Source organism: Solibacillus sp. FSL R7-0668, from assembly GCF_038006205.1.
Lineage (GTDB): Bacteria > Bacillota > Bacilli > Bacillales_A > Planococcaceae > Solibacillus.
Genome location: NZ_JBBOUU010000001.1, coordinates 1,690,457 through 1,921,142 on the forward strand (window position 1 = coordinate 1,690,457; position 230,686 = coordinate 1,921,142).

Genomic DNA, 230,686 nt, shown 5'->3' on the forward strand with positions numbered 1-230,686 from the left:
GTCAATCATAAACAGGAGGTACAGCAGAAGTTTCCTGAGCTAGTTATTGATACACCAACGATTGATGATATTATGCTGTATTATGTAAGGGGTGTAGCAAAATGATGAGTTTAGTATTGAAAGATTTATTAAATTTACAAAGCTATTTAAAAACAATCATCGTGTTTGTAGTATTTTATAGTATGTTAAGTTTCACAATGGATGAGGTTAGTTTTGTGGCTGGTATGCTTATTGTTTTATTTGCAATGATTCCGATAGCTTCATTTACTTATGATAAGCAAGCAAAATGGGATGTGTTTGGTCAGACATTACCTGTTACAAGGAAACAAATGGTTCAAAGTAAATACGTTATCGCACTAATATTTATAGTAATAGGCTTAGTCCTATCCTTTATCATTACAGCCATTGCTACTTTTATTAAAGAAAGCTCTGTAGAAGTTGTGGAGTTAATTGCGGCAAACAGTATGGTCGCTTCTGTTGGCATCATTTTACTGGCCATTATGCTACCCTTAATTTATAAATTCGGTGTGGAGAAAAGTCGCATAATGCTACTGGCGATCAGTTCCATTCCGATAATCGCCTTGCTACTATTGTCGAAATTAGGTTTTACCGTTCCAAGTAATATAGATTGGCAAACGGTTGCCTCTATTATTCCAGTAGTTGCACTCCTTCTTTTTGGCATATCTTTCTTTATCTCTAATAAAATTTATGCAAGAAAAGATTTTTAATCGTTTGAGGGCTATAATTTTTAAAGAGTCGAGCGTCGCATTGTAGGCGCTCTTTTTTCGTCGTTAGAAATTATGCTATACTGACTTGAATGGCAAGGAAAGCGGTGATTTTTTTTGTACAAATCGATAGGCGTATTAGCACATGTAGACGCTGGAAAAACGACATTTTGTGAGCAATTACTTTTTCATACACAGGCAATCAAAAAACGAGGGCGCGTGGATCATCAGGATGCCCATTTAGATAATCATGCGATTGAGCGTGCGCGTGGCATTACCATTTTTGCGGAGCAGGGGCGCTTTCAATACAAAGGACATACATATACTTTAATTGATACACCCGGTCACGTCGATTTTGCACCAGAAATGGAGCGAGCCATTCGTGTAATGGATGCGGCGATAATTATTGTAAGCGCGGTAGATGGCATTGAAGGACATACAGAAACCGTGTGGCAATTACTCCAGCAGCATAAGATCCCAACCTTTATATTTATTAACAAAGTCGATCGAGAAGGAGCGGATATTGACAAAGTCATGCAGGCGATTCAGCAAGAGCTTTCCCCTAATGCACTACTTTTAACAGATGGGATAGATGCTACCGTAAAGGAGTGGTTAGCCGAGCGTGACGAAACGTTAATGGAGTTATTTTTTAATGGAGAATTAACGGATGAGCAAAGTTTAGTAGGTTTACGTCAACTCGTACAAAATGGGCAAGCCATTGTTTGCATGCCTGGCTCCGCATTAAAAGATGAAGGGATACTTGATTTTTTTAATGCTGTAGATACGCTGACAACAACCGAATTTAATAACAATGCCAAGTTTGGAGCGACAGTATTTAAAATTCGCCACGATCAGAAGCAACGTATAACTTTTATGAAATCAACTGCAGGTATATTGAAAGTGCGAGATGAGTTTACGTTTGGTCACGCAACAGATAAAGTAACAGAAATTCGTCTGTATAATGGCTCCAGCTTTACATCTGTACAGCAAGTGGAAGCAGGTGATATTTTTGCAGTGAAAGGACTATCTACACCGGTCATTGGTGATGTTTTAGGAAATGAACATGAAAAAGCAGCTTTTGATATGGTGCCAACCTTGCAGGCAAAGGTAAACTATGATGGACCATTACACGTAAAGGAATTAACACGTATTTTCCGTGAGCTAGAAGCAGAGGAACCGAGTCTTCGCGTCTTGTGGAATGAGCAGTTTCAAGAAATATCGGTTCATGTGATGGGCGTTATTCAGCTTGAGGTACTAGTGGAGGTGTTGAAAGAACGTTTTTCAATTGAAGTGACATTCGGCAAGCCACAAATCTTATATAAAGAAACGATTAAAAATGCTGCGATTGGATACGGTCATTTTGAGCCATTAAAGCATTATGCGGAGGTGCATATAAAACTAGAGCCAAATCCACGTGGCAAGGGGATTACGTTTGCAAATGCTTGTCATGCGGATGATTTAACAATTGGACATCAACGCTTAATAGAGCAGCATCTATTCGAGCGTGATCATCATGGGATTTTAACGGGCTTTCCAATAACCGACATTCACGTAACGCTTCTTACAGGGAGAGCACATAATAAGCATACAGCTGGCGGAGATTTTCGTGAGGCCACATTGCGTGCACTAAGACAAGGGCTCGAGCAAGTAGACAATCTTCTATTAGAGCCATTTTACCGTTTTAAAATGAAGGCGAGCAACGAACATATTGGCCGTATGATGAGTGATGTTCAGCAAGCAAGTGGTACATTTGAAGCCCCTATACTAACGGAGCAAAGTGTGACGATTTTTGGTCGCGCACCCGTTGCAACATTCATGGATTACAGTACCCAATTTGCGGCATTTACAAACGGAAAAGGGGCCTTGACACTGCAATTTGATGGCTACGATGTTTGTCATAATACGGAAGAAATTATCGAGCAAATCGCTTACAATAAAGATGTAGATCCAGCTTATTCATCTTCCAGCATCTTTTGTGCGAAGGGGAAGGGCTATAGTGTTCCATGGGACGAGGCTAAAGCTGCCATGCATTGCGATGTAGAGTAACGGTGCTTCGTTCGTGTATTATTGACTCGTAGTAGGCAGTTTTCCACGGTGGTTGAGGTGGGAATAAATGCTAAAATCATCACGCTTGGCAAAAAAGGAGTGTCCCTCTCAGACACTCCTTAGTTCTTGTATGTTTTGAAAACCCCCTGCTATGCGGGGGGTTCCGGAAAGCTTTTAGCTATGGACAAGAAAAAAACTCCAGTCGTACAATAGAGTCAGGTCTGGACAACCGACTATGTACGAAAGGAGTATCCAAATGGATAATAAAAGTTTAGCACATACAACCTGGAATTGTAAGTATCACATCGTCTTCGCGCCAAAGTATAGAAGACAAGTCATTTATGGAAAGATCAAAGCAGATATCGGGCAAATTTTACGCCAGTTATGTGAACGAAAAGGTGTGGAAATTATTGAAGCTACAGCGTGCCCGGATCATATTCATATGTTAGTAAGTATCCCGCCCAAATTAAGTGTGTCACAATTTATGGGGTATTTAAAAGGGAAAAGTAGTTTAATGATTTTCGATCGACATGCCAATTTAAAGTATCGATATGGCAATCGTCAATTTTGGTGTAGAGGTTACTATGTAGATACAGTGGGACGAAATAAAAAAGTCATTCAGGCGTACATTCAAAACCAATTACAAGAGGACAGATTGCACGACCAAATGACGATGAAAGAATTTATTGACCCGTTTACAGGGGAAGAAATGAAGCGTAGTAAAAAATAAATCAGCCGCTTTAGCGGTAGTAGGAAACGTAGTGCAGGTGCCAGACCGTTCAGTGCGTCTTTAGACGTGGGCCAGTAACAACGCGTTTCACGCGCAGTGCAAGGGGCTGTCTAATAAGTCCCTAAAATAAACAGGTGTAGAAAAACGAGTCGTTTTTCTACACCTGTTTTTGTGTTTTTATCCAGATCTCTTGAAAGTAGCTGGCGGATGCCCGCTACTTTCAAGAGATTGTGAGCCAATGCCACTATCCCAAATTCTGTGGAAACCTTATCGATGCCCCGCAGTAAAAATCTGCGGAACGACCGATTGCCCTTGATGTGACCAAAAACACTTTCTACGTCGATTTTACGTTGCGCGTAGATTCGTGATTTCTCTTCACATTCAAGGGCTACTTTTGCCTTTGCTTTCATTTCTTCAAAAATCGGATTCCATTGTACTTGGCGATTGCCTTTGGCTTTTGTACAGAGCGCCTTCAATGGACATTCAGAACAGTCTTCACATTCATAAACTTTTAGACTTTGTTCAAAACCTGAGGCATTTTTTTTATTTAGATATTTTTTAAACGTAACTTTTTGCCCATTTGGACAAATAAAATGATCTTCTTGTTCGTTGTAAGCCCAATTTTTCGCATGCTTGATATTCTTTTTATAGCTACGTGATTTTTCTTTTAAATACATGCCATATGGGATTAAAAAATCGAATCGAGGTTCTATTTCGTCACCTATCGCATAAAGATAATTTTCTTCACTTCCATAACCAGCATCCGCTATGACTGTTTTCGGCATCGGCAAACTAGACGCTGCTAATTTCTCTAAGTGTGGAATAAAACAGCGCGTATCAGTTGGACGTTGATGCATGGAGTAAAATAAAATAAATTGATTTTCTGTAGCCATTTGAACATTGTAAGCTGCTTTTAGTTGCCCATTTTTCATGTGATCATCTTTCATCCGCATAAAAGTTGCGTCATGATCTGTTTTCGAAAAGCTATTACGGTCACCAAAGATTTCATGTTGTTTTTTGTATTTGTCCAAGCGAGGGAGGAAATCTTCGCGAATTAATTTGAGTGGTTTCTTTAGTACACTACGCTGTGAACGGATTTCTTTACGTACAGTGACATTTTCTTCAGCTTCAATTGCGTCTGTTAAGGCATTTACTTGTGCTTCTAATTCCTGCGCTATCGTTTCTAATTGTGCTGGTGTCGCGTCTTCTTTCAAATTATCGACAGTAGATTGTATGCATTCAGATTCTGTTATTTCTTGAATATGTAGAATGGTTTCTCGAATCTTTTCTTTTAGTTTCTCTTCAAAATTTTTAGTCGATTTCTTCCATACAAAAGAATACTTATTGGCATCAGCTTCAATTTTTGTGCCATCCAAAAAGTAATTTTCCATTGTAATATAGTTTTGTTCGATAAGAAGGTGAATCATTTGTTCAAATAGCGAATCCATCATATTTTTTAATTGATGTGAACGAAAACGATTAATTGTACGATGGTCTGGTTTCTGTCCTGCCGCCAACCACATTGCAGGTAAATTCTCATGAAGCAATTTTTCAATCCCACGAGAAGAGTACACCTTTTGTGAATACCCGTAGAGAATCACTTTCGTCATCATTTTTGGATGAAAAGAGCTACGACCGCCACCTTTGTAGTGAGAGAAAAAGACTTGGTCATCTATCAGTTCAATCATTTCGTCAATTACACGTGATATATGTTTTGTAGAAATCGTGTCTTGAATATCAAAAAGGGAAATCCCTTGTTTATTGTTATAAGGAATAAATGTAGGAATGGAATGACCTGTTTTAGGAACGGTAGTTTCTTCTGAAAGCTGGAGTGGAAGTGATGTTTGTTCAGTGTTATAATTTTGGTTAGTAGTTTTAGGATTACTCATAAAAATCGTCCTCTCTGTAAATGGTGTTGTGGTGACTTCATTTTACAATAACGGACGATTTTTTTGTGCTTATTTTTAAATTTAAAATAGGGCTGCCACCAAAAGTCATTTCAATGACTTTTGGGACAGCCCCTTGATTTATGGGATAGTTGTAGTTAATGTAAGCTCACGCATCCAAATTATTTAATGGTGCGCTTAAATAAAATACCTAGTGTACTTGGTCCGCAATGAGTGGAAACCGTACAGCCGGCATTGGTTACAAGAATTTCATCGAATTGGACTTCGCGATTAATCATCGCTTTTACTTGATCGACAAGTTCATCTGGGCAATCAGGGTGGGTAATGAAAATACGTGATGTATCAATATCTGTTCGATTTTCAAGGCGATCCTTGACATATTTTTCGAGGCAGCTTGCAAACTGCCCCCTGTATTTTTTGCCCACTTCCATTTTTCCTTGAACAACTTCAATAGAGGGTTTAATTTTTAAAAGGGTTGCGCCAAATGCTTCAAGGCTTGAGCAACGACCACCACGTTTTAAATAATCCATTTTATCGATTACAAAGCTCGCCTCGACCTCTGGAATAAGCGCTAAAATACGTGCTTCGATTTCCTGTGCACTACAACCCTTCTGCGCTAGTTCCGCAGCTTCAATGACTAGCAAGCCACTGCCAGTTGATAAATTTTGAGAATCGATGACGATTAGGTTATCGAAGTTTTGAGCAGTTAATCGCGCGTTTTGGTAGCATGATGAAAACGCGCTCCCCAAACTAATATGAATGACGGTATCAAAATCCTTTGTAAATGGCTCAAAAAACTGCTCGTATTCATATGTATTAATCGCAGCTGTCGAGCAAGTTTTATTTTCAACACTGACAAAATGGAAAATATCTTTGGGCGTAATATTGACGCCATCTAAAAAATCTTCTTCATTTACCAAAACATGCAAAGGTGCAAGTGAAATATCATACTTCGCCAGCAATTCTGGCGATAAATCACATGTACTATCCGCTGTTATTTTTATCATAAAAGTCACCCCTAGCGTAAATTTCTATTAAATTGTATCATGGAATATTTTAGAAAATGAAGCGAAAAGTAAGACCTCCTTAAAAAGTGGTACTAGAGAAGGGCAAAATAGATGGAAGAAAAAAATAATAGTGATATATATGCGAGGTGAACATATGTTAAGAACTCCATTAGGAAACATTGTGATAAACGTAAACGGTCAGCGCGTTCATTATGAAACTCACAAATTAATGAATAATCGGCAAACATGCCCAGATGTCAATGGACGATTTATCGTTCAAATCGATCTCGATGTACCATGTGCAGAAGTGAACTGTATTCTGGACGGTGATTTTGATTACAGTGATATCGAAAGTGGCGAGCATTTAGAGGCGCTATCGTTTTACACGAATGATACTAAATTAACGATTGGTGTAGAAGCGGATTTTACCGTGCAACAGGGGGGCTATCTAGCAAACGGCATTATGCTACAAGCTGCTGGAACAATAAGCTTTGGTGTTTGCTGGTTAACACCGTATTCAGAGGTGAATGAAGTACAAACTTGGTATGGTGCAGATTTATATCGAGTTAGATAAAGGTTAAATAAGTTTGATCGAAAATCGCTATTAAGCCTAAAGTATACTTTTTTCAATTTAGTTAACTTAAAAAGAAATTTGAAAAGCCTTATACTTAAGTATAAGGCTTTCAAGATTTTAACTGTTAAAATCTATAGGAAATTAAAGAATCGGTGTTAATTCTGAGTGCACAAACCGTTGGGCATCAATGATAACACCTGAAGCTGTTCGACCGTAAACGCTATACAATCCGCCAGTTTGGTTCGGAACAATTTCAACTTCATATTGAAACGCGCCCCCTACACCCGGAGTTACAAAAGTAGAAGCATTTGCATTTGCAGCAAATGGTGTAGTAGATACTAGTTGTCTTGTTCCGTTAAGTCTAAAAACTCGGACTACTCCAGTAAGCAAGCCCCCAGAAAGGTTGAGAACTTTAATACGAACGTTAGTCGCATTAGCTGGTTGATTTCCTTGATTTTCAATTGGACCAGTAGTTAAAGGCATGTGAAATTCACCTCCTTAAAAGTAAAAGTTCATAATCTGCAGATTATATTTTCATAGTATGCAGTACCTTGTTACATACTCTAGTCTTATTACTCATGTTTCTACAAAAAATAAAAATTTATGGTTTGTTTAGTAGACAATGTATCAATGGAAAAACTGTAAAAAAAGGTGAGCGAATATACCAAGACATATTACCGTAGTATATACACCTAATTTTGTAAGAGTAAATTAGGCAATCAAACAGTCTGAAAATTTCTATAGTCTACCTGATAAGATTTTGAAATTTTCTCCAAAGTAGCAGGGGAGGGCATTGATTTTGTCCCTCTATGTGGATCGTAGTCTTTTTTGATGTTCAGGTAGTAGTTGGGAGAAATACCAATTCGTTTTGCAGCAGTAGGGATAGATTCTTCCCACGTAATTTAATCAGTAGTTCTTGTAGTTACATTTCCTTCACCTGGAAATGTATATGTTTTTTATTAAATGTATTTAAAGCTTCGCTGAATTACTATTCCAGTTCAGAATAGATTGTTTGTTTTGAATGTATTGAATTAGTCGCTTTACCACAAAAGTTTCATCAACCTGAAAGAGCTACTGAATCAGACGAATATTTTGTAACGTGCAATCGTAAATATTTTAGAAATCCAACATAAAAGTAGGGATGGCTGCATGAAACGTGATTTGGTTGGTCTTATACGCTTGATATTCTACAACTAATTTAGGTGATTTCCTTTGTCATCCAGTACAGTATGTAATAATACGTATGTTAATTCATGACAAATCTCTTGCCATTTTTATTGTGGTGTTAATGTTTTATTCATATAAAATGAATGCTTTATTACTTGTGAAAAGGGCTGGGGCATCGTGGGTTTCTGCCGGTAAAAGGTACCGAGCACATTTCGAGGTTAAGAGTAATTGGGTCATGTCGAAAGGGTACAAGCTAGGGGGAAAGGTAATTGTTACCTTCAACAGAAAGCTAAAAGTACAATTAATCGTCACAGATGATACAAAGGAGGCAGAAATTGTGCAAAAGAGGTAAACAAAAAAGAGGCAGTCCCATCAGCAAGGGCAAAAGATACGGTTGAGTGGGCGAAAGCAAACGGTGTATCAGAGGGAACGTTTTTTAAGCGACCAGCCATACGAGAAGAAGTTTTTACGTGGCTTCATAATGTGTTTAATAAAAATAAAATTAAATTCAAAGCCCGTCATTACTGCAATTAAACAGTAATGACGGAATTTTTTTCATTTTACTCTGTGTGTGCAATAGCGCTAATTTCGATAAATTGCTCTGGGAAAGCTAAATAATTAACTCCTATGAGGCTACCAGCTGGGCGATGCTGTCCCATATATTCCTTGAAAATTTGTAAAACTGACTCGGTATGCTCTTTTGCATTTGTCAAATAGATTTCGACATAAGCAAGGTTGGATTTAGTTACATCAAATCCCTCTAGTATCCGATCTAGATTTTCAAGTGTTTGTCTAGTCTGAGCTTGAATATCGTTCTCGCCAATAAAAGTACCCTCCGAATCATGGGAAAATTGCCCCGAAATATAGATTGTGTCATTGACGCTGTAACCTTGGGTGATTCCGTGATCCCAAAGGTCATGATTGTAAGTTTTTACATTACTCATTTCTTTCTCTCTCCTTTACTTGGAATTAAGCTAAGTATAAAATGAACACAACTAAATAAATAGTACGCACTTTTTTGATAGGTACTACCAGAAAGGATAGTGTAAAAACATGGGGATGTCTGATTATATAGAAAAAGGAAATGTTCTTGAGACGCCATTTGGGTATACAATTTCAGTGATTGGGGGCAAGTGGAAAATGTTGATTCTTTATTTGTTGGCAGAAAATCAAATTGTTCGATTTAATGAACTAAAGAGGAAAATTGGCTCTATTACCTTCAAAACATTAAGTGCACAACTTAAAGAATTGGAAGCAGATGGAATGATTATAAGGAAAGAATATCCTCAAATCCCCCCTAAAGTGGAATACAGTCTTACACATAAAGCGGAAGCTCTATTACCTGTATTGGAGCAATTATGTGATTGGGGAGTAAAAAATCATAATAATTAGCTTTTTTTGTATTTAGGTGAGTTATATGGATTACAACTGTTCGAATACATGGTTGTAGTTGACGATCAATTAACTAAATGAAACGAAGCCCATTACCATTACAGTAGGGGGCTTTTTTCATTTATGTGAGTACTAATTATGATTTCTTATTGTAATCGTTATTTTTTTTCTTTGCTATTTCAGAAAAATCTACTTCTTTACCAGCTTCCATGTTATAACTCGGGGTATTTACTCTTGTATGCGAGTTCGAAGCAATATCCTCTTCTTCATTTAATGGTTTCATAAGAATTGGTATTGAAATTAGTCCAGCAAGTCCAACTAGAGTATAAATAATCCTCGACAATACTGAAGTTTGCCCGCCAAATATATAAGCCACTAAATCAAATCTGAAAAATCCAATTAGTCCCCAGTTTATGGCACCAATAATTACTAGAACTAAGGCGATTCTATATAATGTTCCCATCCATGTGACACCTCCTTCATTTATAGATGATGCGAATCTTTATTGAAATTTTTAAAAACACATAGAGAGATATTTATTACAAAAAACATTCTATCTCTACCATCATTTTCACCTGCCATGGTTATTTTTATACAAAGTATTAGACATAAAAATTGGGGCCTGAAGAACGGACATAAGATTTGTCACATTATCAGGTAAGGTTTCTTATCTGAAATACTATAAATAATTTCCACTTCTAAATGGCTAAAGTGTATTTGCCAATACTCGATAAGCTATTAAAGAATATTTCGAATGATTGTTATAACTCCAAGAAGTTCTTGGCTAAGGATAAAATTAAAATAGTCCGATGGGATAAAGCCTTCCGCAATTATTTATTCATGGAGGGTTATTTTTTAGCTAAATAATTCAGCAACGAAAAGCAACCAAAGCAACATAAAAGCAACCAAAATTCCGAATAACTATGAATTATTATGAAGTTGAAATATTATACAACGTGATAAAACACTGATATAATAGCGTTTGTGAATATAAACGAAAGAAGGCGAAAAGATGAACGCTTACGATGAATATATGCGCGAGGTGACAAAACCGATGCGTACTGAACTTGAAAATGCAGGTTTTACACAGTTAACGACAGCAGATAGCGTACATGAATTTATGGCAGAAACGAAGGGGACTTCACTTGTTGTCATTAACTCGGTTTGCGGCTGTGCAGCAGGTTTAGCACGTCCGGCAGCGCGTGAAGCAGTGGCAGAGGTGAAGCCAGATCAATTAGTGACGGTGTTTGCAGGGCAGGATCCAGAAGCAACAGCGGCAATGCGCGGTTATTTTGATGAAGTGCCACCAAGCTCGCCGTCAATGGCTATTTTAAAGGACGGTCAATTAGCTTATTTCATCCCACGTGAGCAAATCGAGGGCTTCCCAATGGAGCAAATTCGTGATCACTTAGCGGATGTATTAAAGCAAGTATGTGCCGAGTAACCATTGTCACAACGGCAGGGCGACCGGATGATGTGTCGCTCCAGCTTGCTCAGGATGCAAGCAAGGAATTAAACGCAAAGATCATCCCACGACAAAAAAGATCTGTGAAAAAGTTAGCTGAAATCTATGATGCTGATGTCGTCATAGCGGGGAAAAATCGGTATGAATATTATGCGAAAGGTGCTGCGTCGCCTTTCTTTTTTCATCCTAATTCCTCTGCTTTCCGCTTAAAACGTGTTGCTCGTGGTGAACAGGAGCCGTTATTGACTGCATGTGAATTACAGCAGGGGGACTCGTTTTTAGATTGTACACTTGGTATTGGTTCGGATAGTTTACTCGCGGCTTATGTTGTAGGAAAGCAGGGAAAAGTGACCGGCTTAGAGGCCAATCAAAATGTTGCCTTTATCGTAAAGAAAGGTATGCAAACATATGATACGACTGAGTTACCATTAACCGCATGCATGCGTAATATTGAAGTGATTCACGCAAATGCATTGGAATATTTGCAGCAACAATCTTCCAATAGCTATGATGTCGTCTATATGGACCCGATGTTTGAGCAAGTCATTGAAGAATCTTCAAATTTTGAGGCGCTACGTCATGCAGGCAGTCATATTGCATTATCAGCGGAGTGGGTAGCTGAAGCAAAGCGTGTGGCCAAAAAGCGTGTCGTTTTGAAGGCGCATTATCAATCCGAATGGTTTGACCAATTTGGCTTTGAACGCGATGTGCGGCTTACTGCCAAATTTCATTATGGTGTGATACAAAAATAAAACCGTGCTGCCAGAATTATGGCGCACGGTTTTTGGTTTAAACTTTTTGAGCTAATTCATCGATTTGCTCGGCCGCTTTTGTTAATTCACGAATGGAATTTGAAATGATATGAATGGTAGATGTTTGTGTTTCGGAGATTTCTGATGTTTTTTGTACAGCATCTGATACCTCATTTACTTTTTCCTTCATGGCATATAATAACTGGCGAATTTCATTTACCGCATCGCCACTTTGGTCAGCAAGCTTTGTGATTTCCTTTGCGACAACTGCGAAGCCTTTGCCATGTTCGCCTGAGCGCGCTGCCTCGATTCCTGCGTTGAAGCCTAAAATGCGAGTGCTTTTTGCGACGCTATTAATCATTTCTAAAATTTTTGCTGAATCATTCACCTGGTTGGTTAAATTACTTTGAGCTGTTGCAATAGTGGACATATATGTAGAAAGGTGATCTGCAGAAGCTGATAATTGTAATGTAGAAGCGCCAATATCTGCCGAAGAAAGTGTGAATTTTTCAGCGATTTCTACTAGATCTACCCGATTTTTGATGCTAGAGCTAATCGCTAAGCTACCTACGACCTTGCCAGCGACATTGGTAATCGGTACAAGCGCCAACTTCAAATCGACACCATATAATTCTTTTGGGATCGTAAGGGATTGTGCGCGGTTATTACGCATTACACTTACCATGGGATCTTGTTCTGTTAAGCGTCGATTCAGAACACTATTATGCCCTAATTCTGTTGAAGGGATTTCAAATACGACCTTTTCTAAATCCGAAATGTCAACAGAAACATCGGCTGTGAATAATTTTTTTAGCATTGGTGCAAACCGAATAATATGTTGTAATGTTTCGTCGAGTTGGCTTACAATTGTATTACTCATAAAGTACCTCCTAAATATTCAGATAACTATATATTAACATAGATTATTGTAAAAAAATAGTAATTTTAGCCACTTTACATACCCCTATAAGGTATGTTAAAATAGAAGTAAGTTAGGAGGATTGATTTACATGCAAAATAATGATGCTGTACATGAAGCACATGAAACAAGCTGCCGAAAGAGTCATCATCCTGAGCAAACAAAAAAGAATTTAACGACGAGGCTCAACCGAATAGAAGGCCAAATTCGTGGTATTAAAGGCATGATTGAAAAGGATGTATATTGTGATGATATTATTACACAATTATCTGCTACACAATCGGCTTTAAATAGTGTGGCGAAAATTTTGCTTGAAGGGCATTTAAAAGGCTGTGTTGTCGATCGATTAAGTGAAGGCGACACGGAAGTATTGGATGAACTTGTTGTCACAATTCAAAAACTAATGAAAAAATAAGGAGCGATTTATGATGGAAAACGTAACATTAAATGTACAAGGGATGTCTTGTGGTCACTGTGTGAAAGCTGTAGAAACAAGTGTAGGTGCTTTAACTGGTGTTCAGGAAGTAAAAGTTGATTTAGCAGAAGCAAAAGTAACTGTAGCTTTTGACGAAGCATCGGTTACCGTGGATCAAATTAAAGAAACAATCGACGAGCAAGGCTATGACGTCGTATAATTTTTTATAGTTAGACAAAAGGGGGATGTTCCAGAATTAATTCTAGGACGTCCCCCTTTCAAATGAATGCGTTATTTTCGCATTATAAAGCTTAAATGACGACCGGTGCCACGGTCTTGACGATAGGAAAAGCCGTCTTCATGATTAAACGTACACATCGGGTCAATGGTAATATTGGTACTTGGTACACCCGCCAATTCACATTGTTTTTTCACCGTTTGCTGATTATCAATATGGTATTTATTTGTACGCTCATTGAAATACATAAAATCATCCGCATAGCCAAGCGCTTTAAATTTTTCGTAAACATCTGTATCGACCTCGAATTTTTCCTGACTAATTGCCGGACCGATGATGATCTGCATATCTTCAGGCTGACAATTTTCGTGCGTCTTCAAATGTTGCAGCATCTTTCGAGTAATTTCCTTGATGGTTCCTTGCCAACCTGAATGAATGGCACCGATTAAATTCGTTTGATCATTATAAAACAAAACAGGTACGCAATCCGCGGTAAAGCTAGAAATAACAACATTTCGTTCGTACGTGTAAAGTCCGTCTGTATCGGGAATGGCTGTTGAAAGTTCGAGCGCCCCATTTCCAACTTGCTGCTCTGTAATCTGTACGAAATTTGCGCTATGTGTTTGATTGGCACAAACGAAATTCGTCACATCTGTATGGAGCAATTGTGCGAGTTCTTCACGGTTAGAAATAATTTGTGCTGCATTTTGACAGATGTGCAACGCCATATTATTGTTTTCGGGTAAACGGGCATCCTTTAATGTAATGCCAAGTAGTCGTTGTTCATTATTTTCATAAAATTTTACATTCATAATAATCACCACCTGTACTATAGCGTATTCGTGGATTTTTGTATAGCAATACGTTGTTTGCTATAATTATGGGAAATGGGATGGAAAAGTTGGCATTTGATTAATTTTTAAGGGGCGAATTAGTTGAAATTAATGATTGAGTGGGTATATGAAACACCGACAAAGCAGCAAATCACGTTTAAAAGTGAGGCAATTCCAGCAGCACATGCTTTTTTATTAATAGAAGATATGAAAAAAACAGGTCGTCTAAAATCTTACACAATGACGGATGAGCATGATAGCGACTGGACATGGAAGGAATTGAAGAAGTTTTTACAGGAACTTGAAATCGAGCCGCATAATGTTCAACTATATTTTGATGGTGGTTTTAATCGCGAGGAAAAATTAGCTGGGCTAGGTGTGGTCATCTATTTTGAGCAAAACAATCAATCCTATCGTTTGCGAATCAATCAACAAGCCCATTATTTAATTTCGAATAATGAGGCTGAATATGCAGCACTCTTATTGGCAATTGAGCAATTAGAGGAGCTTGGTGTTCATCACCAGACGATTGAAATTTTTGGTGATTCACAGGTAGTCATCAATGAAATGAACGGGGAATGGGCGGTATCGGATAATGCACTTGCTAGCTGGGCGGATAAAATCGATGCCAAGCTCCAAAAGTTAGGTTTAATTGCAGCCTATCATTATATAGATCGTAAACAAAATGATGAGGCAGATCATTTAGCAAATCAAGCATTATCCGGAACAGCGATTATTGCCAAGCAGCCAGTAAAACGAAAAAAATGAATTCGCCAATTTTGACAAGGAAAAACGCAAAATATTGGGCAATTAGTAAAAAAGTAAGTCATGCGAAAGAAAAGAGGAATTGTTTTGGGTATGTGGGTAGTGATTTTAATCGTAGCAACCGTTATTTTTATGTTTGTTCAAGCGGAGTTGACGTTTCGACGTGCAGATAAAATAAAAAAACTGCAGCAACAAAAGGAGGGGCATGAATGATTCGTTCAGTTGGAGCAGGCAACACCGGTCTCAATAATCAAACACGACGAAAACCGCAGCCTGAAGCGAGCAGCCCATTTCCGAAAATCGGATTAGATGGTCAAGTCGATTCGACACAGGAGCAGCCTAGTAAAATCAAACAAGACTCGCAACCAATGATGGTCGGGGTAAAGCCGAAAGCACAATTAAAATCTATTTTTGATGAAACGTCGAGTGTTGTTAAATTGAACGCAGATGGTGATCGATTAGAAGTGAGTAAGCGTGCGATTACATTAGCAAAAGATAAGCTATTAGGATAAAAAAATGCTAGCCCTTGATTATAAGGACTAGCATTTTTTATATTAACATTAGTTTTTCGCTAATTTTTTATCACCAGCAATACCTGGCTGTGTTAATTCAAATGGATTTAAAATAATATCTAATTGCTCCTTTGTGAAGTATTCGTATTGTAAGCACAGTTCACGAACGGATTTACCGCTATGCAGTGCTTCTCGTGCGATTTGGCTTGAGCGTTCATAGCCTAAGTGCGGTGCTAATGCCGTAACAACACCGATTGAACGTTCAACAAAGTCATGCATACGTTCTTCATTTGCCTCGATATGATCTAAGCAAAGTTTTGTGAAGACCGTGAAGCCGTTTGTCATAATTTCGATCGATTGTAATAGGTTGAACACGAGTACTGGTTCCATTACGTTTAATTCGAATTGACCTGCTTCAGATGCAAGCGAAATCGTTAAGTCATTTCCGATTACTTGGAACGCAATTTGGTTGATTACTTCAGGCATTACTGGATTGACCTTACCTGGCATAATAGAAGAACCTGGTTGGCGCTCTGGTAAACGAATTTCAGCAAAACCGGCTTTAGGGCCTGAAGCCATTAAGCGTAGGTCATTGGCGATTTTTGACATATTCATCATGGCGATTTTTAACATCGCTGACACTTCTGCATACGTATCTGTGTTTTGCGTACCATCTATTAAGTTGTCCACTTTAACGAATGGGAAGTTGCTGTATTTTGCAATGTTTTCAACCGCTAAGCTCATGTATTGTGGATCAGCATTTAGGCCAGTCCCAATTGCTGTAGCACCGATGTTAATTTGAAGCATTGTTTGCTGTGCTTTTTTTACACGTGCGATATCACGAGCGACTACAGCTGCATAAGCACCAAATTCTTGTCCTAAACGTACAGGAACTGCATCTTGTAGGTGAGTACGACCCATTTTAACGATGCCATCAAACTCTACTGATTTTTGGATGAAGCTATCGCGCATTACTTCCATTGCCATTACTAAGTTATCTAATGTTGTAACAGTTGCGATGTGAATGGCTGATGGGAACGCATCATTTGTTGATTGCGCCATATTCACGTGGCTGTTTGGACTAATGATTGAATATGTTCCCTTTTCTTCTCCTAAAATTTCTAAAGCGCGGTTAGCGATGACTTCATTGGCATTCATATTCATCGAAGTACCAGCGCCACCTTGAATTGGGTCAACTACAAATTGATCATGTAGGTTTCCTGCAATAATATCGTCGGCAGCCTGTGCGATGGCGTTGGCGATTTTCTCGTCTAATTTGCCAATAGCAGCGTTTGCTAAAGCAGAACTTTTCTTTACAATGGCAAATGCACGAATTAATTCAGGATGCATTGTCATTTTGGTAATCGGGAAGTTTTCTAATGCACGCGTCGTTTGAACGCCATAATAAACGTCCTTTGGAATTTCTAATGTGCCTAAAAAGTCTTTTTCAATACGTGTACTCATGTGTACGAACCCTCCAAGAGTTGGTGTAATAGTTATATAAACAATCCTATTATACGCCAAATTTCAACAAAAGCTTACTTGCTGAATTATTAGATAATTTGACGTATTCATGTGAAGTGTGAAAGTTTTAAATATTCACTTTAGTATAGTGACATATGCTCTTATTATCGTTTATTTTTATCTTTTTAGACAAAAAATTATGTCGTTTATTATTGGAAATGAATCTTTTAGCATGATGTAGCGATAAGTTAATTCATTCTAGTATGTATCAATTAATCGTTTTACGTTATTATGATTAAAAAAAGGATTTATTTGTCATAGAAAGCAGGGGTTTATTATGGAAGTATCTTTTCGAAATATCAATATATTTGCACAAGTTGAGCGTGAAACGGAACTTTATCGTCATTATCAGCTCGATGAAGTGAAAGATCGCTACGATAGTAATTTTATTGAATTTTTATCCACTCCGACGTTATCCGAACTACAGGAAGCGATGAATTATTTACAGCATAAGCATGGCCAAAGTGGTCGCCAGTTTTTAAAGGCTGTCTTTCCGCAGGATGAAGATATCCCACTTGAATTGCATCAATATTTATTGACAAATCAATTTGAAATTGGCTGTTTAGAGATGTATGCTATTGAGCCGGAATTCTTTACGCGTGAATTGAGTCGCCCTGATGTGACAATTGAATTTGTGTCATCAAAAACAATGGAAGGCTATTTAGCAATTCATTATCAAGATGCGCAGCAGTGGGGAGAAGGCTATGCTCAAGCGAAACAGGCCATGTTAAAAAGAGATTTCGAACAAAAGCGAAAAGCTCAAATTGTCGCCCTGTTGAATGGACAAGTGATTGGCTCGGTAGATGTGATCGAATCAGCAAATACAGCAGAAATCGATAATTTATTCGTATTGCCAGCCTATCAAAAACAAGGCGTAGGTACGAAATTGCAACAATTTGTTATGAAGCAATATGTGGAAAAAACCATTATTTTAGTAGCCGATGGGGATGATACACCGCGCGAAATGTATACAAAACAAGGCTATACCTATATAGGCAAGCAATTGAATGCATTAAAAACTTCATTAGACTAGTAAATGTGCTTGAGATAACTTTAATTCTCAAGCATGTTTTAGTTATCAACAAACATGGGAAGTGTATGGAACGACGTAACTTTTTAGCGCTTCATGCGACTAATACATCACTAAAAAGGAGTTGATCAATTTTGAAGGGCCTCTACGTATTAATAAGTATATTGCTGGGAGCTTTTTTAGTAGGTTGTACAGAAAAGGAAAAAGCACCGGTTAAAGATGAAGAGACATCATCACCGATTGAACAGTCTGAAGATCCTAATAAACTGAATTACGAATTGCTTATACATTTGGAATTTATCCCGCATGAAGTGGGGTCTTCCATGACATTAATTCAAGATGAAAAGCTTTATCAAATTTGGGCAGAAATCTTCCAATTAGAAGATACACCTGTCATTGATTTTGCGACGGAAGAAGTTTTATTTATTACGGAATATTCAAATGGCTGTGGGTTAGTATTTGATTCGCTGACACAGCAGGAAGATACATTGTATGCAAAACTTGATTTCCCTGAGGAGATTCGTAAACAAGAAACAAAGGCATGTGAGGATATTGCAAAGCCTCATTCATTTGTCATCAAGCTTAAAAAAACAGGTGCGACAAAGGGGACATTAGAAGACCCATATGAAATACGTTTGGAAAACATAAATATAATACTTTAAATGGCAATGTTACACAGAAGATGGAAAAGTTATTCTCTGTGTAACATTTTTTTACGTGAAATAATGCTTTTCGTTGAGCAGAAAATGTTGAAAAATCAGTATATTTGCTAATTTTGTACTAGTCATTTGAGCTGGTATTGTTGTAAAAGTGAGAAATCACTGGTAGTATTAGTTATCGTACAATAATAGTATTGGCGCGAACAATTCTGTGGATGGAAGATGCCAGAAGCGAATTGTGTAATTAAATAGTATTAAGCAACGATCGCTGTGGATCATACTACAGGCGGGAGCAGTTTCTGGAGAGAGCGCATAGAGCGTCGCCGAAGGGTTCATAATCTCAGGCAAAAGGACAGAAGGGTAATGAGAGACGTTATTATTCTTACGTATACAGGGACTAGTCATTGAACTAGTCCCTTTTCTTTTCATTTTTTCGTAGAGGAAATACAAAATAAATGAATCGAGAGCCTCCAGTAGATATCGTAGCTTTTAACAATCGCGAAAATACCTATTATTTTTCGGATGCATTTAGCAGTACGTGAAGATCTATTATTTGGAGGAAATCGTCTTGGAACAACCAGAATTAAAGCGCGACCTTAAAAATCGCCATGTGCAATTGATTGCAATAGGCGGAACAATTGGAACAGGTTTATTTTTAGGGTCAGGGAAAGCAATCTCACTCGCAGGTCCATCCATTATTTTTGCCTACTTAATTGTAGGAATTGCATTGTTTTTTGTCATGCGAGCATTAGGGGAGTTATTACTTTCAAAAGGTGGCTATTCATCATTTACGGAATTCGCCACAGAATATTTAGGGGATTGGGCAGGCTATGTAACAGGCTGGACGTATTGGTTTTGCTGGATTATGACGGCAATGGCCGATATTATTGCGGTCGGTATGTATACACAGTATTGGTTTGATGTCCCACAATGGGTGCCAGCCATTATCTGTTTAATCGTGTTATTAGCATTGAATTTATTAACGGTTAAATTATTTGGTGAATTAGAGTTTTGGTTTGCCTTAATCAAAATTATTACGATTGTCGCATTAATCGTCATCGGGATTGTGTTATTAGTCATCGGGTTTGAAACAGATACAGGTAAGGTCGCCGTATCGAATCTTTGGGTGCATGGTGGATTATTCCCGAATGGTGCATTTGGCTTTTTAATGGCATTCCAAATGGTTGTCTTTGCCTTTGTAGGGGTAGAATTAGTAGGGGTCTCTGCAGCGGAAACAGCCAATCCACAAAAAAATATTCCTTCAGCTATTAACAAAATTCCAGTACGTATTTTATTATTCTACGTCGGTGCGTTATTTATTATTTTAACGATCAACCCATGGGATACATTGAATGCAGCAAGCTCCCCATTTGTGCAAGTGTTTGCGTTAGTTGGAATACCGATTGCGGCTGGTTTAATTAATTTTGTTGTGCTAACTTCCGCAGCATCAGCAGGTAACAGTGGATTATTCTCGACAAGCCGTATGTTATTTAGTTTAGGAAAAAATAAGCAGGCACCAAAACCATTTGCGAAGCTTAATAAAAATCACGTGCCTCAAAATGGTTTAGTCGTATCTGCAGTAGTTGTATCAGTTGGTGCATTATTAAGCTATTTAATGCCAGAGAATGCATTTAACGTCGTGACAACAATAAGTGCGATTTGTTTTATTTGGGTATGGAGCATTATTTTGATTTCACATATTATCTATAAAAAACGCCACCCAGAATTACATCAAACGTCGATTTTTAAAGCACCATTAACGCCATTTGTGAACTATGTCGTTTTAGCGTTCTTTGCGTTTTTATTAGTCGTAATGGCTATTTCTGAAGAAACGCGCACAGCATTGTTATTAACACCGCTTTGGTTTGTTATGTTATTTGTAATTTACTTTATGCGTAAAAAATAAATTTAAGGATTGTCCTAGAAAATAAATAGGGCAATCCTTTTTTTAGAGCACATCTTTTAACATTTGAATGAATAAAAAGAAAAACAACACCGGCAACACCATTTGAATCCATCTTGATTTTAAATAAGGTGCGATTTTTAAGGCGAGCTGTGTTCCTACAATCGAGCCAATTGTAATGGGAACGGCGATGATTATGTCAAATACTCCGTATAACAAGTAAAAGAAAAATGCACTCATACAGCTTGAAAACATCATAAAACGTGTCAGCTGCACGGCTTTTAAATAGGGATAATTAGCTTTTAAAAAATACGAAATATTCATTGATCCAGAGCCTGGCCCTATTGCCCCGTCATACATACCAATGAAAAATGGTGGAAGGCGAGAAATTTTTTTGGTGACAGAAGAATCTGCAATTTCCATCCGCTTAAATTGTTGCTTTAGCACGATTAAAAAGGCAAATGCTAAAATAATACAAGCGATAATATTGAGTGTGTTTTCGCTAATGTTAGCTGAGATAAATGCCCCAACGACACCACCAATCGCAGCAACCATCATAAATGGAAACATTGTTTTTAACTTAATTTGTCCTTTTATTAGTAACGACAGTACACTGACAAAAGAAGAAACACCCGTTGCAAATTTATTTACCGCTATCGTAGTATGAATGGGCACGCCAACCATCAACATCGCAGGAAGCAATATAAAACCTGCTGCCCCAAGCAATACCCCAAAAATAGCCGCTATAGCCCCTATTACAAAAAGTACAAAACTATGGAATGTGAACCATTGTTCCATGATAAATTGCATGTCAATCACCTCTCTAACAAAGGTACAGTTTCTCATAAAATAAATCTAATATATAATTATTGAAGAATCATAAAAAATATTTATAGGAGATACGTGATATGAATATTCATGCCTACCGAATTTTTATGAAAGTAGCAAAACATAAAAGCGTCACACTCGCAGCGCAAGATTTAACGATGACCCAACCAGCAGTAACGATTCAGCTTCGCAATTTAGAGCGAGAATTACAAATGAAGCTTATTCAAACAAGGGGGCGTGGAATCGAATTGACGCTTGAAGGTGAATTTGTCTATAAACAGGGGTTGCGGTTATTTCAGCTTGAAGAGGAAATTGAACATAAAATTTTGCGAATGGCACATATGACAGAGACGAATCGAATCGCAACATCCTATATTCCGATGCATTATATGCTTCCTGAAATGATTGCTAAGTACAAACAGCATAAGCCACTTGCTGAATTTACAATCGAACTGAGTAACGTGAAAACGGTTGTGCAAAAAGTGATGAATTATGAAGCAGACTATGGTTTTGTTGTGCAAAGTGAAGAGGAAGAAATGGACTTACAATATGAAAAATTAAATGAAATCGATTTTGGCATAGTCGTACATCCAACACATCACTTAGCTAATAAAACGGTAACACTACAAGCATTATCCGACGAAACGTTTATTTATCGGGAAAAGGGAAGTTCAACGAGAGATTTGTTAGAAGCGGTATTTTATGCGAATGATTGTCCGCTACCAAAGAAGGGATTGCAACTACAGGGGTTATTCGAATCGATTCGGGTGGTACAGTCCGGCTATGGTATGATTTTGGCACCTAATTTGAGTGTAGAGCCTTTAATTGAACAGCAACAATTAGCAAGCATTACGATTAAAGGTATACAAATCAAACAAAGCCTCTATCTTTGCATACGCAAAAATGAATTGGAAACCTATCCATTCGTAGATTTCGTTTTAGGAAAAATGAAAAGCGGAAAATAATTGTCCAGTTTTTCGCTCGAAATAGACTGATTTTGATTGATTGTGATGGAATGCTACTGAATCGCAAAATATACGCAAAAAAATGTTTTTTCGGCTATCGAAATTACTGATATGATGGTAACAGTTTTGTTACAGAGAGTCGTAACAATTTTGCATTTTGTTTCATTCCAAAGGAGTTTTATCGATGAGTATAAAAAAAGCAAATTTCTTATTAGTGCTCGTTACGGTAGCGTGGGGGGCTTCGTATTTATTTACAAAAACAGCTGTGAAGGAGCTAGAGCCATTTACATTAATTGCCTACCGTTTTTTACTAGCATTTTTCATAACGGCAATAATCTTTTGGAAGCGTATTAAACAAGTAAATCGACAGACCATTTGGGCAAGTAGCTTGCTTGGCTTTGTCATGGCCGTCGTTTGTATTTTATTTGCCTATGCGCTGAGAATTACTGAAGCTTCAGTTGCTGGATTTTTAATAGCGACGACGGTTATTATTGTGCCATTATTAATGATCGGTATTACTCGGAAATTGCCAACTCGACAAGTCGTAACGGGTGGAATCATTACCTTAGCGGGTCTAGCGCTTTTTTCATTAAAGGGCTCGTTTTCGATTAGCTTTGGCATGGCGCTTTGCTTAATTACCGCATTTTTATATGCTGTACATATTATTTTAAATAATCATTTTGTTCAACAGCATGATAGTTTACAGCTTGGTGTGTTTCAATTATTCTTCACCGGTTTCTTTAGTTTAATTGGCGCGGTGTTTACGGAGCCGATTGTGTTTCCGCAAACTGTAAATGGATGGAGCTCGCTATTTATGCTGGCCATTTTTTGTTCGGCCTTTGCTATTATCTTGCAGTCTATTGCCCAAAAGCATACGAATGCCGTCTCAACAGGGTTCATTTTTCATTGGAGCCAATCTTCGCGGCCATGTTTGGGTTTATATTTTTAAGTGAGCGAATGGATTCACAAGAAATGCTAGGGGCTCTCTTTATTTTTGCAGGTGTGTTAGCAGCGAACTATACACCGTCAAAGGTTCGGAAGCTTCAAGGGAATATGCAAAATTAAGGCTCATCAATGAAATACGGGGTTGATGAACATACTCGCAGTTATTGCGTGGGGGAGATATTTTCCACTTATAGATTTTATTTGCGATTTTCAACGTATATTTGCTAATAGCCAAAAATATCCTTATTAATCAAAACCACTTATCATCTCTAGGATAGGGTGATGAACAATTATTTCGGGGTATGCTGAACGTCTTTGGACGAAGCACACCCCGATTTTTTTTAAGTCAATTTCCCAACTAATTGTGCGCGAGCTTCTTGATAAACTTTTGCATCACATGGCTCACATGAATATTTTCCGCGCATATTTTGCTTAAATAATCGATATTTGTTCGAGCCTTCCTCAACGAAAAAGGTCTTTTTACAGCAATAACAAATCGTTTCGTAACGAATCATCGTACTCAAGCCTCCATTGTTTTTTTATTAACGACGACAAAGCGATATAACGCACTGACTAAAGCTAAGGCGAATAAAGAGAAAATGCTCGTCGCCAGTTGGATTGAAAACCACTGTGCACTTAGACCGATAACAAGTGTTAATGTGATTTGTAATACGCTCTCGAATAGTGTGAGCACACTTGTAAATCGCCCCATAATTTCTGTTGGCACCGATTTTTGATAGATCGTTGCATAGCCAGCATTGCTAAATGACATAAAGAAACCAAGTAAGATAAAGGCGATAATCGCTAGTGCTAAATTAGGAGAGGCATAAAAGGTCGTATAACAAACGAGCGTCAATGACAGCCCAGCCCCAATATAAGTGGAGATGGATAGTCTTGTGACAAAGCTCGCCGCTGCAATTCCTCCAACAATCGCGCCAATCCCAGTAACCCCGACAATCACCCCATATGCAGCGTCAGAAACCTTATGAAAATCCTTCAAAAACGACATCTCTTGCGAATCCAGTGCATGGGTAATCATGAGGACACAGCTATACAAAACGAAAAATTGGACGACACTTCGATGCTCTGACATCACGCGCCACACAGCTTGAAAATCTTGACGTAGGACAGATGGTGAGATGATTTTTCGTCCGTCTGCGACACGCTGAGAAATATTCGGTAGCAAGTACATGAAAAAGGCACTAATGACAAGCGCACAGCTGTTAATCCATATCGTAATTGTCGTATTAGTCAGCGCAATGATGATACCGCTAAGTGCAGGACCAATCATAAAGCTACCTGAACTTACGATACTATTCACCGCATTGAAACGTAGCCGATCCTGTTTTGCAACTAGTTTTGTAATCATAAACGTACTGCTTGGTTGCGAAAAGCTTGTGGCAATATTGCTTAAAAATACTATGCCAAATATTAGCCAGATTGATGGGGCAAAAGGTAGCATAAATACAAGGAGTGCGCGAGACAAATCGCTTAATACGAGCATTAAGCGTTTATTCGAACGATCCACTATCGAGCCGACAAAAAAGCTTGCGATAATGCGTGCAATCGGTCCAATCATATACAATCCAGCAACCATAGCAGGAGATTCGGTCATATGCCAAACGGTTAAATTTAGCGCCACTAAATAAATCCAGCTCCCAAGTCTTGAAATTCCTTGACCAATCCACAATAGAAAATACTCTTTTTTATAATTCATATTTCACCTCTAACTGCTCATGCGTTTGCGCACTTTTTCACTTACCTGTAGTGCTAACCGGTAGCAATGACTCGCTTGTTTATAAGCATGTAAGTTTTCATAAAAGCCAGCCCACAGTGGTGCGTAGAAAAGGATGAGCTCAAAATACTGTTGCTGCTCAAAATGGGGGAAGGCCTGTTCCTCTAATTGCTTGAGCTCGGGTATTGATTTTTCACTTTCACATGCATAGATAAGCAGTGCGCGTTGGTATAAATGATGGGGCACAGAAAATTGGTTTTTATCGTATGTAGTAAATAATTGGTGAAGCTGCGCGAAATCTTGCAACTGATAACATGCGCGCATCCAATTGATCACGGAATGTAAATCATGTTCATAGTGCTGTGCTAACGCATAATGCTCACAGGCTTTCGTAAAGTTTTTCTGGCACTCATAGCAATAGGCGATATTGTTATGTAAGGAGCTATATTGCAAAGGCGTTTGAATCGACGTCACATGCTGCAATAAATTTAAACCAGCGTTATATTCATTTAATGCTTCATTAAAATGATGAAGATCATTGAGAATGACACCTTTCATCGAGTAAAGCTTTAGTTGAAATAATGGTTTAAATAAATGTCTCATATGCTTTGTCGCAATTTCAATATGTGTGATGGCCTTTTGAAATTGATAGCTTCGATGATAAGAAAAGGCTAGGTGATAGTGATAATTGGCTTGCTCAAACGCATTAGCACGCATCATCAATTGCGCGTTAAAACCATCGAATTCTCGGTCTGCTAGCAGCTGAAATTCAGAAAATGATAAATGAGCATACGCCGTGATTGCAAGATAGAGCGTGGTGATACGGTCCCCCTTATACGTAATAAACGGTTCCAGCTCTAGTAATAAGGCACGGGCTAACGAATCCTCCTTAATGGACAGTAAGTAGCGACTATAAATTAATTTGGCGATAAGCTGATGTTCGAACAGTTGAAATGCTTCATTAAAATGTTGGAGTAGTTCGATTTCCGCTTCAATCAGTACTTCATTCGAAAGGAGCTTTTCGTAAATCACTTCGAAGCTTTGTAAGGTGTGCGCTTCATTTTTCATGGTTTCAGCTAGGTCGAGTCCTAATCGCTCAAATAATTGCTCGTACAATGCCTGCTCGGCAATAACGACGCCGTTTTCGATTCGGCTTAAATACGACGGTGTACAAATGCCAATCGCAACATCATCTTGCTTTAGCTTTTTCTGCTGTCTACTATATTTAATGTATTTTCCCCATTGAAGCTCTTGTTTTTCCAAATTTGTTCACCTCTAGGAACTATTTTAACAAAATAACCCAAGACAGTATTGTGAATTTGCTAGAAAACGAAGAGGACTCGTCTTGATTTTTGATTGTAACTTACACAAGTCACCGATTATAGCTGCAAATTTTCTATTGCATAATAAACATTCGCTCTATATGATTAGTAAAAATAATATAGAAATTTTATGTTGGTAGAGTAGGGGTGAATGTGTATGTTTTTTTATGAAGTGGATAATGAAATCCAATTAAAATTAATTACGCAAAATGATGGTGAGGAAATTTTTGCATTTGTTGATCGTTCGCGTAGCTATTTACGTGAGTGGCTTGGCTGGATTGATAATACAAAAACAGTGGAAGATACGCGTGCATTTGCAGCCTATAATTTAGAGCGTTTTGCTAAGCGTGAGGGGTTAGACACAGCTATTTATTATAAAGGGCAATTTGTTGGGAAGGTTTCGATCAATACAATCAATTGGACATTAAAAAAATGTGAAATTGGTTATTTCTTAGATGAAAAATTCCAAGGGGAAGGCATTATGACACGTGCGGTGAAAGGGATTATTGATATCGCCTTTCATGAATATAAATTGGAAAAAGTAGAGATTCGTGCTGCAGTTGACAATAAAAAAAGTCGCCATATTGCAGAACGTTTAGGCTTTATGCTTGAAGGCACGATTCGCAATGCAGAATGGCTATACGATCACTATGTAGACCATGCTGTGTATGGATTGCTAGCCAATGAATGGATTGGTGAATACAAGTAATTGATGTGTGTTTCTGCTAAATTAAACAACTTAATAAGATATCCAAACCTCGTCCGATTATTCAATGACGAGGTTTTTTCAATGAAAAAATTTCCAAAAAAAAGTTGAAAGTAGTTTTGCTCTAGTGTAATATATGACTAGTACAGTGATACGGAGGGAATTATGAAAAAAGTATTTGGCTTAATTATGAAAGAGCATATCCAATATAAGAAAACAATTGGTGTGCTTTTTCTATCAACCATTTTTATGATTGGCGTTTTACCTTATGCCATACATTATTACCGCGATGTCATCCCTTTAAGTTCTATTCGTACTCCCTTGCTTTTTTTGGGGATTAGTTTGATTGTGCTCAACGCCATTAGCTCATTTTTTATAAGCTTAAATCGAGCCATTAAAATGAAAATGCTTTGGCTACATCACCCCAATTCAATTGTGCTGCTCGTTTTCGCAAAGTTTATTTATCAAATGGTGGCGATGCATTTGCTGTTAGCAGTTGCCCTAATTGGTTTATATTTTTTACCGGAAGTTATTATTGGCACAGCTGGACAGATTTTTATGCTATCGCTGTATGTACAGATTATATGCAATGTTATTTATATTTTATTTACTGTACTATTGCTCGTTTTATTAGCGATTACACTTCAGCTAAAGCCCTATATCGGTAAATTTAGTTATGTAGTTAGCACGCTTTTATTTGTTGGCTTTTTTCTATCAGCTGATCCATTTACGCTTCAATTTTTAGAAATCGGTAGAATCCCAACCGAAAAAATTAGTACATATTTGCCTACATTTACGAATGGTCTAACCATTACTGCGATGGATGTTTATGTCGTTTATGAACTGATTTCCTTTATCTTTTATGCGGCGTTATTTATTGTTGCATGTAAATGGATTGAAAGGGTGATAACGCGATGACCGTTGATTTTGTAAAAGATCGCCCAATTTATTTGCAGCTTGTTGATAGGATTGCTGGAGACGTTATTAAAGGGGAACGAATGCCTGGAGATAAATTACCCTCAGTTCGGGAATATGCACTTGAAACAGGGGTAAATGTCAATACAGTGCAGCGCGTTTATAAGGAGCTGGAACAAATGGGACTGACGGAAACAAAGCGTGGGCAAGGAACGTTTATTACGATGGACGGGGATATTATTCATCGTACACGGGAGCAAATGAAGGAGCAGGTAGCGCTACAGTTTATTTCTTCAATTGAATCATACGGGTTCACCATTGAGGAAGTCATTGATGTCTTAAAGAAGAAGGGTGGTAGCTAAATGCAAGTATCCGAGATAAGTTATAGCTATGGACGTACAACCATTTTAGAACGTATTAGCTTTTGTATTGAAAAGGGACAAATCGTAGGCTTAATTGGAGAAAATGGCAGTGGGAAATCCACCCTCCTACAATTATTAGCCGGAATTTTACGTCCAACAGCTGGGCGTATTGAGTTGAATGGGCAAAAAATCACACGCAAAAGTGCTGACTTCATCTCCTATCAACCGGATATTGATTTATTTTATGAAAATATGACGGGTGACGAGGTATTTCGATTTTATCAATCCCAATTTGAAAACTTTTCGATTGAAAGGGCAAGGGAAATCGCTAAATTTTTACAGGTGCCAACCAATATATTGCTAGGCAAACTGTCAAAGGGCAATCGGGGCTGCATTAAGCTGGCGACATTTTTAGCGCGCAAGGCAGAGCTCTATTTATTAGATGAGCCTTTTGCAGGACTTGATCCATTAGCGCGGGAAAATTTAATGAAGGCCATTATCCGCTATATTGATATCGAACATTGTGCGGTTATTTTATCGACACATGAGGTCAATGAGGTGGAGGCAATATTAGATCATGTAATTTTACTAAAGGATGGTCATATCCGGGCAATGGATGAGCTTGAGCAAATCCGTGATGAACGCGGTGAAAATGCAGTGCAATGGATGAAAAATTTATATCGAGAGTAGGTGCGGTCAATTGACACAACCAATTGTAGAAATTAAAAATTTAAACAAAACGATTAAAGGGAAACACATCATTAAAAACTTGAATTTAACGTTTTATCCTGGTCAAATTACTGGATTTTTAGGGCCGAATGGTGCAGGGAAAACGACAACGATTCGTATGATGACGGGGCTTATGCATCCTTCAGAGGGTGAAGTGATTATTGCAGGACAATCGTTGGCTAAAAACTATGAGGAAGCCATCAGTCATGTCGGAGTTATTGTTGAAAATCCTGAAATGTATAAGTATATGACAGGCTATAAAAACTTGCAGCATTTTGCACGTATGCATAAAGGTGTTACGAAGGAGCGCATCGATGAGGTTGTCGCACAAGTGGGACTCGAAAATCGAATTCATGAAAAAGTAAAGACCTATTCATTAGGGATGCGTCAACGCTTAGGCTTAGCACAAGCGATGCTTAACCGTCCGAAATTTTTAATTTTAGATGAGCCAACAAATGGGTTAGACCCGGCTGGTATTCGTGAATTCCGTATGTATTTACGTAAAATTGCAACAGAGGATAATGTGGCGATAGTTGTATCAAGTCACCTATTATCAGAAATTGAGCTAATGGTTGACCGAATTGCGGTTATTCAAAACGGTGAGCTCATTGATTTACGTGAACTGGAACAGCAGGAAGCAACGCAATATTATATTGAAATCGGTCAAGTTGAGAAGGTACCACAACAATTAGTGGATAAATTAACAAAGCAAAACGGCGGATATGTTGTGGATTTAACGAAGGATGAAGTACCCTCATTTGTTCGTCAATTAGTAGAAGCGGGCATTGATTTATATTCAATTCAGCCTGTACAAAAACGTTTAGAGGACCAATTTATTGAAATGACGGGTGGAGGTGCAATCGATGCAATACGTTAAAAATGAATGGATTAAAATGTGGTCGCAAAAAAATGCCTGGATTATGCTTGTCATTGTACTGGGGATGCTTGCATTAGTGACGGGTATTAATAAATACTACGAAACACCGTCTGCTACAACCGAAGAGCGACTTCAAGCAAATGAAGAGATGTTATCACATTATAAAGAAATGAGCATGATGGAAGATATGACAGTGGAGGATATTGCTTATTATAATGAAGAAATTTTGAAAGTCGAGTATCGCATTGCCAATGATCTTCCTGCTGAGCATACGAACACGATTTTAAGCCATATGAATTTCGCGGTTACCCTTTCGATTATGATGGTCAGTATTTTTACAACGGTTATTGCAGCCGGGATTGTATCCAATGAATTTGGGACAGGCACAATTAAGATGCTATTAACACGTCCGGTTGCGCGTTGGAAAATCTTATTATCGAAATTAGTGACGTCTGTTTTATACGGACTAACATCACTAGCCGTTGCACTTATTTTTTCACTCGCTCTTGGCTTTATTTTATATAATAATGATGGCGCGGTGATGCTATCGGTAGTAGATGGGCAAGTGGTCGAACAGGTATTGGAAAACACGATTGCCGAAACGATTTTATACTCACTTGCAGCGCTTGTGATGACGACCATTTTTGCCTTTATGATTGGCTCATTATTTGGGTCAAGTACATTAGCTGTAAGTTTATCGTTGTTCATTCTACTAATGGGTCAAACAGCGACAATGTTTTTAGCACAATATGATTTTGCCAAATACATTTGGTTTGCCAATGATTTAACGTATTACGCACCAGGAAATAGCCCGATGATTGAGGGTTTAACATTTGGCTTCTCGGTAGTAGTCAATATTGTATACGCCATTGTTTTCTTAGCAATTACATTTGGATACTTTATGAAACGTGATGTAACGGCGTAACATAACTGGAGTTTTCACCATGTGTGAAAACTCCTTTTTTGATGGGAGTATTTATGTTTTAGACGGTTCGATAGTTTATTTTGATTGTCAGCAAATTACGTATTAAAATATAGATAACGGAGGTGGTATGATGGCAGGACGCGTGATTTTTCATATTGATATGAATAGCTTTTATGCATCGGTGGAGCAGGCGCATGAACCAACGCTGAAAGGAAAGCCCATCGCGGTAGCAGGCAATGCGAAAGAGCGACGAGGCATTATTGTGACGAGCTCGTATGAAGCACGTGCGAAAGGGATTTATACGACGATGACGGTTGGTGAAGCAAAGCGGAAATGTCCAGATATCATCTTATTACCACCCGATTTCGCCAAATATCGAGAGGCAAGTGCAGCGATGTTTGCGATATTACGCAGCTACACCGATTTAGTAGAGCCCGTTTCGATTGATGAAGGCTACTTAGATGTAACTGAAATCGCAAAAACACAGCATCCAATGCAGCTTGCGGAGGAAATTCAACAGCGTATATTACATGAGCTTGATTTACCATGCTCCATTGGCATCGCTCCGAATAAATTTTTAGCCAAAACAGCATCAAATATGAAAAAGCCCCGAGGCATTACGGTCCTTCGAAAGCGCCAAGTACCGGAACTTTTATGGGCACTTCCTGTCATCGACATGCATGGAATTGGAGCAAGTACATCCAAAAAATTACAGGCGCTTGGGATTCATACAATTGGCGACTTGGCAAATGCTCAAGAAAGAATACTGCAAAAGGAATTTGGTAAAAATGGTGTGCGACTGCATAAACGCGCAAATGGAGAGGATGGACGTGAGGTAGATCCCAATGCCATTTTTGATACAAAAAGTGTAGGCAACTCGACAACCTTGCCACGGGACGAAACGGAATATTATATTTTGAAGGAAACATTTGAAAAGCTGAGTCGAAGTGTTGCGGAACGCTTGAAAGTAAAATATTTAGCGGGTACAACGGTTAGCATTCAAATTCGAAATTTTGAATGGCAAAATCAAACGCGCAGTAAATCACTAAAAACGGCCATACAGCAAGCCGATGCAATATTTGACATTGCATGGCAGCTTTTTTTACAGCATTGGGACGAAACACCGGTGCGACTCATCGGGATTACCGTTTCAAATGTGGTCGATCAGGCGGATTTAACCCAGCAGCTCAACTTATTTAATTTTGAACAGCATATTAAAGATGAGCCGATTGTGGCATTAGTTGATACAATGGAGAAAAAATTTGGCAAAGGTGTTATTCAGCGCGGCGTTCGTGTGAAAAGGAAAAGCTATGCCTCGAATACAAGTTTTAGTAAAGACTTTTTAGAAGATCATCAGCAAAAATGAGCACATGCCACATAGCATTTGTGCTCTTTTTGTAATAGATGACCGAACTTTATGAGAATTGCTATCATTTGTGTGGAGAATGGGTAAAATAGCGTGCTATAATAGATAAGATTTATACTTAAAAGTTCGATTGGTGAAAGCTACTATTCGTTAGGGATGGGAAATAATCCTAGCGAGTAAAGATTCACTTTTTTGTATCAGGAGGATAAAATGAAGATTCATCCGCTACGATTTTTACGTATAATAGGTGTTCTTGATGGACTTTCACTTATTACATTATTATTTATTTCAATGCCACTAAAATATTTTGCAGATTTGCCGTTATTTGTGACTGTGAATGGTAGTATTCATGGGGGCATATTCATGCTATATGTAGTCGCTATTGCTATTGTACAGTTACGTATTCAATGGAGTGTTAGCTGGTCTTTACTTTCCGTATTCGTTGCCTTTATTCCATTTGGTAACTTTGTTTTGGACATGAAGCTGAAAAAAATGGAGAAAACAATGCGTGTGAAACCATTTCCTACACATTGGTTAGTTTATGCGATCATCTTCTTTTCGTTTTTTGATTTATTTGTACAATTACCTATTATGAGTACATATGCGTTATCTGTCGGTGCGTCAACCTTTATAGCAGGTATTGTTGTGGGGATGTATTCGTTTATGAATACATTTGGTAATATTTTTTCTGGTGTATTTACCGATAAAATTGGGGCATTTCGAATTTTAGTATTTGGTCTTATTACATCATCACTCTCCCTTTTATGCTACCAACTCGTGGATAGCCCAGAAATTTTGTTAGTTGTCCGCTGTATTCATGGCTTTAGCAGTGGCTTTATTACACCTGCTGCATTTACGTTGCTGGCCAATATTCGACGTGCAGAGGAGCAGGGTAGTGGTAGTGCCATTACAGGAGCATTTGTAGGAATTGCTGCCATCATTGGACCGGCATCCAGTGGTATTTTAGCAAGTAAAATTTCCGTACCAAATGTACTCAGTTTTGTAGCAGTGTATGGCATTATTTTATTAATTGGTTTGTTATTACTTTTGCGGAAATTTTCATTACCAAAACGTGTCAAGAAACAAGTGAAAGAAAAACTACAATGGAATATAGGAATTATGAAAGCTTATGGTGGGGCATTTTTCTTAATGTTTTCACAAGGAGTTTTAGCGTATTTACTGCCCATCCATATTCAGGATTTAGGATATAGTTCACGAATGTCGGGTACATTATTAAGCGTGTTTGGTATTGTGGCGGTGCTAATTTTCATTTTGCCTACCAACCGAATTTTTGATTTTATTAATGCGCAAGTTACATTATTGGTTGGGGTAGTGCTTCTGGCTTTTGCACAAATTGGTATTGGTCTTGCGGAAGAAATCATCTGGTTGTATGGGATGTTAGCGTTATATGGTGTAGGATTTGCGTTTTTATTCCCATCAATCAATGCGGTTTTAATTGAGGCTACTACCGAAAAAACGCGTGGTAAAGCATATGGCTATTTTTACGCATTTTTCTCAATCGGTGTGGTTGCAGGGTCTGCTATTTTAGGCATGCTAGACTTAATTGGGACGCCAGGATTTATTTTTACCGGCGCCATTTTATTAAGCTTTAGTCTGTTTGTATTCATTACATTAGTGACGACCAAAGTATCGCTGTTAAAAGTGCGTACATAAACGAAAGGGGGCACCATTCGATGTGGTAGCCCTCTTTTCGTATGATGAGAAATAATGTCACACCTAAAAATCTCCATCATTTGCGGAGAAAATACAAAATGATTGCTATAAATACATTGTTCGATACGTGGAGAATTGTTCGTGTTTGTAATGCAACGAAATGAATTGTCGTGTATACTAAACAAGGTGAAAATTAGACACGTTGAACAAACTGAAAGGACTTAGAATCATGGTTACGTTACATTTTGAAGTATTAGAACGTTGCAGTAAAGAAACAGAGGATACTATTACGGCTGAACAAAAAGCATTTGCAGCAACACCCATTTCTTATTTAAAGGAAAATCAAGGAGAATTTATTTATGTAGAATGCACGCAGTTTAACGATATTCGTGTCGATGCAGTAGCATTAGAATTTGATGATGCCTTTAATCTTTACACAGCATTATTTGGCTTAAAGCTGCAAAAGAAGCATAGCGAGGCGATTCGTAACTATTTAAAAGCGAATGTGAAATCCGTATTAGGCAGTAGCAGCGCGGCATTCTCTGGTCAAGAAGGCCTATGGGAATTAAATATTGCCGTAGACTGTATGGAAGGCTTTAAGGATTCCATGTCAATCGAGGAAGTATGTGAGTTATTGTATCAATTTGTTGCGCAATTATTAACGACAGTGGATCTATAAAATGCAATATTTATATAGCTTTGCTTGTCAAAAGGGCGAATATGAGCTTTCACGTTTAGAAATGCGCACATTTTTTAACTTTGATGTGGAAGGCAATGTTTTGATTAGCGAAAAGAAAATCGAACCAAGTCGTAGCCCGTATATGCGAAAGCGCTTAGATATTTGGGTACAGGGAACGACAATTGAGCAGCTTGTTGATGCTGCACAACAAATACAGCTTGGTGAGCGTTCATTTAAAATTCATGCTTTAAATAATAGTGAAGATGCGATTTTACCAAAGCTGTCACGTACGGTTCGTAACGAGATGATGAAAAAAATCGGCTACGCTATTCATGCTGAGCCAGATTTAGAGAATCCCGATGTGGTATTGGGCCTAGTGCTCTATGAAGGCATCTATTATTTAGGTGAGCTGGTGCAGGGCGAAGCAGTTTGGCTACACCATATGCAAAAGCCTGAAATGTATTCAACAGCACTCAGTACACGAGATGCACGAGCCATTGTTAATATTGCAGCTCCGTTTCCACAAGGCTTAAAAGTAATTGACCCGTGCTGTGGGATTGGTACCGTATTAGTTGAGGCGATGAGTATGGGCATATCTATTGAGGGACGAGACATCAATAAGCGAGTTGTTTGGGGATCGCGTATTAATTTACGACACTTCGGATTTGAGCCAAAAGTGGAAATTGGCCCAATTGAAGAAGCAAGTGAGGGTTATGATGTCGCTATTATCGATATGCCGTATAATTTATTTACGCATATATCGGAGGATTTACAGCAAAGCATAATTACCAATGCCCGACGTATTGCTAAGCGTGTCGTCATTGTAACAATCGAATCGATGGACGACAAAATTGCCAACGCTAATTTAACAATTATGGATCAGGCAATCGTAAAAAAAGGCACATTTGAACGCCATGTTTTAATATGTGAGTAATTAGGGAACACTTCATTCCAATGAGCGTTTGGATGAGGTGTTTTTCATTACATTGCATGAGTTGACATGAAATGAAATCCGTGTTATATTTATCTCGAATTAAAGATATTTGAAATCGGAATTAATGGGAAGGTAGGGGCAATGATGAGTCAATACGCACCACAATTAAAGGCTTTTACCGTGTTGCATCGCGCAACTAATGCTAGTCAAGAGGTTACTAAAAAACAAATTTTAACGAGTAACTTAAATTTAACTGAATTTGCTGTAATGGAGCTGCTCTATCATAAAGGCGAGCAACCTATTCAAATAATTGGTAAAAAGGTGCTAATCGCAAGCAGTAGTATTACGTATGTCGTCGATAAGCTTGAACAAAAAGGCTTTGTCCATCGAAAATCATGTGCAAATGACCGACGTGTAACCTATGCGGCACTCACAGATTTAGGGCATCAACAAATTAAAGCGATCTTTCCAGCACATGAGCAAAAAATTGCCGAAATTTTTGAGATTCTTTCAAACGAAGAACTCGAAATATTAACAGATTTGCTAAAACGAGTAGGACATCACGCAAGTCAAATTTAATTTTTTTACGTATATATCTCGAAATCGAGAAAAATTGGAGGAAATAATAATGAACCATATTAAAGGAATTCACCACGTAACAGCAATTACAAGCAGTGCAGAAAAGAATTATGAGTTTTTCACGTATGTATTAGGGATGCGTCTTGTGAAAAAAACAGTTAACCAAGATGATATTCAAACATATCATTTATTCTTTGCGGATGATAAGGGCTCAGCAGGAACAGATATGACATTCTTTGATTTCCCTGGCATTCCAAAAGGGGTACACGGAACAGATGAAATTTATAAAACAGCATTCCGCGTTCCAACAGATGCAGCGTTAGACTATTGGGTAAAACGTTTTGACCGCCTACAAGTTAAACATGACGGTATTCAAACACAATTTGGTAAGCAAACATTATCATTTGTAGACTTTGATGAGCAACAATATATGTTGATTTCAGATGAAAATAACAAAGGAATTGAATCCGGAACGCCTTGGCAAAACGGACCGATTCCATTAGAGTTTGCCATTACAGGCTTAGGTCCTGTGCATATCCGTATTTCGCGCTTTGATTATTTCAAAGAAGTGCTAGAAAAGGTAATGCTAATGCGTGAAGTGGCACAAGAAGGCCAATTACACTTATTTGAAGTAGGTGAAGGTGGTAATGGAGCTGCAGTAATTGTGGAAGAAAATACAGAGCTTGCGCAAGGTCGTCAAGGTTATGGTACAGTACACCATGCGGCATTCCGTGTTGAGGATACAGCCGTATTACACGAATGGATTGACCGAATGGAAAGCTTTGGCTTCGGTACATCGGGCTATGTCGACCGTTTCTTCTTTGAATCGTTATATGCACGTGTTGCACCAGGGATTTTATTTGAGTGGGCTACAGATGGGCCTGGATTTATGGGCGACGAGCCGTATGAAACAGCCGGCGAAATTTTATCATTACCGCCATTTTTAGAAGCAAAACGTGACTACATCGAAAGCGTTGTTCGCCCAATCGATACGGTGCGTTCAACAAAAACAATTGAAAAAGAATACGAGTAATTCAAAGACAGGAGTGGCTAGAGATGCATCACATTTTTAAACAAGGCGTTAAACAAAAGCCTGTACTCTTATTGTTACATGGGACAGGCGGTGACGAAAATAGCTTACTTGCATTAGCTGAAATGATCGATCCAGAAGCCTCTGTATTAAGTGTTCGCGGAAATGTGTTAGAGCATGGTATGCCAAGATTTTTCCGTCGCATTGCAGAGGGGGTATTCGATATGGAGGATTTAGCTGCGCGCACAGAAGAGCTCTATGAATTTTTAACTACCGCCGCTACAAAATATGGCTTTGATCACAATCAAATCATTGCCATTGGTTATTCAAATGGGGCGAATATTGCGGCAAACTTGCTATATGAATATAGCGATGCGTTAAAAGGCGCAATCTTACATCATCCTATGGTGCCGAATCGTCATGCTACGGTACCGGAGCAGCAAACAAACGTATTTATCGCTGCAGGGGTGAACGATCCAATGTGTCCGCAGCAAGAGGCGACAGATTTACAAACTATGCTTGTACAAGCAGGGGCCGATGTAACACTGGAATGGGAAACGAATGGTCACCAGCTAACAATGAGTGAAGTTCAAAAAGCAAAAGCTTGGTATGAACAATTATTTGTATAATATATTAGAGCTAATGCGGTTCATCCGTATTAGCTTTTTTTCGTAGCCACATTTATAATAAGAAGAAAGAATCGCTCCATTCAGGAGGCACAATACATATTCTCGTGATTGGAGGAAGTCAATGCAATTACATTTTTTGGGTACTGGTGCAGGGATGCCATCAAAGGACCGCAATACAAGTGCATTAGCAGTAAAGTTATTAGAAGAACGTGGCTCTATTTGGCTGTTTGATTGTGGTGAGGCTACACAGCACCAAATTTTACATACAACGATAAAACCACGAAAGATTGACAAAATTTTCATTACGCATCTTCATGGCGACCATATTTTTGGCTTACCCGGCTTTTTAAGTTCCCGCTCTTTTTTAGGTGGCGATGAATTGCTAACAATATATGGGCCAAAAGGGTTGCAACAATGGGTTGAGCTAACGTTGAAGTTATCCAAGACACATGTCACGTATCCGATTACATTTGTAGAAGTAGAAGAAGGGATTGTTTTTGAGGATTCCCAATTTATCGTTCATGCAATGCCGCTTGAACATGTGATTGAATGCTTCGGTTATCGTATCGAACAAAAACCATTACCGGGTGAACTACTAATCGACAAGGCCATTCAGCTCGGAGTGCCTAAAGGACCGTTATTAGGAAAGCTAAAGGCTGGCGATGATGTTATATTAGATGATGGATCAGTAGTCCTGAGTCAACAGGTTACGAGTGAACAAAAGCAAGGATTTACCTTGACCATTCTAGGGGATACGAAGTTTTGTCGTAATGCGATTACATTAGCAACGAACGCAGATATTGTTGTGCATGAAGCGACTTTTGACCATGCAACGATTGAGCTTGCGGCAAAGTACGGTCATGCAACAAATACCGAAGCGGCAAAAGTAGCGCAAATGGCAAATGCTAACTATTTAATCTTGAATCATATTAGTGCTCGCTTCTTAGCAAATGATTTAATTCCATTTTTAAAGCAAGCGCAGGAGCAATTCCCCCATACATTTATTGCTAATGATCAATCGCAATATGAATGGCGCCAACATCAATTACATGAGCTTTAACCAATAAAAACATACTAACATTAGTAGTACAAACCAAGGCCATGGTTTGTGCTACTATTTTTTATAGTAGAAGTGAAGGAAAGCCGAACAGCCCCTGGGATCATATCAGAATCCGTATTAAAAACCGGCTAACTTCACACCCTTATGTGAATCAGTTTAGTATGTTGGGTCCAAGAGATCGTGTATAAGAAAATGGAATCGATAAGGCAATGTGAAGACTTCTATGATTGGCTAAAAAGGAGAAATCTTAATGAAACATGTTGTGGCGTTAGATGTAAGTAAAGGAAAAAGTACCGTTGCGATTTATGATCAATATCGACAATGCGAGTTTGAAGGTGAACTCAATCATTCACGTATTGACTTTGAAAAATTGCATGAACAAATGAAGGAAATTAAAGTGCGAGATGGACAAGCTCCTGAAATTGTTTTCGAAGCAACAGGTGTTTACTCAAAACCAGTGGAAACATTTTTAATTGATTATGGCTATACATATTGTCGGATGAATCCACTTGAAGCGAACCTACAAATGGCTTCAATGCGCCGAAATAAAACAGATATTAGTGACGCGCATGAGCTAGCGAAAACCCATTTTAAAATGGAACGTGAGCCAACTTATGTACAAGATGATTATTATGAACAGATGCGTGGACTTACACGTTATTATGACGAGATGGATGAGGAAATCACATTATTAAAAAGCAGAATGCATGCGCTTTTACACCTTAGTTTTCCAGAGCTTGAACAATTGATCACACCACGTTCAGCGCTCTTTTTAAACATTGTTCAGTTGTATCCTCATCCAACTTTTTTATTAGCACATTCAAAAATGGTGATTAAAAATCGGTTAAAGGCCAATACACGAAAAAATTTGTCATTAGCACGTGCTGAGGAAAAAGCTGTGCTATTACTAGAGGCAGCTAGGAATAGTTATCCAGCGATTAAAGAGACCGATATTCGCTGCGATCAAATTCGTGATTACGCATCTCGTATATCCGATTTAGTGGAGAAAAAAGAATTACTTGTGAAACAAATGACGAAGATGTCGCAGGAACGTAATGAATATCAAGTGCTTCATTCAATTCCTGGTATTGGGGATACAACGGCCTGCCGAATCATTGGTGAACTAGGTGATATAAAACGCTTCAAAAACGCGAAACAATTGAATGCATATGTAGGGATTGATATTATGCGCTATCAGTCTGGTAACACACAGTATCGTGACCGCATTAATAAGCGGGGCAATAAAAAGTTGCGAAAAATCCTTTTCTTTATGATTCAGACAATGATTACATTACGAAAAAAGACAAGGAATCACCTTGTAGATTATTACGATAAATTAAAAACGCAACCTCAGAGGAAGCCTCACAAGGTCGCGATTATTGCTTGTATCAATAAGTTTCTGAAAATGGCTTTTCAGTTACTGACACAAAACATTCTGTACGATTATGAGTCCGCACTACCAGCTCAGAAATCGTAACTACAGTAAATTAACTATAGCATACAGACCTTTCGAAAAAAAGAACATTCGCTAGGTCTCTTTGGTATGCGCAATTTTTTTGTGAGGGTGGGGGTACCCCCACCCTCACAAAAAAATCTATCCAACATACAAATTATTTTCATAAAAACTATTGACTGGAGGTAAGAAGGGGCTGTCCCAAAAGTCATTGAAATGACTTTTGGTGGCAGCCCTATTTTAAATTTAAAAATAAGCACAAAAAAATCGTCCGTTATTGTAAAATGAAGTCACCACAACACCATTTACAGAGAGGACGATTTTTATGAGTAATCCTAAAACTACTAACCAAAATTATAACACTGAACAAACATCACTTCCACTCCAGCTTTCAGAAGAAACTACCGTTCCTAAAACAGGTCATTCCATTCCTACATTTATTCCTTATAACAATAAACAAGGGATTTCCCTTTTTGATATTCAAGACACGATTTCTACAAAACATATATCACGTGTAATTGACGAAATGATTGAACTGATAGATGACCAAGTCTTTTTCTCTCACTACAAAGGTGGCGGTCGTAGCTCTTTTCATCCAAAAATGATGACGAAAGTGATTCTCTACGGGTATTCACAAAAGGTGTACTCTTCTCGTGGGATTGAAAAATTGCTTCATGAGAATTTACCTGCAATGTGGTTGGCGGCAGGACAGAAACCAGACCATCGTACAATTAATCGTTTTCGTTCACATCAATTAAAAAATATGATGGATTCGCTATTTGAACAAATGATTCACCTTCTTATCGAACAAAACTATATTACAATGGAAAATTACTTTTTGGATGGCACAAAAATTGAAGCTGATGCCAATAAGTATTCTTTTGTATGGAAGAAATCGACTAAAAATTTTGAAGAGAAACTAAAAGAAAAGATTCGAGAAACCATTCTACATATTCAAGAAATAACAGAATCTGAATGCATACAATCTACTGTCGATAATTTGAAAGAAGACGCGACACCAGCACAATTAGAAACGATAGCGCAGGAATTAGAAGCACAAGTAAATGCCTTAACAGACGCAATTGAAGCTGAAGAAAATGTCACTGTACGTAAAGAAATCCGTTCACAGCGTAGTGTACTAAAGAAACCACTCAAATTAATTCGCGAAGATTTCCTCCCTCGCTTGGACAAATACAAAAAACAACATGAAATCTTTGGTGACCGTAATAGCTTTTCGAAAACAGATCATGACGCAACTTTTATGCGGATGAAAGATGATCACATGAAAAATGGGCAACTAAAAGCAGCTTACAATGTTCAAATGGCTACAGAAAATCAATTTATTTTATTTTACTCCATGCATCAACGTCCAACTGATACGCGCTGTTTTATTCCACACTTAGAGAAATTAGCAGCGTCTAGTTTGCCGATGCCGAAAACAGTCATAGCGGATGCTGGTTATGGAAGTGAAGAAAATTATCTTTATGCGATAGGTGACGAAATAGAACCTCGATTCGATTTTTTAATCCCATATGGCATGTATTTAAAAGAAAAATCACGTAGCTATAAAAAGAATATCAAGCATGCGAAAAATTGGGCTTACAACGAACAAGAAGATCATTTTATTTGTCCAAATGGGCAAAAAGTTACGTTTAAAAAATATCTAAATAAAAAAAATGCCTCAGGTTTTGAACAAAGTCTAAAAGTTTATGAATGTGAAGACTGTTCTGAATGTCCATTGAAGGCGCTCTGTACAAAAGCCAAAGGCAATCGCCAAGTACAATGGAATCCGATTTTTGAAGAAATGAAAGCAAAGGCAAAAGTAGCCCTTGAATGTGAAGAGAAATCACGAATCTACGCGCAACGTAAAATCGACGTAGAAAGTGTTTTTGGTCACATCAAGGGCAATCGGTCGTTCCGCAGATTTTTACTGCGGGGCATCGATAAGGTTTCCACAGAATTTGGGATAGTGGCATTGGCTCACAATCTCTTGAAAGTAGCGGGCATCCGCCAGCTACTTTCAAGAGATCTGGATAAAAACACAAAAACAGGTGTAGAAAAACGACTCGTTTTTCTACACCTGTTTATTTTAGGGACTTATTAGACAGCCCCTTTCTTACCTCCAGTCAATAGTTTTTATGAAAATAATTTGTATGTTGGATAGATTTTTTTGTGAGGGTGGGGGTACCCCCACCCTCACAAAAAAATTGCGCATACCAAAGAGACCTAGCGAATGTTCTTTTTTTCGAAAGGTCTGTATGCTATAGTTAATTTACTGTAGTTACGATTTCTGAGCTGGTAGTGCGGACTCATAATCGTACAGAATGTTTTGTGTCAGTAACTGAAAAGCCATTTTCAGAAACTTATTGATACAAGCAATAATCGCGACCTTGTGAGGCTTCCTCTGAGGTTGCGTTTTTAATTTATCGTAATAATCTACAAGGTGATTCCTTGTCTTTTTTCGTAATGTAATCATTGTCTGAATCATAAAGAAAAGGATTTTTCGCAACTTTTTATTGCCCCGCTTATTAATGCGGTCACGATACTGTGTGTTACCAGACTGATAGCGCATAATATCAATCCCTACATATGCATTCAATTGTTTCGCGTTTTTGAAGCGTTTTATATCACCTAGTTCACCAATGATTCGGCAGGCCGTTGTATCCCCAATACCAGGAATTGAATGAAGCACTTGATATTCATTACGTTCCTGCGACATCTTCGTCATTTGTTTCACAAGTAATTCTTTTTTCTCCACTAAATCGGATATACGAGATGCGTAATCACGAATTTGATCGCAGCGAATATCGGTCTCTTTAATCGCTGGATAACTATTCCTAGCTGCCTCTAGTAATAGCACAGCTTTTTCCTCAGCACGTGCTAATGACAAATTTTTTCGTGTATTGGCCTTTAACCGATTTTTAATCACCATTTTTGAATGTGCTAATAAAAAAGTTGGATGAGGATACAACTGAACAATGTTTAAAAAGAGCGCTGAACGTGGTGTGATCAATTGTTCAAGCTCTGGAAAACTAAGGTGTAAAAGCGCATGCATTCTGCTTTTTAATAATGTGATTTCCTCATCCATCTCGTCATAATAACGTGTAAGTCCACGCATCTGTTCATAATAATCATCTTGTACATAAGTTGGCTCACGTTCCATTTTAAAATGGGTTTTCGCTAGCTCATGCGCGTCACTAATATCTGTTTTATTTCGGCGCATTGAAGCCATTTGTAGGTTCGCTTCAAGTGGATTCATCCGACAATATGTATAGCCATAATCAATTAAAAATGTTTCCACTGGTTTTGAGTAAACACCTGTTGCTTCGAAAACAATTTCAGGAGCTTGTCCATCTCGCACTTTAATTTCCTTCATTTGTTCATGCAATTTTTCAAAGTCAATACGTGAATGATTGAGTTCACCTTCAAACTCGCATTGTCGATATTGATCATAAATCGCAACGGTACTTTTTCCTTTACTTACATCTAACGCCACAACATGTTTCATTAAGATTTCTCCTTTTTAGCCAATCATAGAAGTCTTCACATTGCCTTATCGATTCCATTTTCTTATACACGATCTCTTGGACCCAACATACTAAACTGATTCACATAAGGGTGTGAAGTTAGCCGGTTTTTAATACGGATTCTGATATGATCCCAGGGGCTGTTCGGCTTTCCTTCACTTCTACTATAAAAAATAGTAGCACAAACCATGGCCTTGGTTTGTACTACTAATGTTAGTATGTTTTTCTTTTATTGAAATGAAAAATTTGTTTATTTTAACTAATGTTGTTATATCATTTTATTCAATAATTATCCTTGAAAATGAGTTGATTTATACTGAATTTTTTGTGACAAATATCCCTGTTTTTGTGTGACTTATCGAAATAACTAATCGAAAAGGCTTAAATCAATCTTGGAAATAAAGTACAATTATAGTAATAAATATACTATATAGGGGAAATCAATATGTTGAAGTCAATGAAATGGAAAATGATGATACCGATTTTAATGGGTGTCGTACTGTTAATCGGGGGTTTTGCAGCTTATATATATCAAACGACGATGGATAGTATACATAAGCAAGGGGAGGCATTGGTAGAATCCGTTAAACTTGGGCTAGAAGGTGCCATTTTATCACGTGAAGTATCCGAAGAAATTATGGAAACAGAAATGATTGCACAATCGATATTAATTTCTTGGATTATCGAAAATGGGGGAACTCATGAGGATTTAAAGGTATTAGCAGAGCGTGGAGGAATGGACGAAATATGGAGCACGGATGCACAAGGAAATACAAAGCTAACCTCAATAGCACCTTCCGTTGATTTTAATTTTGGCTCAGATCCAAATGGACAAGCCTATGAGTATATGCAATTATTAAAAAACTCGGTAGACGCGATTACACAACCCGCCCAAATCCGTGATGTTGATGGAGAATTTTATAAATTTGTTGGGACAGGCTCTTGGAATCCAGCAAACCCTAAAATTATTCAAGTTGCACGAAATGGTCAGCGTCTTTTAGATTTAGAAGCCCAAATTGGGAAAGAATTTTATATGAATGAATTGCATAACTACTTGAATGATACGGTATTATACGCATCGGTTTTGACACAAAACGGTGATGTGTTAGCAAAAACAGAAGATGCAGAAGTCCACTTTGATTTAGCAGACTTTAATGGTGCAGATATGGCATCGCAATCGACCTCATATAAAGGGGAAAAGGCGATGAATTATCTTGTGCCTTTATCAGATGGCAATATTTTAGCAATTACCATTTCAAATAAAGTATTATCTTCTATTTTAATCGCAACGATTATTGCGGCGATTGTGGCTGTGGCAATTGTCATGGGGATTACAGACTTTACGATATCAAAACAAATTCGTCGGATTAAGAGTGTACGTGATTCTTTAGACGACATTAGTAAGGGGGAAGCAGATTTAACGAAGCGTATTGAATTACAATCGCGTGACGAAATTGGCCAGCTTGTGACAGCATCCAATGCCGTAATGGATAATTTTCAAAAGATTATGCTAGAGCTAAAGGAGCGTTCTGAAACTGTTCACAGCACTTCGACGCAAATTCAAAGCTATTCGTCCGCAACGTCGATGGCTTCACTAGAAATTCAATGTGAATCTGTAGGTGTATCAGATGATTCAAAAGTTCAATTACGAAATATTGAGGAAAGTTCCTTAGCAATGGATGAGCTAGCCCGCAGTATTCAGCATGTAACAGAGTCTATTATGGAAATTTCAAGCCACGCAAATATGACGGAGCAAAATGCCCTAGCCGGTTCTAATGTCATGAATGAGCTGATGAAGGAGCTACAGCATTTACATGAAGAAACTAAAACATCCGTTGAACGAACACAGCAATTAGTGAATTTATCCGATAAAATTGGCGAGTTTACAAATGTTATCACGGGAATTTCTGACCAGACGAATTTATTAGCATTAAATGCCTCGATTGAAGCAGCTCGTGCAGGTGAAGCTGGGAAGGGCTTTGCGGTGGTTGCGGAGGAAGTTCGAAAATTAGCTGAAGAATCCAAGGTGGCAGCAGATCGTATTGCCCATGTTGTGTCAAGCGTACAAGACGAAACCGAACATATCGTGACAGCGATTTCGACGACAGCCAATGTATTAGAAGAGGGACGGAAAATCGCTGATTTAGCCCATTCCTCATTTGGCGGCATTGTTGATGGTATTAAGCAAATAGCGGGTCAAGTGGATATTGTGTCAAGCTCCTCAGAGGAAATGGCCGCAAGTACAGAAGAAATCGCTGCTTCGTTTGATGATGTTGCACTATTATCCAAGCAAACTACCGGTCGTGTTGAAAATGTAGCGAACTTTGCGACCGAGCAAGTAAACGCGATGACGCAATTAAATCGCTCCGTAGAAACATTATTCGAGGTTTCAACTGAGCTACAAGAAATAACAGGACGCTATAAGCTATCATAAAACTTATCCTGATAGAGGTGCTTCTATATGGAAGTGCTTCTATTTTTCTGTTAGAAAATTATAGTAATATCGCGTAAATTTGCGTTATAATGAGTAAAAGGGGGATGGGGTATGCAACAACCAACGATTACACCAAAGCTTTTGCGATTACTGGTGATTTTTCCAAATGTGATGAGCTATATTTTATTATTTGGCGTAGTTATTTATATACGTACGAATTTAGAATTTTTAAAGGCTACAGAGAGCTTAACATTTTGGCTAGTAATTGCTGCATTGCTTGGTCCTATTTCAATTTATACTACATATAGCATTGTCAAACGCATTCGCAATGGCTCGTTATAAAAAGAAGGCTTCATTCACTAATACATGTGAGTGAAGCCTTCTTTTTTACTCTCCACGCGCTAATTCACGTGAACGATTTTCTGCACTACGAATGCAGTTGGCAATGGCATCTTTAAACGCCATCGCATCTAACGCTTTGATCCCCGCTTCAGTTGTACCACCTGGGCTCGTTACTTTTTTGCGTAATACTTCAGGTTCTTCATTGACCGATTTGAGCATTTCTGCTGAGCCTGCAATCGTTTGTACCATTAGTTCCCGGACAATTTCCTTGGTTAAGCCAAATTCTGTACCGACACGTTCGAAGGCTTCGATTAGATAATACAAGTAAGCAGGGCCACTGCCAGAGAGGGCGGTAACCGCATGTAATTTATCTTCCTCGACTTCAATAACAATGCCGACCGCCTCCAGCATTTGAATATAAAGCGCATGCTGTGCATCGTTGACAAGTTGATTAAAGGCAATTCCAGAGGCGGACATTCCAATTGTTGCAGATGTATTCGGCATAACACGGGCAATTGGACGCGCACCTAGATGATCCTCGATGGTCGCAATGCTTATGCCCGCTAAAACAGAAAGAACAGCAACGTCCGGCTCAATATATGGTCGAATGGCATCCATCGCAAGACGCGCATCTTTTGGTTTCATCGCCAAAATGATTAAATCTGCATCTAATAATTGTTCATAGCCTTCTAATTGCTGAACACCGTATTTAGATGCTAATTCTTGTAAACGCTGTTGATTCGAACGATTAGATATATAAATAGACTCAGATGTAATGACCTTATTTTCTACCCAACCATGAATTAGTGCTTCGGCAATGGAACCCGCACCGATAAAAACAATTTTTTGCATACTATTTCCTCCACTCTTTTTTCCAAAATAAAAAGCGCTCTCGTCCTAGATCAAGGACGAAAACGCTACAAGTTTCCGCGGTACCACCTAAATTCACACGTAAAGTGTGCTGCTTTAACCTTCTTATCGCGAAGGGGACGGTTATGTTGTCATAACAGCTCAAAAGGAGGTTCGATTATTATAGCGGGCTATGCCGATTTCAGCAAAGACGGCACTCTCTTGCAACCATAAAATAATGTACTTAGCTTTCTCATTGCTTGTAAATTTAGAATTATCAAAATTATAGTTATGTAATGAAAAACTGTCAAGGGATGACGTGACGAAACAAGAAAAAAGGTGTAGAATAAATGAATATTCATTCATTAGTGAGCAGTTCGAGGGGGATTATGAGATGGAAGTACACAAACTGGTTATTCCAACACCATATGCGGTGGGAGATGTAAATGCTTTTTTAGTAAAGGGAGATGCCCTAACGCTATTTGATGCAGGTCCAAAAACTGAAGAAGCATACGAAGCAATTAAGTGGGGGCTGCGCGGTGCAGGCTATGAAATGAAGGATGTCGAGCAAGTGGTTTTGACACATCACCACCCGGATCATGCAGGCTGGGTAGATGCCTTTGTTGGGGCAGAAATTTTAGGGCATCGCTATGTGGATTATTGGATGCGCAAAACACAAGAGTTTTTCTCCTATTACGACCGCTTTTTTACAAAGCATTTGCTTGAGCAGGGAGTGCCGGAAAAATATATTCCACGCATTTTAAAGGTAAAGGGCGAGGTAGAACTTTTTGGGTCAACCCCACTGACGCAATTTTTACAAGAAGGGGATGAAGTACCGGGACATCCGGGCTTAAAAGTCTATGAAACACTGGGCCATGCGCAAAGTCATTTAATTTTTATCGATGAAAATACGCGCGACTGTATTGGGGGCGATCTGTTATTAGAGCGGACATCGTCAAATCCATTAGTGGAGCCACCCGTAGACCTTACAATGGAGCGACCAAAATCATTACTTCAATATAATGCTTCATTAAAGAGATTACAAGAATTAGAAGTTTCAAAGGTTTATACGGGGCATGGCGGAGAGGTGACGAATATTGTTCCGTTAATTGATGAGCGCCTAGAAAAGCAAAAGCAACGCGCATTAAAGGTACGTGAAATGATTGAACAGCCGAAAACAAACTTTGAAGCAACGACGCAACTTTTTGAACGAATTTATCAGCAGCAGCTAGGGCTGACACTTTCAGAAACACTTGGTCAAATGGATTATTTAGTGGATGAAGGGTTAGCTGAAGTTGAACTTCGCGACGGTGTTTACTATTATAAAAAGGCATAAAAAAAGCGTGTTGAGCCCTCACTCAACACGTTTTTTTAAATTATTTTGCTGTTGGAATTTGTAATGCCATTGCAGCGCCAAAGAATTCGTAATGAATATTTTCAGAAGGGACATTTAATTCAACTAAGTTTGCAATAACTGCTTCCATGAAGGCGATTGGCCCACATACATACACTTCTGCGTCTTCTTCTAATAATGATGCAATTTGCTCTTTTGTTACATAGCCTTCTGTTTCACTAAATACAGCTGTGTAAGTTCCGCCTAAAGCATCCACCTTTTCTTCGATTGTTTCTGTGAATGCTGCCACATTGCGATTGCGAGCACATTGAAGGAATGAAGCTTTACGCCCTTCGATAGATTGTAGCATGCTTTGTAAAGGTGTTACACCAACACCACCAGCGATAAATAATACAGGGCGATTATTATCTGCTAATGTGAAGACACCAGCTGGGGCACTTAATTGTACTTTTGTGCCAACTTCCGAATCGTGTAAGTAATTTGAAACTACTCCGTTTGGTGTCGCATCGTTTTCACGTTTAACAGAAATGCGGAAATAATCTTCCGTTCCTTCTGTTACTGTGTATTGACGGTTCATTAAATATTCTTGTCCAGGTACTTGAACGCGAATCGAAATATATTGACCTGCAGAGAACTCCGGTAATTTCAAACCATCAGCTGCTTTTAAGTAGAATGATTTGACGATATCGCTTTCTTCCTCGATTTTTGCGATTTCGAAATCTTTGAATAAGCGCCATCCACCTTTATTTTCAGTAGCTTTGTATAAGTCTTCTTCTACAGAGATGAAGACTTCAGCGATTACACCATATGCTTGAGCCCAAGCATCGATAATTTCGTCCGTTGCAGCATCACCTAATACTTCTTTAATCGCACCTAATAAGTATTTACCAACAATTGGGTAGTGCTCTGGTAAAATACCTAAGCTTACGTGTTTGTGTGCAATTTGTACAACAGCTGGTACGATTGCTTCTAAGTTTTCAATGTGAACGGCAGCAGCGTAAACTGTGTTTGCTAAAGCTGTTTGTTGGCGATCTTTCTTTTGGTTCGTATGGTTAAAAATGTTTAGTAATTGTGGGTTATCAGTAAAAAGGTTTTTATAAAACGTTTTAGTAATCGCTAATCCGTGTACTTCTAATACAGGTACAGTAGCTTTGATTGTGTCAATTGTTTGTTTTGTTAACATAAGGAGTTCCACCCTTCTTTTTGTAAGAACCTATTGTGTGTTCTTTGTGATTACAATATACTGCTACGAAATCTTTAAAGCAATATGAAAAATACATCTTTAACAAAATTGTCACAAACCTATATTTAAAATACATCTTTAAAAATCAGTCAGAATTCTCGACCTATTGTGAGAAAATGTTATACTAATATGTAGAAAGTTGGTGAAAACCGTGCGCTTAACCGTATATACAGACTATTCTTTACGTACGCTCTTATATTTAGGGGTGCGTGGTCAGGACCATTTAGCAACGATTCAAGAGATAGCAGACGCCTATCAAATTTCAAAAAACCATTTAATGAAAGTTACGTATGATTTAGGGCAACACGGATATATCGAAACGATTCGAGGTCGTGGCGGTGGGATTCGCTTAGCTATGGACCCTAAAGATATTAATATTGGCGAGGTTGTGCGTAAAACCGAGGAAGACTTCCATATTGTTGAATGCTTCAATCCAGAAAGTAATTTATGTAAAATTTCGGCGGAATGTCAACTGAAATTTGCACTTAATCAAGCATTAAAGGCATACTTTGCTGTCTTAGATTCTTATACATTAGCGGATGTATTGGCTTCAAAAGACGCATTAACTGAATTATTTGGGATCACAAGAAACTAGAGCATGTAGATGTATCTAGTTTTTGTTTTGTAGATGAAAAAAATAACGGATAAGTACGAGAGGTATATTATGAAGAAAACGATATTTATTTCAGGTGCAACAAGTGGCATTGGACGAAAAATGACCGAAATGCTGATTGAACAAGGCCATACCGTATATGCAACGGGAAGAAATGAAGTGGCAATAAAGGCATTAAAGCAATTAGGGGCGATTGCGATTAAGGGAGATATGCGCAGCCGTGACGATATTGATCGCATTACAGCACAGCTTCCACTATTAGATGTAGCAATTATTAATGCGGGACTCGGTTATTTTGAAAATGCCTATGATCTCACTGACGATGAAGTGGATCAAATGCTCGAGGTCAATGTACGTGCACCGATTTATTTGGTAAAGCGTATTGCACCGACTATGATACAAAAGCAAAATGGTCACTTTATTTTTATCGGTTCACAGGCGGGGAAGGTGGCAACGAAAAAGGCAAGTGTCTATGCGGCAAGTAAGCATGCGATTACTGGCTTTGTAAATGGGCTACGTTTGGAGCTTGCTGAACACAAAATTGCGGTAACGGGTATATACCCAGGACCGATTGATACACCCTTTATTCAAAAGGCAGATGCGACAAATGCTTATCGAAATGCGATTCAAAAATTTCTAATTTCACCCGAAAAGGTTGCTGCAGAAGTAGTACGAGCGATTGAAAAACGTCCACGTGAGGTAAATCTACCTCGAATTATGGGCCTCTCAAGTAAACTGTATGCCGTTGCACCATCCGTAGTAGAATTTGTAGGTAAAGGATTTTTCAATAAAAAATAACTACCAACTTTTAGAAAACTATTCGTTTCGATGTATATATAATAGAAAAACTAAAAAGTATTTAAACTACACGAGCCTGCATGTAAATGAATAAATCTCTAGAAACCTTCCATTATCATAGTTATGTTGATGGGAGGCTTTCTTTTGGAATAGAGTGCTTTCATTTAGCATGAAAGCTATTAATAAAATATACAATATTTTTGTATGAAGATAATTAGCATTATTCAACAAATAATAGCAAAAGTTAGTGTAAACGAGTGAAGATTAAATGGTAAGCTATATTTGTTTTTCGAACCCTCTAAAAAGTCTAAAATTTTATAAAAATACAGTTGCGTTTATGATTATTACATGATACTATCTTTGTATAAACTTTTATTAAATTGTATAAACATACATCATTTTGGAGGCAATTATCATGGCAAACAAGAAAGTCGTATTAGCATATTCAGGTGGTCTAGATACATCAGTAGCAATTCCTTGGTTAAAGGAGCAAGGTTGGGACGTAATCGCAGTATGTCTTGACGTAGGTGAAGGAAAAGATTTAGAGTTCATTAAAAACAAAGCGCTTCAAGTAGGTGCTATTGAATCATATATGATTGATGCAAAAGATGAGTTCGCTGAGGACTATGCATTAATCTCATTACAAGGTCACACTTGGTACGAGCAAAAGTACCCATTAGTATCTGCATTATCTCGTCCGTTAATTTCGAAAAAATTAGTTGAAATCGCAACAGAAACAAATGCCGATGCTGTAGCTCACGGCTGTACAGGTAAAGGGAATGACCAAGTACGTTTCGAAGTTTCGATTAAAGCATTAAACCCAGATTTAGAGGTGTTAGCTCCTGTACGTGAGTGGGGCTGGAGCCGTGATGAAGAAATCGAATATGCACAAAAGCATGGTGTGCCAATTCCTGCAACACTTGACTCACCATTCTCAATTGACCAAAACTTATGGGGTCGTGCAAACGAAGCGGGTGTAATGGAAGACCCTTGGGTAGCACCACCAGAAGAAGCTTATGGATTAACAGTTGCACTTGAAAATACACCAGATACTGCGGAAATCGTAGAAATCGAATTCGTAGCGGGTAAACCAGTAGCATTAAATGGTCAAGAAATGAAGCTAGCGGATTTAATTCAAGAATTAAACAAGGTAGCAGGTGCACACGGTATTGGCCGTATTGACCACGTAGAAAACCGTTTAGTTGGGATTAAATCTCGTGAAGTATACGAAATTCCTGGCGCAAAAGTATTATTAACAGCGCATAAAGAATTAGAGGATATTACATTAGTAAAAGAACTGGCTCATTTTAAGCCAATTATCGAGCATAAATTATCTGAAATCATTTATAACGGTCTTTGGTTCAACCCAATCCGTACTGCTTTAGAAGCATTCTTAAAAGAAACTCAAAAGTATGTAAATGGTACAGTGCGTGTGAAACTTTATAAAGGTCACGCAATCGTGGAAGGACGTAAATCTGATAACTCTTTATATTCTGAGGAATTAGCAACTTACTCTAAACACGATCAGTTCAACCATGCTTCAGCTGTAGGCTTCATCGAGTTATGGGGTATGCCAACAGTGGTTGCTTCAGAAGTAGCAAAAAATACAAAATTACCATCTGAAATTAAATAAAGTAATACAAGAGAGCGATTCGGAGCCCGAGTCGCTTCTTCTTTTAACTGAAAATAGGATAAGAGCTGTTAGGAGAGAACAACTATGGCAAAATTATGGGGCGGACGTTTCCAAAAGTCAGCAGAGGCATGGGTCGATGAATTCGGCGCATCGATCGGCTTTGACCAACAATTAGTATTAGAAGATATCGAAGGTTCAGTAGCACACGTGACAATGCTTGGTGCACAAAGCATTTTACCAGCAGAGGACGTTGCGAAAATTTTAGAAGGCTTAGCACAATTAAAGGTGAAGGCTGAAGCTGGCGAGCTTGAATTTACAGTAGCCAATGAGGATATTCACTTAAACTTAGAAAAAATGTTAATCGATTTAATCGGACCAGTTGGAGGTAAATTACATACAGGCCGTTCACGTAATGACCAAGTAGCAACAGATATGCATTTGTTCTTAAAAAAACGTGTGCCTGAAGTAGTCGGGTTAATCGAAAACTTCCAAAATACCATTATTACGCAAGCAGAGCAACATATTGAGACAATTGCACCAGGCTATACCCATTTACAGCGTGCGCAGCCAATTAGTTTTGCGCATCATTTAATGGTGTATTTCTGGCAATTACAGCGCGATAAAGAGCGTTTTAATGAGTCGATGAAGCGTGTGGATATTTTACCATTAGGTGCTGGGGCGATGGCTGGGACAACTTTCCCGATTGATCGTTTAAAATCAGCAGAGCTTCTTGGTTTTGCAGATGTCTATGCCAATTCAATGGACGCGGTAAGTGACCGTGATTTTATCGTTGAATTTTTATCAAATTCGGCATTATTAATGACCCATTTATCTCGTTTTGCTGAGGAAATTATTCTTTGGTCTACAGATGAATTTAAATTTATCGAGCTGGACGATGCCTTTTCTACAGGTTCATCGATCATGCCACAAAAGAAAAATCCAGATATGGCCGAGTTAATTCGTGGGAAAGCAGGACGTGCATTCGGTAATTTAGTAGGCTTACTAACGGTATTAAAAGGGACACCACTTACGTATAACAAAGACATGCAAGAAGATAAGGAAGGCATGTTTGATACGATGGAAACCGTACTGGGCTCATTAAAAATCTTTGAAGGTATGGTGCGCACAATGACGATCAACAAACCTCGTCTGCATAGCGCGGTGCATTCAGACTTCTCAAATGCGACGGAATTAGCCGATTATCTAGCAACAAAAGGGATGCCATTCCGTGAAGCACATGAAGTAACAGGGAAGTTAGTATTTACATGTATTCAACAGGGGATTTACTTATTAGATTTACCTTTAGAAGAAATGCAAAAAGAATCAGTACTTATTGAAGAAGACATCTATGCCGTTTTAGCACCAGAAGCTGCGGTTAGTCGTCGAAATTCTTTAGGTGGAACGGGCTTTGAGCAAGTGAAAATTCAAATTGAAAAAGCAAAAAGTTTATTAGTGTAATGACCTGAGGTGTTCAACGGCTTTGTTGAGCATCTTTTTTATTTTCCTATTTTTGGACTTAAGAGTATAATAGGAAAAAAATAATAGAAAGGTGTCCTTTTTATGAAGAATGTAAAATCGTCTCAATCGTGGGCAATTACATTATTCGCTATTGGTGTGTTTATGGCGGCACTGGATAACGGCATTATTAGTGCGGCTTTAACGACTATTAATAGCTCTTTTGGTGTATCTCCAAACTGGGGTGCATGGGGTGTCACGATTTATACGCTCGGTTTAGCAATCAGTGTACCAATTGTAGGGAAGCTATCGGACCGTTATGGACGTAAAAAATTATTTATCGTTGAAATTGCTTTGTTTGGTATCGGCTCTCTATTAGTAGCACTGAGTCCGAATTTTACCTTTTATTTAATTGCTCGCTTCATTCAATCGATGGGCGGGGGTGGTATTTTTATCATCGGTACCTCTTATGTTGTCAGTACGTTACCTGCCGAAAAGCAAGGAAAGGCGCTTGGCATGCTTGGTGGAATGAACGGGATGGCCGCTGTGCTTGGACCAAATGTAGGGAGTCTGATATTGGATTTCACTGGTAGCTGGCATTGGTTATTTTTAATTAATGTGCCGATTGCCATTATCTTAGTCCTTTTAGGGATAACAAAATTACAAGAAACAACCGATCCAACACCAGGTCAGCTTGATATGACAGGAACGGTCCTTCTTTCAATCGCGATTTTAGGCATTATGTATGGCTTAACAAATATTGAGGGTGTGACCTTCTTTGAGTCACTTCTTGCAACGAATGTCTATCCGTTCATATTAACAGGCTTAGCAATACTGGTTGGTCTTTACTTTTATGAAACGCGGTTGGAGCGAAACGGGGGAGACCCGATTTTACCCGTTTCATTAATGCGTCAGCCGACGTATTTAATCACGCTAGTACTAGGCTTTTTATCTGGAGGTATGCTGACAGGGATGATCTTTATTCCAGCATTTACGGAGCAAGTTCTTGGCATATCCGCTACGCACTCGGGTTATTGGATGACGCCACTTGCATTGGCTGCAGGAGTAGGGGCGGGTTTAGGCGGAGTGCTTGTTGATAAGCGTGGTCCAATTTTAGCGGTCGTTTTTGCAGGGTTAGTTGCGGGAATTGGTTTTTATTTATTCCCAGCTTGGGTCGAGGTAAAATGGCAATTCATCATTGCTTCAGTTGTTGCAGGAATTGGGATGGGGGTACTTTTAGGGGCACCTTTGAATATTTTAGCAACAGAAAAACTACAGGAAAACAAAGGTACTGCCTTAGCATCGTTATCACTCATTCGAACGATTGGGATGACATTAGCGCCAACGATTTATGCAGGATTCATTGCACGTGGTTTTATTGAATTACCGAGCCTATTTAAATCGGATTTCCCAACGATTTTACAAAATAATGTGCAAGCTGCGGAGTTATCCCAACAAGCAACTGTCGAACTTGCTGCGATTGGTCAGCAATTTGCAGCAGGTGGGGACTATTCACAGCAACAAATGATGGAGGCTGTCCAAACGATTCAAGATCCTACATTAAAAGAAGTTGTGTTAATTTCAGTCAATGAAGTAACGCAATTAGCCGCACAAAATGGATATAGTGGATTATTTACAACAGCTGCCCTAATTGGACTTTGTGTTTTAATCATTGGAATAATGTTAAAGCCAATTCGAAATAAAGAGTGGCAATAAAAATTTATTGTTTATTTCAGCTATTATTGGGTATTTTATATTTATGCTCATGCAAATTGTATGGGTGTTAAGTCTCTCCCCCAACAGTAGACTGGAAAAATGCCCTTTTGCGCATAAAAGGGCATTTTTTGTTTAGATTGTGAACTTCTTTACGGTACTAGCTAAATGATTACTCAGTAAATTGAGTTGTTCGCTTTCTTCTGCTACTAATTGAATGGAAGCAAGCTGCTCGTCACTTGAAGCGCTAACTTCCTCACAAGTTGCTGCAATCGCCTGAGAATTGGATGCTAATTCTTCAATTGTATGAATGACATCTTCCTTGCTGTGCATCATCGCGGTAATTTCAATAGCGAGGGAGTCAAATGTGTGTTCAATCTCTTGCATACTGTTCGAAATATCAGAGAAGGTTTGCTTTGTATTCGTAACGACAGTGCCCTGTGTTGCGACTGATTTTTCTATTTCGTGCATTTGCTGTGAAATGGTGCTTGATTCTTGCTGTAATGTCGTAATCGTTGTATGTACTTGCTCTGTTGCGACAGCTGTTTGCTCGGCTAATTTACGTACTTCCTCGGCTACAATAGCGAAGCCCTTCCCATGCTCACCTGCACGAGCAGCTTCAATAGATGCATTTAACGCAAGTAAATTGGTTTGATCGGAAATAGCGCTAATTGTATCGATTACTTCTGTAATGCTTGAAATCTTTTGTTCTAAGCTTGAAATGACCTGTTCCATTAGTTGGAAATTTGATTGGGAATGCTCAAAGCTACTTAATAGCTCTTGCATATTATGTTGGCCATCTTCATTGAGTTCACTAGCTTGCTTTGTTACAGCGTGTAGTTCCGTTGTTTGCTGTTCAAGTGAATTAATGTGATTTCCTAATTCGTTTGTTTGGTTTGTCACTTCTTCACTTTGCTCAGAAGCCTCATTTGTGCTTGCGGCAATTTCTGCTACGGCCTCAGAAACGAGGATACTTGAAGCATTTGTTTCTTCTGCCATCGCACTTAAATGCTGTGAGCGCTGTTCCACTTGAGTAGAGGATTGTTGCACGACTTGTACAATCTCCTTCATTTCATCAATCATTCGATTAAAATTATTCGCAAGCTGACCAATTTCGTCCTTGGATTGTAAATTTATTTTGGCTGTTAAATCGCCGTTTGCTACGCGTTCCATTAATAGGCCAAGTGTTTGCAACGGCTTTAGCATTTTTGAAATAACAACTAGTAATACGACAAACATCACAGCGATAATGATAATTGTAATAATGAAGATGACTTTTTGAATACTGCTCGCTGTTTCGTTTAATTTTTGTTCTGTATACATTGCACCAATATTCCAGCCGATTTCAGGAATTTTACTATATACAATAATATGGTCTACATCCTCAATGAGTGAATTTACAAAACCTGAATTGCTTGAAGCTTGCAATACTTTTGAAATGGCATCTTGATCTTTAATATTTTCTCCTGCATAGGTAGGGTGAACGATTGCCATGCCCTCGTTGTCAATAATAACAGGTATCCCTTCGTAGCCTAATTCAATAGTAGCGACCATTGACGTTAAATTATCCAACAATATATCTACACCAAGCACCCCAATAATGTTGTTGCCATCTTGAACGGTAACTGAACCGGTGATGGTTGAGTTGCCAGTAGCTTTATCAATATAGGGTGATGTCCACTGCACCTTACCGGGATTGTTCATACTTTTGATATACCATGAGCGTGTTGTTGCATCGATATCTTGGATTCCATCAAAATGTGGTTCAATGGTGATCATATTTTCATCTGCGAAATAAATGGATGAGGCTTCGGGGAAACTAGCGATAAAATTAGATAATTGCTTTCGATAGTGATTATCCGCTTCCTCATTAAAAGTGCGGTCTGCTTGCGCAAATGTTTTGGCATCGTCAGAGAGTGCCATATTTTGTAATGATTGTTCATAGCCTTGTAAAAAAGAATTCATCGTTTGTGAAACTTGTTTTACTACTGCCTCACTTTGTCCGACAACTGCCTCGACTGTTTTGTCTTTAATCATCATCGAACTAACCGAAGCTAATGAACCAATCCCGACAATGACAATCAGCACAACAATACTAATAATTCGCCATCGGATGGATGATCTCATGGAAAATAACCTCCTAGAATGTATAATTGATATTTCAGAATAATAGTATAATAATACTACTCTTTCTTTGGGTTTACAATTTTTGTTCTTTTTGTTTATTAATCCTGTAAATTATTCGTAAAAACACGATAAATTACGTATAATTTGTGGTAGGTAAAATGAAACCTTTTAGCGGCTTATTCGTAAGATAAATTAGTACAATGATCGGGGGAAATAGATATGTCAGAAAATCCATTATTCGAAGACTTAGATAAACGAAATCAACAGACACAAACAACGGATATCGTTCCACAACAAGTAAAGCCACTTGTGTCAGAACAAGAGCTTTCACAAATTCGTCAACGCCAAGAGCAGCTAAAGCAGCAACCACAAGTCCAAACCCTTGCACAAAAAATCGACGTCAAAAATCAAATTGCTGTATTAGAGTTCGGGAAGGAAACGGCGCAGGGCATTTCTACGTTTTCAGACCGCATGCTAGCAACAATCAAACAAAGCAATCTTGAAAAATCGACAACGCTTTTAAATAATTTAAATAAAATTATGGATCGTTTTGACCCTCAGGATTTCCAAGAAGAAGAGAAAAAAGGATTCTTAAAAAGATTATTCTCAAAAAGTAAAGAGCAGTTAGAGCGTATTTTATCTAAATACGATTCCATGAATAAAGAAGTAGATGCAGTTTACACCGAAATTCAAAAATACGAAATTGAAATGAAGCAAAATACTGTGCAACTAGAACAAATGTATGATGAAAACTTAAATTACTTCCATTCTTTAAGTGAACATGTCGCAGCAATTGATTTAAAAGTAGGAGAATTACGCCAACAACTGCCTGTCCTAAATGCCAAAGCCGAAACAGGTGATCAAGAAGCGATTATGGAGCTTGAAACGATTAGACGTGGAATCGAGCTATTAGAGCAGCGTGGCTACGACTTAGAAATGGCCCAGCAAGTATCATTCCAATCAGCACCGCAAATTCGCTTGATGCAGCAGGGGAATAACCACTTAATCGGTAAAATCAATTCAGCATTCGTTACAACCATTCCTATATTCAAACAGGGGTTAATTCATGCTGTCACAATACAGCGTCAAAAGCTCGTGTCGGATTCAATGGCTGAATTAGACCGCCGTACAAATGAAATGCTTGTTCGCAATGCTGAAAACGTCCGTCAAAATTCGGTCAATATCGCGCGTCAGGCTGGTAGCCCAAGCATCAAGGTTGAAACAATCGAAACAACTTGGAAAACGATTATGGCGGGAATTGAAGAGACAAAACAAATTCAGGCTGAAACGGTTCGTAATCGTGAAGAAGGCCGCAAACGTATTGAACAACTGCAATTAGAATATGAAAAATTAAAAAAAATGTAAGAAACACCGCTACACGAGCCATTTTCGTGGAGCGGTTTTTTTCGTATAGCTAGTTGTTAAATGATTTGCAATTACCTTTTTAATCGTTTATGATTATATCATAGTAAACAAATAGGGATTGAAAGAAAAGGTTGTGAACGTTTTGGCAAACTTATATGAACATACAAAAAAATATTTAATAAAAGCAAATGCCCTTCCATCATTAGTAACGATGACGGCACAAGAGGCAAGAGAAATGCGCGCAAAAGCACCAAAACTTAAGCGTCCTGTTGCAAAATTAAAATCAATTAAGCAGCAAGCAATCACGATGCGAGATGGGCATCAAATTGCGGTTCGAATCTATACACCGGTTGGACAAGGGCCTTTTGATATTATTGTTTATTATCACGGTGGGGGGTGGGTGTTAAATGATTTAAATACTTGTCACGAAAGCTGCTCGTATTTAGCGCAGCAAGCCAATCAAATTGTTGTATCTGTCGAATACCGATTAGCACCTGAATTTAAATTCCCTACTCCAGTTTTTGATGCGTTCGATAGTTTTGTATGGGTGAGAGAGCATGCCTCAAGCTTTGGGGGGAATACCAACCGGATTTCTGTAGCAGGTGACAGTGCGGGAGGCAATTTAGCAGTAGCGGTAAGTCAATTGGCTGCACAAAACGAATGGTCTATTACATCACAAATATTACTCTATCCTGTTACAGAGTTAAGCTATAGTACAAACTCTTATTCACTATTTGAAAAAGGCTTTGGCTTAGATCGAGAGGTGATGCAGTGGTTCGGTGACTATTATATAACGTCACAAAATGATGCCAGCAATCCGCTCATAAGTCCTCTTCAATTGACGAATTATTCGCATTTTCCACCTACGCTTCTATTTGCGGCTGAAAATGATGTATTACGAGACGAGGCACTTGAATTTGCGAAGCGATTACGACAAGCAGGTGTCCAAACAACGGCAATCGTCATGGAAGGTATTGTTCATAGCTACTTTACGCATAATGACGTCTTTGACCGCGAAATACAGCAAACCATTGACCAAGTGAACGTCTTTTTAAAGCGATTATCGAAGGATAGTAGTACAAATAATTAGGACGACCGATTTCATTCATTTCAAACCAAAATTTTACCTATCTACACGGAGCAGCTCTCGATTTCTGGGGCTGCTTAATTTTTTTATTTGCCATGTCTAATAAAGGGTTAAAATGGTGAAATTGGGTAAAGAACATACGATAGTAAATTGCCATAAGGGGAGAACAAGACATGGAATTAAACTTAATGAAAATTGATGAATTTTTAAATTTACCAAAGAGTGTGATCCGTCGTGCTGATGAACATGACGTGTTAAATATAAAGAATGAGCTGCTCCTATTATTAAATCATCGCAATGAGGACTTGGCGCAAGATAAAAATCAAATTCGTAAATTAATCAATGAAATCCAATATATGAATGTTTATGTCGTAAAAGATGACTATGATAAAATCATTTATTCCTACGAACCGCCAAAATACGAAACACCGCGAGTCACAATCAAAGGGAGCGGTTGGATAGAGCTTGTGAAATAACAGTATATAGTTTCTTCTTAGTGCCTTTTAGAATACAGCTAACAGGCAGTAAAAAGGAAGAAGGTAAGCAAAAGAACGGTATTCTTTTTTTGAGATTTGGCAAATCAAATACTGGAATAGGCCGCTCATAATATTTAGCTTAATTCGATAGCAAGAAGTAAAAAATCTAATTCACCCATTGCCTAAGTTCTCTACTTTGGCATTTTATTTTTTAGGGAATATATTGACAAAGGGAGGCGATTATTTGGAAGCGAAAGCCTATTTTATACTGCATGAGCAAGACATTCTTGAAGATATAAAACGACTAGTAATAGCCGATTCGCCATCACATAATAAAGAGCTGTTGGATTTGTGTAAGGAGCTTATTCAATCAATGTTTTATGAGTATTTTAATATGAAAGCAACTGAATATGCGATGGAGCATAATGGCAACCATTTACGCTTTGAAATGGGTCAAGGTGTCGAGCAAATATTGATGATTGGTCATTATGATACGGTGTGGGATCAAGGAGCATTACCGTTTCGCATTGAAGACAATAAAATCTTTGGCCCAGGTATTTTAGATATGAAATCGGGTTTAATTAGTGCTATTTGGTTTTTCAAATACGTCCAACAGTTTAATTTACCATTAAAGCGTCGCGTTGTATTTTTCTTAAATAGTGATGAAGAATTAGGAAGCCCCACTTCAAGAGCGCTAATTGAGGAGGAGGCCAAAAAATCGATTGCTGCATTTATTTTGGAGCCAGCTGTGGCTGTATCAGGTGCTTTAAAAATTGCACGCAAAGGCACATCGCATTATTTATTGAACATTAAAGGTGTTGCTTCACATGCGGGCAATAATCCACGTGATGGTGTAAGTGCTATTACCGAAGCAGCTCGACAAATTTTAGATATCGAAGGGCTAAATGATTTTGATAAGGGCACAACACTCAATGTCGGTATGGTGCAGGGGGGTGGAAAATTGAATGTCATTCCAGATGAGGCACATCTCGGTGTGGATGTTCGTTCTGTAACGCGAGGAGAGCAGGAGCGGATTGATGATTACTTTGAACATCTAAAGCCACATGATGTACGTATTAAAATCGATATTGATGGCGGTATTAATCGACCGCCAATGGAGCGAGACGAAGAAAGCGAAGACTTATTTGAAGCGGCACAGGAAGAAGCAAAAGAACTTGGCTTTAATCTAGAGGAAGCAGCAGTAGGAGGGGCAAGTGATGGCAATTTTACATCACTTTATATCCCTACATTGGATGGACTTGGATTAGTAGGTGACGGTATTCACGCGAAACATGAGCATATTTTAAAAGACCAAGTGGTAGAACGTTTTGCATTATTAACGAATACGCTTCTTGAAGTGGTGAATGAGTAGTTGGCACAGCATTGAAAATTTGCTATGCTACTGAAAAATCAGCCATTTTGGGGGGATGAATATGATTGAAACGGTAGCATCATGGCTTCAACATTCCACATCTACGGTCATTTTAACGGGTGCCGGCATGTCGACGGAATCGGGTATACCTGATTTTCGTTCGAAGGCAGGTTGGTGGAAGTCTGTAGATCCGCGAACGGTCGCAACGGTTGAAAGCCTTGCGGGAAATTATGCACTTTTTCGTGAGTTTTACCAGCTAAGAATCGAAGCACTTGAACAGGCTAAGCCACATAAAGGCCATGAAATTTTAGCAAGTTGGGAGCAGCGCGGATTAGTTGCCCTCGTTGCAACTCAAAATGTCGATGGGCTTCATCAATTAGCGGGAAATAAGGATGTAGCAGAGCTTCATGGGAATATTGTGACGATTCGCTGTGCAAAATGTAGGAAGCCACATAGTAAGTCGCATTTTATGGAAAACGCAGTATGCACGTATTGCATGCATCATTTGCGCCCAAATGTTGTGTTATTTGGCGAGGCATTACCACAAGAGGCATGGAATCGTACATTCAATACCGTACAAAGTGCAGACGTTGTGCTTGTGATTGGCACGAGCCTTGAAGTATATCCGGTTAACCAATTACCGAAGATGGCTAAAGGTAAGCTTGTATATATTAATTTAGAAGTTGGTACGCATACACAGGGCTTTGATGCAATGATACAGGGTACTGCGGGAGCGGTTTTAGTGCAACTGGATGCATTCCTAAGTAGATAAAAAAATGGGGATGAATTCGACATGAAGAAGGTTGAATTCATCCCTTTTTCTAAGGCAGACTTAATGTGTATGTCATTGTGTAGCGATGATCACAAAGCTATTTAATGATTGCCGATTTGCTTCATCTCGATTCATTAAATGATAATAGCTCGTAGCTAATGTTTGAATCACCATGGGTGCTTGCTGTAACTGCTCGTACAACTCATTTGCGTAATCAATTTCCCATTCGCCGTCTTGTAAGTATGTCGCGTCAATTAGTATTGGCTGCTGGACTTTAAACCCTGCTTGCGCTAGCATTTCTTGAATTTGTGCTTTATGGAAGACGTTTTGTATATTGCCATCCCCACCGAAAAAGGCACTAGAAAGGGCAAGAATTTGGACTGCGCAAAAGTGGGAGCGTTGGTTCCTTTCTGTATAGTCAACATCCCATTCAGCAAAACAAAGACGATTTGTCATTGAACTCATTTTCTGAAAGTAGGCAAGTAGCTGCTGTGGATTCGAGAAATACCAAGAGCAGTGTGATAATATGATAGCGTCGAACCTTTCAACGGTATCAAATACTAAAAAGTCTGTTTCGTAATGAAAGTCAATTCGAGCCCCGAGTGGAGATTGCTTGATTGTATCAGAAGCTTCCCCAAGTGTAATCGGCGCCCCGTAGTGCGGTGAAGCGATATCAAGGGCAACCACTTTGCCTGATTTACCAACAGCTTCTGCTAATGCTACGGTAGTATCCCCTTGACCACAGCCAATTTCTAATACACACATACCCTCTTTTATTTGGAAAGCTTCGACTAATGCCATTCGATGGGCTAACTGTGTGCGTTGTATGGTGTCATCCCCAATAATTTTCATACATGCTAATAAATGATCCAATTTTTTTCAACTCCAAGTATTAATATCGTTGTATTGCGAATAATTGTTTAACCTAATACGGTTTTGAATCCCTAAAAATTGACGATCATCGATTCATCGACTCCTAACTTAAGTTAATGATAGTGAATCACTGTTTTAGAAATATTGCAAATTATGGATGAAATGAATTGTTTAATGAAAACGGGTTAAAATAGTGCTGGATAGGGAAGTAAACGAAAAGCCGAACATTGATCGGGAATTTTTTTATAAAATTCGTCTTTATTGTTGACAACGCTTTCATCATCTTGTAAAGTAGCTAATGGCGAATGAGTAAACAAAAAAATATATAAACGTTCGTGTTTAGGAGTGTTGTCAAATGATGGATACAGTTTTTGATTATGAGGATATTCAATTAGTACCGGCGAAATGTATTGTGAAAAGCCGTACAGAATGTGATACTACTGTGAAATTAGGGAATCATACGTTTAAATTACCGGTTGTCCCAGCCAATATGCAAACAATTTTAGATGAAAAATTAGCCGAACAATTAGCGTCTCAAGGCTATTTCTATATAATGCACCGCTTTAACCCGCATACGCGTGCACAATTTGTCCGTGATATGCAGGCAAAAGGATTAATTGCCTCGATTTCTGTTGGTGTGAAGGACGAGGAATATGAATTTGTTGAGCAACTAGCTGATGAGCAGCTTGTCCCTGAATTTATGACGATCGATATTGCACATGGTCATTCCAACCAAGTTATTAATATGATTAGTCATATTAAAAATCATTTACCGAATACATTTGTCATTGCGGGTAATGTCGGTACACCTGAAGCCGTACGTGAATTAGAAAACGCTGGCGCAGATGCAACAAAAGTAGGAATAGGTCCTGGTAAAGTATGTATTACTAAAATTAAAACAGGCTTTGGCACAGGTGGCTGGCAATTAGCGGCACTTCGCTGGTGTGCAAAGGCTGCATCAAAACCAATTATCGCAGATGGTGGTATTCGTACACATGGCGATATCGCAAAGTCTGTTCGCTTCGGTGCTTCAATGGTGATGATTGGTTCGTTATTTGCAGGCCACGAAGAATCACCAGGGAAAACGGTGGAAGTGGACGGCAAGCAAGTAAAAGAATACTTCGGATCAGCGTCAGAGTTCCAAAAAGGTGAGCGCAAAAACGTAGAAGGTAAAAAGATGTATGTCGATTCAAAAGGTTCAATTTTCGATACGTTAACAGAGATGGAACAAGATTTACAGTCTTCGATTTCTTATGCGGGTGGCAAAACATTAGCCTCAATTCGCACAGTAGATTATGTTGTCGTGAAAAATTCAATCTTTAACGGAGATCGAATTTAAAATTTTCAGATAATAGTTGACTTATTACTACACTATAGATTACACTACATTTCAAGAGTACATGGAAGCGTTGATTGGAAGTAGTAAATGGTGTGTATACCTTGAGAGAGCCAGTGGTTGGTGCAAACTGGTGGATACAACTATTGAACTCGTCCAGGAGCATACGACCTGAAATGCTAGTAGGGAAGTCGGGAGCCTACCGTTACAAGGGCCTTAAGTGGAGCGTCTCGACGTTCAATTAGAGTGGTACCGCGAGTTCAACCTCGTCTCTATTCGGAGAAATCCGTTTAGGGGCGGGGTTTTTTAGTTTCGCGCTTTCATAGTCAAAATTATTTAGATGAAAAGGGGAATTTACGATGAGTCGAAAAATTTGGGTTTTTGATACAACATTACGTGACGGCGAGCAGGTGCCAGGAGCCAAGTTAAACTTATATGAAAAGGTAGAAATTGCTCAACAGCTCAAAAAACTAGGCGTTGACATTATTGAAGCCGGATTCCCTGCTTCGTCACAAGGCGATTTTGATGCAGTGAAGGCCGTCGCACAAAAAGTAGGGAATACATCGGATATTATGATAACGGCACTTGCCCGAGCGGTGAAAAATGATATTGATTCGGTCTATAACGCCGTTAAGTATGCACAAAATCCAATGATTCATATGGTGCTAGGAACGTCTGATATCCATGTTGAAAAGAAATTTAGTAAGTCAAAGGATCAAATTTTACAAATTGGCGTAGATGCTGTGAAATACGCGAAAACACTACTACCACAAGTACAATATTCTACAGAGGATGCATCACGCTCCGATTTTGAATATTTATGGAAAACGATTGAAGCGGTGATGAAGGCGGGCGCAACAATGATTAACGTGCCAGATACAGTTGGTTACGCAGAGCCGGAGCAATGGGGTGAGATGATTGCGAAGTTAAACTATCGCATGAAAAACCTAGATGATTCGGTACTGCTTTCTGTACACTGCCATAATGACTTAGGGATGGCAACTGCCAACACACTTGCTGCTGTAAAAAATGGGGCAGACAAAATCGAAGTGACCATGAATGGTATCGGCGAACGAGCAGGAAATGCGGCTCTAGAAGAGGTTGTGATGGCGATCAAAACGCGCGGCGATGTTTATAATGTATTTACCGATATTAATACGAAGGAAATTATCAACACATCTCGTCTCGTTTCAAGCTTTATGGGGCTAGATGTACAGGTCAACAAGGCAATAACAGGAGACAATGCCTTCGCACACTCATCTGGTATTCATCAAGATGGTCTATTAAAATCACGTGATGCTTATGAAATTGTGCACCCTGAAGATGTGGGCTTAGATGATATGGAACTTGTGTTAACCGCACGTTCTGGTCGTCATGCTGTAAAAAATTCATTATCCAAACTTGGGTTTGCCGATTTTGCTGAAGAAGAATTCGAGGAAATTTTCGAAGGCTTCTTAAAGCTAGCGGACTCCAAGAAGGAAGTATATGATCATGATTTATATGTCATCGTTGAAAATTACTATGAAAAATCTGATAAAAACAATCCAAACAAAGAATCCTATAAGGACCAATTTTATGATTTAGAGGACTTACAAATTATCGCTAATTCAACCTTCCCAAATGCCAGTGTCAAAATCCGTAAAGGGAATGAAGTATATAAGGCAAGCTCTGTCGGTTCCGGTCCGATTGATGCCCTATATTCAGCGATTGCAGATGTCACGGAGATTAAAGTGAAATTAGTAGAGTATAATATTAGTTCAGTTTCTCGTGGACAAGAGGCGCTTGGTAAAGTCAAAATTATTGTTGAATTTGACGGGGAACAATACATTGCCAAAGCGGCAGATACGGATATTTTAAAGGCTTCGGCATTTGCGTATATTAATGCGATTAACAGCATTATTGTGGCACAAATTACACCACAATCACCAATTGAAATTGCCAATATCTAAAAAAACGTGTCCCTGTCGAACCGGGGACACGCTTTATTCGTTATTTGATAAGCTGTTTTGCAAGTAATGTGTAGCTGTTTATACGTTGCTCAAGCGAATAGAGATTGCTGTTAATCATAGCTTCATCAAACCCGTATTCCGCTTGTTCTTCTACTATTTGCGCTGCGACATCCTCAGCAGAACCAATTAGCATTAAATGGCGGTTTTGCTCGAGTATCATTTTATCCATTTCCGTTAACGGATAGTCGTTTGCTTCTTCTGGTGAGAGGACATTTAATAGCTTGCCGCGCATTAAATTTAAGCGACTAATTTGCATAGGCATCGAGTAATATTCGGCTTCATCAGCTGTTGCTGCAACACTGACGGCATAAGTTGTAATAATATTCGGCTTTTCCATATAGTAGGAAGGTTGAAAGCTATTTCGATACGCATCAAAAATAGATTTGGACATTTGCCCGTTAAAAAATTGTGCAAACGAGTAACCAACCCCTGCTGCACCGGCTTGTCGTGCGCTCTGACCACTAGAGCCGAGCAACCAGGCTTCTGGTAATTGGACTTTAAAAGGCGTTGCGACAACTTGATCATATACCGCTTCTCCTGTACGCTGATCGTTCATTAAACGTAGAATTATCTCAAGTTTATCGTATTGCTCTGTTAAATCAGGACGTCGCCCACTCGCTAAAGCAGTCATAGCAGGCATATCTCCACCAGGAGCACGGCCAGCACCAAAATCAATTCTACCCGGTGCGAGCGCAGCTAATGTTTTAAACACCTCGGCCACTTTAAAGGGCGAGTAATGCATCATCATAATGCCACCTGTTCCTACACGAATACGCTCCGTTTTTGCGGCAATGTAGGCGGCAGTTACTTCTGGTGCGGAGCTTGCAAGTGTCGTCGTGTTATGATGCTCGGCAAACCACATACGTTCATAGCCCAGTTCATCACCAAGCTGTGCAATTTTTACACTATTTGCGAGTGCCTCTGTGGATGTCATTCCTTTAGAAATCGGCACTTGATCTAAAATACTAAGTTTCATTATTTTCACCTCGTTACTAGCAACAATAACGAAATAGCCTCCACTTGTAAAATTATTGACCTAGTAGATAGGCTTTTAAAAGTGCTGCGCGTTCTCGAACACGCGATTTTAGCTTAACAACTTTTGGTGTAGGTGCGGCGATGACATCTGAATTTAAACCTAGTTTAGTAGCTAGTAGAGTCGCACGCTTTAAATGGAAGTCATTTGAAATAATGGTGATGGCGCTCGTGTTTTCAGGTAAGAGCTGTTGAGAGAATTTCAGGTTTTCAAAGGTTGAAGTTGAGTTGTCTTCTATTAAAATTCGCTTTGCATCGATGCCAGCTTGCACTAAATAATCATACATAACTGAAGCCTCAGTTTGGTCTTCATCAGCACCTTGCCCACCTGAAACAATGGCCGTCACATGCGGATATTGTAGTAAATACTCAATCGCAACGTCCAAGCGGTATTGTAATGATAAGGATGGAATACCGCCTGGCTTTACTTTTGCGCCTAAAATAATAGCGTAGTCATTCGAACCATCAGCCTTTTTTTCTGTTGCTTTATCCATTTCGTTGCCGAGCCATATGTATACAATCGCAGGTATTGTCAGTACGACGAAGCCAACAACAATCCATTTCTGCATCGAAAAACCCCCTTTCTATACTATACGTAGAAGAAAGGGGGGATGTTTCGTTTTGGTGCAGATTTTTCTTTTGGTGGTCCTGTTATACGATCTTATTTCGTGCTATTTTGAGGCAACACTTCTTCTGACATCGCTTGCAGGGATTTTGCTCGTACTTGTATGCTTAAATAATTAATATAGCGGATGAGTACATAGCCTACAATACATACGGCCAGGAAAAGCTGTATGTAAAAATAGCTTGTCAAGATACTTTTCGTCATGCCCTGTAATTCAACCGTATGAAGCACTGCATTGGTCGAAGTTGCTGAAATGACAAGTGGGAAAGTCATCGCTGCATAGCTTGGGTAAAACTGGAGCTTCAACATCGAAGGCAGTTTCAATACTACTAATAAAAATAACAGCTGAGCAACGACATATAAAGCAATGATGATGCCGATTGCGTGTTGAAATTGCTCTAAATATGCCGCTAAAATAAGTGATGCCGGTGCGGATAAAATCGCAAGCATCGGAATTGTTGGCTCTGGTAAATCATTGCGAATAAAGCCACGTAAAATAACGATTGGTGCCACAATCAAAAACGCACAAAAGGCAAAAATGACAATGCCTTGTGTAAAGCCTCCTGATAAATCTTTTGCTGTTAGTGGCATGACAGCCGTTCCGACAAATAAAATAAGCCAGCTCGGAAAGACATCTGTAACGGTAATTTTCTTTTTCCATATAAACGTAATAAAGAAATAACAAATAATAAAAATTTGTGTTGCTGCTGCTAAAATCCAAAGTGTATGGATGATGGAACTACTTATTCCGTAATAATGTAAGCCACTACTAAGCGCTAATGTCCCCATCGTAAATGTAGGGGATACCGAAGCAATAATGGGATTTTGCATTTCTGTAACAACCGAATTTGTAGCAAATACTAACTTTCCTAGTAATAAAAGAAACAGAACGATGCCTAAAAAGAAGCTAAAATGTGCGGCATTTGTAATCTGTAATTCATGCAATAAATTCCCGAGTGAAAAAAAGGCAAGCATAACGCCGCTTAACGGAATCGGGATTGCTTCGAATAAATACTTCATAGTGAGCGATTAGTCCTCCGTCATAAAAATTGCGTAAAAACAACGAGCCCGTTTTTACGCTTAGGTGTTTGTACACTATTCTACTGCGTTATCTTCAATCCAACAACCGCAATGATGATAAAAGAAATAAATAAAATACGTTTCCAGTCTTTGGATTCATTGTAGAAGAGCATTCCTACGAGTGTCCCCCCAACCGTTCCAATCCCTGTCCAGACTGCATAGGATACCCCCAGTGGCAATGTTTTCATCGCTAATGCCAGAAAGGTAAAACTACATGCAAACGCACCAAACATAATGGTGAATGAAGCGATATTTTTTTTCAGTGCGACTTTATTCATGCCGATAACACCACCTACTTCAAATAGACCCGCTACTATTAAATAGAACCAAGCCATTATGCATCCCTCGCTTCTTCTTCGTTTGAAAGTAATTTTAAGCCGATGACGCCGACTAATAGTAAAGCGATAAACCCAACTTTGATCATGCTAAAGGGCTCGACAAATAGAAAGGTCTCGACAATGACCGTCCCAGCAGTCCCGATTCCTGTAAATACAGCATAAACCGTTGAAACGGGTAGTTTGTTTGTTGCGATAATTAATACGTAAAAGGATAAAACGATCAGTGCAATGACACCAATCCATAATGGAAGGGTGTTGGCATATTTTAATCCCATTGCCCAGCCGATTTCGATGATACCTGCCAATATTACTAATAACCAATATTTTGTCATGATGTGCTCCTAGTTTGTTATGCCTTTATAAAAGATTTTCCAGCTAGCGTGTAACCGTTTTAAAAATCGCTCATTTCCACCATAGAGCATTTCAACATATAGACTATCTAATAAGGCCAAATAGCTAATGGCTGCTTCCTGAGGGCTAACGGTTATGTGCTGTGTGGTGAAATAATCTTCAAATAATTGCTCTAAATAATCTAAATAATAGTACGTTAGCTTTGTTAATGTTTGTGCTAAATGCGGAGGTGTTAAATACGTAGAACGAATAAAAAATTTTGTCTCGACATATTGTCCCATACGCTGTTCTACTTGTTGTAGAAGTGGCAGTAATTTTTCTTCAATCGATTGTTGTGCATAGCTTGTCATAGCTGCCTTCATAAATTCAAGTTCATTTAGCATCGCTCTTTCGTAAATGGCGAGATACAATTCATCTTTACTTTTAAAGTAAGTGTAGATGGATTGTTTTTTAATGCCAGTTTCTTCTGCGATTTGTGCGAGTGAGCCACCATTATAGCCATGCTCACCAAAATTATGAAATGCGGCTTGTATTAATTTTGCCCTTGTCATCAACTTCACCTTCCTGACGTTCGTAAGGTGAATATAACACAAGAAATTTGCATAGGCAAAGCTTTTGCATTACAGTGAAAAAAATAGTAGAAATCAGGTGGAAAAATGGAGCGCTGTGCGTGGGTAAAATTAGATGAACCGCTATATGTGAACTATCATGATGAAGAATGGGGTGAGCCGGTATATGACGATCAAAAATTATTTGAAATGCTCTGCTTAGAAGGGGCACAAGCGGGACTCAATTGGCTCACAATCTTAAAACGGAGAGAGGGTTATCGTGCCGCTTTTGATGGTTTTGATGTGGAAAAAATTTTGCGCTATGATGAGGCAAAGCTTGCAGCATTAAAAGAGGATGAACGCATTATTCGCAATCGTTTAAAAATCGCGAGTGTTGTGACAAATGCCAAAAGCTATCAGAATATGCAACAACAGCATGGCTCATTTGCAAACTATATTTGGTCGTTTGTCGATGGTCAGCCGATTATTAATCATTGGGAGCGAATGGTAGATGTACCCGTAACAACGGAGCTGAGTGACCGTATGAGTAAGCAATTGAAAAAGGATGGCTTCAAATTTGTCGGGAGTACAATTTGTTATGCGTTTATGCAGGCGGTAGGAATGGTCAATGATCATACGAAAAATTGCCACTGCTATCACAAGCGTTCCAAAAACGAAACGTTCAATTTGCAGAACAACCTAAACATGCGGCTACCTGATTGAGTAAACCGCATGTTTTCATTTGACACAGTTCATTCTGCCTAAAGTAAGACATCTAGATGTATTTTCAACATAAATTTTAAAGTATAATGAAATAAATCGGGAGTTAATTCCTAATTATGACAAAAATAATTGAGCAACATGAATCAATTTCTTCCTTTTTCCAAAAAATAATATTCAAGGAAAAATTTCTATGCGTATAATGAAATTATTAGATGAATAAAGGAGTTTAAGCGGATGACAGAATCAGTATTATCACTAAATAATTCAAATGACACCCAAACAAATTTGCAACAATTTATCGAACGCTTAAAGCCGCTCCACGTAATATTGTCGCAAAATACATATGTAAAAGATATGACCAATCGACTAAATCGCATTATTGAGGATGCAACTAGTCAGCCAATCATGTTAATTTTGGGAAAAGAGCGCGTCGGCAAAACAACATTAATTAATGGCCTATTAGGAAGAAGCCTATTAGAGGATAATAAAAACGAGCCAACATATGTCAATACGTTTATCAAATATGGTGAACAGGAGTGCATAAAAGCAATCTTTTTAGATGGTATGGTGGCCACTTTTGATATTTCGAAATTAAAGCTCCTAACGATTTCTAATAGTGAAAGTGCTCAAATTATTCGCGAGCATATTGATTATTTAGAAGTGTATATTAAACATGATTTATTAAAAGATGTGACAATTATCGACTCTATTGGACTTGAAGTTGGGGCAAATAATACAGCATACTTTTCCCAAAGCTTATTGCAACGAGTGGATGAAGTATTCTTTGTGTTAAGAGCTGGTTCATCTGCTACAGATGATGAAGTGAACTTTATTAAAAAGCTCAATACACTAGGAATTACTGCTAATTTAGTCGTTAATGGGATTGATCAGCTCGATCATAAAGTAGAGCAGTTTATCCAAGAAGAAAAGAATGTCTATGGTGAACATATCGGACATGTTGTTGCGGTTTCGGCACTTCAAGCATTGCAAGGCCGTAAAACGAATAATAGCCAACTACTCATTGATTCGCGTATTACACAGCTTACCCAGTTAATTCAAGAGCTAGCGGATAATCAACAAAAGAAAACGCGCAATGTTATGGAGCAATTTATGAATTGGCTGGAGCGTTTACGAAAAGAAGTCGAGCTCATTCCGCTCCGTGAGCCTTATGCTTCGGCTTTTGCCAATGTGGAGCAATATCATTCGGATTCAGATTTAGAATTTACACGTAAACAGCGTGACTTGGCATTGATTTCGGCGTACGAAGAGGAATATGCAAGTGTGAGCAAAGTATTTAAAGATGTTCAAACGCTTTATCAATTACTGCAAAAATTAGCGAGTGATTTGTATTTACGTGATACCTTAGTAGAGAAATACGAGGAAATTGCCGTACTTTATCAAAAAAATGTACGCGATTATCGCAAGCTGCATGTCGATTATACGATGGAATATGCTCGCTTTGAAAAGCAATATAAAAAGCAAACGAACCAAAATTTAACCTTCCCACTTCCACAAGAAGAAGCACAGGGGATCATGTTAGATCGAATCCAATCATTGAATAAAATACAAGCTCAGCTAGCTGAAAAAGTCGAACTAATTCGTAAATATGAGGAGTTCGTACTAAAAAATTTATACATCGTTCAAAATCGATTAAATGAGCTTGCAGAGAAACGTCTCGTTCAAATTCAAGGGCAGGTAAGCGACTTAAATATTCAGCGCAAACGTGAACGCAGTTATTTAAAATCCTATGCGAATAAATTAACAGAGTTTAACTGTATTGTAGAAGCACAGGGCTTTTTAATGGATGCCATCATGCCTTATTTACTAGAGCAGCAGCTACCAATTTCTGAACAGGAAAAAACGCATATTCAAAATACAATCGAATGTATTTGTGCCATTGATTTGACACATCAAGCATTGTATAAACGTTTAAATGTGACAGATGCAGATGATTTATTGACACAGATGGACTTTGAAGGGAAATTCAAATTATTCGGACTGAGCTTAACGGAATCGGATATCCTATCTGAAATTCCTGAACTACCAAATTTACTAGAAGTATAAAAAAAGAGCGGAATAGGTGCCAATTAGCCCTTGTTCCGCTCTTTATTTTTTGTATCTTTATTTAGATGTGACTCGAATCTCCTTCACCGAGCCACTAATAAACTGTTGGTCTTCGTAATACATGTTTTTAACTAAAACATTGGGTCCGAGACATTTTACAGCAGGGCAGTGACAGTTCAAGCTCTTGGCTAAATCGGTGTCCATCCATTTGTTAAAAATATCAGGGAGTGAGTCGGTGTTAATATTACCGAGCGCAGGTGTATCCCCGAAATCCGTAACAATAACATCACCTGTAAAGATATTGACGTTTAAGCGAGAACGACCATCGGGATCATTACGCATGGAGACGTTTTTTGCTGCTCGTAAGCGTGCTAATAATAGCTGATCTTCCTCAGATGGGCTACAAGGGTAAAATGGTAACGTCCCGAACAGCATCCATGTATTTTCATCACGAATGTCAAGTAAATGGTGGATCGCCTCACGTGTTTCTGCTAATGAAAGCGATGTTAAGGCGCTTGCAAAATCAGAGGGATACATAGGGTGTACTTCGTGACGAGTACATTTCATTTCGTTAATAATTTGGTTGTGGATATGCTCTAAGTACGGCAATGTTTTTTTGTTTAGCATCGTTTCAGCAGAGACCATAACTCCGTTTTCTGCAAGCATGCGTGCGTTGTCAATCATGCGTTGGAATAGCGCGGCACGTTGGTCAAATGTTGGTTTTCGTTCCATCATCGCAAAGCCTGTTTCGACAAATTCCTCAATTGTGCCCCAGTTATGAGAAATATGGAGCACATCTAAATAAGGTGCGATTTCAAGATAACGTTCTCCGTCAATTGTTAAATTTGAGTTCATTTGCGTACGGACGCCGCGATCATGTGCGTATTTTAATAGGGGCAATACATATTCACGTACAGATTTGCGGCTCATCATTGGTTCTCCACCAGTAATAGAAATTGTTGATAAATTGGGGATTTCATCTAACCGTTGTAAAATTAATTCGATTGGTAATGCCTCTGGGTCTTTTGTTTGTAATGTATAACCGACAGCGCAGTGAGCACAACGCATATTACATAATGTAGTCGTTGTAAATTCAATATTAGTTAATGTTAAGCCCCCATGTTTTTCGACATCTAAGTAAGCTTCCCATGGATCGAAACTTGGCGTGATTTCTTTTAACATCGTCATTTTAATCAATTACTTCCTTTCTAACGATTTATTGTCTCATAAAATACGATGAAAGCAAATGTCTATCGCCTATTTTAATAGAAATTTCATTGGTGTGCACAGAGGAATGCGCATATCAAATCGCAAATTAAAAAGCCTACAAAGATTCGTAGGCTTTAACTCTTAATCCATTAAATCCGATTAATTTAGCTCATCAAGTGTATGGGTAATGTGACTATTATTTTCGCTGTAAAAAATATTGCCAAGAGAATTTTCAATGGTCGTATGCACTAAGTCTATTTTCGAATGGTTTACCGCTTGTACATTAAAATGATATTTATCATTTTGAATAATGCAATGCTGGGCATGGAGTGTCGAGTTGTTTTGTACATAAATATCGGATTCATGCCCCTCTGTTAGCTGTGTGGCAGAAAGCTCGACAGCAGAATCTAAATCAATCCAAATCTGAGGGTACAGATGATTGGAAATAAAGGAATCTTGAATAAAGGCCTCGGCATGGTTTTCGATAATAAAGCCGTTCTTTTCGCCATGCAATAATTCACTGTTTTTGAATATGACGGAGCTATCATTGACGATAATTTGTGGTAGTTTATGGGTCGTTATCTGACTTTCGGTTATATGCATCGTGGCATTCTTCATTACTTTAATGCCGTTACTATCACCACCACTAATGCGTGATTTCACAATAGATGCCTTCGTTTGTCCGACAATTTCCACTTGGACACCCGTACCATCTTTAATCGTAGTCTCTGAAATATCCAATTCACAGCTATCCACCATAAAAATCCCTTTGCCTCCGAATAATTCGCTCTGTGTAATCGACACATTGGCATGGTCCTTACCCGCAATATGGGGCATTTCATTATTGTCGAACTTGCAGCCTTCAATTGTCGTAGTCGCACCGTTGACCGTTAATATGCCATTTCCTTTATTTTGCTGAATGACAGAATCCAAAACAAACATCTCCGCATTGATGACGGTTATGGCAGTATTTTCCTGATTCCTAATCGTGCTCGTCACGACGGAGCAGGAAGAATTTTTCTCTACAAAAATCCCGACCTGCTTGCCTTCTTTAATGGTTATGTCTTTCAGTGTACAGATCGACTGCTCGGATATAAATAATTGCGGTAATGCATTAGCCGCGAATATTGACTCATTAAAGTTAGCAATCGATTTATCTTTTAATTGTACGCCGACGCCTTGACAGCTGTATATTTGGCAATCGGTCATATTGAGCAGCGACTCCAAGGTGAGCTGTACATTTGCAATTTTATGAAAGGCAAAGGATGTATTCGTTATCGTTGCTTCTGAACATTCACGCAGCATGATACCCGATTCATTGCCATATTCAATTCGACTGTTTAGTAAATGAAGCTGACTACTCTGGATCCATAGCTGCGGTAATGCATGATGCTGAATGACGGTATTTTGTATTCGAATTTTTGATTGCTCTGCTGCATATATACCATTACCTTCACCATGCTCAAGTCCACATCCCTGCATATGAAGAGTAGAGGAAGCTTGAATAATCAGTTGTGTGCCTGTATGATGATGCATTTTGACATGATTTAATGTTGCGATGGATGTATTTTTTAACCAAAGGGCATGCTCGGCTTTTAAGAGCTCGCAGTTCGTTAATTCAATTGAAGATTGATCCATGAGTATATGTGTCTTTTCGTTGCTTTCGAAATAGCAATTGCTCATGGTTGCCGAACTTTTATTTAGCAATGCGACTGCTACATCCTTCGCCCCGATAAATTTGCATTTTTCTGCATGTGCTTTCCCACCGTTTAATGATAATAATACAGTGGACATAGAGCCATTTAGCACGCAATTGGTGAGTGTAATGGTACCTTCGACGTAGATTTGTGTCGTCGGGTGAAGGGTAATATTTTCTAAAGTTAAATGTGTAGCTTTAGGAACAATGACAATCCCTTCTATGACAACATGCTCTGCAACCTTTGCGGTAATCATTACATCTTGTTGTATTGAAATGGATTCCCTGTATTTACCGGCAGCCACTAAGATTTCATCGCCGTAATTCGCTTTTTGTACGGCGCGTTCGACTGTTTTAATCAAAGAAAAAACAGAGGTAGACACTTTAATTATCGCCATAGAACCCCTCCCTAAACATGCTATATGTTATATGTTCACGGAAAATGCATAAGTTAATCATAAATATTATATTTTCCACTAAAAACATCATACAAAAGTTATGTAAAGTGAATGACCTCATGATTTATACAAATTGATTAGGGGTATAGTTACCTGTAAAAGGTTTAAAAACTATGTACGACATGTATCACATTAGTAATAAAGTAATTGTATTCATTTACGGAATCGAATAAGAAGTTGATTGAAAGGAATGTGCAAAATTGGCTAAGCAATTACAAATGATTCAACAAAGATTAAATGAGTATTTTTATGACCGTGAAGAGGAGGTTGAAGCGTTACTGACCGCCTTACTTTCAAAACAACATTTACTATTTATTGGACCTGCTGGAACAGGGAAGAGCATACTGTCATCCATGCTTGGCGAGATTGTCGAGGAAAGTCATTATTTTCAGCATTTACTGACCCCATTCAGTACGCCTGAAGAATTATTTGGTGTTCTGTCGCTAAAGGATTTAGAGCAAGGAGTATATAAGCGTAATGTTTCGAACATGCTCCCAGAAGCCCATTTCGCATTTGTCGATGAGATTTTCAAAGCCAATTCAGCTATTTTAAATTCTTTATTAACGTTAATTAATGAGCGTATTTTTTATAATAACGGCGTGCCCGTGCCCTCACCATTGATGACAATTGTCGGCTCTTCAAATGAGTATATTGAAGAGGGGGAAGGGCTAGAAGCGTTATTTGATCGCTTTTTACTACGCTACGAAGTGAATTATATCCGTGAGGCAGATTCCTTTATTGCCATGTTAAAGGACCAAAATCCGATCGTAATACCAAAAATGACGATGCAGGAGCTATGTGCACATCAAGAGCAGGTTGCTAACGTTACAATATCCGATACGATTTATCAAGCAATCGCGAAAGTTCGGCAAGCATTACATGATGCGGCCATTCGTCCATCTGACCGACGCTTCAAGCAATCGCTATCCATTTTACGAGCAAAGGCTTATTTAGCGGGCCGTTCCCACGTAATACGCTCTGATTTGGCTATTATGGGCAATATTTTGTGGGAAACGATTGATCAAAAAAATGCGACACAGGAAATTATAAATGAAACGGTATTTGATACAGTCGAAGCCTTTATCCATCGAACAACGACCGAATTCGAAACGCTATTAATGACAGCACAAAACACGATGCAAAATAAAACAGCGCTTGCTCGTACGCAACTGAGTCATTTACTAATGCAAGGAAAAACTTTATACATGGAAGTGGAAAATATGAACCGGCAAATTCCCAATCGCCCGGAGCTTCAGCATTTAAAGGTGGACATGCATAAGCGCTTATTACAAATGACATCAGATGTGATCGGTTTTTAGTTGGTTGTACTTTATTTTTTATAGTAGGTGGGGAATTATATGGATGAAAATATAGTTGTCTTGTATAGCCGATCACTTTTCGATATAAGCCATTTGCAAAAAGCGCGCTTTAATGAGCTAGTAAAAATGGCCAAGCTTTTGGCGGATAGCTGCATGGAAGGCGAAAAAATACTGACCGGCTTCACAAATTATATCGGGGATACATGGTATGCATTTTTTAGCAAAGACCCGACACTTTTGAAAACAGCACAGCAAATAGATGAAAGCCAATATGATTTTATTTCGAACTTGTTGAAGCAAGATGAATATCTTCAATGGCAGCAGCTAACAAAAGGGGACGAGCTGCTAAGTGTGCTGACCGCAATCAGTATGGCAGATCAATTACTAAAGGCAATAAAAGACACTCAGAACATGAATCTAAGTGCGCATAATCAAAGGTTGGTGGAGCGTAAGCATACATTTGCTAAAAAGCGTATTGAAGAGTTGGAGCAAAAAATAAAGGAGTCTACAACAGACATTATGAAGGATGCCTACCGACGCCAAAAGCATCTTTATGAAGAACGCATAAAAACGGTCGATCAAGAAATGTTGACCTCACAGCAACAAGTGAAGCAACGACTGAAGCGCATTAGTGAACAGTCTATCGGAACAATCATTCACCAAAATAAGAAAAAAATTCACCATACAAAGAAGTTAATTAGGGCAATTGGAACGATGGACGGCAAAAAGTTCGAATACGTCCCACTATGTGATCAATTTGATCTAGCTGAAAAATTACGCGCCAGCAAGGAATTACAGCGAATAGCCGACTTGGTGGGGCGCTTTAAGCGAATCGCGATGAAAAAACAAAAAGAAAAACAGATACAAACGATGGAACGGAAAAATATCTCCATTGGACAAGAAGTTTCGAGATTATTGCCAACAGAGCTTGCTAACTATGTGATGGCGCCTAGCAAGCTGGATTTTATGCGCCGTTTCAGTGAATCGCAAACACTTGTCTATGATCCGGTGGGGAAGAATCAAAAGGGAAAAGGACCAATGATTATTTGCATGGATGAAAGTAGCTCTATGACCTCGATTAAAGAGCAAAGTAAGGCATTTTGTATCGCGCTCCTGACCATTGCCAAGAAGCAAAAGCGTGATTTAGCGATTATTCCCTTTGCTAGCACAGTCGGGGAGATTCAAATCTTTCGGAAAGGACAAGCAACGACACGGGATTTAATGGCATTTAGCCAGCGCTTTTTAGGGGGTGGCACAAATTATGAGCAGCCGTTACGCGAATCATTAAACATCCTTTTGCAAAGTGAATTTAAGGAAGCAGATATCCTTTTCGTAACAGATGGCTCGAGTTTTTTATCGACACGCTTTATTGATGAGTTCAATGCGACGAAAAAGAAAAAACAATTTGAATGCACAGCAATCCTTTTAACCAACTTATTTAATGCGGTGAATGTGAACGTGGTCAATAAGTTTGCGGATCGTGTAATGGAGGTAAATGAATTATTCGAAGCAACTGATGCATTCGTTTTATAGGGAGCAGGATTCTTTCTAGTCAAACCGCCTATTGTCTCTTACAATGAAGGAGGTAAAAGATTTAGGGGGAATTATTTTGAACACAGAGACATATCATCAAATTTTTGCGCTGACACAAGAAGAGCGTAAACAGTATATAGAAGAAAATCCATTGGTAGTCCAGCACATATTGCAAACAGTTGGGCAGGAGCAAGCTGAATTAAGAGATCAGTTGAACTATCGTTTATTTATTCAATTATTATCAGAAAATAGCTTATCGAAACCGATGATCCATGACTTTGTTGACGAACTTACTTCAATTAAAGGGTTAGTTTTTAATATTGGGGAAAAACATACGAACAGTGTATTTTTACGTTCGTATGCCGCGCTATTTTTAGCAGCGATTGTCAACGCAGACCGACAGCTACAGTATTTAACGGACGAGCAATTGGAAAGCTTAACACAAAATACGATTGCTCTTTTGGCAAAGGAGCAGGATTTACGCAGCTTTGTTAGTGCGGAGCAGGGATGGGCCCATAGCATTGCCAATTGCAGTGAATTAATGTGCGCAATTATTCAGCATCCAAAATTTCAAATTCGCTATACGGCACAAATTTTACAAGCGATTCGTGCAAACATTTGGAAGGGCTATGTTTTCCAAGATGATGAAGAAGAACGTTTCTGCAATATGATTGAAGCGTTACTTGCAAAGGGAATTGATGAAGAACTATTTATTGAGTGGACGGAGCAACTGTTTGATTACTTGCAGATGGTTGCCTATGAGCAAGGTTATGACGCCATTTGGTTTAAAGCACGTACCAATCAATTAAACATCGCTAAAACACTATACTTTTATTTGAAATTTGCAAATCGACATGACAAATTACGCGGAATTGTATCCATCTTTATTCAGCGCTGGATTAAATTAAATTAGCTTTTATCCGTTTGAAGGTGAAATTCGAGCTGCAAATGTTTTTGTGAAATATTAAATGGATGAATTGCCAATTAAAAATTCCGCTAAATACGCATAAATTCTAAATATTATTGTAGAATAAATGTGTATTTCCGATATGTCATAAATAAAACTTATCGTAAAGGATAATAATAATGCAATTTACTTATGTATAAAACTAAGCTATTATAAGTGGTGGAGAAAAGAGCATTACAACCTTTTCAATTATGAAATTCTAGGGGGAACACACAATGGCAAACTTACACAACAGCCGCGCTTCATTTGAAGTAAATGGTAAGTCTTATGGCTACTACCGTTTAGCTGCTATTGAAGAAGCTGGTATCGCAAACGTATCACGCCTACCTTACTCAATTAAAGTATTATTAGAATCAGTATTACGTCAATATGACAACTATGTAATTAAAGAAGAGCATGTAAACGAATTAGCAAAATTCGGTTCACACGACAAAGAAGCAGAAGTTCCATTCAAGCCTTCACGTGTAGTATTACAAGACTTCACTGGTGTACCAGTAGTAGTTGACTTAGCTTCATTACGTTCTGCAATGAAAGAAATGGGTGGAGACCCAGCTAAAATCAATCCTGCTATTCCAGTTGACCTTGTAATTGACCACTCAGTACAAGTTGACAAATACGGTAACGCAGCAGCATTACAAGCGAACATGGATTTAGAGTTCGAGCGTAACGCTGAACGTTATAACTTCTTAAAATGGGCTCAAACTGCTTATGATAACTTCCGCGCTGTACCACCAGCAACTGGTATCGTACACCAAGTTAACTTAGAGTATTTAGCTCCAATCGTTCATGTAAACGAAACAGAAGACGGTTTAGTAGCATTCCCTGACTCAGTAGTAGGTACTGACTCTCACACAACAATGATCAACGGTATCGGTGTTCTAGGTTGGGGTGTAGGTGGTATCGAAGCTGAAGCTGGTATGTTAGGTCAACCATCTTACTTCCCAATTCCTGATGTTATCGGTGTTAAATTAGTAGGCGAATTACCAAACGGTACAACTGCTACTGACTTAGCATTAAAAGTAACACAAGTATTACGTCAACGCGGCGTAGTAAACAAATTCGTAGAGTTCTTCGGTCCTGGTGTTGTTAAATTACCATTAGCTGACCGTGCTACAATCTCAAACATGGCTCCAGAATACGGTGCTACTTGTGGTTTCTTCGCAGTTGACGAAGAATCATTAAACTACATGCGCTTAACTGGCCGTGACGAAGAGCACATCGCTGTTGTTGAAGCTTACTTAAAAGCAAACGACATGTTCTTCAACCCGGACTTAGAGCCTGTTTACACTGACGTTTTAGAAATTAACTTAGCAGAAATCGAAGCTAACCTTTCTGGTCCTAAGCGTCCACAAGATTTAATTCCTTTAACTGAAATGAAAAAAGTTTACCGCGAGTCAGTAGTAGCTCCTCAAGGTACACAAGGTTTCGGTTTAACAGAAGAAGAATTTTCAAAAACATCAACTGCTAACTTTGCAGACGGTGCTGTTGAAATTCCAGCAGGTGCTGTAGCAATTGCTGCGATCACTTCTTGTACAAATACATCTAACCCATACGTATTATTAGCTGCTGGTTTAGTTGCTAAAAAAGCGGTTGAGTTAGGAATCAAACCTGCTAAGTGGGTTAAAACTTCTTTAGCACCAGGTTCTAAAGTAGTAACTGGTTACTTAGAAGAGTCAGGATTACAAGAGTACTTCGACGCAATCGGTTTCAACACTGTAGGTTACGGTTGTACAACATGTATCGGTAACTCAGGTCCGTTATTACCAGAAATCGAAGAAGCAATCAAATCAAACGATTTATTCGTAACTTCTGTATTATCAGGTAACCGTAACTTCGAAGGTCGTGTACACCCATTAGTAAAAGCGAACTTCTTAGCATCACCACCATTAGTAGTGGCTTATGCTTTAGCTGGTACTGTAGATATCGACTTACAAAAAGACGCTATCGCTGTAACTCCAGAAGGTAAAGAAGTATTCTTTGCTGATATCTGGCCATCAACTGAAGAAGTTAATGCTGTATTAAATAAAGTTGTAACTCGTGAATTATTCCAAAAAGAATACGAAACAGTATTCACTGCGAACGAAGCTTGGAATGCAATCGAAACTTCAACTGAAAACTTATATACTTTCGATGACAAATCAACTTACATCCAAAACCCACCATTCTTCACTGGTTTATCTAAAGAGCCAGGTGCGATCCAAACTTTAGAAGGTATGCGTGTAATGGCTAAGTTCGGTGACTCTATCACAACTGACCATATCTCTCCTGCAGGGGCAATCGGTAAAGATACACCAGCTGGTAAGTACTTAATCGAAAACGGCGTAGCTATCCGTGACTTCAACTCTTACGGCTCTCGTCGTGGTAACCACGAAGTAATGATGCGTGGTACATTCGCGAACATCCGTATCCGTAACCAAATCGCTCCAGGTACAGAAGGTGGTTTCACTACTTACTGGCCAACAGGCGAAGTTGAGTACATTTACGATGCATGCATGAAGTACCAAGAAGCAGGCACTGGCTTAGTAGTATTAGCTGGTAACGACTACGGTATGGGTTCATCTCGTGACTGGGCTGCTAAAGGTACATTCTTATTAGGCGTTAAAACAGTAATCGCACAATCTTATGAGCGTATCCACCGTTCTAACTTAGTAATGATGGGCGTATTACCATTACAATTCATGGCTGGTGAATCAGCTGATACTTTAGGATTAAAAGGTGACGAAACAATTTCTGTTAACTTAACAGATGATGTTAAACCACGTGACATCTTAACTGTTACTGCAACTTCTCCAGAAGGTAAAGTAACTGAGTTCAAAGCATTAGCTCGTTTCGATTCAGAAGTAGAAGTAGACTACTACCGTCATGGTGGTATCTTACAAATGGTATTACGTGCGAAAGCTGCACAATAAGCCATTAGCTAAATAGTTTATAAAGACAAAGTCAATTTCGATTGGCTTTGTCTTTTTTTCTGTAACTTTTTATAAATGGTTGTTAAAGTTTACTAAATAAACTAGTAAAATCCTTGATATTCCGCTAATATACGAGATGTAAGCATAATTAATCTTACTGGAGGTTTTCATAATGAAAAAGCGTAAAATGTATTCAGCAACAGCATTGGCGGCTACTACTGCCGTTTTAGTTGGAGTAACAGGGGTTTCAGCAGAGCAAACACTGTTTACAGATGTACCAGCAAATCATCCATATGGGGAACCAATTACAGCTTTAGCAGCACTAGGGGTTGTTAATGGCTTTGGGGATGGCACATTTAAGCCTGATGCAGCTGTTACACGTGGACAAGCAGCAAAAATGATTGCGGGTGCTTTCCAATTAAATAACCCAGCTGTAGAAAACTTGCAATTTACAGATGTTGCAAAGACAAGCCCTTATTACTCAGCAATCTTAGCACTGGTTTCATTAGGAGTTATTACGGGCTATGAAGACCAAACATTCCGTCCAGCAGAAAATTTAACTCATGGACATATTAAAGTTATTATTGAAAGAGTGAGTGCAGCATATCCTGTGGATGCAGCTGCATTATTTACGCTTGCTAACGTTGCGTTCGATGAGAAGAAGAATATTACACGTGGCGAGCTAGCGAGTATTTTAACAGAGGCATTAAAGTTAGTTGAAGAAAATAGTAAATACTTTAACTTATCAGTGATGCATGTAAACGATACACATGGTCGTGTAGATGTTTTCCCTAAATTAATGACAGCTGTAAAAGAACAGCGTGCAAAAACACCAGACGCGCTATTATTACATGCTGGAGATGCATTTAGTGGTACATTATACTTCAATGAATTTGAAGGGAAAGCAGATCTTCCGTTTTTAAATGCAATGAATTTCGATGCGATGGTATTCGGAAATCATGAATTTGACTTAGGCTCTTCTCCAGAGGGACATAAAGCATTAGCAGATTTCGTGAAAGCGGCGAAATTCCCATTCATTTCAGCAAATACAGATTTCTCGAAGGATAGCTTGTTTACAGGCTTGTTTACAGATTTAATTTCAAGTGAGCCAGAGAATGGAAAAATCTATTCAGGGATGATTAAAGAAATTAATGGTGAAAAGGTGGGTATTTTTGGTTTAACGACTTCTGAAACGAAAGATATCTCTTCACCAGGCAGTGTTGTATTTGAAGATTATATCGAAGAAGCAAACAAAGCTGTAAAAGCATTCGAGGATAAAGGTGTAAACAAAATTATTGCATTAACGCATATTGGCTATGATGATAATGTTGCCTATGATAATGACCAAATGTTAGCAAAATCAGTACCAGGTATTGATATTATCGTTGGCGGTCACACGCATACAGAGTTAAAAGAGCCTGTCGTAGTGAACACGAATACGGTTGGTGAGAAAAAGGATGCTACATTAATCGTTCAAGCTTACCAATACTCAGATTACTTAGGGACATTAAACGTAGCATTTGATGAAAATGGCGTTGTCGTAAACCATAAAGGCCAGTTAATTAAAGTTGGTGAGCTAGCAGAAGATCCAGAAGGTGTGAAATTACTAGCCCCTTATAAAGCAAAAGTGGATGCAACTGAAAAGGCTGAAATTGGTGTGACATTAACACAAGAGTTAGCTAATCCACGTAGCTCTGAAACAAGCCCAGTGAGTGTTCGTAATAGCGAAACGGCACTAGGTAATATTATTACAGACGGTATGTTAGCGAAGGCTAAAAAATCGACAGATAAAAAAGTTGTGATGGCCTTACAAAATGGTGGTGGTATTCGCGCTGCTATAAATGAAGGACCAATTACAACAGGTGAAGTCATTACGGTATTGCCATTTGGAAACACATTAGCCCTAGCGGATGTAACAGGTGCTGAGCTAAAAGCAACATTTGAGCATGCAGTAAAAGATGCACCGAAAGAAAGTGGCGGCTTCCTTCACATTTCAGGCGCAAAATTTGAATATGATTCTACGAAAAACGCTGGCTCACGTGTAGTATCATTGAAATACTTTGATGAAGCTACAAATAGCTATGTAGATATTCAAGACAATCAAACGTATACAATTGCAACAAACGCATTCACTGCTAAAGGTGGAGACGGCTTTGCAGACTTAAAAGCAGCTTATGCAGCCGGTCGTGTGACAGACTTAGGTTTATCTGATTGGGAAAACTTAAAAGAACAGTTTATCTCATTAAAGGAAATTCCATATGAACTACAAGGACGTATTGTTGACGTAGCAGCAACAAAATAATGACAGAAAAAATCACTGGATAGCAAATTTCCAGTGATTTTTTTTTTTTTGATTTTTACACGATAAATATTATGAAATTAATAGGAATGAATTTATAAATAGATAGCATTAATGAAAGCGCTTCCTTGCAAATAATAAACTTATGGAGTACAAATGTTATTTAAGAAATATTTCTGCGTAAATTTTCAATATTTTATTGAACTTTTTTCACATACCGAAAATAAAAAACAGGTATTTTCTAGTAGAATTTATACGTAACTTAGAATATATTTGTAATTATACAAATTGTTTGAATTTTCAATTTGTATTATTCGATTTTGCAAAGGGGGGTATTTATGGGGTCTTTTCAGTTATTTGGGAAGGAATTGCAATCACTGAAAAATCGTAAAGGGTTATTATTTACGCTAATCGGTGTCATGCTAATTCCAATTGTCTACGTAGCAGTATTATTATCTGCTACTTGGGGACCATATGACAATCTTGACAACTTACCGGTTGCATTCGTTAACAAGGATGTAGGAGGGGTGTCAGGGGGACAACCGATCAATGTCGGCGAAGATTTAATGGCAACATTAAAAGACAGTAAATCACTTGGTTGGCATTTTGTATCGGAGCAAGAGGCAAAGAAGGGGTTAGACAATCAAACGTATTATTTAGTTGTTGAGGTGCCGGAAGACTTCTCACAAAAAGTAACAACGGTATTAGATGCAAATCCGCAAGTGCCAGAGCTACGCTATATCCAAAATGAAGGGCTAAACTTCATGGGCGCGCAAGTAACAAATAGCGCGGTGGAAAAGCTTCGTGAGCAACTAGGTGATAAAATTACGGCAACTTATGCCCGTACAGTATTATCGCGCTTTGCAGACATTGAATCAGGCTTTGCATCAGGGGCAGATGGTTCACAGCAAATTGCAGATGGTTCTGCACAATTAGCACAGGGGACAAACACGCTACTAACATCACTAACTGAAAAATCATCCGATATCAATCAGTTAGCAGCAGGTGCAAAACAAGCAGATGCCGGCGCAGGGGAATTATTATCTGCTATTACGGGTGGTTCGAGCAATATAAGTAAACTAGCAAATGGCTCTAAGGAAGTGGCAACGGGTGCAAGCCAGTTAAAGGTCGGTTCTGAACAAGTGCTCGCTGGTTTAAATTCATTACAAGGTGGGACAAATCAAGTATATGATGGCTTGCAGCAATTACAGCCGGGTTCACAAAATTTATTAGCAGGGTTACAGCAATTATCGGCGGGTGCAAACCAATTATATGCGGGTGTCGCTTTAGGAGATGGAACAGCAGCGAACCCAGGATTAGCAAATGGTTTAGCACAGCTAGCAACGGTTTTACAATCGAAGGAGCAAAGTATTCAACAGCTAGCTCAGGGTGCGCAGTTATTACAAGGTTTGGCTCAAGCACCCGGACTAGAAACTTATAAGGACAATTTACTTGCACTAAGCGCTGGTTTAACGGAATTAGGTCAAATCTATCCAGTAGCAGTCCAAAGTGCAGGTGCATTAAATAATGGCGCACAACAAATTGTACAAAGTATGCCAACGTTGACACAAGGACTTGAAAGCGCGGTATCTGGGCAACAATCAATTGTCGGAGGTATTGGTGCACTTGTAGACGGACAGGCACAAGCCGTAGCTGGCGTTAACAAATTAGTAGTGGGTCAAACGGCAGTCGTAGCCGGCGCAGCAAAGCTTTCGAGTGGTTCTTCACAACTTGCAGCGGGCAATACGACATTATTAAATTCTTGGGGTCAACTTGGAGCAGGTGCTTCAAGTCTGAAAAACGGATTGACTCAAATTAGTACAGGCAATGAAACGGTAGCGACAGGTTGGCAGACAATGACAGAGGGCGTAACGTCATTAAATGATGGTGCGAATCGGTTACAAGATGGTTCTAATCAGCTTGTAACAGGTCTTGAAGGTGGTCGTGATCAAGTAGCGGCGCTAAAAATTACCGATGCCAATATTTCGATGTTTGCTTCCCCTGTAAAGTTAGCAGGAGATAAGGTCAATACGTATGAATATTACCGTGATTCAACAGCACCGTATGTATTATCACTCGCTTTATTTGTAGGGATGCTTGTACTTTCGTTCTTTGTTGACTTTAAAAAGCCGGTAGTATTTCCAAAATCTGCTGTAAGTTGGTTTGTAAGCAAATGGCTCCAATTGGCGGGATTTGCAACGATTCAAGCCATATTAGTAGCGGCATTCACATTACTAGCATTACAACTTCAGGTTGAAAATGTGATGATGTTCTTCTTATTTGCGATATTAGCGAGCATTACATTTATGTCAATTGTCTTCTTCTTAGTATCCTCAGCAGACAATGTAGGTCGCTTTATTGCACTAGTATTGGTCGTAGCGCAATTATCGATTACAGGGGCAAACTTACCGATTCCAATGTTACCTGAAAATTTACAGTCTTTAAGTACGCTATTGCCATTTACGTATTCGATTTCAGGTTTCAAATCGGCTATTACGCTAGGAGACACATCGTTAGTCATGTCCAATTCATCCATCTTGGCATTGTATTTAGTTGGGGCATCTGTCTTAGCGTTCGTCACATTTGTCGTAAGCTACAAATCATTAACAACGAAATACACACCAGAAGTACAGCCAACAGCATAAGCAAAAGCCCGAGCATCAATTAAAATGTACCCTATAAGATAGACACTTTGAAAAAGTCTATCCTATAGGGTATTTTTATTTATAGTGAGAAAAAAGATGTCGGAGTGGAATCAAATGACGAAAGAATTATTTACAAAAAAAGAACAAGAACAACTAAAATGCAATCCTAATGTGCAAGCTGTTAGTGAGAGATCAATTACATATACAGATGAATTTAAACGTCATTTTATTGCGGAGTATGAGAAAGGGAAGCTTCCTAGAGAGATTTTTGAAGATGTTGGTTTAAATGTTGAATTAATCGGTTTAGAGCGTATTAATTCAGCTCGAAAACGTTGGCGTGCAGCCTATCGTAAATCAGGTGTGGCAGGTCTACAAGATACTCGAAAAACCAATTCTGGTAGACCTTCAGAACGTGAATTAACATTAGAAGAAAAAATCACTCGGCTAGAAGCGAAAAATCGTATATTAGCAGCGGAGAACGAATTACTAAAAAAGCTCGATTTACTCGAAAGGCAGATGTTAAAGAAGAAGTAAAAATTACACCAGAATTAAAGTTCGAACTCATCCAGCATACGATAAAAAAATACAAATTAAAGCGCATGGTGAGCTATTTATGTAACATAATGGGCGTATCTCGTTCAGGTTACTACAATTACTTCACGGAAAAATCAGCACAAAAGCGCGCAATTAAAGCGGAAATAGATGAAGAAGTAAAGGATATCATTTTAAAGGCGTATCATTTCCGAGGACGCAAAAAAGGAGCACGCCAAATTAAAATGACCTTAGAAAATCAATACCAAATTACATATAACTTAAAGCGTATTCGCCGCATAATGAAAAAATTTTCGATTATATGTCCAATTCGTAAAGCAAATCCATATCGTCGCATGGCGAAAGCAACGAAAGAACATCGCACATGTCAGAACAAACTACAACGTCAATTTAAACAAGGTGAAGCAGGTAAAGTTCTGTTAACAGATATCACTTATTTAACGTATAAAGGTGGAAAACGCGCTTATTTATCAACGATTAAAGACGCCGAAACGAATGAGATTTTAGCGTATGAAGTATCCCCTTCATTACATCTAGAGATTGCGCTCAATACGCTTCACAAACTGAAGAAACACCGCCATTTAACAGAAGGCGCCTTTATTCATTCGGATCAAGGTTTCCATTATACGAGTCCGCAATTTCAAAAGCTCGTAAAGAAAATGGGGTTAGGTCAATCGATGTCACGTCGGGGAAACTGTTGGGATAATGCGCCCCAAGAATCATTCTTTGGGCATTTTAAAGATGAAACGAATCTAAAAGAATGTGAAACGCTAGAAGAAGTAAAACGAGAAGTTAAGAGTTATATGACGTATTACAATCATTATCGTGGCCAGTGGAATTTAAAAAAGCTGCCGCCTGTAAAATACAGACAGCTGCTTCAACAAGTTGCCTAGGCTTTTCAAAATGTCCTTTACAAAGGGTACACTTTAAATTAAGTGCTCGGGCTTTTGTATGTTATAGAAGGTAAGGATGATTAAAATTCCACTTTAGCAATCATGCCTTCTTCATCATCAATATCTAATACGATACGCGCTGCCATTGAATCACGTCCTAATTGCTCGTCGATATAAAGACGTAGCGCGGTAATGAAGTTCACTGTATTATAAATATCTAATTGACCATTGTAAAATGCCTCTGCCGAATAGCCAGCAGCATCATCATACATTAACTCCACTTCAATTTCTTCAGGAGCTACGTTTTTAAATTTTGCATGGAATAAGCAAATCGCATTGATGAGGTCTTGTTCGAGTAACGTTAGTTTTTCCACGTATCCGTTACCTCTTTATGTTCTTTTTTGCGTTTAATTAGCTGGTAAATTTTCACTAAGAAGAACACAATTGCAGCGATTGCAGCTACGTTTACAAGTAAGCCTAAAATATTACCTAGCATACCCATACCAGCAAATAGACTACCGAATAAAAGACCAGCTAAACCACCAAGCATTAAGCCTTTCATTAAGCCACCTTTGCTTGAAGAAGCTGCTTTTGTATCCTTTTGAGTTGTGTTGTTATTTTGTTTTGCCGTTGTTGGACTTGTCGCATCATCGTTATTTTTTTGGATGTTCGTGCTATTATTGTTACTGTTAAAGCCTTTCTTTCCTGATTTGTACGATTTTGCTTCAACGGTTTGTGCATCATCAACGAATAAAAGTGTAGATCCAACACTTGAGAACACAAGTGCAAACGCTAATAATACTGCAGATAATTTCTTCATGTTTTTCCTCCAATAATCTCTATGTCTTTCCTCTTCTAGTATAGCAAAAAGGGACATCGATAGAAAATAAAAACTCCACGCTATCTTTCGCACCTGCATTTCTTATTTCATGACAAATGCTTGTAAAATCACAAAAATAGGTTGTGAAAGGCGCATTGAAATTGTATGATGATACTTAATTTAAGCGCAATTCAGAATTCACTTCATTTTATGATAAAGGAATGCGCTAATTGAATTATTGGAGGAACGAAAAATGAGCAAAATTCGTATTGGTATTGTTGGTTACGGAAATTTAGGTCGTGGTGTGGAAGCGGCAATTAACCAAAATGATGACATGGAGTTGGTTGCGGTCTTTACGCGCCGTAATCCGGCATCTGTTACAATAAAAACAGCAAATGTACCGGTTTATTTAGTAGAGGATGCACAAAACTTTAAAGACGAAATTGATGTCATGGTTTTATGTGGTGGTTCGGCAACGGATTTACCAGAGCAAGTGCCACATTTCGCACAGTGGTTTAATACCATTGATAGCTTTGATACACATGCAAAAATCCCTGCGTTCTTTGATGCAGTCGATGCGGTCGCACAAAAGGCCAATACAGTATCGATTATTTCGGTTGGCTGGGATCCAGGCTTATTCTCATTAAATCGTTTATTAGGCGAGGCGGTTCTTCCTGCAGGCAATACATATACATTCTGGGGAGACGGTTTAAGTCAAGGTCATTCAGATGCTGTACGTCGTATTGCAGGTGTAAAAAATGCAGTGCAGTACACATTACCAATTAAAGAAGCAGTTGACCGTGTACGTAGCGGTGAAAACCCAGAGCTTTCAACGCGTGAAAAGCATGCGCGCGAATGCTATGTTGTGTTAGATGCGGGCGCAGATGCAGCGGCAATTGAAAAAGAAATTAAAGAAATGCCCAACTATTTTGCGGATTATGATACAACGGTAAACTTTATTACGGAAGATGAATTCAAAGCCAATCATCAAGGCATGCCGCATGGTGGTTTCGTCATTCGTTCAGGTGAATCGGGCGAAAAGGATAAGCAAATTTTAGAGTTTTCATTAAAATTAGGGTCGAATCCAATGTTTACATCGAGTGTATTAGTGGCCTATGCACGTGCGGCGTATAAATTAGCGCAAAAAGGGGATAAGGGAGCGAAGACGGTATTTGATATTCCGTTTGGCTTGCTATCACCGAAATCAGCAGCGGAATTACGAAAAGATTTGCTATAAGTGAAAAAATGACGCCGTCTATATTTTGAGACGGCGTCATTTTTTATCGATTAATTTATTGCAAACTCTCGCGTTCTGTAAAAGTAATGTCCAAACTACGCGCAGTACTGTAAATCTTTTGCTTTTGTTCTGTGCTGAATTTTGCCGTTTCACCAATGATGATTTCATCGTTTGCCGTTTGGAAAATGTATTGACCATACGGAAGCTTATCACCACCATACTCATAAACGACAGATTGAATATCCGCCCAATTCATCACTTGCTCATTTTGATACGATTTCACAATAATTTGATCACTTTGAATGACCTGGTAATTTGTTAGTGTCCAACCGCAAAAGCCGAGGATGCCGATAATTGTCAGTGTTGCTAGACTATACGTAAGCTTTGTATGCTTTAATGCTAGTAGGATAAGTGTTGCAACAATTAATACAAGTGAAGAAATCGAAATAATGAGGTTGTTCTTAGGTGTTAGTAAGATAATATTGTCTTTACTAAAATGCAATGTCTCGGTCATAATGGTCGGTAAGAATAAGGCAATAATCATACCAATCAGTCCAATAGCAATCGCGATAATACCAATTTTGGCCCGTGTAGATTTTTCGTGTAACATCCAATCCCCCCTTAGTCGTTTCCTTAATTACGTATTAAAACGTAAAAGGTTTCAAAAATATGAATTTAAACCATAAGATGGTAAATATGTGTTGCTTATTGAGGCAAAGTTGGCTTTTTGGGTATTCGCAAATAACCTTATCATTTCGCAAATAAACTTCGGAAAAAGCAAATAGCCCGTGCGAACCCGCAAATAAAACTGAAAAATCGCACAATCCCTCGTGGAAAACGCAAGTAATTCACATGTCAATCACGAATCCCGCATGCTTCAACCCACATCGATCCAATCAGGCGCTTTAAGCACCAAGCCCGTGTAATTCGTGGTAAACTAAGGAAGAGAAAAGTACAAATGAAGATGGTGAATAGATGAACGAACAAATTACACAATGCACGGCTCTTGTAAAAGAAATCTATGAAAAAATGGATGCGAGCCATGATTTTCAGCATATTGAGCGCGTGTATGAAAATGCACGGACGATTTTAACAGCTGAGCCACAGGCAAATGAAAAAATTGTGCATTTAGCGGTGCTCTTACATGATGTGAGTGATTCAAAATATACCGAAACAAAGGATAATGAAGAGCGCATTTTACAAGCACTGAATCTAACAGCCGAAGAAATACAGCATATTCAAACGGTCATTGCCGAGGTGTCCTTTAATGGGGGCAACGAACTGCCAGCAACAACGATCGAATCCAAAATTGTGCGTGATGCTGACCGTTTAGATGCCATTGGTGCAGTCGGAATTGCCCGCACATTTGCTTATGGCGGGGCAAAAGGACGTAAACTGTATGATGACGCGGAGGAAGCACGTGAAGGGATGACGCTAGAAGAATACCGCACAAAATCAACTGCCAGCGTCACACATTTTTATGAAAAGCTCCTATTATTAAAGGATTTAATGGTGACGGAAAAGGGGCGCGAAATGGCTGAAGGGCGTCATGCATTTATGGTACAATTTTTAGATCAGCTAAAAAAAGAAAGAGACGGGATTTCATGAGTCATTTAATCGTATCAAATTTAACAAAAACAGTTGGCGACAAAACGCTATTTCAAAATATTGAATTTACCATTTACGAAGGGGAGCGCGCGGGTCTAATCGGCATTAACGGCACAGGGAAATCGACGCTATTATCGATTTTAGCTGGTGTACAAGATGCCGATACAATCGAGCTTGATCATCCCAATAAATACCGCATTGCTTATTTAGAGCAAGACCCACAGTTTGAAGGCGATATTACCGTATTACAGGCGGTGTTCAGTGGGGATTCACCGATATTACAGTTAAATCGTCAATATGAACAAACGGTAGCTGCATTATCGAATAACCCAACTTCTGAAAAGCTACAAAATGAATTATTCCGCCTGCAGCAGCAAATGGATACAGACAATGCATGGGATGTCAACGCACTGGCAAAACAAGCGTTAACGAAGCTTGGCATTGATATGTTTGATAAGGAAGTAACCTCTTTATCAGGCGGTCAGCAAAAACGTGTCGCCTTAGCAAAAGTGTTAATCGAACCGGCTGATCTCTACTTATTAGACGAGCCGACGAACCATTTAGATGTGGCGTCAACGGAATGGCTACAAGAGATGGTATCCCGCTTAAAAGGAGCAGTCATTTTCATTACCCATGACCGTTATTTCCTTGATGAAACCGCAACCCATATTTACGAATTAGCGGATCAAACATTATACCGCCATACGGGTACATACGGCGATTATTTAGAAGCACGTGCGATTCGTGAGGAAATGCAAGTGGCGACACAAGCAAAATTACGCAATCGTTACCGTTCAGAATTACAGTGGATTCGCCGTGGAGCAAAAGCACGTACAACAAAGCAAAAGGCACGCATTCAGCGCTTTGAGGCATTGGATGATTCGATTGATCGTTCAGGTGAACAAACTGACCTAGAAATGAACTTAGCGACATCACGGCTCGGGAAAAAGGTGCTGGAATCAGACGGCATTACCAAAGCTTATGGCGACCGTACGATTATTAAAGATTATAGCTTTTTATTACAGCAGGGGGACCGTATCGGGATTATTGGTGCAAACGGCTACGGAAAATCAACCTTACTGAATATGCTTGCTGGCGAAATTGAGCCAGACCAAGGCGAAGTAGTTGTTGGTTCGACAGTCAAACGATTACACTTTAAACAAGCATTACCGGCCATGAACGAAAATGCGCGAATGATTGACTATGTACGCGAGGCATCGAATGATATTACAGATGCTAATGGAGAACGCTTCTCCGCATCACAAATGCTTGAGCGCTTTTTATTCCCGTTAAATGTTCACGGCACACCAATCAGTAAGCTTTCAGGTGGGGAGCGCAAACGACTGCATTTACTGCGCTTATTGATGGAGCAGCCAAACGTCTTATTACTAGACGAGCCGACCAATGATTTGGATATTGAAACATTAGGTGTTTTAGAGGACTTTATCGAAAATTTCCCGGGCGTGGTCATCACGATTTCGCATGACCGCTTCTTCTTAGACCGTATCGCGAAAAAACTTTGGATTTTAGATGGTCAAGGGGGCGTATCGGAAAGCTTGGATGTGTATACCGATTACTTAGCAAAAAAGGAAAACGAGCAGCAACAACTCACAAAAGAAGTGAAGCAAGATAAGCAAAAAGTTGAGAAGCCTAAATCAGAGAAGAAGAAGCTGTCATTCAAGGAACAAAAGGAATGGGAGACAATCGCTGACGATATTGCCAAAATGGAAGATAAAATCATGCAAACTGAAGAAGAAATTTCTACGGCAGGTTCAGATTTTACAAAGCTTCAGCAATTAACCTCTGATTTAGAAACGTACAATAGTGAATATGAGCACTTAATCGAGCGTTGGAGCTATTTAGACGAAATTGTAAATGGATAGGAGTGTTTAGTAGAGATGAAAATACTAGCAATTGAGCCAACACCAAGCCCGAATTCGATGAAAATAATCATTGACCAAGACTTACCATTTGGCAAAAGCTTTAACTATACAAAAGATAATATTAACGAGGCTACATCTGAACTACAAGCGATTTTTGCGGTAGAAGGTGTGAAAGGTATTTACCATGTTTCTAACTTTTTAGCGGTGGAGCGTAATGCCAAATTTGCATGGGAAGCCATTTTAGCAGATATTCGTCGTGCAATCGGTGGCAAAGAGGTGGAAGGCTCGGAACAGCAACTAAACGAGCATTATGGGGAAGTCAATGTCCATGTGCAAATGTATAAGGCCATTCCACTGCAAATTAAAGCATTTGATGGTGAAGGCGAAGTGCGTGTTAGCGCAGGCGATCGTTTTACAATTGCCTTTAAGCAGCTACAATTTAAAGTAGCGGAGGACAACTTCATTTTAGAGCGTAAATGGGTGGACTTCGGCGTGCGCTATGGGGATAAAGAGCAAGTGGCACAGGAAGTATTAAAAGAAGTGGATGCGCTCTATCCACAAGATCGTGTCGAGGCCATTGTTGAAAATGTCAATACCGCCGTCGTAACAGCTGCCCAAGAGCGTAAAAAAGTCACACTTGAGGAATACATACAAGTGGCAGACTGGCAGCAGCGTTTCCAAATGCTCGATCAATTACCTGATCCAGAAGTGAAGGATATTCCGTTATTGGAAAAAGCATTAGAGGATGAGCAAATGTCGATTCGTCGTCTAGCAACGGTATATTTAGGAATGATTGAGGATGAGGCAGTCGTTCCGGCATTAACGAAAGCGTTAAATGATAAGAGTGCAGCCGTGCGTCGAACTGCGGGGGACTGCATGAGTGATTTAGGCTTAGAAAGCTTTGAGTCAGCCATGATTGAAGCGCTAACAGACAAAAATAAGCTTGTGCGCTGGCGTGCGGCGATGTACTTATATGAGGTTGGTACAGAAGCAGCAGTCGAGGCTTTAAAAGTCGCAAGTGAAGATAAAGAATTTGAAGTGAAACTGCAGGCAAAAATGGCACTAGCACGTATTGTAGATGGCGAGGAAGCAAAAGGTTCGGTTTGGAAGCAAATGACGGAAAGCCGTAAATAATCATTCGAAAACAGACAAAACCTATTGAGCAAACTTTTACATGCTTAATAGGTTTTTTGGGTTAGAAAAAATGAGTTTTGATTTAGCTCAAACATCAACCATATACCGTGCATGATAGAGTGAGTTGTCGAATAAAGTCGAATGATTATTGCAAACTTTTCAGAAAAACTATTCCATTATCAGGAAATTTGGTATATATTTGCGGAGTGGAGATAGTTGAGGAGATGAACAGAAAATGGAGTTATTACACAATGAATCATTGTTGGAAAATTCAATTAGTGTCAATAATACTCGATTAGAAAAGCTATTAGCGCTATTTAACTCTCTTAATATGAATCATTCACGATTATTTAATAAAGAGGACGCTCGTTTAGTTGTATATGATATTTGGTTTTTGTTAGAGTATGGCGAAAAATACAAAGAAAAAGTCAATGTAAAGGAAGTCAAAAAGAAAAAATGGCGCTTATTGTTACTTGAGTTTTTTGCAGAAAATGGATTGTATGAGCAGGCGGAATTGACACAATATTGTTGTGCGGAGAAACGATTTTTTGCAGCATTAATTATTGTAAAAAAATTAGTAACCGGATATTTACCACAACTGGAGAAACTATGGAAAATACAGAATTTTAAAGAAGATGTTCAGATAACGAATAACCAGAATGAATTTGAAAGAATACAAAACCATATATTTACAGAAATTAAAAATAAATGGTATATTCATTTATTCAAGTATGAGAGCAAATTCAAAACGATTCTTGAGCAAGTAGTGAAGCAATTGAACTCAGTTGAACAGGTGCTAGGTCCAGAAATTTGGAAAACAATTGATGAAGATCATTTTGATATGCTAATGAAATCGATTGAGGTCAATCATTTTGCAGAGTTGCTATTTTGGAAGGAGAAAGTTGAGAAAACAGCATTTTTCTCGAGTCAAACGAATCAAAATGGCTCTTACGTCCTTTGTGTGCAACAGGATGTATCCATGCGTGATTATATAACTATTCAAACTGCGATTGTCCTCGAATTAATGAAAACACTCCAGAATAACGAAGGAAATTTAATATTTGTTCCTTTTGGTCAAAGTATTGAACGCGAGATGATTGCACTAAAAGGAATGTTTAATATGGATCGATATTTTGATTTGAATCAGCAAATTCAGTCTAAAAGTGTGCCAATCAATTATAAAAATGCACTGAATTATGCATTATTAATGTTGAAGCTGGAATTATCTCAAAATGATCATGGTAAAATTTACTTTTTATGCAATGAGCTGATTTATAAATATTTACCACAGGATGATGTGTGGATGACTGCGGTAGAAAGCTATAAGAAAAATAATGGCCTCGAAATATCTGTCATCTTTTTAGGGGAAAAAAATAATTTTCAACCGATTTGGTTTGCTGATGAAGTCCTTTTAGCAGATCAATTTGTATCGTCATTCAAACTATAAAAAACCCTGAAGCATAGGCATTGCTTGTAGCGCCTATGCTTCAGGGTTTTTAACATGCTCCAAAAGTTTATGAATCGGGCTGCACTTTTTGTACTTGCTGGTCTGGATAAAATACAGTGTAGATAATACTGCCGAAAATAAGGACAATGCCCAATATTTGCAGCATAGACGGTCTAAAGCTTAGTAAAATGGCATCCAATAAAATGGCGACAACCGGATCAACGAAAACGAGCACTGATACAATGACGGTTGACAAATTTCGAATACTATCAAAAAATAAGTAATAGACAAAGCCCGTATGGATAAAGCCAGTCCCTAAAATATAAAGCCAATTGGTTGTTGTTAAGCCATTAAAGACCGTAAAATCACAAAGCGGAAACAGCATAATAATTCCAATAGTCGTTTGAATAAACGTTAGTGCATAGGAAGAGAGACCATGAATGGTTTTACTTGTAAACATTGTGAGGGCATAGAAAATTGCCGATAGTAAAGCCCAAACAAAGCCCGAATTCATAAATTGCGAAATGCTTGTAAAGCTATCAATTCCAACAATTAAAAGGCTACCAAAGAAGCATACAACAGTTGCTAAAATAGAGCCAATCCCCATTTTTTCTGCTAACAAAACTGAGCCTAGCATAAGCACGAAAATGGGTGCTAAATTATAAATGGATATGGCAATCGAAATTGACATCACTTCAAATGCTTTAAATAAAAACACCCAATTGAGTACGATAAAAATACCACAAAGGCACGTCTTCAGCACTTCACGTTTGTCCCATTGCTCCGTTTTATGTCCACCTGTCAGAAGCCATAAGCCACCTAAAAATAAAGTTGCACAAATACAACGGACAAACACAAGCTCAATTGCTGGAAGTCCGGTTTGTATAGTGAAAAATCCAATGGAACCAAATATGGCCATAGAAAGTGTCAGTTTGATCATAGCGCCGGTATTCATCATGTCCACCTACTTCCCTGCTGTTTAGTTCCGAATTTGGCCGTTCCCTGTAATGTAAAATTTCGTTGATGTTAAGGCAGGTAAGCCCATTGGTCCACGTGCATGCAGCTTTTGTGTGGAGATGCCAATTTCAGCACCGTAACCAAATTCAAAGCCGTCTGTAAAGCGTGTAGAAGCATTGTGATAGACTGCCGCTGCGTCCACTGAATTTAAAAAGACATCGGCATTTTGCGCATCTTCGGTAATAATAGCTTCTGAATGATTAGTTCCGAATTTATTAATATGATGTACCGCTTCGTAGACGTTTTCAACCACTTTCACGCTTAATGTGCAAGCTAAAAATTCTGCTGAATAATGCTCATCTGTTGCTGGTAGGGCAGCACTTAATGCGTGGCAAACATGCTCGTCCCCGTAAATTTTAATGCCCAGCTCCTCATGTAAGTAATGGAGGAATTCTTTGCCGTGTAAATGAAAGAAATCCTCGTGTATAAGTAAGCTTTCTGTTGTGTTACATACAGATAGACGCTGTGTTTTTGAGTTTTTAATGATTGTTTTGGCCATGTCTACATTTGCGAAATTATCAACATACACATGGCAGTTACCTGCGCCTGTTTCAAGCACTGGTACAGTCGATTCTCGTACAACTAAATCGATTAAGTTTTTGCCACCGCGTGGAATCAATACATCTAAATACTCGGTCATCGTGAAGAGCGTTTTGGCAGTTTCACGGCTCGTGTCTTCGATTAACTGTACCGCATCAACTGGATAGTTTGCTTTCTCTAATGCGCGGTGAATCGAGGCAACAAGGGCGATATTGGAATGTTTTGCGGATGAGCTACCACGTAAAATAACCGCATTGCCTGTTTTTAATGAAAGGGTAGCTGCATCGACTGTGACGTTTGGACGCGCCTCATAAATCATCCCAACAACGCCAAGTGGCACACGCTTTTTTGTAATGTGTAGGCCGTTTTCTTTCGTAATCTCTTCCAGAACTTCTCCAACTGGATCTGGTAAATCGATTAGCTGTAAAATGGCGTCACTCATCGCTTGGACACGCTCTTTATTTAAGAGTAGGCGGTCTAGCGTAGAGGAATCTAGCTTGTTTTCTTGCCCTGCGATAATATCCTGCTGGTTGGCAGCTAAAATTTCATCTAAATCTGTTAGTAGCTGTGCAGCGATATGTGTTAATGCCTCGTTTTTTTGTTGTGTTGTGCGAATATTGGTTTCATAGCTTGCGATTTTTGCGCGCTTTCCTTTTTCTAGTACCTCATTTGTCATGGTGATTCCTCCTTAATTTTTTACCCAATGATTGCGGTGAATAACTTCAATTGGATCGTGTGAAAGCTCATCCGTACGTTTGCCCATTGCCTGCTCGAGCTCTTTTGCAGAATATAACACTTCACCACGGCCTATGCAGGTATGGCGGTCATATACTTCGACAACATCTCCACGCTTGAATTGTCCTTCAAAGGCGTAAATACCAGCAGGAAGTAGACTTTTCCCTCTGTGCTGTAGGGCATGAACAGCACCTTCGTCGATAAACAGCTTGCCTGAAGCCTCTGTTAGTGTGACCCATTGCTTATTTGTTGTAATGGCTTTGTCACTCCGTTTGAAATAGGTGCCATCGCCTTTATTATCTAAAATTTCAATTAATTTTTGTGATCCAAAGCCCGTACCGATAAAGACATCTACTCCGGCATTCATGGCGAATTTTGCGGCGGCTAGTTTTGACTGCATCCCACCTGTACCCACTTTGGAGCCTGAGCCTGATGCAAAGCCGAGCATTTCGTCGGTAATCTCTTCAATGAGCGAAATCCGCTGTGCATCTGGATTGTTTAGCGGATTGGCTGTGTAGAGTCCGTTGACATCTGTTAAAATAATGAGCTGGTCAGCGTGGACTAAGCCGCTTACTAAAGCCGATAGCATATCATTATCGCCAAATGTTAATTCAGCTACAGAGACGGTGTCGTTTTCGTTAATAACTGGAATAATGGAGCGTTCTAATAGCTCGGATATTGTTTCGTAAGCATTTTTATAACGTTTTTTATCGCTAAAGTCTGAGCGAGTTAATAGGATTTGCGCTGGAATATTGCCATAGCTTGCGAATTCGTCTGAATAGGCTTGAATGAGTAAACTTTGTCCAACTGCTGCTGCGGCTTGCTTGCCCTTGATTGTTAGCGGACGGGATGGGTAGCCTAATTTACCAAAGCCTGCTGCCACTGCTCCCGATGACACTAGGATTACTTCATGACCAGCCTTTTTTAGTGTTGCAAGTGCTGCGACATGATCGGTGAATTTTTGTTCGTCGATTTCACCTTTCGTATTCGTTAATGAACTGCTGCCGATTTTAACAACGACGCGCTTTCGTTCCATAAAATTGCCTCCATTTCTATTGTTGACACAAAAAAAGCACTTTTCCTCCTAATGCATAGGACGAAAAGTACTGTAACTTCCGTGGTACCACCTAAATTGAATGCGAAATGCATTCCACTTCATCTCATAACGCTGAGTCGGCGCCTAAATTTATTAGGAGCATGTCAAAGTAGGTTCGGTAGGTTTTGCTATGCCATTCTTTCAGCCGCTGGAATGTGCTCTCTTCTCTAGCTAAGTGCTACGTACTATTCTTTAAGTAAGCTTTTGATTTTCTAATAGCATGCCCGATTGTCTAGATTTTGTCAATATGATTTGAATAAGAGTATGTAAAAGCATCCTAAATGAAATTTGCGAATTCATAAAATATTAGCGGAATTCGTCAATTTACATACGATAAAAGGCGCTAAAAAGCCATTTAAAAAGCAATTTTATAAAAACTGCACTTTGTCAGATTTGCACAATTTTTTTATGGTGGAGCTACCTAGGAATAACCAGTTGTGCACAGCTCAAAGGAATGCAGAACAATGCAAGATGTCGATGAACGTATTGGTGAGTTTGAGTATTTAATTTTACGCGTCATTGCGAAGTACAAATTATTTCAGGAAAAAGAAAATTATATGCAAGTAGGGCGCTTAGCCATTTGGAAGGCGGTTAAGGAGTTTGATCAAACAAGGGGAAATTTTGAAATGTATGCCTATATGATGATTAAATATGCGATTGTTCGAGAGTTTCAGGGCAAATTGAAGGTAACGCAACATGAAACGTCGACAGAGGATGAAAAACTATCCTATTTATCCGATACAGCTACAGAATTAGCGCCACATCAGATGGAACGGCCGGAATGGTATTATCATTTATTTTCTGAGCATCAGCGCATTATTGAGCTGCTATATTATGAGGGCTATTCCATCAAGGATGCGGCAAAGCTTGAAGGGATTTCCTATGATGTTATGAAAAAGAGGCGAGCAAAAATGCTAAAAAATGCGCGGGCCTTGCTACAAAAAAAGGACGGGTCTGCACCCATCCAATGAATTATTGTTGAACCGTATTTAAAAATGCGTTTCGTTGTTCTTCGGATTGTTGCGTGCCTGCTACTAACATTGCACCGATACGATAGTCAGCTTGTCCCTTTTCGACAACATATTGTAAATTAACGGATTGTACTTTGCCACCCACATTGCAATCGCCTTTAAATTCAACGACGTGCTCCATCATTTTCGTTTGGAAATACTCCCATTTACTTTTTTCACAATAGTTTTCAAATGCAGCCTTAGTTGTGATGTTACTATTTTCAACAACTGGGGCTGCCTGTATGTATTGCACGTATTCGTTATCCGTCACTGGTTTTTTTGGCCCAAAAAAGTAAAAAAACAGACCTAAAATGGCAATTGGAATAATCCAAAAAATCGTTCGCTTATATTTTCCCATATTTAAACTCCCCCTTTGTACATAGATAGTATAACATTTTATAATGTTCATTTTCTACATTGGTATAGTGAAATTCTCGTAAAAGTGGATAATTCGTCTGATAGGTATCTAGTTTGATTGCGTATGTACGTTCGGTTTTAGCTTGCAAATTGATTAATTCCATTTATACTAAAGGAAGATAAGGGGGAGGAATCTATGCAAAAAGCCTTACTCATCGCAGAAAAGCCTTCACTAATGCGTGATATTGAAAAAGTATATAAAAAAATGAATTTACCATATACGATTGAGTTTGCAAGCTTTGTAGGACATGTGGTGGAGTTAAAAGAGCCGCATGAATATAAGGCGGAATGGAAAAAGTGGGACCTCGCGTTATTACCAATGATGCCAGAGCGTTATGAATTTCGTGTGAAAAAAACAGCGGCGAGCGTTTACAAAAATATTGCTGACCAGCTAAAGCATGGACACTATGATTTTGTTATTAATGCCTGTGATGCGGGAATGGAAGGCGAAAATATTTTCTATTCCTTTTATAAAAAGGCGAATTGTAGACTACCAGTGAAGCGTTTTTGGACTTCACAAACGACAGAGCCTGCGATCCGAGAGGCACTTGAAAATTTAATTGATGAGCAAGATGTCCTCATAAAAAATTTGCGTAATGCGGCGATGTATCGCATGATATTCGATTGGTTAGTCGGTTTGAATTTAACGCGTGCGGCTACGGTAAAAGGTGGTCGTACGATTAAAGTAGGGCGCGTTATGACACCTACTTTAGCCATTGTCGTTTGGCGTGAGCTGGAGATTCGCAATTTTATCCCACAGCCCTACTATCAAATTGAACTGGATTTAGGCAATTTTAAGGCGCTCTGGTTTGATCCGAAATCAAAATCCAATAAAATCGCAACGCTTGAACAGGCACAGGCGATTTTGCAGCGTTTAACAGGTGAGGCAATCGTTGTGGATATAAAAACGGAGCGCAAAACGATGTATGCGCCAAGCTTGCATTCGTTACTGGAGCTACAAAAGGAAGCAAATCGTCTCTTTGGTATGACATCCGCTGAAACACTTAAGGTAGCACAAAGCTTATACGAGACACGAAAGCTTGTGACATATCCTCGTACCGAATCACAGCATTTACCAACAAATTTTGCGAAAACGATTGACCGGAATTTGACCGCCATTCAATCGCTTCCACAATATGCCGAGTTAACCACTGCTCTATTAAATGACCGAGCGCGTATTCAAAAAATCCAGCATTCGAAAAAATATGTGGATGACAAAAAGCTAACCGATCACCACGCCATTACCGTAACCGAGGTAAAGCTTGGTCAAAAGAAGCTCTCGCCGCAAGAGGAGAAAATTTATCAGCTTATCATAAAACGTTTACTTGCCATCTTTATGGACCCCTATGTAATTGATAAAACACAAGCTGTGCTCACTTGTGGTGGGGAGCATTTTAAAGCATCAGGAAATATCGTAGTGGACGAGGGGTATACGGTGCTTTATAAGGCGCATAAAAAGAAGCAAACCGACATGCCGTTGCCAGCACTTCAAATAGGAGAAAAGCGAATGGTGAAGGAAGCAAAGCCACTTTCTAAAGTTACTGAACCTCCTGCACGTTATACCGATAGTACGCTGTTAGATGCGATGTTTCATGCGGGACGTTTTGTAGAGGATAAGGCATTACAGGAAATTTTAAAGGATGCAGAGGGGATTGGTACTTCTGCTACCCGTGCTGAAATTTTGGAAAAGCTGTTTGCGATTGGGATGCTTGAGCGTCAAGGGAAATCGATTGCGGCAACACAGTTCGGCATCGATGTCATTGATAGTATGAAGCATCATGATATTGTATCACCGGTATTAACCGCTGTTTGGAGCAAAAAGCTGAAGGATATTGTGGATGGTACATTAAGCTCTCGCCAATTTTATGAGGAGATGCAACGATTTATCGTCACAACAACCGAAAGCTTTAAAGCAATTGACATGGAAGTAGCAGAAAAGGAAATTGTTGTTGTTGGGAAATGTCAAAAATGCGGTGGACAAGTAGTAGAAGGCTTTAAAGGCTATCAATGTAAAACAAAGGGCTGTAAGTTTTTCATTTCGAAATCGCTGATGAAGGCAAAAATTACAGTAAACGACGCGAAAAAGCTACTGGCAGGCAAGGAAACAAGGGAAATTCGATTCACATGGAAAAGTGGTAAAAAGGGGAAAGCTAAATTGAGGCTTGAAAACGATCAGCTACAATTTGTCTTTGCACAACCGAAAAAATAATGATGCCCTTAAAAAAGCAATCACGAACCTGTATGGAGAAGTGGTTGCTTTTTTCGAAAATTATGAGGATAATTCCTTTATTTCATTCGAATTATCACACCAATTTATAAAAATACCATATAATAAATTGACAAAAGCCATAATTATTCGTATTTTGTCTAAAATAGATTATTGAATTTCCAGAATAGTCTTGACTGTAAGAAAATAAATTTGTACACTGTGTAAAGTCAAATGTTTTTTCGGTAAGTACAAATATCAATTTTGAACGTAAGGATCTGATGAGATGATAGTATGTAAATTTGGCGGCACATCTGTCGCAAGTGCAGAACAAATCAAAAAAGTAGCAAATATTGTGAAATCTAATCCTGAAAGAAAGATTGTCGCTGTTTCCGCTCCTGGTAAGCGATCAAGTGATGATACGAAGGTGACAGATTTATTAATCGATTTAGCAGATACAGCTTTAGCTGGCGGTGATGTGGAATCGAAAATTAACGTAGTAGTTAATCGATATCGAGCGATTACGGACGGACTTGGTTTAGACAATACGATAACGGATGTAATCGCAGCGGATTTACGTGAGCGTGTGCAGGCGGATCGTTCAAATACAGATTTATTCATCGATAGCATAAAAGCGAGTGGTGAAGACAATAACGCAAAACTAATCGCAAGTTACTTCAACTCTATTGGGATGCCTGCAAAATATGTCAGTCCAAAAGAGGGACTTGTTGTAAATGATTTACCAGAGCGTACATTTGCTCTGCCTGAAGCTTATGTAAATTTAAGTAAGCTAAAGGAAACGAATGAAATTATCATTTTCCCTGGCTTCTTCGGCTATACAAAAGAGGGGATTTTACGTACTTTTGACCGAGGCGGCTCGGATATTACAGGCTCGATTTTAGCGTCTGCAGTTGGTGCGTCCTTATATGAAAACTTTACGGATGTCGACTGTGTGTTTGCGGCGAATCCAAAAGTTGTAAATGATCCAGTAGACATTAAAGAAATTACGTACCGTGAAATGCGTGAATTATCGTATGCAGGCTTCTCCGTTTTCCATGATGAAGCGTTAATGCCTGTATACAAACAAGGGATTCCGGTAAACATTAAAAATACCAATAATCCTTCAGCACCAGGAACACGAATTTTACCAACACGTATGCAAACAAATCGCCCGGTTACAGGTATTTCGGCAGACGGTGGCTTTTCAATCCTATACGTGTCGAAATATTTAATGAACCGTGAAGTAGGCTTCGGACGTAAGCTGTTACAAATTATTGAAGAAGAAAATATTTCGTATGAGCATACGCCATCTGGTTTAGATGATATTTCGGTAATTATGCGTTCAAATCAGCTTACACCAGAAAAAGAGGGGCGCATTGTTAGCCGTGTCAAAACAGAGTTATGTGCGGATGATGTTCATTTCAGTCATGATTTTTCTATGATAGTGATTGTCGGCGAAGGGATGCGTCATAATACAGGTCTTGCAGCACGCGCGGCAACAGCTATTTCAAATACTGGGGCTAATATTGAGATGATTAATCAAGGTTCATCAGAAGTAAGCTTAGTATTTGGCGTTCGCTCAGAGTTTGAGGACCGTATTTTAAAAGGGCTATATGAAGAGTTTTTTGCACAAATTCCAATCGCTTGAAAGCGTAAGGATAAGTCGAATCCATAAATGGGGTTCGGCTTTTTTTCAATGTCTTATGAGGTTTAGAGAAGGCTAAGGCGCTTTTTTCTTGTTTTTTCATAAAATGCATGTGAGAATAGACGCACATGCAAAAATCGGAGGCAACTTATGAAAATTGAAATCTTCTCGGACTTTTCTTGTCCATTTTGCTATATTAGCAAAACAAAATTACAACAGGCAATTAAGGAGTTAGGCTTGGAGCAGCAAGTCAAAATCGAATATAAGGCCTATCAGCTAAAACCAGATGCTTCTAAGACAGAGACGCGTAATTATAAAGAGGACATGTTACAACGTTTTCAAGGACGCGAAGCCAAAATGCAAGAAGCGATAGATGCTGTTCATGCACATGCAAAAGAAGTCGGTCTTACGTATAATGTTGATGCAATCCAAACTGCTAATACCGAAAATGCGCATCGTTTAGCAAAATTAGCGGCCAAATTTAATGTAGCAGATGCCTTTACGGAGCGCGTCATGAACGGATATTTTTCAGAAGGCTTTAATATCAATGACACAGTTGCGTTAATTGATATCTGTGTTGCATTAGGTATCCCACAGGAACAGGCACAGCAAGTCATTGATGAGCAGCTCTATTCAGAGGAGCTGGCACAAGATCGCTACGATGCGCAGCAACTACAAATTACAAGTGTGCCCTTCATGGTTTTTGAAGATGCCTATGGAATTAAAGGGGTAGAGCCACTTGAAATTTATGTGAAAACATTAAAACAAGCACAGGCAGTCGCGGATAAGCGTTTAACCGTTATTGAAGGCGATGCGGTATGCGGTAATGATGGCTGTGAAATTTAGCATATTGCAAATCACCTATAAAATTCTAATTCGTAAGTAAGGGGTCTTTCATGCAACAATTTACGTATAAAGCGCTAGGCAAACTTCAATCTACTAAGCCACAAGCCATTCGCAATGAAGCAGGAGAGCAAATAATGCTAGTAGAGCGTGTGTATGATAATGGCTTAAAAAAGCTACTAGATGGCTATTTTGACTACCGCTATTTTTTAAAGTACCGCGTGACAACGAATGAAGGTGTACCATTATTTGAAGCGAAGAAAATTTTCCGTCGTGGGAAAGTTTGGTTTGAGGCGAAGGATCTCGTTTCTAATGAAACCTATGTAGTGAATTATGAAAACTGGCGAATCGGTGTACCGGAACTATTTGTAAGCGGTCAAACTATTAAAATGAAAATCGATAAAGAGATGGAAGACTGGTCGAACTTCATTGTAGCAGGTGAAATCGTTGCACGTTGGAAGGCTAGCTATGATGAAACAAGCGATGAATTTACCGCAATGCTGGAAGTGGCAGACATATCACCGATTCAAAATACAGCATTTTTCATCGCCATTGCACAGGCTGCATTATTTATCGGAGTATAGGAGAAGTAGATGAACGTAGTATTTGTATTAACGGAAACAGCAGAAGAAGTGCTACATATGGTATCGAATGATGTCGCAGGATTACTTGCGGCTGTCAAAGGGGACAGTGTGTCATTTCCATTTGGCACGTATCAATATGATAGCCACACGCTCGATCATTATTTATTAGAAGATGGCACTTACCAACAGGAGCTGGTTGTGTATTTAAAGCCGGAGCAAAAGAAAGGCGAGACAGTACTGCCATTGCCTCAAGTCGATCAGCCCATTTTTTAGTCGGTTGTTGAGGGAATGATGGGAACTTGAGAGGATTCACAAATAAAATCCAAAACTCGCATCTATGCATACAGAAAACATTTAGAAAATCATGTATTGGTTCGGGAATGAGCCAATAATGTTCTAAAAAAGGAAAATTAGATCACCTACTCGAATGTATTGTACATACAAATCGGGTAGGTGATTTTTTTGGAACAGTTGAGTTTATTTCAAATGCAGGCTGCGATACGAAAGCCAAAATTTTTAGTATTAGAGCAGGTGAAAGTACAGTTAATGGATGAGGAAATTGACAGCGAAACTCATTATTATCGAAAATTCTATGAGCCGCATATAATAAATAAAGTAGGCGAGGTGCTCCAAATCATCATTACAACAAAGGCCATTACGTATGAAGTAGATATTTATGGGACGCGTTATTATTTATTGGAAGAAGAGCTTGTTGGATTGTAGGACTTCAAATGTCATATGTTTTAGGAATATTTCGAAACTTTCAGCACTCTTCACTCGTATAGTAGTGGAACGGAGGGGGCTATATGACACAATTAAAGACATTTAAATTTATTTTTGTAACAATTGTACTTGTCGTTTTATTTGGATTTGGCGCTATGTATACAAATGTAACGATCTACACAATTGTCGATATAGAGCCAGAGCAAATTATCGAAGAAAACGACCACTACTATTTATTATTCGATGATCGAAAATTGAAATTAAGTGAAAACGCACGTAACCATCTGGAGCTTGATAAATTTCCAACCTATAAATTGACGTATTCTTATAATAAATTACTTGACAAAAAGGGGAAAGTTTTGCGCCTAGAGGTATATGGGAAACAAATTCCATAAATTTTAAAATGTATATTCACCATCAAATTAAACATAATTTCATCACAATTGTCGCGACTTCCTAGTGAAATGTAAATTAAATGTTAAATTCAGATGAAATAAATGTTAAGATAGGTTTTTAGTGGGTTTGAAGGGATTCACAGAAGAACAAACATAATTTCACGTGAGGTTGCGTCGAATAGGTTGTTCGATTGATTATGACATTTGGTGGTGAAATGCATGCTCACGATTTTTGGTGGGATTGGTCTGTTTTTACTAGGGATGACCATGCTTACGAACGGACTGAAAGAAATTGCCGGAGACGCATTAAAAAAATGGCTCAACCGGTTTACGAAAGGTCGTATAAGTGCGGTTGTTTCTGGTGCTGTTATGACGATGCTTGTGCAGTCCTCCACGGCAACAACTTTACTAACAATTGGCTTTGTTAGTGCAGGATTGCTTACATTTATGCAATCGATTGGTGTTATTATTGGGGCGAATATTGGGAGTACAAGTACGGGTTGGATTATTTCATTAATCGGCTTCAAAATTAGTTTACAAACCATGGCATTACCGATAATCGGTGTTGGTGTCTTCATGACCATGATTGCGCCGAATGATATTAAAAAATTTGGTAATGTATTAGCAGGATTTGGTTTACTATTTTTAGGGATTGATATGCTACAGCAAGGAATGGGCTCGGCACAGGACTTCATTGCGTTCGATAAAATTCCGGCTGACTCCATTATTTCAATCTTTTTATTAATCGTTATTGGGATTGTCATGACGGTCATTATGCAGGCTTCGAGCGCGGCAATGGCAGCGACGTTAGCGGCATTATTTGCTGGAGCAATTGACTTTGAACAGGCAGCGTATTTAGTCATTGGTCAAAATATTGGTACGACAGCGACCGCACTCTTTGCAGCAATTGGGGCATCGGTTTCGGCAAAGCGTACGGCAATTACACATTTAATGTTTAATGTCATAACTGCTATAATTGTTACGGCAATTTTTTCATATTTTGTTCAAGCAACAAAATGGATTACGGTAGCGATTTCAGGTAGCTTTGATGAAACATTGGGCTTAGCAATTTTCCATACGCTATTCAGTGTACTTGGTGCGCTGATTTTTATTCCGTTAATGCAGCCGTTTGCCAATTTACTCATGAAAATGGTACCAGAGCGTGAAAATGCCTTGACGCGTAATTTAGATGATAGCTTAATGGCAATGCCTTCTGTTGCAATTGATGTCGTATTTAAAACAATGCGCGATATTATGGTGGAGCTTACGAAGGCGCAGCATCTATTATTACAGTCAAAAAAGGTAACGGTGGAATATGAAAAGAAAATGCTAGAAGTAGAAGATGCACTTGTTATTACACGTAAGTTTTTAGACGGTATTTTAGTTAGCTCTTCGCGTGATCGTGCCAAGCTAATTTCTATCTTACATACATTGGATCATTTACATCGTTTAATTAAAGTGTTGCGCGAACAGCAAAAGGTAGAGGCGCTTTATTTACAAGAAAAGTTGATGCAAGATTGGCAGGAGCTATTGGAGACAATCGGTGAGCGTTTGTCAGAGGACGAAAAAATGCTCGATATTTCGATTATTTTAGAGCATACTTCTCAAGATATGGCACAGCAGCGTCGTAATAAACGTGAGCAATATTTTGAACGCTCAGTATCAAATGAAACACAGTTAGATTTAGCCGTGTCAAAGGTTGATGCATTATTATGGATTGACCGTTTGATTTATCATTATTGGCGTGCAACTGCGCGAATGGCTGAGTATCAAACAATCAATGAAGATTAAAAAAGGAGGCGTCCGAATATTCGGGACGCTTCCTTTTTATTTTTGATATTTCTTTTCTAGTTTCATACCAACGATACGAATGACAATGCCGATTAAAATAAAAATCCATCCAAGACCGATAAAAATATAGTTTAACGTTTGATTTGAATTTGGAATGACATCAAAAAGCCCTAAGCAAACGACGATAATGCCAGAAAATGATACTAAAAGGCCAGCAGTTACAATACTCACATTTCTTCACCTCTAGCGCAAATTTTATCATGAATCATGCATACAATTCAATGAACTCAAATAAAGTCATAGAGGTGTCACAAAAATTTTCGATCTTTACTTTATATTCTGAAACTTTATGCAATTCTTTTCGTAATATAGAAATAATAGGAAAAAGGGGGATGTAAGATGAAGAAATGGGCGAGTATTATAAGTGCATCGGCCGTTGCATTAAGCTTATTTACAGCGGGGACGGTGGCCAATGCGAATATGGGTACAACTTCAAATGACGAGCGTCAACAAATTTACGTAGCCATTACGGATGAAGATGTTACGAAAGAGGTACTTATTGAGAAATTAAAAGCGGTATTACCGGAGCTGTTTGGTTCATTTAGTAATAGCGATTTTACGATGTCCACAATGAGCTATCATTATTCGGATGATTTAACAACGCGTTATGAATTATCCTTTTCGAAAACCGTTAATAAGCAGTCACAATCGGGAAGTATTATTTTTAAAGAAGGCGATTTTGAAATTGAATCACTTACCATCTCCCCAACCATTACAAAGGATTCATTATTTCCAGGTAAAATCACAGAGCAGCAAGCACAAAAGATTGCAACAGACTTTGTGAGAAAAGTAACGGGATCATCGGATTTCATTACAGTGAGTCAGGTGCCGAGTTATTTTTCAACGCGCTTAATTACTGAACCCATTTCGTATGCGTATTCATTTATGAAAACTGAAAAAAATATTCCCATTCAAGATCAAGGGATGTATGTAAGTATTCTTGGAGATGGGACAATTCAATACTATATGCAAATTGCACCGATGACGCAGCGCTTTGCATTTGAGGAAGAATCAAATATTATGACGAAAAGTGCAGCTATAGCCAAAATGAAAGAAACGCTAAAAGTATCGCTGCAATATTCCTATGATTATAGCTCTTATAATGCAAAACCTACTGTACGCTTAGTATATCTTCCGGCAGCAGACTATATCGGGGTTCATGCGAAATCAGGGAAGTGGCATAGCAATACGGGAGAGACCGAGCAAATCCAGGCAAAAGCTCCATCACCAATTGTTGACAAGCCATTACAGGCAAGTAAACCAATAACACTTGAGGAAGCAAAGCAATATGTTAAAAAGCTCGCACAATCAAACGCGAACGGGGAGAAATTAACGATTGATTCTGCTTATGAGTATGAGAGTGAAGGGACAAGCATTATAAGTATTTCTTATTCATACCATAAGAAAAATGCTTCGTTTGGTACGTCCGTGGAATTCAATAAAAACACGGGCGAACTTTTAAACTATTTTGATATGTCAGATTCGATTCCTTATCTAGATGCACCTGAGGACAATACACCACGCCTTGACGATGCGAAGGTGCTAGCGATTGCGACGGATTATGCGAAACAATTTGCACCAGCCTCAATCCATGAATATTCAATGCCTATATATAACATAAGCTATTCTGAGGAAAATAAAATGCATACGGTTTCATTCCCACGGATGAAAAATGGTCTTATTGTAAACGGCGATAATATTTCCGTGTCTATTAGTAATAAAGGAGAGCTGAAATCCTACTACAGAAGTAACTTAACAATTGATGAATGGCCAGCACTAGATGAAGTTATTTCGCAACAAGAAGCGCAAAAGCAATTCGAAGCAGCCTTAGATGCCATGCTTGTGTACCAATCCGTCTACAATCAAGAAGGAAAATATGAGCTGCTTTACACGCCAACGATTAATAAGGAGTCAATTTATCAAATGGATGCGTTGACGGGTGAATTTTTGAATGTGTATGGACTGAAAAAGAAGGAAATAATTACACACCCAACAGCTGAAAAAGAGCTGAATTATTTAATTCAAGCAGGGGCAATTGAAGTGAAAGACGCCAAAAGTTTCAATGCAGACCAGCCGATTTCACAAGGGGAAGCATTAAAGGCTATTATAAAATCGATTAGCTATTTCTATGAGGACTATGCTTATAGTAGTGGTGAAAATAGTGAGGATACAATCAAACTTGTGCCAAAGGACAATCCGTATTATTCAACGGTGGAATCCGCTTACCGCATGGGGATGATTAAAGAGGGAGATCAGCTAGCGATTGACAAGAACGTAACGAAAGAGCAGCTAGCGGTGTGGTTTGTTCGTGCATTAGGTCTCGAACAAGCCGCGAAATATCCTACGATTTATAAGCTGGATGTGAACGATGTGCATGAAATTTCACCAGCAAATATTGGCTATGTAACGTTAGTAAATGCGTTAAAGCTACAGCCATTAACAGATAATAAATTCCAGCCGAAAAAAGAAATATCATACGCTGAATTAGCGGTTTCGATTATTAATGTAGCCTATGCAATTGCAGAAAAACAAAATACAGGCTACTAAATAAAGTACACCTCACTATACAATCTGTGTAGTGAGGTGTCGTTTTTAGCGCATTTTCAATGATTTGTCCTTGTATAGTCACAAAATTAAGAATGTACGTTCGAATTTTCTTAGAACGTAGTGGTTTCTGGAAAGGATTTTATGTTAAAATAAGAAAAAGCACGGAATCCTAAAAAAAAGAGCGAAAATTTTTAGGAAACGATGTAATATAGTTAAAGTAATTAATCATTAATGGAAGTTGGGAAAAACATGCAAAAAAATAAATATCGCATTCATAGCAATGCATTATTTGAAATTGCGCAAAGTCGTGCGTTTACCGAAAAGGATGCTATCGAAGAGCGCTTCGATGAAGAGGGAAAAATTAAATTAGTAAGTGACCGTGCTGGAGCGGATCTTACGTTATCATTAGTAAAAACCGAAGATGGTCTTGCATACGTAGTTAAATGGGATGATTCTGAAGAAGTATATAAAGGTTGGAACATGGCTTGGGAAGAATTTACTTGGTGCTTAGGCGTTGTAAACAAGCCAATTGAAGAAGCAGCAAAAAAAGCGGCAGAAGAAGCAGCAGCTCGTCGTGCAGAAGAAGCGGCATTAGCGGCAGCAAGCGAAGTCACATTGGAAGAAAATGATTTTGAAGCTGAAGAAGTTGCAGCGGAGAATTTAGAGAAATAATATACAAAAAACCGTCTAGCATCTGTTGCTTAGACGGTTTTTTGTTGGACTATATGTGAAACGAAGGGAAATGTCTCAGAAGATCTAGTTTTGGATATTATTTATGATCTGGTCCAACGAGCGCATAGCGTTCCCACTTACGACTACGCCAGCGGAAAATAACTAAAATGGCACGAATCCATTCATCACAGGAAATGGCTAACCATACGCCGATTAAGCCTAAATCAAGGACGAATACAAATAAGTAACCGAGTGACAGTCCGATACAAATCATGGAAATTATCCCGATACGCACAGGGTAGGTCGCATCTCCAGCAGCACGTAGCGAGTTGATAATTGTAATATTAATGGTACGACCCGTTTCTAAAAAGATACTTAATAATAGGACGCTAGCCCCGATTTGAATGATGTTTTCATTGTCAGTAAATACACGCATGAGCGGCTCGCGGAAGGTTGTAACTAGCGCCACCATCACCAGTGTAAATACAAGCGCTGATTTTACGCTAAACCATACTGTTTTATAGGCGAGGTCCTTTTCTCCAGCGCCAACATAACGCCCTATTAAAATAGCGGTACCTGAACCAATCGCCATCGCAAATAAATACGTAAACATGGAAATATTCATGGCGTATTGACGTGCAGACAATGCTTCCGCTCCGACGTATGTTACATAGTAAAGTAATACGATTTGGCTCGTTTGATACAATACTTGCTCAAGGGCAGATGGAATTCCGATTTTTAAAATCTTTGTAATGTATTTTTTAGATAGACTATAATAATCAGCAAATTGAATGCGTACTTCCAGTGCCTGATACAGCAACCAGAAAAATACAACTGCTGCGACAATACGGCTAATGACAGAAGAAATGGCTGCCCCTTCAACACCAAGCTCCGGTGCCCCAAATTTCCCGAAAATTAAAATATAGTTCAAAATGACATGAAGCACGTTCATTCCAAGTGATACATACATCGTTTGCTTCGTCCAACCCTGTACACGAATGACAGAAGATAGCGATGTAATTAGTGCCTGAACAAAAATAAAGCCCCCAACAATCGCTAAATAGCTTTGCGCGGCTTCAAGCACAGCACCTTGTAGGTTCATCATCTTCATAATGGCATCTGAAAATAAGAGAAACACGCCACTTAATACGAGGCCAATAACCAAGTTTAATGTAACGGATAGCGCGGCAATTTTCGAAGCATCTTCCAATAAGCGTGAACCTAAATATTGTGAGACGACAATCGAAGCCCCTGTGCCAATCACACCTAATAACAGAATCGCAATTTGGATATATTGGTTCGCGGTTCCGACACCAGCAACGGCATTGTCTGAAACGGCACTTAACATGAACGTATCGGCAAGTCCCATCAGCATAAATAAAAACAGCTCTAAAAATAAAGGCCATGTAAGTTTAAATAAGCTTAATTCCTTTGTAGTATTTGCCATATGACGTCACTCTTTCAATAAATTTTCTATTCGGTCTTTTACGTCGAACCTTTTTAAAAACAAGACGTATCGTACCATAAATAGGTAGTTGAAGATAGTCCGAATTTCGAAACAAAGGAATATTTATTGAAAATAATACAATTTTGACTATTTTAGGTTGTGGGAAATTAATTATCTGATATTCGTAATATAAAAACGACAAAATTCGACTTCCTGTTACGGGATTGTAATGGTTGTAACATGAAGTTGTTATATTACTGAAACATAAAGTAGGTATGCTAGTACAAGTTGAATCAAAAAGATTTTTCACGAAAATGATATTGGAGGGAAATAGTCAAGTATGATCAAGAAAATATTAGCATTTTCAGTGGCAATTGCCGCGAGCACATTTATTTTTGCAAGCCCGTCTTTCGCAGCTACACATACAGTAACATCAGGTGAGACATTATTTTCAATTGCACCCAAATATAACGTTACCGCAACCGCATTAAAAAAGGAAAATATGTTAATAACGAATAATCTTTTCATTAATCAGGTGCTTCAAATCCCTGAAAAAGTTTCTGCAACACATCCGTCAAATGTAAAGAAAACGTATTCAATGACAGCTACAGCCTATACAGCGAATTGCAAGGGTTGCTCGGGAATTACGAAAACTGGATTAAACTTACGTAAAAACCCAGAGCTTAAAGTAATCGCAGTTGATCCTAAAATTATTCCACTTGGCTCAAAAGTGTGGGTGGAAGGCTATGGCATTGCAGTTGCCGGTGATACAGGCGGCGCTATTAAAGGAAATAAAATCGATGTTTTTGTCAAAAATAAATCAATAGCCTATGACTGGGGACGTAAAAAGGTGACAGTCAAGCTGTTAAAATCATAAAAGGAAGGTCATGCAAATGCTGCATGACCTTTATTTGTTATTCTGTATTGTCCAAAAAGATGTTTTCTAGAAGGAAACGTTTTATAATTAACAGTTGGATGCGTTAAATAGGAAGGGGAATCTTATGTTTACATATGAAGCCATTTGCCGTTATTGCCGCAAGCCCTTTACATTACGAGAAGGTACAAAAAAATACCAGCAATATAAGGTAAATCGTCAGGCTAATATTTCGTGTGATAGCTGTGAACGACGCATTGAGGACGATTCACGTAAATATCTATTTGACCGAGATTAAAGTTGCATCATTCTTTTGAGATGCCTCATTTCGCCAATGAGATCGTCCATTTGGCGCTGCATTTGCTCTACTTCAAATGGAAATAAGTTACTTTCGGTTGTCTTTGAGCTTGAGGAAGTGGAAGAGGCCTCCTCTAATAAACGTAGCGTAATGCCAGCAGAAATAGTGGCTAGCATATCGCCAATCGTTAAGACAGCAGCGCTAGCATACTCAAATCGTGCAGCTAAAATTTCGAGTGATTGTTCATTATTCGAGCGTTTATTCAACAAGCTTCCTCCTAGCAATAGGTTTAGCTAGTATATGCAAGGATAGAATAAAATGAGCAGATAAATTACAAGGATGCGAAAGGAGGATGAAGATGGAAGCAAAAAAACACCAAATTGAATGCCACAACTGTCAGGAAAGGATGACCATTGATTTTGCAACCGCCAATTTTGCGACAGCTGTGAGTGTCATTAACGGCAAAAAAACGGAAACCCGTACATATTTTGAACAATGCCCGAACTGTGACGCCGTAAATAAAGTAACAAGCGACAACAAAGAAGAATGGGGAAAACGCAAAGGACCTAATATCAAATTCTTTATGTTTTCCGGCATGCTTGGTTGTCTATTATTTTTAGTTTTAGGCATACTGGCACTCTATTTTGCATTTCAGGGGCTTGGTTTTGTTGTGGATTGGCTGTATAAATAGCCAACGTTCGTGTATAATGAAAGCTTCGTGGAGGTGTAATCGACAATGAGTAAAAAATGGACAATCCATTCAATTCGTGAATATGTAGAAAAAAATACAGATACAAAATTACTTTCAACAGAATTTAAAGGCTTCTCGCAAAAGCTTGATTTCCAATGTGCATGTGGTAATACATTCCAAAAGCCTTGGAAAAAATTCAAAGAAAATAAGCAGCAAAAATGTGAGGTTTGCCAGCCACCAAAGGAATCTCGCTAATTCAAGTGAAAAATAGTGCCAATGCATGTGGATAACAAGCATTGGCCTTTTTTATTCTGTAATATAGGAGCAACTACAATCAGTAACCGTTTCAACCTCTAGCTTAAATCTCGATTTCTACGTTTATAAATGTCATTAGTTGTCCCTAGCTTCTTATCAAATCGGCATTATTCGGTTACAGGCGTAACCTCTGTCTTTTTAAGCTCTGGATGTGCCATTTCAATAATAGAAGTACGTAATAAGAGTAAAACAATAAAGATTAGGATCAAACCACTGACGAATAAAATGTATTGCGCTGGAATGATCTCATATAAAAACCCGTAAGTAAGTGTTCCAATTGGCATGGCACTCATCGCCATCATTTCAACAATACCAAACACACGCCCGCGATATTGTTCATCAATTGTTGTCTGCATAATGACGCCAATTGGGGTATTGGTAATAACGCCCAGTGCGCCAAAAATGAGCATGACGATAAAGTAGAAAATGAAAATCATCATCGTACTTGAAAATTGGAATAATAGTGGTACGCCGACAAAGATCACGAGTATCCCCATTAAAAATGTTGAGCGCTTTACTAATAATAATGGAAATTTCACTGTTGAGCGTGAAGCAAAATAAATCGATGTTATGAGTATACCGACAGCGCCACCCGCCTCAATAAAGCCGATTAATTGTGGATCAATTTGCAATAAAGTTAGTAAAATGTAGCCTCCACCAACATTGACGGAAGTGAAAAATAAATTTAACCATAATGCCGTCCATAAGATCGCTTTAATAACAGGTTTTTTATTGACATAGCAGAAGCCGGCTTTAAAGCTTTCGACCATAGTTTCTTTTTCAGAACCTGTCATTGCCTGTTGTCTTTTATATAGCTGGAAATTCATCGTTGCTTCTAAAGTTAGGGTAATCATTGCAGCAATGATGAAAATCATTAAGAAAACTTCCATTGATACAAAGCCGAAAAGCATCCCGCCAAAAATCGGTCCGCCAATTCCAGATACCGATAACGACAGTTGGTTAAAGCTCATCGCTTTTTGGATTCTAGTTTCATCCACTAAATTGGCGATGGATGCAGAAAAGGCGACACTTGTAAATGTACTGAAAATACTGTTGAACATAGTGGCAGTGTAGATAGCGGCAAGCGATAACCCAAATTCATGCGTATACATTAATAACCCAGCTACTGTTAAGATGACGCCTGCCTGACCACCTAGCACCAGTTTTTTTCGAGACATGCGATCCCCTAGTATTCCCGCAATCGGTGCCATTATTGTACGTGGCAAATAGCTTAATATAATATTGATGGCAAAGCTTAATGACGAACCTGTTAACGATAAGATGTACATACTAATCCCAAAACTATAAACATGTGACCCGAGCGAACCAATCATTTTACTCACTAAAAATGTGTATAAATGGTAGGTCGCTTTTTTTAATTTTGCCTGTTCATTCATGTGCAATCCCTCTTTTGTTTAATTTTATTAAACATATAATACGAGATGGATGAAATAAATGCAACCAAAAAGTTTAATTAAATTAAAAATAATTTTGGTTTTAATTTTGAATCTATTTAGATATTGTTTAATAATATTTAAATATTTCTTTCGTCATGTGGATTTGTTACACTATTTGTAGTGAGGTGGCAACGTGATTAAAATTGGTGAAAAAATTAAAGAGCTTCGTAAAGAACGTAAAATGACGCTTGCACAAGTAGCAGGAGACAGGCTATCAAAAGGGATGCTCAGTTTAATAGAAAACGGTAAGGCACAACCTTCCATGGAGAGCCTACAGCATATTGCAAAACAGCTGGACATTGATGTATCAGAACTGATGCAGTCGAACGATTCTCAAGAGCTGAAGGTGTTTTATATAAAAGTCGAAGCATTAGTGACTGAATTGAATAAAACATACGAAGATGAGGAACATCGTGAAAAATGTCAGGAAATTCTTTCACTAGTCGAGCCTTATATGAAAGAGAACAAGCTAAATGGCAATACATTTGAAGAAATTCGTTTAACGGATATCTATCATTTAATGCGTTATTACTTAGAACTTTCACAAGATACAGCGGGCTTTGAAAGCTGTATTGCGCGATACAAGCAAATTTATGCCCATTCAAAAGTAGTCAGACGCTATAGTGACCTTGGTGCTATCGAATTTAATCGCAAGAACCATGAAAAGGCGATTGTTTGGATGCTAAAAGGTGTTGAATACATTGAGCAGTTTGATGGCTTTATCGGAGAAATTGAAAAGCTGGATTTATACTATAATTTAACCGTTATCTATGCGGCCTATAACAATGAGTCTGAATCAGAAAAATATTTACGGCTGTCCTTAAACATTGCACTTGAGAAAAAAATATTGTATCGTATCAATGATTTTTACCGTTATTTATTTTTTATGCAGCTGAACAAGGGCGATAAAGAAAAGGCGCAAATTTATTTAAATAAAATTCGTGCGTTTTCCGTTATATTAGAAGATCCGCTTGATTTGGTGATGGAGGACTTATTGCAATTGGCCTATTGGAATCAAATTGAGCATGCGTATGAACGAGTCATTTCAACAGACTTTAATTATCGTGATTTTTCTTCCAAAATACGAACACAATTAGATCAATTTTTAGTAGGTGAGCAGGCCTATGCGCATTATCACCTACAGCATATAGAGGAAGCACATGCACTCTTAATGGACATTATCGGTCCTGAAATTTATCATCACCCATTGGATGCTGCTCGCATTTATCGCTCTTTTGCAATTCGGGCTCTTTGCTATTTGGCGCAGGGCGATGTGGAAAATGCCAAACGTGATATTTTATATGCCGCAGACGGGGTGAAAAATTATGCACAATCGCTTGATAAAACGTTTATCGACGAAGCTTATACGAAAATTATGAAAAGTTAAAAACAGCTAATTTCCAAATCGCAATCTAAAAAATGGGCTACGGATAGAAAAAAAGTGTAATTGTCCTGCATTTTTTGAAGTATAAAATATGCGCTCTGTAAGTAATTCAATATATTTCTTTTAAATAGTATAAATATCTGGCATATTGACAACAGTAATTGACGATGCATGTAAATTGTGGAATAATTTTGTGAGTATCGTATGAAAATGAGAATGGGGATATTGTAATGAAATTAAATGTAAAAGCGAAATTACAGCTATCATTTGGTGTAGTCTTAGCATTACTCATGCTTTTTGCAGCAGTAATTTTATACAGCCTAAATGAACAAAACAAAACGCTAGAAGGCATTGATAAAGATACACAAATGAGCAATTTATATAATGATGTCGCCTTCCAAACGGTTCGCGCTAATGCAGCAATACGTGGCTATATGCTTTATAAGGATGACAACATGCGTACCAACCATTATGAAATTCGTGACACGTTGGATGCATCTGTTCAACAGCTCAAGGAAATGGGCGCAGCAAATGCAAAATTTGAAGAATTTGAGCAAAAGCTTGCTGCATGGGAAAACTCGATTGATCAACAAATTTTACCTCTCATGGACGCCAATAAAATGGCTGAAGCTCAAAAAGTAGCAAAGCCTATACTTGGCGCTGGATCCCAAGAGTTGGTAGTGTTTGGGAAGTCAATGGCGAATGAAGTAAATGAAGCAATGACGAAATTGATTGCTCATTCAAAGGAGCATATGCGCACGACATTTATTGAAACGATTGCACTTGCGATTATTGCAATCATTATCAGCATCGCCATTTCGACAATTTTTGCCCGCCGCATTGCACTAAATATGCAGTCGGTAATGGCTGGGATGAATGAGTTTGCACAGGGTAATTTATTAACTCAATTAAAAGTGACTTCCAAAGATGAATTTGGTCAACTTGCGGATTCATTCAATGCCATGGCAGAGCGTTTACGCAATACGATGCGACAAGTCGGGGATTCCTCAGAACAAGTTGCTGGCACTTCACAGCAATTGACCGCAAGCAGTATGGAAGTGAGTAAGGCAACAGAGGTTGTTACAGAATCCATTCAAGAAATCTCGCTGGGAATGACTGATCAGCAGCAAATGACAAGTGATTCTAAGGCCTTTTCGGATCATTTAATGAAAAAGGTTTCGGATATTTCAGACAGCATTGAACAAGTAAACAATGCCTCAGCCTATACGAAGGAAAAAATTACGGCAGGTCGACAATCCGTGCGTAATGTTATCGGTCAAATGGATGTAATTAGTGACAATACTACAGAATTAAATGTACGCGTGAAGGAACTGGACGGAAATACAAATGCGATAGCCTCAGCTGTTCAGGTTATTAAAACAATTGCCGAGCAAACGAATTTATTGGCATTAAATGCCTCGATTGAAGCGGCAAGAGCCGGAGAAGCGGGGAAAGGCTTTGCAGTCGTAGCAAGTGAGGTTCGAAAGCTTGCCGATGAATCCAATATTGCAGCTACTGAAATTGAACAAGTTGTACAAAATATTGTGGAAAGTACGCGCATTATCGAAGAAGATATTGTACATAATGATCAATCCGTTGAAACAGGAAAGGAAAAAGTAGCAGAAACACGCGAAAACTTCCTGAAAATTGATGCGGCCATTGATCGAGTAGAAGACGAAACAAAGGCCGTAACACAAGCAATTAAAGCGGTATTACATGATGTGGAACAGCTTGTTGGTGAAATCAATGATATCAATGAGGTGACGCTAAATTCGAATGACAGTATTCAAAGTGTAGCAGCCGCATCTGAAGAACAAAATGCAGCAATGGAAGAAGTAGCAGCTGCTTCAACGTATTTAGCAGAAATGGCTGTAGAGCTTCAAGAATCGATTCAGTCGTTTAAGTATTAACAATAAGCCTCAAAATAAAAGACATAAAACGCGGTTTCAGCTGCGTTTTATGTCTTTTTGTATAGATGAATAGTTTATTTTTATTAGATTCATAATAACATATTTTTGCTTTTATTTATAGACTTGTAAGTGGTTTTTATTGGTTTTACAATAAATAACAGAAGAGGGGCGAAGGGTTATGAATTTGGGAATCAAAAAAGATGAAGTGAAGCTAGTGTCATATGATGAACGATGGCAACATGCATTTAATATCACGAAAAAGGAATTAAAGAAGTGCTTAAAGCTACAGGATGTACAAATCGAGCATATTGGAAGTACGTCTATTAAAGGAATTCAGGCGAAACCAGTGCTGGATATTTTAATCGGTGTAGAAAATATCGATGAATTGGATGAAGCATTTTTTAAAGCGTTGCGAAGCGTAGGATTTTACCGTTTAAAGGTGGAAAGACCCAATGAGATTGTTTGCGCCAAGTTTACAGATACCTCATTTGAAACGAAAACGCATTTTATACATATTGTGGATTATGAAAAGGAAAAGTGGCATCAAATGCTTTTTTTCAGGAATTATTTAAATGCCAATGAAGAAATAAAACAGCAATATCAAGATTTGAAAACCGCATTCTTTACGACAAACTTAAAGGGGATTGATGCCTATACCGAATACAAGGATCAGTTTGTCAAAGCGATTTTTGCAAAAATGGAAGAAAAAAGATGAATTAGATGTTTAAGCTATCAACACGATGCATTTTCCGAAGACTTTTTAGTTGAATTGTACTAGAAAGTCTTTTCTTTCTTTACGTAGGCACGTATGATAGAAAAGTATCATATAAACTATTCGATTAATGAAGGAAGGATGAATTACATGCAGGATAAGCGTTTTAAAATCGCGCATAAGGAAGCACTCATTGGTGTTGGATTAGTCATTTTAAATTTTGCGATTTGGTATGGTTTTGCATATGGACTAGGTTCGGGGAATCCCGCTGAATATCGATATATATTGGGATTTCCTGAGTGGTTTTTCTATAGCTGTATAGCAGGCACTATTTTTATGGTAATTTGTATTTGGTTGGCCATGAAGCTTTTCTTCAAAGACATTCCTTTAGATGAGGAGGAAGAAAAACGATGATTCATTGGGCTGTTATTTTACCACTACTATTCTTTTTAATCATCATTTTTGGCATTGGCATTTGGGCGAATCGTCAAGTGGTTCAATCCAATTCCTTTTTACAGGAGTACTTTTTAGGCGGCCGCGAAATGGGTGGCTTTATTCTGGCAATGACGATGATGGCTACATACGGAAGTGCTTCAAGTTTCATTGGTGGACCAGGTGTTGCGTATAATACGGGACTTGGCTGGGTGCTATTAGCGATGGCTCAGCTTCCGGCGGGATATTTCGTATTAATGGTGCTTGGGAAAAAGTTTGCGATTGTTGCAAGACGCATTGAGGCCATTACATTAATCGACTTCTTAAAGAAGCGCTATGATAGCCATACGATTGTTATATTATCGGCATTTAGTATTATTATTTTCTTATTTGCTTCGATGATGGCACAATGGGTTGGTGGGGCTCGATTAATCGAATCTTTAACAGGTCTTTCCTATACAACAGCACTTCTTATATTTGCGGCATCGGTTTTAATTTATGTAGTCATCGGTGGGTTCCGGGCAGTAGCACTTACAGATGCGATGCAAGGGACAATCATGATTATTGGTACGGTGATATTACTAATTGCTACGATAATTGCAGGTGGTGGTGTCGATCATATTATGCAAGATTTAGTAGCAGATAATCCAAATCTCATATCGCCATTTGGTGCTGATCAGAGCTTAACACCTTTATATGTATCGACATTTTGGATTTTAATCGGCTTAGGGGTCATCGGTTTACCGCAAATTGCAGTACGTGCGATGAGCTATAAGGATTCCAAAAGCTTACATCGTGCGATTTTAATTGGGACGATTGGGATTGGTACGATTATGTTCGGTATGCACTTAATTGGTGTATTTGCGCGTTCGGTAATGCCAGGCATTGAAATTGGTGATAAAGTCATGCCGCTTTTAACACTTGAAGTATTACCGCCTGTAATAGCTGGTGTTGTATTAGCAGCTCCAATGGCGGCTATTATGTCAACGGTCAATGCCTTACTCATTTTAGTAAGTTCAACGGTAGTCAAAGATATTTATTTAAACTATATCAATCCGAAAGCAACGGACAAGCAAATTAAATCGCGTAGTTTTTGGGTAACGACCATTATCGGGGTGGCAGTGGTCATTCTTGCAGTAAATCCACCGGAACTATTAATAATGCTGAACTTATTCGCATTTGGAGGGTTAGAATCTGCATTTTTATGGAGTGTCGTTTTCGGCTTATATTGGAAAAAGGCAAACAAATACGGTGCCATTAGTTCGATGATTGTCGGCATAGGATTATATATTTATATTTACGAATTTCAAACAAATATTTTCGGCATGCACTCAGTAACAATTCCGATATTCGCTTCACTTCTTACCTTTGTTGTGGTGAGTTTAGTGACACAAAAAATGAAAAAGATTGAGGATTATCATTTTTAATCCATGAATCGAAAAGGGACTGCAAATTCATATATTTTGCAGTCCCTTTATTTGACGTTTCACACTTATTATATTAAACTAGGTTACGTAAAGTAACTTAAAAAGAAATTATGGTGATAAAATGAAAAATACAATTGATATTTTAAATGATAAAATTCGCTTTGTCGTGCGAAACGACTCACAAAATCTCGCGTTAGTTGGCCCAGTAAAGCTTCCGATTAAACAAGGTGATTTTGAAGCAACATTTAATTGGTATTCTTGGCTAGCGGTTGATAGCCAAAAAACAAAGCAACAAATGATTGACGATTTACCAGCAATGAATCTCGCTTTCGGTCAACAATCTTCAGTATTAGTGTATGGTGATTTTGAAAATCGTGATGATGCGCTTATTCGGATGCACAGCATTTGTCATACGGGGGATATTTTTGGTTCACAGCGCTGTGACTGTGGTTATCAATTACATGAATCTATGAAAATGATTGTAGAGCATGGCTGTGGAGCGATTTTCTACCTAGCTGACCATGAGGGCCGTGGTATTGGCTTATTCTCGAAATCGCTTGCCTACCTTTTACAGGAAGATTATTACGATACCGTGCAGGCCAATCATGCATTAGGATTTGAAGATGATGTTCGTTCCTACGAAGATGCATTGAAGATTTTAGAAAGTCTACGTTCTAAACCAGTGACACTCATTACGAACAATCCGAAAAAACTGGCTGCCTTACAAGCACATGGCTTAGCTGCTAATGGTCATGTTCCAATTTGGGGTGGCTTAACAGACACGAATGCACGTTATTTACAAACAAAAGTTGAAAAATCTGGCCATTTAGGCGATGTGAAAAAGTTATTGGTGTAAGGAGTGGCAAACAGGATGAAAACAGACCGTGATTATATGCAATTAGCGCTGGATTTAGCTGCAAGCGCAAAAGGCAATACAAACCCTAATCCACTAGTAGGGGCTGTTATTGTAAAGGATGATGTCATTATTGGAACGGGCCTCCATCGAAAAGCGGGTGAGCCTCATGCTGAAGTTCATGCGTTTCGTATGGCGGGTGAGCAAGCAGAAGGGGCAACACTATATGTCACGCTTGAACCGTGCTCACATTTCGGGAAAACACCGCCTTGTGCAAATCTAGTAAAAGAATCTAAAGTTGCGCGGGTTGTTGTTGCGATGCAAGACCCGAATCCGTCAGTAGCAGGGCGAGGCATTCAGTTACTACGAGATGCAGGCATTGAAGTGAAAGTGGGCGTACTAGAACAGCAAGCACGAAAAGTAAACGAACGCTTCATTCACAATATGCTTACACAGCGTCCATTTGTTGTCTCAAAATTTGCCATGACGCTAGATGGCAAAATCGCGGCATATAACGGGCATTCTCAATGGATTACTTCAGAAGTAGCGCGTGCGGATGTGCATGAATTACGTCATGAAGTGGATGGCATTTTAGTTGGTGTCAATACGGTATTAAAGGACAATCCTAAATTAACGACACGCCTTGAAAACCGCAAAGGCCGTAACCCCATTCGCGTTGTATTAGATAGTGCTTTGCAAACACCACTAGATGCCCATATTGCCGATACAACAGAAGCGCGCACGGTCATTGTGACGTCATTTGATGCAGCAGAAGAAAAAGCGAATGCCCTTGAAAAGCAGGGTGTCGTGATACTGCGTGTTTCTAAAACGGATAAAGGGCTGAATTTGGATGCAGCATTAAAAGGACTCTATTCATTCGGTATTACCCATTTACTTGTTGAAGGGGGAGGCGCGGTCAATGCTTCCTTTTTACGTAGTGGCTTCATCGATCAATACATCGTCTATATTGCACCAAAGGTTTTAGGTGGTGCACATTCGATTACACCATTTACGGGTGAAGACGTGGATTCGATTGATTTGGCGGCACAATTACATTTTGAAGAGGTAACACAAATCGGACCTGATTTACGCATTATTGCTTATCCAAAACAGGTGAACGAAAATGATTAAAAAGGTCGATGTCTGTATCGTTGGTGGCGGCCCAGGTGGTGTATTGCTAGCCAATTTACTTGCCAAACAAAAGGTGTCAGTGCTCTTAGTAGAAAGAACAAATGCTTTTGCAAAAACATTTCGTGGCGAGCATCTCAATGAAGAGGGAGAGCACATATTAAAGCGGCATGGTATTTATGAGCGCATCGAACAGCTAGGACTTTTAAAAATGGAGACATTAGAATATTGGCATAATGGTACATGTATTAAAACCATCATGCCAGACGAAGCAGTCGGGCATTTAGGCATTCATGTGCCGCAAGCCCATTTACTCCAAGCCATTTTAGAGCAAGCAAAAGGCTATCCTACATTTGACTATGCATTGAATACGACGGTAAAAGAGCTTATTCAAAATGAGCAAGGCCAGTATACGGCGGTGCGAGCTATACAAAATGGTAAGGAATTATTGATTGAATCCCAGTTGATCATTGGTGCAGATGGACGTCATTCCAGCATTCGAAAGCTCGCAAATATCGAATCGACTGTACGCAGCCACGGCTATGATCTATTGTGGGCACGCATTCCAGCTCCCCAAAATTGGAGCCCCTCAATTAAAATGGCACTTGTAGAGGGCATGCAAATTTCGTTATTTACACAGGCTAAAGGCTTTGTACAAATTGGCTGGAATATTGAAAAGGGAAGCTTTCCATCCTTGCGTAAGGAGCCGTTCACGCCATTTATCGAAAAACTTTGCCTGGCATTTCCACAATTAGCATCCTCGGTAAAGGAGCATATCCAATCATGGAAAGATTTTGTGCTACTAGATGTCTTTAGTAGTACATCAGCGCAATGGGGCAAAAACGGCGTTGTGCTAATCGGTGACGCCGTGCATACGATGACGCCAACAGGAGCGTATGGTTTAAACAGCGCACTAATGGATGCACATATTTTAGCCGAACAGTTGCTGCAAAATGAACCGTTTGATTATGTAAGCTGTGCAACGATGCGAAAACGAGAGATTGAAAAAATTCAAGCAACACAAATAGAAAAGGAACAAAAGTTTAGTGACGCTTTTGTTGTTTTAAAATAGGTGAACAACATGAAATTTGGTTTTGACATTGATGATACGCTCATTGATTTACGTCGATATGCGTTTCATTTATATAATAAAAAATTACAGATGGCGGTTGATGAGGCCGTTTTCGATCAAATGCCTACCGTCGAAATTCATGGGGCATTTGGTATGACAAAAGAACAAGGAAGTCAAATGTGGCAAGATTGCATGCAGGAAATTTATTTTACAGAATGTCCAAGCTTTCAAGATGCGAAGGAAGTGTTAAATACTTTAGCCGCAGAAGGGCATGAAATTTATTATATTACGTCACGTCCAAAAATGTACTGTCAGCAAACACGTGAATGGGTGAAGGCACAAGGATTCCCTGTAGTGGATGATCGCTTTTACTGTGGTATGCAGGATCACGAGAAAATAGACATTATTAAAAGCTTAGCGCTCGATGTTTATGTTGATGATAAGCCAGCAGTATTAAATACATTGGCACAAACGAGTACGAAAGTAATTGTAAAAAATCAATCCTACAATCAAAATGTGAATTTTCCACGTTTAACCAACTGGCAGGAATTTCAGGCATTATTAAAATAGTTTGAATTTTTTTCTTTCAACCGTCGAAATCTATGGTATTGTTAGTATTATAGAGAAACAATTGCTGGAGGAAAAACATGAATATTAAGATTGGTGACCCACAAAAATATGAAGCAAGCATTCATTATAACGGAATTATATTATTGGCATCATACCTACAACGACTATATGTATACGAAACGATTCAAGTAAAAATTAACGGCGCAACAGACGAAAAACTAAAAAAAGTACAAGGCATGTTCGAACATTCAGAAATGATGGTTAAAATTTTTGAAGAAACGAAAAGCTTAATGGACGGTCAACGCGATAAATTAAAAAGCTTTGCAGGGGAAGTATCCTTATTAATGCAAGATTATATTAAAGATGAGCCTGATTTCAACGAACGTTTAGCAGTTGTTGGCTCCACGCTGTATGGGGAGCAAATGATGAACTTTGGTGTTATTAAATTAGGTCATATTTTCAAGCAAAATGTTGGGAAAGACTTCCCAGCACGTGCAAAATTTTATGAAGACCGTACGAAAGCAGTCGATTTAATGGTTCATTTAGTTGCTCAAGGCGATACAATTGAAGAAGGTATGCAGGACTTAATTAATAAGTGGTATGTCGGTATTGCTGCTCAAAAGGGCGGTATACTAACAGATATCCGAAAAATTAATGAAATGCTTGATTTTAAACTGAATCAATAAGAAAAAGCATGGATTCGGGAAACCCGGTATCCATGCTTTTTATGTGTATTTTATTAACGCTCGAAAAATACTTTGTCGATGTTTAATTTTGCTTTGAATTCATTGATTGCATACGTTTCGTAAATTTCACGTTCAACAGGATCTTCAATTTCGTATACTTCGATTTTGTGAATCTGGTTGCGGTGATTTTTTACTGGCGATACATTGTCTTCAAAGTGCTTTTTAATACGCTGACGGATTTTACGTGCTTTCCCTACGAATAATAGCTCATTTTTCTCATTATAAAAGAAGAAAATACCACCTTTTTCGCGTGTAATCTTGTGGAAGTCGATAAATCCAAAATAAGGTTTAATTTCAACTTCGCCTGGCTTAATCACTTGCTCACGTTGGCGAATTACTAAATCCGGTTTTGGCATTTCAATTTTAATCAATACATTCACGTCCCTACATTATGGTAAAGGTTTATTTTACATGATTGTCGGTAAAATAGCTATGATTATAGTGAGAAAGATCAATTTTCGTCCACAATTAGAAAATATGGGGATATGCTAAAAATATTAAATACAGATTATCCGACAGTATATTTTAATTTTACAACTTATCACCTCGCCCATAAACTTCAATTAACATAATTCAATTCACGTAAGAGTAAATAAAATACTTATTTCAAAAAGAAGGGTCAAGCAAAATACAAAAATTATTACACTGAAAAGTTTATTTTAGGTTTCTAAATCAAATAGATAAAGACTACAAATCGCGCATTTTTAACATGATTTATGTATTTCTCACATTTCTACTTTATTTTTTCGTGAATTTTGATTATTGTAAAATTATTGTGTAAAAAGAGAGAAGGAATACTATGCAAAAATATAAAGGTGAGCTGCTTATGCTCATTACGGCAATTATGTGGGGGAGTGGCTTTGTTGGAATGGCTAAGGGGCTAGAGCATTGGTCTGTATTTCAGCTAATGGCTGGACGTTTCTTTTTAGCCTCGATCATTCTTAGTCTTGTCTTCTATAAAAAGCTAAAGCTAATCAATAAAGCGGTGCTATGGAAGGGTGGCCTATTAGGGGCAATTTTATTCTTCGCCTTCACACTCCAAACATGGGGATTAGAATATACCACCGCTTCTAAAAATGCGTTTTTAACGGCGATTAATGTTATCATTGTTCCGATCATTGCTTATATTATCTATAAGCGTCGAATCGACCGTTTTGAATTTATCGCTGCAGGAGTCGCGATTGTCGGAATTGGCTTTTTATCTTTACAGGACTCATTAACAATTAATTACGGCGACTTTTTATCAATTTTATGTGCCTTTGCGTTTGCCTTTGATATTTTTTATACGAATGTTTTCGTTAAATCAGAGGATGCACTTGCCTTGACCATTGTTCAATTTTACACGGCAACGATTTTAAGTGTCATCGGAGTAATCATTTTACAGGATTACCCAACAATGTATTCAGCAGAAGGCATTGGCATTATTATTTACTTAGCGGTATTTTGTACGGGGGTTGCGTATGTGTGTCAAAACCTTGGGATGCAATATGCAAATCCTACGAAATCAGCCATTATTTTATCGACTGAAGCTCTATTCGGTACAATGTTCTCTGTATTATTACTAAATGAATTATTAACGGGTCGAATGATTTTTGGTTGTATTCTAATTTTCTTCGCCATTCTATTCGCAGAAGTGAAGCCTACATTTAAACGAAAGAAAGTATATAATTAAATCCATGCTGTACTATGAATTGTAAGAATTTATAGTACAGTTTTTGTTTAGTAAAGAGCGTTTTAGGAAAAAGATAGCTTGATGACATATGGGGAGGTAATGTTTAATGCTACATTATAAACGTGAAGGTTCAGGCGATGTGGTTGTATTAATTCATGGCTTTTTAGGGGGGATTTCAATTTTTGAGAAGATGTTTGAGCCCTTAACAAAGCAATTTGACGTGATTGCTATCGATTTGCCTGGACATGGGAAAAGTGAAGCTCCAGAAGGGGATTATACGATGTATCGCTATGCTGAAGATATAATAGATGTATTAACCCATGAACAAGTAGAAAAAGCCTATTGGGTTGGTCATTCAATGGGTGGCTATATTACACTTGCGGCTATCGAGAAACAATATACCAATATTGAAAAGGCCGTATTATTATACTCATCCGATGCTCCAGATACAGCTGAAGCAATTGAAAAGCGCACAAAGCAGCAACATGAAATTAAAGACCAGGGTGTCGGGGCATTTGTTGACGGCATTATCCATAACTTCTTAGCGCCAGATGCAAAAACAGAAGATGTACTTTTTGCAAAAGAAGTCGCGAATGAGGCAAGTGTAGAGGGGCTTACGGTTGCACTCGGTGCGATGAAGTCACGCCAAAACCAGCGTGATTTAGTCGATAGCACAACGACGCCAATTTTAGTCATAGAAGGGGAACAGGATGAAGCCGTTACGCCGATTGAAACATCGAATCCAAATGTAATGAAGCTATTTACGAATACAGGGCATCTAGGCATGCTTGAAGATGCACAAACAGTAACACGTGAAGTGGTCAAATTTCTGAAACAATAAAAGAAGGTGTCCGAGAAGTGATTCTTGGACACCTTCTTTGCATCAGCTATTAAAAGCAGGAACGCTGAACAAGAAGTATTTTTTTTGAGCAGTACCATTGCATATTATGAGAAATATTTACGAATCATTAGCGAAATCCAATTGAATTGGTGGTTGTTTTGTAGGTTTTGAATAAGCCCCAAAATAATCGCTATTCTTGGTTTAGGTGTTAGAATTTCCTCTATTAATAATGCGACCGATTCTTGTTCAAGTTGATTGTCTGCTACCTCTTGAAGTCGTTGTAGCTCCTCTACTAATTGATTGAGCGACATAGGAATTTCATTGCGATTCGCAAAATGATTTTGCTGTAAAAATACTAAGCGGCTTTTCGTCGCGATGATTGTTGTTTTTTCGACTAATGTATCGGCAAGCTTTGAAAAGTCAATTGGATTCATCAGTAATTTTCCATCGAACACAATTTGCAAATAGGCTTGTACCATTCCATTTATAACAATAATCAGGTCATATAACTTTTCTCGAATTTCCTCACCGTATGTTTCTAACAGTAATTTTGCCAAGTTTTCATTGGATAGATTCACGAAGTAGTGAATGCGCTCAATAAAGTCGTCACTAATTGTTTTCACTTTTTCTTTCATAAGAATCTGTGCAAAGCCTGTATATTGTGAGAGTAATTTAAACGTTTGTTCAAAATATAAATGCAGTTTTTTTGAAGGATCCATTTCGGAATTGACTGCTCGGTCAACACCTTGAATAATATTGTTCAAAAAATGTTCAATTATAGAATGAATCAGTTCTTCCTTTGATTTGAACGATAAGTAAAAAGCGCCTTTAGATATACCGCAGTGCTCTGTTATTTGTTGAACGGATGTCGCTTCAATACCTTTTTCAGAAAATAGGGTAATGGCTGCATCTAAGATTAATTGTTTTCTTGTCATAATAATTTACCTGCCCCTTTCGTTTGACACGTGACCGGCTAGTCATTATTATAGAATGGTGGTTACATATAGTCAAGAAAGGTAAGGTGAAACCGTGAAAGGCTTAGTTAATTTTGTATTAAAAAATAAGCTAGCAGTATGGTTGTTAACAATCATTATTGTATTCTCTGGTATTTATTCGGCTTCTCGAATGAAAATGGAATCTATTCCAGATATTTCGATCCCGTACTTAATTGTAATGGGTGTCTACCCTGGTGCAACACCAGAGCAGGTGATGAATGAGCTTTCGATTCCTTATGAAAAGGCAGTTGAAAGTTTAGAAGATGTCAAAGCAGTGTATTCGACATCAAGTTCAAATGTTTCACAAATTCAAGTGGAATATGAATATGGCGTGGATATGGATGAAAAGAAACGCCAACTCGAATCGGCATTAGATAATGTCAAAATTCCTGAAAGCGCACAAGAACCATCAATTATGGCTATCAGTATGAATATGATGCCAGTTATTGCGTTATCTGTAAGTAGTTCAGAGGAGGACATTATAGAGTTAACTTCAACGGTAGAAGACATCATTTTACCGAAGTTAAACAAAATTGATGGCGTAGCTTCTGCGACTGTAACAGGTCAGCATATCGAACAAGTTGCCTTCACATATGATGAAGAAAAAATGAAGGCACTTGGATTGACTGAGGATTCTGTGAAGCAAATGATTCAAGCTAGTGATTTAGCCGTTTCATTAGGTTTATACGAATTCGAGGACGGCGAGCAGGCGGTTGCGGTAGATGGTAAGTTCAAAACAGAGGAAGAGTTAAAAGAAATGCTCATCCCTGTGACACCATCTGAAGCAAACCCTACACCATTCGTCAAACTTGGAGACATTGCAACGATTGAGAAGGTTGGTAAAGTTCAATCGGTATCTCGTACAAACGGGGAAGATGCGATCTCAATTCAAGTAGTTAAAGGTCAAGATGCCAACACAGTGACCGTTGTGAATGCTGTAAAAGAGTTAATCGAGGAAGAACAAGATTTAATTTCAGGCTTACAAATTGATATTTCGTTAGACCAAGGAAAGCCGATTGAAGATTCCGTATTTACGATGATTGAAAAAGCGGTATTTGGTGGGTTAATTGCGGTATTGATTATCCTGTTATTCCTACGTGACTTTAAGTCAACAATCATTTCGATTATTTCAATCCCAGTTTCAGTATTTATGGCATTGCTCTTATTAAACTGGATGGATATTACGTTAAATATTATGACGCTCGGTGCGATTACCGTTGCAATTGGTCGTGTTATTGATGACTCGATCGTTGTTGTGGAAAACATTTATCGTCGTATGCATTTAAAAGAAGAAAAATTAAAAGGCCGTGCATTAATTCGTGAAGCAACGATTGAAATGTTCAAACCAATTTTATCGTCAACATTAGTAACGATTGCTGTATTCGCACCGTTAATGCTTGTTGGTGGGATGGTGGGTGAACTATTTATTCCATTCGCATTAACGATGTCATTCGCGTTAATTGCTTCATTAATCGTAGCGATTACAATTGTCCCAGCACTTTCGCACACATTATTCTGTAAAAAAATCTACGGTGAAAAATCAGAAAGTCAGCATAAAGAAGTTGGAAAACTAGCAACAACATATCGTAATTTCCTAGAAAAATGTTTAAATCATAAATGGATCACATCTATCGTTGCAATTGTCATGTTAGTTGGTTCTTTAGCGTTAACGCCATTAATCGGCTTCAGCTTCATGGGCTCTCAAGAAGAGAAAGTCATGTATTTAACGTACACACCAGCAACTGGTGAGTTAATTGACGATACGTTAGCGAATATTGAAGTTGTTGAAAAAGAATTAATGAAGCGTGACGATATTGATATTTTACAATTATCTGTAAACACGGAAACAACAACAGATGCATCGGCTATGATGACAGGTGGCGCAGCTGGTGGTGGATTAATGTACTTAATCTTTGACCCAGATATGGAGAATTTCCCTGCTGCGAAAAAAGAAGTAGAAGAGTATATTTTTAACATTGGTCAAACAGGCGAATGGAAAACGCAAAACTTCGCAATGGGTATGTCTTCAAACGAAGTAAGCTACACACTTTATAGCGAAGATTTAGATAAGTTAAATGATGCAGTGAAACAGGTAGAGGATGTATTAGTAGATATCGATGGTCTTGAAGATGTCGAATCAAATGCCTCAAACCCATATGTAGAGCATGTCTTAAAAGTAGAGCAAGAAAATGTTTTACAATATGGTTTAACAACGGCACAAATTTTAATGGCATTGCAAACAAATGATGCCAAAGAAGTATTAACGACGGTTGAATCAGATGGTGAGGATATTGATGTCATCGTACAGCGTGAAACAAAATCAGCTGCACTGAATATCGATGAGCTATTAAAAACACCGATTCAAACGATGACGGGTCAAACGATGACAATTGGTGACTTAGTAGAAGTGGAAGAAAGCACAACATTAAATTCACTTTCTCGTCAAAAAGGGGAATACTTTGCAACAGTATCGGCAACAATTACGGACAAAGATATTTCAAAAGCAACAGCTAAAGCAGATGAAAAAATTAATGATCTAGATTTACCTAAAGGGGTTACAACAGGTGTTGGTGGTGTAGCAGCAGATATGGCTGAAACCTTCACACAATTAGGTGTCGCGATGCTTGCTGCGATTGCGATTGTCTACTTCATTTTAGTTGTAACATTTGGTGAAGGGTTAGCGCCGTTTGCCATCCTATTCTCATTACCATTCGCGGTAATTGGTTCATGGGTAGGCTTATGGGCAACGGGTCAAACGATTTCGGTATCTGTTATGATGGGCTTACTGATGTTAATTGGTATCGTTGTCACAAATGCCATTGTATTGGTAGACCGCATTATCCATATGGAACGTGATGGCATGAATATGCGTGAAGCGATTCTAGAAGCGGGGGCAACTCGTTTACGTCCAATCTTAATGACGGCGATTGCCACAATTGGTGCGATGTTACCAATGGCATTTAGTAGCGGCGGTGGCGGTCTGATTTCGAAAGACTTAGCCGTTACGGTAATTGGTGGTTTATTATCATCTACATTATTAACATTAGTCATTGTTCCGATTGTTTACGAAGTTCTTTCTAAGCTATTGAAGAAAAATCGTAAAGATATGGAAGAAAATTAACTGAAATTATAGCCTGTGTGGAAACTTTTCCATACAGGCTTTTTTAGAAGGATTTGGAGTGAAAGTGGGAGAAAACTCTACGAAGCGTTGGTTGTTGAGCAAAAGAATTCAATGTAAGGTAGAGAAGTGGAGGGATATTGATGAATAACGAAAAAATAGGGCTGCTCATTTTGACATTGCGTAAAGATAAGGGACTCACACAAAGGCAATTAGCCGATGCCCTACATTTATCCGACCGAACGATATCAAAATGGGAGCGTGGTCAAGGGTGCCCAGATATTACACTGCTAGCACATTTATCAACGATTCTCGAAGTAAATATCGAAACACTACTCGGTGGTGAAATTCAATCGAATGATTTTGTAGGAGGAAACATGAAAAAATCAACATATTATGTTTGTCCAAGCTGTATGAATATTGGACTTTCAACAGGGAATTTTGAAGTTGCCTGCTGTGGTCGGAAAATAGAAGCTCTGGAAGCTGTTAAAGCAACAGATACTCAAAAATTAGCAGTAGAAGAAATTGATATGCAATGGTCAATTACTGCCGAACATCCGATGACCAAGGAGCATTATGTATCATTTGTAGCCTTTGCAACAGGCGATCAAATTCAGCTCTACAAGCAATTTCCTGAATGGGCATTGCAAGTTCATATCCCGAAGAAAAAACATGGCATATTGTTATGGTTTGATACGCGAGATGGGTTGTTTTATCAATATATTTAATTTATTTCAGCGGGTAATCAATTACAATTACGTCAAGGTATAACGGATTAGAAAAAGCAGTGTCCAAAAAATTGGAACCTGCTTTTTATTTTATTTGGATAGTTTTAATAATGAAAAATTATTCATCTGTGGTGTAGCTTGTGGTATTAGTTTGAATCAACTTTTCTATTGAATAAATTCAACAACGCGTGCATTTAGATCACAATTTTGTTTCAAGTTAATAAAATTGCTTAAATCATAATTTAGTCGATTAAAAATAATAAAGGCATTTAAAAAAAGATTACCTATCGACGCGTCGAGAACTAATGAAGGAAATTATTGTAAGTTTAACGAGGGATTCGATATAATAATATTTACGATTAAAATGATGAAAGAATAATTAACGGTGTATTTGTGAAAGATGAAGGTTTTTTAATTAAACGTGGAGGGAGAAAATGAGAAAGTATTTAGTTATTTTAACTGTAATTTTGTTACTTTTATTAGTTGGTTGTTCACAACAACAAGAAACATTAACAAAGGCAGAAGATAACAATAGCAATCATATAGGGAAAAATACTTCAGATTTAGATATACCTTCTAAAGAAAGTATTATAAAGGAGGGGTATCCAACAAATGGAAATGGTCAAACCTATGGACTAATATGGGAGACTTAATTCTTAGTGAACTTGGAGAACCTGATTTAATGTTGGCAGAAGGCGAAAACGGAACAAATGGGTATGTGAAAAAAGAGGATTTGCATGGTCCACATCCTAAAACTCCTGAAGAAGCTGTTAAACTTAATACTACTAAACCAAGAGCAATTCCTTTGTATGATGATGATGGAGAGACTGTTATCGGTAAGTTTATTGTAAGTGGATAGAAGCTGTTCTATTATTGATTAACTTATGGTAAAGATAAAGTTACGAGTGCTTAGTGTAACAAACCTTACAATATTCCCAAACACCGCTTTGGTAGCTTTATAAAGGGTTATCAACGTTAGATAGAGAATGAACATATAGGGATTATTTGTATGTTACATAAAATTTTGAGGTGATTAGATGAAATATAGTGCGACTTCACAACGCATATTGATTTTATTTATGGCTTTTTTAGGTCTACTTTTAAGTTTTTTAAGTTGGGATATTTCAAATGTTAAATGGGTATCCTTAACGACATTTACATTCTTGTTTTTAATGGCATTTTTAAAATATACATTGCTAATAAAGAAAAATAAGATTTCTTATGCTGTTCAACTTTTTGGTCTAACTATTTATCGTAAAGAAATCGTGCCTACTAATATCAAAAACATTATTTTTAAACGAATAGGCTGGAAATCAAAATTAGCTGCCATTAAAGTAGACAAAGGTATTTCTATTCGAGTAGCTTTATTTAAACCTGAAAGTGTATATGATGATTTAATTGTATTTTGCGAAGAAAATGCTGTGGCTTATCATAAAACCAAAGATTATACGATAATTGAGAAAATGGGATAATACAAAACTCATCATAACTTTCGCAAAAATTTCTGTTACATATCTATACATTACAAAACAAAATAACGTTCCCAAATGTAAGTTTGGGGACACAGAAAAAGGCGACAAACGCTGTCAAATCAGTGTTTGTGGCTTTTCTTATGGAACATTCGTTATACAGCTTTTTTATGCAGTTTTCTACAAACCTATGAATACCAGCAATTTGAGCGTGATTTTTGGCAGGTTGCAGCTGGAGCCTTATGCATAAAATCATGCATATTTTTAGCCTAATTTTATGACAGCTTTCACGAACATTTTAACTATAATGGTCTTTTGCGGAATAAATATAAATCATGTCATTGGCTATGCGATAAATTAAACGATGTTCATCTGTTATACGACGGGACCATTTCCCTGACAATTCATATTTTAAAGGCTCAGGCTTCCCAATCCCTTCAAATGGATTGCGGTCAATGTCTTTAATTAATCGATTTATTTTTTTAATGGTGCTTTTATCTTCTTGATCATGCCAGTACATATAATCCGTCCAAGCATCATCTGACCAAACTTTAATCATCTTCAACCTCAATTAATTCATGAATTTTCACTTTACCTGTTTTGAATTGTTCATTGCCTCGACGAATTTTATCCATCACATACGCATTTGACAAGGTACGCAGCGTTTCTTGCATTGAATCATACTCACGCTTAGACATGACAACAACGGTATCTTCTACGTCTTTACTTGTCACAATAAATGTATCTGAATCTTCATTGATTTGTTTCATATAGCCACGTAAATTTTGACGGAAATTTGAGTACGTTACTGCTTCCATTTCAACACCTCCATTGTACAATATGTTGTACAACTAATTATAGTGCATACCATTCGATTTTGCAAAAGCAAAAAGCCTATTTTTATATAATCTTTTCACATTTTATTTAGGGAGAGCACTGTCAAAACGCATATTTTATAATGTTCTTTTTTGGTTATCTCTTCGCGTAGAATATCCGCTTTTTGTCGGCTGAATCCTTATTAAAAGCATTAAAAAAACCTTGTAATGGGGTTACTACCAACTTTGCACAAAACATACGTTAAGCAAAATTCGATAAGGATAATTATATATTTCCATACGCTAAGGTATTAAAAGATGTTTGAAAACTTTGGTATTACACTAATTACTGAACAGTGATTACTGATTGAGTTAATGGACATTTCGGAAAAGTATAATCCTTGATGAATCCTTTATCTGTAACTGAACAAAATCCTTCGCGTATAAATTCCAAAAACATAATAGTCACCAAATCAGTTTATAAAACAAAAAAAACTGCTAAAACGCAGCTCTTTGTTTTTTACTGATTTGACCCAACTAATTTTGATTAATTTGCATTTCAATTTTTTTTATTAGATTTTCCAATTGTTTTCTATCTTCTTTTCCATCTTTTGAGAAACAAGGTTCTTCACTGAAATGAAATGATGCAAAATCGTGTCCCATGAAACTACCATTACCAAAATTAAATAACTCATCTATTTTAGAACCATCTTGTTTATAATAACGAACTGAACGAAATCCAACAGAAAATAAACGCACAGGCAGTTTCTTTATTCGAAAAGTAGAAATTTACTTCTTTAGTAATCTCTTCAGTAGGTCTAACGCTGCAACCTAAAAGAAACGTTATAGGAAGTAATTTTAATAGCTTTTTCATGTTTAGTCCTCCTGGTATCCATGAATGCGCAATAACATGTGAAGCTCCTCTAAAATGGCCGCATCATCTTCCATGACGAATATTTTATACATAGTTGACTCCTTTAAAAGTTTGGTACTATTATACATGAGATGTGAAGTTGAGGGGGAATTAATAAAGTATTGCGCTGGCATTTGCCTGAAAAACGTTGTAGGAAAATGAGGTGATTACATGTTGTTATTATGGAATCTCGCTTTTTGTGTTTCAATTTTCACATTAATAATGGGTCTTGTAAAACAATCTTGGAGGCTACTATTAATTAGTTCGATCCCAACTTTACCAATCGCACTATATTTTTTAATGGGTGCGGAAAATGCATTTAAATATGTTGGTTTTAGCCCACTGTTATTATTAATTTTAACAGCTGCCATGTGGGTTATGAATAAGCGGAAAATGAAGTTTAATTAAATTCAGAAAAGTCACGAAACATTGTAATATCAGCGTTTCGTGACTTTATTATGTATAGGAGCAATCCGAAGCATGGGATAGGTAAAATTGCATTTATCGGCTCCATGTTTGTTTTAACTTTTTCCCGAGTAAAAACAAAGCGAGTAAATAAAGGGCGATAATCAATACCGTATCCCATTTACCGGCTGCTATTTGATGACCGACAAGTGAAAAGGCTAAAATGGTTGGTAGCTTTCCGAGCAAGGTTGCGCCAATAAAGGCAATGAAACCAACATTCGAAATACCTGCAATTAAATTAATTCCCGCTGAAGGCAAAATCGGAATAATTCGGCCAAGTAACACCGCTAAAAAGCCATTTGTCTCAATTAACTTCATGTATTTGGTTAAATATTGTTGCTTTGTTACATACTTCAATGCCATGCGCCTTAGCCATCGTTTACTTAGTAAAAATAGCAAGAGCGATCCAATTGTTGTCCCAACCATATTAATAAGCAAACCTGGTAGAAAATCATGTTGACTAGCAACAAATGCAGCCAATACAGGAATCGGTGCAAATGGAATCATCGAAACCAACACCATAATTAAAAATTGATAGAGCCATGCAAAGGGGCTACCATTTTGTACAAAGTCTAGAAATAGATTTTCCATTATGTTTTTCCTTTTTATTATTTTGAAAAAGTGCTGTAGCTTCGATTTTGGTTTGATTGTATCCTATATTTATGTTTCAAACAACAATGTGTCTATTTGAGTTGGCGTTATGAAATAAATTTATTGAACAATAACGTCAAGGGATAATACCTAGAAACCATCAATTGTAATTTTTAGTTTAATGAATAAAACACAAGAAGCCGTCCATACTAGTAAAGATTTCACTTCGAATCTTAATGACTAGGAGGGTTAACCCGATGAGCGCGATTGATCGTTAACTCAAAAGGACCATCAAAGCTGAATGCGATTCATGCAAAGTTTTCTTATGAAAATTCATGCAGAAACGAGGCAGTGTGTCATGGAGAATTACAAGTAAGTGCGAATCAAGCCCGGAATTAAGTTTCCGGGTTTTTTGATGTTGTTTAAAGTAAAAAGGAGACGCTGATAGAGCATCTCCTTATCTCATGAAACAGTTAATGGAAGAAACTTTTTTTACTTCATTTATTTCTACTTCAACTAAGCCATATTTGATTGGTGCAACTCAAAAGAAGCACGAATAGGAATAATGCGACACAAACGCCATCTATTTTACTTACTGTTATCACTTGAAAATAGCTACTTCTTCGCTCTCCAGTAAAACCTCTTGCTTCCATTGCGAATGCAGCGCGCTCTGCTTTACGAACAGCACCTGCTAACATTGGGATTAAAACTTTGTGAACACCAAGAAGTCGTTTCAATCTATTTTTTTCTGGAGTCGCTCCTCTTAATCGATGTGCTTGCTGAATTTGAATAAATTCATCCTTTAACACAGGTAAAAACTGATAGCCAACCAGAACCCCATAGGCAATTTTAGGGGACAATTTTAATTGTTGCATTAAGCTCATAATAAAAGTTGTTGGATTTGTCGTAAAAGCGAACAAAAGAGAAAGACTTGAAAATGCTAATACCCGAAAGCTTAATGAAAGAGCATGATACAACTGTGATTCTGAAACGTTAAGCATCCAAAAAGACCAAACAACAGGTCCAGGTTGATCTTCCGCGAAAACTAGCGTTGTCCAAAAATATCCGAAAGCCGTTATGAAAAATGGAATCATAAACAATAACCATTTTTTCCAATCAATCTGACTAAGCAATAATTGCAATGCTAGTATGCTTAACCAGAATATGAGCGGAGTCCAAGGATCAAAAAAGAAAGCCATTGTGAACATACAACCTGTAAAAAGTAAAAACTTAAGTGAAGGATTCATACTATTTAATGCATGCTTCACGTGCCTTCAATCCCTTCGGTGGTAGTAAGTGATGAGCTAAAAGTAGGTTTTCATTTCCCCAAACATCCCTAGCCGGAAACTTCCCAGTTAGACGCCCATTTTTGAGTAATAATATTGAATCTGCCATGCAATAAGCAAAATCCATATCATGTGTGACGATTAAAAACGTTGTACCAGAGCGGGACCTTTCATCGATTAATTGAAATAATTCACACAGTGAAGCTGCATCTTGACCAGAAGTAGGCTCGTCCATCACAATTACATCGCGTCCATCGGAGAGCATTGCTGCAATTGCTACTCTTCGCTTTTGCCCATGACTAACAGCAAATGGGTGAGCCCTAGCAAGAGGGGTTAAATTTAGTCGATTTAACATATTAGTGACATCCTTTTTGCCACCAAATGCTACTTCATCTTGCACATTATTTGTCAAAAATAAAAACTCCGGTGACTGGGGGACATACCCTAAACGTTTTGGCTGAATCGATCCGCTTGAGGGGATTAATTGGCATAAAGCTTTTAATAATGTAGACTTCCCACTACCATTGGGTCCAGCTAAAACAGTTATTTCCCCACGATTTAAGACAAAAGAAAGTTCTTGAAGATACGGCTTAGAACGGATGTTACTTGCTTGGAAAGATACATCTGCCTGCATGGAACTATTCCGTTTTTGCAATGGGGGAGCTTCCTCGCTTTTATTTAACGGGATGTTGCGTTCAAAAAAGTTCCCCCATAACTCTAACCGATGTTCAATTGCTACAATCGTAATATTTCGTTTTTCTTGTAGTTGATCCAACCATTCTACGTATTTTTGTGCAGTGTAAGGATCTAAGTGGGCAAGAGGTTCGTCTAACAATAAAACCTCGGGCTCCATAATGAGTGCACATGCGGTGGCAATTCGCTGCTTTTGTCCACCCGACAGCTTTTGAATAATTGCATGACGAAATTCGCTTAAGTCTGTCAAATCCAATATTTCACGTATGCGAGCATCCATTTCTTTTCTTGGTACATGTAAGTTTTCCAGAGTAAATGCAAGCTCTTCCTCTACCGTTTGCATGCAAAATTGTGCATCAGGATCTTGAAAAACAGTAGCAATCTGGTGATTAATTTCCCCGGGGATATAAGAAAGGCTGTCTTTGCCGAACAGCTCTATGAAACCATTTAAAATGCCATCACAATTGTCTGGATAGAGCCTATTGCATAAATAGAGGAATGTTGATTTTCCACAGCCGCTTGGACCTGTAATGACAACACGCTCCCCACGTCGAATAGATAACGAAAGATTCTCGAGTATTGGCTGTTCTTCGTCTGGATAAAAGAATGTTACATTGTGAAAGCAAATCACATTATGCATGTGATTCCCCCTTTTTCGAACTTGAAATGGCATAACCTCGGAGTGAACCGGTAGCGAGTAAGCCATCTGATAACACTTTTCCACCGACACCCGCAATGAGAGCGCCACTTGCTATGCGAAGCCCTAACATTAGCGCTACATAACCTGTGCTATACACGACAAATCCACCTAAAAAGTATCCATATACAAAGCTGAAAACGGCTGAGCCAATTCCAGCCAACATTAATACCCATAAATCAAAGCGTTTGTAACGTGTTGCGGCAAAAACAGCTTCTGCCCCTAAGCCTTGAATAACACCTGAAAGAATTAAACGTGGACCAACTGCATTGCCCAATAAAACCTCGATTGTTGCAGCGATTGTTTCAGAAACGACTGCTGCACCAGGTTTTCGAATAATATACATGCATATAATTGAGACGATAAACCAAATACCAAAAATCCATTCATACGCAATCGGACCGATAAACCCTGCCCAAATATTCCCTGCATGTAAAAACAGTAAATATACAATACCAAACACAACCGAAAATAATGACATCAGTACAATTTCTTTAAGTTTCCATGATTTCAGCATCTTAAAGACCTCCGTGAGAAGGACTATTAATGCTCATTGAAACTGTCATGACAAGATGTTGATGTTCATCTGATCGAGCATGTGTAAACGATTGCTCGTAAAAATCAAACACCTCATGTATGTCTCCGTGAATCCCGCTTGCATAATGCATCGACTCATTGTAAACACCATGTGCTTTTGCTCGATCTATTTCTCTATAAATCACATTCATATAATCAGGATTATTCAACGGATAAAGCGCAAATTGAGATGAAATGTATTGCTTCGTCGTATCGGTATTGGCTACTTCATCGCCTTTATCCAAAAAGACATCCCCTGCAGTATCACCTGGACAACCAGCAGAAAAGGTTCCAGATAATGCTATATGTTCACCCGTTTTAGCTACGTGTAATGTGAGTGCTTTTGCCACATTAAACACATGCACTTGTTTCCCACGAATCACAGTAGATACGTCATCCGTGTGCATCCATACATTTGAAGTATCCGTTTCTTGAAGCGCTTTTGTAATTACCGAAATAAAATCATTGGTCATTGGATAAAGTGAAAAACGAAATCCGACAATAGAGCTTGAACTGCATTGCATAGTAAAAAACCTCCCGAAAAATTGTCATAAAAAAAGACCACATCCGTGAAGATGCAGCCACTTATCCAATTTTAAGCAAACGGAAAGTCACCACACTTCCTCACGCAGGTATTATCCTGATCGAGTTATAAGGGATCGGAGCCATTGCTCGCATCTCAGCCAAAGTGGGCACCCCTAGTGCAGAAAAACGGTATGTAGTTTTTTTATGTGCCATCAGTATAACTTACCAATATTAAGAATGTAAATAAATTTCTAAAATTTCATACTTTTGTCTAAGGGATCATAAAAGATTTTTTGGCCTAACTATGCTTGATTAGATGAGTTGCGGCTTCTATCACACGAATGCCTTTCGCCCTGTTGTACGTGCTGTGTATGGACTGCAACTAACTCCACTTTTAAGGTTTTCATTTTTCCAATAAAGTAAATGAGTACAGGGAAGGCTAATTGTAGCATTGTATTAATATGCGATTCTTTAGTTTTCGAAGTCTAAATACAACTTCTTCAACTTTTTACACATCTATTGTATATTCATGGTATAATACCCTTTATTTTGGATTTTTTTAAAGCTTGATTTTACAATATAAATGCAATACCAAAAGGAGAGTTGAGTTTGAATTATTTCACAATATACGCTTCTAAGAATAATATTGACGATATTGGAAATGAGATTTTAGCTGTTTTCGCAAAAGGCTTTCGAATTAAGAGTACTGAAAAGGAATACAAAATTCAGTCCAAAGGGTTTTTTAACAAAGATAAGATGACGATACGGGTTAGTTCAGAAGATACAGACCCAGATTATTTCGAGAAAAATATACCCGGGATGATGGGTTTTTATGATGAAATCCCATTTGAAGATGAGCACCTTAAAGGACGAGTTTTAACGCAAATATCTGTGTTAAATACGATGATTGCAATTGAAGTGGAGAAAGATATGAATGAAGCTCAACTGCAGTTATTTACGAATCTACTCTCAAAAATAGGTGGGATTGGCTTTTTACCAAACGGTATGTTGTTAGATCAACAAGGTCTTGTTATTGTTTATCCTGATGGGAAGTCAGGACCTGCTAATTTCAGACCTCATAGTTGTACGAGAAAGATAATGGGATCTGAAGTTACCTCAGAAGAAGGGGAGCAAAGAAAAAACAAATCAATTAATTATTTAAGAGAACATGAAATCCCTTTTATTCCATCACTACCACAGCTCCTACCACTAGCACAATATCAGTTTAAGACTCAGGAACATATCGCTAAAAGAGCTGTAGCGTTGTTAATTGTTATTCAATATGCTTGTGATGTCAATCAAGGAGGAGATATACATAAATCGAAAGACTTCTTTATGACGATGTTGCAAAAATATGGAGTGGAAGATTATCTTACGGACAATGAACGAAACTTTTTACAAGTAGAAGAACCGAGTGAGCAAGAAGCAAGTAATATTTCTTGGCAATATGAAGCCTACTGGGTACTTATTTGGGCGTTAGGGCTTGTTGATACACTCGATTTTCCAGATGATATTTGCAACTGCCAATATGCAATCCAGGTTGTTTCAAGCTGTGAATCATTCGAGCAATTTTATAGCACAACTACAATGCTTAACAAGGAAAAGATATTAGATGAAGCAGACAAAATTTATCGATTGCACTGGGCTTGTGTAAATAGTCGAATACAAGGACAAGAAGCTCCAGCAAATATGAATGAAAGCATTGTCATAGAAAGACGTAGAGGATTGTTTTGGATAATAGGGCATCGAGATGAAGAATGGGATTATATTTCAATGGATACTTGATTAAAGATATTAAAGAGGTCACTAAGATTACTGGTTGCTTTCTTGCTTAATTTTAAAGATATAAGATTTAGGAACGATTCAAATAAAGATGGTTTTGAGCGGGCTTTAATGCAATTTCAATTGATTTGAGTATTAACGTGATTGGTAGAAGGGTTTTTTTTACTTATTCAATCTAGATTTAGGGGGGATATTTCGAAAAAACAGACTAAATCTTACTTTACCAGAATTAATGAGTTTTAATTACCGTCGGAAATAATTGTTAATTTGAGTGTTTTTTGCCCCGACTGAATAAAATTAAACATGTCTTCTAGAGGATGAATGCCGATGTCAGTGATTATAAGAAACAATCGCTATTACACTGGATCAAGTTAAGTGCTAGAAACATTAATTTTGCTAGAATGCGTTGGCTAAATATATTTTTGCTAACGCGTTTTTTATTTACTAAATTAGCACAAATTTATTATTTTTTTGAATAGAATGCTCAAAACTTCTTTCACCTAACTGCTAAATGAAGTATACTAAAAAACATTGTGACAGCTTTTTGAACGACTAGGAGGCGCATCAATGATTAAACTTTGCAATGTTAGTAAGCAATATGACCATTTCAAAGCTATACATAACATTTCCCTTACAGTAAATAGTGGTGAAATATTTGGCTTAATAGGTCCTAGTGGTGCGGGCAAGTCTACACTTTTACGAGTGATGAATTTACTTGAAGTACCGACAAGTGGTGATGTCGTAGTTGCCAATCAAAATTTAACGACAAGTTCGCAAAAGCAGCTGCGCATTGCTCGAAAATCAATTGGTATGATTTTTCAGCATTTTAATTTATTGGCCAATAAAACCGTTTTTGAAAATATTGAAATTGCATTAGAACTTGCAGAATTCAATAAAAATGAACGAAGCGCTCGCGTTAAAGAATGCTTACAATTTGTCGGCTTAGAAACGATGGCTAGCCAATATCCGGCGCAATTAAGTGGTGGTCAAAAACAGCGTGTGGCGATTGCGCGTGCTTTAGCGACGAAGCCACAAATTTTGTTATGTGATGAACCAACTTCCTCACTGGATCCAACAACGACAGCAGAAATATTGGCTGTACTGGAAACAATTAATCGAACGCTAGGTGTGACGATAGTTATTGTCAGTCATGAAATGGATGTTATAAAAAGCATTTGTCAGCGTGTATGTGTGTTAGCGGATGGTGAAGTATTTGAAACTGTATCAATCGTGCCAACCGGAGTACCAAAAATCGATGCCAATCCACAAACATTTGTGCAAGAATTGATGAAGGAGGGGCGCTAAATGCCTGAGGTACTCATTCAATACCAGGCCGAAATCATAACAGCGATTTTCCAAACAGCTATTATGGTAGGTGTGTCCATTTTAGCGGCGATTTTAGTCGGTCTTCCCATAGGAACAGTATTATTTTTATCGAGTAAAGGGCACATACTTGAAAATAAGGCCTTATACAATTTGTTTAATTTACTCGTGAATATTATTCGCTCGTTTCCGTTTTTATTATTAGTTGTATTTTTAATTCCGTTTACACGTTTACTTGTTGGATCAGCGATTGGGACAGCAGCTGCCTGTGTACCATTGGCGATTATTGCCATTGCCCATTATGCTCGTTTAGTGGAGCAATCTTTGTTAGAAGTGCCTCGTGGCGTAATCGAAGCTGCCATTTCGATGGGGGCGACAGTAAAAGCAATTATTTTTAAATTTCTCTATGTTGAAGCGCGCTCAGGACTGGTGCTTGGGTTGACGACTTCAACGATTAGTTTTATTTCCTATTCAACAATTATGGGAGTCGTTGGTGGCGGTGGTATCGGGGATTTTGCGATTCGGTACGGCTATCAGCAATTTAAAACGGATCTAATGATGTATATGATCATCATTATGATAATTTTTGTGCAGCTGATTCAAATAATTGGAACGGCTGTAGCAAGAAAAATAGATAAACGTTAGGGGTAGTAATATGAAAAAACTAGTAATGCTTTTTGCCATGCTGTCAGTGTTCCTTTTAACTGCATGTGGTAATAATGATGCTGCGGACAAGAACAGCAAAGAGAAAGAGGCACAATCGGAAAATATGACACTTAAGGTGGCATCATTAATTCCACCAATGACCGATATTTTAGAAATTGCCAAGCCTATTTTAGCAGAACAAAACATCGACTTAGAAATTGTTGTGCTTGGTGACAATGTACAGCCAAATGCTGCACTGGCTGCTGGTGAAGTGGATGCGAACCTATTCCAACATCAGCCGTTTATGAAAGAATTCAATAAAGCAAATGGCTCAAATTTAGTTGCGATTCAACAAATTTATTATCCGAATTTCAGTATTTATTCAAAAAAATACGACAATTGGGAGGCGTTACCTGAGGGTGCAACATTAGCGATTGCCAATGATGCATCCAATATTGACCGTACGTTACAATTATTAGTGCAAAATAAGGTCCTGACTTTAGGTGAAAAACAAGATGCCTATTACACGATAAAAGATATTAAGGAAAATCCAAAAAACCTGCAATTTAAAGAAGTAGATTTATTAATGCTAGCGCGTATGTATGATGAAGCGGATATTGTCGCGATGTATCCAGCGTATGCCGCGCCATTAGGACTAACACCGAGTGCAGATGCGTTGTTACAGGAGCTTCCAGGAAATGATTTTGCTATTCAGCTTGTAACCCGTGAGGATAATCAAAATGATGAAGTTATTCAAAAGCTAAAAGAAGCCGTTACAAGCGAAGAAGTACGTCAGTTTTTAGAGGAAAATTTTAAAGAAACCTCCATTCCAGCGTTTTAACTGAAGCAATAGAGCTTTATTGACAATAATATGATTAGATTCCAGTGAATTGGCTGGTATGCGCTCGGTATTTTACGAAGGCACATACTAGCCATTTTTTTGTTTAACACGTCAATTGTTTGGGGAGTTTAAGTTTTATTAGATTGCTGATTTTTATCATGATTCGTTTTATTGTTTTTATTTTTTAATTTCGCATCGAATTCTTCAGCAAATTCTGCTGTATTGTCCTCAGGGTTACGATTGTGACTGGTTTTGTTATGATGTAATTCTTTATAAGTATTAAAGGGATTATGGGTCCTTCCATTTAACGTTTCTTTGCTATTTTTACTCAAATTTAGTCACCTCCTACATAGTAATTTGCGCTATATACGTGAATTTATGCCCACTTTTTTGAACATTAAATTTGTTAGGAATTATCGATTAACACTGATAAAAAATCGTTCCACGACCATATTAAGAATGATTTCATAAGAAAGGAGAATGGAAATGGGCAGAGACGATAGCGCGGGTAAAGGTACAAATAAACAGTCTTTACCACAAACACCAAAAAATCAAAAAATCGCACCAAATAAAATGAAAGAAGAAATCGCAAAAGAGTTTGATGCGTTACATCAGCTAGCGAAAAAGCCAAAAAATAATGCTGCTAAAAGAAATAGGAAACAGTCGAAAGAGGAATAATTAAACAGTTTGCATTGGAGGTAATATACGATGGCAAAGAAAAGTAAAACAAGCTTTAAAAAGAAAAAACAAGAAACGAAGGATACGAACAGACGAGAAGAATATGGAAAGGAATTTAATCAAGTAATTCATAATAATCCGAAGCAAGAAGTGACCAAACCGAGGGGAACATAAAAAATAGATAAACCCTTTAAAAAAGTGTATAAAAAATAAGGATGCGTCAATACTATTAAAGATTTCACTTCGAATCTTAATGACTAGGAGGGTTAACCCGATGAGTGCGAATGATCGTTTACTCTGAAGAACCATCAAAACTGAATGCGATTCATGCAAAGTTTTCTACGGAAAATTCATGCAGAAACGAGGCAGTGTGTCATGGAGGATTACAAGTAAGTGCTAATCAAACCCGGAATTAATTTTCCGGGTTTTTGCTTTTAAGGGATGTCATGAACGATTTATTGAACACTTTTTGGTCAGTGTAACAAAGTTCAAGGTTGGGTGTTTTTTTGATTTTCTCCACACAATGGTATGAATAGATTTTTCCCATTTATCAATACTATTGTTGAAACGAGATGGGAGAAGGGAGCGGTATAATGGCTAAAAAAAGAGCTGGTACACCAAGCTGGAAGCAAAATCATCCAAACACATTATTAACAAATTCTGTAGAAAGGTCAGAGCGTGCAGTAAAACAAGCGATGTCTCACCCTGAAGAATTTGCAGTTGAGCATGCCTTCAATTCGATAGAACGGACCGACAATGCACTTTACAATGCGGAACAACGTCAAGAACATGTAGAAATTGTAGAGCAAAATAAAGAAAAGCTATCACAGTTAAAGCAACAATTACAAGAAGTCGACGAAACGCTAAAAGACCTAAATTAAACCATAATAACCCCGTAAAATGACTACGCCCATAAGTTCGCTTGAAAATACTAGCTTCCTATGGTCCTAGCGACACAACGGGGTTGCTTTTATTCATGGATATGCATGATTTCATTTAATTGGAATCGTTGACTATCTACCAATCAAGAGCAACTAAAAAAATTCCTAACATTTCTTCGTAAATCTCATCGAATTGCGTAATAGGCAATGGATTGGTTCCTAGCCCTAACTCAACTGTATAGCCTGGTCTGCGCCAATCCTGAATAAACCAGTCTTTATAGCCAGCATAGCTATCAATTGTTTGAACAGGCTTATAGCCACTCACCCGCGCAAACTCATTTACTAACGGCTCTGATTCTGGCGGTTCTAACCCTTGGAATCCCCAATATATTTCTTGCCCTTGTGTATGTAAGGCTAATACTCGGGCGAAATTCATCTCTTTTGTTAACTTTGCCATTGCAATTGACTCCGGCTCGGATAGCGGTCGTTCTCCACCATAATCTCGTGGACCTGGCGTTTTTCGATTCCTTTCTCGCTCCAATTCCCATTCTGCAGGAAATTGATCATTCAAATCGACCCCATTCATATTCGCTTTCCAACCTGAAAAGTCGGTACGCCCATTATTCCATCCAATTAATTTTTTTTGGATGGTTTCATTTGCAGGAGGTCCATTTAGTACTAAATCGACCCCATCTGGATTTACCATGGGTACGATACTTAAATTCGTTTGCATGTACAATGGCAATGTATACAGTCCTCTTATCGGGCTACTATTTGTTAGCGATAATAAATAATCATTTAAAAATGTCATGACAATCGGTGTTGTAATCCATTCATTTGCGTGGAATGATGCATTGAAATGCACGTGTTTTTGACCATTTCCAATGAAAAGACCCGGAATAGTATTACTTAGAACAGAATTCCCAATGGATCTATTTAACAGAAATGGATATGTCATTTGCAACTTCTCAATGTCATTCATCATCGTGCGATAGTCATAATCTTGTTTTCCATTGACTACTCTCCAAGTTATACGAACAGGCAGTACGATGATTTGCCCAATATGCAACTGATTTGGATTTATTGTAGGATTCAGCAATAAAATGGCATCCGAGGGCATATTAATTCTTTGTGCAATCGCCCAAATAGAATCCCCACGTTGAATGGCATATGAATTTGTTACGTATCCCGGAATTTTGATAGGTTGCTGAGGCAATAGAGCTTGCGGATTTATATATGGATTTGAATCTACAATTAATTGAAGTGGAAGCTGGAAAACTTGGCTATAATACCACATGGAATCACCCGGTCTAATAAGAACGTCCAATTTTTTCCTCCTTATCATTCATCAATATATAAGTATATGATACGGATGAAAATGTATTAAGTATTCTTGGTTTTTTTGCAATCACATGACTTATTAGTTGAACCTGACGTAACGAGAGGTTTTATAATAAAGGAAGGGGGGTGACCAACATGTATTCAATCGGACAATTTGCAAAGAAAACAGGATTAACGATTCGCGCGCTTCGCTATTATGACGAAAAAGGATTGTTAACACCTGCGCATATTTCCCAAGGAGGGCAGCGGCTCTATAATGATGACAATATTTTAACCGTGCAAAAGATCGTTACATATAAATATTTGGATTTTACTATTGAGGAAATTAAAGCGTTGCTACATGAAGAAAATTCATTAATAGAGTCATTACAGCAGCAAAGGCACTTATTAGAGCAAAAAAGGCAGCAGCTCGATAAAGTCATTGCAAGTGTCGATACGGCAATTAAAATTCATGAAAAAATAAGCGTGATTGAGCCAACAATTTTTTTGCTCGTATTAAATAGCATATTGACAGAAGAGCAGCAACGTACGTATTTTGAACAATATTTACCATTGTCTGTTATCGATAAAATATACGGTGTACTGAATGATGATCTAATCGAATTAAATCGACAGTATATAGAGGTAGCGTATGCAATTAAATTGGCCAATAAGGAGCAAGCATCAGATGAACAGCTATTTGCGTTATTTCAGCAATTTTTAAATATTATACCAAGGCCGATTCAAATAGAAATTGCACAGGTATTTGCAGACGTGCAGATTGAGGAATTGGACGATTGGCTTTTTCCCTCACCATTCACAAAGGAAGAAGAGGAATGGGTCATGAAACAAATGGAGCGTTTACAAGTATTGGAGGTAGCATTCGATGAAGAAACAAGTTCTTGAGCTTTGGCAGCTAATGAAAAGGAGTAAGTTCCCGCATGGGTTGATTATATTTGTATTACTATTAGGGATAGTGGATACGGCAATAGGGTTAGTCATCCCACTGTTAACAATGGATTTAATTAATAATTTTTCAATTGAAGAATTTGCATGGACAACACTTGTAATTGTTGTAGCAGCACTTGTTTTACAAGCTGTTTTTAGCGGAATGGCTTACTTTTTTATGCGTATGCTAGGTGAGCGTGTCGTAGCAAATATGCGAAAGTATTTATGGGAACATGTACTGCATTTAAAAATCCCGTTTTTCGATTCGCATGAAACAGGTGATACGATGAGTCGCATAACGCAAGATACAAGCATTGTGAAAGAGCTAGTGACGAATCATTTAGTAAGCTTTGTGACAGGCATGTTCTCCATTATTGGGGCGGTCGGTATTTTACTATGGATTGATTGGAAAATGACGTTGCTAATGCTCGTTTCCGTTCCGCTAGCAATCATTGCAATGTTACCACTTGGTGCAAAAATGCATAAAATTTCTAAAGCCAATCAAGATCAGCTAGCTCGCTTTAGTGGACAATTAGGGCGTATCTTATCAAATATCCGACTTGTGAAGGCAACCCAAACCGAGGCGAAGGAAAATACAGAAGGCGAAAAAAGCATTGAGGCGCTGTATGGCTATGGTATGAAGGAAGCAAAAATTTTAGCCTTCCTATCACCCATTATGACCCTGATTATGATGGTTGTTCTTATATTAATATTTGGCTATGGTGGTGCACAAATTGCAGCAGGTCATATTTCGGCTGGGGAGCTTGTCGCAATTATGATCTATTTAGTGCAAATCATCATTCCCTTTACACAAATGGCGACATTCTTTACGGCATTACAAAAGGCACTGGGGGCAACGGAGCGTATTCAGCAGATGATACGTGAACCGATTGAACAATTTGAGGGTGCTAGCTTGCCAACGACATTACAGCCTTTGACGTTTAACGAAGTGGCATTTAACTATGGAGAGAAGTCAGTATTACAGAATATGAGCTTTACAATTCCGGCGGGAAAAACGACCGCATTTGTAAGTCAAAGTGGTGGTGGGAAAACGACGATGTTTTCATTAATTGAACGTTTTTATGAGGTTTCAGCAGGTGCAATTGAATATGGTAACAACAATATTGAAACGTTTGATTTAGCAAAGTGGCGTGGTTTAATAGGCTATGTTTCACAAGAGGCACCCTTACTAAATGGTACGATACGTGATAATCTTTTATACGGAAATCCACAGGCGAATGAACAACAATTAAAGGAAGCACTCATTGCCGCAAATGCCTGGGACTTTGTGAATAAGCTAAGTGAGGGGCTAAATACGCAGGTCGGTGAGAATGGTATTAAGCTTTCAGGTGGGCAAAAGCAACGATTAGCAATTGCACGCGCCATTTTACGCAATCCTCAAATTTTGCTACTAGATGAAGCAACTTCAAATTTGGATAATGAATCTGAACGAGAAGTACAAGCAGCACTAACTCATTTAATGAAAGGACGAACGACCATTGTTATTGCCCATCGATTATCGACAATAACAAATGCCGATCAAATACTTGTGTTTGAAGAGGGCAAGCTGTCTGGTAAAGGTACGCATGACGCATTGATTCAGCATCATGAATATTACAAGCAGCTTTGGCAAAGCGTTCATGTTTAAACATAGGATGCACCATCTATGAGTTTGAACAATATTGTGCAGAAAAGGGAGTGTCCGAGAAGTATTTCTGGGACACTCCCTTTGCGCCGAGGATGGTGAGAATTTATTCTGACCACCGCAGAAGCACCGCCTCAAGTGGATAATTAATAGATGAGGAGGCAACTGTCTAAAAAGTTTCGACTTTTTAGACAGCCCGTTTTTCTATTTCGACCAAAATTTTTTTAAAACCTTTGCAATAAAAACCAATCTTCGCTTTATAACATTAGGTTAGCATTAATGGTGGGGAATACCAAGTTATTGCTGCATTGTTTAATTAATAGATTATTATTATAAGTTGGAGATGACATACTGCTTTACTTAATAGCATTGGCGACTTTTGTATAGTTATAAATTCATTTTGCGGAATTTTCAGAATATATTGCGCGGGAAATAACTATAAAAAAGACCTGAGCAACCACTCAAGTCAGCAAAACTATACTTCTCTAGTATAGCACGTATGTTTGGTAAATACGAAAGAATTGAAGGAAAATAATCATTAAGGCGTTTTGGATTTGATGGGAATAATAACTTAATGAGAAATTTAATAAGATTTTATGTAAGGATAGAAGCGGATTATTTCCTAGAATACTTAAGCTTTTGAAGTTTTTTTGTTAGATATTGAACTTGCTTTTCCAATTCTTCAAGCCTACTTGCGTTCTTTTCATTGCTCATACTGGACTGATTTGCTTCTTCTATTGCCATAATCGCTGCAACTGTAGCCAGTCCGTCACCTAATGTAGAAATAATCCCTGCTAACACAGCAAGCTTAGCCGCATCACTTTCAACTTCAGAAAATAATTCATTTAATTACAAGGTGTTTTTATTTTAACTCAAATTAAGCCCTCCCTCTATAAATGTTGATATTTCAATGGTTTGAACCATTTTTAAGTACTCCAAAATATTTTTCAGCACGTATCTCTAACTTAGTTAACAACCTTTGGATCATTCCATAAGCGGTGTATGGGAATGTTCTTCAAAATTTTATACCCCTTTAATGAAATCAGCACCTAACCTATTTGAAAAAGGGATTTTTCTTCTTCTAGCAGCCCTTCCCATAGTCTATTCTATTTTCATTTATATGATTCAGTCATTATACTAAATGGCTGTTAGAGTTGCTGGAAGTAGGCAATCAGTAAAGACCCTTACAAATCAACACTTTTAGCGCTATAACATGAAACGAGGTGAAAGAAATGTAGATATCAGAAACAACGGGTGGTTACTTATCATTCCGACCATTATAAGAACAATTATGTTGAGGAAGGTGAAGCATTGTTAAAATTATTCTTTATATAACAATGCTCTATCTCAATTTTAGAGAGTAAAATTTAAATTAATTTCTACCAACTATTTCAATAAATCATATTTAAAAATATCGACGTTACCATTTTGTTCATCTTGAATTGTTTCAACGTGCTCCCAACCTCTTTTTTCATAATAGGTTGAAGTATTTTCGGTCTTTAAAAAAACTTGAGTATATCCCAATTTTTTCAAATGGTTTAGCAAGTAGTTTATTAATAAAAAGGCTATTTTTTTATTTCGATATGATGGTTCAACATATAACGATGCTAACCACGGTTTATATTGAGGTCTTTCTTTCCAATCATTTTCAAATACAGAAACTGTTCCTATACATTGACCATCTACATTCGCTAAAAAAGTAATTGGTAGGTCATTTGCATAAGTTTCTTTAAAGAAATCTACTATTTCTTCATATTTTTTCTTGCTACTTGTTGGTACAACAAATTCTTTATAGACCATTTTTGCAACATCTTCTATATGTTCTGGACGATTAACTAATAAATCGATATTCATAAATACCTCCTAATTTTAAATTTTTCTGAACTTATTTATATACGTATAGATACCATCAATTATAAACGATGTAAAAAAAGATTTATATACAGCTAAAGATTTTGGGTACAAAATTAAAAGAAGGGCACAAAATTGTGCCCTTCAACTACTAACGACGATGTTCTACAAGGTCAATGGCACCCAACACGATGTGTGCTAAACCGAATCCAAATACAGTGTGCGCAATCATGTTATTGGGACCACTTTTTTGCTTTAAAGCAATTCCGGCCGCAGTAACAGCTGAACCTAGAATAGTTGGGATTAAACCTTCACGAATGTTGTTCATAAAAAAAATCCCCTCCGTCGTAGTTATTTGGTGTTATCACACCACTATTACTATTTGCTAATAATCGTGATGTATGCATAAAAAAAAGACTCAAGCACAAGCTCGAGTCAGCAAAACTATACGTGTTCATTATAGCACGAAAGAGAAGGAATATTAACTAATGATGATTCATGAAATATAAAAACCATACAGCATGATTTTGTTCATCTGAAGCATTCGAACGAAATTCGTTACTGACATATGGAATATTAGTTTCTCTAGCTACCCGATGGTAAAACTCCACTGCATCTTGCTCGTCATGAAACGCGGTAATAACGCCATTTTTAAAATCAGTTGGTAATGCCTCGGTTATTTGAGGAGAAGGTTGCTGTCCTGTGAGACATGTGAAAATGTATGAAAACCCATGGTAATGACGCATCTCATCTTTTCTAATTTCAAGAATACGATTTCTAATTTCATCATTGGGAGCAAGTCGGGCTAAATGTTCGTAAAAGTGTATAGCATTATATTCACCATTAAGGGCTTTCGTGAGGTCCGTCACTATGTTACCAGACAATAGTTGTGAAACGTATTGCAAATAATCACGCCTTTCTTAACGAATCATTTTTTTTATTTGTTTTAATTCCCTTATCAAATAGTCAATCTGCTCTTGTATGGATTCTGCCTGTTTTAACTGATCATACGGGTTTTGTGAGCTTTGATTAGATGACTTTTCCAATTCTTTCAGGGCAAGCCCTGCAGCTAAAGCACTTAAACCATCTCCAAGTGTAGCGATAGATGCTCCAATAAAAGCAAGTTTAGCAATTTGAATATCTATTGAGTCAGAGGCTTGATTGGACTTATTTTTATTATCATTAATGGGCACATCCCCCTCATATAAACGAATGTAAAAATTGCTTTAACTACAATATATGCAGAACGTATACGAAATTTACAAAAATAAAGCATAAAGGATTTAACGGTATTTTTAAGGCTATAAACAAATAAAAACCGCAGCGAGTACAAGCGCTACGGTTTCCTTCTCTTGCTATATAGGTGACAACTAATTATAGCATAAGGGGGCAATCTTATGTATTTCGCAGATTTATTAGAAGAGTACAAGCAGTTGTTGAAACAAATGAGGTCTGAGGGCGTTACAAGCGGTGGGATATACAGTGAGGTTAAACATGCTATCACATGGATGGAAACAGGATATGACCCAGCGGAGTATCGGGCAGCTACTCGTGTTGATGCTTACCCTATGGATCCGTATCATATGCAGACATATTTGGCTTATGTAAATGATGATGATATGTTGATGCCGGAGTTTTTAGTGCCGGTGAAGGAAAAAATTGAAGAACATTTCACAGGTGTAGTAGAGGAAAATCCGGAAGAATGGCAGGACTTTAAAGAATTTATGAGACGTGATTTCAATATAACGCTGAAAAAGGGAAATGAGCGAAAGGCTAAAATAAACGGGCCTTTAAAAGGATTGACGAAAGATGAAAGAGCCGTATTTGTAGCCATTGAAGCGGAATTAATGTCGTTCAGTAAGGTTGCTACGATGCTGGGTGTTAGTAAGAGCACGGTGCAGAGTTATTATGAGCGAGCTTGTCGTAAGATTCGTTGCAATGTGGCGAATGGTACGCAGGGAAGTTTATTTAATGAGATTGCATAAATAATTTAAGGAGTGGGTAGGAGCTGCTGTATTAAGTGCTACTACTTATTATATTGTAAACGAACAAGGAAAAAACACCTTCAAGCAAATTGAAGCACAACTTAATAGCACTATTAAGCAAGTAAATGACGCTGATACAAGGGAACGTGAGCGTATATATTTAAAATACCAGTTAGATGTTATCGACAAAGCGTGCGTCAGCGAGGGCATAAATTCAAGAACATTATATTATAAGTTACTTGATGAAAGTAAAGGGTATAAACAGGCTTATATTACCGTTCTTGAACAAATTCAAGAACGAAAAAATTATATAATTCTAGCAATAAAGAACCAATATCCAAAACGGTTAGAAAAATATTAACTATAAGTTCATTAGAATCGTTAAAGCATCTTTATTAATCAGAATTTGGAGGCAAAGCAAATGAAACCGATTTTTTTACATCTTCATAACATGGGATTTAAAGACTGGCTAAATAAGGTTAGTACGTTTGAAAGAATACCTGTTGAGGGAGAATATTTAACAATTGATTATGATTCGGACTTGTATAAAGTTGAAATGGTAATTCACACTCCATTTTCCGAAGAAATGTGCGCAGAAGTTTACGCTGTGAAAGTTAATCATATCGAAGAATTAAATCTTAAATTAAATAATAATAATTAAAGCATCCTACTGGGTGTTTTTTTTATTTATATACATTTTTATTTTATCTTCTTGATTATTAGAAAATCCACCTGCCAAGCATGTATTTTATTTTGAACCCCAGTGGACCCCACTTGGACCTCACTTTATAATATTTAATAACGTTTATTTGGATAGCTCTCCTAATTTTTGTTGAAATATTTAATTACTTAATAACTCTATTCTATATCTCGAACTAATATTATTTCAAAAAACAATTCTCAACAAACCCTTACAAATCAACACTTTTAGCGCTATAATATGAAACGAGGTGAAAGAAATGTATATATCAGAAGCAAAGGTAGACGTGCGCTATGCAGAAACCGATCAAATGGGCGTTGTGTATCATGCAAATTATTTAATTTGGTGTGAAATCGGGCGTACGAAAATTGTGAAGGATTTAGGCTTTAACTATGCAAAGCTGGAGGAGGATGGCTATTTATCTCCCGTGATGGATTTTTCCATTCAGTACAAAGCAGCCATGCGTTACGGGCAAACGGCAACGGTGCGCACATGGATTGAAGAGCATACGAAATTACGCACGACGTATGGCTATGAAATTTTACACGAAGATGGGACAGTAGCTGTCACTGCAAAATCGATACATATTTTAGTGAAAAAGGAAAACTTCCGCCCAGTTGCTTTGATGAAAATTGATGCAGAATGGGATGCAAAATACAAAGAAGTGGCGAGAATTCAAGCATAAATTAGATGTCCTGTTTCGTTTGAACGGGGCATTTTTTCTTTATAGAAGTTTGGAAAGTTGTTATAATAAACGTTATGACTAAATAATGAGGAGGTGTGTTCATGGCACCGAAAACAAGCGCCACAGTGCAAACCAGATGTCATATTTTATTGACAAATACCGCGCGTGAAGCGATGAAGGAGCATGTTCCAGATGAACACGCCTTTTTTAATTTACAGCAATATTTCATTGTCGCGATCGAAAAAGTATCCATTGAAGACGAACAGCTTCATGTGACGATTTATTTCGATAACAATAAAAACCTGAAATTAAAAAATAAATTTGATGAGCGCGTTGTCATCATGGACTGTGTGTTTGATAAAAAGAATGGGCTCGTCGCCAAAAGCTTCCGTACACGCGGTAAAGGGACGCCCGTTGTGACAAACCGTAGAGTAATGATGAAGCTTCATTTTATCGCATCGCGTATGAGTGGCCATACATACAATGAATCCTTTGTAAATGCATTGGATGAACTGCCCATTGCACAGGAACGATTTGATTATGTAAACAAACGCATTTCCAGCTGGGAAGGGTATTTAAAAGTATTAAACAAAAACGCCGATATTGAAGATATTCATGCGCGTTTTTCTAATGTTACGTTTGACGCTGATTTTAGCCATGCGACATTTCGTATTTCGAATTTGGACAATAAGCAATGGAAGCAGTTAGATGGATTGAGTGCTCGTTTGCGCGGCTATATTCAAGAAATTGGTGATGTAGCGAAGGTTCGTCGCAATGAACAGACAGTCGAAATTGCTTTGAAGCCGTTTTATAGTAATTTAGCTCGTAGAAATGACTTACAATTCCAATCTGAAGACATCGAATTTTCAAATGCGGCAACGAAATCGCAGCTAAAGCGCTTATTGAAAGGGTTTGAGCGTTTAAAAGAAGGCTTAGCGGCCAATGCCAATTTAGAAACCATTTTATTTGAGGACAAGCCGACGATTGCCGAGCGTCGATCAACCATGCCATTGGATTTCCATAATCGACTGAACGAGTATCAGCAGCAGGCCGTAGAAGGTGCGATGAGCGCTGAGGATTTATATGTCATTCAAGGTCCACCAGGTACGGGGAAAACGACCGTTATATCAGAAATTTGCTATCAAAATGCCAAGGCGGGTTTAAAGACATTGGTCGCCTCGCAGTCCAACTTAGCAGTAGATAATGCATTAAGCCGTTTATTATCAAATAAAGACATCCGCATTTTACGTTATGGTCGAACGGAAAGTATTGAAGAAGAAGGTAAGAAATTCATCGAGGAAAATGTAGCGAGCTATTGGCAGCAGCAAACGTTCGAGGCAATCGGTCACGAAATATCGTTGCACACGCAAAAAGAGCAATTATTAGTCGTTGAGATTGATGAAAAAATGACAGAAATTACAGCGCTAGAACAGCAGCAAATCGCGCTACAACAGCAACTCGAGCAAAAAGAAGCTGCTAAAGCTGAGCTGCATGTAATAGCGGAAAAAATAAATGCATTAAAAAAACAGCTCACAGCGTGTAAAAAAGAGCTGGAAGAAAATGAACGCACGCTAGAAAAACTCCAGCAAACGCATGCAACAGTTGCTGAGGCAGTGAGTAATTTTGAACAGCAAAGTACAGAAAGCTTAACGCTTGCACAGTTAGATGAAAAAGAGCAGCAATTAAATAAGCAGCAAAATGAAACGAAGCTGCATATCGAGCAAAGTCAGCTCCGAGCTCAATATGAACAGCTTCAAGCACGAAAGCAAGCTGTGACGACAAAAATGGAGCGCGCCAATGAAACCGCCAATGTCGATCCGCTCATCGATAAAATTGTCTCGCTGAAAAAGGTGTATGAAATTGAAAACTTTATGCAGCAATATGATATCCGTCGAAATTATGCGATGGACCGATTATTGACTGCACTCGACCGCATTCAGCCACAAATGGAGCAATATAAACCAATAAAAGACGTCAAAGAGCGATTAGAAAAGGCTTTAACCTATAGTGAAACCGCGCTTGGTATCCAGGTCAATGCCGAACAATTACCGATGAGTCACCATTATTCATTAGCAGAGGTGCAAGAGTTCTTAACAAAGCTGAGCCATGCATTTGCTGAACGGAAAGTAAATGTGCAAAATGGTGCGCGTTCGATTCAAGGCATTCATTTACGTATGCAATTCATCGAGCAGCTCAATGAAAAATACATGGATGCGATTCGTGAAACGGTGCTTATTTTTGAAAAGCTAAAAGAAGAAATTATTTTACAATTCAAAGAGCAAAATGAAGTCAAAGTGGAGCTTTTAACAAAGCTACAAACAGAAGCTTCCACGTATGATAACCAAATGAATACTCTTAAAGAACGTATGGATGATTCCGTCGACATTACGCAAACAATATCGGAATTACAAGAAATATTGGCGACCAATGAACTCGAACAAATGAAGGTGGAAACACAGCGTCAAAATCGTGAAAAGCTGGACACGCAATTGGCTAAAAAATCAGAGGAACTGACGGTGCTGAATGAGCAAATTGCACTTGGTACAGCAACTGTTGAGGAATTGACAGCTCGCTTTAAAGCATTCAATAGTGAGGGTGTACAACTTGAAAAACGTCGAGCGGAATTGGAGCTCCTAACAAAATCAAATCCAGAGCAAGCGATTTTGGAAGTAAATGCACAAATCGAACGTTTACAAGCGTTAATCGCAACGTTGCAAGTGAAAATTGACTTGTTGCCTGTAACAGCCGAGCTTCAAAATGAATGGCATGGTCTGCTAAAAGAGGCAAACGAGTATGACTTAGACGAAATTCGAAAGTTATATGTAAAGCATGCGAACGTTATAGGTACAACATGTGTTGCGTCTGCTAATAAGGAATTCATGGACAATTATCCAACCTTTGATGTCGTCATTATTGATGAAGTGTCAAAAGCGACACCGCCTGAATTATTGCTACCTATGCTTAAAGGGGCAAAAATTATTCTTGTAGGGGATCATCATCAGCTACCACCGCTTGTTGGCGATGCGACGTTCGAGGAAACATTAGAGCAAGTTGTGAAGGAAAGTACGACATTTGAAGAAAAAAGAGAGCTTGAAAAATTACTCGAAGAATCGCTATTTGAACGCTTATACAATAATTTACCCGCGCAAAATAAAACGATGCTAGCCCTCCAATATCGAATGCATACGAACATTATGGAGACAATCACACCGTTTTATGAGCAGGAATCCGAACGCTTGCAATGCGGTTTAGAAGATTCGGATGCTGTGCGCGATCATTATTTAACGACATCCAAAATTACGCGAAATCATCATTTGTTATGGCTCGATATTGCCAACAATAAATCGAATTTTGAACAGCGCATGAAGGAAGGGTCAAGTTTATTTAATGAGGCTGAATTAGCGCAAATAAAAGAGCAACTGCTTGAAATTAATGAAGCAACTGAAAAAGCGAAGGCTGAGGGGTTAATTGCTAAGGATGCATTAAAATCAGTTGGGGTTATTTCGTTCTATGCCGAGCAGGTAAAGCGCATTAATCGTTTAATTGACCAGGAACTCCATGTGCCACATTTACACATTCGAACTGGCTCTGTCGATAAATTCCAAGGAATGGAGATGGATGTCATTCTTGTCAGCATGGTGCGAAATCATGACAATGAGCGCGGGGAAATCGGATTTGCGAAGGATTATCGTCGTTTAAATGTTGCGTTATCGCGCGCGCGTGAACTACTAATTATGATTGGTAGTGTTGACATGTTTACCGAGCGTCCGAAAGCAGAAAAAGTACGTACGATGTATCGACATGTATTAAATACCGTCAAGCAGCAAAACGGCTATTACGCAATTGGTTAAAGGAGTTCAGTATGGATTTACAAAGTTTAACAGAAAAATTGCAGCAGCAAATTTTACAGCAAAACGATGTTACAATTGAAAAGCAAATAAATTATGCCATTCCGGTGCATACAATTGAAGTGAAGTATCACCCAGTTATTCGCAATGCGATGGATATTTTGATGAAGATGATGTTGGTTTCATTTAACAAAGCAAGGCTCACAAATGCCGAGCTTTTAGCAGATATTTTACTTGTCGAGCCGCTATTTATTCATGATTTGACGAATAAAATGCTGCGTCTTGGGATGATAAAAAAAGAAGAGTTTTACTTGTTAACGGCTAAAGGAGAAGCCCAATTAGCGAGTGGCATTTTTGAAGAAGAACTCGATGAAACGAGCTATTTTGTACAATACAGTCCATTGCATGAAGCCATTTTAGAAGGCGATTTAGAACAGTTTGAGGAGCTGGAGCAGTTTCCGGAAGTATTTCCGACAATTTATTCTGATGAAATCGTAGCGGTCGATGAGGCGATGCTGATTCAATATATTCACCAGCAATTGTCAGACCAACCGTTAGCTGACGATGAAGTGTCAACAACAATAACAAGCATTGTAAGCTCTGACTCTGTACAAATTAATGATGTTCCAGTCATTTGCTTTATCGCACATCAGAAGGCGGAAAATCATCAGTTTGCCCGCGTCTATAATACGCTAACAGGTGAGTGGGATGCGCAGTTGGAAGCTTTGTTGTTTGAAGTGGAAAAGAAAATAGAAGATGCTCTTTAGCAGCTATATTAAAAAATCTGTTCTATTACTATTTAGAACAGGTTTTTTATTGTTTGAGATAATGTCAACTATTCAGGTGAATTTTGCCTATTGTTTATAAGTTAGTTGAATGATAAGCTGTTGCAAGATTAGCCAGATTAAGCACCTATATAATCGGTCTACAAACCGAATTCGTAATAAATCCGGTTCTAGAACCGAATCGGTAATATATTAGGTCTACAACCCGAATTTATGCGGTATACTGTATATAGATACTATAATTGAAGGAGGGGTACGGATGGGAACAGCGGTTTCAGTATTTATATTAGATGTTACAAATTCAAGTAAATTTCGAAATGGTCAAGAATTAAGTGAGTATCTATCAGAATGGCAAGATGTGTTAGCGAATAACAATACTATAAAAATAGCAGTTAAACATAGAATGGGCGATGAAATAATCTGTGTAGTTGAGGGTTATTCTAATGCACTCGTGATAGCAAATTATATGGTTTATAATTGGAAATATGAAGACAATATGCCCTATTTCGGTATTTCATTTGGGGTGATTGAAGATAATATAAATACTATCGATATTGATAAGTGGAATAATATGCTTGTGAAAAATGCAAGATTGGCCAATAATTTAATTAAAGAAGATAAAACTCGTACAAAATTAATAGAAATGAACCCGTTAAATAAATTTGAAAATATAGAACGTCAATTAATTAACTCTATTCTAAATTTACAAAGTGCAGCCATTTTAAAGCAAACAACGAAGCAAAGAGAGATTTTAGGTCTATATAGTCTTTTACGCTCACAAAAGGAAGTTGCACTTACATTAAATAAATCAACTTCTACAGTTTGGGAGCATTTTACTGTGGGGAAAACAGATTTAATATTAGATGCTTCTGAATCTTTATATGACTTATTAAATTCAAAAGAAATACAATTAAATCCTGAAAATAAAATACAAGAAAAACAGAAGAAATTCGAGCTGGAATTAAGAAGAAATATTGAGCAATTCCGATTGGGACAGGGATATAAATAATGTTAATTTTACTATTTATATTAGGACATTTTATAGCGGATTATCCATTTCAATCGAGTGAAATGGTAGCCAAAAAGAAGGAAGGACCTGCAGCAGTCTTTCAACATGTAGCGATACATTTATTAACATATGTAATGCTAACGATAATGAGTATTATATTAGGTTTAATTGAATATGATGTCCTACTGGTAGTTTATATTTTTATTATTTGTTTAATCCACCTATTAACGGATTTAACAAAAGAAAAGTTAAATGACCATATTGAAAAGCGTACGGATATTAGTAAGTATCAAATTTCAATGAGACTAACATTATTGTATATCGTAGACCAAATCATTCATATTGTTAGCATTGTTATATTCACTATTGTTCTATTTGACGATTTTGAAAGTAAACTAAGCAAATTATTTAACTCTATTGCTTCAGGTCAACCTTTAGATTTGAATTTTCAATCAAAGATTATTATTACTTTGATTATTTTGTTAATAAATTCATATTTTTCTGGACACCTTATCGGGAAAATGTTAACAGAATTTAGACCAACAAACAAAATCATAGAAACAACAGTTGAAGGAAAGTTTACTTCGAGCAATACAAACTTGAAATACGATGGTTTTAATGAAAAAGATATTGAAAAACAATTAGATCAATATGTAACTAAAATAGAAGATGATGTAAAATTGAATAAAAAAATATCTTTAATTAGTGACTCACCCCCAAAAGCTGGGATGTGGATAGGTATCTTAGAAAGAAATTTAATATTAATACTTTGTGTATCCAACAATTTATCTAGTATTGGATTTTTAATCGCAATGAAAGCCTTAACGAGATTCAAACAATTTGATGATAAAAGTTTTTCTGAATATTATTTAATAGGTACGATGTTAAGCATCATATTAGGAATTACAGCTGGATTTGTAATGAAATTTATTTGGTTGTAAATAAGCATAGCTCAAAAAAATTTTTTATTAGAATTATTGCGAAAATTAGCCTAACATGGTACACTTATGACAATTTAATAGTCTTATCAAGAGAAGCGGAGGGACTTGGCCCGTTGATGTTTCAGCAACCTCTAACATGGTTAGAAAGGTGCTAATTCCAGCAAGGGGACTTCCCTTGGCAGATAAGTTCGGTTTAAAAGCCTCTCATTTCTGTTTACGCTGGAAATGAGAGGCTTTTTGATTTGTATAAAATGTACAAAAATTGAGGGGGAACAAGCGATGCCAATTAATATTCCAAAAAGTTTACCGGCTGGCGAGCTATTAAGACAAGAGAAAATTTTCGTGATGGAAGAGGACCGCGCGAAAACACAACAAATCCGACCATTAAATATTTTGGTGTTTAACTTAATGCCTGAGAAAGAAAAAACGGAGCTACAGTTATTACGTTTACTAGGTAATACGCCACTGCAAGTGAATGTTACCTTTTTAAATACGGCTACCTATGAATCGAAAAATGTATCAAAATCACATTTAGATACATTTTATCAAACCTTTGATGAGGTGAAGCATCGTCGTTATGATGGTTTAATCATCACAGGGGCACCAGTGGAAAAGATGGAATTTGAAGAAGTGGGCTATTGGCAGGAAATTACACAGGTAATGGATTGGGCTGATAAAAACGTTACATCCATCATGCATATTTGTTGGGGCGCACAGGCGGCGTTATACCACCACTTTGGCATTGGTAAGTTTGAGCTTCCGAAAAAATGCTCGGGCATTTATTCGCATGTGATTACGGATCTAACCGTAGATTTAGTGCGAGGCTTTAGCGATGAATATGTCGCACCGCATTCGCGCCATACATCTGTATCGATTGAAGAAGTAAGAGCGCATCCTGATTTACGTTTACTCAGCTATTCAGACGATGCGGGGGTCTTTATTGCGCAATCTAAAAATAATAAGCATATTATGATCACGGGGCATCTGGAATACGATGCGACGACGTTATCGGATGAATATTTCCGTGACATGGAAAAAGATCCAGAAAATACAGAGATTCCGGTCAATTACTTCCCAAATAATGACCCACAGCAAGCGCCGAAAAATGTTTGGCGTGCACACTCGCATTTATTATTTTACAACTGGCTAAATTATTATGTATATCAAGAAACACCATATGATTGGCATTATGTAGAGGAGCAGATTGAGTTTCATATTTAAGTAGCGAATCGCAGCTCAGACGAAATGAAATGTAGGTGAGGTGGGTATAACCTCATTCAATTCGTCTGAGTGCGTTTTTATTTGAAAGCTTATTTTACCGCTATCCAGGCGCGGTCACGTTGGATTTGTAAGCTTACGTCACGACCAAAGAAGTTGCTTAATACGGGCTCGGTTAAAATTTGCTCACGTGTACCAGTAGCAGCGTCCTTACCATCTTTCATCAATAGCACATGCTGGAAACAGGGCAATATTTCTTCTACATGATGGGTGACATAGATAAGGGTTGGGCAGTTTTCACGACCTGCAATTTGTTCGATTGTTTGTAGTAAATTTTCTCGTTCTATGATATCTAAGCCACCACACGGTTCATCTAAAATGAGAATGTCCGGATTGGCCATAATTGCGCGTGAAATCTGAATGCGTTGACGTTCGCCTTGTGATAAATACTCGAATGTTTTATTCGCTAAGTGATCACAGTTAAATTGTTTCATAATCCGTACTGCTTCTTCAATTTCGGCTTCACTCACTTCCTCAAATAAGCGTAACGCTCCAAATTTGCCACTTAACACAATTTCAATGGCATTATCCTGCCAGTTTAAATTATCAATCATCGCATTGCTGACCCAGCCAATTCGACGACGCAGTTTCGGAATATAGGTCTCGCCATAGGTTTCACCTAATACTTGTACTTTGCCTTCGTTTGGCCAGATATAGCCATTAATGACCTTTAATAAAGTGGTTTTGCCAGAGCCGTTTAAGCCTAAAATGGCCCAATGTTGATTTTTTTCAACCTGCCAATTTAATCGGTCCAAAATTAATTTTTCATTGCGATAGAGCTTAATGTTTTCGATATGTATCATTTACAAACACCTCCACCTTAAACTATGCACCTTTTTTCTAAAAACGAAAAGGAAATAGTGCCAATGGAGGCAATATACACAAATTTGTAATAAATAAAGGAAAAAAGCTAGCATGAATTCGGTCATACACCGCATTCACACTAGCTCAGTTGATAAGTTTAAGGCGTTATGAGCAAGCCTACAATCCCTTATAAAATCGCACTTTCCGTTCCTGAAGCGCGGAAAAATAGTTTTTCATTTAATCGTAAAGCCCATTGAACAACAGGTCCTAAGCCCAATGCCATAAAGACGGTACCTACACCAATTGGACCACCTAGTAAAAAACCAATGATTGCTACGGTAACCTCAATTGTTGTGCGTGCACGGTTAACTGTCCAGCCAAGGCGGTGAACAAGCAGTAACATTAATGTGTCACGTGGGCCAATCCCTAAATTTGCGACCATATACATCCCACAGCCAAAGCCCAATAGAACAATTCCAACAATAAATGCTAATGTTTGTTCAAAGAGATGATGTAAATCTGGGAGCATATATAAAAAAATATCGATAAAAATCCCGGTCAAAAACATATCTAAATACGTTCCGATTTTCGGTAAACGCTTCGTCAATAGCGCATCAATGGCTAAAATGATTAAGCCTAAAATAATCGACCAAGTTCCTACGGTTAAGCCGAAATTCTTCTGCAGGCCAATGTGCAGCACGTCCCAAGAACCGACGCCTAGAACTTGTGCTTTAATCGTTAATGCGACACCAAGCGATAAAATAATAATGCCGGTAATAAAAAATACACAGCGCCAATAAAAACCTTGTTTTACATTCAATTGCAATCCCTCGTTGTTCATAAAGTTCGACTTGTATATTATAACGAGTTAATATGCCAAAACAGGGATTACAATATATTTGAAAAATTTAAACTATTTTTCGTAGGAGTAGCTGAGCTCGTCGTTCGTTGTATCGACATTGACGATTAGGTGATGATCGTTAAAAAACCACTCATCCGTTTTTTCAATATAAAAATGAATGTCCTCCACAACCGTTTCAATCCCAATTTCATGAGGCTGTTCGCGATTCATTCCAAGTGAAAACCCTTCGTGAAATGGGGAAGAACCGCCATAGCGTGCATAAAAGCGAATATAATCCCCTGATTGTGCTTCTAATTCTTGCTTGAACCAATTAATTGCATCATTTGTTAATTTAATTTCCATGTGATTCACCTCATTATTCTTTTTGACGTAAAACTTCCAGTGCACATCCATTATAACGATAATAAAAGCATGCTGAAAGTTTTTTCACTCTCAGCATGCTAGCAAGGTATTTAAAAGCCTTTAATTTTCGGTTCTGTCCCATTTTTGATGCGTTTTATGTTTTCACGGTGACGGTAGAAAATGAAGCCGGCTAAAAACGAGATTAAAATAAATAACGCAAAGTTTCCTGTGACAATCCAGAAAATAGTTACATAAATCATCGCAGCGGTTGCTGTAATCATCGATGTTAAGCTAACCATCTTTGTTGTTTTTAAGGAAATTAAAAAGACTACTAATAATACTAAAAATAATGGTAAGTTATAGCCTAATATAACACCCGCGCTTGTTGCGACCGCTTTACCGCCACGGAATTTAGCGAAAATCGGGAACATATGCCCCGCTACGGCAACAATTCCTAAAATAAGCGGATGGACGGTACTCTCTGCGAAAATGGGTAAGAGTGGCAATAGGACTGCAGCCGTTCCTTTTAAAATATCGATTAGCAATACAGCAATACCCGGTTTTTTACCTAATACGCGAAATGTGTTGGTCGTTCCTAAATTTCCGCTACCATGCTGGCGAATGTCCGTTTTGTAAAAAAGATTGCCAATCCATAGAGCCGATGGAATGGAACCGATTAAATAAGCACAAATAATAATCAAAGCATTAAACAAGAGTTGTGCTCCTTTCGAAATTCAGAATTATTAGTTGGTACTAATAGTATGTATTGAATATTCTACACCGTTTTCATTTAGAAGAAAAGAGGAATTATCAAATGAGTTTTGGTGAAGCTATAGAATCAGCCAAAACAGACATCAAAATAAATTCAAACGCAAATACGGAATTGATCATATATCGTATTGAAATGGAATACAACCCTTTTTATTTAGCTATGCCAATTTACCGATTCTCATAAAACTTACAGGAAAATAGTTACATTTGACGAAAAAGTATTATAGGATATGCTTTTAAAGGGGCATTTTTGATGATACAATTAATCCTTGCAACGAATAAAACATCGCACATAACATTGACAGCGTGCGATTTTGGCGGTACGATTAGATAGAAATAGAACGTTTGTTTGTATTTTTGGAGGGGATTGCATTTGGTAAAAAACCAAACAGGTGTTTCTTATAATGAAGATGCCATTCAAGTATTAGAGGGTTTAGAAGCCGTACGAAAAAGACCAGGGATGTATATTGGTTCCACGGATAGCCGAGGTCTTCACCACTTAGTGTATGAGATTGTTGATAATGCTGTGGATGAAGCGCTTGCTGGATTTGGGAATCATATCATCGTGAAAATTCATGAAGATAATAGTATTAGTGTACGTGACCATGGTCGTGGTATGCCAACAGGAATGCATAAAATGGGCAAGCCAACGCCGGAAATTATTTTCACTGTGCTACATGCCGGTGGGAAGTTTGGTCAGGGTGGCTATAAAACAAGTGGTGGATTGCACGGTGTCGGTTCATCCGTGGTAAATGCCCTGTCGACATTTTTAGAAGTAACGATTCATCGTGAAGGACAAATCTATAAACAGCGATTTGAAAACGGAGGAAAACCTGCTACTTCGTTAGATATTCTCGGAAAAACGAAAGAAAATGGGACATTAGTTCATTTCCTACCAGATCCTACAATTTTTTCAGTAACAAAATATAATTACGATACATTAGCTGAGCGTTTACGTGAGTCAGCCTTTTTATTAAAAGGTTTAAAAATTGAGCTGATTGATGAGCGCGGTGAAGGAAAGCACGAGTTTTTCCATTATGAAAGCGGTATCGAGGCATTTGTCGCTTATTTAAACGAAGAAAAAGACGTCTTGCATCCAGTCAAATATGTTGAAGGGGATATGCAGGAAATAGAGGTTGAATTTGCGTTCCAGTTTAACGATGGTTATTCTGAAACGATTTTGTCATTCGTAAATAACGTACGTACGCGAGATGGTGGTACGCACGAAACCGGTGCAAAAGCGGCAATGACACGTGTTTTTAATGATTACGCAAAAAAAATCGGCTTGCTAAAAGAAAAGGATAAAAACTTAGAAGGCGCTGATATTCGCGAAGGCTTAACGGCGATTGTTTCCGTACGAATTCCAGAAAATTTATTACAATTCGAAGGGCAAACAAAGGGCAAGCTTGGGACTTCCGAGGCGCGCTCAGCGGTGGATACCGTTGTTTCGGAAAAGCTGATGTATGTACTGGAGGAAAACGCAGAGCTATCGGCATCTCTTGTCCGTAAAGCGATCCGTGCACAGCAAGTTCGTGAAGCAGCGCGCAAAGCACGTGATGATGCACGTAATGGCAAAAAGAAAAAATCCAGCACATTACTCTCTGGAAAATTAACGCCGGCACAATCAAAAAATGCAGCACGAAATGAACTATACCTAGTAGAGGGTGACTCTGCTGGTGGTTCTGCTAAACAAGGGCGTGACCGCACATTCCAGGCAATTTTACCACTGCGCGGAAAAGTCATTAACACGGAAAAAGCCAAGCTACAGGACATTATGAAAAACGAAGAGATTGCGACGATTATTCATACAATCGGTGCAGGTGTTGGCGCGGACTTTACAGTAGAGGATGCGGCCTATGACAAAGTCGTTATTATGACCGATGCCGATACGGATGGTGCGCATATCCAAGTGTTACTTTTAACATTCTTCTATCGTTATATGCGCCCGTTAATGGAAGCCGGGAAGGTGTATATCGCGTTACCACCGCTTTATAAAGTATCGAAGGGCTCTGGTAAAAAGCAAGAGCTCCAATATGCTTGGACGGAAAATGAACTAGACGAAGCGATTAAAAAAATCGGTAAAGGCTATGTTATTCAACGTTATAAAGGTCTAGGTGAAATGAACGCCGACCAATTATGGGACACAACAATGAATCCAGAAACACGTACATTAATTCGTGTGAAAATCGAAGACGGTGCACGTGCAGAACGCCGTGTCACTACGCTAATGGGTGATAAAGTAGAGCCCCGCCGTAAATGGATTGAAACGAATGTCAACTTCGGCATGGAAGAGGATGCGAGCATTTTAGAAAATGAATTCATCCAGCATGAGGAGGTTAGTGACAAATGAGCTCGGTAGAAAAATTTCAAGACTTACCATTAGAAGAAGTTATGGGTGACCGATTTGGTCGCTATTCAAAATATATTATTCAAGACCGTGCGTTACCGGATACACGTGACGGATTAAAGCCCGTTCAACGCCGTATTTTATTTGCGATGTTTAACGAAGGCAACACGAACGACAAGCCGTTCCGTAAATCCGCTAAAACGGTTGGTAACGTAATCGGTAACTATCATCCACACGGAGATTCATCGGTATATGATGCGATGGTGCGTATGAGTCAGGACTGGAAAAGCCGTCATATGTTAGTCGAAATGCACGGGAATAACGGTTCAGTTGATGGAGACCCAGCAGCTGCGATGCGTTATACCGAAGCGCGCTTATCAACCATTGCGGGAGAATTATTACGTGATTTAAATAAGGATACGGTTGATTTTGTGCCAAACTTTGATGATCAGGACATGGAGCCAACTGTCTTACCATCACGTTTCCCGAACCTTTTAGTAAACGGAGCGACAGGGATTTCAGCTGGTTATGCGACGGATATCCCACCACATAACTTAGAAGAAGCACTGAATGCGGTACTTATGCGTTTAGATAATAAAAACTGCACAGTCGATGAGCTAATGACGGTAATTAAAGGCCCAGATTTCCCAACAGGAGGGATTATTCAAGGGCTTGACGGCATTAAAAAAGCGTACGAAACAGGTAAGGGTAAAATCATTGTGCGCTCTCGTACGGAAATCGAGCAGTTAAAGGGTAATAAAGAGCAAATCGTGATTACTGAAATTCCGTTTGAAGTGAATAAAGCCAATATGATTCGTAAAATGGATGAGTTACGGGTGAGTGACCGCCGTTTAGATGGCATTGCAGAAATTCGCGATGAATCCGATCGAGATGGCCTTCGCATTGTCATTGAATTGAAGAAAGATGTACAGGCACAAGGTATTCTGCATTTCTTATTAAAATCAACAGACCTACAAGTATCGTATAACTTTAATATGATTGCGATTCATAACCGCCGTCCAATGATGATGACCCTACCATTAATGCTAGATGCCTACATCGATCACCAAAAGGAGATCGTGCGACGTCGTACAGCCTTTGATTTAAAGCGTGCCAAAGACCGTTTACATATTGTCGAAGGGTTAATGAAGGCATTATCGATTTTAGATCAAGTTATTGAAACGATTCGTGCGTCAAAGGACAAGCGCGATGCCAAAAATAATATTATCGACAAATTCGGCTTTACAGAAGTGCAAGCTGAAGCGATTGTCAGCTTGCAACTGTATCGTTTAACAAATACTGATATTACACAGCTACAACAAGAGCAAGAAGAGCTGAATCAACAAATCGTTAAATTAACGGCGATTTTAGAAGATGAAAAGAAGCTCATTCGTGTCATTAAAACAGAGCTTACAGACATTAAAAAGCGCTTCTCATTACCTCGTCTTTCTACAATTGAAGCGGAAATCGAGGAAATCAAAGTAACGCGTGATGTACTCGTGCCAAGTGAAGAGGTTGTTGTTACGGTGACGAAGGATGGCTATGTCAAACGGACAAGCCTTCGTTCGTACAACGCGTCAAACGGCAAAGATTTCGCGATGAAAGAATCCGATTATTTGCTATATGAAGCGCATTCCAATACGCAGCACCACTTACTGCTCTTTACCAATCGAGGCAACTATATTTATCAGCCGGTGCATGAGTTGCCAGATATTCGTTGGAAAGACTTAGGCCAGCATATTTCAAGTATTGTGCCACTTGATCAAAACGAAGAAATCATCGAGGTCATTGGCATTGAAACATTTGAACAACAGGATGTTTTTGTGTTTACGGCAACGAAAGATGGTCAAATTAAGCGTTCAGCGCTAGCAGATTATGTTGTAACACGTTATTCAAAGCCAATTAAGACAATGAATCTAAAAGGCGAGGACGAGATGATCTTCGCGCGTCTTGTGACGGAAAATGAAGAAGTATTGCTATCGACCAATACAAGCTATACAATTCGTTTCCCAATGAATGATTTGCCGATTACTGGGGTCAAAACGGCTGGTGTAAAAGGGATGGTTATTAAAGAAGGCGAGCATTTAGCCGGTGTAGCTATTTTAACGCCTGAAGAAGATCAAGAGTTAATCATTGTGACCCAGCGCGGCGCAGTGAAGCGTATGCTTATCGGAGAAATTGAGTTAGGCAACCGTGCCAAACGCGGGGTTGTCATTTTAAAAGAATTAAAAGCGAATCCACATCGTATTTTTGCGATTTTAGTCGTGAATTTTAGAAATACTTTTACAATTGAAACCGAAAAAGGTATACAAGAATCTATTGCGGTGACGAATTTAACACGTGCTGACCGTTATTCAAATGGCTCATTACGTATCGATACAGAGGGTGACGGTGCGATTATCCGCGCATTTGTGGAGAAGATGGAGTAATCGAGAGCCATTTCATAAAGTTGGCGAACCTTAAATAACGCTAATAAAAAAAGCAAACAATCATTGATACATTAGTGATTGTTTGCTTTTCTTTTGTCTCCAATTCTCCATAAGGAAAGAATTGAATTAGTATTGTATGTCTAGACGACTTTTAACTTGTTTGACCATTTCATGTTTTTCATCATGCATCGCGTCATAAAAGTCGTTAGTATTTTTGAAATCCATTGTGATAAAACGTGTTGCTTGCAAAGCCTGATATAAATCAGCAACATTTTCTTCTGAAATGGAAGTATCCGTTATATAACTATGGAGATAAATTTGGATATCATTTATTCGACCTTGCCATTCGTGATGTACTACACCTCCACTAAACATTAGACTTGTTGTGTAATCCAGCTCAGCAAAAAGCTTGTTTAAATAATCTTTGTCTTCAATCATATCCGTTAAGGGTTGACTGAAATCCCATTCTAAAAGTTCATCAACGGTATTCCGCAATAATAAGTTTGCATAAAAGTATTGATTGCTCATTTCCCTTTCTATTTGATGTACTTGTTCTTTTGCCGTATAAGTCCACCAAATAAGACCACATAAAGCGCCCAGAACTAAGACTCTTACAAGGATTTTTAACTGACCCATCTCTATCACGCTCCAATTTTTAATATAATTGTATCGTATTGGGGGAAAGGCTTGAACCGAAAACAAAAAAGTCGTAATGTAAATGAAAGATAGAATGCTATTTTAGTGGTTTCACGAATTTTGAAATTAGCTAGAAAAGGGAATGACTGAGGATTAGACTAGCATGTTGCTAGTTTTAGAATTTCATATCATATATAATTTGCCATGAGCTACTGGAGCAAAACTTTTGAAAGAAAACGCAGGTGAAGGAATGAATATACAACAATTTGAAAAAGATGTTTCTAAAGTGATACTAAAGCGCGGCAAGGATTATTATGAAATGGGTGCTATTAATGAACTGGAACAAGTGGCCGCAAATGCGTGGCGTGCATCAGTTATCGGAACGAATCCGTATTTTGTCTATGTGGAGCTAGAAGATGAACGGATTACAGTGTCGCAATGTGATTGTCCATTTGATGGCCTCTGTAAACATGAGGTAGCCGCTTATTTTGCGATTCGGCAAGCATTCCATACGAAGCCAGAAGTGGACTTTACAGCGCTGTTTAATCAATTCACTCAGCAGGAGCTTGTTGCGTTGTTGGCTGATATTGTTTCAAAGGATCCGTTGTTGCAAAAGCGCTTTATCCTAATGAAGAAGAAAGAAGCCGTTACGACAGAGATGCTAATTGGACAAACTAAGGCTACCATCGCCAAGTTATTTAATGCTTATTTACGCACACAAAATGAGCTTACATTAGATGAGCTAATAGAGCATTTCCAAGAAGTGGCCGAACAAGCGGTCAAGCGCTTTTTAAAGGAGCCGATTGTCGGATTAGAGCTGATTTCGCTTTGTATGGAGCAATTAAATGGTATGGAAGATGATATGCCGATGTGGGTATATGAGCAAATGGAAGCGGAATTAGACGAAGCTTTACTTGAAATGCTCGATCAAATAACAGACAATGCTCAAGCAATCATGATGAGCAATTGGCTATTGAATCGCTTTTGGCATAATGCAAAGGCAAATATTGCTCATCTATTTTTACTCGAGGCGGCCATTCAAATTAGCGCCATTTCCAATGCAAAATATCATATAATTGAGACAATTGAACGCTATGCTATAAGTCGAAATGACAAGGAATTAGGTCAGCAATTTCACTTTTCATTGCTAATGGAGGTTGGTGTTGAGGAGGAAATTATCCAATTCATTCGGCAAGAGCAGCCGTCCACTAAAATACGTAACTTGCTAATTGATTATTGTGTAGATGAAAAACGTTATGACGAGGCATTGCAGCTATGCGCGGATGGCATCGAGCATCCAGATACACCATATTATGCTCGCACACGTTGGTTAAAACAGGCGTATCATGTTCATAAACAAATGGATAATCTCGCTGCCCAACGGATGATTGCTTTCGAGCTTGCCTTAGATTGTGATTTAGAAACGATTAAAGATTTAAAGGCGTTGTATGAGGAGGAGCCAGAGCTTTGGCAAGACGTTTCAAAGGACTTGGTGCTGATGATTGAACAAAAAAGCCCTGATTCGTACAAATACCCGCTCGTTTTAGATTTATTAGAGGAGTGGGAGCGCCTGCTTTATTACTGTCAGAAAAACCCACAGGAAATTTTAGCCTATTGCGAAAATTTGCAGCCATATTATCGAGCAGAAGTAGAACAATTGCTAGCGCAGCTCGTATTAGCGCAGTCACAGCGTGCATCAAATCGTAGTCATTATCGTGAGCTAGCAAATATACTAGAGCGTTTATTCGCTTTAGGATATGAAGAAAAGGGACGAGAATTGATTCACTATTTACGCACGACCTATCCACGAAAAACTGCATTACAGGAAATATTGGATTTACTCTAACTGAACTAACCGAGTAGGGGCGTTAATGACGCTTTTACTCGGTTTTTGATTATTCTTTCAATGTTATGAAACGCCTCTAATCATTGTACGCCGTCATGAAATATTCAAAGAAACTTCGCTGTTATTTCGCAATTTTTCCAATTTTCCTTCACCGGTATTTCCATCTTATTTCACAACTGCCTGCTAATATTGGAAATCGAGATACATTATTTACCGTTAAAGGAGGTGTTAATAATGAAGAAGCGATTCCTCGTGTTCCTAGCCGTAATGAGCATTTATTTCGTTAGTTCACTCGTCTTTGATGAAAGATTTGTGATCCAAGCAGCCGCGCCAACGATTCAAAAGGATATTCCAAAAGATACATATTGTGAAGTATGCAATATGGTGGTCTATCGGGAAAGTCATAAAATGGGAAAGTTTTCGGCAAAAGCGATTACATCTAAAGGGAAAACCTTGTATTACGATGACATCGGCTGCTTAGTCTTTGATGAGACACGCACAAAAACGACGAATACAAAATATGTTCGCGATTATCATTCATCGAAATGGATTTCAGTCGATACGGCCATTATTGTAAAATCAAATCTAAAATCGCCAATGAACTGGGGCTATATTTATTTTTCCACTCAAAAACAGGCGAATGCTTACCTAGCTAAAAATAAAAAAGCCAAGATTGTCGCATTGAGCACGATCAAAGAAGAGGCGACTAAGCGTTATCAAAATCAATTTGGTGAAAAAAGGACGGATAAAAAGATAAGCGCCCCAACAGCCGCATCATCGAAGACATCTTTATCGCAGGACGTACCAAATCATACGGATTGTGCGTTTTGCAATATGGTGGTCTATAAAAAAGATTCACCATTCGGAAAGTTTTCAGCACAGGCTATTCAGAAAAGTGGCAAGGTACGCTATTACGATGACATTAGCTGCTTGCTTTACAATGAAGTGAAAGATAAAGCATCAAATGCAAAATATGTCCGTGATTATACGACGATGAATTGGATTGTGGCTGAGAAGGCAACGTATGTGAAAACGACATTACAATCCCCAATGGATGATGGCTATGTTTTTTTTGCGAAAGCAGAGGATGCTAAAAAATACGTTGCTAAAAACAAAGGAACGAAAATTGTCACTTTCCAAGCAGTCAAAAAGGAAGCGATTCAACGCTATAAATAACAAAAATAGAATATTCGTAATATGTGGTGGAATGTAATATCTAAAAAATTATATTTCACTAATCAATTGAACAATTTTATTTAGGAAGGTGATTTTGTGAAAGAATGTTTGATTTGTAAAGAGTATTTCAAAGTAGACTCTCACATTGAACAACATTTAAGTGAATGTATTCCTAAATTCTTTAACAAAGAACTACAAGTACAATTTAATAGAATTCGTGTGGGTGTTCTTTTGCTGACGGGCTTTGACGGGAAATACCTATACGGACAAATGAATGGTTATGATGCAGTCTTCGATATAACAGATTCAGATTATAATTTTTATTTTAAAGGAACGACTAAAGAAATGTTAGCAATTTTTGGGGAAGATTCTTAAACATTCTGACCAAATTGTATAATACACAAAAATAATTATAAAGGGTATTTCATCATTACATATTACGAATGCCCCAAAAATAGAGGAGATGAACCGATGAAGAAACTAAGCATAATCGGATTTTTACTTTGTGGATTTTTTCTGATGTCCATGATGATTAATCCACCTGCATATGCAGCAGCTCAAGAGGTGCAAGCTTTAATAAATGGCGAAATTCATTATTATGATAGCCTTCATGCTGCATTTTTGGAGGAATGGAATGAGGGGACAAGCTATGAGAAAAAAGTACAAGATTTTCATTCAAAAAAATGGATTCCTGTAGAAACAGCAACCCTTGTCAAACTAAGCGATTCAAAAATGATTTATTTTGCTAAGGAAAAAGAAGCCAATCGATATATCCAAAAACATCAAAAAACAAAAGTTCCCTTGCAATCTGTCAAAAACAAAGCAAAAGTAGCATACAAAAAGCAAGCACCTGAAATTCAATTAACGCTTGATACAACACAGCCTACAAATCAGGCAATAACGATTACTTCAACGATTAAAAGCAAGCACAATTTAGCTGTGAAGAAATGGGCTGCCGGTAAAAAAGCGGCACATCAGTTTTCTATGAAAGACACAACCATTCAAGAGGATGCATTTACCGTAACAGCAAATGGCCTTTATACCGTATATGCATTAGATAAAAAAGGGAATAAAGCGACAAAGACCATTGAAATTACAAATATTGACCAAGTAAAGCCAACGATTTCATTAACACCACATACAACAGACTTAACGAATCAAAATGTCACAATCAAAGCTTCGGTCAAAGACAATGGAGCACTTACTACAAAATGGGCAATGGGAAATCAAACGACGGATTATTTCACAGTAAACGGTGAAGTATTAACAGCTGATATGTTTAGCGTCAATCAAAATGGCGTATATACCGTTTACGCCAAGGATGCTGCTGGCAATGAACAGCTACAAACGATTGAGATTACGAATATCGACAAGTCATTACCAGTCATTCATTTATCTGTTCCTGAAGATGGCATTACCGAGGTCAGCAAAAAAATTCAAGTTGATGTGTCAGATGAGAGTGGAATTAAGGATCGAAAATGGGCATTTGGTGAAAAAACCGTAGCTTATTTTGCGGATAAAGGCTCAAGAATGGCACCACTACAAAATGCTAATCAAAAAGATAAAATCATCGCATTAAAAAACGGCGTCTACACAGTGTATGCTGAGGATCAATTAGGAAATAAAACGGTAGAAACGATTACACTGGACGGCATTCAACCCTTTTCAGAGGTAACGCAAGAAGGGGTGCAATGTGAAGTATGTCGTATGGATTTATTTAAGACAGACCCACATAAAGTATATTCCGCAAAAGCAATCGATGAGGAAGGCTATACGCATTTCTTCTGTCGAACAGGCTGTATGTACCATCAGCAAAATGCCAACAATAAAGCATTTGATGAACGCTATATCCGTAATTATGGTGCTGCACAGCCACGCCTAAATAACTGGATTTCCTCAGATAATGCGATTACCGTAAAATATAAATCTGATGAAACGGCAAAAGGATTAATGGGCTGGAAATTATTCCATTTCGCAACAGTTTCAGAGGCCGCAAATTATTTAGGTGTACAAAATGAGCAAGTCGTAGTAGAACCTATAGAAAAAATTATCGAGTATACGAAAACGAATAATAAAGGGATGAATTACCAGTATACAGTAGATAAAAGAAATTAATGAGGTTGAAAATGTAGACAACGAAAGGAGTGTCCAAGACGTATTTTGGATAGCTCCTTTGTTTTCTAGGTTTTGATTCGCATGATAAGAGGAGGTTGGATAATGTCCAGAAAAAATAGCGTTGCACTTTTCATAATAATCCTATTAATCGCAATAGCAATCGGTGATGCCCTATTCAAGCAATCCGCACTAACAAAGGACGTTTCAAGCGAACATTTAGATGTTCAAGATAATCTGGCCAAAACGCAGCCGAACAATGTGGTGGCAATTGAGAAGGAACAAAGTATTTATATGGCGCCCAATTTTGAATTGGAGACAGTAGATGGCAAGCCGATTTCTTTAGCGGATTACGCAGGAAAGAAAGTATTGTTAAACTTTTGGGCAACCTGGTGTCCACCTTGTAATGCGGAGGCACCCCATTTGCAAACGATTTATGAGCAGTATGGAGCAGCGGGGATAGAAATAATAGCCGTGAATGTGACAAGTCAGGAGAAGGGAAAGGGGAAGGATACAGTCCCTCAGTTCGTGCAGCAATACGGCTTAACGTTTCCAGTAGTATTAGATGTGCATGATCAGGTTGCTTCCATGTATCAAATTTTGACATTGCCGACCACTTATTTTATTGACGAAGAAGGTGCAATCATAGAAATCATTTCTGGACCTATGGATGAGCAGCTTATGCACGAAATTCTTTATCAAATGGATAACACGTAAAAAATCAGCCCCTAACATTTGTTAGGAGCTGATTTTTGCTTGTACCACTTAAATTAGTGAGAAACGTCTTGAACAGAGATACCTGTTTGTGCTTTAACTTCCACTTCACGGTATTTCGCTTCGTCTGTTTCTTTCGATAATAATGTTCCGATAACCCCGCCCAGGAAGCCAAGTGGTACAGAGATAATCGCTGGGTTTGTTAGCATAATTAACGGCTCACCTACGAAAATTGCTTTACCTACTTCAGGATTCCAAACGTTTGGAGAGATGGCTACTAATACTAAAGCTGAAATTAAGCCTGTTAACATCGCTGTAACGGCACCATTTGTGTTGAACTTTTTCCAGTAGATTGTGTAAATAATTACTGGTAAGTTGGCAGAAGCCGCGATACAGAATGCTAATGATACTAAGAAGGCTACGTTTAATGTTTGTGCACCTAATGCTAAAAGGATTGATACAACAGAGATAATAATCGAACCAATACGAGCAGCTTTAACCGCTTCTTTCTCTGTAACCTTACCTTTTTTAAAGATTTGACCGTAAATGTCATGTGATAATGCAGATGCACCTGAAAGTACTAAACCAGCTACTACCGCTAAGATTGTCGCGAATGCTACCGCACACACGAATGAGAATAAAATGTCGCCACCAAGTGCTTGTGCAAGAAGTGGGGCAGCCATGTTACCAGCAGGGTTTGCTGCTACGATTGTCTCTTTACCTACGAATGCCGCAGCACCGAAGCCTAAGAAGATTGTTAATACGTAGAATAGACCTACAATCCAAGTAGCCCAAATTACTGAAGAACGAGCTGTTTGTGCGTCTTTTACAGTGAAGAAACGCATTAAGATGTGCGGAAGACCCGCTGTACCAAGTACTAACGCAATTAGCATTGAAATAGTATCAATACCGTTTGTATAACGTAAGCCTGGATTTAAGTAAGCTGCACCATGCTCTGTTTCTGTCGCCATTTGCGTGAACATTTGAGCAATCGAGAAGTTGAATTCTTTTAATACTAAGAATGAGATAATAACAGTACCTAACATTAATAAACATGCTTTAATGATTTGTACCCAAGATGTTGCAGTCATACCACCGAATAATACGTAGATTGTCATCATGATACCTACTAGAAGTACAGCCATCCAGTATTCAATACCTAATAATAATTGGATTAAAGCACCTGCACCTACTAATTGCGCGATCATGTAGAATAATACGATCGTAATTGTTGATAATGCCGCTGTACCACGAACCTTTGCCTTGTCGAAACGTGCTGTGATCATATCCGCTAATGTGAAGCGCCCTAAGTTACGTAATGGCTCAGCTACGATGTAAAGTACAACTAAGTAAGCTACTAAGTAACCGATCGAAAAGAAGAAACCATCGAAACCGAATAATGCGATTGAACCTGCAATTCCTAAGAATGATGCTGCTGATAAGTAGTCACCCGCGATGGCTAGTCCATTTTGCCAACCTGTTAAACCACCACCAGCTGTATAGAAATCAGACGCACTTGATGTACGGCTCGAAGCCCACCAAGTAATAACTAATGTTAAACCTACAATTGCTACGAAGAAGAATATTGCTGTAAAGCTCATTTCGCACGCCCTCCTTCATATTCCGCAATAATTGCTTTTGCTTCTGCGTCGTATTTGTTTGCTTTTGCAACGTAGAAGTGAGCTAAGCCCCAAGTCATAATGAATAACCCGGCTGAATAAACCCATACCCACGTAATGTCCCCAATTGCTTTTTGGTGAAGAATATCTGTGTATGACGTTAAGATTGGTAATAACATATAAAGTGCTAAAAAGATGAACGTTATAGACCACAGAAATGAATTTTTCTTTTTTGCTAGCTGCTTGAAAGAAGATTGTGAAGCGATTTTGTCATAATCAATGACTGGTTTTTGATTATTCCCCATAAACATACCCCCGATTGTGTTTATATTTACTGCTTTGTGTGTGCAAAATTCTCTTTCAAGGATTTTACATTTTCATTCTATTTTAGCTGTAACAAAATTGCAATACTTTTTCTGAAAATTATGCAAAAATTTTTTTCGCAAAAATAAGTTTAAGAGAGAAAATATTGCACATTAATAACTATAAAAATGTTATTCTTATGTTATATATCAGCATTGAAGCTTGATGTGACAACGTTTCTGAAATTATTGATAGAGAATATTTTTACGTTTTCGAGAAATTATGATACAGAATTATTATTTAAAATTTGTCACTATCGAACATTTCTTAAAATGAATTGTTTTAATAAAAAAATGTTTTTTTCCTTTTTATTGTTAATTTAAGGCAATAAAAAAGAGAAAAAGTAGGGAATGACTGCCTACCTTTTCTCTAGTAGATTAATGTGAAACGTCTTGTACCGAAACGCCAGTATGTGCTTTTACGCGAATTTCCTTGTATGTTGCTTCTGCCGCTTGTTGATCGATTTTACTAGCTGTCATAATCGATACAATCCATCCAGCGAAGAAACCAAGTGGAATCGTAATAATTGCTGGTACAGCTAAGTTTACTAATGGCTCACCAATGAAAATAGCTTTTCCTGTAGTTGACCAAATGTTTGGACCCATTGCACCCAATACTAAACATGATACTAATCCAGTTACCATAGCTGCAATTGCACCGTTTGAGTTGAACTTTTTCCAGTAAATTGTGTAAATGATTACTGGTAAGTTGGCAGATGCCCCTATACAGAAGGCAAAAGATACTAAGAAGGATACGTTTAAGCTTTGAGCGAATAAAGCTAAAATGATTGAAATCACCGCAATTGAGATCGAACCCGTACGCGCAGCTAATACTTGCTGCTTCTCTGTTAATTTACCATCCTTTAAAATTTCACCGTAAATATCATGCGAAATCGCGGATGCTCCTGTTAATACTAAGCCAGATACTACTGCTAAAATTGTCGCGAATGCTACTGCACAGATGAACGAAAGCATTACATCGCCGCCTAAGAACTCTGCTAATAATGGCGCAGCTGTGTTACCAGCAGCATTTTCAGCAATAATTTTGTCAAAGCCTACAAAATGCATCGCACCGAAGCCTAAGAAAATTGTTAATGAGAAGAAAATTGCTGTAATCCAAGTTGTCCAGTTAATAGAAGCACGCGCTGTTTTTGCATCCTTTACTGTGAAGAAACGCATTAAAATATGTGGTAAACCTGATGTACCAAGTACTAATGCCATCATCATCGAAACCGAATCAATAGAAGATGTATATTTTTGACCAGGAATTAAATATTCTTCCCCATGGTCTGTCGCGATTGTTGTAAACATATTTGCTAAGTTAAAATCGAATTTCTGGAACACTAAAAAGGCCATCATCGTTGTACCGAATAATAAAAGACCTGCTTTAATAATTTGAACCCAAGATGTTGCTGTCATACCACCGAATAATACGTACGTTGTCATCATAACCCCTACGATTAATACTGCAATCCAGTATTCGATACCGAAAAGTAATTTGATTAACGCACCTGCTCCTACTAATTGAGCGATCATATAAAGAATAACGATAACAATCGTGCTTGTTGCAGCAACTCCGCGCACGCGTTTTTCATTGAAACGAGCTGTTAACATATCTGCTAATGTGTAACGACCTAAATTTCGCATTGGCTCAGCAATTACGTAAAGAAGTACTAAATTAGCTACTACATAACCTACTGAGAAGAAGAAACCATCAAACCCTGTTAGCGCAATCGCACCGGATACCCCTAAAAACGCAGCTGCTGATAAGTAGTCTCCCGCGATGGCAAATCCATTTTGCCAACCTTTAAGACCGCCACCCGCTGTATAGAAATCGCTTGCACTAGATGTACGTTTTGCTGCGATGTACGTAACGATTAGCGTTAAACCGACAATCCCTAAGAAGAAACCTGCTGATACTAAGTTCATTATTTGCCACCATCCTTTTCATACTCAGCTAAAACTGCTGCTGCTTGTGCGTCTAATTTAGGCGCAATTTTTGAATAAACCATTGCTAACACAACAGTCATAATAAATAATGCTGCTGAGTAAACCCATACGCCTGTAATGTCCCCGATCCATTTCTGTTGTAATACAGACGTGAACGCTAAGATTGGTAAAAGGATGTAAAATGTTAAAAAACAAGCCGTAATTGTGAATAAAAGCGTGTTTTTCTTCTTTACAAATGTATTGAATGAATCCATACGATCAATCTTGTCGTAGTCGATTGTATGTTGGTTTTTTGAGTGTTTTTCTCCTAAACTACTCATTGTTAATTCCCCCTCAAGAATCATTATTCTGTTTTAAACGGAATATTACTGTTTGGTTCCGTTGATAAATTTGATTGTAAGGGGGATTTCTTTATAATGCAATAACATTTTTTCTGAAAACTCTAAATTGTCACTTTGCGTTTGAAGTAGAATTATTAGGTTTTTTTAAGAAAATAATGCTGTGAATTTTAAAAAAAGAGTGCATGTATTATTATTCCAATTTAACGTAATACAAAATAAGATATTTAAATAGAAAATAAGATACATAAAGCAAGATTTAATATTTCGTCACTCTAATATAATGATTTTTTGTATATTCGAGAATGAAGTCTCCTTTGTACTATAACAAACAGAAAATGATAATTTTTTGATGATAAAAAAATTTGAAAATTTCTTAACATGAAGATGTTAAAATGAAGGGAAAGGGGAGTAAGAAATTATGTCGTATTTAGTTTTTAATGATATTAATTTGATATTCGGATTGTAATAACCCGTATATTTTCAAACTAATAGCAGAAAAATACCAGAAAAGAGGTCGTTTCATGTTGGATTTAACAACAAAAAGATTACGTTTTGAGCGTTATACGAAAGAGGATACAGCTTTCGTTTTAGAATTAGTGACGAATCCCGCTGTCATGGACTATATTGGTAATGGTCAAACGAAGGGGGCTCAATATGCTGAAAATCTAATTGAACGCATGCTGGAGCAGTATCAAAACTTCGATGATTACGGATTACATAAGTTAGTTAATAAAGAATCAAATGAAGTGATCGGTCATGCGGGCTTAGTTGCACAAATTATTGATGACGCCTTTGAGATGGAGTTAGGCTATTGGATCAAGCCGGCATTTTGGCAACAAGGCTATGGCTATGAAGCCGCGCATGCCTTAAAAATTTATGCTGATGAAAGCTTGTATTTAGAACGCTATGTTTCCGCCATTCAGTTAGGCAATGAAGGCTCAAAGCGTATTGCTTTAAAAAATGGCATGCAGCTAGAAAAGGTCATTCAGATGGAGGGCAAGCTTGTAGAAATTTATGTCATTGAAAACGAAATGGATGAGGAGGAGTATATGTAATCAATTTTACAAGTTTGTAAATTTTCTGTGATTAAATTGTATTGCAGCTTGTCCAAATGCTACATTGTGAGGAATGAATAAGAAAGGTTACATAATAGATGCATACAAACTTACAACAAAGTAAATTGAAACGATTACTAGAATTGCTACTTGTTTCAACGCGTCTTGGATTAACATCGTTTGGTGGTCCAACCGCACATTTAGGCTATTTCCATGAAGAATATGTTCGAAAACGACAATGGATTGATGAAAAAAGCTATGCCGATTTAGTTGCTTTATGTCAGTTCTTGCCTGGACCTGCAAGTAGTCAGGTGGGAATTGGAATTGGTGTGATGCGCGCGGGGATTGTAGGGGGCATTGTTTCCTTTATCGGCTTCACTTGGCCATCTGTTCTCGCATTAATCCTTTTTGCGCTGCTTTTACAAGGCGCCAATGTCGGGGATATGAGCTGGTTGCACGGCTTAAAAATCGTGGCGGTGGTCATTGTTGCACATGCGATTTTAGGGATGGCCAAAAATTTAACACCTGATATTCAACGAAAAACGATTGCGTTAGTAGCATTAGTCGCGGCATTATTAGTGGAAACGATCTTTACGCAAGTGGTGATTATTGTTATTGCAGGTGTTCTTGGTGCTGTTATTTATAAAGAACAGGTAACAATAAACGAACCAGTGAGGAAGCCTTTTATTTCGAAAACGATTGGCTTCATTAGCTTGGGCTTATTTTTCGGTTTACTTCTCATTTTACCTCTATTAAGCAGCCTAACCGCGCATCATTGGATTGTGATGATGGATTCCTTTTATCGCGCGGGTTCTTTAGTATTTGGTGGCGGACATGTCGTGTTACCCTTATTAGAAAATGAATTTGTCTCTTCTGGGTTAATGGATGAAACGGCCTTTATCGCTGGCTATGGTGCGACACAAGCTGTGCCAGGACCGTTGTTTACCTTTGCCGCTTATATTGGGACTGTAATCGACGGGTGGCAAGGTGGACTATTCGCAACGTTTGCGATTTTTTTACCTGCCTTTCTATTAATTTTAGGAACATTACCATTTTGGCATCAGCTCAGAAGCAATTCAAAAATGAACGGTGCGTTTATGGGCGTGAATGCGGCGGTTGTTGGCATTTTAATTGCGGCATTTTATAATCCCATTTGGACGAGCGCGATTTTACAGCCTATTGATTTTGCGATGGCGGCGATTTTATTTAGCTTACTTGTATTTTGGAAGCTGCCACCATGGGTTATCGTATTAGCAGGAGCGATTGGCGGATGGGTTATTTCGTTTATGTAGTTGATGACTAATCGAATCGGATTTGGAAACCTCTTAATATGTATTAAGGGGTTTTTTAGTTTACAGGTCTTCCATTATTGGAAATTATCGATTTACCTTCTATTTACAAAAATATATACTTTATGTAAGGAGTGATTGGTTTGAGGAAGGTAGACGATTGGGATAATTGGGAGAAAAACCGTAAAAAAGAAAAGTGGCGTTGGATTTTAACTGGAATCGTAATAGTTATTATGTTTAAAGGTTATACGACGTATGTAGATTACGTTAAATATACTGAAACAACTGGAAATAAAATATTTGAAATCGCTGTTTCGGATTATTCAAAAGACTTGTACACTACAGGAGAGATTGACTTTTATTCAGAACAACATACAGAAGATAAAAAAATTGAACTTTCGAAAAACGATATATTGGATATCTTAACGCAATTAGAACATACAACTGTAAGAGGTATGAAAACAGCAAATATAGAGGATTTAGATTTACGTAGTTCATATTTTATTGAACTGAATTCGAAGTTTGCAAAGACCCTCTTTTTTTATATTAGTAGAGATAAAAGCACTCAAAAAGTTTACTTAGATGTGTCCACTGTGCATGATGATATGAAGTTAGCAGAGCTATACCTGGTGCAAGACGAAGAAATTTATAACCTAATTGAAGAATTGAGAAAGCAAGTTCCTTAACTGAACGGGGGAATTAGTATTAATAAAAGAACATGGATTATAAGAATTGTAGTCATTATTACGTTCATTTTTATCGTGTATTTTTCATGGGCAGATCCATTTATATTTGAAGAAACGACACTGATGGATGTCATTGAAAACTCAACTTCTTTTGCAGAAGATAAGCCATTTTTAGCAGAAAGTATTGTTTCAGGGTCTATGTCTTTTAGAGAAAAGGATGTAGATGAGCGTGTAGAATTATCTAAATCAGAAGCACAAGAAATGATTAATCTACTAGCTACTATAAAAGTAAGGAAAACGAACAAAATATTAAAAAATGAGGATATTCATGGACTGTATACGCTTAACTTAGATAATAATGGGTATACCATGAGTTATGATGTAGAGGTCTTTTTGATGTTTCAAAAAAAGAATGGTTCAAATGAAGTTTTAATAATTACAGATTTTAGTGATTCAGTTTATAGAACAGAAGATTTAAGTATTTATAATAAATTTGTTGAGATTATGGAGAAAGCTTCCTCAGATTTGTAAGAGGGAGCTTTTTTGAGGTTAAAACGGAATGAATGCATTATCTGTACTACATTAAATTTTCTTTATCGTAGAGATGTTTGTTAAACTAGAATTGATTATGATGAAAATGATTTGAGGAAGCCTGTTATGAAAAGTTATTTTATAAGTTATGAAGATTTTAAAGCAAAAGATGGTTCGATTAAATCTTCAACGATTACATATGAAGAGCTGTTAGCGGTATTAACGATGCATATGGAGCGTTTGGATAAGCAGTTTTCGTTAACGATTAATGGTCATTTACCTAAGCCTTTGCATGAAATTTTGGATGATGCGTTTGCGCAAAGTCATTTATATCACGCATTTTATACGCAGCATTGTGCCAATCGGAGCTATCGCTATCGCAGCTTGTCTAAAAATCGCGTGAAGGTGGATTTTACGCTGAGTTATCGTATGAATCGTACGCAGGAAAAGGACATGCTTGCAGAAATGGATGCCGTACTTGCGCGGATTACAACACCAGGAATGTCGACACTTGAAAAGATTGTTGCTGTGCATGATTATATCGTGCGTACTTATAGCTATGAGCTGCATACGAAAGGTTCGCCATTTTCAGTGTCTACATTTATGGCTGAAAAGCGCGGTGTTTGTATGGCATATGCGCTGCTATTTGAAAAAATGATGGATCGGCTTGAAATTCCTTGTATTTATGTAATAGGGAAGGCAGATGGGGAAGGGGATGCCGGTCATGCTTGGAATTTGGTGAAGCTTGATGGACAATGGTATCATGTCGATGTGACGTGGGATGATATTGGCCATGCGTATGAGCAACATGAAATTCGCTATCGTTATTTTTTATTAACGGATGATCAAATGGCCACTAATCATCAATGGGATTTAGATTTGTATCCGCCATGTACAAGTGATCGTTTTCATATTTTCCATCATTTGTATGATGCATGTATTGCTGGGGATAAACTGATATATCCGCATCCGAAAACGGCTTGTCTAACGGCGATGTCCCTAAAAACGTTAAAGGCGAGGAAACTGGCTGACACGCGTGTGCAGCATTGTACATTTGCGAATGGGTTAGTGTATGTGAGCAATTATTCGGACGGTGCGACTTTGTATGCGTATGATGTGGAAACGGCTGAAATGACGAAGCTTGGCACGGATCAAGTGAAGTCTATTGTAAAGGATTTTCATGAAGTAGTTGTTACTTATGAAAATGGTCAAAAAGAACAGATCAAACTTAATCCAACTGCACAGACGATTGAAGCGGAATTAAATACGGTGAATGAACCAGATGAAACGCATTATACGGAAGTTATGATGATGTCACTTGGTGATAGCTGGCTAGCAACTTTTGATGAGGCTTCAGAGACATTGATTGCACTAAAAAGCGCGGATGGTGTCGCATTATTCATCAATGAGCCTGTCAAGCAATTAACGGTATCATTAGCGCTTGATAAAGGAATCCAGTTGCAAATGACCACTAATCGAAAGCCGGTGCAATTTAAACAAGCAGCGAAACTAATAATGCCCATACAGCTCGTAGCAAACGACTTGCCAGCATTACAAAAGCAATTTGCTGATCAATTCGTTGTAAAGGAACAAAGCGTAATACTTGAAGTGAATCGAGGCTTACATGTGAAAATGAAGAAATAATGATGTTAATCGAAATCCTACGCCAATTTTCACGTAGGATTTTTGGTTATGAATTTTGCGGAATGAATGAAATTTCACGTTTCGTCTCACTATTATAAGTATACTTATGAAACGAGATACAACTTCCTATAATATATATTATGACCGTGTCCCTATATTGAAAGTCCATTCATCACACAGAAAATCATTAACTAGCTTGATTCAATAGATAGCCTGCTAGAGAAATCAAATTAAGACTATCATAATAACGTGGCCAAGACCCACCTATCTGATTACTTGCCTCCAGAATTAAAAAATTCAGTCCCTTCTTCTGTAAGTGATAACCTGAAGTAAGTTCAGCTTTGAATTTTAATCGTTTAATTCCCAAATAAATTATTTAAAGTGTAAACAAAATAATTGTATTATGCAAGTATCTCTGTTTTACTTATAATTAGAGGTGATCAAATGGAAAACAAACGCGAGATTTTTCACATACTCACACGAAGATTTGGCCTATTAAACAAAAATTGCTGCTCTGTTGGCTCTTTTGAAATTTCTACAATCCAAAGCCATATACTATATGAAATCGATAAACAACATTCGCCTTCTATGCAACAAATTGCCGAATCACTTGCAATGGATATTACAACTTTCAGTAGACAAATCCAAACGCTCATTAAAATGGACTTAGTAAAAAAAACACCGTCTACACAAGACAAGCGGGTTTCCATTTTAACCTTAACGTCACAAGGGATATTTGTTGCAACAACGATTGAGGAGTCAATGAATGCTTACTTAGAGGAAGTTTTCTCTCATCTGAATGATTTCGAAAAAGAAACAGTACTTCGCTCTATCCAATTGTTAAACGATGCGATGTCAAAATCAACTGTATGCTGTACCCCGATCTATTAAGCAGGAGCAATCTTGCTTTTTATTTTCATTATTACTTGTAAATTACAACTAAGCTTACCTAATGGAGGATTTTTAAATGCAAATTAAATTAAATGTAAAATCACAAACATCAAGCTGTTGTGCACCGAGTCCGAAACCTGCCACTTCTTGCTGCGAGCCAACAGTAGAAACGAATAAAGAAACGCCTTTTCAATTAAATAGTGACTATCCTGTAGCGATTCTAGGTGCTGGTCCTGTTGGTCTAGCTGCAGCTGCACACTTAGCGATTGCTGGTGAATCGTTCATCGTCTTAGAAAAAGGCGCTGACATCGCTGAAAACATCAAGTCTTGGCAGCACGTTCGTCTATTTTCTCCTTGGCAGTATAATGTCGATAAAGCCGCAAAACAACTTTTACTAGCAGTTGGATGGGAAATGCCACAAGAAGATGTACTACCTACAGGGCAAGAAATTCGCGAAGCTTACTTACAACCACTAGCGAATTTGCCTAAAATCAAGCCATTCATTTCATTTAAAACAACTGTTGTTGGCATAAGTAAAAAAAATCACGATAAAATGAAGTCTGCTCATCGCAACAAAGCACCGTTTGTTATTTATACGGAACAAAATGGTGAAACAAAACGAATACTTGCTAGTGCTGTCATCGATGCGACTGGTACGTGGGCAAGTCCGAATCCTGTTCATGCTGATAATGTATGGACAGCTACTGAACAAAAGCTTGCTGACAATATCTTTTATGGTATTCCGAATGTAGAATCATTAAAAGAACGCTATAATGGCAAGCGTGTCGCTGTTATTGGTGGTGGGCATTCTGCGATTAATACCATTTTAGACTTAGAAAAACTTGTAGACGTTGAAATTACTTGGATTTTACGTAAAAAGCGGGTTGAAGATGCATACGGTGGTGAAGAAAAAGATGCCCTTGCTGCTCGTGGTGAATTAGGCAGTCGCATTCATGCATTAGTAGATGAAGGGAAAGTAAAGGTCTTTACCCCATTTTTTATCGAGGAACTTTTACAAACATCTGGCGGCATCATAATTAAGGGCGAAGGTCCAAACGGCGAACAACAACTTCCTGCTGTCGATGAACTCATTGCCAATACAGGTAGTCGTCCCGATTTCTCATTCTTAAAAGAAATCCGATTATCGATTGATGCTGCTGTTGAAAGCGTCGAAACATTAGCACCACTGATTGATCCAAACGAGCATAGCTGTGGTACGGTGCGCCCACATGGTGAACTCGAATTATGTCATCCTGAAACTGGCTTCTACATTGTTGGTATGAAAAGTTACGGACGTGCATCTACCTTCCTAATGGCAACTGGTTATGAGCAAGTCCGTTCAGTTGTTGCTTACTTAACAGGTGATATTGAAGCTGCTCGTAAAGTAGAGCTCGATTTACCTGAAACAGGTGTATGTAGCTTAGATCTAAGTTCATCTAACACACAGTCAACTTGTTGTTAAATACGAATAAAATAAAGAAGTACATTCGTTAATTTTACGAGTGTACTGCTTTTTCGTACTAATCCTAAATAGTAACGACAAACTGAATCAGTAATAGTTAAAAAAATCCATCTCTTCACGTTGATGAGATGGATTTCCGTTTTATTTAGACTGGCTTTTTATCTGTTCCATTGCTTGTAAAAATTGTTGGCGGGTTGACTCGCCATAAACAAGTGGCTCGCCTTTGAAGAAAAAATCTTCCATAAATTTTTGTGTTTCTTCTACCGATAAATCTCGGCTGTTCATCACAAGTTGTGCATAACTTAAGAAATATTCAGCAGTTAATGTACTCGAATGATGTAATCGCATTTTAGCAGCTTGATTGCTCGTAGCCAAGCAAAACTAAGCCAAGCTGACCATTTTCTTCTTCTGCGTGTATCGTTACATCTGTTAGTTGCTGTGCAATTTGTGGATCTACGACGATTTCAATTCCTTCAACTGTCTCTACTGTATCTTCTTCTTTTATTTGTGCAATTTCTGCACTTAAATTCATACCACAACAACCAGCTACACCATAAAAGCGTAATGTCGCTCCTTCTGCTTGTGCTAATACTTGCTCTACAAATTGTTTACCTTCTGGACTTATTTTCACTTGATCGTCTCTCCTTTTAATGCATGTAATCCGTCTTTTCCGACTGGCGCTTCTTTCACCCATGGAATCGTTACAAAACGGCCGTGACTCACCTTTTTTACTTCTTCTAACCATTTCACTTCTGCTTGCTGTTTTTGCTTAAGAATAGGGCTTGTTAATGGCACATTCGCAAATGATTGATTGACTACCCACCAATCCACATGTAATCCTGCTCGTTCTAAATCCTGTTGTAGACGGGTTGCTTCGTACACAGGTGTGGCTTCTGGTAACGTGACAATGGCTACACTCGTATAGTTTGGATCACGTAAACGTGGTAATAAATTTGAAACTGCGACAGGTACTTCCCCTTCTGAACGGGAAATTTCCTTATGATAGCTTTCTGTTGCATCAAGCAGTAACAACGTGTGCCCTGTTGGCGCTGTATCAATAATAATGACTTCATCTTTATGCGTTTCAACTAGATTGGCAAATGCTCGAAAGACGGCAATTTCCTCCGTACATGGTGAAGCTAAATCTTCCTTTACAAAGGCTAAACCGTCATCATTCATCGTCTCACTAGCTTTTGCTAGCACTTCAGCTTCGTAATTCGCAATTTCTACTTTCGGGTCAATACGACTAACCGTTACGCCTTCTTGTTCTTCTTGCCCAAAAGTCCAATTTAAATGGGCTGCAGGGTCTGTTGTCGTTAAATGAACTCGTATGCCTTCTTCTGCTAATCGAAGCGCAATATACGATGCAACAGTTGTTTTCCCTACTCCGCCTTTCCCCATTGAAAAAATAATTTTTGGCTTACGCGCTACGTAATCTGCAATCATTTCTTCAAGTTCTGGCGTATCGAATAACATTGGATTATCACCATTTTTCGGAAGCTTCGTATCCATCATCCACGCTTCCATTCGTTCAATGCTTGATAAAGAATATGGCACGAATGGTAAATAGTAATGGTCAAATGCCGTTAGCGTTTCTGGCATCTTTTCTAAAGCGATTATTTGACGTTCCAAAAAGGCCTGTTCAATTGGATCATTACTTTCCGATTGTAAAAAACCGTTAATGATTAACTGCTGGTTTTGTAAACCAATGTCATGTAGCTCCTCTGATGCACGTGCTGCTTCCTTTAATGGATTCGCTTCAGGTCTCGTCACAAGCATCAGTGTTGTTTGTGCTGGATTTGTTAACTGTTCAACAGCTTGCTTATACACTTCACGCTGTGGCTCAAGCCCCTTTAACGGACCTAAACAAGACGTACCAGTCGTATTTTCTTCTAAAAATGTTGACCATGCAGATGGTAATTGTAGTAAACGCAACGTATGGCCAGTTGGTGCTGTGTCAAATACAATCGTATCAAACTGTTTTGTATAGGTTTCATTTGTTAAAAGCATCGCAAATTCATTAAAAGCTGCAATTTCAACGGTGCAAGCCCCCGATAATTGCTCTTCCATATTTTGAAGCACGACTTCTGGCAATTTACCACGATAAGGACCAACCATTTGCTCCTTATAGCTTGCTGCTGCTTGCTCAGGGTCAAGATTTAGTGCATAGAGATTATCTGTACCGTTTATTTTTGTTGGTTCATTTTTCAGTGTTTGCCCAAAAATATCTTGTAAATTCGAAGCAGGGTCCGTACTAATTAGTAACACTTTTTTCCCCTCCGCTGCTAATGCAATGGAAAGACTACTTGCTACCGATGTCTTACCTACACCACCTTTACCTGTAAAGAAAAGAAACGGTGTTGTTGGAAAGTGCTCCCGTGTGAAACGTTCCATTATTTATCAACTCCAACAGAAAGGCGTATTTTCGGCTTTTTCTCAAGCTCTTCTTCATTTAACCCTGACCACTCAGCAAATAAAGCTGTTGTTGGATATTGTCCCTTTAATACAAGTTCGCCGTCCACAAATGTTGCAGGTAGACTCTCCATGCCCTCTGCCATTAATAAAGCATTCACAGCTTCATTGCTAACAAACATATCTGGATTATTCGTTAAATTGAATCGTTCTGCTAAGACAGGCGTATTTTTTAAGTTACTCATGATAAAAGACATGCGCAGTAACTCTGGATCGATTGCTGGCCCACATAAACCTGTCGGACAACACATTGCTTGCTCAAAAATTTCGATTTTTTTCATGTCAATCTCCCCCAAATACTTATTTTTTTAGTTCTTCATTTACGAATTGCTCAATACGTGCTCCAATGGCATCACGCACTTGTTGGAAAACAGCCCATTTTTCCTCGTCTGTACCTGTAGCTTTCGCTGGATCTTCAAAGCCCCAGTGTTCACGACGTACGCTCGGAGGTGTCATTGGACATTTATCTGCCGCATCCCCACAAAGTGTCACGACTAATGTCGCTTTATTTAAAATATCTTGGTTAATTAAATCAGACGTGTGGTGAGAAATATCAATCCCTACCTCATTCATTGCTTTGATGGCATTCGGATTAACACCATGTGTTTCAATACCTGCTGAGTATACTTCCCAATCTTCCGGTAATATTTTTTGTGCCCATCCATCTGCCATTTGTGAACGGCATGAGTTTCCTGTACATAAGAAATAAAGTATTTTTTTGGTCATTTCAATAAACTCCCTACATTAAAAAATGAGTAATGTCATGTAAAGTCCGATTAACGTAAACAGTAAAATCGGTATCGTAAGCATAATACCTGTCTTGAAGTAAGTTCCCCAAGAAATTTTTACACCTTTCCCTGAAAGCACATATAACCAAACCAATGTTGCCAGTGATCCGATTGGTGTAATTTTTGGTCCTAAGTCTGAACCAATGACGTTTGCGTAAATTAATGCTTCACGTAACGTGCCATCCGTTGTTGTTTCAGCAATGGCTAATGCATTGACCATCACGGTCGGCATATTATTCATAACAGATGATAAAAATGCTGCGATAAAGCCCATCCCAACTGTTGCTACGAATAAACCTTGCTCTGCTGTCCATTCAATCACACTCGCTAATATGGGTGTTAACCCTGCATTCCCAAGTCCGTATACGACAATGTACATCCCGATTGAGAAGAAGACGATATTCCAAGGTGCCCCCTTCACAACGGCTTTTGTATCAACGACTGCACTCTGTTTAGCCATCACTAAGAAGAAAATGGCAATAATGCCTGCAACAAGTGATACGGGCACTCCGATAAATTCACTTGAGAAATAGCCAACAACTAATACCGCTAGAACGAGCCAAGACAGCTTAAACATTTTCATATCCTTAATCGCAAGGCGTGGCTCTTTTAACATCGCTTCATTGTACTCACGTGGAATCGACTTATTGAAGTAAATCAATAGCACGACAATCGTCGCCACAAATGAGAACAGGTTTGGAATAATCATACGAGAAGCATATTCGACAAATCCAATGTCAAAGAAGTCCGCTGATACGATGTTAACTAAGTTACTCACGACAAATGGTAAACTTGTTGTATCCGCAATAAAGCCACTCGCCATAATAAATGGGAAAATCATTTTTTCACTAAACTGAAGATTACGCACCATCGCTAACACGATTGGCGTTAAAATGAGGGCGGCCCCGTCATTTGCAAATAATGCCGCAACGACCGCTCCAAGTAAACTGACATAGACAAACATTTTGACACCATTGCCTTTTGCAGCACGTGCCATATGTAATGCAGCCCATTCAAACAAACCAATTTCATCTAATACAAGTGAAATTAAAATAATCGCAATAAAAGATAAAGTCGCGTTCCACGTAATATCAATTACTGTACCGACATCATTAAAATCAACAACACCAACAAGTAGTGCAATGACAGCCCCGGCCATTGCAGACCAGCCAATATTAAGTCCCTTTGGCTGCCAAATGACAAAGATTAGTGTTGCGATAAAAATGAGTGCCGCAATGACAAACATATTCAATTTTTAGCCCTCCATACACTCACAATTAACTTTACAACCACATGTCCACTCTTCATTAATAGAAGCAAGTACATTTTGCATTAGCGAAGTTTGATTTTCTTGAATACGATAATGCTTCCACGTCCCCACTTTACGCTCTGTAATGATGCCTGCTTCTTTTAATTTTCGTAAATGCTGACTTACAGCCGGCTGTGAAATTTTAAGGACGTCTGTAAAGTCACATACACATACTTCACCTTTTTTTAGACAGGCTAAAATACGTAAACGATTAGCGTCGGCAACAGCTTTCAACTGTTTTTCCATTAAATCAAGCTCCATATCTACCCCTCCATCATTATATAACAATATACTTATATTATTATGAAACAAAAACGAAAGCAAGCTCCTACTGATATTTTTCTTCAAGTATGCTCATTAATTCAAGTAACGTAGGTGATACAATAGCACCTGTACGATTGCTCCCACCCATGCAATGAAATAAACCTTTTTTTATGATATGCTTTGACTTTTTAATTGATTGTACGGTAAACCGAATTGTGCTGACCTTCTATTCCTTCAAGATATCCATGTCCCTTTCGATAACAGTCTGGCAGAACGTGACATGCGTATGATGAAAGTAAATTAAAATGTCTCGGGATCTTTCCGCAAACAAAAGCGCGAAATCCTCCCAGCCTTTCCTGCGTTGGTACGTGGCCAGTTTGTTTTCGATTAGTGAGAATCTATGTAGTTACGAAAGTCTTATAAAAATCACCTGAATTTATTATTATTTTTTAAGAAAAAATGATTTTTTTATTTTATTTATTGTTTTTTGTTTTATTTGATTTATTTTACGGTTAAATAAGAATTCCTCTATAAGAATTCCAATAAACTGAAAGGGTGACTGACATGTTAACAAATGCAATCATTGCTGAACGTCTCCAACAATATATTCAACAAGAAGGCATCTCCAAAGACTATATTGCGGATATGTTAGATAAGTCTCCTAGTTCCATCTATCGCCTTTTAAATGAGCAAAACCAAAATATTGCCACGTTTTCGATGCAGGTCGCTGACGTATTGGGCTTACCGTCTAACTTTTTTTAAAGGATGAATTTATCGTGCCGCTTGATTCTTCAAGCATTGTGACATTTGGTACTATTACCTTTTCAAAGGAGGGTTTATCACCTGAGGGTGTAAAAGACGTTGAACATTTAATTCGGCTTTGTAACATTTTTGCCGTGTATAGCGAGGATTTTCACTGACCAAACTAACTGCCGCGCAAGCAGCTGAATTATTACTGTTGTTTTTACTTCATGGCGACTAAAAATATCCACCGAAGCAGTCTACAATCTATTAATCTATATACAAAAGAAAAACCACTCGCTATTAGCTAACAAACTAATAGCGAGTGGTTTACGTATTTCGGTAGGTTTAAAAGTTATCTTAAGCTTTTACTTCCAAAGCCTCTAATGCTTGAGCTACTTGCTCTTCTGTTAAATTATGACGCACAATGTAACGATTGCGTGCATGCTTTGTACATTCGATTGTACAGCCGCCTAAATGCTTCGCTTCATTTTCTTCAGAGGCGATGATTTGCTTGTTACATTCGGGGTTTGCACAGTTAATGTAACGTTCACAAGGTTCACCGTCATAGTGATCACGACCGACAATGACGTGCTCTACTTGATTGATTGGTACCGTTAAACGCTCATCAAATACGTACATTTGACCGTCCCATAATTGGCCTTTTGCAACAGGGTCTTTTCCGTACGTTGCAACACCGCCATGTAATTGACCGACATCGCCAAAGCCTTCGCGTTTCATCCATCCTGAAAACTTCTCACAACGAATCCCACCTGTACAATAGGTTAACACATTTTTTCCTTCGAATAGCTCGCGGTTTTCACGTACCCATTCCGGTGTATCACGGAAGTTTTTTACATTTGGTCGAATCGCGCCACGGAAATGGCCAACATCGTATTCATATGTGTTACGCACATCTAATACAACTGTATTTTCATCCTGCATTTCAGCAAGGAATTGTTCCGGTGATAAGTAGCGACCTGTTAATTCATGCGGATTTACGTCTTCTTCTAATCCTAAGTTCACTAACTCAGGACGTGGGCGCACGTGCATTTTTTTGAATGCATGACCATCTGCCGCATCAATTTTGAAGACAATGCCATCAAATAATGGGTCTGCTTGCATGTTTGCCATGTATTGTTCTGTTTGTTCAATCGTACCTGAAACCGTACCGTTAATGCCCTCATTTGCTACTAAAATTCGACCCTTTAAACCGATTTCTTTACACATGGCTAAGTGTATTGTTGAAAAAGCGGCTGGATCTTCAATCTTTGTATAATGGTAATATAATAAAACTTGATAATTCATTGTTTTCCCCTATCATTTCATATATTTGCAGGATATACCTGATAGTTTTTACGACCTATTAACTGTATAGAATAATCGTTGAATATGCTATCGGTAATTAGGCTGAATCATTGACCTTCTTTAAAAACTATTCCTTAAAATTTGAGGGAGCATAGAATTGAAAATAAATTTACTCATTCGTCACTATCTTCATTTTGTAGCTTCTTTTTAAACACTCGGAACAATTTACTTTTTCTTTACTAATTTTAATTCTTCATAGCCTTCCACCATTAATGAAAGTGACTGCTGCTCATTCCAAACGCTGTACGGGAAAACAAGGCTAATGACGGTTTGGTGCTCGTTTTCTAATCGTGTCACGTTTGCTGACTTTGCATGGAATGATTCCCCATTTTCATTTATGATTGCCGTCTTAAAAATAGGGTGGCTGTTGGCATCCTTTAAGCCATCGATTTTATAGCTTACTTGCATGGAGCTATTTGTTACAACTGCCCGCTCTAATGTTAAGTCAGGAACTTTGTTTTGCGCTGTATACTCTTGTGTCACAACATTGCCTGAAGTTAAATCAAATGCCCATTTACCGTCTACGGATGTAATGTCCCCGTCCTTATTTAAAAAGTGTACCGTTTCGACAACCATTTGAGCACTTTCCAAAGATGGGGCATTCGTTGTAGTTGTCGCGGCAAGGATTTCAAGTGTCGCGTTACCATTTTGAATATTCGCTAATTGAAAATCTAATCCACTGTAAATCCCGGGTCCAGCAATTTCCTTTGTATCGGATACATGGGCATCAATTTCTTTACCAGCAGCATCAAAAAGACGGAATTCAAAGCTCAAGTAGTTTAAATTGTTCTGTGAAATATGCTCGGATTCAATCGTTAACTGTGAACCTAGGCGGTAGGCATCTGCAAAGAATTTATCCAATGTAATCGTAATATTTTCAGATTCCTTTGTTTGTCCTATATATTGTAAATCCCCATTTTCAACAGCTGTTTCTAAACCCGGGTCGTTTATACCTAAAAAAGCTTGTAACTTTGCTAATGCTGTATCGTTGGTTAGTAAAATAGTTGAACTTAAAGCAATTGCGGCAGCTGCTACCGATACAGGTTTTAGCCATGATTTTTTTCCCTTTTTCTTCGATTGATGACGAATTTGTTCGTATGATTGATCAAAAGCCGAACGAATCGAAGTTGGTAATTGTTGCTCCTTATTCATATCTTTACGTACTAAGTCGTCTATATTTTGCTTCATACTAAATTAGCTCCTTCCAAATAATATGTATTTTTTAATTGTTTTTAGCTCTAGAAATTCGCGATTTAATCGTCCCCTCAGGTTCATGTAGAAATTCACTAATTTCTTTCGTTGTAAAGCCATTTACATAATAAAGGGTCAATGCAATTCGATGGTTATCATCTAGACTATTAAGTGCATCATCTAGCTCCAATGATAAAAATTCATGATGTGATAAGTGATTAAGCACCGTTTCATCCAATTCAGCTAGAGGCTTGTTTCTCTTCATAAAACGGTAGCAATTGTTTAATAAAATCCGACATATCCACGTATTAAAATACTGTCCCTTTTTTAACGTTGTGATTTTTTCAAAGGCGAGCATAACGGTTTCTTGCAATAAATCTGCAATGTCCTCATCTTTTAAACCTAGTCTCTTTGCTGTGCGATACAAAATAAGTTCATATTGTTGAATAAGCTGTATAAATGCTTCGCCATCTCCTTTCTGCGCTTTTTTCACTAAAATGTCATTCTCCATTGGTAGCACCTCTCTTTTCCTTACACACCGTTAGAGCCTTTTAAAGTCTGTTTAGTTGCATTAAATTTTAATATTTATATTTCTAGAATATTTGTCATACAATAGAAACCCCCACTGAAAAGTCGACAAGACAGCTTTCAGTGGGGGTTTCTATTTCATCAAGGAATTACCGTATTAAATCCAGTCATATATATTATATTGTAGCATTTATATCACACCTACTTGCTAAAAATCCTCAATTTATTTGCATTCAATTAATTTACCAAATGAAAACCAACCCATTCAGTTTTTACCACCAATAATCCCCCACTTTTTAGTTGCAAATCGTTCGCACAAGATTTAAAATAAGAACAAGTGTTCTGTATATAGTTTGGAGATGATATGATGCAAACAGCCTTACCAAATCGTTCAATCATTTGTATTGATATGAAATGCTTTTATGCCAGCTGTATTGCTCTTATAGAGGGACTTGATGTGATGCAAATACCGATTGCGGTCATTGCAAATTTCAACCAGCCAGGAAGTGTTGTGCTTGCTGCTTCTCCGCCAATGAAGGAGCGATTCAAAATTAAAACCGGTAATCGCTTATTTGAAATTCCCAAACATCCTGATATTCGTTTATTTGAACCGAAAATGGATTTCTTTTTAGATATGTCCGTTGCCATTACAAAGCTAATTATGCAGTATGTCCCGCGCGAAGCTATCCATGTATATAGTGTCGATGAATGCTTTGTTGATTTAACTGGCACAGAGAAGCTATGGGGAGCGCCCGAAGTAACAGCAAAAGCTATTCAGCAAGCCATTTTCGAGCAGTTCCATATTCCCTCTTCAATCGGCATGGGACCAAATATGTTAATTGCTAAACTGGCACTGGATCTCGCTGCCAAAAGCAGTGGCTTTGCGAAATGGACATACGACGATATTCCAACGAAACTATGGTCCATTCACCCGCTTTCTGAAATGTGGGGTATTGGTAAGCAAATGGAGAAAAATTTAAATGCAATGGGAATCTTTACGGTTGGCGGACTGGCACATGCTAATTTAGAGGATTTAGAAGCCCGCTTTGGCGTCATGGGCAATCAGCTATATTATCATGCATGGGGTATTGATTATTCGACTTTTGGAGAGCCTTTAGTAAAAGGTCAAATCAGCTATGGCAAAGGCCAAATGCTTATGCGTGATTATCGAACAAGCGCTGAAATTTTAGTGGTTATTTTGGAGATGTGTGAAGATATTGCAAAGCGTGCGCGGATGGCAAATCATGCAGGACGCACCATTTCACTTGGTTTGTCATATAGTCATAAGGCGATGTCAAAGGGATTTTATCGTTCTAAAACGGTAGAATTGCCTACGAATGATACGCTAACGATTTATGCGGTGTGTAAGGAGTTATTGGCGCAACATTTTCTCGGAGAACCCGCAAGACAATTGTCGATTCGTTTATCTAATATTGAAAGTGAGCGTAGCATCCAGCTGAATTTATTTGATTCCACAAAGGATAAACGACAGCAGCTTGCCCTTACGATGGATGCCATACGCAATAAATTTGGAGCCACTTCCCTTTTACGTGCGGTTTCTTATACGAGCGCGGGCACAGCGATTCAGCGTAAACGATTAGTCGGTGGACATTTAGCTTAAGGAGGATTATGGGATGAATAAAGATCGAGGCACGATAAAATGGACGTCCATGATGCTACCTGAGCATGTTGAACGGCTTCGTAAATGGGATGAAGCATTAGCAGCTGACCAGAAAAAAGAGCTGAGTGAATGGGAATTAGATGCATTACAGGAAACGATTCAACAAGCCTACCAACTGAGAAAAATGATAACCCTCACTCTATTTAACACGAATCGAATTTGTAAAAGAACTGGATATATCCAAGGAATTAATATACCAAAAAAGCAGTTGCTACTCGAATCAGACAAAGCGATTTACCCGATTGATTTTACAGCGATTCAAGCAGCTGAATTAGATGATTAGTTTACAGGACCGCGCCCTTCTGCATCAATTCCTTATACTCGAGTTGGCAATCCGTTCGCTTCAACGGGATTTTAATCAATTCGACAATCTAAAATTACAGGTTATTTATAGAAGCTTTACCGAGCAATTATTAAAGCAGCTTTATCCGATGTACTACTCACAAAAGCAAACATTAGCAAACAAACGAATCCGCGTTATCCGTTGGCGGAAAATAGATGAGTATTTTAGTGAAGTATTGATTGCAACAGCTGGAGAAAATTTAATATTGCAGTATGCGAACAATGCGGTGAAAACCGAGGTGGAACATTTTTTACAGGCACTTATTGCTCGTGAAGATTAGTACGGCTTAATTAACACAAAGCCCCTACAAAAAAGACTGTTTATCAGCTTAACCGTGGGGCTTTGAATATTGATTACTACTGATAAAGCTTGATATAAAAAGCAAGACTAATCAAGGTACACAGTAAAATAAAACTGAAAATAATAACGGGGCTAAAAAATTATGGATTTGTATCAACCACTGTAAGACAGACTGATCCACCTTCCACTAGTAAGTGTGCACTTTCATCACTGACATCGGCATCCGTCCCCTAAAAGACACGTTTGAGCTTGTTAGATTGACGCAAAAAAACACTCCATTTCAATTACTTATTTTATAATTATTTCCAATACTAATTATAAATCATTTCTTATAAAAAAGAATGACCTTTCTGTTTTTTCAAACAAACCCTCCAAAAAGATTGTACAAGCTACATAATTCCATCTTCACTGGAATCTTTCGTAACAAAATTAGCAATTGACCTTAATTTTTCATTTGCATTTCCCATCGCAATGCCTATGTCAACAAGTTCTAACATGTCTATATCATTGTCCCCATCACCAAAAGCAATCGCTTCTTCCTTTGTAAATCCAAAATAATCTAACACTTTTTTTATTGCTACTGATTTTGAAACCTCTTCTTCGAGCACGTTCACAATATATGGGTGCCAACGTTTAAAGTGAATTGAAGGAAAATGCGCTTTATACTTTTCAATTTCCACATCATCTGCAAATAAACAAAGTAAATAGGTCTCGTGCAAGTGTGCTTCCAAATTAATTGGTGGGAATTCCTGCAGCCCTAATGTTTCGTGAAGCGCCTGAAATACTTTAGAATTTTTCATCTCATTCATATGTAAACCTTTCGAATAGTAAGTAAGTGCATGTTGATGTTCGGATGCAAATTGGTTAACTCTAAGAACTGTCTCATTTGGTAACACAATTTTATGAATGCAGTTCCCTTGATGTGTTACGTAAGCTCCATTGGCCGTAATAAATGTGTCGACCCCTAATTCAATAATTTCATCACACATCGATAAGGGTCTACCAGTAGCTGCAACAATGTGAAATCCGTTTTCTAATAGTTTTTTAATTACTTGTTTTGTATTTTGTGAAATGGTCCCGTCTTTATAACTTGTAATGGTTCCATCTATGTCAAAAAATATAATTCTATGTTTCACATAAGCCTCCGATAAGTTATAATTTTCTAAATATTAACATTATTATAAGAAAATGAGGTGCACAATGTTATCTTTATTTCAATATAATTGGCAGGTGCGGGAAGATTGGTTAAATTGGTGTCAGTCAATATCTGAAGAAGAATTCCATAAAGAGCGTAGAGGTGGAATGAAAAGTATACGGGAAACACTTATACATTTGGTTTATTAAATGAATTAGCAAACTAATGTACTTTAATGATGTAGAACAGGGTGGCAAAACCTATTTCCCAAAAATAAAAGTAACCCCACTGAGCAATCAATCAGTGGGGTTTTGGAATGACTAGAGGTTCATCTTATTTTTCTAATTCCAATAAAGTCACTAATTCCACATGCAACGAGCGGGGCGGTTTGATGTCTTTTACATTGTCGGTAGTCGGAAACAAGTCAACGGCACTTTTTGCACTATCGGTATGCGGGAACATATCCATCGGTTTTTTATTATTTTATGAAATCTTGGTATTTCTCATCAACTAGCTTTTTATTATTCGACATAGTCTTCGAGATTAAGAGAAGATTCTATAGACTTCTTCATATAATGAACGAGTTCAGCCACCTCAGACTCCATTCCACTTATCAATATACTCTCCTAGATAAGCCTTTCTTGCTTTGTCAAGTAAAATGGCATGCTCATAGGGTAATTGAGGTATTGTCCATTCAGCTGCCAGATCCTTTGAGCTGATTTCATTTTACTGCTTTCAAAAAATCCTCTGGTGCTTCTGCAAATTGCAGCTTTTCAATATCTTTTTGAGGCATATGTTCTTTTAGAATGGTTAAACATTCCTCCAAATCATTTTTCTATATCCGATTATTGGGTCTATTAAATAAAGCAAATCCAAAATCAGAATACAATTTTATCGCTCGAAAACTGGATAGTTGTGTATGAAGAAATACCGGATAGTCATTCTCTTTAATACTTCTCATAACAATGGAAAGTAAAGCTCTACCAATCCCTAATCCTTGTAACGAGCAGGTTCTACTCCACCTCTAAGTTTGTTACATGCTTCCCATAATAGGGAATATAATTCTGATTTTTCACAGCCATGCATTTAACCTCTCTTGTTGTTATATTTTTTGTCAATATTCCGTTATATCGATACCTGCTTTCAATAATCTTTCATACCTCTCATTAGATATTAAAATAGCTATGGGCTTTCCGTTTTTTAACACAAAAGCAGCTTTATCTTCATCAGACAATCTTGTTATCAGTTTTGAAGATTGTTCTTTAAGAAAGTCAGACATATTATAGAATTCCATTGGTTGTTTTTGAGTCTTATCCTCTTGTCCCATATCTACACCCACCTTTACTGTCACATTTCCCCTTCTGATATTTCACCAATACTAAAATTGCTCTATAGACAAAGTACTCACAGCCTCCAAAAAGAACTTCGGAGCCCTGGTTACTTTCAGCGCTTGAAATGCTTCACTTGGCATAACTGCTTGCAAGATTGGAAGACACTCCTCCAAATCATTCGTTCTCGTGCCGATCACCGGATCGCTCAACAATGAAAAACCAAAGTCGGCATACAGTTTTATAGCACGGAAACTGTCTGGCTGCGTATGCAGAAACACCGGATAATCAGAGGCTGACAAACCTTGCATGACATAAGAAAGCAATGCTCTACCGATCCCTAAGCCTTCGTATTGTTTTAACACCTTGAACCAGTGAATCGTAGTGATTTTCTCGTAAGCTTTCCAAGCAAAGCATGTTCCAATTGGGCGATTTTCCGAATCACATACAAACAGACATTTATCAAAAAACACTTCTTTCTTATCCGCATATACATTTTGAAAGTAGGATGTCATGAATCCCCTGTACTTTTTAGCCTCAACTGGATCATCAAACGGAAAGTCCATCCATATGCCGAGCTCGTCTTCACGACACTTGCGAATGTGAAACCCTGGCGGGAGACTTCGAACCGCAGCAGTATTCAATACTGAACACATCATAAATAAGTTTTTATCCGGTAATCCTTCCGACAAAGCACTCACCTCATTACAAATTAACAAGCACCATTACGTTAAGTTAATGCTGATGCAAGCCTCAAAAAAAAGTAAGCCCAGCAATGGATCGGTTCCATCGCTGAGCTCTTGTTCCAGTTAGTAGCCGTTCCTCCGCTATCATCTTTCACTTTTCAACCCCTTTTCTTTTCATTATAACACATTTAAATGATTTTAAATTACTATTCATACTTATATGGTAATTACTTTTGCTACTTTAGATTAATAACTATACCAATTATCGAATGTCAATTAAAATTAAATATTTCAATAAGCTATCCTATAAATTGTCATTTGAGTGTGTTCGTTCTCGGAAACATATCCATTGTGTTTTTGGCTCAATCGGTAGGCGGGAACATATCAATCGTGATTTCATAATTCATAACAAAAATTTTGCAATCTCTCTGGTCTTGTATCAGTTAGCCAGAATTCAGAAACAGAATATAAACATTATCTTTCAAATATTTACTCCACTGAGACACCGATGTTTTAGATGATCTCAGCCGACCATATTACATCAAAGATCTTTTATTCTGTCAGTATCCAGCTACACTTCACATATAACCAACTATCATTTAATTCAGCAGAAAGCTTTCCATTCATTTTATCCATCAAGGCTTTTGCAATAGATAACCCTAGTCCTGTACCTTTTCCTGATCGAGTTTGGTCTGCTGTATAAAACCTGTTAAAAAATAATTCAACATCTTTTTCTGTTATATCTTTTACATCATTACTTATTGTTAAATTTATTTTTGTGTTATTTTTTTCAAGTGTTATAGATACATTCCCATCTGAATACCTTATAGCATTTATAACAAGGTTTTCTATAACTCTTTTTATAGCTGACTCATCACCGATAATATTCATTTGTTCTTGAGGAATTTTAATGCTTGGAACTATGTGTTGTTCATTAAACTGGTCATATAAATTAATTGCAATTTCCTCAACAATACTATTCAACCCTAATTTTTCAAGTTTTAAACTATGATCAACGGATTCAATAACGGAAAGCTCGAAAAAATCATTTAGTAATATTTGCAACCTCTTTGCTCTATCTTTAGCAATTGCAAGATATTCCTTTCTTTCTTCATCTGTCACTTCAGGTTTTTCTATTAATTGAATATACCCCAAAATAGATGTTAGCGGCGTTCTTAAATCATGGGATATGTTTGCAACAGCCTGTTTCAACTCCCTTTCAGCAGATTTTTTCTCAATATTAGACAGAGCATGCAGATCAATCAAATTATTGATTTCAATTGTCATCTTTTCTATATCTTTATCTAACAATGTTATATCTATTTTCTTTTCAGTTTTTCTTGTATTATAATTTTTCAATTGATTTAATATATTCTTTAGTTCTTTTTTTATAAATAACAAGTGGGAAAGAAAAATGAAAGCTAATATACTTGAAATAATTACTAGATAAATCACTTTTTCCCCCCCACTTTCACTAATTATTTGATTTCTAATCTTCTAAATATCATGGTTCCACAATAGGCCATAATAATGAATGTTGATACAGAGATTAATAGATTCTTTCCAATTTCATTGAATGTAATAACAGGACGAAAGGCTTCATAAATCTGATAAAATATAGAATTTTGATATATGATTCTAACTATTTCATATTTAGGAACAAATCCCATTTCAATTATATATAAGATAATCGTTCCCATAACTGTTATAATAATAGTCTTTCCGCTCTCCTTAGCTAAGGAAGCAATAAGCATTACAATCGATGAATAAGCTATTATAATAAAAGTATATAAACTGAAGGCTCTCAATAAATATACAACTGTGCCACTAGTATAGATCTCACTATATCCCAATAAAAGAGTTTCAGATATGGCTGTAATTACTGGTAACATAACAGCAGTAACTATTGAACCTAAAGAAAAAACGATTAACTTTGCCAAATAAATATGCCTTCTTTTATTTCCACTTAAAACTTGATTTTTAACAGTACCTGTAGCATAATCTGCATTTATAAAAAAACCAGCAAAAGTACTTATAATTAAATTAAAAACTAATGGCAATTTCATCATTTCCATAGCATTATATTCTTTTAACCCTACATTTAAAAAAACTGTATTATTCATTTGCCACCAATCTATTATAACTAGATAGTTAGCCAATGCATAAACGAAAGCTACTACTCCAATCAAAACCCAAAATGTATGATTTCTTTTTAACTTAAATAATTCAGCTTTTATTAGATTAATCATTATTTACACCTCCCACAAGTTTTGTAAAATAACCTTCCAAGTCGTCTCCCATTTGTGAAAATTGCTCAATAATAAGTCTGTTTTTAGTTATGGTCATTGATACTTTCTGTATATCATTAAAATAACTATATAACTTTATGGTGCCATCTGGCATAACCTCAAAATCTGTTGTATCCAGTTCAGTTTCTATCACAGTAGCAGCTTTACTAGGATTATCTACTTTAATACGTAAATACTGTCTGCATTTTTTATTCAGCTCTGATGCTGTAATCTGTTCCAACAATTTTCCTTTATGAATTATACCATATCTTGTAGCAAGCTGGTTCAGTTCACTTAATATATGGCTAGATATTAAAACTGTCATTTCTTTTTCTCGATTTAGCCTTTTTATAAGTTCACGAAGTTCAACAATTCCCATTGGATCTAATCCATTTGTAGGTTCATCAAGAATTAAAAATTCCGGGTCACTTAAGAGCGCAATAGCAATGCCCAGTCGTTGCTTCATCCCTAATGAAAAATTGACCACCTTTTTTCTTCCTGTGTTTTGTAATCCAACAAGTTCCAAAGTTTTCTCAATAGACTTTTTATTTGGAATACCTTTTTGTAAGCGATGCAGTTCTAGATTCTCATAAGCTGTCATATTAGGAAATAAGGCAGGACTTTCAATGACTGCCCCTATTCTCTTGATAGATTGCATTAAATCCTTTTCTCTACTTTTCCCAAATAATTCTACATCCCCCTTAGTTGGAAATGCAAGACCTGTAACGATTCTAAGCAACGTTGTTTTACCTGCACCATTTTGTCCAATAAATCCGTAAATTTCACCTTTCTTAATTTCAATATTTACATCATCAAGAACAAAATCTTCTTTGTATTTTTTATAAAGATTATTAGTTCTTAGTACATATTGATTCATACGATTCTCCTACCTCCCTTATATGATAGTAATAGTATAAAAGCGGATCCATAAGAGAACTTAAAGAAAATATTAAAAAAACCTTAATTTTTAAGTCTGTATCCCATACCCCAGATAGTTTCAATATATTCTTCCTCGGGATTAATCTTCGCCAACTTATTTCTTATATGGCTCATATGAACACTAACTGTATTATCATCTCCTAGAAAATCATCATTCCAGATGCTCTGAAATATATTAGCCTTAGTGAAAATTTTGTTGGGAGATTGCATCAAAAGCAATAGTATTTCATATTCGCGAGCGGTTAATACGACTTCACTTCCTTTAACTGTCACTATTTTTGACTCTAAATCAAGGCAAATATCTTTATGTTTTAACACTTGGTTTTGTACTCGGCTTTCTACTTGTTTATATCGTCTTAATAAAGAATCAATCCGCGCAGAAACTTCTTCAATATCAAAAGGTTTCGTAATATAATCATCCGCTCCTGTTCTTAAACTGTTTACCTTAGTTTGGGCTTCACCTTTTGCTGAAATAATAATCACAGGTACTGAACTATGCTCTCTTATCCTCAAAAGAGCTTCTTCTCCTGTAATTCCTGGTAGCATTAAATCAAGAAGCACCATATCCCACTCTCGTTTCTTTATATACAGCATTGCTTCAGTTCCTGAAAATGCAGATTGTGCCGTATATCCACTCTTTCTTATAATATTACATAATAATTTGTTAATATCATTATCATCTTCTACAACTAAAATTTGTATTTCTTTTTCCATAATATCACCCATCCATCAGAATTAACATTGTGATCATCCCATCTTATTCCTTATTTTAGAAATAGATATTTTATACTAATTTATTATAAAATGATAGATTTTTATGGGAATGCTCACTGGTAAACTTTAGCTCTAACAGTTCACGTGCTTTTCTTAAAGAAATATATCCCAAAAATCCATGCCAATGTCATGGCGATAAGGTAAAAGGAATCACTGTAAATTATACTTTAATCTTTCAGATGTTTATAGTTATCATTTATATATTTCTTGAACTGCTTCCTTAGTGCTTCTATATGTGAATTGCTGATTCTATTCTTCAATTTTTCTCACCCTCAGCAAGCCTTAAAGTATAACTACTGCCTTTCTTTTCTTTAATAATCTTTCCATCTTTAGCAAGCCAATCTACCGCCTTACGTATAGTGGCTTGTGGTACCTCGGGAATTAACGGGTAAAGTTTGCGTTGAGAAATACCATTATCGTTACTAATAATATCCAATAAAATGGTATCAAGCCGACTCTCTTTTTCAAAACGAATTTTGTATGTATCATAATTTTCTGTAAGCTCTATCAGGTAATCCTTAGTGCTTTGAATGTAACTAAAGCAAGGATCTTTAGAATTGTGACAGTGTTCCCACATATCATCAAAATAGATTTGACCGCCTTTACTCTTTTTATAACAGTAATTCCTAAAAGCTTCAAAAGCATCTATAACTTTATGACATTGCTCAATATTCTTATCTATAGAATCCAGCGTACCTACTTTAGCTGTCTCAGAATATATGGCATCCTCATATTTCTGAATAGCCGATGCCCATTTTTGTGAGAAGTTAAATGACAACTCTTCTTCCTTTTCTGTTCTGTGGAACTTTGGGTTTATACTTTTTTTCTCATCTGCTATAGCTTTTTTCAAATCATGCTCTATTTGATCTACATAGGTCCTACCTGTCTGTAAGATTTCTTTATTCCCGCTTATTTCTGCTTGAACTTTATCATCATACTCAGCTTTCTTCTTATTACAGCGATTACAAACTCCATCTTTCCACTTGTGACCAAACAGCCTACAGATTAATGACAAAACGATCCCCCCTTCATGAATAGTAAAATTATTTTCAAACCTTTTCGTACCGCTGCTGGTTAGATGAAGTCTTTTCAATAGCCTTTATATTACCTTCCATTTTATTTACGTAGTTTAAAAATAAAGTCCCAAGCAGAAGTCGATCCTTTCTGGGTATTCTATTCCATACATAACCCTTGAACAGATCTTTGACAAGAAAGACTTCACCTTCATTCAAGTTTTCAGTTTCCTTAATAGCTTGTTCTAGTAACTCATTAACATCACCCATGTTGTCATCTCCTTATCAATAACAATATCAACATCATTGTTAATAAGATTATATGCCTTTTACCAATTCTAGTCAATAAGAAGAAAACCACCAATCAAGAGAATAAATATATCTCCTGAATGGTGGTCATTCATGTAGGTTATGTTTATACATCTACTTCTACACCAGATTTAAATTCAATAGTTAGTTTATCATCATAGACCGTTATTTTCTCTATAAGTCTCCTTACTAGTTGCTCATCATACTCCTCAAGGAGGGTGGATTGTTCATTAAGGAATTTTTCCATATCTTCTAGCCTTTGCTTGGAGCCTTTTTTGCCAGCTTCTTCTGCTAAAGCCTTATGCCTTTCCTCTCTGAGCCTGTAAATCTCATCGGCTATATCGTTATAATCTTCTTTGAAATTGGCCAGTCTCAAAAGGTCTTTTTGTAATTCCTCTAGCTTTTTATCTATCTCGGAAACAATATTATTGTCTGTTTCACTTATCACTGTTTCTATATTTTCCTTTAAGATAGTTAAAAAGCCATCCTTTTGCCCTATTAGTTTATTAATTGCATCCACCGTAGCAATACCTATCATATCCTCCAGCACGGTCCGGGAATGACAAGCTAACCCTGTATTCTCAAGTCTACTGACGCATCTCCAAACAATCGATTTTTTACCTCGGTTATTCCAATGAACTCTACGGTATATTTCGCCACACTCTCCGCAGAAGATAATTTGTGAAAATACATGATTTGAACTAAAGTTTCTTTTCTTTCCACTAGTACTTATATGTCCTCTACTTCTACGAACTAACTCTTCTTGTACCTGCATGAAGATTTCACGCGGGATAATGGCTTCATGGTTATTCTCTACATAATACTGAGGTACGATTCCGTTATTCACAACCCTCTTTTTTGTAAGAAAATCTACCGTATAAGTTTTTTGGAGCAGTGCATCACCAATGTATTTTTCATTACTTAATATTTTCCTTATAGTACTTGTATGCCACCTTTTTTTACCTGCACCTGTAAGTATAGGTGCTGCACCCCAAAAGTTAGAGTTAAAAAACTAACTTTTGGGGTGTTTTTCTATGTCAAAATATAGCGATGAATTCAAGTTACAGATTGTGAAGGAGTATTTAAAAGGACCATTGGGGTTTCAGTTGTTAGCGAAAAAATATTCAATTCCATCTAAGTCTGTGATTGAACGATGGGTAACTGCCTATAAAGCTTATGGAAAAGAGGGTTTACAACGAAAAAGCAAAAATGAAGTCTATTCTGTTCATTTCAAAGTAGATGTATTACACTTTATGAAACAAACAGGTGCTTCTTATCAAGATACGGCGATTCAATTTAAGATGAACAACCCGAGTTTAATCGCTAATTGGAACAGTATATTCCAAAAACAAGGAATAGAGGGCCTGCTAGAAAAAGTGAAGGGGCGCCCGTCTATGTCTAAAAAACCAAAATCAATTTCAACTAAGCAGGAAAAAGAAATGTCACGTGAGGAGCAGTTAGAACGCGAAAATGAACTGCTTCGTCTAGAGGTTGCGTACTTAAAAAAGTTGAAGGCTTTTCGAGAGAATCCGAATGCCTTCCTCGAAAAGCACAAGCAGCGATTGCCTTTGAACTTAAAACAGAAGGATTCCGATTAAAAGATGTCCTTGTACGCGTGGATATTCCAGCAGCGACGTATCATTATCACATCAAGCAAATGCATCAGGCCGATTCAGATAAAGACTGGAAAAGGTTAATCTTAGAGGCGTTTAAGAAACATGAAGGTCGATATGGCTATCGTCGTATTCATGCGGAATTGAAAGGGAAAGGGTACACAATTAATCATAAAAAAGTTCAGCGTCTCATGCAGGAAATGAATTTGAAGTGTGAGAAGTTCGTCCGCAAATCACGCTATAAATCGTATAAAGGCACGGTTGGAAAAGTGGCGAAAAATCGTTTGAATCGCCGTTTCAATACCCCTTATGCCCTTCAAAAAGTGGTAACCGACGTAACAGAATTCAAATGTACAAATGATGAAAAATTGTATTTGAGCCCAATTATGGATTTATATAACGGCGAGATTATTGGATTTAGTATGTCTAAACGACCGACACTCGATTTTGTGCTAGATTCTTTGAAACAAGCTCTTCCAATCATTCAAGAACGTGCAGAATATCGAACAACCATCCATTCCGATCAAGGTTGGCACTATCAACACAAAAAATGGGTCAAAGCATTAAAGCAGAACAAGATTTTCCAAAGCATGTCTCGTAAAGCAACATGTGCAGATAATGCGGCAATGGAGAACTTCTTTGGCTTACTCAAACAAGAAATGTATTACGGAGAAGAATTAGTTTCATATGACGTGTTAAAAAAGAAAATTGAAAAATATATTCACTACTATAACAACGAGCGTATTAAACAAAAACTGGCCGGCATGAGTCCGATACAATATCGAACGCATGCCAGCCAATTAGCTGCATAATAAAAACTCTAACTTTAAGGGGTCACTACCATACCGTCAGCTTCAAGTCCTTTTTTGATTTTATCCATACTGGAGCCTTCAAGGTACTCTCGGTAAATTCTTTTAACTATTTCAGCTTCCTCCGGCACAATTACTAATCGCTTATTTTCATCTTTGGTATATCCTAAAAACCTAGAACAATTGACCATTACCTCTCCCTGTTGGTATCGGTATTGATAGCCAAGCTTAACATTCTGGCTTAATGACTGGCTCTCTTGTTGCGCTAAGGATGCCATAATGGTAAGCATAATTTCACCTTTGGCATCCAGTGTATTGATATTTTCTTTCTCAAAATATACCGCTACATTTTTATCTTTAAGTTTCCTGATGTATTGTAGACAGTCCAAGGTATTTCTAGCAAATCGGCTTATTGATTTGGTAATAATCATATCAATTTTCCCAGCCATGCACTCATCAATCATTCGATTAAATTCGTCGCGATTTTTTGTATTTGTGCCGCTGATGCCATCATCAGCAAAGATCCCTGCAAATTCCCACTCTGAATTCTTCTTAATAAACTCTGTATAGTGTTCAATCTGCACTTCGTAACTACTAGCCTGCTCATCACTATCTGTAGAAACTCTGCAATAAGCAGCGACCCGAAGTTTTGGTGTTTCATCTTCTTTTCGGTTGTTGCCCACACGTTTTATTGCAGGTATAATCATTACATTTTTATTAACTGCCATCTTGCTGCACCTCACTTTCTATTAAGCTATATACATATTCCGCTTGTGTAAAAGGATTTGTATGTTTCTGAATTACTTGTCCTATGGAAAACTTCTTATAAATAGTAGGTTTATCTTCTGTCTTGGGTTCAAAGATTCTGCCTAGCTTTTTCGCTCTCTTTACCCTCTCTGCTTCTGCTTTTTCGTAGGTTTCTTTATCAATGATGGCAGGGTAATAATCATCACCAAGATAACGTTCATTTCTTAGCATCCTTCCAGCAGTTCCATGATAAGCATCTATTCCAGCAGTCTTTGCTGCGACCGATAAGGAAAGGCCTGATAAGTAACCCTTATATAAATCCCTAACCTTTTCAGCTTTTTCTTCATCGATAACTGCTATCCCATTCTCTATCCTATAGCCATAAGGCGTGTGCGCCATTTTCTCACATCCTTTCCCTTAGTGTGATTCCACATTTCAGAACAAAACCTATCTCTACCCTTGAGTAAACGATAATTTTTTCAATATGATCATTGAAAATTTGCTCGTTAAAAGTGTTTATCATTTCAGCCTTATTTGTAAACTTTATTAAGCGGCTGACTTCCTGCACCTTTGATAATTCTCCATTTAAAGCATGAATTAAAGCTTCTTTTTGCCCCATATAATTATCTGCTTCCATTTGCAGTTCATTGTTTTCTCTATTAAAAAGGGCAGGTTCTAGATAACCCTTTGCCATCAGCTTTACAAGCAGTTCTCTCTGTTCTGCATTTTTTTCAATTTGCTTCTCTAATTCCTGAATTCTTGAAAGGTTATCTGAGTTGCTCATTCCACGCAAAGCATCTAATAGTGGTTGTAGAATAAGTTTTCTACCGAAAATCAGCTTGTTCATCATAGTAACAAATGCCTTCTTTATATCCTCATCTCGAATAAACTGCATTGAACATTCTGTTATCTGCTTTAAGTGTTTACTACAACACCAGGCTACATATTTTCTTGTGCCCGATGAATGAATTCGTCTTTTAAAGGTGCTACCACATTCCGAGCAAATAATTTTTCCGGAGAAAGAATACCGGTTTTGGTACTTATCATTACGCTTTTCTATTCCCTTTTCTTTTGCCCTTTGATTTAAGGCAGCCTCTACTGCTTCAAACACTTCATGGCTGATAATTGCCTCATGGTGATTTTCTATTAAATATCTGTTTTTCTCACCATAATTGGTGCGCTTATTAAAACGGGAATCTGTATAGGTTTTTTGCAGTATAACATCCCCGGTATATTTCTCATTTTTTAGAATTCCTCGAATTGTTGTAGCAGTCCAACGACCACCTCTTTTGGAGGGGATACCCTTTTGATTAAGATCATCTGCTATTTTCTGTGTACCCTTGCCCGATAATACTTCTGCGAAAATATTCTTTACAATTTTAGCTTGCTCAGGGTTTACCACCATTTGACCATCAATGTTGTCATAGCCATATGGTGGGTAAGAAATCTTAAAAGTTCCGTTCTGAAATCTCCTTTGAATTGCCCACTTGTTATTTTCCGAAATGGAGATTGACTCACTTTCTGCAAGCCCGCTTAATATAGAAAGCATCAATTCACTTTCCATTGATTGGGTATTAATATTTTCTTTCTCGAAATAGATATAAATCCCAAGGTCCAACAGTTTACGAACCATCTCCAAACAATCCGTAGTGTTTCTTGCAAACCTACTAATGGACTTTGTAATAATTAAGTCAATCTTCTTGTTTTCACAATCTGATAGCATTCTGAGAAGTTCCGTTCGGTTTTCTTTTTTGGTACCACTAATTCCCTCATCATAATACAATCCAACATACTCCCATTCTGGGTTTGCCTTTATGTAAGTCTCATAATGGGATTTTTGTGCTTGTAGACTTACTAACTGCTCATCACTACCCGTAGAAACACGACAGTATGCGGCTACTCGTAGTTTAGGTTTGATAATCGATGCAACCTTATTTCCTTCTATTTTCGTTATCTTTTTCATCGCCTCACCTCCTTCTTGGTATGTCACATATTACCTCTGAAACCCTTATATATCAACGACTTCATGGCATTATCTCTGCTAAAAAAGGAGAGAAAGTTTGGCGGTTGAGTGCGTCTATCTTGTTGAATTCTGCCTCCGTTATTAAACCTTTTTGAAGCATCTTTCTAAGTAATTTCTCTGCTTGAATATAATCAAACTCACGCTTTAGCTGCTCCTGTGACATTTTCTTTAATTCGATACTTTTATCTATAACCCCATCTGAAATCTTCATAACCTTTTTATCCTCATGCTGATTCATGTAGAATCACCTCCTACCTAATAGCCGCGGGAACAGGTCGAAGTTGAGGATTTGTAAAAATAAAATAAAATCAGAGCATAAAAAAAGAGCCTGCAAGGGAATAACCCCCACAGGCTATATACATCTAATAGTTAACATTTTTAGGGAAACTCTGTAAAGCTAAAGCATAATTGCTTATTTACTCGCTCCCCTTGATTAATCATACTTAATAAATGCATCCGTAAAGCCTGCCTTTTTAGCTTTGGCAAGCTGTGCCTCAGCATTTGCTTTGTCCGAATATGCACCGATCTGCACGCGGTAATATTTCTTTTTCACCGGCTCTGCTGGTTTATTTTCAGCACTTAATAACTTCTTCACATCTGCTCGAAAGGTATTCATACTCTTACCATGTTTAGGAAACCAGTGCATCACATCCGCATGGTTACTAGCAATGCCTTGTTTATAACCTTCGCTGTGACAGATAATATCTTTCTCACTAAGCCCATAGAGTTTACAAAGATATACACAAAGCTCTACAGCTTCCTTATAAACGGCAGAAAAATACGAGGCATCAGTTAGACCGTCCTCGCAGATTTCAAATCCAATATGAGTATTGTTCGCCGTTCCGCCAGCATGCCAACCTCGGTGATTCCAAGGCAATGTTTGAAAGGTAGCAATAGAGCCATCTGCTAATTTACCAATAAAGGCATGAACACAAACTTGACGCCCCCCAGGTTTATCTTGATTCCAATGGTTGTTGTACTGGTTCTTTCCTAACAAACCGTCATCTGGACCAACATATCGCTTAAGCAACGGGTTGTTGGCCCCAGTCGAGTGAACCATGATACCCTTCGGTTTTATTGTTTTACCTGCTTTATAGCAGGCATTGTTCGTAAGTATTAGTTTGCGTAACTTCATTAAAATCACCTCTAATCAAATATTAATTCAATCATCTTCCATCACCAGGCTTAGGCGGTTCCTTATCACGTCCATGTAGTTGCTGTAGAACCGATTTTAGGTTTTCTGGGATAGGCAGTCCAATATGCCCAGCATTCTCCAAAATGGATACTCCTTCATTACTTAGGTAGAAAAAGATTACTGCAGTTCGTAAAATGCCACTATTTTCTCCAATACTAACCAAAATTTGTGTATCGATAATATGAGCGATTCCTACCATTATAAAGATGAGCACCTTTTTGAAAATTCCCTTAGCACCGATTTCGCTACACAGTTTTTTATTCGCAATTGCACAAAGGACACCTGTCAGATAATCGATGACCACGAAGGCTACCAGTGCATAAAGAAATCCATCATAACCGCCGAGAAACCATCCGAAAAATCCACCGGCAGCGGCAAAAGTCAGCTGTATCCAATTCCAAATCTCTTTCATTAAAAACACCTCCGTTTCGAGTATTTGTATATAGAAAAGCACCCCTGCAAATTGCAAGAGCGCTGAATTTTATCTTTATATTATTTGAATTAGGTCATGAATTTGTTGCATTACATCTGCCCTTGGTCTTCCTGTACCAATAGGTAGCCATGTGACAGGTGGTATATCGAATGCCTGGGAGGAATCAAAACTATTAACCATTATAATAATCGCATCAATAGCTTTGCGTATTTCAACGATATGAAATGGCCAATTCTTAACAGCTGTCTTTCCTGCGATGATATCCTCTTTCCAAGTTGCAGGGGACAGATTGTAATAGCTACGAATCCTGTTTATAGCAGTTCGAAGCGTCTGAATATGTGCTGCCTTTACATGCGTCACATTTGGAGTGATGATTTCAAAAGGTAATGCCAATATCGTAAAAGTACGAACAACTTCTATACTTGCTGATTCGATATCACTGTCAAGACAACGGAAGGTAACCGTATGATTACCTGCAGAAAGCGGTTCAGCTTGGTAAATTGTCTTGACCCCATTACCAAGATAGCCGCTTACAGAAAACCGCTCAGGATTGTCTACGCTGTTTTGCCATGAACCAGAGTCAATCCTTACCTCCACTATTTGTGATTGTCCATCCGGTTCAATTCCTGTTGTGATCATAAAACGTGGTGTAGCATTATAAGTAAAATTGCCAGACATTGGACAGTCCACTACTGGTGATGCAGGTGGGCTGTTTTTCTTTACCATGTTGCTAACTACAAAGGCAGAAACTGCATCAAGTGCATCTGTGACGCTGATTCGATAACGAGTATATCTACCGGCAACCTGTGAGGCATTTACCTGAAGAGTGCCTGAAGTCGCATTGGAAATAACTGTCGTCAGTGCTTCATAAGCAGACCAATTTAGTCCATCTATCGAAGTGGCCTGTTGAATAACATATTGCTTGATGGAGCTGGTTCCAGGTACCGTTCCACTCCACGAAAGGTTTATTGTATTTACTTCATAGATAGGAGGGTTTGCGGTAAAAGAAGTCGGCGGTATTGGTAGTATGTTTTTACGAACAGTATTACTGGTAATAGTCCAGCCTGAGTAAAAATTCTCTCCAGCTGTACCACGGGTTCTTATTCGGAACCGACGATAATGACCACGTGTAGCAGGTGGACTGACATTTAAAATACTGCTTGTTGCAGAAGTATTGACTATCGCCAATGCCAACCAAGCACCCCAATTGCTATTATCTGGCGAATCACTATATTGTATTTCGTAGGAAGTGATGGGATTACCTGCGCCACCAGCTGCTCCACTCCACGAAAGAGTAACGTTTCCTTCAGATAATGTTGCACTTACCGTGCAGGCAGTCGGTGCTGCACAGGCAGTGATGTTGCAATAAATGCTATTACTGATTTTCTCTATTGAGTAAACATCAAATGTGTCAATTGTCCAAATACCAAATTGTGTATATGTTCCTGGGGTCCTCGATACAATTGGATTATAGCTACCACCGCTTGCTGCCAATGTCAACATGGTCAACACATTCCACGCACTCCATGTGCTGTTATCCGTGGATGTGCGACTGGCAATTTGATACCCCTTAATTGGACTGGTACCGCTAGACGCTCCGCTCCAAGTAAGTGTGATAGTCTCATTACTATATGCCGCAGGGGAGGCAACAGCAGTCGTTGCTGGCTTTGGTACCGTATTCCTGCGGACGCTGTTTGTGGATACTTTCCAGCTAGAGTAATAACTAGCTCCTGCTGTACCACGGGTTCGTACACGAAATCTTCGGTAATTACCTCGCGTTGAGGGCGGTGCTACTGATACACTGCCACTTGATGCTGTGGTGGTCACAGTTGTCAGAGCAGTCCATGCTCCCCATGTGATGTTATCGGCAGAATCACTATATTGAATCTCATAACTAGAAATCGTATTATTGATGCCCCCAGAAGCACCACTCCAAGAAAGAGTCACATCCCCTTCCGCAAGTGTCGGGGAAACCGTACAAGATGTCGGTGCTCCACATGCTGTAGTAAGCAATGGAGAGCTTAATACCGTATAACTCGAATTGGTAATTACACCAGAGGATAATGGCAATCGCCCATCAGATACCACTTTGAATGTGACTAGCTGGGTTGCATTACCTGTAGTAGAAGCACAGGTCACCGAAACATACCTGAGTCTTGGTGTAGTTCCATCCCAGTTATCCCCGTCCGCCGCTTTGATTCGCACCTGCGAAGAAGATCCATTTACAGTCATTGTACAAAGCAATGCATAACCATTATGGATGAAGGAACCTGAAGAACCCAATGCAGCGGATATGGTAAAGTTGTATGTCATCTGGCTATTATTAGGTCGGCTTTTAGTATAAGTAATCGTGTAATAAACGGTCGGGCTGGAACCCGCCTGCAGAGTGATGCCGTTAATATCCGCCACTTATATTCACCTCCTATTCATAAACCGCAGAAACTAGCGAGTTTACCAACCCGCAAAGACTAGTATTCAACCGAGTAGCAATAATGTTATTTGCTGAAATCGATGTAGCAGCTGAAGGTATTAGAACATCAGCAATACCTAGTTCATAGACATCGCTTGTTCTTGTCAACTCCGGAGCTATGGGCGATGCCGTTGGAGTACCAGTAACAATGGCGAGCTGAATGCTTCTCGTAATTTGACTTAAACGAACCACAACCCTGTCTATGCGAGGATTGCTCCCATCTGCTGTAGCAAGGGGTTTATTTAAAACATCCGTATTTTCATATCTATAACCATTAATCCATGCACTGCCCGGTGCTATGGTTACTGCTAATCCAATCCCAGGAGATACCAGTAAGTTTGTTGGTGTCGCATAAAACACACCATTCGAGACAAGGCTTCCAAAGTATGCAGCGAAGTCCGTTGCATCATAGACTCTATCACCATCGGATGAATTGAAAAATCCGCTTTTTTCCATCAATCACTCCTCCTTCTATTCCGTTTTTGTATACTCTATTACTACATAGCCTGTATACGCAGTTCTATCATTGCCTGGTTCGACTACAATGTCGGTCTTATTTGCGAAGAGTCCGATTTGCGATGCGAAGTTGTTGTACCGGGCAAGGGGCAGTGGCAAGAATACGGTCCCATTTGTCGCAAAGCCTGTTAAACTGACAATAGTGCTGAGGTTTGATATGCCGTGAGCTACGCTTTTCGGTGTCGTATTTGTAAGTGACCCAAGATTCACTTGCTTGCGATAAATTGTCTTACCATCTATCCATAGTCGCCCAGTGTTTTGTTCTGTAGTTGAATAGTCGCTAAAAGAAGAAACCATTTTAGTAGCTGTAATTGTACGGTCTGCAATTTTTAAACCTGTAACTGCTCCATTGGCAATTCTTGCAGTAGTTACAGGTTCATTATTGATATTAAGCCAGTTTGCTTGACCAGAAGGGTTATTAAATACGAAAACGGAAATCACATAGAATGTCATGGTATTGCGAGAAATGAAGAAACCCATTGCCCGCTGATAGCCATTTCCCGTATCGTCTCCGTTATGCTTTACCAAAAAGACATGCCCATCGTCACTTGGCTGGTCACTAAACTTATTCCCGCTCCATGAAGTGAAATAAAAGGCATCTCCAGGCTTCATATGGTACAACGTATATTGGCCAATCGATATAGTACCTCCGCCCACATTAATCTCCAGTGCAGGTAATTTTCCATATAGATTGTTAATAGTAGATGCAACGTTGTCTCCTTGAATCTCTGAATCTACCTCCGTCAAGTCACCCAAGGTTTCTTCCACAGTTCCCAAAGCCTGTGCAATTTCAGATATGCCCGTTGGAGCGGATATTGCTGTTTTTACCTCACTTAACTCAGAGCGGACTTTTTGGGCGATTGTCAACTCCGCTTTTCCGAACACTACGCTGATGCTCTGTCCATCTGCGTCATAGGTTTCTTCGACTTCGGTGATGCGCGTCGTCATGGATACACCCCATGCTTTGGAAATGACTTTGACAGTCTGCCCAAGATCGAAGTCTACTTTATATGTTAAATTGCCGTGTGGATTGATAGATGTATCAAATGAATATCGTATGGCTTGCTCACTCAGCTTACTTTGACCTCGAAAGATTAGTGTATCAATGTAATCCGAACCAAAGTCTTCCGCCCGCAAATCCTTAGCATCCACAAAAATTTCATGTCTTGTCTCACCTGAGCCACCTGTAATCGAAATAAAGGTTCGCTCTGTGCCTTCTCCTTCACCAGCAACGAGGGCAGTGTTGGCATAATCTCCTGCACTTATCGTATAAATCTGTTCCGTAAGATTTTCATATTCCTTAGAAAATACTGCTTGTGATTCCTTTCCTCTATACAACGATATGGTAAATCCCCCTGTCGCGGGAGAGAACACGGTCTTAATGCCAATATCTGAAGCAACACATAGTCCTGTCACCGCATCCATCAAATTTCTATACGATATTTGTGTGCTGATGGGAACATTTAAGTTTGGAGCAGAAAAGGATATATTCGAAATCTTCCTTGCTGTATCAGAAGGATTGATAAGATTATTATTTAAAAGTTGCTCTACACAAGTAGAAATATCACCAGACAATTTCTCCGTTTGCCAAACAATGCGGTGGGAGAGGAAGGAGGTTGCAAACCGACCACTCACAGTAATAACTTCATGCTCGGTTTGAGAAAGTTCCAGATGTTCGATGATCCCAGCTTCCTCATCATCATTTTTCCAGATGATATTCCCTTCCTTTAATAGTTCTGTATTTTCCGAAGTTGCAATCGCTTTTAACTCAAATGAGCCACACTGGGAATAGCGTCTCGTCCAGCGTAAGTACTCGAAGGACTCCACAATGCCCACAAGCTCTCGGTTTGAATTGTAGATATACAGTTCCATCTTTACACCCCCAGAAACTGCGGACGAAAGTAAATACTAACCTCTAACAGTTCCATATTGACTGAAGCATCGTATCGCAGTGTATTAAGACCTGCTGCGAGTTGAAAGAACACCGAATTGGTATCCAACAGTGAAAAAGCATTTGTAACCGTTGAACCATCAACTTTGATCACACGCTTACCAGCGAAATGGGTATATACACGAAGTTCATCCCCAGCGCTCATTGTAGTGAGAAGTCGGATATATTCTCCCGTGTCTATGTTTAATAGTTCAGGGTTCGACACAGTACCTAAGGCCCTAAACACTATCTCGCATCCACAAGATACATCCCCTATATTTTCCACCGTAATGATTTGGCTAGGTTGACGCATTCCGAACTCCATCCCAGTCATTGGAATTTCCAATTCAAACTCAAATAGCGGTATCCATGATGCCAGTTCCTCTCGCACCTCATTTAATGTCTCAAAGAAAGGGGATGGGCAGAGCAGACTGACAAAGAAGTTTGGTATTCGTTGCCGATTAGAAACACTAAAACCTGCTTCCTCTACCACACAGGAAATCTGTCTCTCACGGTATTGAAGGGTTCCTAGTAGCTTTGGGCTGAATATTTGAAGGAAGTGTTGTCTCCTTTTATAAGCTTCATCGGGAGTATCAGCAACAACCGTACCTTCAATCGTTATGTTTCGCATATCTAGTGTGGAGGAAATATAAAAAGCGCCATCTTGGTCTGGCGCCTTGAAAGTGTTAACAGTTTGACGGATGTTGCCAGTACCATCTATCTTCGTAAGAAAGTACGGTCGGCTTTGCTTTAGCGTAATACTCTCTCCATCTCTATTGGTATATGTTAGTTCCATTGCCGTACCTCCTTTACAATTCAAGTGCCAGTTTACGGGATAGGTTCTTAAACTCCCGTGCTAGTTCTTTTTCTGATAGAGCCTTAGGTGTCACTACAGAAATGTTTTGAGTGATACTTGCACCAGTGGCATTGCCTTGCCCAGATACACCTCTGTAATTAAAGTCAAAGCTGGTTGGCACTGCATTTTGCATATCCCTTGAAACTGCTGTCATTGCATCCTCAAAACCTACACCGATACCTTCACCCATGTTGCGGCCAATTCCAGCAAATAGGGTTGAAGGAGAGCGGATACCGAAGAAGTCTTTAATCCTTGAAACAACATTTCCGAAAAATCCAGATATTTTACTCCATAGCCATGCCCCTGCGTCTGAAATACCTTGCCATAGACCTTTAATCAGATTGCCACCCACTTGAGCCATTTGACCGATATAGCCAGTAAAGGCTTTGATCAGTCCAGAGATAATCTGCGGTACTGCTTTAACAATCTCCACGATTATCCTTGGTAGGTTTGCAATCAATGCCACAAACAGTTGTACACCCGCTAAGATAATCTTATCGATGTTACCAATAACGGCATTGACCAGCGAGCTAACAATCTTGGGAATAGCACCTACAACAGTAGTAATAATCTGCGGCAATGCCTGAATGAGTGAAACTAGAAGCCGGATACCTGCATCAATAATCAAAGGAATCGAGCCAATAACAGCATTGATGATACTGTCGATAATTTGCGGAATTGCTTCCACAACTGCTGTAATAATGGTAGGCAAAGCTGTGACCAGTGAGGTCAATAATTGAATACCCGCATCAATAATCTGTGGAATAGATGCAATGATAAAATCCACTATTGCTTTGATGATGACCGGTAAGGCAGAAGTAAGCTGAGGTATTGCCTCTACCAATCCCTGTGCTAACCCTATAATCAACTGCAAAGCGGCATCCAAAATGAGTGGTAGGTTATCCATCAATCCTTGGACAATCTGCATAACTGCAGAAACTGCCGCAGGGATGAGTTGTGGTAACGCTATGCCGATTCCCTCCACAAGTGCTGTTACTAATTCAATTGCTGCATTTATTAGCAGTGGAAGGTTATCAATTAATGCACCGACAATCGTCATTAGAGCACTTACCGTCGCTGGAATAAGTTCGGGTAAAAGGCTCAAAATTGTTTCCAGTACTTGCGCGAATATATTTGTAACCAATTCAAGAAGCATTGGTAGCAAGTCTGCAACCGCCGCTAATATTGCGCCTGTCGCTGTTGGCAAGGCGGCTACGATATTTTCTAAAACCGGTACAATATTAGTGACAACCGCCTCGAAAGCATCAACAAGATTCTCAGTCAGATTCGTCATATCAGCATTGGCATTACCGAGTCCAGCTGTAAATGAACCAAGTGCGGCCTGTAGTAACCCAATAGAACCGGAGATTGTCTCGGTTGATTCTTTTGCAAAGTTACCTGCATACTGCTCTGTGTTCTCAAAGAACATTTGCATTGCTACTTCGGCTTTTTCCGCTTGTGTTGCAGTATTCCAAGTGAAATCCAGACCCTTTGCGAGAGCATAGGCTTCGATGTTTGTAGCGTTCATCGCAACACCTAAGTTATCCATCATATCAAAGTTACCCTTTGCCGCCCCAGTGACTGCCTCCAATGCCGAGGACATATCAATACCCATAACAGATGCCATGTCTGCCGCACGTTGCATGGCCTTTTCAGTTAGCTCAAGACTTCTCTGTTGCTGTATACCAGAACCTTGGAATAACGCGCCCATTTTGTTGGCAGTTGCTAGGTACTCACTTTGGGAAACACCTAGATTTTTATAGGCTTCCTCACCAGTTTTCTGAATCGATGCAGCATATGCTCCAAAAACCGCCTCCGATCCACCTAGGTTTTGTTCTAATTCTCCGAACTGAGTAACTACCTCTTTACCTAACTTAATAGCCGCGGCTCCAGCGGCAACGGCAACCGCACCCATCGCCACACCAATTCCCTTGAGTACACCGCCAAGCTTTTCAAACCTGCCACCAGCATCCTCTGCACTTTTACCGGAATCCTCTAACTCTTCACCGAGATTATCCGCTTCAATTGTAGACTCCTCAAGTTCACGTTCCATAAGGTTCAGTTCTGCCTGAGCCCTGTTTAATTGTATTAGCCAGTTTTGGGTACGACGGTCATTTTCACCGAAAGAGGAGGAGGCATTATCAAGGGCAGCCTTAAGGGTAGAAATCTTTTCTTTCTGTGCGTCAATTTCTTTATTTAAAACGGCATTTCGAGCCGTGATCGATTGAATGGATTTATCGTTTTTATCAAATTGACTGGTTACAAGGGCCATTTCACTACCTAGTACCTTAAATGATTGATTGATTTCGGAGAGTGCCTTCTTAAATTCTCGCTCACCCTCGACACCTATTTTTAATCCAAAATTATCCGCCATCCCTTCACCTCCTCCTATATGCCTAGTGGGATAATATCGTCAATGGTCTGAGTTTTCTTTGGCTTTTCAATGCCATGCCACTGCTTATGGCAAGCCCATAAATCAAAAAACAGTCCAATTGGCAGGAGCCAGAATTCCTCTGCCTCCATGCCCATCTGGACTGTTCCATAATAAAGAAGCCGGGTAAAGACCTCAGCGTCCGTTACCCGACTTCCACGTTTTTTGGAGTTTCCTCCTCACTTTCCACATTTCTCTTTGTACCTTTGAACATTGCCTCGGTAATTGCAGTTTTATATGCCGCTAAGTCAAGCGGTGAAGTAAGAAGCTCCACTTCTTCCTCTGTAAGCAATTCTTCTGGTGCGTTCTTATTCTTAAGATTACGAATCAAAATGGACTGGTTTGCAAGCAGCGTGATTAGCCAAACAATCTCGTCCAGTGCCATCTCGAAGTTTTCTGATTTCATCAGTTTTTCTCCAAGGTTTTCAAGACCACCGTAACGACCGGCAATGGCCTTTGTTGCACGTGTAGTTAAAACCAGTTCATACTCTTTGTCACCTATGTTGATTAAGGCACTTCTATCATTATCCATGATTTCCCCTCCTATGGTTCAGGTGTATATACAGGTTCATAGACTTCAGTGAACCAGCCTGTTATGGTGGTCGATGAAACACCAGGATCACCTTCTGTAACTTCCGCTTTCCATGGGTGCTTGCCCAATCCATCTAGCTTATTCCTACGCATAACGGTTCCTTCGATGGTGGGTGTAGAAAAGGTAATGGAATCAGCCTTTGTCTGTAAGTTGGTAGCTGGTAGTCCAAACTTAACGCGATACAGCCAAAAATAGCGGTATGTTCCATTAGCTCTTTGTGCACGAAACCCTACTGCAACTGGTGTACCCACATTTTCACTGGCTGAGATTAATACTCCGTTGTCATCTGTAGAAGCACCAGTTAAATCCGCTGCAACTGTCGGACCAATGTCGTCAACACCGAGAGTGAGAGTACCACTGTTAAAGTCTTTCACAACCTCAGCCGCACCATCGTCAGCATACAGAATTGCTTCCACCAGTTCTACCGAGAGTTCAGCAGTGATGGCTTTTGCAAGTACAGAAGGTTGGGCATAAGTTTCCTCACCGTTAGCGTCCTCGGTTATTTTTGAATAGTACAGTCTATCAAGACCGATCGTTGCCATGTGTTATTCCTCCAATCTATAGTTTTTAGCCACATCGATGGCGTAATGATGAT

229 protein-coding genes, 4 pseudogenes, 3 riboswitches and 1 other annotated feature (2 of these 237 cut by a window edge) are annotated in these 230,686 nt (G+C 38.2%); of the genes and pseudogenes, 135 read left to right on the plus strand and 98 right to left on the minus strand.

Annotated features, from left to right (window positions below; translation table 11 throughout):
• The 4 genes from MKX47_RS08185 to tnpA form a co-directional block, all read left to right on the plus strand.
• Nucleotides 1–105, plus strand: partial view of an ABC transporter ATP-binding protein gene (locus MKX47_RS08185; protein WP_340772845.1) — the 3' end only. It extends 756 nt beyond the left edge of the window; 105 of the gene's 861 nt are visible here — the last part of the coding sequence; its start codon lies off the left edge, out of view; its stop codon occupies nt 103–105.
• Nucleotides 102–728 (plus strand): ABC-2 transporter permease, encoded by a 627-nt coding sequence (locus MKX47_RS08190; protein ID WP_340772847.1) that lies wholly within the window; start codon nt 102–104, stop codon nt 726–728. Before MKX47_RS08185 ends, MKX47_RS08190 begins: the two co-directional genes overlap by 4 nt.
• A 114-nt stretch (nt 729–842) precedes the next feature.
• A complete protein-coding gene (locus tag MKX47_RS08195) occupies nt 843–2,771 on the plus strand; it encodes a translation factor GTPase family protein (protein ID WP_340772848.1) in 1,929 nt (642 codons plus the stop codon).
• Between the two features lie 256 nt (nt 2,772–3,027).
• Entirely contained in the window at nt 3,028–3,501 is a 474-nt protein-coding gene (gene tnpA, locus MKX47_RS08200; protein ID WP_340772063.1) for an IS200/IS605 family transposase, read from the plus strand.
• A 110-nt stretch (nt 3,502–3,611) separates the two neighbouring features.
• Here the strand turns inward: tnpA and MKX47_RS08205 are convergent, their stop codons facing one another.
• Together MKX47_RS08205 and MKX47_RS08210 are read right to left on the minus strand one after the other, a co-directional pair.
• On the minus strand, nt 3,612–5,390 hold the full coding sequence (locus MKX47_RS08205; RefSeq protein WP_340772850.1) for an IS1182 family transposase: 1,779 nt from the start codon (nt 5,388–5,390) through the stop codon (nt 3,612–3,614).
• Nucleotides 5,391–5,569: 179 nt separating this feature from the next.
• Nucleotides 5,570–6,415: a DegV family protein gene (locus tag MKX47_RS08210; RefSeq protein ID WP_340772852.1), complete on the minus strand. Its 846-nt coding sequence runs from the start codon at nt 6,413–6,415 to the stop codon at nt 5,570–5,572.
• 154 nt (nt 6,416–6,569) lie between these two features.
• Between MKX47_RS08210 and MKX47_RS08215 the strand changes: the two genes are divergently transcribed.
• On the plus strand, nt 6,570–6,989 hold the full coding sequence (locus MKX47_RS08215; RefSeq protein ID WP_340772855.1) for a hypothetical protein: 420 nt from the start codon (nt 6,570–6,572) through the stop codon (nt 6,987–6,989).
• A gap of 141 nt (nt 6,990–7,130) precedes the next feature.
• Here MKX47_RS08215 and MKX47_RS08220 read toward each other — a convergent pair whose 3' ends face one another.
• Both MKX47_RS08220 and MKX47_RS08225 read right to left on the minus strand, forming a co-directional pair.
• Nucleotides 7,131–7,472: an ATPase gene (locus tag MKX47_RS08220; RefSeq protein WP_340772857.1), complete on the minus strand. Its 342-nt coding sequence runs from the start codon at nt 7,470–7,472 to the stop codon at nt 7,131–7,133.
• 1,244 nt (nt 7,473–8,716) lie between these two features.
• Entirely contained in the window at nt 8,717–9,100 is a 384-nt protein-coding gene (locus MKX47_RS08225) for a RidA family protein (RefSeq protein ID WP_340772860.1), read from the minus strand.
• Between the two features lie 109 nt (nt 9,101–9,209).
• Here MKX47_RS08225 and MKX47_RS08230 point away from each other — a divergent pair, with 109 nt between their 5' ends.
• On the plus strand, nt 9,210–9,548 hold the full coding sequence (locus MKX47_RS08230) for a winged helix-turn-helix transcriptional regulator (protein WP_340772862.1): 339 nt from the start codon (nt 9,210–9,212) through the stop codon (nt 9,546–9,548).
• Nucleotides 9,549–9,684: 136 nt separating this feature from the next.
• Here MKX47_RS08230 and MKX47_RS08235 read toward each other — a convergent pair whose 3' ends face one another.
• Nucleotides 9,685–10,011 carry a DUF378 domain-containing protein gene (locus tag MKX47_RS08235; RefSeq protein WP_340772864.1) on the minus strand — a complete coding sequence of 109 codons (327 nt, stop codon included), beginning with the start codon at nt 10,009–10,011 and terminating at the stop codon, nt 9,685–9,687.
• 549 nt (nt 10,012–10,560) lie between these two features.
• On the opposite strand from MKX47_RS08235, the gene MKX47_RS08240 reads away from it, so the two are divergent.
• Nucleotides 10,561–10,992: a BrxA/BrxB family bacilliredoxin gene (locus MKX47_RS08240; protein ID WP_340772866.1), complete on the plus strand. Its 432-nt coding sequence runs from the start codon at nt 10,561–10,563 to the stop codon at nt 10,990–10,992.
• Complete coding sequence (locus MKX47_RS08245; protein WP_340772869.1) at nt 10,980–11,765, plus strand: class I SAM-dependent methyltransferase; 786 nt, start codon at nt 10,980–10,982, stop codon at nt 11,763–11,765. Before MKX47_RS08240 ends, MKX47_RS08245 begins: the two co-directional genes overlap by 13 nt.
• 37 nt (nt 11,766–11,802) lie before the next feature.
• On the opposite strand, the gene MKX47_RS08250 is transcribed toward MKX47_RS08245, so the two are convergent.
• Nucleotides 11,803–12,645, minus strand: coding sequence for a methyl-accepting chemotaxis protein (locus MKX47_RS08250; protein WP_340772871.1), 843 nt, complete (start codon nt 12,643–12,645; stop codon nt 11,803–11,805).
• Nucleotides 12,646–12,775: 130 nt separating this feature from the next.
• On the opposite strand from MKX47_RS08250, the gene MKX47_RS08255 reads away from it, so the two are divergent.
• Together MKX47_RS08255 and copZ are read left to right on the plus strand one after the other, a co-directional pair.
• On the plus strand, nt 12,776–13,099 hold the full coding sequence (locus MKX47_RS08255; protein ID WP_340772873.1) for a metal-sensitive transcriptional regulator: 324 nt from the start codon (nt 12,776–12,778) through the stop codon (nt 13,097–13,099).
• A 13-nt stretch (nt 13,100–13,112) separates the two neighbouring features.
• A complete protein-coding gene (copZ, locus tag MKX47_RS08260; protein ID WP_340772875.1) occupies nt 13,113–13,319 on the plus strand; it encodes a copper chaperone CopZ in 207 nt (68 codons plus the stop codon).
• Between the two features lie 71 nt (nt 13,320–13,390).
• Here copZ and pgeF read toward each other — a convergent pair whose 3' ends face one another.
• Entirely contained in the window at nt 13,391–14,149 is a 759-nt protein-coding gene (gene pgeF, locus MKX47_RS08265) for a peptidoglycan editing factor PgeF (RefSeq protein WP_340772878.1), read from the minus strand.
• Between the two features lie 123 nt (nt 14,150–14,272).
• Here pgeF and MKX47_RS08270 point away from each other — a divergent pair, with 123 nt between their 5' ends.
• From MKX47_RS08270 to MKX47_RS08280, 3 genes are all read left to right on the plus strand, one after another.
• Entirely contained in the window at nt 14,273–14,938 is a 666-nt protein-coding gene (locus tag MKX47_RS08270; protein ID WP_340772880.1) for a reverse transcriptase-like protein, read from the plus strand.
• Between the two features lie 84 nt (nt 14,939–15,022).
• Nucleotides 15,023–15,148 carry a hypothetical protein gene (locus tag MKX47_RS08275; RefSeq protein ID WP_340772883.1) on the plus strand — a complete coding sequence of 42 codons (126 nt, stop codon included), beginning with the start codon at nt 15,023–15,025 and terminating at the stop codon, nt 15,146–15,148.
• Nucleotides 15,145–15,447: a DNA primase gene (locus MKX47_RS08280; protein WP_340772885.1), complete on the plus strand. Its 303-nt coding sequence runs from the start codon at nt 15,145–15,147 to the stop codon at nt 15,445–15,447. The genes MKX47_RS08275 and MKX47_RS08280 overlap by 4 nt, the downstream gene beginning before the upstream one ends.
• Before the next feature lie 48 nt (nt 15,448–15,495).
• Here MKX47_RS08280 and aspA read toward each other — a convergent pair whose 3' ends face one another.
• Nucleotides 15,496–16,911 carry an aspartate ammonia-lyase gene (aspA, locus tag MKX47_RS08285; RefSeq protein WP_340772889.1) on the minus strand — a complete coding sequence of 472 codons (1,416 nt, stop codon included), beginning with the start codon at nt 16,909–16,911 and terminating at the stop codon, nt 15,496–15,498.
• Between the two features lie 337 nt (nt 16,912–17,248).
• Between aspA and MKX47_RS08290 the strand changes: the two genes are divergently transcribed.
• From MKX47_RS08290 to MKX47_RS08300, 3 genes are all read left to right on the plus strand, one after another.
• Complete coding sequence (locus MKX47_RS08290; protein ID WP_340772892.1) at nt 17,249–18,004, plus strand: GNAT family N-acetyltransferase; 756 nt, start codon at nt 17,249–17,251, stop codon at nt 18,002–18,004.
• A gap of 131 nt (nt 18,005–18,135) precedes the next feature.
• The gene (locus tag MKX47_RS08295; protein WP_340772895.1) at nt 18,136–18,663 is read left to right on the plus strand and encodes a dehydrogenase; all 528 of its coding nucleotides are present in this window, start codon (nt 18,136–18,138) and stop codon (nt 18,661–18,663) included.
• 286 nt (nt 18,664–18,949) lie between these two features.
• Nucleotides 18,950–19,026: riboswitch (glycine riboswitch) on the plus strand.
• 202 nt (nt 19,027–19,228) lie between these two features.
• On the plus strand, nt 19,229–20,566 hold the full coding sequence (locus MKX47_RS08300) for an amino acid permease (protein ID WP_340772898.1): 1,338 nt from the start codon (nt 19,229–19,231) through the stop codon (nt 20,564–20,566).
• Nucleotides 20,567–20,608: 42 nt separating this feature from the next.
• Here the strand turns inward: MKX47_RS08300 and MKX47_RS08305 are convergent, their stop codons facing one another.
• The gene (locus MKX47_RS08305; RefSeq protein ID WP_340772901.1) at nt 20,609–21,373 is read right to left on the minus strand and encodes a sulfite exporter TauE/SafE family protein; all 765 of its coding nucleotides are present in this window, start codon (nt 21,371–21,373) and stop codon (nt 20,609–20,611) included.
• Between the two features lie 98 nt (nt 21,374–21,471).
• On the opposite strand from MKX47_RS08305, the gene MKX47_RS08310 reads away from it, so the two are divergent.
• A complete protein-coding gene (locus MKX47_RS08310) occupies nt 21,472–22,356 on the plus strand; it encodes a LysR family transcriptional regulator (protein WP_340772904.1) in 885 nt (294 codons plus the stop codon).
• A gap of 184 nt (nt 22,357–22,540) precedes the next feature.
• Nucleotides 22,541–23,421, plus strand: a pseudogene (locus MKX47_RS08315) (DMT family transporter).
• A 221-nt stretch (nt 23,422–23,642) separates the two neighbouring features.
• Here MKX47_RS08315 and MKX47_RS08320 read toward each other — a convergent pair.
• Genes MKX47_RS08320 through MKX47_RS08330 form a run of 3 tightly spaced genes read right to left on the minus strand, consistent with a single transcriptional unit; the run spans nt 23,643 to nt 26,299 of the window.
• Nucleotides 23,643–23,816 carry a hypothetical protein gene (locus MKX47_RS08320; protein ID WP_340772910.1) on the minus strand — a complete coding sequence of 58 codons (174 nt, stop codon included), beginning with the start codon at nt 23,814–23,816 and terminating at the stop codon, nt 23,643–23,645.
• 5 nt (nt 23,817–23,821) lie between these two features.
• On the minus strand, nt 23,822–25,018 hold the full coding sequence (locus tag MKX47_RS08325) for an MFS transporter (protein ID WP_340772912.1): 1,197 nt from the start codon (nt 25,016–25,018) through the stop codon (nt 23,822–23,824).
• A 9-nt stretch (nt 25,019–25,027) separates the two neighbouring features.
• A complete protein-coding gene (locus MKX47_RS08330) occupies nt 25,028–26,299 on the minus strand; it encodes a helix-turn-helix domain-containing protein (protein ID WP_340772915.1) in 1,272 nt (423 codons plus the stop codon).
• Nucleotides 26,300–26,515: 216 nt separating this feature from the next.
• Here MKX47_RS08330 and MKX47_RS08335 point away from each other — a divergent pair, with 216 nt between their 5' ends.
• From MKX47_RS08335 to MKX47_RS08410, 16 genes are all read left to right on the plus strand, one after another.
• Nucleotides 26,516–27,067, plus strand: coding sequence for a GNAT family N-acetyltransferase (locus MKX47_RS08335; RefSeq protein ID WP_340772918.1), 552 nt, complete (start codon nt 26,516–26,518; stop codon nt 27,065–27,067).
• A 162-nt stretch (nt 27,068–27,229) separates the two neighbouring features.
• Entirely contained in the window at nt 27,230–27,982 is a 753-nt protein-coding gene (locus MKX47_RS08340) for a hypothetical protein (RefSeq protein WP_340772920.1), read from the plus strand.
• On the plus strand, nt 27,979–28,341 hold the full coding sequence (locus tag MKX47_RS08345; protein WP_340772922.1) for a GntR family transcriptional regulator: 363 nt from the start codon (nt 27,979–27,981) through the stop codon (nt 28,339–28,341). The genes MKX47_RS08340 and MKX47_RS08345 overlap by 4 nt, the downstream gene beginning before the upstream one ends.
• Complete coding sequence (locus MKX47_RS08350; RefSeq protein WP_340772925.1) at nt 28,342–29,031, plus strand: ABC transporter ATP-binding protein; 690 nt, start codon at nt 28,342–28,344, stop codon at nt 29,029–29,031.
• A 10-nt stretch (nt 29,032–29,041) separates the two neighbouring features.
• Entirely contained in the window at nt 29,042–29,947 is a 906-nt protein-coding gene (locus tag MKX47_RS08355) for an ABC transporter ATP-binding protein (RefSeq protein ID WP_340772927.1), read from the plus strand.
• On the plus strand, nt 29,934–30,872 hold the full coding sequence (locus MKX47_RS08360; protein ID WP_340772930.1) for an ABC transporter permease: 939 nt from the start codon (nt 29,934–29,936) through the stop codon (nt 30,870–30,872). The genes MKX47_RS08355 and MKX47_RS08360 overlap by 14 nt, the downstream gene beginning before the upstream one ends.
• A 130-nt stretch (nt 30,873–31,002) precedes the next feature.
• Nucleotides 31,003–32,238: a DNA polymerase IV gene (locus MKX47_RS08365; RefSeq protein ID WP_340772932.1), complete on the plus strand. Its 1,236-nt coding sequence runs from the start codon at nt 31,003–31,005 to the stop codon at nt 32,236–32,238.
• 210 nt (nt 32,239–32,448) lie between these two features.
• On the plus strand, nt 32,449–33,912 hold the full coding sequence (locus MKX47_RS08370) for an MFS transporter (protein ID WP_340772935.1): 1,464 nt from the start codon (nt 32,449–32,451) through the stop codon (nt 33,910–33,912).
• 229 nt (nt 33,913–34,141) lie between these two features.
• Entirely contained in the window at nt 34,142–34,591 is a 450-nt protein-coding gene (locus MKX47_RS08375; protein ID WP_340772938.1) for a protoporphyrinogen oxidase, read from the plus strand.
• 1 nt (nt 34,592) lies between these two features.
• Nucleotides 34,593–35,525 carry a TRM11 family SAM-dependent methyltransferase gene (locus tag MKX47_RS08380; protein WP_340772942.1) on the plus strand — a complete coding sequence of 311 codons (933 nt, stop codon included), beginning with the start codon at nt 34,593–34,595 and terminating at the stop codon, nt 35,523–35,525.
• Nucleotides 35,526–35,669: 144 nt separating this feature from the next.
• Complete coding sequence (locus MKX47_RS08385) at nt 35,670–36,104, plus strand: MarR family winged helix-turn-helix transcriptional regulator (protein WP_340777762.1); 435 nt, start codon at nt 35,670–35,672, stop codon at nt 36,102–36,104.
• Between the two features lie 49 nt (nt 36,105–36,153).
• Nucleotides 36,154–37,137, plus strand: coding sequence for a ring-cleaving dioxygenase (locus MKX47_RS08390; RefSeq protein ID WP_340772945.1), 984 nt, complete (start codon nt 36,154–36,156; stop codon nt 37,135–37,137).
• Nucleotides 37,138–37,160: 23 nt separating this feature from the next.
• The gene (locus MKX47_RS08395; RefSeq protein ID WP_340772947.1) at nt 37,161–37,763 is read left to right on the plus strand and encodes an alpha/beta hydrolase; all 603 of its coding nucleotides are present in this window, start codon (nt 37,161–37,163) and stop codon (nt 37,761–37,763) included.
• A 121-nt stretch (nt 37,764–37,884) separates the two neighbouring features.
• Complete coding sequence (gene rnz / locus MKX47_RS08400; protein ID WP_340772949.1) at nt 37,885–38,823, plus strand: ribonuclease Z; 939 nt, start codon at nt 37,885–37,887, stop codon at nt 38,821–38,823.
• Nucleotides 38,824–39,073: 250 nt separating this feature from the next.
• Nucleotides 39,074–40,300, plus strand: a complete 1,227-nt coding sequence (locus MKX47_RS08405; RefSeq protein ID WP_340770271.1) for an IS110 family transposase — start codon at nt 39,074–39,076, stop codon at nt 40,298–40,300.
• A 301-nt stretch (nt 40,301–40,601) separates the two neighbouring features.
• Nucleotides 40,602–42,380, plus strand: coding sequence for an IS1182 family transposase (locus MKX47_RS08410; RefSeq protein ID WP_340772850.1), 1,779 nt, complete (start codon nt 40,602–40,604; stop codon nt 42,378–42,380).
• A gap of 177 nt (nt 42,381–42,557) precedes the next feature.
• Here MKX47_RS08410 and MKX47_RS08415 read toward each other — a convergent pair whose 3' ends face one another.
• Nucleotides 42,558–43,784, minus strand: coding sequence for an IS110 family transposase (locus tag MKX47_RS08415; RefSeq protein ID WP_340770271.1), 1,227 nt, complete (start codon nt 43,782–43,784; stop codon nt 42,558–42,560).
• 464 nt (nt 43,785–44,248) lie between these two features.
• On the opposite strand from MKX47_RS08415, the gene MKX47_RS08420 reads away from it, so the two are divergent.
• Both MKX47_RS08420 and MKX47_RS08425 read left to right on the plus strand, forming a co-directional pair.
• Complete coding sequence (locus MKX47_RS08420; RefSeq protein WP_340772951.1) at nt 44,249–46,237, plus strand: methyl-accepting chemotaxis protein; 1,989 nt, start codon at nt 44,249–44,251, stop codon at nt 46,235–46,237.
• A 111-nt stretch (nt 46,238–46,348) separates the two neighbouring features.
• Nucleotides 46,349–46,579, plus strand: coding sequence for an acyl-phosphate glycerol 3-phosphate acyltransferase (locus MKX47_RS08425; protein WP_340772953.1), 231 nt, complete (start codon nt 46,349–46,351; stop codon nt 46,577–46,579).
• A 45-nt stretch (nt 46,580–46,624) separates the two neighbouring features.
• Here MKX47_RS08425 and proC read toward each other — a convergent pair whose 3' ends face one another.
• The gene (gene proC / locus MKX47_RS08430; protein ID WP_340772956.1) at nt 46,625–47,431 is read right to left on the minus strand and encodes a pyrroline-5-carboxylate reductase; all 807 of its coding nucleotides are present in this window, start codon (nt 47,429–47,431) and stop codon (nt 46,625–46,627) included.
• Nucleotides 47,432–47,822: 391 nt separating this feature from the next.
• On the opposite strand from proC, the gene MKX47_RS08435 reads away from it, so the two are divergent.
• Nucleotides 47,823–48,764: an MBL fold metallo-hydrolase gene (locus MKX47_RS08435; RefSeq protein WP_340772958.1), complete on the plus strand. Its 942-nt coding sequence runs from the start codon at nt 47,823–47,825 to the stop codon at nt 48,762–48,764.
• A 40-nt stretch (nt 48,765–48,804) separates the two neighbouring features.
• Here the strand turns inward: MKX47_RS08435 and hmpA are convergent, their stop codons facing one another.
• Nucleotides 48,805–49,977: an NO-inducible flavohemoprotein gene (hmpA, locus tag MKX47_RS08440; protein ID WP_445683576.1), complete on the minus strand. Its 1,173-nt coding sequence runs from the start codon at nt 49,975–49,977 to the stop codon at nt 48,805–48,807.
• Between the two features lie 199 nt (nt 49,978–50,176).
• Between hmpA and MKX47_RS08445 the strand changes: the two genes are divergently transcribed.
• The 5 genes from MKX47_RS08445 to MKX47_RS08465 all read left to right on the plus strand — a co-directional run bounded on the left by MKX47_RS08445 (nt 50,177) and on the right by MKX47_RS08465 (nt 56,240).
• Complete coding sequence (locus MKX47_RS08445) at nt 50,177–50,620, plus strand: RrF2 family transcriptional regulator (protein WP_340772963.1); 444 nt, start codon at nt 50,177–50,179, stop codon at nt 50,618–50,620.
• Between the two features lie 69 nt (nt 50,621–50,689).
• Nucleotides 50,690–51,436: an SDR family NAD(P)-dependent oxidoreductase gene (locus MKX47_RS08450; protein WP_340772967.1), complete on the plus strand. Its 747-nt coding sequence runs from the start codon at nt 50,690–50,692 to the stop codon at nt 51,434–51,436.
• Between the two features lie 415 nt (nt 51,437–51,851).
• Complete coding sequence (locus MKX47_RS08455; protein ID WP_340772970.1) at nt 51,852–53,069, plus strand: argininosuccinate synthase; 1,218 nt, start codon at nt 51,852–51,854, stop codon at nt 53,067–53,069.
• 84 nt (nt 53,070–53,153) lie between these two features.
• Nucleotides 53,154–54,527 (plus strand): argininosuccinate lyase, encoded by a 1,374-nt coding sequence (gene argH / locus MKX47_RS08460; RefSeq protein ID WP_340772973.1) that lies wholly within the window; start codon nt 53,154–53,156, stop codon nt 54,525–54,527.
• Between the two features lie 102 nt (nt 54,528–54,629).
• Entirely contained in the window at nt 54,630–56,240 is a 1,611-nt protein-coding gene (locus MKX47_RS08465) for an MFS transporter (RefSeq protein WP_340772975.1), read from the plus strand.
• 132 nt (nt 56,241–56,372) lie between these two features.
• Here MKX47_RS08465 and MKX47_RS08470 read toward each other — a convergent pair whose 3' ends face one another.
• Nucleotides 56,373–58,364, minus strand: coding sequence for a methyl-accepting chemotaxis protein (locus tag MKX47_RS08470; protein WP_340772978.1), 1,992 nt, complete (start codon nt 58,362–58,364; stop codon nt 56,373–56,375).
• A gap of 219 nt (nt 58,365–58,583) precedes the next feature.
• Here MKX47_RS08470 and MKX47_RS08475 point away from each other — a divergent pair, with 219 nt between their 5' ends.
• The 5 genes from MKX47_RS08475 (at nt 58,584) to MKX47_RS08495 (ending at nt 63,436) form a co-directional block, all read left to right on the plus strand.
• On the plus strand, nt 58,584–59,729 hold the full coding sequence (locus MKX47_RS08475; RefSeq protein WP_340772980.1) for a toxic anion resistance protein: 1,146 nt from the start codon (nt 58,584–58,586) through the stop codon (nt 59,727–59,729).
• Between the two features lie 142 nt (nt 59,730–59,871).
• Nucleotides 59,872–60,819: an alpha/beta hydrolase gene (locus MKX47_RS08480; RefSeq protein WP_340772983.1), complete on the plus strand. Its 948-nt coding sequence runs from the start codon at nt 59,872–59,874 to the stop codon at nt 60,817–60,819.
• 170 nt (nt 60,820–60,989) lie between these two features.
• Nucleotides 60,990–61,292 carry a cytosine deaminase gene (locus MKX47_RS08485; protein ID WP_340772986.1) on the plus strand — a complete coding sequence of 101 codons (303 nt, stop codon included), beginning with the start codon at nt 60,990–60,992 and terminating at the stop codon, nt 61,290–61,292.
• Nucleotides 61,293–61,536: 244 nt separating this feature from the next.
• Nucleotides 61,537–62,664, plus strand: coding sequence for a M20 family metallopeptidase (locus MKX47_RS08490; protein ID WP_340772988.1), 1,128 nt, complete (start codon nt 61,537–61,539; stop codon nt 62,662–62,664).
• 61 nt (nt 62,665–62,725) lie between these two features.
• Complete coding sequence (locus MKX47_RS08495) at nt 62,726–63,436, plus strand: SIR2 family NAD-dependent protein deacylase (RefSeq protein WP_340772990.1); 711 nt, start codon at nt 62,726–62,728, stop codon at nt 63,434–63,436.
• A 72-nt stretch (nt 63,437–63,508) separates the two neighbouring features.
• On the opposite strand, the gene MKX47_RS08500 is transcribed toward MKX47_RS08495, so the two are convergent.
• Entirely contained in the window at nt 63,509–64,309 is an 801-nt protein-coding gene (locus MKX47_RS08500; RefSeq protein ID WP_340772993.1) for an SAM-dependent methyltransferase, read from the minus strand.
• A gap of 358 nt (nt 64,310–64,667) precedes the next feature.
• On the opposite strand from MKX47_RS08500, the gene guaC reads away from it, so the two are divergent.
• Nucleotides 64,668–65,648 carry a GMP reductase gene (guaC, locus tag MKX47_RS08505; protein WP_340777765.1) on the plus strand — a complete coding sequence of 327 codons (981 nt, stop codon included), beginning with the start codon at nt 64,668–64,670 and terminating at the stop codon, nt 65,646–65,648.
• Nucleotides 65,649–65,709: 61 nt separating this feature from the next.
• Nucleotides 65,710–65,922, plus strand: a binding site (T-box leader).
• 82 nt (nt 65,923–66,004) lie between these two features.
• Nucleotides 66,005–67,594, plus strand: coding sequence for a 2-isopropylmalate synthase (locus tag MKX47_RS08510; RefSeq protein WP_340772995.1), 1,590 nt, complete (start codon nt 66,005–66,007; stop codon nt 67,592–67,594).
• Nucleotides 67,595–67,634: 40 nt separating this feature from the next.
• Here the strand turns inward: MKX47_RS08510 and MKX47_RS08515 are convergent, their stop codons facing one another.
• The 6 genes from MKX47_RS08515 to MKX47_RS08540 form a co-directional block, all read right to left on the minus strand.
• The gene (locus MKX47_RS08515) at nt 67,635–68,630 is read right to left on the minus strand and encodes an LLM class flavin-dependent oxidoreductase (RefSeq protein ID WP_340772997.1); all 996 of its coding nucleotides are present in this window, start codon (nt 68,628–68,630) and stop codon (nt 67,635–67,637) included.
• A gap of 52 nt (nt 68,631–68,682) precedes the next feature.
• Nucleotides 68,683–69,255: a YdcF family protein gene (locus tag MKX47_RS08520; RefSeq protein WP_340772999.1), complete on the minus strand. Its 573-nt coding sequence runs from the start codon at nt 69,253–69,255 to the stop codon at nt 68,683–68,685.
• A gap of 92 nt (nt 69,256–69,347) precedes the next feature.
• Nucleotides 69,348–70,331 carry a TDT family transporter gene (locus tag MKX47_RS08525; RefSeq protein WP_340773001.1) on the minus strand — a complete coding sequence of 328 codons (984 nt, stop codon included), beginning with the start codon at nt 70,329–70,331 and terminating at the stop codon, nt 69,348–69,350.
• Nucleotides 70,332–70,411: 80 nt separating this feature from the next.
• The gene (locus tag MKX47_RS08530) at nt 70,412–70,726 is read right to left on the minus strand and encodes a DMT family transporter (protein WP_340773004.1); all 315 of its coding nucleotides are present in this window, start codon (nt 70,724–70,726) and stop codon (nt 70,412–70,414) included.
• Nucleotides 70,726–71,061 carry a DMT family transporter gene (locus MKX47_RS08535; protein ID WP_340773006.1) on the minus strand — a complete coding sequence of 112 codons (336 nt, stop codon included), beginning with the start codon at nt 71,059–71,061 and terminating at the stop codon, nt 70,726–70,728. The genes MKX47_RS08530 and MKX47_RS08535 overlap by 1 nt, the downstream gene beginning before the upstream one ends.
• Before the next feature lie 9 nt (nt 71,062–71,070).
• Nucleotides 71,071–71,631, minus strand: a complete 561-nt coding sequence (locus MKX47_RS08540) for a TetR/AcrR family transcriptional regulator (RefSeq protein WP_340773008.1) — start codon at nt 71,629–71,631, stop codon at nt 71,071–71,073.
• 105 nt (nt 71,632–71,736) lie between these two features.
• On the opposite strand from MKX47_RS08540, the gene MKX47_RS08545 reads away from it, so the two are divergent.
• On the plus strand, nt 71,737–72,351 hold the full coding sequence (locus tag MKX47_RS08545; protein WP_340773011.1) for a DNA-3-methyladenine glycosylase I: 615 nt from the start codon (nt 71,737–71,739) through the stop codon (nt 72,349–72,351).
• A 234-nt stretch (nt 72,352–72,585) separates the two neighbouring features.
• A complete protein-coding gene (locus MKX47_RS08550) occupies nt 72,586–74,415 on the plus strand; it encodes a dynamin family protein (RefSeq protein WP_340773013.1) in 1,830 nt (609 codons plus the stop codon).
• A 57-nt stretch (nt 74,416–74,472) separates the two neighbouring features.
• Here MKX47_RS08550 and yfkAB read toward each other — a convergent pair whose 3' ends face one another.
• Complete coding sequence (gene yfkAB, locus MKX47_RS08555) at nt 74,473–75,603, minus strand: radical SAM/CxCxxxxC motif protein YfkAB (protein ID WP_445683577.1); 1,131 nt, start codon at nt 75,601–75,603, stop codon at nt 74,473–74,475.
• Between the two features lie 180 nt (nt 75,604–75,783).
• Nucleotides 75,784–77,718 (minus strand): right-handed parallel beta-helix repeat-containing protein, encoded by a 1,935-nt coding sequence (locus MKX47_RS08560; RefSeq protein ID WP_340773017.1) that lies wholly within the window; start codon nt 77,716–77,718, stop codon nt 75,784–75,786.
• 260 nt (nt 77,719–77,978) lie between these two features.
• Between MKX47_RS08560 and MKX47_RS08565 the strand changes: the two genes are divergently transcribed.
• The 7 genes from MKX47_RS08565 (at nt 77,979) to MKX47_RS08595 (ending at nt 90,895) form a co-directional block, all read left to right on the plus strand.
• Complete coding sequence (locus MKX47_RS08565) at nt 77,979–79,097, plus strand: AAA family ATPase (RefSeq protein ID WP_340773020.1); 1,119 nt, start codon at nt 77,979–77,981, stop codon at nt 79,095–79,097.
• A 39-nt stretch (nt 79,098–79,136) separates the two neighbouring features.
• A complete protein-coding gene (locus MKX47_RS08570; protein WP_340773024.1) occupies nt 79,137–80,630 on the plus strand; it encodes a vWA domain-containing protein in 1,494 nt (497 codons plus the stop codon).
• A 76-nt stretch (nt 80,631–80,706) separates the two neighbouring features.
• Complete coding sequence (locus tag MKX47_RS08575) at nt 80,707–81,543, plus strand: DUF2785 domain-containing protein (protein WP_340773026.1); 837 nt, start codon at nt 80,707–80,709, stop codon at nt 81,541–81,543.
• 269 nt (nt 81,544–81,812) lie between these two features.
• The gene (gene acnA / locus MKX47_RS08580) at nt 81,813–84,506 is read left to right on the plus strand and encodes an aconitate hydratase AcnA (protein ID WP_340773028.1); all 2,694 of its coding nucleotides are present in this window, start codon (nt 81,813–81,815) and stop codon (nt 84,504–84,506) included.
• Between the two features lie 172 nt (nt 84,507–84,678).
• Nucleotides 84,679–86,808: a 5'-nucleotidase C-terminal domain-containing protein gene (locus MKX47_RS08585; protein WP_340773030.1), complete on the plus strand. Its 2,130-nt coding sequence runs from the start codon at nt 84,679–84,681 to the stop codon at nt 86,806–86,808.
• A 335-nt stretch (nt 86,809–87,143) separates the two neighbouring features.
• Entirely contained in the window at nt 87,144–89,450 is a 2,307-nt protein-coding gene (locus tag MKX47_RS08590) for a YhgE/Pip domain-containing protein (protein WP_340773032.1), read from the plus strand.
• Between the two features lie 114 nt (nt 89,451–89,564).
• Nucleotides 89,565–90,895 (plus strand): IS3 family transposase gene (locus tag MKX47_RS08595; protein WP_340773034.1). Its coding sequence is split into 2 segments (ribosomal slippage): nt 89,565–89,946 and nt 89,946–90,895, totalling 1,332 coding nucleotides; the frame shifts between segments, so codons are not numbered across the junction.
• Nucleotides 90,896–90,975: 80 nt separating this feature from the next.
• On the opposite strand, the gene MKX47_RS08600 is transcribed toward MKX47_RS08595, so the two are convergent.
• Nucleotides 90,976–91,269 carry a YxcD family protein gene (locus MKX47_RS08600; RefSeq protein ID WP_340773037.1) on the minus strand — a complete coding sequence of 98 codons (294 nt, stop codon included), beginning with the start codon at nt 91,267–91,269 and terminating at the stop codon, nt 90,976–90,978.
• Complete coding sequence (locus tag MKX47_RS08605; protein ID WP_340773040.1) at nt 91,257–91,715, minus strand: hypothetical protein; 459 nt, start codon at nt 91,713–91,715, stop codon at nt 91,257–91,259. Before MKX47_RS08605 ends, MKX47_RS08600 begins: the two co-directional genes overlap by 13 nt.
• 253 nt (nt 91,716–91,968) lie before the next feature.
• On the opposite strand from MKX47_RS08605, the gene MKX47_RS08610 reads away from it, so the two are divergent.
• Nucleotides 91,969–92,952, plus strand: a complete 984-nt coding sequence (locus tag MKX47_RS08610) for a diaminopimelate dehydrogenase (protein WP_340773041.1) — start codon at nt 91,969–91,971, stop codon at nt 92,950–92,952.
• Nucleotides 92,953–93,007: 55 nt separating this feature from the next.
• Here the strand turns inward: MKX47_RS08610 and MKX47_RS08615 are convergent, their stop codons facing one another.
• Entirely contained in the window at nt 93,008–93,562 is a 555-nt protein-coding gene (locus MKX47_RS08615; protein ID WP_340773043.1) for a hypothetical protein, read from the minus strand.
• Between the two features lie 365 nt (nt 93,563–93,927).
• Between MKX47_RS08615 and MKX47_RS08620 the strand changes: the two genes are divergently transcribed.
• From MKX47_RS08620 to MKX47_RS08635, 4 genes are all read left to right on the plus strand, one after another.
• Nucleotides 93,928–94,560, plus strand: coding sequence for an HD domain-containing protein (locus tag MKX47_RS08620; protein WP_340773045.1), 633 nt, complete (start codon nt 93,928–93,930; stop codon nt 94,558–94,560).
• The gene (locus tag MKX47_RS08625) at nt 94,557–96,443 is read left to right on the plus strand and encodes an ABC-F family ATP-binding cassette domain-containing protein (RefSeq protein WP_340773047.1); all 1,887 of its coding nucleotides are present in this window, start codon (nt 94,557–94,559) and stop codon (nt 96,441–96,443) included. Before MKX47_RS08620 ends, MKX47_RS08625 begins: the two co-directional genes overlap by 4 nt.
• A 15-nt stretch (nt 96,444–96,458) precedes the next feature.
• Nucleotides 96,459–97,577 carry a conserved virulence factor C family protein gene (locus MKX47_RS08630; protein WP_340773049.1) on the plus strand — a complete coding sequence of 373 codons (1,119 nt, stop codon included), beginning with the start codon at nt 96,459–96,461 and terminating at the stop codon, nt 97,575–97,577.
• Nucleotides 97,578–97,812: 235 nt separating this feature from the next.
• Complete coding sequence (locus tag MKX47_RS08635) at nt 97,813–99,024, plus strand: hypothetical protein (protein ID WP_340773051.1); 1,212 nt, start codon at nt 97,813–97,815, stop codon at nt 99,022–99,024.
• Between the two features lie 67 nt (nt 99,025–99,091).
• On the opposite strand, the gene MKX47_RS08640 is transcribed toward MKX47_RS08635, so the two are convergent.
• From MKX47_RS08640 to proB, 3 genes are read right to left on the minus strand one after another with little or no spacing between them, the layout of a single operon-like run.
• Nucleotides 99,092–99,979, minus strand: a complete 888-nt coding sequence (locus MKX47_RS08640; protein ID WP_340777767.1) for a DMT family transporter — start codon at nt 99,977–99,979, stop codon at nt 99,092–99,094.
• Nucleotides 99,980–100,003: 24 nt separating this feature from the next.
• Nucleotides 100,004–101,257 carry a glutamate-5-semialdehyde dehydrogenase gene (locus MKX47_RS08645; protein ID WP_340773053.1) on the minus strand — a complete coding sequence of 418 codons (1,254 nt, stop codon included), beginning with the start codon at nt 101,255–101,257 and terminating at the stop codon, nt 100,004–100,006.
• 12 nt (nt 101,258–101,269) lie between these two features.
• Nucleotides 101,270–102,352, minus strand: a complete 1,083-nt coding sequence (gene proB, locus MKX47_RS08650) for a glutamate 5-kinase (RefSeq protein WP_340773055.1) — start codon at nt 102,350–102,352, stop codon at nt 101,270–101,272.
• Nucleotides 102,353–102,876: 524 nt separating this feature from the next.
• Between proB and MKX47_RS08655 the strand changes: the two genes are divergently transcribed.
• Nucleotides 102,877–103,383, plus strand: coding sequence for a sigma factor (locus MKX47_RS08655; protein WP_340773057.1), 507 nt, complete (start codon nt 102,877–102,879; stop codon nt 103,381–103,383).
• A gap of 1 nt (nt 103,384) precedes the next feature.
• On the opposite strand, the gene MKX47_RS08660 is transcribed toward MKX47_RS08655, so the two are convergent.
• Complete coding sequence (locus tag MKX47_RS08660) at nt 103,385–103,780, minus strand: glucosamine 6-phosphate synthetase (RefSeq protein WP_340773060.1); 396 nt, start codon at nt 103,778–103,780, stop codon at nt 103,385–103,387.
• 195 nt (nt 103,781–103,975) lie between these two features.
• Here MKX47_RS08660 and MKX47_RS08665 point away from each other — a divergent pair, with 195 nt between their 5' ends.
• The 8 genes from MKX47_RS08665 (at nt 103,976) to MKX47_RS08700 (ending at nt 112,026) form a co-directional block, all read left to right on the plus strand.
• Nucleotides 103,976–106,048, plus strand: coding sequence for a type IA DNA topoisomerase (locus MKX47_RS08665; RefSeq protein WP_340773063.1), 2,073 nt, complete (start codon nt 103,976–103,978; stop codon nt 106,046–106,048).
• 283 nt (nt 106,049–106,331) lie between these two features.
• The gene (locus tag MKX47_RS08670; RefSeq protein WP_340773065.1) at nt 106,332–107,693 is read left to right on the plus strand and encodes an aspartate kinase; all 1,362 of its coding nucleotides are present in this window, start codon (nt 106,332–106,334) and stop codon (nt 107,691–107,693) included.
• A gap of 147 nt (nt 107,694–107,840) precedes the next feature.
• Nucleotides 107,841–108,536, plus strand: a complete 696-nt coding sequence (locus tag MKX47_RS08675; protein WP_340773069.1) for a DsbA family oxidoreductase — start codon at nt 107,841–107,843, stop codon at nt 108,534–108,536.
• A 50-nt stretch (nt 108,537–108,586) separates the two neighbouring features.
• Nucleotides 108,587–109,117, plus strand: coding sequence for a tubby C-terminal domain-like protein (locus MKX47_RS08680; RefSeq protein WP_340773071.1), 531 nt, complete (start codon nt 108,587–108,589; stop codon nt 109,115–109,117).
• Between the two features lie 9 nt (nt 109,118–109,126).
• The gene (locus tag MKX47_RS08685) at nt 109,127–109,390 is read left to right on the plus strand and encodes a thymidylate synthase (protein ID WP_340773073.1); all 264 of its coding nucleotides are present in this window, start codon (nt 109,127–109,129) and stop codon (nt 109,388–109,390) included.
• Nucleotides 109,391–109,579: 189 nt separating this feature from the next.
• Nucleotides 109,580–109,840, plus strand: coding sequence for a hypothetical protein (locus tag MKX47_RS08690; RefSeq protein ID WP_340773076.1), 261 nt, complete (start codon nt 109,580–109,582; stop codon nt 109,838–109,840).
• Nucleotides 109,841–109,923: 83 nt separating this feature from the next.
• A complete protein-coding gene (locus tag MKX47_RS08695; RefSeq protein ID WP_340773078.1) occupies nt 109,924–110,235 on the plus strand; it encodes a hypothetical protein in 312 nt (103 codons plus the stop codon).
• A 219-nt stretch (nt 110,236–110,454) separates the two neighbouring features.
• The gene (locus MKX47_RS08700) at nt 110,455–112,026 is read left to right on the plus strand and encodes a Na/Pi cotransporter family protein (RefSeq protein WP_340773080.1); all 1,572 of its coding nucleotides are present in this window, start codon (nt 110,455–110,457) and stop codon (nt 112,024–112,026) included.
• A 36-nt stretch (nt 112,027–112,062) separates the two neighbouring features.
• On the opposite strand, the gene MKX47_RS08705 is transcribed toward MKX47_RS08700, so the two are convergent.
• On the minus strand, nt 112,063–112,257 hold the full coding sequence (locus MKX47_RS08705) for a hypothetical protein (protein ID WP_340773082.1): 195 nt from the start codon (nt 112,255–112,257) through the stop codon (nt 112,063–112,065).
• Between the two features lie 168 nt (nt 112,258–112,425).
• Between MKX47_RS08705 and MKX47_RS08710 the strand changes: the two genes are divergently transcribed.
• Nucleotides 112,426–114,633: a YcdB/YcdC domain-containing protein gene (locus MKX47_RS08710; RefSeq protein ID WP_340773084.1), complete on the plus strand. Its 2,208-nt coding sequence runs from the start codon at nt 112,426–112,428 to the stop codon at nt 114,631–114,633.
• 249 nt (nt 114,634–114,882) lie between these two features.
• Nucleotides 114,883–115,305 (plus strand): homoserine dehydrogenase, encoded by a 423-nt coding sequence (locus tag MKX47_RS08715; protein WP_340773087.1) that lies wholly within the window; start codon nt 114,883–114,885, stop codon nt 115,303–115,305.
• 97 nt (nt 115,306–115,402) lie between these two features.
• On the opposite strand, the gene MKX47_RS08720 is transcribed toward MKX47_RS08715, so the two are convergent.
• Nucleotides 115,403–116,752: an MATE family efflux transporter gene (locus MKX47_RS08720; RefSeq protein ID WP_340773088.1), complete on the minus strand. Its 1,350-nt coding sequence runs from the start codon at nt 116,750–116,752 to the stop codon at nt 115,403–115,405.
• 340 nt (nt 116,753–117,092) lie between these two features.
• On the opposite strand from MKX47_RS08720, the gene MKX47_RS08725 reads away from it, so the two are divergent.
• Entirely contained in the window at nt 117,093–117,629 is a 537-nt protein-coding gene (locus tag MKX47_RS08725; protein ID WP_340773089.1) for a 3D domain-containing protein, read from the plus strand.
• Nucleotides 117,630–117,753: 124 nt separating this feature from the next.
• Complete coding sequence (locus MKX47_RS08730; RefSeq protein ID WP_340773090.1) at nt 117,754–117,924, plus strand: hypothetical protein; 171 nt, start codon at nt 117,754–117,756, stop codon at nt 117,922–117,924.
• Here MKX47_RS08730 and MKX47_RS08735 read toward each other — a convergent pair.
• A complete protein-coding gene (locus MKX47_RS08735; protein ID WP_340773092.1) occupies nt 117,921–118,190 on the minus strand; it encodes a hypothetical protein in 270 nt (89 codons plus the stop codon). The two genes, MKX47_RS08730 and MKX47_RS08735, sit on opposite strands and share 4 nt — an antisense overlap.
• A 92-nt stretch (nt 118,191–118,282) precedes the next feature.
• Here MKX47_RS08735 and MKX47_RS08740 point away from each other — a divergent pair, with 92 nt between their 5' ends.
• Both MKX47_RS08740 and MKX47_RS08745 read left to right on the plus strand, forming a co-directional pair.
• Complete coding sequence (locus MKX47_RS08740) at nt 118,283–118,615, plus strand: redox protein (protein ID WP_340773094.1); 333 nt, start codon at nt 118,283–118,285, stop codon at nt 118,613–118,615.
• A 45-nt stretch (nt 118,616–118,660) separates the two neighbouring features.
• Nucleotides 118,661–118,870 carry a hypothetical protein gene (locus MKX47_RS08745; RefSeq protein WP_241368462.1) on the plus strand — a complete coding sequence of 70 codons (210 nt, stop codon included), beginning with the start codon at nt 118,661–118,663 and terminating at the stop codon, nt 118,868–118,870.
• Between the two features lie 167 nt (nt 118,871–119,037).
• Here MKX47_RS08745 and MKX47_RS08750 read toward each other — a convergent pair whose 3' ends face one another.
• Nucleotides 119,038–120,327, minus strand: a complete 1,290-nt coding sequence (locus MKX47_RS08750) for an MFS transporter (RefSeq protein WP_340773096.1) — start codon at nt 120,325–120,327, stop codon at nt 119,038–119,040.
• Between the two features lie 193 nt (nt 120,328–120,520).
• Between MKX47_RS08750 and MKX47_RS08755 the strand changes: the two genes are divergently transcribed.
• The 10 genes from MKX47_RS08755 (at nt 120,521) to MKX47_RS08800 (ending at nt 130,561) form a co-directional block, all read left to right on the plus strand.
• Nucleotides 120,521–121,774, plus strand: a complete 1,254-nt coding sequence (locus MKX47_RS08755) for a helix-turn-helix domain-containing protein (RefSeq protein ID WP_340773097.1) — start codon at nt 120,521–120,523, stop codon at nt 121,772–121,774.
• 227 nt (nt 121,775–122,001) lie between these two features.
• Nucleotides 122,002–123,681, plus strand: coding sequence for a methyl-accepting chemotaxis protein (locus MKX47_RS08760; RefSeq protein WP_340773099.1), 1,680 nt, complete (start codon nt 122,002–122,004; stop codon nt 123,679–123,681).
• Nucleotides 123,682–123,859: 178 nt separating this feature from the next.
• Nucleotides 123,860–124,396 (plus strand): GrpB family protein, encoded by a 537-nt coding sequence (locus tag MKX47_RS08765; RefSeq protein WP_340773101.1) that lies wholly within the window; start codon nt 123,860–123,862, stop codon nt 124,394–124,396.
• Between the two features lie 138 nt (nt 124,397–124,534).
• Nucleotides 124,535–124,807: a YhdT family protein gene (locus tag MKX47_RS08770; RefSeq protein ID WP_445683578.1), complete on the plus strand. Its 273-nt coding sequence runs from the start codon at nt 124,535–124,537 to the stop codon at nt 124,805–124,807.
• Entirely contained in the window at nt 124,807–126,252 is a 1,446-nt protein-coding gene (gene panF / locus MKX47_RS08775; RefSeq protein WP_340777768.1) for a sodium/pantothenate symporter, read from the plus strand. The genes MKX47_RS08770 and panF overlap by 1 nt, the downstream gene beginning before the upstream one ends.
• A 121-nt stretch (nt 126,253–126,373) precedes the next feature.
• Complete coding sequence (locus MKX47_RS08780; protein ID WP_340773105.1) at nt 126,374–127,108, plus strand: GTP cyclohydrolase II; 735 nt, start codon at nt 126,374–126,376, stop codon at nt 127,106–127,108.
• Nucleotides 127,109–127,123: 15 nt separating this feature from the next.
• Nucleotides 127,124–128,236: a bifunctional diaminohydroxyphosphoribosylaminopyrimidine deaminase/5-amino-6-(5-phosphoribosylamino)uracil reductase RibD gene (gene ribD, locus MKX47_RS08785; RefSeq protein WP_340773107.1), complete on the plus strand. Its 1,113-nt coding sequence runs from the start codon at nt 127,124–127,126 to the stop codon at nt 128,234–128,236.
• A complete protein-coding gene (locus tag MKX47_RS08790; protein WP_340773109.1) occupies nt 128,229–129,305 on the plus strand; it encodes an FAD-dependent monooxygenase in 1,077 nt (358 codons plus the stop codon). Before ribD ends, MKX47_RS08790 begins: the two co-directional genes overlap by 8 nt.
• A 9-nt stretch (nt 129,306–129,314) precedes the next feature.
• Nucleotides 129,315–129,875 (plus strand): 5' nucleotidase, NT5C type, encoded by a 561-nt coding sequence (locus MKX47_RS08795; RefSeq protein ID WP_340773111.1) that lies wholly within the window; start codon nt 129,315–129,317, stop codon nt 129,873–129,875.
• Nucleotides 129,876–129,952: 77 nt separating this feature from the next.
• Nucleotides 129,953–130,561, plus strand: coding sequence for a transcriptional regulator (locus MKX47_RS08800; protein WP_340773115.1), 609 nt, complete (start codon nt 129,953–129,955; stop codon nt 130,559–130,561).
• A gap of 53 nt (nt 130,562–130,614) precedes the next feature.
• Here the strand turns inward: MKX47_RS08800 and MKX47_RS08805 are convergent, their stop codons facing one another.
• Entirely contained in the window at nt 130,615–130,977 is a 363-nt protein-coding gene (locus tag MKX47_RS08805) for a nucleotide excision repair endonuclease (RefSeq protein ID WP_445683608.1), read from the minus strand.
• Nucleotides 130,978–131,420: 443 nt separating this feature from the next.
• Between MKX47_RS08805 and MKX47_RS08810 the strand changes: the two genes are divergently transcribed.
• Nucleotides 131,421–132,293 carry a DMT family transporter gene (locus tag MKX47_RS08810; protein WP_340773119.1) on the plus strand — a complete coding sequence of 291 codons (873 nt, stop codon included), beginning with the start codon at nt 131,421–131,423 and terminating at the stop codon, nt 132,291–132,293.
• A gap of 106 nt (nt 132,294–132,399) precedes the next feature.
• Nucleotides 132,400–133,134, plus strand: coding sequence for an alpha/beta fold hydrolase (locus tag MKX47_RS08815; protein WP_340773120.1), 735 nt, complete (start codon nt 132,400–132,402; stop codon nt 133,132–133,134).
• A 104-nt stretch (nt 133,135–133,238) separates the two neighbouring features.
• On the opposite strand, the gene MKX47_RS08820 is transcribed toward MKX47_RS08815, so the two are convergent.
• Nucleotides 133,239–134,069 (minus strand): TetR/AcrR family transcriptional regulator, encoded by an 831-nt coding sequence (locus MKX47_RS08820; RefSeq protein ID WP_340773122.1) that lies wholly within the window; start codon nt 134,067–134,069, stop codon nt 133,239–133,241.
• A 94-nt stretch (nt 134,070–134,163) separates the two neighbouring features.
• Between MKX47_RS08820 and MKX47_RS08825 the strand changes: the two genes are divergently transcribed.
• From MKX47_RS08825 to MKX47_RS08845, 5 genes are all read left to right on the plus strand, one after another.
• A complete protein-coding gene (locus MKX47_RS08825; RefSeq protein WP_340773124.1) occupies nt 134,164–137,250 on the plus strand; it encodes an efflux RND transporter permease subunit in 3,087 nt (1,028 codons plus the stop codon).
• A gap of 140 nt (nt 137,251–137,390) precedes the next feature.
• Nucleotides 137,391–137,975 (plus strand): helix-turn-helix domain-containing protein, encoded by a 585-nt coding sequence (locus MKX47_RS08830; RefSeq protein ID WP_340773126.1) that lies wholly within the window; start codon nt 137,391–137,393, stop codon nt 137,973–137,975.
• A 434-nt stretch (nt 137,976–138,409) separates the two neighbouring features.
• Nucleotides 138,410–138,628, plus strand: coding sequence for a hypothetical protein (locus tag MKX47_RS08835; protein WP_340773128.1), 219 nt, complete (start codon nt 138,410–138,412; stop codon nt 138,626–138,628).
• A gap of 29 nt (nt 138,629–138,657) precedes the next feature.
• The gene (locus MKX47_RS08840) at nt 138,658–138,834 is read left to right on the plus strand and encodes a hypothetical protein (RefSeq protein ID WP_340773130.1); all 177 of its coding nucleotides are present in this window, start codon (nt 138,658–138,660) and stop codon (nt 138,832–138,834) included.
• Between the two features lie 178 nt (nt 138,835–139,012).
• Nucleotides 139,013–139,447: a hypothetical protein gene (locus MKX47_RS08845; protein WP_340773133.1), complete on the plus strand. Its 435-nt coding sequence runs from the start codon at nt 139,013–139,015 to the stop codon at nt 139,445–139,447.
• A gap of 295 nt (nt 139,448–139,742) precedes the next feature.
• Here MKX47_RS08845 and MKX47_RS08850 read toward each other — a convergent pair whose 3' ends face one another.
• From MKX47_RS08850 to MKX47_RS08860, 3 genes are all read right to left on the minus strand, one after another.
• The gene (locus MKX47_RS08850; protein ID WP_340773135.1) at nt 139,743–140,003 is read right to left on the minus strand and encodes a Txe/YoeB family addiction module toxin; all 261 of its coding nucleotides are present in this window, start codon (nt 140,001–140,003) and stop codon (nt 139,743–139,745) included.
• Complete coding sequence (locus tag MKX47_RS08855) at nt 139,996–140,262, minus strand: type II toxin-antitoxin system Phd/YefM family antitoxin (RefSeq protein WP_340773137.1); 267 nt, start codon at nt 140,260–140,262, stop codon at nt 139,996–139,998. Before MKX47_RS08855 ends, MKX47_RS08850 begins: the two co-directional genes overlap by 8 nt.
• Nucleotides 140,263–140,796: 534 nt before the next feature.
• Entirely contained in the window at nt 140,797–141,018 is a 222-nt protein-coding gene (locus tag MKX47_RS08860) for a hypothetical protein (RefSeq protein ID WP_340773138.1), read from the minus strand.
• 325 nt (nt 141,019–141,343) lie between these two features.
• Between MKX47_RS08860 and MKX47_RS08865 the strand changes: the two genes are divergently transcribed.
• On the plus strand, nt 141,344–141,580 hold the full coding sequence (locus MKX47_RS08865; RefSeq protein WP_340773140.1) for a hypothetical protein: 237 nt from the start codon (nt 141,344–141,346) through the stop codon (nt 141,578–141,580).
• A gap of 93 nt (nt 141,581–141,673) precedes the next feature.
• Here MKX47_RS08865 and MKX47_RS08870 read toward each other — a convergent pair whose 3' ends face one another.
• The 5 genes from MKX47_RS08870 to MKX47_RS08890 all read right to left on the minus strand — a co-directional run bounded on the left by MKX47_RS08870 (nt 141,674) and on the right by MKX47_RS08890 (nt 146,004).
• A complete protein-coding gene (locus MKX47_RS08870; protein ID WP_340773143.1) occupies nt 141,674–142,228 on the minus strand; it encodes a TVP38/TMEM64 family protein in 555 nt (184 codons plus the stop codon).
• A 512-nt stretch (nt 142,229–142,740) separates the two neighbouring features.
• Complete coding sequence (locus MKX47_RS08875; protein ID WP_340773146.1) at nt 142,741–143,496, minus strand: energy-coupling factor transporter transmembrane component T; 756 nt, start codon at nt 143,494–143,496, stop codon at nt 142,741–142,743.
• Entirely contained in the window at nt 143,477–144,847 is a 1,371-nt protein-coding gene (locus MKX47_RS08880; protein WP_340773149.1) for an ABC transporter ATP-binding protein, read from the minus strand. The genes MKX47_RS08875 and MKX47_RS08880 overlap by 20 nt, the downstream gene beginning before the upstream one ends.
• Nucleotides 144,840–145,421 carry an ECF transporter S component gene (locus tag MKX47_RS08885; RefSeq protein WP_340773150.1) on the minus strand — a complete coding sequence of 194 codons (582 nt, stop codon included), beginning with the start codon at nt 145,419–145,421 and terminating at the stop codon, nt 144,840–144,842. The genes MKX47_RS08880 and MKX47_RS08885 overlap by 8 nt, the downstream gene beginning before the upstream one ends.
• Nucleotide 145,422: 1 nt before the next feature.
• Nucleotides 145,423–146,004: a YkoF family thiamine/hydroxymethylpyrimidine-binding protein gene (locus tag MKX47_RS08890; protein WP_340773153.1), complete on the minus strand. Its 582-nt coding sequence runs from the start codon at nt 146,002–146,004 to the stop codon at nt 145,423–145,425.
• An 80-nt stretch (nt 146,005–146,084) separates the two neighbouring features.
• Nucleotides 146,085–146,190: riboswitch (TPP riboswitch) on the minus strand.
• Between the two features lie 424 nt (nt 146,191–146,614).
• On the opposite strand from MKX47_RS08890, the gene MKX47_RS08895 reads away from it, so the two are divergent.
• The 4 genes from MKX47_RS08895 (at nt 146,615) to MKX47_RS08910 (ending at nt 150,596) form a co-directional block, all read left to right on the plus strand.
• Nucleotides 146,615–147,790: a DUF4272 domain-containing protein gene (locus tag MKX47_RS08895; RefSeq protein ID WP_340773155.1), complete on the plus strand. Its 1,176-nt coding sequence runs from the start codon at nt 146,615–146,617 to the stop codon at nt 147,788–147,790.
• A 564-nt stretch (nt 147,791–148,354) separates the two neighbouring features.
• The gene (locus tag MKX47_RS08900; RefSeq protein WP_340773157.1) at nt 148,355–149,092 is read left to right on the plus strand and encodes a methionine ABC transporter ATP-binding protein; all 738 of its coding nucleotides are present in this window, start codon (nt 148,355–148,357) and stop codon (nt 149,090–149,092) included.
• Complete coding sequence (locus MKX47_RS08905; RefSeq protein WP_340773159.1) at nt 149,093–149,755, plus strand: methionine ABC transporter permease; 663 nt, start codon at nt 149,093–149,095, stop codon at nt 149,753–149,755.
• A gap of 10 nt (nt 149,756–149,765) precedes the next feature.
• Nucleotides 149,766–150,596, plus strand: a complete 831-nt coding sequence (locus MKX47_RS08910; RefSeq protein WP_340773162.1) for a MetQ/NlpA family ABC transporter substrate-binding protein — start codon at nt 149,766–149,768, stop codon at nt 150,594–150,596.
• Nucleotides 150,597–150,724: 128 nt separating this feature from the next.
• Here MKX47_RS08910 and MKX47_RS08915 read toward each other — a convergent pair whose 3' ends face one another.
• Complete coding sequence (locus MKX47_RS08915; protein ID WP_340773165.1) at nt 150,725–150,928, minus strand: hypothetical protein; 204 nt, start codon at nt 150,926–150,928, stop codon at nt 150,725–150,727.
• A 154-nt stretch (nt 150,929–151,082) separates the two neighbouring features.
• Here MKX47_RS08915 and MKX47_RS08920 point away from each other — a divergent pair, with 154 nt between their 5' ends.
• The 3 genes from MKX47_RS08920 (at nt 151,083) to MKX47_RS08930 (ending at nt 152,155) form a co-directional block, all read left to right on the plus strand.
• On the plus strand, nt 151,083–151,274 hold the full coding sequence (locus MKX47_RS08920) for a YfhD family protein (RefSeq protein WP_340773167.1): 192 nt from the start codon (nt 151,083–151,085) through the stop codon (nt 151,272–151,274).
• A 30-nt stretch (nt 151,275–151,304) separates the two neighbouring features.
• Nucleotides 151,305–151,448 (plus strand): hypothetical protein, encoded by a 144-nt coding sequence (locus MKX47_RS08925; RefSeq protein WP_340773170.1) that lies wholly within the window; start codon nt 151,305–151,307, stop codon nt 151,446–151,448.
• Between the two features lie 419 nt (nt 151,449–151,867).
• A complete protein-coding gene (locus MKX47_RS08930; RefSeq protein ID WP_340773173.1) occupies nt 151,868–152,155 on the plus strand; it encodes a hypothetical protein in 288 nt (95 codons plus the stop codon).
• Between the two features lie 136 nt (nt 152,156–152,291).
• Here MKX47_RS08930 and MKX47_RS08935 read toward each other — a convergent pair whose 3' ends face one another.
• Complete coding sequence (locus MKX47_RS08935; RefSeq protein WP_340773176.1) at nt 152,292–153,482, minus strand: M14 family zinc carboxypeptidase; 1,191 nt, start codon at nt 153,480–153,482, stop codon at nt 152,292–152,294.
• Between the two features lie 149 nt (nt 153,483–153,631).
• Here MKX47_RS08935 and MKX47_RS08940 point away from each other — a divergent pair, with 149 nt between their 5' ends.
• Together MKX47_RS08940 and MKX47_RS08945 are read left to right on the plus strand one after the other, a co-directional pair.
• Nucleotides 153,632–154,381 carry a MerR family transcriptional regulator gene (locus MKX47_RS08940; protein WP_340773178.1) on the plus strand — a complete coding sequence of 250 codons (750 nt, stop codon included), beginning with the start codon at nt 153,632–153,634 and terminating at the stop codon, nt 154,379–154,381.
• A complete protein-coding gene (locus tag MKX47_RS08945) occupies nt 154,362–156,071 on the plus strand; it encodes an ABC transporter ATP-binding protein (RefSeq protein WP_340773181.1) in 1,710 nt (569 codons plus the stop codon). Before MKX47_RS08940 ends, MKX47_RS08945 begins: the two co-directional genes overlap by 20 nt.
• Before the next feature lie 612 nt (nt 156,072–156,683).
• Here the strand turns inward: MKX47_RS08945 and MKX47_RS08950 are convergent.
• The 5 genes from MKX47_RS08950 to MKX47_RS08970 form a co-directional block, all read right to left on the minus strand.
• Nucleotides 156,684–156,869, minus strand: coding sequence for a hypothetical protein (locus MKX47_RS08950; RefSeq protein ID WP_340773183.1), 186 nt, complete (start codon nt 156,867–156,869; stop codon nt 156,684–156,686).
• A gap of 585 nt (nt 156,870–157,454) precedes the next feature.
• Nucleotides 157,455–157,922, minus strand: coding sequence for a GNAT family N-acetyltransferase (locus MKX47_RS08955; protein ID WP_340773184.1), 468 nt, complete (start codon nt 157,920–157,922; stop codon nt 157,455–157,457).
• Nucleotides 157,923–158,070: 148 nt separating this feature from the next.
• Nucleotides 158,071–158,247 carry an asparagine synthase gene (locus tag MKX47_RS08960; RefSeq protein WP_340773186.1) on the minus strand — a complete coding sequence of 59 codons (177 nt, stop codon included), beginning with the start codon at nt 158,245–158,247 and terminating at the stop codon, nt 158,071–158,073.
• Between the two features lie 157 nt (nt 158,248–158,404).
• The gene (locus MKX47_RS08965) at nt 158,405–158,824 is read right to left on the minus strand and encodes a ferritin-like domain-containing protein (protein WP_340773188.1); all 420 of its coding nucleotides are present in this window, start codon (nt 158,822–158,824) and stop codon (nt 158,405–158,407) included.
• A 15-nt stretch (nt 158,825–158,839) separates the two neighbouring features.
• Nucleotides 158,840–159,112 carry a translation initiation factor 2 gene (locus MKX47_RS08970; protein WP_340773191.1) on the minus strand — a complete coding sequence of 91 codons (273 nt, stop codon included), beginning with the start codon at nt 159,110–159,112 and terminating at the stop codon, nt 158,840–158,842.
• 204 nt (nt 159,113–159,316) lie between these two features.
• On the opposite strand from MKX47_RS08970, the gene MKX47_RS08975 reads away from it, so the two are divergent.
• The 8 genes from MKX47_RS08975 to metA all read left to right on the plus strand — a co-directional run bounded on the left by MKX47_RS08975 (nt 159,317) and on the right by metA (nt 169,093).
• Nucleotides 159,317–159,904 (plus strand): sigma factor-like helix-turn-helix DNA-binding protein, encoded by a 588-nt coding sequence (locus MKX47_RS08975; protein WP_340773193.1) that lies wholly within the window; start codon nt 159,317–159,319, stop codon nt 159,902–159,904.
• 421 nt (nt 159,905–160,325) lie between these two features.
• On the plus strand, nt 160,326–160,565 hold the full coding sequence (locus MKX47_RS08980; protein ID WP_340773195.1) for a hypothetical protein: 240 nt from the start codon (nt 160,326–160,328) through the stop codon (nt 160,563–160,565).
• A 298-nt stretch (nt 160,566–160,863) separates the two neighbouring features.
• A complete protein-coding gene (locus MKX47_RS08985; RefSeq protein ID WP_340773196.1) occupies nt 160,864–161,289 on the plus strand; it encodes an acyl-CoA thioesterase in 426 nt (141 codons plus the stop codon).
• Nucleotides 161,290–161,390: 101 nt separating this feature from the next.
• Nucleotides 161,391–165,140, plus strand: a complete 3,750-nt coding sequence (locus MKX47_RS08990; RefSeq protein ID WP_340773199.1) for an AAA domain-containing protein — start codon at nt 161,391–161,393, stop codon at nt 165,138–165,140.
• 11 nt (nt 165,141–165,151) lie between these two features.
• Complete coding sequence (locus MKX47_RS08995; protein WP_340773200.1) at nt 165,152–165,904, plus strand: nucleoside-diphosphate sugar epimerase; 753 nt, start codon at nt 165,152–165,154, stop codon at nt 165,902–165,904.
• Nucleotides 165,905–166,181: 277 nt separating this feature from the next.
• Nucleotides 166,182–166,931, plus strand: a complete 750-nt coding sequence (locus MKX47_RS09000; RefSeq protein ID WP_340773201.1) for a hypothetical protein — start codon at nt 166,182–166,184, stop codon at nt 166,929–166,931.
• Nucleotides 166,931–167,872 (plus strand): DUF3307 domain-containing protein, encoded by a 942-nt coding sequence (locus MKX47_RS09005; RefSeq protein ID WP_340773202.1) that lies wholly within the window; start codon nt 166,931–166,933, stop codon nt 167,870–167,872. Before MKX47_RS09000 ends, MKX47_RS09005 begins: the two co-directional genes overlap by 1 nt.
• Before the next feature lie 80 nt (nt 167,873–167,952).
• Nucleotides 167,953–168,061: riboswitch (SAM riboswitch) on the plus strand.
• Between the two features lie 90 nt (nt 168,062–168,151).
• Nucleotides 168,152–169,093: a homoserine O-acetyltransferase MetA gene (metA, locus tag MKX47_RS09010; RefSeq protein WP_340773203.1), complete on the plus strand. Its 942-nt coding sequence runs from the start codon at nt 168,152–168,154 to the stop codon at nt 169,091–169,093.
• Nucleotides 169,094–169,182: 89 nt separating this feature from the next.
• On the opposite strand, the gene MKX47_RS09015 is transcribed toward metA, so the two are convergent.
• The 4 genes from MKX47_RS09015 to plsY form a co-directional block, all read right to left on the minus strand.
• The gene (locus MKX47_RS09015; RefSeq protein WP_340773205.1) at nt 169,183–169,953 is read right to left on the minus strand and encodes an ABC transporter ATP-binding protein; all 771 of its coding nucleotides are present in this window, start codon (nt 169,951–169,953) and stop codon (nt 169,183–169,185) included.
• A gap of 188 nt (nt 169,954–170,141) precedes the next feature.
• Nucleotides 170,142–170,774, minus strand: coding sequence for a YczE/YyaS/YitT family protein (locus MKX47_RS09020; protein ID WP_340773206.1), 633 nt, complete (start codon nt 170,772–170,774; stop codon nt 170,142–170,144).
• A gap of 93 nt (nt 170,775–170,867) precedes the next feature.
• Nucleotides 170,868–171,158 (minus strand): HesB/YadR/YfhF family protein, encoded by a 291-nt coding sequence (locus MKX47_RS09025; protein WP_340773208.1) that lies wholly within the window; start codon nt 171,156–171,158, stop codon nt 170,868–170,870.
• A 110-nt stretch (nt 171,159–171,268) separates the two neighbouring features.
• Nucleotides 171,269–171,871: a glycerol-3-phosphate 1-O-acyltransferase PlsY gene (gene plsY / locus MKX47_RS09030; RefSeq protein ID WP_340773211.1), complete on the minus strand. Its 603-nt coding sequence runs from the start codon at nt 171,869–171,871 to the stop codon at nt 171,269–171,271.
• A gap of 101 nt (nt 171,872–171,972) precedes the next feature.
• Here plsY and MKX47_RS09035 point away from each other — a divergent pair, with 101 nt between their 5' ends.
• The 3 genes from MKX47_RS09035 to parC all read left to right on the plus strand — a co-directional run bounded on the left by MKX47_RS09035 (nt 171,973) and on the right by parC (nt 176,705).
• Nucleotides 171,973–172,113, plus strand: a complete 141-nt coding sequence (locus MKX47_RS09035; protein WP_340773213.1) for a hypothetical protein — start codon at nt 171,973–171,975, stop codon at nt 172,111–172,113.
• Between the two features lie 189 nt (nt 172,114–172,302).
• Nucleotides 172,303–174,279 carry a DNA topoisomerase IV subunit B gene (gene parE / locus MKX47_RS09040; RefSeq protein ID WP_340773215.1) on the plus strand — a complete coding sequence of 659 codons (1,977 nt, stop codon included), beginning with the start codon at nt 172,303–172,305 and terminating at the stop codon, nt 174,277–174,279.
• A complete protein-coding gene (parC, locus tag MKX47_RS09045; RefSeq protein WP_340773217.1) occupies nt 174,276–176,705 on the plus strand; it encodes a DNA topoisomerase IV subunit A in 2,430 nt (809 codons plus the stop codon). Before parE ends, parC begins: the two co-directional genes overlap by 4 nt.
• A 126-nt stretch (nt 176,706–176,831) precedes the next feature.
• On the opposite strand, the gene MKX47_RS09050 is transcribed toward parC, so the two are convergent.
• The gene (locus MKX47_RS09050; RefSeq protein WP_340773219.1) at nt 176,832–177,341 is read right to left on the minus strand and encodes a hypothetical protein; all 510 of its coding nucleotides are present in this window, start codon (nt 177,339–177,341) and stop codon (nt 176,832–176,834) included.
• A gap of 226 nt (nt 177,342–177,567) precedes the next feature.
• Here MKX47_RS09050 and MKX47_RS09055 point away from each other — a divergent pair, with 226 nt between their 5' ends.
• The 5 genes from MKX47_RS09055 to MKX47_RS09075 all read left to right on the plus strand — a co-directional run bounded on the left by MKX47_RS09055 (nt 177,568) and on the right by MKX47_RS09075 (nt 183,192).
• Nucleotides 177,568–179,187, plus strand: a complete 1,620-nt coding sequence (locus MKX47_RS09055; RefSeq protein WP_340773221.1) for an SWIM zinc finger family protein — start codon at nt 177,568–177,570, stop codon at nt 179,185–179,187.
• 234 nt (nt 179,188–179,421) lie between these two features.
• Nucleotides 179,422–180,363: a nitrous oxide reductase accessory protein NosL gene (locus tag MKX47_RS09060; RefSeq protein WP_340773223.1), complete on the plus strand. Its 942-nt coding sequence runs from the start codon at nt 179,422–179,424 to the stop codon at nt 180,361–180,363.
• Between the two features lie 96 nt (nt 180,364–180,459).
• Entirely contained in the window at nt 180,460–180,738 is a 279-nt protein-coding gene (locus tag MKX47_RS09065; RefSeq protein ID WP_340773225.1) for a hypothetical protein, read from the plus strand.
• Nucleotides 180,739–180,834: 96 nt separating this feature from the next.
• Nucleotides 180,835–182,478, plus strand: coding sequence for a nitrous oxide reductase accessory protein NosL (locus tag MKX47_RS09070; RefSeq protein ID WP_340773227.1), 1,644 nt, complete (start codon nt 180,835–180,837; stop codon nt 182,476–182,478).
• 102 nt (nt 182,479–182,580) lie between these two features.
• Entirely contained in the window at nt 182,581–183,192 is a 612-nt protein-coding gene (locus MKX47_RS09075) for a redoxin domain-containing protein (protein ID WP_340773230.1), read from the plus strand.
• A gap of 53 nt (nt 183,193–183,245) precedes the next feature.
• Here MKX47_RS09075 and MKX47_RS09080 read toward each other — a convergent pair whose 3' ends face one another.
• The 4 genes from MKX47_RS09080 to MKX47_RS09095 all read right to left on the minus strand — a co-directional run bounded on the left by MKX47_RS09080 (nt 183,246) and on the right by MKX47_RS09095 (nt 187,440).
• Nucleotides 183,246–184,790: a solute symporter family protein gene (locus tag MKX47_RS09080; RefSeq protein WP_340773231.1), complete on the minus strand. Its 1,545-nt coding sequence runs from the start codon at nt 184,788–184,790 to the stop codon at nt 183,246–183,248.
• The gene (locus MKX47_RS09085) at nt 184,787–185,113 is read right to left on the minus strand and encodes a DUF485 domain-containing protein (protein WP_340773232.1); all 327 of its coding nucleotides are present in this window, start codon (nt 185,111–185,113) and stop codon (nt 184,787–184,789) included. Before MKX47_RS09085 ends, MKX47_RS09080 begins: the two co-directional genes overlap by 4 nt.
• A 435-nt stretch (nt 185,114–185,548) precedes the next feature.
• Entirely contained in the window at nt 185,549–187,099 is a 1,551-nt protein-coding gene (locus MKX47_RS09090; RefSeq protein WP_340773234.1) for a solute symporter family protein, read from the minus strand.
• Nucleotides 187,099–187,440: a DUF485 domain-containing protein gene (locus MKX47_RS09095; RefSeq protein WP_340773235.1), complete on the minus strand. Its 342-nt coding sequence runs from the start codon at nt 187,438–187,440 to the stop codon at nt 187,099–187,101. The genes MKX47_RS09090 and MKX47_RS09095 overlap by 1 nt, the downstream gene beginning before the upstream one ends.
• A gap of 542 nt (nt 187,441–187,982) precedes the next feature.
• On the opposite strand from MKX47_RS09095, the gene MKX47_RS09100 reads away from it, so the two are divergent.
• From MKX47_RS09100 to MKX47_RS09130, 7 genes are all read left to right on the plus strand, one after another.
• Nucleotides 187,983–188,516, plus strand: coding sequence for a GNAT family N-acetyltransferase (locus tag MKX47_RS09100; RefSeq protein ID WP_340773236.1), 534 nt, complete (start codon nt 187,983–187,985; stop codon nt 188,514–188,516).
• Between the two features lie 98 nt (nt 188,517–188,614).
• Nucleotides 188,615–189,808: a chromate efflux transporter gene (gene chrA / locus MKX47_RS09105; RefSeq protein WP_340773238.1), complete on the plus strand. Its 1,194-nt coding sequence runs from the start codon at nt 188,615–188,617 to the stop codon at nt 189,806–189,808.
• Nucleotides 189,809–189,948: 140 nt separating this feature from the next.
• Entirely contained in the window at nt 189,949–190,491 is a 543-nt protein-coding gene (locus tag MKX47_RS09110; RefSeq protein WP_340773241.1) for a hypothetical protein, read from the plus strand.
• 123 nt (nt 190,492–190,614) lie between these two features.
• Nucleotides 190,615–191,022, plus strand: coding sequence for a hypothetical protein (locus MKX47_RS09115; protein WP_340773242.1), 408 nt, complete (start codon nt 190,615–190,617; stop codon nt 191,020–191,022).
• Nucleotides 191,023–191,148: 126 nt separating this feature from the next.
• Nucleotides 191,149–192,666: a transglutaminase domain-containing protein gene (locus MKX47_RS09120; RefSeq protein WP_340773244.1), complete on the plus strand. Its 1,518-nt coding sequence runs from the start codon at nt 191,149–191,151 to the stop codon at nt 192,664–192,666.
• 444 nt (nt 192,667–193,110) lie between these two features.
• Nucleotides 193,111–193,557 carry a MarR family winged helix-turn-helix transcriptional regulator gene (locus MKX47_RS09125; RefSeq protein WP_340773246.1) on the plus strand — a complete coding sequence of 149 codons (447 nt, stop codon included), beginning with the start codon at nt 193,111–193,113 and terminating at the stop codon, nt 193,555–193,557.
• Between the two features lie 76 nt (nt 193,558–193,633).
• Nucleotides 193,634–195,019, plus strand: a complete 1,386-nt coding sequence (locus tag MKX47_RS09130) for an NAD(P)-binding domain-containing protein (protein WP_340773248.1) — start codon at nt 193,634–193,636, stop codon at nt 195,017–195,019.
• 141 nt (nt 195,020–195,160) lie between these two features.
• Here the strand turns inward: MKX47_RS09130 and MKX47_RS09135 are convergent, their stop codons facing one another.
• From MKX47_RS09135 to MKX47_RS09165, 7 genes are read right to left on the minus strand one after another with little or no spacing between them, the layout of a single operon-like run.
• A complete protein-coding gene (locus MKX47_RS09135; protein ID WP_340773250.1) occupies nt 195,161–195,367 on the minus strand; it encodes a hypothetical protein in 207 nt (68 codons plus the stop codon).
• A gap of 1 nt (nt 195,368) precedes the next feature.
• On the minus strand, nt 195,369–195,650 hold the full coding sequence (locus tag MKX47_RS09140; protein ID WP_340773252.1) for a Fe-S cluster assembly protein HesB: 282 nt from the start codon (nt 195,648–195,650) through the stop codon (nt 195,369–195,371).
• On the minus strand, nt 195,647–197,413 hold the full coding sequence (arsA, locus tag MKX47_RS09145) for an arsenical pump-driving ATPase (RefSeq protein ID WP_340773253.1): 1,767 nt from the start codon (nt 197,411–197,413) through the stop codon (nt 195,647–195,649). The genes MKX47_RS09140 and arsA overlap by 4 nt, the downstream gene beginning before the upstream one ends.
• Nucleotides 197,413–197,772 (minus strand): arsenite efflux transporter metallochaperone ArsD, encoded by a 360-nt coding sequence (arsD, locus tag MKX47_RS09150; protein ID WP_340773254.1) that lies wholly within the window; start codon nt 197,770–197,772, stop codon nt 197,413–197,415. Before arsD ends, arsA begins: the two co-directional genes overlap by 1 nt.
• A 19-nt stretch (nt 197,773–197,791) precedes the next feature.
• The gene (gene arsC / locus MKX47_RS09155) at nt 197,792–198,217 is read right to left on the minus strand and encodes an arsenate reductase (thioredoxin) (RefSeq protein ID WP_340773255.1); all 426 of its coding nucleotides are present in this window, start codon (nt 198,215–198,217) and stop codon (nt 197,792–197,794) included.
• 18 nt (nt 198,218–198,235) lie between these two features.
• Complete coding sequence (locus tag MKX47_RS09160) at nt 198,236–199,525, minus strand: arsenic transporter (RefSeq protein WP_445683609.1); 1,290 nt, start codon at nt 199,523–199,525, stop codon at nt 198,236–198,238.
• A 9-nt stretch (nt 199,526–199,534) separates the two neighbouring features.
• Nucleotides 199,535–199,849 (minus strand): ArsR/SmtB family transcription factor, encoded by a 315-nt coding sequence (locus tag MKX47_RS09165; RefSeq protein ID WP_340773259.1) that lies wholly within the window; start codon nt 199,847–199,849, stop codon nt 199,535–199,537.
• Between the two features lie 567 nt (nt 199,850–200,416).
• On the opposite strand from MKX47_RS09165, the gene MKX47_RS09175 reads away from it, so the two are divergent.
• Nucleotides 200,417–200,614 (plus strand): hypothetical protein, encoded by a 198-nt coding sequence (locus MKX47_RS09175; protein ID WP_340773262.1) that lies wholly within the window; start codon nt 200,417–200,419, stop codon nt 200,612–200,614.
• Between the two features lie 339 nt (nt 200,615–200,953).
• Here the strand turns inward: MKX47_RS09175 and trhO are convergent, their stop codons facing one another.
• The 3 genes from trhO to MKX47_RS09190 form a co-directional block, all read right to left on the minus strand.
• Nucleotides 200,954–201,901: an oxygen-dependent tRNA uridine(34) hydroxylase TrhO gene (gene trhO, locus MKX47_RS09180; RefSeq protein ID WP_340773263.1), complete on the minus strand. Its 948-nt coding sequence runs from the start codon at nt 201,899–201,901 to the stop codon at nt 200,954–200,956.
• 225 nt (nt 201,902–202,126) lie between these two features.
• Complete coding sequence (locus MKX47_RS09185) at nt 202,127–203,149, minus strand: DUF4179 domain-containing protein (protein ID WP_340773265.1); 1,023 nt, start codon at nt 203,147–203,149, stop codon at nt 202,127–202,129.
• Nucleotides 203,150–203,183: 34 nt separating this feature from the next.
• The gene (locus MKX47_RS09190) at nt 203,184–203,663 is read right to left on the minus strand and encodes an RNA polymerase sigma factor (protein WP_340773268.1); all 480 of its coding nucleotides are present in this window, start codon (nt 203,661–203,663) and stop codon (nt 203,184–203,186) included.
• 384 nt (nt 203,664–204,047) lie between these two features.
• Between MKX47_RS09190 and MKX47_RS09195 the strand changes: the two genes are divergently transcribed.
• The 3 genes from MKX47_RS09195 to MKX47_RS09205 are packed head-to-tail and all read left to right on the plus strand — an operon-like array spanning nt 204,048 to nt 205,984.
• Complete coding sequence (locus tag MKX47_RS09195; RefSeq protein ID WP_340773272.1) at nt 204,048–205,301, plus strand: Y-family DNA polymerase; 1,254 nt, start codon at nt 204,048–204,050, stop codon at nt 205,299–205,301.
• Nucleotides 205,302–205,314: 13 nt separating this feature from the next.
• Nucleotides 205,315–205,644: a YolD-like family protein gene (locus MKX47_RS09200; protein WP_340773275.1), complete on the plus strand. Its 330-nt coding sequence runs from the start codon at nt 205,315–205,317 to the stop codon at nt 205,642–205,644.
• Complete coding sequence (locus MKX47_RS09205; protein ID WP_340773277.1) at nt 205,637–205,984, plus strand: aconitate hydratase; 348 nt, start codon at nt 205,637–205,639, stop codon at nt 205,982–205,984. Before MKX47_RS09200 ends, MKX47_RS09205 begins: the two co-directional genes overlap by 8 nt.
• Before the next feature lie 409 nt (nt 205,985–206,393).
• On the opposite strand, the gene MKX47_RS09210 is transcribed toward MKX47_RS09205, so the two are convergent.
• Nucleotides 206,394–207,140 (minus strand): Cof-type HAD-IIB family hydrolase, encoded by a 747-nt coding sequence (locus tag MKX47_RS09210; protein ID WP_340773279.1) that lies wholly within the window; start codon nt 207,138–207,140, stop codon nt 206,394–206,396.
• 64 nt (nt 207,141–207,204) lie between these two features.
• On the opposite strand from MKX47_RS09210, the gene MKX47_RS09215 reads away from it, so the two are divergent.
• Nucleotides 207,205–207,348 carry a DinB family protein gene (locus MKX47_RS09215; RefSeq protein ID WP_340773282.1) on the plus strand — a complete coding sequence of 48 codons (144 nt, stop codon included), beginning with the start codon at nt 207,205–207,207 and terminating at the stop codon, nt 207,346–207,348.
• Nucleotides 207,349–207,660: 312 nt separating this feature from the next.
• Here the strand turns inward: MKX47_RS09215 and MKX47_RS09220 are convergent.
• The 11 genes and pseudogenes from MKX47_RS09220 to MKX47_RS09265 form a co-directional block, all read right to left on the minus strand.
• Nucleotides 207,661–207,862: pseudogene (locus tag MKX47_RS09220) on the minus strand (aminoglycoside adenylyltransferase domain-containing protein); the annotation flags it as partial.
• Between the two features lie 112 nt (nt 207,863–207,974).
• Nucleotides 207,975–208,130 (minus strand): annotated as a pseudogene (locus tag MKX47_RS21435) (GNAT family N-acetyltransferase); the annotation flags it as partial.
• 123 nt (nt 208,131–208,253) lie between these two features.
• A complete protein-coding gene (locus tag MKX47_RS09225) occupies nt 208,254–208,466 on the minus strand; it encodes a hypothetical protein (protein WP_340773284.1) in 213 nt (70 codons plus the stop codon).
• Nucleotides 208,467–208,517: 51 nt separating this feature from the next.
• Entirely contained in the window at nt 208,518–209,159 is a 642-nt protein-coding gene (locus MKX47_RS09230; protein WP_340773286.1) for a GNAT family N-acetyltransferase, read from the minus strand.
• Nucleotides 209,160–209,705: 546 nt separating this feature from the next.
• Nucleotides 209,706–210,608, minus strand: a complete 903-nt coding sequence (locus tag MKX47_RS09235; protein ID WP_340773288.1) for a sensor histidine kinase — start codon at nt 210,606–210,608, stop codon at nt 209,706–209,708.
• 23 nt (nt 210,609–210,631) lie between these two features.
• A complete protein-coding gene (locus tag MKX47_RS09240; protein WP_340773291.1) occupies nt 210,632–211,402 on the minus strand; it encodes an ABC transporter permease in 771 nt (256 codons plus the stop codon).
• Nucleotides 211,395–212,318 (minus strand): ABC transporter ATP-binding protein, encoded by a 924-nt coding sequence (locus MKX47_RS09245; RefSeq protein ID WP_340773293.1) that lies wholly within the window; start codon nt 212,316–212,318, stop codon nt 211,395–211,397. Before MKX47_RS09245 ends, MKX47_RS09240 begins: the two co-directional genes overlap by 8 nt.
• An 83-nt stretch (nt 212,319–212,401) precedes the next feature.
• Complete coding sequence (locus MKX47_RS09250) at nt 212,402–213,094, minus strand: response regulator transcription factor (RefSeq protein ID WP_340773297.1); 693 nt, start codon at nt 213,092–213,094, stop codon at nt 212,402–212,404.
• 316 nt (nt 213,095–213,410) lie between these two features.
• Complete coding sequence (locus MKX47_RS09255; RefSeq protein ID WP_340773300.1) at nt 213,411–214,169, minus strand: hypothetical protein; 759 nt, start codon at nt 214,167–214,169, stop codon at nt 213,411–213,413.
• Between the two features lie 34 nt (nt 214,170–214,203).
• Complete coding sequence (locus MKX47_RS09260) at nt 214,204–214,437, minus strand: single-stranded DNA-binding protein (protein WP_340773302.1); 234 nt, start codon at nt 214,435–214,437, stop codon at nt 214,204–214,206.
• Between the two features lie 145 nt (nt 214,438–214,582).
• Nucleotides 214,583–215,455, minus strand: a complete 873-nt coding sequence (locus MKX47_RS09265; protein ID WP_445683610.1) for a recombinase family protein — start codon at nt 215,453–215,455, stop codon at nt 214,583–214,585.
• Nucleotides 215,456–215,510: 55 nt separating this feature from the next.
• Here MKX47_RS09265 and MKX47_RS09270 point away from each other — a divergent pair, with 55 nt between their 5' ends.
• The gene (locus tag MKX47_RS09270) at nt 215,511–216,074 is read left to right on the plus strand and encodes a transposase (RefSeq protein ID WP_340770878.1); all 564 of its coding nucleotides are present in this window, start codon (nt 215,511–215,513) and stop codon (nt 216,072–216,074) included.
• Nucleotides 216,032–216,901 (plus strand): annotated as a pseudogene (locus MKX47_RS09275) (IS3 family transposase); the annotation flags it as partial. The gene MKX47_RS09270 and the pseudogene MKX47_RS09275, both read left to right, overlap by 43 nt.
• A gap of 14 nt (nt 216,902–216,915) precedes the next feature.
• Here MKX47_RS09275 and MKX47_RS09280 read toward each other — a convergent pair.
• The 14 genes from MKX47_RS09280 to MKX47_RS09345 form a co-directional block, all read right to left on the minus strand.
• The gene (locus tag MKX47_RS09280; RefSeq protein ID WP_445683579.1) at nt 216,916–217,626 is read right to left on the minus strand and encodes a recombinase family protein; all 711 of its coding nucleotides are present in this window, start codon (nt 217,624–217,626) and stop codon (nt 216,916–216,918) included.
• Nucleotides 217,616–218,044 carry a recombinase family protein gene (locus MKX47_RS09285; RefSeq protein WP_340773305.1) on the minus strand — a complete coding sequence of 143 codons (429 nt, stop codon included), beginning with the start codon at nt 218,042–218,044 and terminating at the stop codon, nt 217,616–217,618. The genes MKX47_RS09280 and MKX47_RS09285 overlap by 11 nt, the downstream gene beginning before the upstream one ends.
• Nucleotides 218,045–218,048: 4 nt before the next feature.
• On the minus strand, nt 218,049–219,608 hold the full coding sequence (locus MKX47_RS09290; protein ID WP_340773306.1) for a recombinase family protein: 1,560 nt from the start codon (nt 219,606–219,608) through the stop codon (nt 218,049–218,051).
• Nucleotides 219,609–219,669: 61 nt separating this feature from the next.
• Nucleotides 219,670–219,906 (minus strand): SHOCT domain-containing protein, encoded by a 237-nt coding sequence (locus tag MKX47_RS09295; RefSeq protein WP_092561635.1) that lies wholly within the window; start codon nt 219,904–219,906, stop codon nt 219,670–219,672.
• Between the two features lie 195 nt (nt 219,907–220,101).
• On the minus strand, nt 220,102–220,803 hold the full coding sequence (locus tag MKX47_RS09300) for an N-acetylmuramoyl-L-alanine amidase (protein ID WP_340773309.1): 702 nt from the start codon (nt 220,801–220,803) through the stop codon (nt 220,102–220,104).
• A 31-nt stretch (nt 220,804–220,834) separates the two neighbouring features.
• The gene (locus tag MKX47_RS09305; protein WP_274338082.1) at nt 220,835–221,275 is read right to left on the minus strand and encodes a phage holin family protein; all 441 of its coding nucleotides are present in this window, start codon (nt 221,273–221,275) and stop codon (nt 220,835–220,837) included.
• Nucleotides 221,276–221,350: 75 nt separating this feature from the next.
• Nucleotides 221,351–223,705 (minus strand): hypothetical protein, encoded by a 2,355-nt coding sequence (locus MKX47_RS09310; RefSeq protein WP_340773315.1) that lies wholly within the window; start codon nt 223,703–223,705, stop codon nt 221,351–221,353.
• A 13-nt stretch (nt 223,706–223,718) separates the two neighbouring features.
• Nucleotides 223,719–224,222 (minus strand): hypothetical protein, encoded by a 504-nt coding sequence (locus MKX47_RS09315; protein ID WP_340773316.1) that lies wholly within the window; start codon nt 224,220–224,222, stop codon nt 223,719–223,721.
• Between the two features lie 15 nt (nt 224,223–224,237).
• A complete protein-coding gene (locus MKX47_RS09320) occupies nt 224,238–226,154 on the minus strand; it encodes a siphovirus ReqiPepy6 Gp37-like family protein (protein ID WP_340773318.1) in 1,917 nt (638 codons plus the stop codon).
• A gap of 2 nt (nt 226,155–226,156) precedes the next feature.
• Entirely contained in the window at nt 226,157–227,008 is an 852-nt protein-coding gene (locus MKX47_RS09325) for a phage tail family protein (protein ID WP_144593841.1), read from the minus strand.
• Between the two features lie 13 nt (nt 227,009–227,021).
• Nucleotides 227,022–229,442 (minus strand): phage tail protein, encoded by a 2,421-nt coding sequence (locus MKX47_RS09330; protein WP_340773322.1) that lies wholly within the window; start codon nt 229,440–229,442, stop codon nt 227,022–227,024.
• Between the two features lie 202 nt (nt 229,443–229,644).
• Nucleotides 229,645–230,031: a hypothetical protein gene (locus tag MKX47_RS09335; protein WP_340773325.1), complete on the minus strand. Its 387-nt coding sequence runs from the start codon at nt 230,029–230,031 to the stop codon at nt 229,645–229,647.
• Nucleotides 230,032–230,042: 11 nt separating this feature from the next.
• A complete protein-coding gene (locus tag MKX47_RS09340; RefSeq protein WP_018664396.1) occupies nt 230,043–230,633 on the minus strand; it encodes a major tail protein in 591 nt (196 codons plus the stop codon).
• Between the two features lie 3 nt (nt 230,634–230,636).
• Nucleotides 230,637–230,686: the 3' end of a hypothetical protein gene (locus MKX47_RS09345; RefSeq protein WP_039236509.1), read on the minus strand. The gene runs 292 nt beyond the window's last position; the window shows 50 of its 342 coding nt (coding positions 293–342); the start codon falls outside the window, past its right edge; it ends in the stop codon at nt 230,637–230,639.

Excerpts from the sequence above, each read along its gene's own strand:
- MKX47_RS08730 (WP_340773090.1), top strand. The coding sequence starts at position 117,754 with ATGTTTACATATGAAGCCATTTGCCGTTATTGCCGCAAGCCCTTTACA.
- MKX47_RS09225 (WP_340773284.1), bottom strand. The coding sequence starts at position 208,466 with ATGGGACAAGAGGATAAGACTCAAAAACAACCAATGGAATTCTATAAT.
- MKX47_RS08695 (WP_340773078.1), top strand. The coding sequence starts at position 109,924 with ATGACACAATTAAAGACATTTAAATTTATTTTTGTAACAATTGTACTT.
- MKX47_RS09270 (WP_340770878.1), top strand. The coding sequence starts at position 215,511 with ATGTCAAAATATAGCGATGAATTCAAGTTACAGATTGTGAAGGAGTAT.
- MKX47_RS08700 (WP_340773080.1), top strand. The coding sequence starts at position 110,455 with ATGCTCACGATTTTTGGTGGGATTGGTCTGTTTTTACTAGGGATGACC.
- MKX47_RS09205 (WP_340773277.1), top strand. The coding sequence starts at position 205,637 with ATGATTAGTTTACAGGACCGCGCCCTTCTGCATCAATTCCTTATACTC.
- MKX47_RS09175 (WP_340773262.1), top strand. The coding sequence starts at position 200,417 with ATGTTAACAAATGCAATCATTGCTGAACGTCTCCAACAATATATTCAA.
- MKX47_RS08545 (WP_340773011.1), top strand. The coding sequence starts at position 71,737 with ATGGAGCGCTGTGCGTGGGTAAAATTAGATGAACCGCTATATGTGAAC.
- MKX47_RS09295 (WP_092561635.1), bottom strand. The coding sequence starts at position 219,906 with ATGAATCAGCATGAGGATAAAAAGGTTATGAAGATTTCAGATGGGGTT.
- MKX47_RS08205 (WP_340772850.1), bottom strand. The coding sequence starts at position 5,390 with ATGAGTAATCCTAAAACTACTAACCAAAATTATAACACTGAACAAACA.
- MKX47_RS08715 (WP_340773087.1), top strand. The coding sequence starts at position 114,883 with ATGCAAAAAAATAAATATCGCATTCATAGCAATGCATTATTTGAAATT.
- MKX47_RS09300 (WP_340773309.1), bottom strand. The coding sequence starts at position 220,803 with ATGAAGTTACGCAAACTAATACTTACGAACAATGCCTGCTATAAAGCA.
- parC (WP_340773217.1), top strand. The coding sequence starts at position 174,276 with ATGAGCTCGGTAGAAAAATTTCAAGACTTACCATTAGAAGAAGTTATG.
- MKX47_RS09215 (WP_340773282.1), top strand. The coding sequence starts at position 207,205 with ATGTTATCTTTATTTCAATATAATTGGCAGGTGCGGGAAGATTGGTTA.
- MKX47_RS08640 (WP_340777767.1), bottom strand. The coding sequence starts at position 99,979 with ATGAATACCGGCGCTATGATCAAACTGACACTTTCTATGGCCATATTT.
- MKX47_RS09195 (WP_340773272.1), top strand. The coding sequence starts at position 204,048 with ATGCAAACAGCCTTACCAAATCGTTCAATCATTTGTATTGATATGAAA.
- MKX47_RS08390 (WP_340772945.1), top strand. The coding sequence starts at position 36,154 with ATGAACCATATTAAAGGAATTCACCACGTAACAGCAATTACAAGCAGT.
- MKX47_RS08745 (WP_241368462.1), top strand. The coding sequence starts at position 118,661 with ATGAGTAAAAAATGGACAATCCATTCAATTCGTGAATATGTAGAAAAA.
- MKX47_RS08635 (WP_340773051.1), top strand. The coding sequence starts at position 97,813 with ATGGAGTTATTACACAATGAATCATTGTTGGAAAATTCAATTAGTGTC.
- MKX47_RS08805 (WP_445683608.1), bottom strand. The coding sequence starts at position 130,977 with ATGCCAAAACCGGATTTAGTAATTCGCCAACGTGAGCAAGTGATTAAG.
- MKX47_RS08940 (WP_340773178.1), top strand. The coding sequence starts at position 153,632 with ATGTATTCAATCGGACAATTTGCAAAGAAAACAGGATTAACGATTCGC.
- MKX47_RS09190 (WP_340773268.1), bottom strand. The coding sequence starts at position 203,663 with ATGGAGAATGACATTTTAGTGAAAAAAGCGCAGAAAGGAGATGGCGAA.
- MKX47_RS08780 (WP_340773105.1), top strand. The coding sequence starts at position 126,374 with ATGAAAAATACAATTGATATTTTAAATGATAAAATTCGCTTTGTCGTG.
- MKX47_RS08795 (WP_340773111.1), top strand. The coding sequence starts at position 129,315 with ATGAAATTTGGTTTTGACATTGATGATACGCTCATTGATTTACGTCGA.
- MKX47_RS09130 (WP_340773248.1), top strand. The coding sequence starts at position 193,634 with ATGCAAATTAAATTAAATGTAAAATCACAAACATCAAGCTGTTGTGCA.
- MKX47_RS08615 (WP_340773043.1), bottom strand. The coding sequence starts at position 93,562 with ATGTTACACGAAAAATCTACACGGGCCAAAATTGGTATTATCGCGATT.
- MKX47_RS08405 (WP_340770271.1), top strand. The coding sequence starts at position 39,074 with ATGAAACATGTTGTGGCGTTAGATGTAAGTAAAGGAAAAAGTACCGTT.
- MKX47_RS08885 (WP_340773150.1), bottom strand. The coding sequence starts at position 145,421 with ATGCTGAAATCATGGAAACTTAAAGAAATTGTACTGATGTCATTATTT.
- MKX47_RS08535 (WP_340773006.1), bottom strand. The coding sequence starts at position 71,061 with ATGACAAAATATTGGTTATTAGTAATATTGGCAGGTATCATCGAAATC.
- MKX47_RS08760 (WP_340773099.1), top strand. The coding sequence starts at position 122,002 with ATGAAATTAAATGTAAAAGCGAAATTACAGCTATCATTTGGTGTAGTC.
- MKX47_RS08245 (WP_340772869.1), top strand. The coding sequence starts at position 10,980 with ATGTGCCGAGTAACCATTGTCACAACGGCAGGGCGACCGGATGATGTG.
- MKX47_RS08570 (WP_340773024.1), top strand. The coding sequence starts at position 79,137 with ATGGATGAAAATATAGTTGTCTTGTATAGCCGATCACTTTTCGATATA.
- MKX47_RS08525 (WP_340773001.1), bottom strand. The coding sequence starts at position 70,331 with ATGAAGTATTTATTCGAAGCAATCCCGATTCCGTTAAGCGGCGTTATG.
- MKX47_RS09090 (WP_340773234.1), bottom strand. The coding sequence starts at position 187,099 with ATGAACTTAGTATCAGCAGGTTTCTTCTTAGGGATTGTCGGTTTAACG.
- MKX47_RS08590 (WP_340773032.1), top strand. The coding sequence starts at position 87,144 with ATGGGGTCTTTTCAGTTATTTGGGAAGGAATTGCAATCACTGAAAAAT.
- MKX47_RS08790 (WP_340773109.1), top strand. The coding sequence starts at position 128,229 with ATGATTAAAAAGGTCGATGTCTGTATCGTTGGTGGCGGCCCAGGTGGT.
- MKX47_RS09095 (WP_340773235.1), bottom strand. The coding sequence starts at position 187,440 with ATGAGTAGTTTAGGAGAAAAACACTCAAAAAACCAACATACAATCGAC.
- MKX47_RS09075 (WP_340773230.1), top strand. The coding sequence starts at position 182,581 with ATGTCCAGAAAAAATAGCGTTGCACTTTTCATAATAATCCTATTAATC.
- MKX47_RS09260 (WP_340773302.1), bottom strand. The coding sequence starts at position 214,437 with ATGGGTGATGTTAATGAGTTACTAGAACAAGCTATTAAGGAAACTGAA.
- MKX47_RS09085 (WP_340773232.1), bottom strand. The coding sequence starts at position 185,113 with ATGGGGAATAATCAAAAACCAGTCATTGATTATGACAAAATCGCTTCA.
- MKX47_RS08865 (WP_340773140.1), top strand. The coding sequence starts at position 141,344 with ATGTTGTTATTATGGAATCTCGCTTTTTGTGTTTCAATTTTCACATTA.
- MKX47_RS08930 (WP_340773173.1), top strand. The coding sequence starts at position 151,868 with ATGGCTAAAAAAAGAGCTGGTACACCAAGCTGGAAGCAAAATCATCCA.
- MKX47_RS09315 (WP_340773316.1), bottom strand. The coding sequence starts at position 224,222 with ATGGAAAAAAGCGGATTTTTCAATTCATCCGATGGTGATAGAGTCTAT.
- arsC (WP_340773255.1), bottom strand. The coding sequence starts at position 198,217 with ATGACCAAAAAAATACTTTATTTCTTATGTACAGGAAACTCATGCCGT.
- MKX47_RS08240 (WP_340772866.1), top strand. The coding sequence starts at position 10,561 with ATGAACGCTTACGATGAATATATGCGCGAGGTGACAAAACCGATGCGT.
- MKX47_RS09005 (WP_340773202.1), top strand. The coding sequence starts at position 166,931 with ATGTTAATTTTACTATTTATATTAGGACATTTTATAGCGGATTATCCA.
- MKX47_RS08720 (WP_340773088.1), bottom strand. The coding sequence starts at position 116,752 with ATGGCAAATACTACAAAGGAATTAAGCTTATTTAAACTTACATGGCCT.
- MKX47_RS09025 (WP_340773208.1), bottom strand. The coding sequence starts at position 171,158 with ATGGAAATTAAATTAACAAATGATGCAATTAATTGGTTCAAGCAAGAA.
- MKX47_RS09120 (WP_340773244.1), top strand. The coding sequence starts at position 191,149 with ATGAAAAGTTATTTTATAAGTTATGAAGATTTTAAAGCAAAAGATGGT.
- MKX47_RS08630 (WP_340773049.1), top strand. The coding sequence starts at position 96,459 with ATGAAAATACTAGCAATTGAGCCAACACCAAGCCCGAATTCGATGAAA.
- MKX47_RS08310 (WP_340772904.1), top strand. The coding sequence starts at position 21,472 with ATGAATATTCATGCCTACCGAATTTTTATGAAAGTAGCAAAACATAAA.
- MKX47_RS08255 (WP_340772873.1), top strand. The coding sequence starts at position 12,776 with ATGCAAAATAATGATGCTGTACATGAAGCACATGAAACAAGCTGCCGA.
- MKX47_RS08215 (WP_340772855.1), top strand. The coding sequence starts at position 6,570 with ATGTTAAGAACTCCATTAGGAAACATTGTGATAAACGTAAACGGTCAG.
- MKX47_RS09135 (WP_340773250.1), bottom strand. The coding sequence starts at position 195,367 with ATGCGATTACATCATTCGAGTACATTAACTGCTGAATATTTCTTAAGT.
- MKX47_RS09285 (WP_340773305.1), bottom strand. The coding sequence starts at position 218,044 with ATGGCGCACACGCCTTATGGCTATAGGATAGAGAATGGGATAGCAGTT.
- rnz (WP_340772949.1), top strand. The coding sequence starts at position 37,885 with ATGCAATTACATTTTTTGGGTACTGGTGCAGGGATGCCATCAAAGGAC.
- acnA (WP_340773028.1), top strand. The coding sequence starts at position 81,813 with ATGGCAAACTTACACAACAGCCGCGCTTCATTTGAAGTAAATGGTAAG.
- MKX47_RS08420 (WP_340772951.1), top strand. The coding sequence starts at position 44,249 with ATGTTGAAGTCAATGAAATGGAAAATGATGATACCGATTTTAATGGGT.
- MKX47_RS08810 (WP_340773119.1), top strand. The coding sequence starts at position 131,421 with ATGCAAAAATATAAAGGTGAGCTGCTTATGCTCATTACGGCAATTATG.
- MKX47_RS08985 (WP_340773196.1), top strand. The coding sequence starts at position 160,864 with ATGTATATATCAGAAGCAAAGGTAGACGTGCGCTATGCAGAAACCGAT.
- MKX47_RS08560 (WP_340773017.1), bottom strand. The coding sequence starts at position 77,718 with ATGGCGATAATTAAAGTGTCTACCTCTGTTTTTTCTTTGATTAAAACA.
- MKX47_RS08815 (WP_340773120.1), top strand. The coding sequence starts at position 132,400 with ATGCTACATTATAAACGTGAAGGTTCAGGCGATGTGGTTGTATTAATT.
- MKX47_RS08955 (WP_340773184.1), bottom strand. The coding sequence starts at position 157,922 with ATGAATATCGATTTATTAGTTAATCGTCCAGAACATATAGAAGATGTT.
- MKX47_RS08920 (WP_340773167.1), top strand. The coding sequence starts at position 151,083 with ATGGGCAGAGACGATAGCGCGGGTAAAGGTACAAATAAACAGTCTTTA.
- MKX47_RS08945 (WP_340773181.1), top strand. The coding sequence starts at position 154,362 with ATGAAGAAACAAGTTCTTGAGCTTTGGCAGCTAATGAAAAGGAGTAAG.
- aspA (WP_340772889.1), bottom strand. The coding sequence starts at position 16,911 with ATGAGTACACGTATTGAAAAAGACTTTTTAGGCACATTAGAAATTCCA.
- MKX47_RS08230 (WP_340772862.1), top strand. The coding sequence starts at position 9,210 with ATGGGGATGTCTGATTATATAGAAAAAGGAAATGTTCTTGAGACGCCA.
- MKX47_RS09060 (WP_340773223.1), top strand. The coding sequence starts at position 179,422 with ATGAAGAAGCGATTCCTCGTGTTCCTAGCCGTAATGAGCATTTATTTC.
- MKX47_RS08620 (WP_340773045.1), top strand. The coding sequence starts at position 93,928 with ATGAACGAACAAATTACACAATGCACGGCTCTTGTAAAAGAAATCTAT.
- arsD (WP_340773254.1), bottom strand. The coding sequence starts at position 197,772 with ATGAAAAAAATCGAAATTTTTGAGCAAGCAATGTGTTGTCCGACAGGT.
- MKX47_RS08830 (WP_340773126.1), top strand. The coding sequence starts at position 137,391 with ATGAATAACGAAAAAATAGGGCTGCTCATTTTGACATTGCGTAAAGAT.
- guaC (WP_340777765.1), top strand. The coding sequence starts at position 64,668 with ATGGATACAGTTTTTGATTATGAGGATATTCAATTAGTACCGGCGAAA.
- MKX47_RS08365 (WP_340772932.1), top strand. The coding sequence starts at position 31,003 with ATGGCAGGACGCGTGATTTTTCATATTGATATGAATAGCTTTTATGCA.
- MKX47_RS08855 (WP_340773137.1), bottom strand. The coding sequence starts at position 140,262 with ATGGAAGCAGTAACGTACTCAAATTTCCGTCAAAATTTACGTGGCTAT.
- MKX47_RS09325 (WP_144593841.1), bottom strand. The coding sequence starts at position 227,008 with ATGGAACTAACATATACCAATAGAGATGGAGAGAGTATTACGCTAAAG.
- MKX47_RS08550 (WP_340773013.1), top strand. The coding sequence starts at position 72,586 with ATGACAGAATCAGTATTATCACTAAATAATTCAAATGACACCCAAACA.
- MKX47_RS09050 (WP_340773219.1), bottom strand. The coding sequence starts at position 177,341 with ATGGGTCAGTTAAAAATCCTTGTAAGAGTCTTAGTTCTGGGCGCTTTA.
- MKX47_RS08680 (WP_340773071.1), top strand. The coding sequence starts at position 108,587 with ATGCAACAATTTACGTATAAAGCGCTAGGCAAACTTCAATCTACTAAG.
- MKX47_RS08625 (WP_340773047.1), top strand. The coding sequence starts at position 94,557 with ATGAGTCATTTAATCGTATCAAATTTAACAAAAACAGTTGGCGACAAA.
- MKX47_RS08320 (WP_340772910.1), bottom strand. The coding sequence starts at position 23,816 with ATGATTCGTTACGAAACGATTTGTTATTGCTGTAAAAAGACCTTTTTC.
- MKX47_RS09165 (WP_340773259.1), bottom strand. The coding sequence starts at position 199,849 with ATGGAGCTTGATTTAATGGAAAAACAGTTGAAAGCTGTTGCCGACGCT.
- proB (WP_340773055.1), bottom strand. The coding sequence starts at position 102,352 with ATGGAACGAAAGCGCGTCGTTGTTAAAATCGGCAGCAGTTCATTAACG.
- MKX47_RS08335 (WP_340772918.1), top strand. The coding sequence starts at position 26,516 with ATGTTTTTTTATGAAGTGGATAATGAAATCCAATTAAAATTAATTACG.
- MKX47_RS08605 (WP_340773040.1), bottom strand. The coding sequence starts at position 91,715 with ATGAAGAAATTATCTGCAGTATTATTAGCGTTTGCACTTGTGTTCTCA.
- MKX47_RS08975 (WP_340773193.1), top strand. The coding sequence starts at position 159,317 with ATGTATTTCGCAGATTTATTAGAAGAGTACAAGCAGTTGTTGAAACAA.
- MKX47_RS08520 (WP_340772999.1), bottom strand. The coding sequence starts at position 69,255 with ATGCAGAAATGGATTGTTGTTGGCTTCGTCGTACTGACAATACCTGCG.
- MKX47_RS08685 (WP_340773073.1), top strand. The coding sequence starts at position 109,127 with ATGAACGTAGTATTTGTATTAACGGAAACAGCAGAAGAAGTGCTACAT.
- MKX47_RS08585 (WP_340773030.1), top strand. The coding sequence starts at position 84,679 with ATGAAAAAGCGTAAAATGTATTCAGCAACAGCATTGGCGGCTACTACT.
- MKX47_RS09340 (WP_018664396.1), bottom strand. The coding sequence starts at position 230,633 with ATGGCAACGATCGGTCTTGATAGACTGTACTATTCAAAAATAACCGAG.
- MKX47_RS08845 (WP_340773133.1), top strand. The coding sequence starts at position 139,013 with ATGAAATATAGTGCGACTTCACAACGCATATTGATTTTATTTATGGCT.
- MKX47_RS09280 (WP_445683579.1), bottom strand. The coding sequence starts at position 217,626 with ATGGCAGTTAATAAAAATGTAATGATTATACCTGCAATAAAACGTGTG.
- MKX47_RS09290 (WP_340773306.1), bottom strand. The coding sequence starts at position 219,608 with ATGAAAAAGATAACGAAAATAGAAGGAAATAAGGTTGCATCGATTATC.
- MKX47_RS09160 (WP_445683609.1), bottom strand. The coding sequence starts at position 199,525 with ATGTTTGTCATTGCGGCACTCATTTTTATCGCAACACTAATCTTTGTC.
- MKX47_RS08995 (WP_340773200.1), top strand. The coding sequence starts at position 165,152 with ATGGATTTACAAAGTTTAACAGAAAAATTGCAGCAGCAAATTTTACAG.
- MKX47_RS08870 (WP_340773143.1), bottom strand. The coding sequence starts at position 142,228 with ATGGAAAATCTATTTCTAGACTTTGTACAAAATGGTAGCCCCTTTGCA.
- MKX47_RS09240 (WP_340773291.1), bottom strand. The coding sequence starts at position 211,402 with ATGATTAATCTAATAAAAGCTGAATTATTTAAGTTAAAAAGAAATCAT.
- MKX47_RS08475 (WP_340772980.1), top strand. The coding sequence starts at position 58,584 with ATGTCAGAAAATCCATTATTCGAAGACTTAGATAAACGAAATCAACAG.
- MKX47_RS08360 (WP_340772930.1), top strand. The coding sequence starts at position 29,934 with ATGCAATACGTTAAAAATGAATGGATTAAAATGTGGTCGCAAAAAAAT.
- chrA (WP_340773238.1), top strand. The coding sequence starts at position 188,615 with ATGCATACAAACTTACAACAAAGTAAATTGAAACGATTACTAGAATTG.
- MKX47_RS09330 (WP_340773322.1), bottom strand. The coding sequence starts at position 229,442 with ATGGCGGATAATTTTGGATTAAAAATAGGTGTCGAGGGTGAGCGAGAA.
- MKX47_RS08350 (WP_340772925.1), top strand. The coding sequence starts at position 28,342 with ATGCAAGTATCCGAGATAAGTTATAGCTATGGACGTACAACCATTTTA.
- MKX47_RS09200 (WP_340773275.1), top strand. The coding sequence starts at position 205,315 with ATGAATAAAGATCGAGGCACGATAAAATGGACGTCCATGATGCTACCT.
- yfkAB (WP_445683577.1), bottom strand. The coding sequence starts at position 75,603 with ATGACGATGTTAAAAGAAATCACGCCAAGTTTCGATCCATGGGAAGCT.
- MKX47_RS08725 (WP_340773089.1), top strand. The coding sequence starts at position 117,093 with ATGATCAAGAAAATATTAGCATTTTCAGTGGCAATTGCCGCGAGCACA.
- arsA (WP_340773253.1), bottom strand. The coding sequence starts at position 197,413 with ATGGAACGTTTCACACGGGAGCACTTTCCAACAACACCGTTTCTTTTC.
- MKX47_RS09335 (WP_340773325.1), bottom strand. The coding sequence starts at position 230,031 with ATGGATAATGATAGAAGTGCCTTAATCAACATAGGTGACAAAGAGTAT.
- MKX47_RS08925 (WP_340773170.1), top strand. The coding sequence starts at position 151,305 with ATGGCAAAGAAAAGTAAAACAAGCTTTAAAAAGAAAAAACAAGAAACG.
- MKX47_RS08415 (WP_340770271.1), bottom strand. The coding sequence starts at position 43,784 with ATGAAACATGTTGTGGCGTTAGATGTAAGTAAAGGAAAAAGTACCGTT.
- MKX47_RS08280 (WP_340772885.1), top strand. The coding sequence starts at position 15,145 with ATGATTCGTTCAGTTGGAGCAGGCAACACCGGTCTCAATAATCAAACA.
- MKX47_RS08375 (WP_340772938.1), top strand. The coding sequence starts at position 34,142 with ATGGTTACGTTACATTTTGAAGTATTAGAACGTTGCAGTAAAGAAACA.
- MKX47_RS09015 (WP_340773205.1), bottom strand. The coding sequence starts at position 169,953 with ATGATACATATCGAAAACATTAAGCTCTATCGCAATGAAAAATTAATT.
- MKX47_RS09185 (WP_340773265.1), bottom strand. The coding sequence starts at position 203,149 with ATGAAGCAAAATATAGACGACTTAGTACGTAAAGATATGAATAAGGAG.
- MKX47_RS08235 (WP_340772864.1), bottom strand. The coding sequence starts at position 10,011 with ATGGGAACATTATATAGAATCGCCTTAGTTCTAGTAATTATTGGTGCC.
- MKX47_RS08835 (WP_340773128.1), top strand. The coding sequence starts at position 138,410 with ATGAGAAAGTATTTAGTTATTTTAACTGTAATTTTGTTACTTTTATTA.
- MKX47_RS08880 (WP_340773149.1), bottom strand. The coding sequence starts at position 144,847 with ATGCATAATGTGATTTGCTTTCACAATGTAACATTCTTTTATCCAGAC.
- MKX47_RS08385 (WP_340777762.1), top strand. The coding sequence starts at position 35,670 with ATGAGTCAATACGCACCACAATTAAAGGCTTTTACCGTGTTGCATCGC.
- MKX47_RS09250 (WP_340773297.1), bottom strand. The coding sequence starts at position 213,094 with ATGGAAAAAGAAATACAAATTTTAGTTGTAGAAGATGATAATGATATT.
- MKX47_RS08470 (WP_340772978.1), bottom strand. The coding sequence starts at position 58,364 with ATGAGATCATCCATCCGATGGCGAATTATTAGTATTGTTGTGCTGATT.
- MKX47_RS08645 (WP_340773053.1), bottom strand. The coding sequence starts at position 101,257 with ATGACAAATGAGGTACTAGAAAAAGGAAAGCGCGCAAAAATCGCAAGC.
- copZ (WP_340772875.1), top strand. The coding sequence starts at position 13,113 with ATGGAAAACGTAACATTAAATGTACAAGGGATGTCTTGTGGTCACTGT.
- MKX47_RS08225 (WP_340772860.1), bottom strand. The coding sequence starts at position 9,100 with ATGAGTAATGTAAAAACTTACAATCATGACCTTTGGGATCACGGAATC.
- MKX47_RS08540 (WP_340773008.1), bottom strand. The coding sequence starts at position 71,631 with ATGACAAGGGCAAAATTAATACAAGCCGCATTTCATAATTTTGGTGAG.
- MKX47_RS08890 (WP_340773153.1), bottom strand. The coding sequence starts at position 146,004 with ATGCAATGCAGTTCAAGCTCTATTGTCGGATTTCGTTTTTCACTTTAT.
- MKX47_RS08750 (WP_340773096.1), bottom strand. The coding sequence starts at position 120,327 with ATGAATGAACAGGCAAAATTAAAAAAAGCGACCTACCATTTATACACA.
- MKX47_RS08655 (WP_340773057.1), top strand. The coding sequence starts at position 102,877 with ATGCAAGATGTCGATGAACGTATTGGTGAGTTTGAGTATTTAATTTTA.
- MKX47_RS08840 (WP_340773130.1), top strand. The coding sequence starts at position 138,658 with ATGTTGGCAGAAGGCGAAAACGGAACAAATGGGTATGTGAAAAAAGAG.
- MKX47_RS08435 (WP_340772958.1), top strand. The coding sequence starts at position 47,823 with ATGGAAGTACACAAACTGGTTATTCCAACACCATATGCGGTGGGAGAT.
- trhO (WP_340773263.1), bottom strand. The coding sequence starts at position 201,901 with ATGAATTATCAAGTTTTATTATATTACCATTATACAAAGATTGAAGAT.
- argH (WP_340772973.1), top strand. The coding sequence starts at position 53,154 with ATGGCAAAATTATGGGGCGGACGTTTCCAAAAGTCAGCAGAGGCATGG.
- MKX47_RS08850 (WP_340773135.1), bottom strand. The coding sequence starts at position 140,003 with ATGATTAAAGTTTGGTCAGATGATGCTTGGACGGATTATATGTACTGG.
- MKX47_RS08675 (WP_340773069.1), top strand. The coding sequence starts at position 107,841 with ATGAAAATTGAAATCTTCTCGGACTTTTCTTGTCCATTTTGCTATATT.
- MKX47_RS09000 (WP_340773201.1), top strand. The coding sequence starts at position 166,182 with ATGGGAACAGCGGTTTCAGTATTTATATTAGATGTTACAAATTCAAGT.
- MKX47_RS08450 (WP_340772967.1), top strand. The coding sequence starts at position 50,690 with ATGAAGAAAACGATATTTATTTCAGGTGCAACAAGTGGCATTGGACGA.
- MKX47_RS08410 (WP_340772850.1), top strand. The coding sequence starts at position 40,602 with ATGAGTAATCCTAAAACTACTAACCAAAATTATAACACTGAACAAACA.
- MKX47_RS08380 (WP_340772942.1), top strand. The coding sequence starts at position 34,593 with ATGCAATATTTATATAGCTTTGCTTGTCAAAAGGGCGAATATGAGCTT.
- MKX47_RS09080 (WP_340773231.1), bottom strand. The coding sequence starts at position 184,790 with ATGAGCTTTACAGCAATATTCTTCTTCGTAGCAATTGTAGGTTTAACA.
- MKX47_RS08770 (WP_445683578.1), top strand. The coding sequence starts at position 124,535 with ATGAATTACATGCAGGATAAGCGTTTTAAAATCGCGCATAAGGAAGCA.
- MKX47_RS08370 (WP_340772935.1), top strand. The coding sequence starts at position 32,449 with ATGAAGATTCATCCGCTACGATTTTTACGTATAATAGGTGTTCTTGAT.
- MKX47_RS08910 (WP_340773162.1), top strand. The coding sequence starts at position 149,766 with ATGAAAAAACTAGTAATGCTTTTTGCCATGCTGTCAGTGTTCCTTTTA.
- MKX47_RS08345 (WP_340772922.1), top strand. The coding sequence starts at position 27,979 with ATGACCGTTGATTTTGTAAAAGATCGCCCAATTTATTTGCAGCTTGTT.
- MKX47_RS08210 (WP_340772852.1), bottom strand. The coding sequence starts at position 6,415 with ATGATAAAAATAACAGCGGATAGTACATGTGATTTATCGCCAGAATTG.
- metA (WP_340773203.1), top strand. The coding sequence starts at position 168,152 with ATGCCAATTAATATTCCAAAAAGTTTACCGGCTGGCGAGCTATTAAGA.
- MKX47_RS09320 (WP_340773318.1), bottom strand. The coding sequence starts at position 226,154 with ATGGAACTGTATATCTACAATTCAAACCGAGAGCTTGTGGGCATTGTG.
- MKX47_RS08710 (WP_340773084.1), top strand. The coding sequence starts at position 112,426 with ATGAAGAAATGGGCGAGTATTATAAGTGCATCGGCCGTTGCATTAAGC.
- MKX47_RS08220 (WP_340772857.1), bottom strand. The coding sequence starts at position 7,472 with ATGCCTTTAACTACTGGTCCAATTGAAAATCAAGGAAATCAACCAGCT.
- MKX47_RS09305 (WP_274338082.1), bottom strand. The coding sequence starts at position 221,275 with ATGAAAGAGATTTGGAATTGGATACAGCTGACTTTTGCCGCTGCCGGT.
- MKX47_RS08960 (WP_340773186.1), bottom strand. The coding sequence starts at position 158,247 with ATGAACAACATTCGTGAAGGTTTAATCCCAACTATTCTAGGTTCAGCT.
- MKX47_RS08670 (WP_340773065.1), top strand. The coding sequence starts at position 106,332 with ATGATAGTATGTAAATTTGGCGGCACATCTGTCGCAAGTGCAGAACAA.
- MKX47_RS08665 (WP_340773063.1), top strand. The coding sequence starts at position 103,976 with ATGCAAAAAGCCTTACTCATCGCAGAAAAGCCTTCACTAATGCGTGAT.
- MKX47_RS08990 (WP_340773199.1), top strand. The coding sequence starts at position 161,391 with ATGGCACCGAAAACAAGCGCCACAGTGCAAACCAGATGTCATATTTTA.
- MKX47_RS08495 (WP_340772990.1), top strand. The coding sequence starts at position 62,726 with ATGATTGAAACGGTAGCATCATGGCTTCAACATTCCACATCTACGGTC.
- MKX47_RS08510 (WP_340772995.1), top strand. The coding sequence starts at position 66,005 with ATGAGTCGAAAAATTTGGGTTTTTGATACAACATTACGTGACGGCGAG.
- MKX47_RS09070 (WP_340773227.1), top strand. The coding sequence starts at position 180,835 with ATGAAGAAACTAAGCATAATCGGATTTTTACTTTGTGGATTTTTTCTG.
- MKX47_RS08305 (WP_340772901.1), bottom strand. The coding sequence starts at position 21,373 with ATGCAATTTATCATGGAACAATGGTTCACATTCCATAGTTTTGTACTT.
- MKX47_RS08340 (WP_340772920.1), top strand. The coding sequence starts at position 27,230 with ATGAAAAAAGTATTTGGCTTAATTATGAAAGAGCATATCCAATATAAG.
- ribD (WP_340773107.1), top strand. The coding sequence starts at position 127,124 with ATGAAAACAGACCGTGATTATATGCAATTAGCGCTGGATTTAGCTGCA.
- MKX47_RS08455 (WP_340772970.1), top strand. The coding sequence starts at position 51,852 with ATGGCAAACAAGAAAGTCGTATTAGCATATTCAGGTGGTCTAGATACA.
- MKX47_RS08515 (WP_340772997.1), bottom strand. The coding sequence starts at position 68,630 with ATGAAACTTAGTATTTTAGATCAAGTGCCGATTTCTAAAGGAATGACA.
- MKX47_RS08660 (WP_340773060.1), bottom strand. The coding sequence starts at position 103,780 with ATGGGAAAATATAAGCGAACGATTTTTTGGATTATTCCAATTGCCATT.
- MKX47_RS08800 (WP_340773115.1), top strand. The coding sequence starts at position 129,953 with ATGAATATTAAGATTGGTGACCCACAAAAATATGAAGCAAGCATTCAT.
- MKX47_RS08290 (WP_340772892.1), top strand. The coding sequence starts at position 17,249 with ATGGAAGTATCTTTTCGAAATATCAATATATTTGCACAAGTTGAGCGT.
- MKX47_RS08190 (WP_340772847.1), top strand. The coding sequence starts at position 102 with ATGATGAGTTTAGTATTGAAAGATTTATTAAATTTACAAAGCTATTTA.
- MKX47_RS08325 (WP_340772912.1), bottom strand. The coding sequence starts at position 25,018 with ATGAATTATAAAAAAGAGTATTTTCTATTGTGGATTGGTCAAGGAATT.
- tnpA (WP_340772063.1), top strand. The coding sequence starts at position 3,028 with ATGGATAATAAAAGTTTAGCACATACAACCTGGAATTGTAAGTATCAC.
- MKX47_RS09125 (WP_340773246.1), top strand. The coding sequence starts at position 193,111 with ATGGAAAACAAACGCGAGATTTTTCACATACTCACACGAAGATTTGGC.
- proC (WP_340772956.1), bottom strand. The coding sequence starts at position 47,431 with ATGCAAAAAATTGTTTTTATCGGTGCGGGTTCCATTGCCGAAGCACTA.
- MKX47_RS08900 (WP_340773157.1), top strand. The coding sequence starts at position 148,355 with ATGATTAAACTTTGCAATGTTAGTAAGCAATATGACCATTTCAAAGCT.
- MKX47_RS09100 (WP_340773236.1), top strand. The coding sequence starts at position 187,983 with ATGTTGGATTTAACAACAAAAAGATTACGTTTTGAGCGTTATACGAAA.
- MKX47_RS08530 (WP_340773004.1), bottom strand. The coding sequence starts at position 70,726 with ATGGCTTGGTTCTATTTAATAGTAGCGGGTCTATTTGAAGTAGGTGGT.
- MKX47_RS08485 (WP_340772986.1), top strand. The coding sequence starts at position 60,990 with ATGGAATTAAACTTAATGAAAATTGATGAATTTTTAAATTTACCAAAG.
- MKX47_RS08980 (WP_340773195.1), top strand. The coding sequence starts at position 160,326 with ATGAAACCGATTTTTTTACATCTTCATAACATGGGATTTAAAGACTGG.
- MKX47_RS09035 (WP_340773213.1), top strand. The coding sequence starts at position 171,973 with ATGAGTTTTGGTGAAGCTATAGAATCAGCCAAAACAGACATCAAAATA.
- MKX47_RS08465 (WP_340772975.1), top strand. The coding sequence starts at position 54,630 with ATGAAGAATGTAAAATCGTCTCAATCGTGGGCAATTACATTATTCGCT.
- pgeF (WP_340772878.1), bottom strand. The coding sequence starts at position 14,149 with ATGAATGTAAAATTTTATGAAAATAATGAACAACGACTACTTGGCATT.
- MKX47_RS08250 (WP_340772871.1), bottom strand. The coding sequence starts at position 12,645 with ATGAGTAATACAATTGTAAGCCAACTCGACGAAACATTACAACATATT.
- MKX47_RS08610 (WP_340773041.1), top strand. The coding sequence starts at position 91,969 with ATGAGCAAAATTCGTATTGGTATTGTTGGTTACGGAAATTTAGGTCGT.
- MKX47_RS08905 (WP_340773159.1), top strand. The coding sequence starts at position 149,093 with ATGCCTGAGGTACTCATTCAATACCAGGCCGAAATCATAACAGCGATT.
- MKX47_RS08765 (WP_340773101.1), top strand. The coding sequence starts at position 123,860 with ATGAATTTGGGAATCAAAAAAGATGAAGTGAAGCTAGTGTCATATGAT.
- MKX47_RS08395 (WP_340772947.1), top strand. The coding sequence starts at position 37,161 with ATGCATCACATTTTTAAACAAGGCGTTAAACAAAAGCCTGTACTCTTA.
- MKX47_RS08425 (WP_340772953.1), top strand. The coding sequence starts at position 46,349 with ATGCAACAACCAACGATTACACCAAAGCTTTTGCGATTACTGGTGATT.
- MKX47_RS08740 (WP_340773094.1), top strand. The coding sequence starts at position 118,283 with ATGGAAGCAAAAAAACACCAAATTGAATGCCACAACTGTCAGGAAAGG.
- MKX47_RS08820 (WP_340773122.1), bottom strand. The coding sequence starts at position 134,069 with ATGACAAGAAAACAATTAATCTTAGATGCAGCCATTACCCTATTTTCT.
- MKX47_RS09245 (WP_340773293.1), bottom strand. The coding sequence starts at position 212,318 with ATGAATCAATATGTACTAAGAACTAATAATCTTTATAAAAAATACAAA.
- MKX47_RS09115 (WP_340773242.1), top strand. The coding sequence starts at position 190,615 with ATGGATGTCATTGAAAACTCAACTTCTTTTGCAGAAGATAAGCCATTT.